Raw genomic sequence first — 230686 nt, forward strand, 5'->3', positions numbered from 1 at the left:
CCACGGCACGGCAACTCTGGTCTTTTGCAGCTGCCTATCGGGTTACCGGAAACGAAAGATGGCGCGATCACGCGGAGCACGCCTATCGTTTTCTCGCTGACCATGTGATGGATACCGAATATGGCGGTATGTACTGGATGGTAGATTACACAGGGGAAGCGCTCGACACGAGCAAACATGTCTATACGCAATCATTCGGTGTGTATTCACTCAGTGAGTACTATCGAGCTACCGGGGATGCTTCTGCATTGGAACTTGCGAAAACGCTTTTTGCTCTAATCGAGGACAAAGGTCTAGATGCCGAACTACCTGCGTACAAGGAACAATTTGATCGCACTTGGAAGGAACAGCCCAATGAAATGCTGAGCGAAAATGGGGTGATTGCGGATTACACAATGAATACGCATATCCATGTGTTAGAGGCCTACACCACGCTCTATCGCGTGTGGCCGGATCAACAAGTGAAGGCGGCGCTGGAACGCCTGCTTGGAATTCTATATGAACGGGTGTATGACCAAGACACCAAGTTTCTCGGGGTATTTTTCAACAAACAGTGGGAATCCATCATCGATCTGCGCTCGTTCGGACATGACATTGAAGCCAGCTGGCTGATTGACGAAGCACTGAAAGTGCTGGGGCTGGAACAACATCCAGAGTATGCGGCGATGGTTACGGATATCGCCTATAACATCTCCAATGTAGCCGTGAATGCCGATGGTTCATTGTTAAATGAACAAGAAGGTGAACATATCGATGAGAAGCGAATTTGGTGGGTTCAGGCCGAGGCGATGGTCGGTTTCTATAACGCGTATCAGCGTACAGGTGATCCACTGTTTCTGGAGAGAGTGGAACGCTTGTGGACCTACACCAAAGAGAACATTATTGATCAGCGCGCTGGTGGGGAATGGTACTGGTCGGTTGACGGCAACGGAACACCGGATCAGAGCGAAATTGCCGGACCGTGGAAATGCCCGTATCACAATAGCAGATTCTGTATTGAACTAATTGAGAGGATGGGATCAGAATGATACACCCGAAATACAAGGAGTTACTGGAGAAACAGGAGCAGCTGCTTACTCGGCCTAATGAGATCAATTCTTCCTTCTACAACGGCGTATATGATCGGTACCAATATCCGGTTATCACTCGCCATCATGTACCGCTGCATTGGAGATTCGATCTGGATGAGACGACCAACCCGCATTTCATGGAACGCCTGGGCATTAACGCAACGCTGAATCCGGGAGCCATCTATTTCAATGGAAAATACGTCATGGTCATCCGTACCGAAGGATTGGATCGCAAATCAATCTTTGCGCTCGCCGAGAGCGACAATGGCATCGATGGATTCCGTTTCACAGGTAAACCATTGGTCTGGGATGATATCGATGCGGATGAAACCAATCAGTATGATATGCGCCTTGTTCAACATGAAGACGGCTGGATCTATGGCATCTATTGCTCGGAACGCAAAGACCCGGAGGCTCCTGCATTTGACACGTCCAGTGCAGTTGCACAGGCAGGACTGGTTCGTACACGGGATCTTACAAGCTGGGAACGGTTGCCCAACATCACAACGAATTCCCCTCAACAGCGCAATGTCGTATTGCACCCGGAATTCGTGGATGGAAAGTATGCCTTCTACACCCGTCCACAGGACGGTTTCATCTCGACAGGCAGTGGCGGCGGAATCGCCTTTGGTCTGTGTGAGGATATCTTGAACCCTGTCATTCATGAAGAGACAATTATCGACGAACGGCAATATCATACGGTATATGAGGTCAAAAACGGTCAGGGCCCTGCTCCACTCAAGACGGATCGTGGCTGGATTCACATTGCTCACGGAGTTCGGAACACTGCAGCAGGCCTGCGTTATGTGTTATACACCTTTGCCACCGATCTGAATGATCCGGCGCGTATTATCGCTAAGCCGGGCGGCCACTTCATTGCCCCTTATGACGACGAGCGTGTAGGCGATGTATCCAATGTTATTTTCTGCAACGGTGCTGTGGTCAATGAGCAGGAAGAAGTCTTTATCTATTACGCATCCAGTGATACCCGCTGTCATGTGGCAACAACCACATTGGAAAAACTGGTCGATTATACGTTCAATACACCAGCTGATCCGTATCGTTCCCTGGACTGTGCCAGCCAGCGGGGTCAGCTGATTGAACAGAATGAGAAGCTTTTACAGAAACAATTAACATAACATCGGTAGAGCGTCCTCTCAGGGAAACCTGCAATGTGCTGAAAATTAGCGAAACAACAGCCAGAATGGCTTTATTCCAAGTGGGTAACGATGTATACTGATATGGATTGTTATTATGTTGGAAGAAAGTGTTCATCATAGTGACAGCACATTGTGCCTATACCGGCTTGAAGGAGGCGACCATACTGAAGAACAATATCACCATGCGGGATATCGCCGACAGGCTCGGGGTCAGCAGTGTGACCGTCTCGAAAGCATTGAATGATAAAGATGGCGTGAGTGGCGAATTAAAGGAAAAAATTAAAGTGCTTGCTGTTGAAATGGGCTATCGGTATAATGCCGCTGCCCGTTCGATGAAGGAAGGCTTAACCCATAATATTGGCGTAATTATCCCGGAGCGCTTTACCGGGCCTACGCAGTCGTTCTATGTACGCGTGTTCCAGCGCATCACCAAACATCTGGAGGAACAGGGCTACTACGGCATTCTGCACATTCTGAATGTGGAGGATGAGGAAGAATTAACGCTGCCCAAGCTGTACAGCGACAACAAGGTCGATGGTTTCATTGTGCTCGGACAGATCAGCAAAGAGTATATTGAACTGGTACGATCAATGGAAGTTCCCAAAATGTTTCTCGACTTCTACGATGAACATTCGGATATCGATTCCGTCGTTACCGATAACTTCTACGCTGCCTATGAGCTGACGAACTATCTGGTTCAGCAGGGCCACCGTAACATTGCTTATGTAGGAAACCTGTATTCCACGAGCAGCATCCAGGACCGATTCCTCGGGTACTACAAATCCTTACTGGAACATCGGTTGCCGATGAATCCGGATCTGGTTCTGAATGATCGGGATGAACGGGGTACGTTTATTGAGATTGATCTGCCGGAACAGCTGCCAACGGCTTTTGTATGCAACTGTGATCAGGTCGCTCATCTATTGGTTCAGAAACTGACCTCCATGGATATTCAGGTGCCTGGCCAATGCTCTGTTGTTGGTTTCGATAATGATATCTATGCCATGCTCTCCGATCCCAAGCTGACAACCGTCGAAGTGGATGTGGAACAGATGGCGCGCACGGCAGTTCAGTCCATGCTCAAAAAGATCGACAACCCGAACCGCAGCTTCGGCCGTGTACATGTGAAAGGTAATATTATCTATCGTGAATCAGTGAGTGCTGCGTCTGAACAACAACCTGAACTGACCACATAAGTAGGTGCTGAACCATCAGCCCGGTAACGAATTCAGCGCATACTTAATTAGCAAGATATAGACCGAATGGAGTAAAATGCTGAGAAAAGAAATACCCCGTGAACACTTCATGTTCATGGGGTATTTGGCGTTCGCTCTGCCAGCTAAGAATTACGTTAAGAAGGTACGTGTCTCTATCTCTATAAGGATTTCCATCGATTGAACTGATTCACCTGAATCAAAAACTCACGCATAAAAGCTTCACTGGCAACGGTCTGCTTCTTGCGGGAATGCAGCCAGAACAACTTCACTTCCGGATCTTCCTTCACAGGAATGGGGATAATCTGACCTGTCGTTACATAAGGATCTGTCTTCAGGGACACATCCAGATAGAAACAGGTAGCGATCCCTTCAGCAATGACAAGCTTGGCTGCTTCCGTCCGGTTGGACAGGAACAACTCCTTGGGCGTTCCGTATTTCTTCAATTCTTTTCGCATATGGTCAGACGAGGAAACGACAGGATATTGGACAATATCGTGAAAAGAAACCTTCTTCTTGGATGCGAGCGGAGAACTCGCTCCGACACAAGCCAGAATTTTGCATACCATGAATGGATGAGCATGCAAATGCTTGAATTCATATTCCCCAGGGATACCCACCAATCCAATATCCAGTTTGCCCTGGATGACCCCCTCTTCGATCTCCCCCGAATGGCCTTCATGTATGACTAAATCTACATTGGGATACTTGGCTTTGAAGGCAGATAATGTGCGCGGAAGAAAGCTGGTACAGATCCCTGAAATAGCCCCAATGGTCAGCGTTCCCTCTACTAACGAGCCATGGTTACGTGCCGTATTCTTCAATATATCCACCTGATTCATGATCTCCTGAGCTTGCTCAATGATACTGCGACCAATCTCGGTTGTCTCTGTCCCCGACCTGGTCCGGTGGAAAATGACCGCCTCCAGTTCCTTCTCCAGAGAAGAGATCGCGTAACTGATGTTGGGCTGTGAGACATGTAGTTTATCGGCAGCTACCGTGATGGAACCACAATTAGCGACCTCTATGATGTACTTTAATTGTTCCAGACGCACGGTCATCCCTCCAAGTGTGATAAATGTCACTTATGCAAGTATAGATATTTCGTATTTTACATCATACTGCTTTATATGTGTTAATAAGATTAACATTTTAACCAACTAAACTTATCGGAGAAATGAAGGTGATTCTCGTGTCATCAACGGGAGCTCTGGACATCCAGGATGTTAGCAAATCATATATCCATGAAGGACAACCCAAGCTTGTCCTGTCTCATATTAACGTTCATGTCGCACCCGGTGAATTCATCACAGTTATTGGGCCAAGCGGCTGTGGCAAAAGTACACTACTTAAAATCGTTGCCGGACTTGAGTCCCGTGACGCCGGAACACTGCTGCTCAGCAACAAGCCCATCACCGGGCCAAGTCAGAATAAAGGTGTGATCTTTCAGGAGCACCGTCTGTTCCCCTGGCAAACGGTTGAACAGAACATTGCAGCAGATCTTTCACTCAAAAAGTCAGATGCTCGCCAAAAGGTGGATGCCATGATTGAACTGGTTCGCCTTCAAGGATTCGAAAAAGCATATCCCAAACAGATCTCGGGCGGGATGGCCCAACGCGTAGCCATCGCCCGCACCCTGCTTCGTAACCCGCAGGTGCTACTACTGGACGAGCCCTTCGGTGCGCTGGATGCTTTTACCCGAACGCATATGCAGGAAGCTCTGCTCGATATCTGGCAGATCAATCAGACAACGATGCTGCTCGTCACGCATGATATCGATGAAGCCGTATTCCTGTCCAACCGCATTGTGGTCATGGACGCACAGCCCGGAAGAATCAAACATATTTTACCCGTCGATCTGCCCCATCCGAGAAATCGGCTCAGCTCAGCATTCCAGGAACTTCGTACTCTTGTACTGCGAGCGCTGGAACATGATCCGGGCAACAGTAAGGGGGCCAGCTGGGAAATATGAAGACATCCAAGAAACCGCGCAGGCAGACACTCTTGTTACGCGGCATCGCTCTTCCCGTTCTTATTCTTGCCATCTGGCAACTTTCTTCCCAGTTGGGCTGGGTTTCGGAGCAGCTCTTTCCCTCACCCTGGTCCATCTTCAAAGACTTTGTTGACCTGTTGGGTTCAGGAGAGCTGTTGCATCACTTGAGGGTTAGTGTCGTCCGCGCTGCACTGGGCTTCCTGATCGGAGGCTCGCTCGGCTTGGTGCTGGGGTTATTCGTCGGATTGTTCGGCCGCGCCGAAGAATATCTCGACCCTACCATCCAGATGCTGCGTACCGTTCCGTTGCTCGCCATCACACCGCTCTTCATTCTGTGGTTCGGCTTCGGAGAACTCTCGAAGGTATTGCTGATTGCCATGGGCGCCTTCTTCCCGCTCTACGTGAACACCTTCCTTGGGGTTCGCAATGTGGATTCCAAGTTATTCGATGTCGCCAAAGTGCTGGAATTCAACCGATATAGCCAGATTACGAAGCTGGTTCTGCCTTCTGCACTTCCTCAGGTTCTGCTCGGGCTTCGTCTTTCCCTTAGTACTGCATGGTTATGTCTCGTCGTAGCCGAACTGATGGGTGCTGACGAAGGTGTCGGTTACCTGATTCAAGATGCCCGGTCCTTCATGAGAACAGGTGTCGTCTTTGTCGGCATATTCATATTCGCAGCCGTTGGCAAGTTGACCGACTCTCTGGTTCGACTGCTGGAGCGCAGACTTCTTGGCTGGAGAGACAGCTACAAGGGCTGATGAAGCCAGAGAATTATATACCTATTGCATACTGATGCAACTTTAAATTGAACATGTAGCCCAACACTATATTCTATCCTCTCAACAAAGGTGGTTAACCCGTATGACCTCAAACTTACAGCCATTCATCTATCCAAAACGCGTACCCGCAGCTCCCCCCGTTGGAGCTGCACAAGCTTCGACTCGGTCAGACGTGATCCCGCTCTCTTACGGGACGCCCTCATCCGACGCCTTTCCATACGCTGAACTACAGGCTGCATCAGCAGCGGCTATTTTTCAGGAAGGCCGTGATGCACTGCAATACGCCGGAGCACTTGGACCCGGCCGTGTCCAGCAATGGATTGCCGAACGTGCTGCCCTACGTTCCATCCATGCCGAGCAGGGACAAGTTCTTGTCACCTATGGTTCTCAACAGGCTATCGACTTCGCATCCAGAGCCTTGCTCGAACCCGGAGATCATGTCTGGGTAGAGGCACCAACATACTTCGGTGCAGTCAGTACCTTCAAGACAGCCGAGGCAGTAATCACTTCCTTCCCACTGGATGCAGACGGGATTCAGGTAGATCGGGTGGAGATAGCTCTGAGAGAAGCCGTTCAACAGGGGAACCCTTTACCAAAGCTGCTATACTGCATGCCCAATTTCCACAATCCGGGAGGGGTAAGCCTGTCCGTTGAGCGTCGGGAACGCTTGGCCCGGCTGGCATACGAATATAACTTCTTCATTCTTGAGGATGATGCATACGCCGAGCTGGTCTATGAAGGACAGCACCTGCCAGCAATCTACAGCTTCGGGCCGGAACGTGTTATCTATCTGAGTTCTTTTTCCAAAATTATTGCGCCAGGTATTCGATTAGGCTGGGCTATCGGCTCGGCTACCGTTATACGCCATATGAATTCATTCTTCCAGGGAAGCAAGGCCAGCGTCTTTTCCCAGGAGATCGTCGCTCAGTTGTTCGATCACCTGTCCTTCGACGAACATTTGCAGCATCTGATCGAGCGGTACCGTTCCAGTCGTGATGTTATGGTCGATACACTCCGCGAGCAATTCGGGGATGAAGTACAATTCCAGATTCCATCTGGGGGATTCTTCATTTGGCTTACTTTCCCGGAAGAGGTTCGGACATCCGAATTCGTAAAGGATGCAACAGACCAGGGCGTCAGCTTCCTGCCGGGCAGTCAGTTCTTTGTCACACCTGAGGGAGGGCATCACGCCAGACTCTCCTTCAGTTACTGCAATGCAGAGGACATCCAGCGGGGCGTTCTCCGGTTTGCAGAAGCTTATCGGCATTACAAGACGAGAGTACAACAACATAATTAACGAAAATGGAAGTGAAGCTGATGGCAAGACCAACGAAGCAGATGAGATTAGGCGCATTTTTATTCGATTATGGGCATCATTATGCCGCATGGCGTCACCCGGAATCCTTTACTCCAAACGCCATTGATCTGGAATTCTATCGCAAGTCGGCCGAAGTGGCCGAGCAAGGCAAGTTCGATATGGTGTTTTTGGCAGACAGCGGCTCCCTGCCCAGCATCACCGATCTGGAGTCCAACGTTAGCTTTATCTACCCGGAAGCTGTTACTTTGCTGGGGGCATTGGCGAGCGTAACCCGCAAAATCGGGCTGGCGGGAACAGCGTCCACCACCTTCAATGAACCATACAGTCTGGCCCGGCGATTCGCTACGCTGGATCATCTGAGCAACGGACGAGCAGGATGGAATGTCGTTACCTCCACCAAAGAGAGTGAAGCACGGAACTTTAATGCCGACCAGCTCCCTGAACATGGGCATCGTTATGAACGCGCGACTGAATTCTTGGACGTGGTCAAGGGTCTGTGGGACTGTTGGCAGGATGATGCCGTTGTCCTGGAGCGAGAAGCAGGACGTTACGCTGATCCCGATCGTGTTCATCGGCTGAACCACAATGGCTCCCATTTCCGGGTGGAGGGACCGCTGAATATGCCGCGCTCGCCGCAAGGAAGGCCGGTCATTATTGAAGCAGGCACCTCCCCGGCAGGTCAACAGCTCGCTGCAAAAACGGCAGATGTCGTGTTTACTGCTTGTGATAACAAGGAAGAAGCCATTGCGTTCTATCAGCAACTCAAAAGCCAGCTCCCGTTATACGGACGACAAGCCGATGAACTCAAAGTGATGCCAGGCCTTATGGCGTTTATCGGCGCTACGGAGGAGGATGCCAAGGAAAAGGAACGTCAGTTCAGCGAACTAGTTCAGCCTGCCGTAGGTGCAAGTTATTTATCCAAGCTGCTCAATTATGATCTTTCCAGTCATCCGATTGACGGACCTCTGCCGGATATCCCAAAACAAGGTAGCACAAGCAGAGCCGTTATGATTATCGAGCGAGCCGAGCAATCCAAGATGACTATTCGGGAACTTGGCATGCACTACTCTGTAGCACGGGGTCATCTGACCGTCACTGGCACGGCAGAACAGGTAGCACACGTTATGGAGGACTGGTTCGCCAGCGGCGCATGTGATGGATTCAACATTATGCAACCGCTGCTGCCTCAAGGACTGGAAGATTTCGTGCAGCATGTTGTGCCTTTGTTGCAGGAAAAAGGGTTATTCCGTTCCGAATATACCGGCAGCACGTTAAGAGAACATCTCGGTCTGGAGCGACCTATCGGTCGCCAAGTCTAATGACCTGACAAGCAGGACAAGCTTTTGACATATGCATGCACTTTACAACAACAGGAGGAACAACAATGAGAACATGGAACAAACGAGGATTCATTAGCCTGACACTTATTATGATGCTGGTTATTCTATCTGCTTGCGGGAACTCATCCAGTAATACTAATCAAACAGATAGCACTAACTCTGCCAGTACATCAGGAACCTCCGAATCATCCAATACAGGCAATGATGCAGATAAATATAAAGACGTCGTTGTGAATATTGATGCCAGCCAAATCGGTCCACTGCTGATTGCGAAGGAAAAAGGGTTCTTCGAAGAAGAACTCGGGAAATATGGTGCAACGGTTGCGTATCAGACGCTTCAAAGCTCTTCCCAATTCCTCGAAGCCATTGCTTCAGATCGCCTAGACTTCGTCCGGATCGGTTACATTGGTACGATCACCGGGCAAGCAGCCAAAGTCGGCTTCACTTCCATCAGCGAAGGTAGTAATGGCGGCGGTGATGGCATCATCGTTCCCAAAGACAGTGCCATCCAGTCCATCGCGGATCTGAAAGGCAAAAAAGTAGGCGTAACCAAGGGCAGCAGCTCCTGGGGTCTGTTGCTTCGCGCCCTGCAAAGTGCCGGTCTGAGTGCTTCCGATGTGGAGCAGATCAATCTGCAGCCAGATGAAGCACAACCTGCATTTCTGAGTGGCAAGATTGATGCATGGGTCATCTGGGAACCATTCCGCAGTACACAGATCAATACACAGGGCGCAAAACTGATCGCAGAGGGCAAGAGCATCGGCGCTTTCAATCCAGCCTATAACATTGTACGCACCAAGTTTGCCGAGCAATATCCTGAGCTGGTTGTAGCTTATCTGAAAGCCTACGAACGTGCACTGGAATGGCAAAACAGCAATCTGGATGAAGCGATTACCCTGCTCGCCGGTCTGAAGAATCTCGATGAAGAAACGGTACGCGTCTCGCTCGCGAACAATGTAGCGACCAACGCTCCGATCTCGGATGAAGCCACCCAAAACCAACAGGAAGTAGCAGACATCCTTTATGATCTGGGAGAACTGAAAGAGAAACTGGACGTGTCCCAAGTCGTTGACAACACGTTCATCGAACAGGCATTGGCGAAATAATTAAACGGATCATGTCCAGCCACTTGAAATCATTCAGATTATGGCTACTCAAACGAAGCAATATATCGAACCTGCCTGCCGGATTAACGTTTCCTACAGAGGATCGTTGCCTACTAGCCGACTATGGAGACCAAGTTCATATGACGAAAAACAAGCTACCTCGCTATCATCATGCGAGGTAGCTTGTTTGCTGTTTGACCCCTACTGGGTTGGATTTTACTTTTTGAGTCAGTGAATACTCTTGCCATTTAATAACTTGTCTTCAACCAATTGTCCTTGGACCAAGTCAGTTTACCTGAGCCGGCGCCATTGGAAGCCGTGAGGCGTGCATTCAGCGTGGATGGATCATCCGTAGTGTAGCTGTATGGGAGTGACGAAAAGCCGTTCCAGGAGAATGATTTTACCACGGCCGGGATTGGCGCCAACGGACTGCCAGACGTATCACTACTGCCACGGAATGAGCTGCCATCCAAAGAATACATGGTATCGGTCACTCTGATTTTGCCAGTATAAGTTGGATTTGCCGGATCGGTCTGATTGTTGCGAACAGGGTACAGCACGTCCTTAATGACTGATTTCTCAACCAATACAGCTCCGCTCTCCGTAGAGATTGCCCCGTTACCAATAATATCGAACTTATAGCCTTTGGACGCAATTGCTGTCGCCATCACCGTCGTAATTTTAGCTTTAGCGGCACGTGCCCCTGTTGCATCCATCACGATATTATATGCATGTGCGTTGCCTCCACGCAGGCGTGGCATCCGGTCCTGAATATCTTTGTACAAGTTATGGTGCAGCGTCATAGACAGATTGGCGTTAGCCGACTCCAGGCTGGTGGAACCGACCAGATGTCCTTTCTTTTGCGGTCCAGAGATCGCGATAATATCAGCTTTGCTGAGACCTACAGCACTGCTGCGCAGGTAGTTGTACATGGGATAGGAAGCCTTGTTCGCTTCCAATTCGTTAATCTGCTGGGTAACCCAGCTGTTCGAGCTGCCGTCATCCCCTTTGAAGAGGGACCAGGAGATGGTCACGCCACTGGTTCCTTTTTTCGAATCGACGAGTCCGTCATAGGCTTTATTGAATGTGCAGTGATCAATCCATACGTTGCTGTTCTCCTCCAGAGTGATGTAATCCCAATCGTTCTTGTCGTAATCACCTTTGGTGGATTCATCCCATTCCCATAACTCATCGAATTCCAGGTTGCGGATGATGACGTTGGAGCTTCGTTTCACGCTGATCGCAGCGTGTTTGATTTTGGAGCCATTAGCGGAGAAAATGGTGAGTCCATTGAAACCGTCAATCGTAAGTTTGCTGACACCTGTCTGCTTCAATACGGGATGTGTCAGCGCATCATTATGCTTGGCAAAAGGAGAAGTCTGCGCTGCGCTCGGAATTTCATTCCATCCCAGATTCAGATCGTTCATGATCTCAACGACTTTGACGCCGGAGTTCTTTTTCAGAGCCAGTGCCAGATCGGTCGCATTATACACTTTCTTATACGTGGCTGTGTTCGATTCACTGATGATCCCGCCGCCCGCATTACCTTGGGAGAAGCCTGTGAGATTGTAGTCTGCGTTGCCCGCTGCCTGTACACTTGCTGGTCCGGACAATAAAGTTAACCCCAACGTTAGAGCCAAGGCTGTGCTACATAAACTTCGAAATTTAGTTTTCACGATTCCATTCCTCCCAAAATATGATGATTACATTCGTCCATCGCTGCCATATCATGTTACGAAGTACATGTTCTAAATGTAGATGTTGAAAGCGATTACAACAATAATCCCTATCTCACATGTAGCTAGGAAATGCTGGTATGGTAAGGGTTTATACTGTAAGCAACCTTGAATCGTACGGAGTTAACTTTGGAAGTGAGGTTTTAGGGATACATCGAGGCAACAAGAAGGTGTCGGATAAAATGAAACCAAAAAAGCAGGACTGCATCTGCTGCAGACCTGCTCGATTTTACTTTTTGATGGAACGTGTCCAAAAGCCGCCATGGAACTGTTTGGGTTCTACGGTAATGACAAATGCTTTGGGGTCCAGATCAAGAATCGTCTGATAGAGCAATTTCTGGTTTTTACGTTTTGCCAGAATCTCCATGACGAGCCGATCCCCATCCCGTCCACTGCCCACCCATGCAGTAACACCATATCCTTTATCTCGCAGGGCATTCGCGACGTTGTTGCCCATCTGGTTACAGATGACTTTAACGGTAACGTAACCGAGCGCGATCTTCTCTTCAATCCACGCACCGAGCAACACCCCAAGTCCATAACCCACCGCGTACACAATCAGGGCCGAAGGCTGAGTAAGGTATTGGAGCACAAGATTCAGACCGAGTACATAGATCACAATCTCACCCATGCTGATGAGTGCCGCGATATATTTCTGTCCTTTGAGTGTCAGAATCATCCGGAGTGTATAAGCCGATACGTACACAATCTGGATCAAAAAGATAAATACCAATATTTTAAACAATCAAAATCCCTCTTTCCTGGCCTTCACATCGAAATTGGCCCTTTGCTGCGTATACTCGACGATTTTGTTTCATCTACACTTCCTGTACGTTCGCTCTATCTCCATCATTGGACGTTATACCCTCATTCTAAACGGTTGGATGTCAATTCGTAGGCATTTTCTGCTCTCTGGCATGCCGGAACTGCCATTATAGAACCGTTTGTACCGATTATCAACCCGACGGAGGTCCCAGGGTCGAAAACCGGTGCCTGTGAATATGCTGTATCAACAAAAAGCCAAGCACGATCACACAGGATAACAGGTCAGAACCAGGATGGATGGGCCAAAACAAAAGGGGGGACCGTCATGCAGCTATGGCAGGAGATGGAGCGGGAAGGCATGGAGGAACTCATTTTTTGCCATGATGCAGATAGTGGATTGAGGGCAGTCATTGCCATTCATAACACGGTCCTTGGACCCGCGCTCGGCGGATGCCGCTACTGGACGTATGCGTCCGAGGAAGCGGCTGTTCAGGACGCCGTGAAGCTTGCCAAAGGCATGACGTACAAAAATGCAATCTCCGGACTGCCGTATGGCGGCGGGAAAGTGGTCATATGGGATGTACCTTTTGCGAAGAATGCAGCACCGGATGAGGGTAGCTACGGGTCTCAGAGCGTTGAGCAGGTCGCTGGAGATCTAGGGGGAGAGCAACGAAAGGCCGCTGCCACGGAACGGGAAGTCGCGGCCGATCAGGTGGCGCATCGTATAGATAAAAGCCTGGATACAGACGTATCCAAGCGAGCGCAGCGCTTCCGCGCACTGGGTCGTTGTCTGGAACGGCTGAACGGACGGTACGTGACCGGTCTTGATCTGGGTACCACGGCGACAGACATGGACCAGATCCGATTGGAGACCGCACATGTGACGGACACCACAGGTTCGCTTGGGGCGCAGGATGACTTCACTGCCGAGATGACCGCCTATGGCGTACACATCGGCATTGTGACCTCACTGGGCCAGCAAGGCATTGCATCTTTGCAGGGCATTCCCGTTGCCGTCCAGGGACTGGGCAAGGTCGGGCATGCCCTGTGCCGTTACCTGCATGCAGCCGGGGCACGGCTCATTGTGGCAGACGTTGTACCGGAGCGTGTACAACGTGCCCTTGTGCAGTTCAGCGGCGCCATCTCGGCGGATCCGGCCCATATCCACGCCGCTGACTGCATGGTTTACGCCCCCTGTGCCCTAGGGGGCGTACTGACCCCGGCAACGGTGGAGGAGCTACGCTGCTCCATCGTTGCCGGGGCGGCCAACAACCAGCTGAGTGAACGACAGCTGGTTGTTGGCCGCATGCAGGCGCGCGGCGTTCTGTACGCGCCTGATTACGTGCTGAACGCAGGCGGAATCATCTCCACCGCCTACGAGCTGGAAGGCGCCGGGCCTGACCTGATCCGCCAAAAAGTGGCGGGGATTGCAGGCACGCTAAGCAAGGTATACGCAGAAGCTGCGCAATCTGCAATCTCCACAGCGGATGCAGCCGATCGGCTAGCGGAATCCATCCTCCGATCAGGCCATAGGAAATAGAGCATCAAACCCTGCCACCCAAGTATATTCATACCGCCAACATCTTCTCCGCCACGCTATTGGTTCAAAGTTATAATATAACCGGAACTCATCATGGGCTTCACTGCATTCCGACAGATTCCGACGTGCTGAAAGAGAAACTCCACCGCTTTACTCCATGCTAACGAATCTGATACACGTTATTTGCCCCTTTTAGCATGATTCTAATATCTAACGAATCACAGCGACGCTATTTTGCCTAGATTGGTCCTTTTTCGAGCTAAATAGCTACTTTTTGAAGCGATAGCGTTACTGAGATTCGTTAGAATTTATTTTTCTAATCATTACCCCCAATAGGTTGTCTCAGATTCGTTAGCGCTTCAGACAAAGGGGTTATCCGCTGAAATATTCCTATCAAAAAGAGCTAACCTCGACATCAGAGTCTAAGTTAGCTCTTTTAAGCTTCTATCACTTTCTCCTTCTAAGCTCTTATCGCGTAGGTTCTTAGTTCTCTGGTTCTTCAGAGTTTAATTCTTAATTCTCTGATGCACTCTACATTAATTTCTTAATTCTCTACACGTTGGTTCTTTTAGGCTCATTTGTTACAATCGCTCTCTGCACGTAACACATTGAGTTTTTTTGTCACTGTCCCTCTTGTTCGTTCTTTCTTTTACTCTTTTAATCTTCAGTTCTTCCGTTCTTCTGCAACTTCTTAAACTACAACCGACCTATTCTTCGCTGTCTTCTTCTCTCGATACAGCAGCGTCCACAGCAACACATTCGCTACGATCAGAAGCGCACCATATATCCATACGCCCCCTGACACGGAACGGAAAAAGACATGGACTCCCCATAACATGGCGAGCACAGGGAGGGCGGCGAATACATACCAACCATCACTTTGCTGTGCCATACTGAAGGATTGGGAGAACGGCGGCTTACGCAGCAGCAACTTGCCTGCCAGTGGTACAAGCGCTGTAGCTGTCAGCATAATTATCGCAATATCCGGCAGTATTCGTAATCCAAATGTCCAGGTAAACAGAACGGCATTCGCCAGAAATATAGGCAGGAACATGTTGCACAAGAACGCCTTCAGAGCGCCTTTGTATAACGCGCTATCATTTGCCATCGGTGCAGCGCGAAAGGTCCAGAACGCCTTATATTGTCCCGAAAATTTCAGCATGACCACAACCGTGACAACCAGCATTAGCACAATATAAAAGGTGTATACGAATGAACTTTGCCTAAACTCTGCCCAGGTAGAAGATTGCAATTCGGTAAACCAAAATACATAAGGTAAGACAAATGATAAACCAAGCGATGGATACACCTTCAGCTTGAATTCCCGTTCACTGCGCATCATGCTGGCTGACAGACGGAAGCAAGCTTGCTCCTCTCTGGAACGACTGACCACCTTGGAGATCAACCGATCCCATCTTCCGCGTCTGCGTCCAGAGGACTGACCCGAATGTGCCATTTTTTCCAAATACAGTTCAAAGGCAAGCATAAGCTTCACATATACGATCAGACTCACCACAGGAACCAAGACTGCCAATGCTGTGAACGTATAGATCCACACATTACCGCCCCCTGCAAACAACCATTCATATGCGGCCGCATACCATAATGGAGGTAACAGCAACTGCCACCATGCCGGGGTAAATACCATACCAAAATCAATAATGCTGAACGAACGGATAACCAGCTGATAACCGATCGCAATCCCCACGGAAAGCAAAATCTGTACCATGTTAATCATATCCTTCAGCTTCTCACCATCCAGAAACTTCATCATGAACAGATAGATCAGAGACGTCGTCACCAAAATCAGCATATTGATCAGAATCAGTTCCACGAGGAAAATCAGAAAGAATCCGATCCCATGCGTCACCAACGCGGCAATTAGCGGTATACCGGTTAATGAACCCGTTAGCAATAGCAGATAGACGCCTGCATGGATGGCTCGGGCCATGCCCACCGTTCGCCCATTAACGGGCTTGGTCATAATGATATTGCGATCCCGAATGTCCAGCAGCACAGAGGAAAAATCCGAGATCATGGACGTCATGATCATAAACATTAAGATGCCGAACACAAGTCCCATCTGAAGCATGAAATGCCCCGTATCCCAGACGATGAAAGGAACCATCAGCAGTCCCATTAATCCATACAACCATAGGGAACGAAGAAACTGATTACCTTCCTTGCGCTCCTTTTTCCCTGAATTGTTGGACAAAATGGTAGGTACTCTGCGTTGATCCATCTGGAACTTCACTCGCAAAATCAGACGCAGTACATCATAATCCGCCCCTGTTCTGGCGATGAGCGGACGAAAGCGATCCAGAATTTTGAGTGTGCGGAAGTCGGAGGATTCCTCCATATCAGTACACCTCCTGCACAATGGATACAAAACGCTCAGCAATCGCTTTATGTTCATTGAAGCCTGTCAATTGATTGAATACTTCCTCCAATGTCAATGAACCTTCCATGGATTGCTGTTGAAGCTGCTTGAACGTACCGTCTGCCACTACGCGTCCTTCAGCGATCAGTACAATTCGACTGCTGATCTTCTCCACCACATCCATGATGTGGGACGAATAGAAGATGGTTGTGCCTTTGGCTGACAATTGTGACAAAATCTCTTTGACCACCATCACACTATTGGCATCCAATCCGCTGAGCGGTTCATCCAGGAACAACAGATCCGGGTCATGCAGCAGTGCAGAGATCAACAGCACTTTCTGACGCATGCCTTTGGAAAAGGAGGCAATGCGGGAATGATATGATTTTTCCATTCCAAAACAATCCATCAGTAGCTTGGCTTTATAATCCGCATCTTCATAGGACATCCCGTACAACTCTCCTGTAAAGGTCAGATACTCCGCAGGCGTTAATTGTTCGTACAATTCCGCGACCTCCGGAACATAACCGATTCTGCGTTTGTACTCTACATCCCCATCCGCAATATCTTTACCAAAGATTCGCACCGTGCCTACATATCCTTCAACCAGCCCGAGTAAAATCTTGACCGTCGTACTCTTGCCGGCCCCGTTCGGACCAATATATCCAATCATCTCACCACGATTCGCTTCCAGATCGATGCCATTCAGCACATAACGTCCGTTGTATCGCATACGCAAGCCTTCAATTGACAGTACTTGTTCTCCACTCACTTCGTTATCCAGCTCCTGTCTCTATCTTTTTTCTACAATTCTACTAGTTTACCACAGATTGGGATGGTAATGATCGGAAATAGGTCACGATATGAGCCATCATCTGCATATCCCCTTCGAGTAAGAGCATCACATAACAAGTGTGAACACATCACAAAGCCCCTGTCCCACCTTATGGTAAGAGACAAGGGCTTCCACTTTAAATTGAACCTTATTTTGTAATATTTAAAACGCCTTATTGCACCTTAACAATCTGAAAATGCTGATTCGTGCCGCCATTATCCGTCCACTGGATGGCCGCAGCCCCATCTGCCAGGGATTGACTGGAGATGTCCAAGACCTTGCCTGTACTGCGGTTCTTCAGTTTATAATAACCACCACCTACATGGACGAGCTGCCACTGCTGGCTGGCCCAGCCCCCATCATTCCACTGTTCAATGACAGCCCCATCCGTCGTGGCACCATTCTCCACACCGATCAGCTTGCCGCTGGAACGGTTGATAATTTTGACATAACCGCCACCCGCATCAGTAATCTGCCACTGTTGACTGGTTGTTCCCCCATCTGCTCGCTGCTCCAGATCCGCACCGTTGGCGGAAGAACCCCCAATGACATTCAGCAATTTGTTACTCTTACGACTAATCAGCTGATATGAAGCATTCGGGTCCCATACATCCGGTGTACTCACTCCGGTCACAGTACCTGTTGCTGTATCAATCGTAATACTGCTGGCCCAGTTCATCGCCAGACTGGTTGAACTCGGGAATGAAAGTGGCAACCAGACATACTTGGAATCCTGCACAGGTCCGCTCCATGCACCAGCCCAGCGATCACCCATGTAGAGATAGGATGTCGTCTGTGAACCTTCTACTGGAACAACATAGGTGGATTGAGAACCATACGTTGTGCTGTCTCCAAAATTGCTTAGGCCGCTCCATGTGCCTGTAATGCTGGAGGCTGTCGCATATTTGGCCTGATTTGGATTCCAGCCAGTTGCACCCGAGGTGATCAGGAAGTAGACGCCGTCTTTTTTGAATAGGGCAGGTGCTTCACGATATTGTCCAGGCCACAGCGTTGTGACTAGGGATTCCACACCCAGGAAATCCGGGGTCAGCTTATATATATTCAGATCAGCATTCACTCGGGTCGCAGAGATTAGATAGGCGGTTCCGTTATCGTTATACACCGTCATATCTCTGGAATCATACCCAAGTGGACGATAGCTGCCCACATACGTGTAATTGCCATCAACCGTATTCGAAGTAGCTACGGCCACTCTGGCCTCTCCATAATCCAGACCATTCTCCTTGTGCATCCACAGCACATATTTGCCGGTAGCACTGTTGTAGATGACCTTTGGGCGTTCAATGTTAGAGATATTTAGCTCGGCTGCCGAGCTGCTGGTCAGCACATCATTGCGATACTCCCAGTTCTTCAGATCCGATGAACGATACACGGACACGGCCTTGAACGTTCCATTCGCATTGCGGTTCTCCCCAAACCAGTAATAATACCCGTTCGCCTTGATCATTCCACCCCCATGAGCATGAATGACATTGCCATTGGTATCCTTGAACTGTACCCCGTTCGTTACACTCAGCGGAGCAGCTGAAGCATCCGGTCCGGGTGCAAGCAGCATACCTATTGATTGCAGAGCCAAAACCAAAGCAAGCAGATAACTTATGCGGCGGGTAAAGCGATGTGAATGTGTATTCTTTTTCAACCATCCATCGTTCATAGCCATATCGTAATGCACCTCCATATTTTTAGTGAAGCGCTTACACAAAATTAAAATCGATATGTCTCATCTGCCTCCGATCGATGATGCATTTTAGCATTAGAATTCTTGGTAATACTGGTTGGGCTTCACCTCCCTGATTCCGATTGTATCCGCCACGTTCCTGCTCGCATAGTGAACAATCCGGCGGAACATGTACAATTTCATACTCCGTTCTCTCCATAGACAGCAAAAAGACGCTTCCCCCGAAGCGTCCTCTGCTCTATCTGCTCTGCCCTCCATGATGTAACTGTCTCTGGCTGCGTGTGGCTGTTCATGGGCAGGTTCATTATATGATGTTTTATCGGCGTATACTCGCCCTTATTGCTTAATCTTCGTCATCAAAATCTTGGTCGAACGATAACACTTTGCCTGTGTTGGCATCGATATCTACATCTGCTTCACCTTGAGCGGTTCTCAGCTCGATCTCATATACATAGCGACCATCATCATGATCCAGCTCGACTTTGGTTACTTTACCACCCGTAACTTGTTTCAACGCAATGTTTGAAGCTTGGGATGCCGTCAATTTGACCTGCTTGGAAGCAGAGTTATTAGACGTATTGCCTGTTACAGTACCTTTATAATCGTCGTCATCATCGTAGTCTTCATCGTTCACGACTGCCAGGATTTTGCCTGTGTAAGCATCCAGACGAACAACCACATCATTGGTTCCTTTTCTGTCGATCTCAATTTCATAGAACGTTTGGCCGTTTCTGCGCTCCAGGTCCACGTCATCCACTTTACCATCGGCTGCTTTCAAGGCTAACGCTTTCGCCTGTGATGCATTCAGCATTTTGCCTGTGCTGTTCTGATTCTGTGTTACGGATTGTGTTGTTGACGTTGGTGTAGTTTGCACCGCTTGTCCGTTCACATTCCCACTAGCCGCTACGGCTGATCCACCAAGTAATACCGCTGCTGACAAGCTACCAATCCAAAGTTTATGTTTGTTCATCATCATCATTCATCTCCTCGTTTGTTGTTTTCGTTCTCGTCTACATTTATAGAATAACCTGCAGGAATGAGAGATCAGCGAGAGTTAGATTAGAATTTGATGAGAAAATGAGGAGATTGCTCATTTAATGAGTGTTCATTATGTATGTAATCTAAAAGAAAAGAAAAAGATGACCCCTAAATTAGGAATCATCTATCCAACAAGGTGTAACTCTATATTCAATGGATTCCTGTGCAAATGTTAATCCTCGTCCTCATCCCAAGTCACGGAACGAATCGCTCCCGAGATGGCATTCACTTGTACAATGGCTTCCCGGCCATCCGCCAGATCAATTTCAACCAGATAATACGGATTGCCGCTATTGGTTCCACGTAGTTCTATGTCGTCCACTTCCCCAGGGATCTCCGCAAGCGCCTTCTGCTTCGCTTGCTTTTCGCTCAGAAACTGAGGTTTAGGATCATCCTTGGTTGGTTCAGTTGTCGGCGCTGCGATTGTTTTGGAAGATATCGTCTCTCCGGTATATGGATCAATCGTAAGTTCTTCACGGCTATTATCCTTCGCCTTCACCACCGCGGTGTATACCGGACTACCTTGCTGCTCCACAAGTTCTAGCGAGACCAGTTGGTCATCCGTTTGTTGTTTTAACAACGCCGTCTTGATCTGCTCGCGGCTCCATAACGTCTTCTCTTCCGCTTGCGGGTTGGACTCCAGCCGTTTGATGGAATTCACAGCAGCTGTAACGGCATCCACTTGCACGTCATACAATCCGGCCTCCGAGCGAAGCTGCATGATATACGTCCCGTCCTTCAACGTGGAATTCACAATCTCACCTGGATATTGATCAAGCACCGATTGTGCTGCCGCATCTGCCGTAAGTACCACACCAGTCGATTGCCAAGGCTTCCACCACACAACTACTGCCACAATCAGCACAACGAGAAGCCCTGAACCCCACCAGAGTGATCTTCGCGATTTCGCCCATCCACTGTTCCCTTGTTCATGCCGTTTCATTTCCGGTGGTCGCTGCTCATGCTCTGTCATCACGTTTCCCCCTATGCGCTCTCTTATCATCCCCAGTTGATCTGATGCTTATCAGTATATAAGAGAAGAATGAGAATTTCATGAGAGCGGTCCGTTCTGAACGGATATTGGCAAAATAATTGAAGCCTCGGTGCCTTTACCCTCGGTACTGGTCAGTTCGATCCGTGCTCCAACTGCTCCTGCAAGCTCTTTGGCGAGTGACAACCCCAGACCTGAACCGCTTGCGCCTAAGCTGCGTGTTCTGGCCGGATCAACCCGGTAGAATCGGTCAAATACCTTCTCCAGCTCTTCCTCCCGCATACCAATCCCGGTATCCACGATGCGAATACGGCACTCTTGCCCCTTGGCTTCCAGCCTGACTTCAATTGCATCTTCACTATACTTCCGGGCATTATCCAACAAAATAAACAACAGCTGCTTCAGCTTGCTCTCATCGCTTATCGCCCAGATTGGGCCTGGATCCTCACACTGGACTTCGCGGTGATAGGCTTCGCGAAACGCACGTGTCGAGTCTGTAGCCAGTCTCGTGATATCCACACGCGTCAACTGCACATTCCACTGCTCTGGCTGCTTCGCAAGCAGTAACAGTTGCTCGGTCATCTCTCGCATGCGAACCGATTCGGACAGAATCGCCTCCACCGCTTCATCGAATACCTCGGGCCGTTCTTTTCCTCGCCGCTGTAGCAGACTCGCATAGCTCTCAATAATGGTCAGCGGTGTTTTGAGTTCATGGGATGCATCTGACACGAATCGCTCCTGTCGCTCAAAGTTGGATTCGAGCAGGTCCATCATCCGGTTAAACGTCTGTCCCATTGTTTTCAGTTCATCCTTCGACCCTTCCTCCAGTGGAAGACGCTTGAATTGGCCGCTGGACTGTATGTCAGTCATCGTGCGTGTCATCTGCTGAATCGGTCTGGTCATCCGGTTCGCCAGAATCCGGCTGGAGATAATGGCTGGAATGAGAGCAATAATCGTGACCGCCACAAGCACGGTACGAAGTACAGACAGACGATTCTCCGTCTCTGCAATGCTCTCGGTGACCTGCACATTCACCACCTCGCCATCAGGCCAGATGACCGGGACCGAAACCCATACATAACCAATCTGTTCAACTTGGGTATACTCTGATTTCTTCTCACTTTCGTACTTATAAGGCAGCTTGCTCAGCTGCTCGGAAGCTGCTGTTGTTGTCACCGGGGAACTGGTGCCGTCTTCATTGACGATCCGAAGCATGCCGTTCACAGGCGCATAGGCCCGCAATAAGTCGTCCGGTGGAATGGAGCCGGCAGACTGACGTACTCCTTTGACAATAGACTCGGCCTCTGCTTCCACCCGATTAACCTCGTTATCAATCGACATCCGCTCAAACACGATATAGACCGACAGATTCACCGCGATTAACAGCACAGCAAATAATACAGACGAATATCCGTAGATTTTACTACGCAAGCTCATGACTGTTCCTTCAGGACGTATCCTACGCCCCGTACAGTATGTATTAAGGGTGGTGTGAATCCGTTATCCACCTTTTTGCGCACATAACGAATATACACATCCACCACATTGGTATCTCCATAATAATCGTATCCCCACACGGCCTGCACAATCTGATCACGACTGAGCACCTGACGTTGATTCTGAAGTAGATACACCAATAGATCGAACTCACGCGGAGTAAGCTCAATGGGCACGCTATCTCGGGATATCTCTCGCGTTCCTTCATTCAGTCTCAACCCGGCAGCCGTCAACCAGCCCGCCTCATCCTTGTGCTCCAGTGAATCATTCCCTGCATTAGGTGTGGATGAAGAAGCGGAAGAAGCAACAGACGCAACTGCACTAAGCCGTAAAGCCGCCCGAACTCGGGCAAGCAGCTCTTCAATCTGAAACGGCTTGGTGATGTAGTCATTGGCTCCGAGATCCAGGCCGGATACTTTGTCTTCTACAGAATCTTTGGCAGTGAGCATAATGATCGGTACTGTAGCATCTTTGGCCCGAACTCGCCGCAACACTTCAATTCCGCTCAGACCAGGCAACATCACATCAAGCAAAATCAGATCCCACTGTCCTTCTGCATACTTCTCCAGTCCTTCTGTTCCACTACCAGCCTTGCCCACCTGATATCCCTCATACTGTAGTTCCAGTTCCAGCAGACGTGCTATTTTGGGCTCATCCTCTATGACCAGCACGGCTTCGTTCATGCAGCGCTCCCCCTCATCCCCATCATTTCATTCTCCCGTTATCTTACAATAACATCTATAGTTTGCCCAAGGCATCTTCAACCGGTTGCTCCCCAGCAATCAAATCAAAGGCCATCCGGTACGTCTTCTCTTCCTGTAAGGAAGCCACGATGACGCGGGCCACATCTTCACGCGGGATGCTTCCCGGTTCCAGATCCGTTCCAACTGCAATCTTGCCCGTGCCCGGTTCATTCTTCAGACCACCTGGACGAATAATCGTGTAATTAAGATCACTTGCAAACAGTGCACGATCCGCATAATGCTTCGCCACGTAATAAGGCTTGATGGACTCTGACCATTTCTCCCGTTGATCTGCGCCATACGCACTGACCAGAATATATCTGGAGATTCCTTGCTGCTCTGCGGCTTCCATCGTCTTCACCGCACCGTCGAGATCAATAAGCAGTGTTTTGTCCTGACCGGTAGATCCGCCAGAACCCGCCGTAAACACAATGGCATTATGATCCTTCATTGCCTCGGCCAAGTCCTCCACACTGCCCTCCAGATCACCGATTACCACATCGGCACCGAGTTTCTTCAGTGCGTCTGCCTGCTCCGGTTTGCGGATCATGGCCGTTACTTTATGCTTGCCTTCCTGTACCAGCTGCTCCACCAAAAACTTGCCGATTTGCCCATTTGCTCCTATAACTAAAACGTTCATACGTCATTTCTCCTCTCGGTTGGACGGATGGCTTGTTGCTGCTACCCGTTCCTTTTATTTAGAGATGCTCATCCTATAATTTAAACGAAAGCCGGCGCTTCTAAGCGCCGGCTTCCAGGTTCGTGTCCATTCAGTACATCTATGAAATGTGAAATCTTCCGTTACCCCATTAATATACCATATACCCTATGTACTTTATACGCGACCTCACATCGACCACTTCTGCCGCACCTTTTTCACATTGCATATCTGTTATTCTTTGTATGGTCACAACAAAAAAGGACGCCCAAAAGGGCGCCCTTGAATGGCATTAAGATTAGTAAGCCAGTGCGAACAAACCGTGAATGTGAGCCAGGTAACGGATGTTACTTGCTTCTTTCATCATGGTTGCAGGCAGACCTTTCAGACGAGTCTGGTTGCCACCGATCATGCCGACAGCATCTTTACGACCCAGACTTCCCAGCGTACCGGAGAATACTGGTGTGAAGGATTCCATTGCGCCACCTTTGAACATTACGCCCAAGTTGTGACCGATGGTTTCACCCATTTGCCAAGCCAATTGTGCTGTTGGAGGGTAAGGGCGAGCGCCTTCGCTAGGGAAGACCACTGCGCTGTCACCAGCAACAAACACGTCTTTGTGAGAAGTCGATTGCAGAACTTCCGTAACTTTCGCACGGCCACGATCCACTTCAATTCCGCTGTTAGCAACAACAGCGTTGCCTTGTACGCCACCTGTCCATACGAGTGTGCTCGTAGGGATGGAGCTGCCGTCTTTCAGCAGAACTTCGTTTTCTTTCATCTCAGTAATCGCTACGCCAACGATGAAGTTAACGCCACGTTTCTCAAGACTCGATTTAGCACGCTCAACCAGTTCTGGTGGGAATCCAGCCAGGATGGAAGGACCAGCTTCAACCGTGTGCAGGGATACTTCTTTGAAATCGATCCCTTTTTCTTGACATACAGCAGGAAGCAGGTCAGCGAATTCACCAACAAGCTCAATACCTGTCAAGCCGCCGCCACCAATAACAAACGTAGCGTCTGCTTTGTTGCCGGACTGTTTGTAAGCATCAAGACGTGCTTCAACGTGTGCACGAATACGGTTTGCATCGCTAACCGATTTGAGCGTGAAGCTGTACTCTTGCAATCCCGGAATTCCGAAGAATGCCGTTTCGCTGCCCAGGGCAACGACAAGTGCATCGTAAGAGTATGTGGAGCCGCTGGTCATCAGAACTTTCTTCTCGTCCGGCTTGATTGTATCCACCGTATCGATTTTCAAGTTCACGTTTTTGCCACGCAGCAATTTTTCGAGTGGAAGAGCAACTGCTTGTTCAGCAATGCTTCCTGCTGCAAGACGGTGCAGTTCCGTGATAATTTGGTGTGTAGGGTAACGGTTAACGACAGTAATTGTCGCTTCTTCCGGAGACAAGTATTGACGCGCAGTCAATGCAGTCAACAGACCGCCGTATCCTCCACCCAAGATCAAAATTTGCTTCGACATATCCATCCTCCGTTCTTCTAAGTCTTAACGTTTCGGTTGTTGACGCTCGTTCAAGATGCTCAAGAAAGATTGAGCAAAACGAAGCGATTGTTGTACGTTTGGATCTTTAAGCATTTTCAGCATAGCGAACAAGCCAACTGAAGTTTGCTCTGTTTGTGCACGGTCATTGGCTTCGATGGCAGCAGAAGCTACACCTTTAGCTTTGTCTACAACAGGCTTAGCGAACTCGCCCATTGCGCTCATTGTGTCGCTGATCAGAACTTTGTCTGTTGCTACACTTTGTGCAAAGTCATAAGCTTTTGTCATAGCAGTAACCATTTCAGCCAATTTAGGCAGGTTCTCCACCAGAACGGTTAAAGACTCCTGTACCTCAGGCTTCATCAGTTGATCCAGAACGTCCAAGGACTGGCGCTCGGAAACGTTGGCACCTTCTGTAACTGGCACCTCTTGTTGAGTAGGCGATTGTGACATAAGAGAAAGTCCTCCTTTACTTTGGGATAGAAGTCCGCGACTTTCATGATGCCTGTCAAGCAGAGCCGAACCACAAAATACATCGAATACATCTAAATGTACCAAATTTCACACAATAGGATGAGCGTAGCTCAGGGCCACTCCCATATCATGCATTGTATCTTGGATCTATTGCGGACAACATGTGTTGACGCACAAAACGACAAGCAGGCCGAAACCGAACTCTATACCCTTATATTACACCTCTTACACATGAACATGAAAAAGAAATTTTTTACACTTGTGAAGATATTGTGAACATTGTAACAAAATCGATTTTTTTGTCAACCCATGCAGGCAAGCTAGTGCTGCCGATCTTCCTGTCCAAAATCCGTATTCCTACCACATGTGGTATTAAGACAAGATCACATATGACCAGATGTACGATATGTACACAAGGAAGGATTGGTTTATCGATATTCAAAGGAATTGTTTTCCAAATTCAATAATCTCGCGCAACGAAATTGGTCACTGTCGTTATTATGCAGCGATGAGCACAGCCTTATTCCATTATTGAGACATCTTTTCTATTTCAAGTATGAACCTCTTGCGCCGCGAATGCAAAAATTGGATTATACCTCTTTTGTTTAGAATGCTGGCATCCCGGTTAATTAGGACTACACCAGACAACGAAGGAGATGTTCGATATGAGTAATTCAACTAGCGATAAAATCAAAGCAGGCATTAATAAGGCTAAAGGCGAAGTGAAGGATCAGATCGGTAATGCAACCAATAACAGATCCCTTCAGGCTGAGGGCAAGAAAGACAAAGCCAAAGGTGCTGTACAGGATAAAATTGCTGACGTTAAAAAAGATCACTAGATCCTTTTGATGTGAGGTCAACAGCACGATGATTTCGTGCAATAGATCGTTGTAAACTAGCCTGGCCGTCCGTATTCGGATGAAAATCTGAACATGAGACGGAGGCGCAAAAAAGCCAAGGAAGGTGTTATTCAATACACCCTTCCCTGGCTTTTTTTGTGCGTTCTATACTGCTGGAACTGCGTATCTTGCCATATCGATAATGAAACTGCGCGTTTCCCTTGTTGTAGAATTTAATGCTGCGTGGCGATCTTGCGATAATACACGTTTACTCCTTTTACATTTTTGTTCGTCCTCGAGGTTATCGGGTAATTTAAAGTGAGGTGATATGAGATGAGTGAACGGAAAAAGAATATAGAGACGTTATTCCTTCAGGAGAATGGTGTAATTCCCAATCATCCGACCCTGCCTGTGCTTTTGTATAAGAATGTATGGGCAGAGGAAGCACTGAATGCAGAATCGTTGCTGAACCGTAATGGATGGGGAAATAGCTGGTTGAATGGTGTTTTCAATTATCATCATTATCATAGTAACGCGCATGAGGCTCTTGCTGTGGTGAGCGGATTCGTGAAATTGATTTTAGGCGGAGAAAATGGGCATAAAGTGTACCTTCAGACAGGCGACGTTGTCGTGCTTCCTGCTGGAACAGGGCATAAACGTCTGGAATCCAGCACTGACTTTCGTATTGCCGGTGCCTATCCGGGCGGCATGAGTTACAATACACGCACAGGTGAGGAAGGCGAGCTGCAGACGGCTCTTCAGGAAATACGTGAGGTTCCGATTCCGGATACCGATCCGGTCTATGGGCAGGATGGGCCACTAATGGAAATCTGGAATGGGAAGAAGTCATAACAGATATCATGGAGAGAAAAAAGAACTTTATTAGACAATGCACAGGAGAAATTGGTCCAGTATTCAAGCATGAACAAATAGACTGTCCCCGGACAAGTAGGAGAATCATGCCGGAGTACAGTCTATATGTTTTTCTTCAATCTCTAATCTATCGCACGCCAGTAACTTTTAGTTCCGCTCCTTACTCGCAAGTCGGACACCATAGTATCTCATCGCATATGGGATACCTTCCATCTCCAGTCGGCCCTGCAGCACAAGTTGACGTATTCGATATTCAATAAATGCATCTCCCACAGTTTGTTCTAAATATCCAAGTACTTCACCTAAAACACGGGCACATATTATAAATTCATCTGATTGTCTGGTTAATGTAAGATCTCTCACCTTTTGCATAATGAAATCATCAATTCCGTCCTCGGACACGCTATGAATCTTACTATCCTTCATTATTCGCAGATGGCCTTGTTGTTTAGAGAGAGAATCCCACTCTTGCTCCATCTGCTTGCGTTCTTCTGAAGACACCGGCTCTGCATTTACACAGTGGTTCCACATGGCTAATAGCTTCTCAGAAACAATCTCTCCTGTTCTCCAAACATCATACTCAATGTCAGGGTTATGGAATAACTCCTGATACAGTTCACTTGTCTCGATCAGATAAACAGGACTCTTCCTGTTACGAAGCAAATGAATAGCAAACAGAAGACCCGTTTTCTCATGGGCGTTGTTAGCATACCAAATGGTTATTCTAGTCTCTTCATCAATGGAACTCATCACGTTATTTAATTGAATCAGTTCATCTACGCCTTTGATAGCGTAATTTCCGTGTTCACTTAAATGCAGTCGCTCCAGCAACCAGAGGTGTCTACGTTGTAGAACTATCTTATCAGTGAGATCCCCTAATGGGCCTATAGCATAGTAGTCATTCATAGAATAAAAACGTCGTCCCACGCGTCCAGGAACACTACCCATGGCAACCTTAATGCTACCCAACGGTGATTCACCAATCGCTATATGAATTTCACGCGGCTTCTGTGTATCAAGCATTTGCTGCTCAGCTTGCTTCCGATTCCTCTCCTCGCCTAACCCCTCAAAAATCCGCTGTACGCTCACCGCAAAATCAACCGAATGTTCTTCTGTCTGATGACTAACTGCCATGTCCGCGCCAAGATAGAGCATACGCAATAACGAACGAAGCTCTTCTTCATTCATGCGATATAATTCTTTATCAAAATCAAAGACATTTTCAATCATACTAATCCCCCTTTAAAAAAGGTTCATCTCCGGGTAATTCATAAATACCACACAAATATACCACTGTACCCCGAAACTAGGAGGAAATCGATTTGCCAGTTGGTTGATTCAGATCATTCAGCCCTTCATCATCTGACGATGACCGGGTAAAATGTCGCTCCAGTTTGCGGCTTGCCCACAGGGATACCGCAATGAACAGCAATACGCCTACCCAGCGTACAGGGTGCTCCAAAAATTGTTCCACATTGGAACCGATATACGTAACAGAGAAGATCATGATCGCTTTACCACAGCCCACCGCAAGCAGGAAGGATAACAAGCGCATTCGCGCGATACCTGCTGCCACATTAATAATGACGAATGGACCTACCGGGAAGATACTCAGGAGAAAGACATAACCGAACGCATTCCTCCGAATCCATACCATACTGCGCTGCACACGGGGTTTGCGTGCCCATCGTTCCACAAAAGCGGATTTCCCGATCTCCCGTACGATCAGAAAAGTAACGATGCAACCAAGGACCATGCCGATCCATGAGTATAAAAACCCTGCCCACAGACCGTATACCGCACCGTTCACACCCACTATTAATAGCGTTGGAAGTGGCGGCACAAATGATTTCATAAACGTAAGCAAAATTCCCGGTAATGGGCCCAGGGAGCGAAACTTCTCCAGCCAGAAACGAATATTTTCTTCCGTAATATAGGACATAATGTCCAATGCTGCTGGGGTCATCTGCATCCATCCAATCTATACAGTCTACGTTCTCAGGTTTGATGTTCACTATACATTTCATCATTCATATGGATGATGAAGCTTCTTTAGCAACTCCCTCCCAGTATAACGTACATCTTCGATGAACATCGTTGTCAATTTGAAGAAATTATTGCACAGCGAACTGACTTCCCACCCCAATCAAAATTAAATCAAAAAAGCACACCAAGACCTCTTGTGGTCTTGGTGTGCTCTTCATATCGAAACCCCGATCCTACTTTTGGGGGCATATTATCCTTATTCCAGCTGTGCTTCCTGCATAGCCAGTTCAATCAGTTCTGCCTGATGTGCAGCATTCCACTCGGGAATACCGGAACGCATGAACTCTTCGGCATCCATCGCTGCTTTGGATTGGTTGCACAGATTACAGGCACAGACACAGTTGAGCGGGGTGGTATGTCCACCTTTTGCACGCGGCAGTAAATGGTCAATCGTATCTCCATACGAACCACAGAAGTAACAGGTGTAGTGATCCCGGGTCAGAATATACCGCTTGAAATCCTTGTTACTGAACAATCGGCGAATCGTGTACCGATTGACCACCACAGCGGCTTTTTCCTTGACCAGCGTGACCGCAAGCTCCATGTCCACTTCCTGATGCCAGCGCCTGCCCTTATCCGTCTTGCCGCGCATCCGTACCATGCCTTGCCGGTTGGTCCGGAGCGAAGCCGGATCTTCCGGGTCAATGGCTACCGGGGCCGCCGGCGTCTGACGACGGGGACGGCCGTCCATGCCAGCTGCGTGACTGCGGCTGGCATGCGCGGGTCGCTGCCCGGATGTACCGCGGGCAGCGTCTTCGCCGTTCGCCTTATGCGCACGCTCCTTGCGCGCTTGGCGCGGCTTGGACCCTGGCGAGCCAGGCTGGCGCACGGGCGCAGGAGGCCCTGCCTCCGCAGCAGCCCCCGGCGCTTGCCCAGGCTCGCGCCTGGTGGCGGCAGGCTGTGCCTCCGCCGCCGTAGGTGCAGCGACCGTGGTGGCATCGCCACGGTCGCTCAGGGCCGGCGCATGGGCCTCAGCAGCTACGCTGCGGGCCTGCCCTGCGCCGGGCGCGAGCGCGGCAGCACGCTTGCGGCGCCGCTTGCGCTTGCGTTTGGCTGCGGTCGGTTGATCCGCAGCCATGGGCTCTGCTGCCGGGCCTTGCGGCGCAGCTGGCAGCAGAGCTTGGTGGGCCGCCGCAGTCTGCTCGGCGGCCTGCACTGCAGCGGCAGCTCGCGCGCCTGCCCGCTGTGTAGTGCCCTTATCATTCACAGCAGCATGGCCCTCCTGCGAATACCCTTCTTCCCCACGCCCACGATCACGTGGCTGTGGCTCAGCAAGATCAGCTACTGCCTCACCTGCCAAACCATCGTGCTCCTGATTCGTCTCCGCTTGCTCATTGCCTGTCAGTCCCTCTGCACGTTTGCTCTTCCTGCGTCTTCTCCTCTTCTTCCGATTACCCGAAGAAGAGGCGGAGGAAGTCACCAAGTCAGCATGTTCATCGTCATTCGCAGACGTCGAGTCTACTGACGATTGAGACACCAGACGTCTGTCTGAAGACGACTCGGTAGCAGATCCCTGCTCCATGCCATAAGGGATCCGCTCCGCTTCATTTTTCGCAGAGGCAGATGGTACGTGTGTAACCTCACGGGTTTCCAAGCCATCCCGTTGATACCCGATCCGTTCATTCGTTTGCCCGCTCAAGCTTGAACCCGCATCGTAATCAGCCTGTCCACCAAGCTGACGACAGCTGCGGCAGGCTCCCCGTCTGGCTCCAGGGCCTGCCCGCTTTCCGGTTCTGCGCCGGAATTCGGACATCGCCCGCTGTTGTCCGCAATACATACATGTCTTGGTCAGTCGCGCTTCTTGTTCCGTCTTTCCTTGCCGGAAAGGGGCTGGCCCCGTCTCCATGTTGTCACCTCGGTTCCGTATGAATCCGGTTTCTTTCTATTGTATCACATCTGCTCGCGAACACCCTCATGGCCAAAGGCCTCATAATCTTTCGATTTGTACTCCTGTGTCTGTTCATTGCATTCATGAAGAATGTGTTCCACGTATTCCAATATATCTTGCATCGGTCTCCCGCATTTATCGCATGTTGTCATTATTTTTCACCTTAATCCTGTTATCTATAATGTATTATCGTTCCGCCTTATGATTACCCCTCGTACATGTAAAAGAAACACTCGTTCCCCACATTACACATATCTGCATGCATCAAAAAAAACCGCTTCCTGCTCTCCCCTAAGGTCGACCAAGAAACGGTTTATTATTCCTGTATTGGAAATGTGTATTAACGAACGTCCAGTTGCCCCGAGTTCTGTTGTGGTGCCAGACGTGGTTTCGGTTTTGGCAGATTACCAAAGATCACCCATGCATATGGAACGAACCTTGCCGTCAATCCAACAACGATCCACGAAGCGATCAGAGCTACGCCGAATCCTCCGGCATACCACAGATGCACTAACCACGACACTCCCGTTTGCGGCGGATAATTCCGATACACCAGAAGGAACAATGGATGGATCAGATAGATGCCGAAGGACAGTGCCCCAAGCCGGTTCAGCGGCTTAACGATCAGTGACGGCCCTTTGCGGTAGAGCAGATAAGCGATCTGGATGAGTACCAGCGCACAAGCGAAGGTATGCACATTCCAGAAAAATTCATACCACAGTGTGTTATACGTTGCGATCTTCAGACGCAACTGATAATAGATGTACACATGACCCAGTCCGGCAATGATCCACACGGCCCAGAGCAGAATCCATGAAGCTACGCGTCCTTTGGTTGCATTGGCGCGACTGATGACGAACCATTGCTTGATTTTAGGGAAATACACTCCGATAAAAGCACCCAGCATGAAATAGGAAAAGTACGAGAACGCCCAGCTTCCCTTATTGGGTACCTGGAATCCATATTTATTACTTACGATAAATGCCCATTGAATCAATAGTCCAATCGGTACAGACCATTTCACCACGGAAGGATACTTCTTGAGCAGCCATAACACCAATGGGAATAACAGATAGAATTGCATGTTAATAAACACAAAGTACAGATGCGTATAGGCCTTACCCGTAAACAATTTCGTAATGAAACTTACAGCCGATTCGCCGAATGGTCGGCCTTGATAATGCGTGAAATGCAAGATAACAAAATACATCAATGAAAACAGGAAATACGGAAGCAAGATATACACAAATCTTTTTTTGTAAAAGTTACTTACGAGTTTCTTATCCAGTGGACGGGAATAATAGTTATAGAACAGCACGAAACTGCTCATAAAAATAAAGGTTGGCGTACCATATTTCATGAAGATATTAATAAAGTTGTACAGCCAGTAGTAGCCCGAACCGGTCATGTCCACCGTCGCGTAAGAAGTGGAATGCACGCTCAGTACGCCGATAATCGCCATGGCACGTACCAGATTCAGCTCCGGAATTCGCTCTCTTTTCAGTGTTTCACTCATGTTTAAAATTTCTCCTTCATTTGTTCGTCAATATGTCAGATATGACTTAATACGATAAAGCTCTCTATCTATTAAAAGGCATAATGCTTAAGATGGGTAGTCCATTTTCTTAACAATTCCTAAATTTTCATCATATTTCACACTATTTTCATGTCTATATATGTAAAAAAGACCGCGAGTACGCGGTCTTTACAACATCCTGCTTTCAACCAAATGATTGTTGGTTCAACCGGATGAGAATGGTAAATTTGGGTTTGGACACGAACCAGCCCCTGACGGAGTCTACTTCTGGCGGCTCGCCAGAATCTGTTTATACACCTCAATCGCCGCCTGTCTCGATGCCTTCAGATCGACAATGGCATCCTTACGCGGTTGATGGATGTCCTTACTATGCAGATCCTTCAGCTCAGGCAACCACTTCCGAATATAATCACCTTGCGGATCATACTTCTCGGATTGTGTCACTGGATTGTTCACCCGAAAATACGGAGCTGCATTCTCGCCAAGCGAAGCACACCACAGCCAGTTACCTCGGTTCTGAATATTATCGTAGTCACTCAGCTTGCGCCTGAAATAGGCTTCACCCAAGGTGAATGGACATTGCAGGTTTTTGGTGAGAAACATCGCCGTGAGAATCCTTAACCGGTTCGGCATATGTCCGGTTTCGTTCAGTTCCGTCATTGCTGCATCAATAATCGGAATACCTGTCTCCGCCTTGCACCAACGTTCGAAATGCTCGTCATGGAGGGCCGAGAGATCGTACACCTTTTCATATGTAAAGTAGTGACTCTCATAGATCGCTCGATACAGGTAGAAGTCACGGAAGCACAACTGCCTGATCCATTCCCCCGCCTCCGCCGTGCGACTCGCCGCATCATACATCTTGCGAATGGATACGGCTCCCACTGCTACGTAAGAACTGAGATGGCTCGGTTCATAAGCTTCATACTCATCCCGATGCTCACCATATTCAGCAATACGATCCGATAAGAATTGATCCAGCAGCAGATGCGGGTCCTCATCATCCGAGCCATTGGACTCCAGCAACTCCGGAGGTACCTGCATCGCCTCCGGCCATTCAATCTGTCGATCACTCACCTTCAGTTCTGCAATCGTTGTTGCCGAGGGAGGATTGGGATGTTCATTCATGAATTCCACCCACCGCCGATGGAAAGCCGCAAATACTTTATACGGCTCCGACTTGCCTGTAAAATTAGCAAATCCATTTAGATCCATCAGCAAATGATCCGTCAGTTGCGTGAACGAAACCTCATGCGCCTCACTGACTTTGCGTATGGCCCTATCCCGCTCGATTGCATATGGTGTCATGTCCCGGTGGACCACAATCTCCTCAATCTCGCCTTTGAATTCGTTCAGGATGAAATTAACTACTTCAGCCGGTTTGCCGTAAGCAACATGCAGTTTTCGTTTGGCTTCAAGATACTGTCTGCTCAGGCCCGCTGCATGCTTCCTAAAATTCACACCGCTGTGTTCCTTCTCTCGGCCTTGCCGCAGGAGGAATGAATCATAGATGAGCACATGCACACTCTCTTCTTCGTGTTCCCGCAAATAATCGAATGCAGCCAGATCATCAGTACGCAGATCTTTGCGGTGTATGAATAGCTTCATGCCTCACCCTCCTATCTGAAATTAAGGTTATTTGTCCGTCAGGTTCTGATATAACCTGCTTGTTTCGGGCTCCGGCTCATGTCCCAGATCTTCATCCAGGGTTAGTGTGAATGAATGATATAAACGAAGTATGCCTTGCTGATCATCTATGGATGCATACACCTCCATCATGAGTCGGCAGATTTCTTCCGAATAAGGCTCCCGTTCCTGCAGTATCGTTAATTGCTCAATCGCTTCCTTACCCCGACCATGCATCATGTCCCATTCCGCGATATCCATAACCAACCCTGTATACTTGCGTCTGAGTTCCCTTGCTTTGGCCTGCGCCCAATGGTAATCATGCTCTTCCAGATAATCGGCACGATAAAGTGGAATCATATGCCTCAAGTCATCGACATTGTCGGAGGTAATGGCGTTGTAGACCATGGCTTTTTCGAATTGTTCCACATCACTCACCAGATTACCTGATAAAAGACGATAGCGGTTCATATTGTACTCCAGCTTACCTGTCATGTTCCATTCCTTAAGCAGCTTTCGAATCTGGTACACGGAAGTATGTAGATGGGTTAGTCCCTTCTCCTGGGAAACATCACCCCACAGCTTATCCAGCAGAATCTCTTTGCTTACCCACTCTTCCCTGTGATGAAACAAAAAAGCAAACAATTCCTGCGATTTGGTTGTACGCCACTTATGCTTCTTAGCACCCTGATCCAGAGTTCTATAGATATCCAGATGTTTGAACGTAAGCAGCCCCGGCACTTCGGTATCCAACTCCACAGATACCGATCCCGATTCCTGCACCTCGGCGGTGGCTGCAACTTGGGAATGATGCGACATTATGCCCGCAATTCGATCAATGGTTTTGGCCAAGCGTGCGGAGCTTACCGGTTTCAGTACATAATCCAGGGCATGCAGCTCGAATGCCTCCACCGCATGATCGGCGTAAGCCGTAACAAAGATAATACGAATACTCTGATCCAGTTGCTGTATATATTCAGCCGCCTCCAGGCCATTCATCTCCGGCATGCCGATGTCCAAAAATACAACATCCACACGTTCGTTTGCCAGAAAATGAAGACCATCACGGGCTGTTGAAAAACATTGCACGGGTGTAATTCGTCCGTCCGTTCGTAGTAGGCGCTCCAGATGAAGCTGCGCCGGCTTCTCGTCATCAATCACAATGGCTCTCACCGTTCATTCAGCCTCCTGCCATGAAAGATTCAATAGGAATACCGTTTTTATCGGCATCCGCTTATTAGGGCGTGTCTCAAAACTCTGAAGTGCATCTTTTACCGCCTTTTCGCCCCCTGCTGCGTCACTTTCCCTTGACGTGCCACGGCACGCCTGCGTAAAACTTCCTGGCTTGGAACGAAAATTCGGCAAAATCTGCTTCCTTCGGAGTTTTCAGCCCCCCCCTAGTCTGTTAACCATAATTGCTTCACTCAGCACACTAATTGGAATAATCCACCTTTTGCACGGGGATACGGAATCGGATCTGCGTACCTTTACCCACATGGCTATGAATTTCCAGTCCCTGACCATAGAGAGACATCAGGCGACGGTTTATATTTTGCAGCCCGACACCTCCTGGACCTTCGGTTCGTCCAGACTTCACCTGAGCCATACGCTCAGGGGGGATACCGACTCCATCATCTTGAACCTGAACGACCACATGCTCACTCTCTTTGAAAATTCTAAGCTGAACTGTCCCGCCTGCTGCCCGCTCCATCACGCCGTGGCGAATGGCATTCTCCACAAGCGGTTGGATGCTGAGAGGCGGCAGATAGAGATGCACGTCCGGTTCCACCTCATATTCAACCACCAGTCTTTCCTCAAATCTGGCCTGTTCCAAATGTACATACGACTCCACCAGTTCCAGCTCTTTGTTCAAAGGAACAAGCTGCTCCCTGTTCTGGAAGTCAAAGCTCCCACGTAGGTAATGACTCAATTCAATTAGCAGATCGGTTGCTTTGTCCGGATTCACTGCACAGGTCGCGATAATGACATTCAGTGCATTGTATAGGAAGTGTGGCTTGATCTGGGCCTGCAAAAAGGCCATCTCGGTCCGAATAGCCTCCTGCACAGAACTCCGCATCTCAATTAACGTCCGAACCCTAGCGCGCAATTCACCGGCATCCACCGGTTTGCTCAGGAAGTCATTGGCTCCCGCCTGAAATCCGTGCTTGATATCCTCAGGCAACCCACGGGCAGTCAGCATCAAAATCGGCAGCTCTGACAAGGAACTGTGCTCGCGCAGCTTGCGACATAACTCAAGCCCGGACATTTTGGGCATCATCCAGTCCGTAATGACAAGATCGATCGACGGGAATTGTTCACGAAGTTTTAATGCAGTGAGTCCGCTGTCCGCTGCGATTACACGGTAACGTTCCGTGGACAACAGATTCAACAATACCTGTCGATTCACGGGGTCATCGTCTACAATCAGAATTGTATGTTCTCCTTCCGAAAGATCATCCGGCTCATCCGATTCTCTTGTCACAAGCTCTTTCGCTCCTGTCCCCTGTACGGCCACATAACGGGCGGCAACTGGTTTCGAATGAGCTTGCAGCAGCGGCAATTTGATAACGGGCAGGGTGAAATGAAAGGTAGAACCTTGCCCCGGCTCCGATTCTACCCAGATCTCGCCTCCGCCAAGCTCGACGAGTTTCCGAGTAATACTCAGACCGAGCCCGGTTCCATCATTCACTCGCTCCATTGTCCCATTACTCTGCTCATAGGCTTGGAAGATGTCCTCCTGTTTGTCCAGGGCGATGCCTACCCCCGTATCTGCGACCGATACCCTCACCCGATCCCCATCGACACTGGCGTACAGCCGAATCTCACCCTGCTCAGTGTACTTATAGGCGTTACCCAACAGGTTATACAGAATCTGCCTGAGGCGATCTTCGTCAGCCTCTACGAGCGGCAACGACTGGGGCCATTGCTGAATCAGTAAAACCGGCTTGTCCTCGAACGTGAAACCCGAGACTTCAACTACAGTACGGGCAACCGATTCCAGATCGACAGCTACCCGTTTCAACTCGATCTCACTATTTTTCAGTTTGGAAAAATCCAAAATGTCGTTAACCAACAGCGACAGCCGCTTACCGGTTGCCGTAATCATGGACAGATTTTTAGCTTGCTTGGGTGTGACCGCGCCGGCCGCACCTTCCAGCATGGATTGAGCAATATTAATGATGCCGTGCAGGGGGGTTCGTAGCTCATGAGACGTATTCGCCATGAACTCGTCCTTGAGACTGTCAATGGCGAGTAAACGCTCCGATAGAGCTTCCACGTCACGGAATGATTGTGCGAAGCGGATTGCGGTCACAATCATCTGGGCTAATACAAATAATAAAAGTTCAATCAGCGCAAAGAACGCTGTATCTACGGCAGTGAACGCACCGAGCGTGTGCAATACAACAACCATAAGTATGCTCATCATGCTCACCAGTGCAAAGTGACTATCATTCGGTCGTCCTTTTAACCAATAGAACATCGCTCGCAGCGTATAGAACATGACAACAAGCGAGACCAGCAGCATGGGAAGCTCAAACGATGAGAAAAGGGTCGGAGGCAGCGTTAGGCCCACAATGGTCTGGGCAATGATTAGCACTACAGCAAGACGAACAAACCACTGATGAACTGCCCCTGGTACACGAGCATCCATATATCGAAGCAAGAAGTAATAGGCAAAGGCTGAACTAAGAAGCTGAATCCGAAGCATCTCATTGTTAGTCAGGAACGGTACAAACGTTCCCAGTAACTTCTCCCCATGGGTCAAAGCGTAAAGTGCACCGGAAAGACTGAATAATCCGAGATAATTCAGTTCCTTCTCACTACGCCGCAACCGAAACAGTAGCAGGAAGAAGGCGGCGGGCAAGATAAAGCCGAACAAGGTCATCAGATCCTTGAGCCAGTCCTGTTGCTGGCTTTTCAGGATGCTATGCTCGTCTCCAAATAGAATGGGTGCCACAATGCCCCCAGACGAGTAACTATAATTTGATACTTGAATGATAATGTCAGCCGTGTTGCCCTCAATGGACGTGAATCCCGTAAAGGGCAGATTTAATTGCACATCCGTATCCGGGGTCATTCCCGGCAGTCCTTTGCCGCCAATCTCTTTACCATCGATAAATACCCGGTGGGCCATACGTATATTCTGCGTGCGTATGCCGTAATCGTTTTTCATCGTTCGGGCTGTAAGCTGGACTTGCAGATGGTAGGTTCCATACCCATGTGCTTGCCCCAGAGATTTGTTCCATCGGGCCGGAACTTGAGTGCCTGACGAAGCAGGCAATGGCTTGCGACCGGATACACTTGCTTCAATATCTGCCGGACTGAGCAACTGCCCAGGGTAGAAATCCCAGACACCCTTTAGAGACGCCGGACCCTTGCGATCAAAGTCCCACTGGGTCAGGTCAATTCTTCCATCCGCAGCCTGGGGGTTACTCCGCTCACTAATTAACGTCTGGGCAATCCAGCCCAGTGGAACAATGACAATGCATATGAAACTGATCGTCAGCATAATCCAGTGTTTTCTCATCTATGTATTCCTTCCATCCACAATGGCGAGAGACGTCTAATTTTGTCGATTTATCACTATAATTCATGTTACACGTTTCTGGTGCTCACGGAAATAGTTTCCGTATCATAATCGGTCAAATTCGTTATAATTTGAAGGATTTCTATCTGTTTCCGTTAGGTCTTGGTACACAAAGAAACCCCAGACCGATGTTCACCCAGATAAGCGGGCGAAATGGCCTGAGGTTGATTGAATGAAGATTTATTTAACAACTTGAGCAAGCTTCTGAACGATTCTGGCCCATCCCTGCTCCATACGTTCGCGTACGATGGCGTGAGCCTGTCCAAATTCAGTCAGTTTATCCGCATCCCAACCGCTGTGAATCAGTGTAAAATCCGTACCTTCCGGCTGTTTAAGCAATTGGAACGTCAACGTCCAGTCCCTTCCCCAGCGAAATGACAATTTCTCTAGTGGAAGAACTTCCGTCACCTGACAAGGTGATTGACCGAATGGGCCTGCTTCCAATATAAAGTGGTGACCCTCCACGGGTTCCAGATTGCCTGGCATGAACCAGGTTTTCAGTCCTTGCTCCGTTGAGACCATCTCCCACACCTTCTCTACAGGTGCATGAAGCAATAGTTCCTGACGGATATCCGGCAATGCACTTGATGAACTTGATGATGAATCCATTCGTATCACCTCCTTATACATTTCATTTCGTATAACTACCCGAATAGAAGTTGACCTCCGCTTTATCCCCACCCTATAATTGGAACATATTACATAAAAGGTGCGTGATTCCTATGATAGTCTGCTCTGAAAAATCCAATTCCAACCGTTGCCGGAAGGGATAATCCTGCTCACTTCCCTTCCACATTTTCGTTTTAATACATTTACATGTGGGGGACACCTATACTATGTCATTCCGTTATTACGGTCCATTATGCACCGCCGTTTATGATCTAACGAAACCTGTGGGACACTCCTTGGGAGGAGACATTGAATTCTATCGCCGCTATCTTCAGGGCTGCAAAGGACGCATCCTTGAAGCCATGTCGGGATCAGGCCGAGTGCTCATTCCTTTGCTTGAAGCAGGCTTGAAGGTGGATGGACTTGATTATTCAACCGATATGATCGACTCTTGCCGTTCTCGTTGTATGGAGCGAGCATTACCCATACCTGAGCTGTTCGTTGCCAATCTGGAGAAGCTTCACCTTCCATATCGATACGAGGCAATTATCATTCCCGGAGGTTCTTTGCTCCTCATTCAAGATAGAGAGGCATCGATTAACGCATTGCGTAGTCTATTTCAACATTTGGAACCTGGAGGCAGGCTCGTGTTTGATCTGTTTCTACCCGATGTGACACAACCCTCTTCGGTAGAAACATCAATTGTTTCATTACCCGATGGTGATACGATCACAGTAGAAGTGAAAACCATTGAAGTGAACCTTCTTCACCAGTACAAAGTGAGTCTGATCCGCTACGAACAATGGCATCAGGGTGCTCTTGCTGCTACGGAGCTGCAACAACTGACCTTGCGTTGGTACGGCATCGAAGAATTGCGCCTAATTCTGGAACAGGTTGGTTTCTCAGACATCAAGGTATATGCAGACTTTAACCCGAATCAACCACCCACGCAGTCGAACCAAAAATTCGTATATGAAGCGACTCGAAGAGCGTAATCATCAGTAATTTAGTCTACATGCTTCTCATCAAAGATAAGGCCACAGCATGAGGTTTAACCATGCTGTGGCCTTTTTTACTATATAAGATTTGCAATAACATTTACACGAGAACACAGAGGACAGAAATAGCCTGAAGAAGCAGCACGTTCGCCTTTATCCTCAGATTTTCACCTTTGAAAAAGTGAATCAAAAAATCTGAGGATAACAGCGATCGGAAGGTTATTCTGTCATCGGAGTGGCAAGTGTAACTGTTAGTGCAAATTAGTATCCACGAGAATATTGCTCCGCAATGGCAGCTTGGTCCTTGCTGATACCCAACTCCAGAGCCGCATGGTTCGCCCAGTACGGATCACGCAGCATGCCTCTACCAACCGCGACCAGATCCGCATCGCCGTTGCCAATAACCGCTTGAGCCAGTGCTGCATCCTCCAGCATACCTACTGCAATTACAGGAACGTTCAGTTCTTCACGGAAACGACGGGCAAATGGCAATTGGTAACCCGGATAGTTCCCCGGTTTCCGTTGTCCGGAAGGACCTTCGCCGCCTGAGCTAATATGGAACATGTCCACGCCTGCATCTTGGTAGGCACGCGAGATATGAATGGTATGCTCGATGTCGTATCCACCATCCGCGTATTCTACAGCTGAAATCCGCAAAATCAGCGGCATGTCTGCTGGCATTTCTTTTTTCACTGCACGAATGACTTCAACGCCGAAACGGGACAGATCCTGCCCATACACATCCTCACGATGGTTCATCAGCGGGGAGTGGAACTGATGAATGAGATATCCATGTGCGCCGTGCAACTCAATAGCGTCCACGCCAGCTTGTACCGCGCGGCGAACGCCGTCTGCGAACTTCTGCACCATAGCCTCTACTTCTTCTGTACTTAACGCACGAGGCTCCTTGTACTTTTCTCCCGGGAATGTCACCACCGATGGGGCAACCGGTTGTGGAGCATCCTCTGCTTTTCGTCCCGCATGGGCGATCTGAATAGCTACTTTGGAGCCGTATGCATGAATTCCATCGACAAGTTTAGTGAAGGCAGGTACATGCTCGTCTGACCATATCCCCAAGTCATTGTCGGTAATGCGTCCGTCCGGATCGACATCCGTCATCTCAATTACAATCAATCCAGTTCCTCCAACCGCACGACTCACATAGTGAACCTGATGCCAATCGTTCGGAATGCCATCCTTCGCCGTCACAGAATATTGGCACATCGGTGCCATGACGACACGGTTATTTAATTGCAAACTTTTGAATTGATAGGGTAAAAATAATTGCTCAGTCATTTATGTTGCATCTCCTGTTCCTTGATCATGATGTATATGAAGCCTTACTTATTGTCCAAATCCGAAAACATCTTCCCATTCTTGCCGTAGTTGTCCTTCTGCAGATCCTCAATGAAAATAAAGACCTTGCTCGGATCAACATCCAATGTCTCACAGGCTACCTGGGTCATACGTTCAATCAACTGACGTTTCTGCTCAGTCGTCTTGCCTTCCAGTACCTTAACGGTGATAAATGGCATGTCTTGAACACATCCTTTCTTCATCATTTATTATGAACCTGACGTATGGAAACACAAGTACGTACATTTTTGTGCCTTGGTACCCTTTTTGATACCTAGCCATCTTCACACATTTCGGTTTTGCCCCATTCTGGAAATGACTGCAAAACATGATATGATAACCGTAGAGACATACAGGAAATACTATACCCCAAAAGAAATAAATCCAAGCTAGGGAGCGATAATAGATGAAAGATATATTAATTCAAAGACTGAGTACTTATGTTCAGATGGATACCCAATCCGATGAAAATAGCGAGACATGCCCTTCCACACCCGGCCAACTGGCCTTGGGCAAACTGCTCGTTGAAGAATGTAACTCCATTGGTCTGCAAGAAGTGACGATGGATGAGAACGGTTATGTCATGGCTACACTGCCATCCAATACCGACAAAGATGTTCCCGTGATCGGTTTCCTGGCTCACCTTGATACAGCGACCGACTTTACAGGTAAAGATGTTAAACCGCAGGTTATTGATAACTATGACGGTGCTGACATTGTGCTGAACTCCGAACTGGATGTTGTGTTGTCCAACAAAGATTTCCCGGAACTGCACGAATATAAAGGCCACACGCTGATCACAACCGATGGTACAACGTTGCTTGGTGCTGACAATAAGGCAGGCATTGCCGAGATCATGACGGCGATGGCCTATCTGATTGAGCACCCGGAAGTGAAACACGGTAAGATTCGGGTTGCTTTTACTCCGGATGAAGAGATTGGCCGTGGACCGCACAAGTTTGACGTGGCTGCTTTTGGAGCCAAATATGCTTACACAGTTGACGGTGGACCACTTGGTGAGCTGGAATACGAGAGCTTTAACGCAGCTGCCGCCAAAATTACCGTACGAGGTACCAATGTACATCCCGGAACTGCGAAGGATAAAATGGTGAACTCTCTGAAAATTGCGATGGAATTGAATCGTCGCCTGCCTGTAGAGGAAGCTCCTGAATTCACGGACGCTTACGATGGTTTCTACCATCTGCTGTCTCTGGAGGGTGACGTTGAGCTGACGAAAATGAGCTACATCATCCGTGATTTCGACCGTGAGAAGTTTGAAGAGCGCAAAACGAATCTGTTGAATATCGTGAATGAACTGAAGTCTAAATACGGAGAGAAAAGCATCACGGTCGAATTGAATGACCAGTACTATAACATGCGTGAGAAAATTGAACCGGTACGCCAGATCGTCGATATTGCCCATGAAGCCATGACCCGGCTGGACATCGAACCTGTTATTCGCCCCATCCGGGGAGGAACAGATGGTTCCCAGCTATCCTATATGGGTATGCCAACACCGAATATCTTCACTGGCGGTGAGAACTACCATGGCAAATTCGAATATGTATCGGTAGATAATATGGTGAAGGCAACCCGCGTCATTGTAGAGATTGCTCAATTGTTTGAGCAGCACGGAGATATCTAATCCGCTTAAAGCGCGGTGCACAAAGAGCACCCTCTGGTATATTCCGGAGGGTGCTCTTTGTGGTCTTAACTTTTAAAAGTTATCACTCATAGATATTGCCTCCCGCGATGACACGCAGCTGTTCCAGATCACAGATCACGAGCTTTCGCTGCACTTTGCGAATAATATTTCGATCACACAGATCGTGAACGACCCTGTTCAGATGTCTGTAACTGGTACCCAGCATATCCGCCAGCTCAGTCAGCTTGGAGGTCTGAATCTCTTCGGAAGAGGTCTCATCCTGATCCATGGTGGACAACAGATAGCTGGCAAATCGGCTCTCAACGGGATATAGCATATTCAGACTCGACAGGTTGGAGAAGGTGTACAATTTATGCGTAACTTGACTGAGCATGAAGTGGAGAAATTTAGGATTCTCTGCATACGTATTCTGGAGAGAACGATAGCTGATACCAAGCAGCAGGCTTTTGCTCACAGATTCTACCGTATTATTGGCCTCCTTGCCATTGACCAGTTCCAGATCGCCCACAAGCGCGAGGGGTGTACTGAAACGAAGCAACAGCGACTTGCCGTTAGGCAGGGTGGTATAGATCTTGAGCTTGCCCTGCACGAGAAAATACAATCGCTCAGGCCGCTCGCCTTTGGCACATATCAACTCACCCTTGGCAGCCTCCAGCAGTCGCAACTCAGCGAGTGCAGACTCGTCCAGCACCTGATCCAGTCCATTCTCACGTGCAAGCTTACGCATTAGCCCAAAGTCCATAATTTCTTTCATTCCGACTTCCCCTCCGTTGCCATATATAACGTACCCAAAGGGACATATGTCCCATAATTGATATCAACCCGTACAAATATCTTGATATAAAAATAGTTACAACTAGAACTTATATCCAATAAATCATTTTAGATGGGAAATATTTAAAAATTTAATCATAAAATGTTCATTTTTCATGCAAAATGCCGTTCACGAAAAGCCCTTCCTGTCCGATGAAAGATAGAGCCTTCTATAGATCGTTAAAATAATTCATTTAAATATTGAAAGGATGAGCACATTCAATGAACGTTGTAGATGCACTGCTTAAAGTCATGCCTTATATTAGTAAGATCCTCAGAGAGCCGGCCAGTTTGACTGTATATGATCATGAAAAAGTATTGGATGTCATTATGACAGATAAATTTGATCTTGGTTTTGAAAAAGGAATGCCTCTCTTGGATTCGTTCCAAAACTTTGCCGTCTTGAAAAACGGAAGAGAAGCTACCCTCTCTACTCTCTCCAAAGAAGTTTTTGGTATTGAGCTGGATACCCTGAACATTCCGATCTTTGATGATCAGCAAAAAGTCGTTGCTGTCTTCTGTGTATCTTATGACCAGTCCAATCAGAATCAACTTGAAGATATTATACAAGAAAATCAGGCTATCAATGGTAACCTCGTTGATATGGTGCAACACGTTGCCGCTCATGCTGAAGAATTGCAGGCGACCAGTGAGCAGATCCTGCAAAACACACGACTTGCTGTTCAGAACTCTTCCCAAATCAACAAAGTAGCCGGGTTCATTCGCGAAATCTCCGAACAAACCAACTTGCTTGGCCTGAATGCCGCTATTGAAGCTGCACGCGTTGGTGAAGCCGGTGCTGGCTTTGGGGTGGTTGCTTCCGAAGTACGCAAACTGTCTGTGGATGCCAAACAAGCTACAAGTGATATTGATACCAGTCTGAGAGATGTACAACAGGTGATCAAACAGATGGAAGTTGAGGTCTCCCAGATTGCAGCCTCTTCACAGGAACAAGCGACGCTTGTATCTTCCTTCACAGATGTCATCGAGAAGCTCAATGACACGGGCGAGCGTATGAAAGCTCTGTCGGAACAACTGATCAGCTACTCGATCAAAAACTAAAATTTAACGTGTCACCAGATTCCCGATGCATATCGGTTATTCTGGTGACACATCGAATATGTAATAAACAGGACTTGGGTTTCCATGATGGATAATCCAAGTCCTGTTTATTATGTCCGTTTGGTTATTATTAACCAAATTCAGCTATCATCTTAATTTGCTACACGTACTGATTTGTCCCCAATCACTTCTTCTTCCGACTCCCAGCACTCTACTTCACCCGGAATATGAATGCGGTCCCGCGTAAAGATCGGGTCACGTCCTTCGGCTTTCTGTTTCTTGTAGTCCTTCAGTGCTTCAAACGTCACCTTGGACAGCATCAGAATCGCAATCAGGTTCACCACCACCATGAGCCCCATGAACAGGTCCGCCAAATCCCATACCAGCTGTACTTTGGCTACCGCACCGAACACCACCATCGCGATAACGCAAATGCGGTATACCCACAGCCAAACTTTATTGGATTTGATAAACTCAATATTGGTTTCCCCATAGTAATAATTTCCGATTAGCGTACTGAAGGCAAACAGGAACACCATGACCGCCAGGAATCCCGATGCCCATGGACCAATATGTACACTTAAAGCAGCCTGAGTCAATTCAATGCCACCCAGATTGGAACCTTTGTACACCCCGGATAGCAAAATAATCATGGCTGTGCTTGTACATATAACTAACGTATCTGTCAGCACACCAAAAGCCTGAATAAGTCCCTGCTTCACCGGATGTGTTGTATCCGCTGTAGCAGCGGCATTCGGGGCACTACCCATGCCCGCCTCATTGGAGAACAATCCGCGTTTCACACCGTTCATCAGCGCAGCACCCAACGTTCCGCCTGCCACCTGCTCGATGCCGAAGGCATTTTTGACGATCAACGCAATCATGGACGGAAGCTGGGTAATGTTCGCCAGCACCACAAAAGCCGCTACCCCAATGTACAATACGGCGAGCACAACGACGATGTACTCCGATGCTTTTGCAATCCGTTTGACACCGCCCATAATAATTCCTGCAAATATCACGGCCATAATGATACCCACCGTTAACCGATCCGTACCGAATGAGTTTTCGAATGCGACGGTAATGGTGTTCGACTGCACCGCATTAAAGACCAAGCCGAATGAAAGCGTAATGAGAATGGCAAATAAAATCCCCATCCAGCGCTTCCCCAGCCCACGCTCCATATAATACGCCGGACCCCCGCGGAATCCGCCCTTATCCTTCACTTTATAGATCTGAGCCAGCGTGCTCTCCACAAAACTGGAGGCAGAACCAATAATCGCAATAACCCACATCCAGAATACAGCCCCAGGTCCCCCCAGTGCGATGGCCAGTGCAATACCGGTAATATTCCCTGTGCCTACGCGGGCCGCCATACTGATACAGAATGCCTGAAATGGTGAGATTTTGCCCGGTTCCTTACTTTTCGGCTCTCGAAGCACCTTCACCATATCTCCAATCATGCGGAATTGCATGAATCGGGTCTTGGTGGTGAAGTATATACCACATACTACCAATAGTATAATTAACACTTTGGACCATAGAAAATCATTGAAAATGACGACAATATCTTGTATTGTTTGCTCCATCGGTATGCCCCTTTTATATGGTGTATTTCGAGTACAGAGATGAGTCAGATGAAAAGTTTGTACCATTCTGCACAACATCGGACCCAGACTTTCAGATGTTACTTATACTACAAGCGCATCTACGAAAATCGACAAATACCTACATGTAATCTCTACATTTATTTTAAAAATGGGCGTTAATTGCCCAATCATTGTCATTTAACCTAACATGTCAGGTTCTATGCAAGCAGAGAAAGGAAATGACTGATATGCGTTATTTTATTGTGGATGATGATCCTGGTGTTCGTTCCATGTTGATGGATATTATTGAGGATGAGGGACTTGGCGATATTGCCGGGGAAGCTGAGGACGGAGCACACATTCACGCAGAACTGTTGGAACTACATAAGGTGGATGTACTGCTGATTGATCTGTTGATGCCACAACGGGACGGGATTCAGACTGTACGGGCGCTTGAGGGAAGGTTCGAGGGCAAGATCGTCATGATCTCCCAGATCGAGTCGAAAAATATGATCGGAGAAGCCTACTCACTAGGCATTGAATATTACATTACGAAGCCGATTAACCGCTTGGAGATTCTGTCTGTTCTGCGGCTGGTGGGCGAGAGGTTACGGATGCAGCAATCCATCGCAGATATTCAGCGGACATTGCAGGGATTGTCCGGTTTGCACCCTAACGAGCGCACTGCGGCTCCGGTTCCGGACAAAACGATTACTACAGCAGGACATTTCCTGCTGTCCGAGATGGGCATGATCGGCGAAGCGGGAAGCAGAGATCTGCTGGACATGCTCGAATATCTGGAGCAGGTAGAGACAGATGAGCATAAGCTGTCGCCCTATACGTTCCCATCCCTCAAAGACATCTTTCAGAACGTAGCAGTACGCAAGCTGGGAGAGAACGCCTCTCTCGCGGAGGTTAACAAGGAGATCAAGGCATCAGAACAACGTGTCCGCAGGGCTATCTTCCAGACACTGAGCCATGTGGTTTCTCTGGGATTAACGGATTATACACATCCCAAGTTCGAGAACTATGCATCCAAATTTTTCGATTTTACCGAAATCCGCAAGAAAATGCTGGAGCTGCAAAACAATGTGGAGCCTTCTCTGTCCCAGACACGCATTAATACGAAAAAGTTCGTACAGGTGTTATATCTGGAAGCCAAACGATTGCTGCATTAAGCAGATGCATGATGGATACGATGCAAAAACAAACAGGCATGAATACTACGCCAATATGGACCTCCTTCTCAACTGAGGCTGTCCATTTCGGCGATATTCATGCCCGTCTGTACGACCAAGCGCTACGATCTATTTCTTCGTTCCGTATATAAAATTAAAATCCATTCGGGCTCAGCCCCGTGAATGGTTTCGGCTAACTCGGTTATACTCATTAATCAATTCGTCCAATGCCATAGACTGCCGAATCACATCGGGATGTCCAAGACCACCCTTGTTATGCTCTACCAGCATATGAAGGTTATGTCTGGCCTTTTCTATTTTATTTTTCAAATCCAAACTCATAACCATGACCCCTGATACCTCCTTATTCTGTGAACCATTTTAGTTTTTCCTGTCAATCTATAGATGGATTAACATATGGCATAGGGGACAAGGATGTTTTGTCTTCTTCTCCAAATTTTGATAAATACTATTCTATCACACAAGAGCGTATCCGAAAATGACTGATTTAACGCTATTTTAGCGAATAATCAAGGATTGGATTCTAGCGTTGGAGCTCATCATTCACAGCCAGAACGGATTGTGTCGTTATTGTGTATATTGAAAAAACAAAAGTCTATTGACTCAAAAGGTAATAAAATCCCTTTCCATAACGGGGCCATTCAGGTACAATAGGGCGATGTGTGTGTCCGGACCCGGCGGATACAAATGATGTAATTTAGAGGACGGCCAACGACGGCCATTGATCCTGATTTGATATTATTGGAGGCTTATCATCACCATGCAGACCGATTCACAGACTAAAGTCAAAATTGTTAATGCCGATCCCAGCGCAATGGGATTATTTGGGTTGGCAATCGTAACCCTGGTCGCTTCTTCCCAGAAGCTTGGCATTACAGAAGGACTTAGCTACGCTATTCCTTGGGCGATCTTCCTGGGTGCATTCGCCCAGTTATTCGCATGCATTCAAGATTCCAAACGCAACAATACTTTTGGTACAACGGCTTTCGGCGCGTACGCATTCTTCTGGTTCGCTATGGCTGCCAACTGGATGATCAAAATGGGCGTATTCGGCTCCACGCTTGCTGAACAGGCCGATGGCAAGCAGCTCGGATTTGCTTTTGCCGGATACCTGGTGTTCACCTTGTTCATGACAATTGGTGCTATTGAAGCGAATAAAGTATTGCTTATCATCTTCATTCTGATCGACTTCCTGTTCCTTGGCTTGACCTTTGATGCTTTCGGCGTAGCTCCTCACATTTTCCACACCATTGCAGCATACGCTGAACTGGCGATCGGAATTGTGTCCCTGTATGGTACAGGCGCTTCGGTACTGAACGCTCACTTCGGCTATACGTTCTTGCCGATCGGCAAACCGTCCGGCATTTTCAAACCCAAGGCTTAATATACAGCAGTAAACCGCCCGCGCGCCGGTCCGCGCCTGGCGGTTTTTTTGCACTCTGACTTCAATGAACTACGAATCCGACCGAAACTTATACTAAGGGATGCTATATAAGTCAAACTAAACATTTACACGGAACGTAGAGGACAGAAATAACTTGAAGAAACGGAGTGGTCGCCTTTATCCCCGGATTATTTCTTTATAAAAAGGAATCATAAAAATCTGGGGATAACAGCGATCGGAGAGTTGTTCTGTCATCGGAGTGGCCAGTGTAAATAATCTTTAATTGAACTTATATAGATCAAAAATAGACCCTACAACACATGAAATGTCACAGCAGCCATACTGTAAGGAGGAAAAAGCATGAGAGAGATACCGAAACCTACGGAAATGGATCAGGTGGAGAAAAAGTACGTACGCGAAACGCGTTGTTTTAAGACGGCACGGGTATTCCCAACCGATGTCAACAATCATAACACTCTGTTCGGCGGCAAGCTGATGTCCTACATCGATGATATTGCATCCATCGCCGCTTCCAAGCTATGCCGGGTAAATACCGTAACAGCTTCAACCGACTCTGTCGATTTCCTGTACCCGATTAACCCGACGGATTCGGTGACACTTGAATCGTTCGCGTCCTGGACAGGACGAAGTTCCATGGAGATTTTTGTGAAGGTCATTCGTGAGGATCTGAAGACTGGAGAGAAGAAAATTGCGGCGACCGCATTTTTGACCTTTGTGGCCCTGGACGAAAATAACCGCAAACTGATTGTACCTCGCATTATCCCGGAGACCGAAGAAGAGAAGAAACTATACGAGACCGCTCCGGATCGGGCGGCCATGCGGAAACAACGGCGGGAAGAGAGCAAGAAATTCGCTGACTTCCTAACCGTTACTTATCCTTGGGAATAAGAATACGCTCAATCATCATAATGTTGCACAAAAGGTTATCTGGACGATGCCGGATAGATGGACACTGCTCTGCTATCCGGCAGTTCGCCACCCATGGAGACACACCATTGCTGATAGATGCGATACGCCGCACCACTCTCCAACAACCCCTGACAAGTGTATATGCCCTCTTCGATGGAATTGACACGGCCCGCTGCGTACAAGCGGAAACCTCCATTTAACAAGACCTGATTCACAAAAGCGATATGACCATCACCGCTTAACACACTTTCCGCCACTTCAAGCTGTTTCGCAGCCGTCCAGACCAGCTCCGGCACTGGCATATCTAGTTCGTAGGCTGCAGGATCAACCAGTTCCAGCTTCATATCGCCATCTTCCACGGCGTATACGCGGGTTGGCCGATCGATATACAGATCCTCAGACCCTTCCATCCCCTGTACCACATAAGCACGGCGATAGTTAAACCGAGTAAGCAGCTTCGCAATCCGATCGAGAAAGGTATTATGAAACACACCAAACACCAGATACGGTGAATGGTTATAATCAATGAGTTTCTCTGCCGTGTTAAACACCGTGCGGAAACCCAGCTCTTCCCGTAACGGACGAAGCTTGCGAAGAGGCTCGCACCATTCTTCGGAGGATACATACATGACACCCGAACGCAATGCAGCACCCCGGGCATCTTCCCGATCCATTTTACGTGTATCAATTCCCGCTTCCTTTAACAGAACCGACAGCGTAACTCCCCACTTGGGTGGTAAAGGATCACTCCCATGTAAAGTCACCGGCAACCCTGCCGCCGCGAGTACAAATGCAACCGGAAACGTAGCCATGAATGACTTTGTTCGTCCATCATAAGGACCGGCGCAGTCCAATCCATCCTGAAATACGGAGAACCGTTCCGCGCTGTTACGGCACGCATGAACAAAGGCTTCCAGTTCCTCGACGTTTTCCATTTTCATTCGTTCAGCCATTAGAAACGCAGCCGTCTGGGCAGGGGAAACCTCCTGTTTCAGGATTTTCTCTGCAACCGTCAGTGCCTCTGTATAATTCAGATCACGCGAGCCTCGTTTCCCACGCCCGACCTCTCGGAGTATCTGAGACATATCCATGGAGAACCCTCCTTCCAATTAAGACTGGAGCAGTTGATGTGCCTTCACAATCGCTGTGGCTACATCGACCATCCGTTTGCGTTCATCCATCGCTTTCTTGCGTAACAGGTCATAGGCTTCAGCCTCGGAGATCTGCTTCAGATCACTCAGGATCGCCTTCGCCATATCAATCCACTTCCGATCTTCCAGCCTGGATTGCAGCTGCTTCCGTTCCTGCTCCCACTGCTTGCGTTCCATGTAGCGCCGGGCTGCAAAGTGAAGGCTCCAGTGGATCTCCGGTCCAGTCATCGATGGTGTGAGTATTCCATCAATTGAGGTTTCAATCTCGCATGATTCTGCGGAAGAAGAGGCCGTATCTGGCGCGCACCACCAAAGCAGCGGGGAATCCGACTTCCCCTTTCCCAGGCAGTTCACCCAGTATTCCACATCAGCCAGCGACAGGTGCAAGATGGACGCTTCCGCCTCACGAGCCAGCTTCAGCGCTTCCGTTTCACTGCCTGCCACCTGTACATGGTACCCGTTTGCTCCCAGCAGCCTCTCCGGTGTCAGAGGGATTGCATCAGATGAGGCAGGTATCGTTGGTTGTACACGGATGACCAATAAAGATCGCATGATGAATCAATCCCTCCCTATTACGTATAGTCAGAGTCCATAACATTTAAGGCGTTAATACATGAAAGCAATAAATGTGTTATATTACCTAACAAAAAGCAGATGGTAACAATTCTGCGTCTTGATTTTAAAATTCGAATCATCTTTTCACGCCTCATCATCCTGCAATAAAAAAGGGCAAAGCACCGTACATGGCACCTTTTCTACAATGTTTATCGTATCCGGTATGCCAACTTCATCTAAATCCTTCATTCTATGAAGATATACTCGTAAAACTTCGTCGTCCATTCGATATTCCAATAAACTCATGTAAACATAATTAACTTTAAATTTCAAATACTTTTTTATGTTAACTATCTTGACATGGATAGATGGATCTTTTATAGTTAAGCCATAACAACTCCATATTTGAATCGATCACAGTTACAACGGCGTAGCTGGTTGAAACGGCAATGAAGCCTGTTTTGCAATCTCGGAGCAAGGGATGCGTATGTATATGCGCAGTCCTCCGAGGCATAACAGGCTTTTTCGATTTTAGAGACAAGGTTTCGAGGCAGTTTGCAGAATGGACCTAAGGGGGCTAATCATAATGAGTACAACGAAAAAACTGGTGCTGGTCGGTAATGGCATGGCGGGAATCCGCACAATTGAACATATCCTTAAGCTTGCTCCGCATGCTTATGAAATTACAGTCTTCGGCGCAGAGCCGCATCCCAACTACAACCGTATCATGCTATCCTCTGTATTGGCTGGCGGAACAACGATCGAAGATATTGTAATCAACGAGTGGAGCTGGTACGAAGATAACGGCATTCGGGTATACCCGGGTGATCCGGTCGTTCAGATCGATGCCGAGCGCAAGGAAGTTGTATCTCAGAATGGTGTACGTGCATCCTATGATGAGCTGATCATGGCAACAGGTTCACAGGCGTTCATCCTCCCACTTCCCGGCGCTAACAAGGAAGGCGTTATTGGCTTCCGTGATATTAAAGATTGCGAGACCATGATGGAAGCATCGCAAAAGTATCGTAAAGCTGCCGTCATTGGAGGCGGATTACTAGGACTGGAAGCAGCGCGGGGGCTGCTCAATCTGGGTATGGATGTCACTGTCATTCATATTAACGGCCATCTCATGGACCGGAACCTGGATCTCCCGGCAGGCCTGATGCTCCAGCGGGAGCTTGAAGAGCAGGGCATGAAGTTCCTTTTGAACAAACATACCGAAGAAATCACGGGGAAACAGCGCGTAAAAGCCATTCGTTTTACTGATCAAACGGTACTTGAAGCGGATCTGGTTGTCATGGCTGTCGGGATTCGTCCTCAGATTGAACTGGCTCGTAATACCGGCCTCGACGTGAATCGGGGTGTCATTGTAGATGATTATATGCACACCAGCATTCCTAGTATCTCTGCCGTCGGCGAATGTGCAGAACACCGTGGTATTGCCTACGGACTGGTTGCTCCATTATATGAACAAGGTATGGTGCTCGCGAAACGTCTGGCTGGCGCGGCAACTGAAGGATATGAAGGTTCGGTCACTTCTACCAAGCTGAAAGTATCCGGTGTCGACGTATTCTCTGCTGGACAATTCAAAGACGCTGCAGACACTCGCAGCATTCGTATTCAGGATGATGTTGATGGTGTGTACAAAAAGATGGTGATCAAAGACGGACAGCTGATTGGAGCTGTATTGTTCGGAGATACCACAGACGGCGCTTCTCTATTTTCCCTCATTAAGAGTGGTGAGAACATCAGCGGTCGGGAGAAAGAAATTTTGCTCGGCGTGCCTTCCGGTGGTTCAGGCTCAGGTCCATCTGTCGCAGAACGCATGGCAAGTATGCCAGATGACGAGATCGTCTGTGGTTGTAACGGTGTTACCAAATCTTCCATTGGAGATGCTGTACTGAATAAAGGCTGTAATACGCTCGGTGCAATCAAGTCCTGCACCAAAGCTTCCGCTTCTTGCGGTGGGTGCAAACCTATTATCGAAAACCTGCTTACGTATTACGCAGGTGATAATGTAGGCGAACAGACCAAAGAAGGCATCTGTGGCTGCACATCCTATGATCGGGATGAGATTGTTGCACAGATCAAGGAAATGGGACTGAAAAACGTTAAAGAAGTCATGAATGTTCTCGGGTGGAATGAACCGGAAGGCTGCTCCAAGTGTCGTCCTTCCCTCAATTATTATCTCGGCATGATCTGGCCGGCTGAATACACAGACGAGCGTGTATCCAAATTCACCAATGAACGTTATCACGCCAACATCCAGAAGGACGGTACCTATTCCGTTATCCCACGGATCTATGGTGGTGTCACTTCCCCGGCGGAATTGATCAAGATTGCAACTGTCGCAGAGAAATACGATGTGCCGTTGGTGAAATTCACGGGTGGACAACGACTCGATCTGCTCGGTGTTCAAAAGGAGAACCTGCCGAAGATCTGGGAGGAACTCGATATGCCTTCCGGTTTTGGTTATGGCAAGGCGCTTCGTACGGTGAAGACTTGTGTAGGTAATACGTTCTGCCGATTCGGCACACAGGATTCCATTGAGATGGGTATTCGACTGGAGAAAAAACTCGACAAAATGGTTGCTCCCGCCAAAGTGAAACTCGCTGTATCTGGATGTCCGCGGAACTGTGCTGAAGCGACCATCAAGGATCTGGGTGTTGTCGCAATCGATGGTGCTTGGGAGATTCATGTTGGCGGTAACGCTGGAGTCAAGGTTCGTGCAGCTGAGTTGCTCTGTACGGTGAAGACCGATGCGGAAGTGGAAGAGTGGACTTACTCTTACCTGCAATACTATAGAGAGAACGCAAAATGGAATGAGAGAACGGCGGCTTGGATTGAACGGGTAGGTCTGGATCATGTGAAAGAAGCATTGGCCGATCGGGATGTACGTCTCGCTCTGGTCGAACGTCTGGAAGTTACACTGGGTCACACGGTTGATCCTTGGAAAGAAATCATTGAAGACGAGAAATTGCGTAAAAACTTCACCCCACTGTCCGGTGCCGAGCCGGTAACTCACTAGAAGAGGAGGAACAGCGATGAACAAATTCCGGATTGGACACGTTGCGGATATTGATGAAAAGGGAGCACGGACCTTCCTGATACAGGATACCGAAATTGCAGTCTTCAAGCTGAGCGACGGAAGTCTGCACGCCGTCGAGAATCGCTGCCCTCACAAGGGCGGCAAGTTGTCGGAAGGCATGGTATGCGGGACAGCCGTTCATTGTCCTTTGCATGATTGGAAGATTGATCTGCGTAACGGTAAGGTACACGAGCCGGATGAAGGCTGCTTGAATACCTACAAAACCGAAGTGGATGGCAACAGCGGAGAAATTTACATCACGATTGCGGGTTAAATGTTAGAGATACCCTGACATCAAGGAGGCGTGCGCTATGGATTTTGTTAAACCTGCAGAAGTGCTGCAATCGATGGTCGAAGCTGGTGAGAGCAAAGCCAGAATGAACCGGGTACAGATGCTGATCCGCGGTTTTCTGGCAGGGGCTATTCTCGCCTTTGCAACCACACTGGCATATACCGCTGTATCTCAAACTTCCGTTGGTTTGGCAGGTGCACTGATATTCCCGGCGGGATTCGTCATTATTATTCTGCTGGGTCTTGAATTGGTGACAGGAAACTTTGCGATGCTTCCACTCGCAGTGATGAAACGAAAAATAACACTGCTGGATATGTTCCGGAATTATTTCTGGGTGATCACAGGTCATCTAATCGGATGTGCATTCTACGCTCTGTTATACGGACTAACCATTACGAAGATGGGTACGGATATGAGCAACCCTCTGATTCAAACGCTGATCCAGACCAGTGAAGCCAAAACATTGGGTTATCAGCATTTGGGTGGAGCAGGAATTGTTCTCGTGATCATCAAGGCCATTCTATGTAACTGGATGGTCACACTCGGGGCAGTGATGGCGATGACGTCCACTTCTACACTGGGTAAAATCGTAGCGATGTGGCTACCCATTACCATATTTTTCGCTCAGGGATTTGAGCACGCTGTGGTAAATATGTTTGTCATCCCGGCAGGTATGATGCTAGGTGCACAGGTCAGTATGGCTGACTGGTGGCTGTGGAATCAGATTCCGGTATTGCTAGGCAATCTCATAGGCGGAGCCGTATTTACTGGTCTCGGTCTGTATGCCGCACACCACTGGGGAAATCCGGTGAAGATATCTACCAAACTGGCAACCATTCAGGGTGGTCGTTCAGGATTGGCAAGTTCCGATGCTGCACCGAAACTGGGGACACGATCATGAGCCGGGGCCAGGTTAGTATTGTCGGCGCTGGTCCTGGAGATCCCGATCTGATTACGGTAAAAGCCCTGAAGCGTATTCAGTCCGCAGATGTCATCATGTATGATCGGCTTGTGAATGATCAATTGCTCGCCGAAGCTCGCGAAGGAGCACTCCGCATCTACTGCGGCAAGGCTCCAGGCCTTCACTCCATGAGTCAGGAGATGATTGGACGGATGCTTGCTGCGCATGCAGCGGAAGGCAAACAAGTTGTAAGACTAAAGGGTGGCGATCCGTTCATCTTTGGCCGTGGTGGTGAAGAAGCACTTGTGCTGGCGGAAGCGGGGATTGCATTCGAGATCATTCCTGGCATCACTTCAGCTGTGGGAACATCCGCTTCCTCCCTTATTCCGTTAACTCATCGTGGGATTGCTTCATCCTTCGCATGTGTCACTGGAACCGGTAGCGACGGAAGTGTATCTTCGGTCCGCTGGGACCTGCTCGCTCATAGTGTGGATACACTGGTCATCTACATGGGCATTAGCCAACTGCCTCAGATTCAACATGAATTGCTTCACCATGGCAAAAGTGGACACACACCTGCGGCTTTAATTGAACGGGGAACCACTTCGGAGGAACGGATTATTACCGGCACACTTGCCGAACTGCACTCCCTCGCCCTGTCACATCAAGTGAATAATCCAGCATTAATTATGGTCGGAGAGTCGGTCCTGGTCCGCGAACAACTGCTTCAGATGCAACAAGCCGCGAACACCTCCATGACCGGATAATCCGGTACTCTAATCCAACAGCATACGCTCATGAATAGTCCGGCCCTTCTGCCCTGGTTCAATCAGCAGACGGGTCGGTTTGATGTTAATCAGTGCCGTAAGCTGTTCCCCCATATAATGTGCAGAATACTTGAACCCAATCTCCGCCCAATGCATAATCACACCCACCGTAGCAGATACCAGATAACTTAACATGATGTCGTAATTAATGGTTTGCTCACTATCTTCGGTCACCAATACAAAATCTTCGGTTAGATACGTTCTAAACATATTGCATAGTCGGGAACCCATATCTGAATGCATCGTGATTAATGCACGGAAAATATCCTGATGCGCCTCAATATATTCAAATACAGGCATCGTGGAGGGCAGTAATGCAGTCATATCCACTTCTTTGAGATGTGTGTACGGTTCTGCATAAGCTTGTCCCACCCCCTGCATGAAATCATCCAGAATGAACTGCAATAACTCCGGTTTGCCGGGAAAATGTAAATAGAAGGTTCCCCGGTTGTAATCCGCCCGTTCCGTAATATCTCGAATGGTTAAAGCGTCTGCCCCCTTCTCCAATATCAAAGAAACCGCCGCAGCGATGATGGCATCCTGCGTTCTTCGTGCTCTCCGGTCCTGAGGATGTTCAATGATCAACATTTTCGCCTCCTTTGTTCATTATTGTAAACTAAATGAACACCGCTTACATCTCTGTCCGATAGCTGACATATGCGCTGTCAATGATTATTGTCACACGGCTATGTATATCTTAACATTGAGACAGGAACGATAGATGACAGGTTCAAACTTTTTTTTGAGAAATACCTGTCAATAATGAATAAGGAGCGGATAGTTCATGAGTACATCTTATACACATACAGCCATTATTACAGGAGCAGCCGGAGGCATTGGTAAAGAATTGGCACGTCGCCTGGCTGAGCGCAAAATCAATCTGGTTCTAGTCGACCTGAATGAAGAAGCCATCCAACAGACAATTACCGATCTGAACCTCGACAAAGAGCACGTCATCGCCGTAAAAGCGAACGTATCCCAAGAAGCAGACGTGAAAAACTATGTGCAAAAAGCACTGGATGCGTTTGGCCGAATCGATTACTTTGCAAACAATGCAGGGATTGAAGGTCCAACAGGACTGATTGAAGACCTGAGTGTTGAAGCACTGGATATGGTCTATAACGTCAACATTCGCGGCGTATTCCTGGGTCTGCAGAACGTCATTCCAGTTATGAAAAAACAAAAATCCGGTGCGATTCTCAATACCTCTTCCCTCGCGGGTCTGATGGGTGCACCTGCTGTATCTCCATATATTATGTCCAAACATGCCGTGGTTGGTCTCACTCGTACCGCTGCGAATGAACTCGCACCTTACAATATCCGGGTAAACGCTGTATTGCCAGGCACAATCAACACACGTATGATGCGTCAGATTGAGGCGAATTCCGGTAACGTGGAAGATTATCAATCGGCAACGGTGTCCAGCATTCCAATGGGCCGTTACGGCGAACCGGAAGAAGTCGCTGCCGTGATGAACTTCCTGTTGTCCGAAGAAGCATCCTATGTAACAGCTTCCCTCTACACCGTAGATGGCGGTATGGTGGGTCAATAAGAAGCTGTAAACGGTAGGATTGATAGGGATTGGGTCGATAGAACTTCAAGTCCATCCTTAGAAAAGTTATACCGACAGGTGTTCCCGAAGGAATGCCTGGTCGCTACAATCTAAAAAAGGCCTCAACACCACAGTATTGTGGAGTTGAGGTCTTTTTGACAGTACAACACTTGACATGCATAAGGCTGCATCTGTGAGATTTAACTTTTGAAACGCCATTTAACGCCTCGTTGCACCTTGTGATCACTCTAACGAACCTAGGGCACTTTATTTCGGTCAAAAGCGCTTATTTTCCGAACTAATGAATCTCAGACACGCTAATTCCGCAGAAATGCTGCAATTGCACCGAAAAGTCCTAATTATCCAGCAAATAACGCTTCTCAGATTCGTTACATTTCCAAACAAGCGAGAAATACCTGAATAGCGCGTATCAGGTTCGTTAGATTTTGCCCGGACTACAGAGATACTTGGTTGCCGGACTGAACAACCATCGAACACCGATAACCATGCAACTCATGCCGCCGATCATCGATACGAAGCTCATTAAACCTCACGCTACAGTCCAAGCTCCAAATCCACACTCACCTTAATCGACGTATCCCGCGTGACCCTTGTCCATCAAATAGTCCATCTCAGCATCCAGAATACTTTCCACCGTCAACTCATCCAGCTTCACATCTTTACGACTAAGGATGTAGTCCGCCAGATCATCGCCATCAATATCCACATCATTGCCTTTGGCATTTTCATGCGCCTTGTTGATGTACGCTTGCTCATGCTTCAGCACAAGAGCGATGTTCGCCTGACTTGCCTTCGTTTTATCTGCAATATACTGCATCATTTCTTGTTCATTAATTGCGTTTGCTTCTGCCACGTTCAGTTCATCTCCTTGATTCATACATACTGTTGCCATTGTAGCATAGGTTAACCCATTACAGGCAGAACTTATGCCTGACGAACGATTATAGAGCGGTAGCGAAGGTTAGTGTTGAGCCAGCGTATCACTCCAACCCTACGACAACCGCACGTAAAATGTAGCACCCTCTCCGACCACGCTTCGAGCATACACCTCTCCTTTGTGCTGATCCACGATGGAACGAGCAATCGCGAGACCCAGACCATGCCCACCATGTTTGCGGGCTCTTGAAGAATCGGTACGATAGAATCGATCGAAGATCCGATCCAGATGTTCCGGCGCAATGCCGTCACCTGTATTGGACACCGCCAACATAACATCATTATTCTGTCTCTGGAGCGTAACGTTTACGGACCCTTTAGGACCGGAGTACTTCACAGCATTATCCAGCAGAATCAGAATGACCTGTTTGATCTGCTCACTGTTCCCATGAACCGTAAGATTCGGCTCAATGTTGTAGTCGAGGGAAATGTTTTTCTCAAAAATAACGGCTTCCATCGGCAAAATAATACTCTCCACCGCATCGCTCATATTGAACTTCGCATGAATCATCGTGGAGCGCGAGTCATCCATCTGAGTCAGATAGAGCAGATCATTCGTTAGTCCGGTCATACGCTCGGTTTCCGACTTGATATAGTGAAGCCACTTCGCCTGGTTTGCTATGGTATCCTCCTGATTCGCAAGCAGTACGTCAGCATTGGTATTGATGATCGCCAGAGGTGTCTTCAGCTCATGAGAAGCGTCTCCGATAAATTGCTTTTGTTTCTCAAATGCTTCTCTAACCGGTGCAATAGAGCGATTCGCAAAATAACGGCTCAAGAAGTAGATCACAATCAGCATCACCAGTCCGACAACTGCAAAGGTATAGATCAGATTCGTAAGAATACCTTGTTGTGCCGTCACATCAATGAATACGATCATATGCCCATCACCGCTCGGATCAACCACATAGGCCCAGTCCGTTCCATCCAATGCAAATTGCCCCGTCTGCCGTTCCGAATCACCAACTTTATTCTGGTCAACCTTTTGCAACGCCTCGGTGTAGAACGTATCTTCCATATCAAATCGGGAATGCGTATCCGTAATCTTCCACTGGTCATCCGTCTTGATCATAAACGAAACGGAACGTGCCGGAGGTGAGTTGGGGTCCCCTCCCGGTCCTCCATTATCACCACCCATAGCATCGGAGGGCAGCGACTCTGAACCTGTACTTGAACCTGTACCAGAGCCTGTCCCCATCCCCCCATCTTCACCACGTGGCATCTTGGATGAATTATAAGGACTATGGTAGAAATCAGATACCTTGTACAGCTCCATACTCGTCTCACGTTGCACATTCTGGTACGTAATCGTATAGATCGTCGCAAATGCCACCAGCATCATGATGGAGATGGACACCAGATTCACGATCAGGAATCGATTTCGGAGTTTCTTGAACATCAGGACGTCACCTCAAGTACATACCCCACACCCCGAATTGTGTTAATGCGGACGGCAGCGTTCAGGAAGGTTAATTTTTTGCGTAAAAAAGAGATATATACTTCCACATTGTTATACTCCACTTCCGAATCAAATCCCCATAACTTCTCAATAATCTGCTCTTTGGAGGTAATCGCCTGTTTGCGGGCAATCAACAGCTCCAGCAGTTCATTCTCCTTCAGATTCAGCTTGATCTCCTTACCCTGAACGCTTAGCTTCAACTGGGTTGTATTCAGCTCAATGTCGCCGAACTTCAGACCCTCCTCGGGAACCACTTCACCCTTCCGTCGTAAGGCTGCTCGAATCCGTGCCAGCAATTCCTCCGTGGCGAAGGGCTTGGCGATATAATCATCGGCGCCATAATCGAGGCCTGTGACTTTGTCCGATAGTTCGCCTTTCGCAGTGAGCAGAATAACAGGCGTATGATTGCCTTCACTGCGAAGTTTCTTCAGGACGGTGATCCCGTCCATCTCCGGCATCATGATGTCGAGTAGTAACAGGTCGTAGATGCCGCTCTGCGCATAATCCAATCCTGATCTGCCGTCGTGGACCATGTCCACGGAGTAGTTGTTTTTTTTCAAAATCTGCGATACAGCCTCTGCCAAATGAACCTCATCTTCCGCAATTAATATTCTCATGCTCTATTCATTCCTCTGCTTGAATTATTCGTCTTCATTAAACTCTTTATGATATCACCTATTCTACCAATTAAACCTTGAATCAATCTTAATTCATTTTGTGCATGCGAACTATTATAGGAAGGTAAAAAAATGTTAACGCAATGTAAAACCATTTAAGATTCATTCAAGGTTGGCGCTCTAAGATACAGACATGGAAGCAATACACGATGCAACAAAACATACAACCCACAGACGAAAGGACTGAGTCCCACATGGCTATTGAAGTATTCAACCGATATGAGAGCAAGTACCTTCTGACAGATGAGCAGTACGCACACTTCTACAATGACCTGCTGAAATACATGGAGCTGGATGCCTACAACAAGAAACATGAGTACTACTCCATCAGTAACTTGTACTTCGACACTCCGCAAGATTCACTGATTCGTGCCAGTCTCTCCAAACCGAAATACAAGGAGAAGCTGAGACTGCGTGCTTATGGAATACCTGAAGAGAATGCCAAAGTGTATCTGGAGATCAAAAAGAAAGTCTTCGGCCTGGTGAACAAGCGCAGAACAGCTTTGAAGCTGGATGAAGCTTACGAATTCGTCCGTTCGGGACAGGCGCCGGAACTCGCTGATTACATGAACAAACAAGTTGTCGAAGAGATCAAATATTTCCTTCGGGTATACGATCTGGAACCGAAAGTGTATCTGGCGTATGAGCGCAAAGCGCTCTTCGACAAGAACAGCCGAGATCTCCGCATTACCTTTGACACCAACATTCGCAGCCGCAGATACGATCTGAAGCTGGAACAGGGAGATTACGGTGAACCGCTGGTAAAGGACGGTCGATGGCTGATGGAAGTGAAAGCCGAGAAAACCGTTCCGCTGTGGCTGTCGCAACTGCTTTGTGAGCATGGTCTCTACCGCACCGGATTCTCCAAATACGGCAACGAGTACAGACACCTAGCTAGAACAACCAACCTAAATTACCAGACAGAGCGCATTCTTGTACCAGGTACCGATTTTAACCCATCCACAGAACAAGATAAAACGATTATAGAAAGAGAGCGTGTCCTATATGCTTGATTCACTATTCAGTTCAGCCTTAACCGATACCAACCTAACGTTTAACAACGCCGTCATCACCATTGGTCTTGCCATCATTCTGGGATTGGTCATCAGCCTTACCTACATGAAGACTAACCAAAGCACATACTCCCAGAGCTTCACCTTAACGATGGTTGTCCTGCCCGTCATTGTTGCCATCATCATCCTGCTCATCGGTAGCAACATCGCACGAGCTTTCAGCTTGGCAGGTGCCTTCTCAATCATCCGATTCCGAAGTGCCCCTGGTGATCCAAAAGACATTGCTTACGTATTGTTCACGATGGCTTCCGGTCTTGCCTGCGGTGTAGGCGCTTTTGGATACGCGGTTCTGTTCACCATTATCCTGTGTGTACTGATGTTTGTCCTGAGTCGCTTCAACTTCGGCGGCAAGAAAAGTCAGCTGAAAACGCTGAAAGTCACCATTCCCGAAAACTTGAGTTATGAAGAAGCTCTTAATGAAGTGTTCCATAAATTCAACGTACCTTTTGATCTAAAAAAAATCAGAACCACTGAACTCGGCAGTCTGTATGAGCTGGTCTACAGTGTAACCATTCACGAAAGTGTTAGCCAAAAGGAATTCCTCGATGCGATCCGTACCCGGAACGGCAACCTGGATATCTCGTTAACCATGAGTCCAACAACGGAATATTAATTATTAATTCGAAGGGAACGATCTAATATGAAGAAGAACATGATAACAGGTAGCAAACTTTGGTCCATCGCCATGATTACCAGCCTACTCGCAGCATGCAGTTCACCAGCAACCACAAGCACAACGGCCAATGCCGCAACGTCAACGACAGGAACAACCAAAACAGTATCCGTCAGCGAGCAAACTTCTGTAAAATACGCGGATCTGGTCTCTCTGGATGCTGACGATACCAATATTAGCTGGAGTGAGGCAGATTCCACAGCGATTAAGCTGAACGGAACAACTGCAACGGTAACCGGTTCGGGCGCCAAAGCAGCGAATGGTTCGGTAACCATCTCTGAAGCAGGTACTTATGTACTTAGCGGTGAGCTAACGGATGGACAGATCGTGGTTAACGTTGCCGATAAGGGTACCGTACATCTCGTATTAAACGGAGCAACAATTCATGATAACGACAGCGCCGCAATCTACATTCAGAAGGCTGGTAAAGCGGTGATTACGCTCGAAAAAGGAACCAAGAATACTGTTTCCGATGGTAAAACATATGTGTACGCCGATGCGACGACAGACGAGCCCGATGCTGCAATCTTCAGCAAAGCGGATCTTACATTCAACGGTGCAGGTCAATTGACCGTCACAGGTAACTATAATGAAGGTATTACGAGCAAGGATGATCTGAAAATCATTAGTGGTAGCATCAGCGTCAAAGCAGCCGATGACGGGATCAAAGGTAAGGATATGGTCGCCATTCAAGCGGGCACCATTACCATTGAAGCCGAAGGCGACGGTATTAAATCAACCAATGACACAGATACCACTAAAGGTTACGTTGCTATCGCAGGAGGTACCTTCGATATCCAAAGTGGTAACGACGGTATTCAAGCCGAAACCGCACTCGTTACGGATGGCGGCACATACAATATTGTAACGGGCGGCGGTAGCGCCAATGCACCAGCCAAAGTAGAGGAAGGTCCATTTGGCGGCGGTGGTGGCGGTGGATGGGGTGGCGGCACACCTCCAACCGATATGGGCACACCACCGGATGGCGAACCTCCTGCAGATATGCCGGAGATGCCTAATAACAGCGGTACAAATACAGGTGCTAATACAAACGGCGCAGCAGCATCCAACTCTGCCAACACAACAACAACAACAACAACAGATAACAATGCTGATGCGGACACAGCAACAACAGCAACAGAGTCCACAAGTGCCAAAGCACTCAAAGCAGGTACAGATCTTACGGTTAATGGCGGTACGTATACCATTGATTCCATGGATGATTCCCTGCACAGCAACAATAACGTGATAGTTAACGACGGAACATTCAACATCGAATCCGGTGATGATGGCATACATGCCGATCAGGGCCTGACGATTAACGGCGGAACCATCACGATTGCGAAGAGCTATGAAGGACTTGAAGGTGCAATCATAACCCTGAACGATGGGGATGTGGATGTAACGGCATCCGATGATGGCGTAAACGCTGCAGGTGGCGAGACGGAAACAGCTGCGAATACAGCGGCAAGCACAGATAGCGCTACTACAGCAACCGATGCAGCCACGACATCCAACATCTCTGTAACCGAAACGACAGGCACAACATCGACTACCGATCAGGCATCCCAAGGTACGGCTACTACTCAGCAAGGACGTGGATCGGGCGGTATGGGTGGTGCAGCAGCAAGCAATAACGAGTTCCACATTAACGGCGGCACACTCACGGTGAACGCAGGTGGTGACGGACTGGATTCCAATGGTTCCATTAACATGACTGGCGGAACGGTTATTGTGAACGGACCGACGGATAGCGGCAACGGAGCATTGGATTATGACGGTACATTTGAGATCAGCGGTGGATACCTCGTGGCTGCCGGAAGCTCTGGCATGGCACAAGGAACATCCGATGCGTCTACGCAAAATACCATTGTGATGACATTCCCTGCAACGCAAAAAGCCGGAACACTTGTACATGTACAAGACAGCGAAGGCAACAACATTCTGACATTCGCTCCGGCAAAAGATTATCAAACCGTGGTTGTCAGCTCCCCGGATCTTGCGAAAGATGGTTCATACGTGATCTACTCCGGTGGTACGTCTACAGGTAAAGCCGTGGATGGACTCTACACAGACGGTACCTATAGTGGCGGCACTCAAGTGGTTGCATTCCAATCGACTAGTAATGTGACTTGGGTGAATGAATCCGGTGTAACTACAGCCAATACAGGTATGGGCGGTCCTGGTGGCGGCGGTGGACAAGGCGGATTCGGAGGCGGCAGAAACAGATCGCAATCCGGTACAACCACGGACACAACAGGCACTACCGATTCTGCAAAGTAATACGTGCGGTAAGCAATAATCAAGCAATCTCTTGCCCCAACTCAAAGGCGAGACAAAAAGGCCCCGATTCACTTCATAGTGAGTTCGGGGCCTTTTTCGTATCCTCATGCTTACGTGGTATCTGCATTACTATGATATGGAGCACACTCTTTGATCCATTAACGTTATGGTAGAAGGTTTACAGCACTCCAGCTGAGCAAAAAACTGGTGATTACTTTCCTGTTCTTTTCTTTAAAAGGAATACACATACACCTTGGTACGCAGGGCATCCCGGCAAGTAATGGTGCGTAGCGGTTCTTTTCCTGGCAGGGCAAAACAGACACTAATTACCTTGGCACCTGGCGGAAGCTCTCGACTGAACTTGTCCAGAAGCCGGGTCATGGCTCCCGGGAACAGATAACAGATCACACAATCCGCATGTTCGTAGGAACTGGTGTAGATATCCCCGCGCATGAAGCGCAGCCTGCCCTTGAGAGAGTGTTTGTTTCCCTTGGCTCGACGTAAGCGAACACTGAGATAGGCAATTAGTTGGGAAGACCATAAGGGAATGATAGAATTCTCAATCCCGGTCAGCCTTTTACCAGGGCAATGCCTTACAACATCCATTCCCAATGTACCCCATCCGGAGCCGGCTTCGAGCACATCTCCGTACCCTGGAATGCGGTTTACCTCCTGAATGACCACCTGTCTGACGCGGCTGGATGTGGGCATCGGGGAGATTCCGTTTTTCCAACTGACAAGTACGATGGATATGACACATATCAATGTCACCACAGCAATCAGCCATGGAATTAGATGAACGATGAACATAGCATCATCCCTTTGTTATCACTCATTCATTCGGGCACATGAGACTTCATGTATACCCCTTTTTTGTACACAGACTTAATCGTAAAATGTACACCCAGCTTGCGATTCGTCCGATAGATTAGCGAGTTAATCTCGTCGATCCCTACCGCTTCACTCTCCAGCATACTACGCTCCGGCCACACCTGAGCCACAATCTGTTCCCTTGTCACAAAGTGGTCCAGTTGACTGTACAGCAGCTTGAACAGCTGATACTCCTTCTTGGATAGCGGAATCTCCACTTCACCGATCTGCACCGTTTGCAGGTGATCCTGTAAACGTACGCCCTCACCCAGCAGATCCGACACACGATATTCCCTCGTCTCTCCAAGGTCACCTTCCGTGCGAAGCTGGATCAGGCCATTGACCAACGTCAGGCTGTCTCCCTCGCCAAACGGATATTTCTCATAGGGAACGAGGCGCTGCCCGTTCAGTTCGGTTCCATTTTTGCTATCCAGATCCTCGATCCATAGCTGTTGCTGTACATCATAATGAATGCGGCAATGCCGCTTCGATATCATCTGATTATAGACAGACAAGTCCAATTCACTACCGCCCGTATAACGTCCCACCGTAATGGAGCGACCCTGGCTTACATAAGCGAATGAGCCGTCACTTTCCTGTCCTGGCGTACGAATGACGATTTTTGCCGTCTCCCGCATGTTATTCTCCCACCTTCAATGATCACTCACTCGATCTCTATAAACATTTCATAACAATAATGATAAGATCATCAGATTTGTTCCATTGTTTGCACCGCTATAGTTCAATATAGTGGTATACAAGAACGATTTATGTTTGGTTCTACTCACTCTACTATACCAGACGTTGTGCTTTTTTTCTCATGACGGCCGGATGTCTACTTTAGCTCATTCAACAAGAAAGGTACCTTCTAATGAACAAAAAAAACATTTTCATATACGTATTGCTCGCCTTTGCCCTGTCCATGACATTAACCGTGCTCTCCCGTATGAACGATGATGGCGGAGAATCACTGAAAGGCACATCGGCTGCCGAAACCTCATGGTTACAAATGAAGATCCAACCCTAAGTCTACTCTATTATAACGTGATCTACGCGCAAAACGTTTCACGAATGTCATAATAGGCTATGGCATCGAATCCAAATTAAAACAGATCAATAAGGCCCCAGATTGCTTCTCACAGCAGCCCGGAGCCTTATTTTGGATTGTAAAACAATACCGAAAGTATAGATGATTGCATGACTTCAATCATAAACTGCCCGGCACGCAGATGGATTTCAGCCATTTCTGCTGGTGACATTTCTTAGTTTTGTGATTTCGGTTTCCTCTCCACCTTTCAACCCAACAATTCTCCATTTAATCACGGTGTTAACGGGTAGAGTACAGACTACTTGCAAGTAGATTTCTGTTAGGTGCTTCTGGATTATCGAGGAACGCCTTTTATGGAAGATTATATAACATAAATTTAACTTAAATTATAAATAATGTTAATCATATGTCATTCATGGTTTCATTTTCTTTGATATAATTTCTGCTAGGTCTACGAAAGGAGATCATAGGTGAAAAAAGAGATTGGTGTATTGATGTTGTTATGTATCGTTTTTCTTTCAGGATGTGGTGGATCAGGTAAGCCCGCATCGGTTATGCAAGGTTCGGGTGAGTCCCCGAGTAAACAAGTAACAACACAGCAAAATAATGAGTATTGTTCTGTAGAACGTACGAGTTTGGATAGTGAAACTGAAAAATATTTCTATGGAACTTGGAACGTTGAGAAGCTTTTAGGATTTGCAAATTCATATAATGATGCCTCAGAATATCCAACAGGTCAAAAATTTATTGGTGATGAAATAATCATCAAAAAAGACTTATTTTCATCAAAAGGAATTAAAAACTACAGTAAATATCAAACTGAACTAAGAAACCCATTATATGAGTTTACAGCGACATGCAATAATTCAGATTCTTTTTATAGATTATATAAATTAGATATTCCAAACTTAAATAAAAATGATGCCGTAAAAGCAATAGGTGTAAGTAACCCTTCTACAAAAATTAGTATACCTGTAAGTTTAAGTTTTTTTGTTGTTAATAACGAGAAGCTTATCTTGTTATCAGAGGCAACTATCTTTGAGCTTAAGAAAATCTCGGATAAAATGAATTAAGGTTATGTAATTAGTTTCGTGCTAATATCCCGGAGAGATTCCCTATAATTGATTCTGAAAATTCCTATAAATATAATTTTCAAACAAGAAAGGGCTTTTGGACAGCTCCAGTTTTTTTGAGGAGGCTATGTAAATGTTAATTAAAGTATTTAAGGAATGGTCGGACCAAAATAATGGTCGAATTAAAATACTTGCTCCTACTGGGAAAATGACTGCTATGAATAAATTCAAACCAGGTGCATCCGAAGATAAAATTAAAGAGCTTTCGGAGTATTTTTCTACTCCATTACCTCCAGATTACATAAGCTTTTTACAATTATGTAATGGAGCGTCCTTGTTTGAAGACCCTGAATATGGCGGGGAGAGCTTCTTATATTCAGCCCAAGATGTTATACATTACAATGAAGCATCAGATAATAAGATTGTGGTCGCCAATATTCTTGATGATCGAATCCTAATTGATTTAGAGCTTTGGAGTTCAGGTGATGAGCAATATCTGTTGCTTTGTGAGAGTTTATATTCTGTTGAACATACAGGATCTTTTCACAGTAACTTTGAGACATGGTTAGAACGTTTTATAATCTCTCAGGGCGAGAAGTTCTGGTATTGGAAAACAAAGCGTAGTTTTGAAGAATAACAGATAGGATCAGTAGTCTGACCCGTAATTATAGCTTAATTGGCGGAGGTATGCGTATGCTCAATGAAAAAGAGATTCAAATTAAAGAGAGGATACAAGAAAGGTACGATATTACGGAGCAAATATATTCAGCTTGGTTTACTGAAAATCCCACGATGCTTTTACCGAAAAGTAGATTCTACCAAAAGGAAAACATAGAAAAGTACAGGGCCATCTCATATCTGCTAGACAGAGGATATATCGTTGCACAGCCCGTAGAGAATGATCCGGAGACAGTTGCAGTAACTATAACCCCTGACGGGATAGACTACTATGAGCAAGGATATCTTAATGGAAAAGCAAACGGCTTTCAAATCGTCGAAGAGATTAAGAACACGAAGTAAAGAATTGTGGAAGGCCTCTGGATTTGAAACACTTCCAGAGGCCTTCCATTTATTTCAAATGAAAACATACACCAGCAATAACGCAGTTCAAACCTCCCCAACACATCATGGGCTTGAAGTATAATCATTATATCAATCTTGTTCATCCTCAGATACATTCGGTTCGTCGTCAGGCTTCGCTGCCTCCCTGGACTGTATTTCCTCCATCCGGCTGGACACCTTCTGATACAGGTAAGAGATCCCAAGCAGTAGTACGCCAAAGCTGAAATAGGCAAAGATTTTACTGCCCGAGGTAAGCATCCCCACATCATAGAACACCATCTTACCCGTGGCGAACAATGTTAGGCCCAGGCCCAGACGCCGAATCATGACATATTTTCTACGGAATCCATAGGCAATATAGAGAATCGCCAGCAGCAGATAGATCAGGCTGAACATCAGCCCCACATCACCCCAATGGAACTGGATCGTCAGGAATACGGTGATGACACCCAGCAGATACACCCCTGCGATAACCGGGTACCATTCAATGCTCTTGAACTGCCCACGGATGCCTGCAATTAGCAGATCCCTTCCTGCAAAGAATACCCCTACATTAAAGATAATTAGCACCAGCAAACCAACAATCTCCGCCGCCGTATGCTGTTGAACTTCCGGCTGAAGCGCTGGCATGGTTAAGGTTACGGCCAGTGCAATACAGCAGCCGATAGCATGCAAGAAAGTGGTATACACCTGCACGTATTGATCATGCAGCAGCTTCACCTTGCTCAGTCCATAAGCCAATGCAATGGTGAGCGCTGCGAACATGAGCAACTTGTAGAACATGTATAACAGGAACGTCCCATCGACAGCTCTGGTATACAATTCATTCGACTCATACAGCACGTATAACCACAGATTCGCAAGTGTCACATACTTGAATCCGTTCAGGAAACCCAGCTCCAGCGGGCTATAATTGAATCTCTCTCTGGAAGATGAGTTGCTGTGAACTGCCCAGGCATAATACAGTGTAATAAGCACAGTTCCCAGCGTAATGCTGGAGTATTTTAACATGAAGTAAGAACGTTCCCCGATGAAGAATAACTCCAGCAGATCGTAGTACACAAAAGTGATTAGACATAGAAGAACGATGCCCCAACCTGCACGTTCCACCGATTTGAGCCTTTTCAGATGTCCGAGCGTAACTAGCAGAACCCCTTCAATCAGCCAGCCCATCGATAACCACTTGGCCCCGAACTGGAACGGAATAATCAGAATGGCGAACGTCAGGGAAGTGACATAAAAGAGCAGAATCGTCTGTTTCTCCTGAGCCATATTTCGCTGGACGAATCGTGCGAGGCCCAGATACACCACACAGAAGATCAACGCCAGCAAGCCCTGAGCATCATTCCAATCCGCCACATCAAACAGTACGTATAACATTAGACAGCTAATGCTCGTATTCATAGCGAGTAGAGCGAAATCCCACCAGGTTAACTTCATCCGGTGTTTGAATGGATATGCCAGCGTAATCCCCAGATATAATGCAAACGTCACAATGGAATACAACATGCCAATCTTCTCATTTGGCGACAGCCATAAGAGGATGAGCATAGACGGTGTATTAAATAGGAAACTGATATAGTGCACCACCGGCCACCGTTTGCCGAATGAAATGAACACAATAATGCCGTTTAAGAGCAGCAGATAGATCATAGCTACATAGACAGCAGGGCCCTCAAGCCCGAACGAGAACATGTAGGAGAATAACGGAAGATAGCCGCCCACCAAACCTAGTGAACAGATGGTCTTCGACTGGTATCTCAAGGACAACAATACGGAGATTGCCGATACCAATACAGACAGGGCAAGTCCCGTATATAACCCGATAATATGCAGTAAAAAGTAACTATAGAAGATGGAGCCGAACAAGACGGATATCCCACCGCCGAGCAGCCCCATCGCAAACGTCTGCCTTTTGCGGCGGAACAGCCACTCTCCTCCAGCAAGCATCAATGCACCGAGCAGGAAAAAAGCTCCGCTCTTCATCTCGTCATTAAACCAGGTCGTGTACGAGTGTTGAAACGCTGCTCCAACCCCCAGAATGAGGAGTAGAATGGCAACCTTGTTGATCCAGCTGAGTCCAATCTTCATCTCCATGCGATTCTGCTTGATCCGGCGTTGAATAGTCTCTTCGCTTAACCCTTCCTCCGCCATCTGCTCATATCCACGTTCCATGTGCCCACGCAGAGCCTCTTCTCTCTCCCGTACGGCTCGTCTGTGCGTTTCAATGCGCTCATTCACCTCTGCCGCAAGGTAAGCAATCCTCTCCTTCACCTCGTCGGAATCCTCTTGCAACTCCTGTGTTGCCTGGTTGTACAGCGCGTTTAGATTGGACTTGGTTCGATGTTCATGGAATGCAATTCGATCATTATGTACCGCTGTTTTCCCTTGAAAATAGGTCTCCATCTTCTCCCGGGATACCCGGATCAGATTCAGCTTCTCATCCAGCATCTGCTCGGATAACGCCATGCGAAGACGCGCATTCTCTTCTTCCATCTTGCGCGAGCGAAGTTCAAGCTGTTGCAGCTTGAGCTTGTGGGCTTCGTACTGTTCCTGCAATTGTTCATTCTGAACGATCAGGTCATCGGACTCGTATTCCTGAAGCAGGGCGTTATACTCCTTCGCCAGTTGCTTCTGCTGCTCCTGAACCTGCCCAAGCCGTTCCTTAAACTCCTTCATGAGCTTCCTCCGTTGGTTGATGTTTAATCTTTTCCCTATATTTTACTATATGTATGCCATAAAAAGAGGTTTAAACATTAGATATATCTGTGCAATATTTCATCCGTAGGATCTCAAACGCAAAAAAGCCGGGAAGCAACCGCTACTCCCGACTTATATTCATATGAGCTCTGCACAAGAATGGATGCTTACGCCGCATCTGGTGTATCTGCCTGATCCGCTGACTCCGGTTCAATTATCTCGGTCGCATCCGGGTCCAGCCAACTGGCGATCATACCACGCACATATTGCAGATCGTCGTCCGACAGATCGTAGAACCATACGCCACTGCGCGTCGCACCTTCCCCCTTCAGCATGTAGTTGCTGATTGTTGGTGCACTGTCTTTCATATATAAGGACTCGGCAAACTTCACGATGAAGTCCGAAGTCATGTTGGTTGTAAAATTCGATCCGGCAATCTGGATCACGTCCGGAATCTTGGTCAGATTTTTGACCTCCAGCGCACGATTCATGAAGGCACTTAGGAAAATCCGGTGACGCATCGTCCGATTGAAATCGGAATCTTCCCGGTAACGCACATAACCAAGCGCTTCTTCGCCGCTATAGATCGGTTTGTTGGCTTCAACGAACAGTTTCTCATGCGCTTTTGATTTGTTCTCGATGTTCTTCTTGATCGGCAGTTCAACACCGCCTACCGCATCAACAATATCCTTGAGCCCGTTAAAGTTAATCGCGGCATAGAAATCCACTTTATTCTCCAGCAAATTCTCCACCGTATCCATCGCCATCTTGGCTTCACCGTGGGCATAAGCTGAATTGATCTTCGACTTCACATCCCGGCCGACAATTTCGGTATAGGAATCACGTGGAATGGACAGCAGCAGCACTTTATTGTCTTCTGGACGCACGACGGAATAGATGATGGTATCCGAACGGCTTGGTTCGTTATCGCGTTGGTCAATACCGAGCAGCAACAGCGAGAATGGGTCCGTATGCTCCACAACAGGGGCATCCTTATCGCCAGCTGGCTTATAGGAGTCATCCAAGGCTTCCTTCACCGTACCTGAGGCGAACATGTTAAAGGCAAACACGACGAGTTGCTTTTGATAGATAAATCCGAGTCCTCCCAACACAAGCAGCACACTTAGGGTGATGATCAATGGCTTCTTCCATTTCTTCTTCGGTTTCTTCGGCTTCCGTCTTGTTAAATGTGCAGCACTGTTTTCCATCATATCTCCTTTAATAACGGGTTCTTAGAATCATTTAACTATATTAATAACACGTTTTCAATAGATTACGTTATAATCTGCTATACAAATGCATGTTCAAAAAGTCTGATTTTCAGTACCGAGAAGATGGAATGAAGCTAGAAATGGAGTAGCGGAGCGTAGGGAAGACTACGTGAGCAACGGACATTTCGGCTGAATTTCATATTCGATGCTGATGATGCTGCCAGGCATCATTCGTAATCAAAAGCGGACTTTTTGAACTACCTCTACAAGATGAACAGAGAAGGAGCGACGAATGATGGAATATCGACGTTTGGGCAATAGTGGTCTGCGTGTGTCGGCACTGGGGCTCGGCACCAATGCGTTTGGCAAACGCGCAGATGAAGCAGCTTCTACCCGCATTATTCATGCAGCGATGGATCAGGGGATCAACTTTATTGATACCGCCAATATCTACGCAGGTACGGAATCGGAACGCATTATTGGACAAGCCCTTGCAGGTCGACGGGAAAACGCGGTGCTTGCTACCAAAGCCGGATTACCCCGGCATGATGGTCCCCATGGGCGGGGGTCCTCCCGCTACCATTTGCAACAAGAGCTGGAACATAGCCTGCGGCGTCTGCAAACGGATTATGTGGATCTGTACCAGATCCATACTTTTGATCCGCATACACCGCTGGATGAAACACTGCGCACACTGGACGATATGGTCACTTCCGGTAAAGTTCGTTACATCGGAGCCTCCAACTACGCAGCTTGGGAGCTGATGAAAGCTTTAGGCATCAGTGAACAGAAAGGCTATGTGCGCTACATCTCCACCCAAACTAGCTACTCTCTGGCAGACCGTACACCCGAGCTTGAACTGATTCCGATGTGTCTCGATCAGGGTGTAGGCATTATTCCGTATTTCCCATTGGCAGGCGGTATTCTGACAGGTAAATATAACGGACAGACCAGCGTACCTTCCGGTTCCAGAGCAGACACCGATCCGTCCTTCAACCGTTTCCTACTGGAGCATAATATCCAACTGAGTGAACAAGTGAGTGCAAAAGCTGCCTCATATGGTTGCTCCCCGAGCGTGCTGTCGCTCGCATGGCTACTGACACGTCCAACTGTATCGACAGTGATTGTCGGGGCTACACGCACCGAACAGCTGGAACATAATCTGGCTAGTCTGGACATGTCACTGCCCGATGAGCTGTTGTCCGATCTGGATCAGATCAGCGACTCTTTCCGTCGCCGCGAGCCATTTGCATCCTATCGAATCGATTGAAACAACCGAAATAAACCTCCCGACGGATAAAGTCAGGAGGTTTATTTGTCTTTTATAGCGGCACTATAATTATTAGTAATTAGAAAAACTTCCAGTTCCACTACATTCTGTAGTTTAATAAAATAAAAAATATATATTATGAATTAACCCTCTGTTTTTTGGCGAAGAAACTCCTGCATGATCTCCAAATACTCTCCCTTACGATCATCCAAAGTTTCGAAGAATGCCTTGTCCGATTCCTCGACAAGATGAATTCCCTCCACAGCCAATCGGGTTCCTTCTTCCGTTGTTGTGATAATATTGGCACGCGTATCCGTCTGATGACGAGCGCGGGTAATTAATCCCCTTTTTTCAAGAGCACGTAGAACCTGAGAAGTTACGTTAACATCCACCTTGGCAAACTGAGCAATCTGAACCTGAGTTACGCCTTTGCCTTCCTCATCGTGTTCATTGAGCCATAAACAGGCGTGCAACAACACAAATTGGGGCTGTGTTAGTTCGAGTGGCTCCAACACCCGACGTACTTCCTTTTGCCACATCGCTGTAACCTGCCATAGCAGGTATCCCGGGCTTTCTTGTGCGTTTTTATACTGTGAGCTTGTCATCTCATACCTCCATGATGTGCGACCTTGTGCAACAGAATATGTATCCATCAGACATTACAGAAAGTCCGTTATTCATATAACGATGATGGAAACACATCCGTTGCAACTCTGTGAGTGCTTTTTCAAAAAAAGTTAACGTGCAGGGATAAACTGCTTCACCCATTGCCCAAATCCTTGCGGATTGCGGCTCTGTATAAGAATGGTTCCTTCTCCACGGAACCGGCATACCAACCCTTCTCCACTTGTAACACTGGATAACCAGCCCTGTGAAGCTTTCTCAATACGGTAATCTACATAATGAGGCCATGCCACCAAATGGGCGTTATCCACGATCATTTCTTCACCTGCGGCCAGATTGATCGCATGGATTGCACCATAGGAAGATAGAAATACGGTTCCACGCCCACTGATCTCAATAATAAAGAAACCCTCTCCCGAAAAGAGACCTTTCTTCAGGTTTTGCATTTTGGTATTCACCTGAATGCCCTCGGTTCCTGCCAGAAATCCGTCTTTCTGCACATAGAGCGAATAGGAACCGTCCAATTCAACGGCTTCCACATCGCCCATGCTTGAAGGTGAGAGCAGAATCTCTGCCGATCCGCCCGCAGCCGTCAATTCTTGAAAGAAGAACTTCTCCCCGCTCAGCATCCGACCGAACCCAGCAAACATTCCACCTTCTGCTGAACCCTTCAGTTCAACCGTCGGAGTCATGGATACCATCGCACCACTCTCGGCCTTGAACCGCTCTCCCCGCTGCAAATGTACTTTAAGCATCGCAAAAGCACCATCATATAGAATCTCATAGTTCACGGTTGCACCAGCTCCCTATTGTCTGAGTTAAAATCATTGAGCCCATTGTCCTCCAGCACTGCTGATTTATCTCCGTATTCCTTCACAATATGCTGATCTCCCCAATTACAGAGCGCATTGAGAATCGGTTCCAAACTGCGGCCATAATCACTCAATTCGTACTCCACCTTGGGAGGGACCTGATTATATACAATTCGGTTCACGATCCCGTCGTTCTCAAGCTCCCTCAGTTGCTGTGTTAACATTTTCTGTGTAATTGCGGGCATAATACGCTTGAGATCACTGGTTCGCTTCTTCCCATGTGTCAGATGACAGAGAATGACGCATTTCCACTTGCCACCGATCACCTCAAGGGTAGCTTCAACCGAGATATTATATTTTTTTCGAACCATAACTTGCTTCCTCCCTGATGAATTGGATTACATCCGTCGCATGCTGTATAGGCACCAAAAAGTACGTAGGGTACTAAAAAGTACGTACTATTCAATCTATACTGAATAACTCATAATAGCATTTGCCGGTACGTAAATCTACATTCTGGGGAGTTGAGCAAGAAATGTTACAAGATTCAAAACGCAGCACGTGGGCGCTGCTGGCGCTGGCTATTAGTGCGTTCGCTATCGGTACCACAGAGTTTATCAGCGTCGGACTACTGCCCCTCATTGCAGATGATCTCGGCATTTCCGTAACTACAGCGGGACTGACCGTTACTTTATATGCTTTAGGCGTTACCTTCGGGGCTCCTATTCTGACCTCACTGACGTCTACCGTATCACGCAAAACGCTACTGCTTGCCATCATGATTGTCTTCATTGCCGGTAACACGATGGCTACACTATCGACGGGTATCACCATGTTACTCATTGCACGAGTGATCTCCGCTCTGGCACACGGCGTATTCATGTCCATCGGCTCGACTATTGCAGCCGATCTGGTACCTACCAATCGTAGAGCAAGCGCCATTGCCATCATGTTCTCTGGGCTAACGATCGCCACGGTAACGGGTGTGCCTCTCGGTACACTCATCGGTCAACATTGGGGTTGGCGCGCTGCCTTTATCCTGATTGTCGTTGTCGGCATCATTGCGATGATCGGAAACCTGATACTTGTGCCATCTACGTTGAAACGTGGAACACGGACGGCATTCCGGGATCAGCTGAAGCTGGTTACCGGTGGGCGCTTGCTTCTTGCTTTTGCCATTACTGCTGTTGGGTACGGAGGAACATTTGTTGTCTTTACGTATCTGTCCCCGTTGTTGCATGATATCAGCGGCTTTTCCGAGAAAACGGTAGCATTCATTCTATTGTTGTACGGAATCGCCATTGCAGTCGGCAATATTATCGGCGGTAGAGCAGCCAATCGCAACCCGCTCAAGGCCCTCTTCTACATGTTCATCATTCAGACCATCATTCTGGGCGTGATGTACTTTACCGTCCCGTTCAAATTGGCAGCTCTGCTCACCATTATGGGCATGGGCCTGCTCGCCTTCATGAATGTGCCTGGTCTTCAGATGTATGTGGTAACCTTGGCTGAACGATATGCACCACAGGCGAAAGATGTAGCCTCTGCCTTTAATATCGCTGCTTTTAATGCAGGCATTGCCATAGGTGCCTATTTGGGTGGCGTGATCAATGACTCCATCGGTTTGATTCACACGACATGGGTTGGTGCTTTGATGGTTCTCGTAGCCGTAATCCTGACCGCATGGGCTAAAATGCTGGAAAGTAAGGATCAACAAGTACCCGCCTGAATGGAGAAAGCTTTGTTCTAAGTTTCATTCCGACCATGGGATGCACCCTTTTGTATATCAGTTCCAGCCAATGAAGGGAACCGGTTTCAAATCGTATTTTACTATACTATATACGTTGAGCCCTATTTGATCTACTATGATTTGATTTTGTATGATGAACTAACGGAAATTCAGCTTGAAATGACTGATTTTTACACATTTAAAGGAGGAACTCTCATGACAACAGCTCAAACCGCACAACATTTACAATCTACAGTAACTTTGCATAACGGTGTTCATATGCCTTGGTTTGGACTTGGCGTATTTAAGGTAGAAGAAGGATCTGAATTGATTGAAGCTGTGAAAAATGCGATTAAACATGGCTACCGCAGCATTGATACTGCCGCAATATACGGCAATGAAGCCGGAGTGGGCCAAGCGATTGCAGAGGCATTGAAAGAAAACAACTTGAAACGTGAAGAGTTGTTCGTGACATCCAAAGTATGGAATGCAGACCTCGGATATGAGGAGACACTTGCCGCATTTGATACCACATTGAACAAACTGGGATTGGAATACCTCGACCTGTACCTAATCCACTGGCCTAAGGCAGGCAAATACAAAGCAGCCTGGAAAGCAATCGAGGAGCTGTATGCAGCCGGCCGTATTAAGGCCATTGGCGTAAGCAACTTCCAGATTCACCATCTCGAAGACCTGATGCAGGATGCCAAAGTGAAGCCGATGATCAATCAGGTGGAATACCACCCTCGACTGACTCAGGTTGAACTTAAAGCTTTCTGTGAAAAGCATAGTATTCAACTTGAAGCTTGGTCACCTCTGATGCAGGGTCAGTTACTGGACAATCCGGTGCTCACGTCGATTGCTTCAGCCAAAGGCAAATCGGTTGCACAAGTAATTTTGCGTTGGGATCTGCAAAATGGGGTCATTACTATTCCGAAGTCCACTAAGGAACAGCGGATTATCGAAAACTCCTCCATCTTCGACTTTGAACTTTCAAATGAAGAGATGGATCAGATCAGTGCCCTGAACGAAGATGTACGCGTTGGACCCGATCCTGACAACTTCGATTTTTAATTAAAGAATGATACTCCAAAGCCTCCATACTCTTCGCGTCAGCGGGGAGTATGGAGGCTTTTATGATATTTTATAGTAATCGTTCTGCGCTTATCCTAGTTTCTCATGTGGCTGCCAGCCATCATTGCCGGATAGCACACGGGATATGGAGTACTCCGCAGCTTCCTGCTCTGTCAGTAACTTGGCCCAAGGCACACGACCCGAAGTATCCTCCGCACCAGGCCCCGCGCTGTTATACTCCGCATATCCAACCGTCGCTTCAGCATCTGCCTTGTTCCAGTTATGCCAGCCCTCCTGTTTCACATGAGCACCGATCCAACAGTTCAAGAAGCAGACTTTGGCATGATTACGCCATGGCCTGCCGAGGTATACCGACTGAGGAGGTGCATTGCTGGTGAGATCACAATCGATAAATACATACCCATACCGTACATCCTCCGGTGTAGATGCTGCGGTAATCCAGCCGTTCACTTCACCGTTCGCAGTCGCCGTATCGGACAAACGGTTCTTCGCAAAGATCTCACAACCCTTGAACACTGCCGTAGCCGAGCCAAAAATAAAATCGATGTCGCCTTCAATGTAGCAGTGCTCATAATATTGACGCAGCTTACGCCGCTCCGCCCCATCCCGTGGCCCGCCAAAGTAGCTGCGATCGAGTGGCTGCTCCGGCAAAGGCCCGGTAAAAATCGTATCCTGATGGCCGATGAAGCGACAACTGCGGAACGCTGCCCGATCTCCATCCACGTACACAGCCAACGCCTGACCTACTACCTTGCCCGGCCCAGCTGAGTTAACGAAGGATATTTGCTCTGCTGTAAAATCGTCTGCTCCGATGAAGGCTGTGTAGGAATGAAAAGTATGATATTGCGACCCATCCGGGAACTTCTTGAGCGCATAATCATCATATGTAATGACCGTATGCTCCGCTCCCTCACCTATCAGATGAATCATAGGCTTCTCAATATCCAGCTTCTCGTAATATACGCCTGCCTTAATTCGAATCGTGAAGCTTTCGGTTCCGTGGTCCGGAGCGGCATCAATTGCAGCTTGTATGGTAGCATAATCACCCGTCCCATCCGAAGAAACGGTATAATATCGCATCGATTGACCCAGATTGGTATCCGGTGACACATGCTTGCTCATGGCAATCGCTCCATTTCCAGCGCAGCCAGCAATAACGGAGCCACACCCATAAAGGAATCGCTTACAATTTCTTCGCTCACATAGTAGCTGTAAGAGCCGTCGCGGTCCAGACTGAGTCCCGCCCCGTGGCAGATTCCATTCAGCTTCACTCCGTCAGCGGTTTCTTCCACCAATTTGGAGATGAGTCCGTTCCAGCCTTTCTCCGCTGCTTCTCTGAAATGCGGCTCTAGATAACGTAGCCGTACACCCTTCGCAAGTGCATATACAAACATACTTGAGCCGGAAGCTTCCAGATAGTTTCCTTTGCGGAAACCCTGATCAAGTACTTGGAACCATAACCCGCTCTCCTGCTCCTGCACACGTACCAACGCGTGGCACATCCGTTCGAAGATGCCAATGATCGTTCCACGCTTCGGATGATGTACAGGGAAATGCTCTACGCTGTCTACAATAGCCATTGCATACCAGCCCATGGCACGACTCCAGAAATGTGCGGAGCATCCGGTCAATGAATCTGCCCAGACCTGTTCCTTCGATTCATCCCAGCCATGATAAAGCAGTCCGGTCCGCGGATCACGGGTCTTGCGTTCAATCAACAGAATCTGATGAGCTACCTCATCCCATAATTCCGGACGATTGAACTGCTTCGCATACTGAGCCAGAAAAGGAGACGACATATATAACCCGTCCAGCCACATCTGGAATGGATAGATCTTTTTGTGCCAAAATCCGCCTTCGGATGTTCTGGGCTGCCCTGCAAGTTGTGCTGCCAGGAGATGAGCCGCTTCCGCGTAACGCTGATCTTCGGTAGTATCCATCAATCCAAACAGGTTTTTGCCCTGATTGATCTGATCCAGGTTGTATTCTTCAAGTGAATACGTCGCAATGGAACCATCTTGCTGCACATACATATCCATATGTCTCTTCATAAAAGCAATATAATCATCCTTGCCGTACTGTTTACCCGTTTGCGCCATTGCCATTAGTGTCATACCCTGAACATACGCCCATCGTTCAGAAGGAAACGCATGATAGCCGTCCCCATCACATTGCTGGATAATCGTCTCTGCTATTCGCTCAGACCAGGATAATTGCGTCTGTACCTGCATAACGGACCCCTCCTTGAATGTTGTACCATCCTTAACGTGCACATGTGCGTCTAATCATTTTTACTCTTCGCCCCCCACACAGCGTTACGCGATCCCAAAGAGGACGAAGATACCGGCATTAATGGATTACTGACACTTTGCCGTTGAATTACGATGATTCAGCTTCGGCTGAATGACTACCGGATAGTCCACCTGTTCATCACGGATCAACGATACAATCAGCTCCGCAGCCTGCGCAGCCAGTTCATCCAGCGGTGGTCCGATGGTTGTCAGTGCAACCTCAGCGTATTGCATATCGGGCAGATCATCGTAACCGATCAATGAGATATCCCGTGGAACACTGTAACCGGCTTCGAGCAAGGCCCGCAGCGCTCCCCGGGTCACCAGGTTGTTTAATCCGATAAAAGCCGTTGGTGACTCCGGGCCAAATGTATGATTACGTATGGCAAAATATCCATCCTCCCAAGAGGAGTGTGCTGGCAGTACATGGTCTTCGTTGAACATCAGGCCGGTGCGCTGCATCGCTTCCCTGTATCCCTCCAGTTTGATATTCTGCGAGTTACCAATAAAACCGATTCGGGTATGACCCAGCGATTGCAGGTGCTCAACTGCTTTGAATATGCCCTCTTTGCGATCAATCTTAATGTATGGAGAGTTCGGCGTTTCATCTGTACCCAACACGAAACATGGCATGTTTAGGGTCGCAAACTTTTTCCAAAATACATCCCGATTGTCCAAGGCATAGTCCCACAGGATACAACCGTCCACACGTAGCTGGCTGAAGACATCCACCCCATCATCGGCGACGACCAGAATCATCTGGTATCCCCGTTTCTTCAGCTCTGCGTGCAGACTGCCAGATATGTTCGAGAACAGCGGGTTACTCAGCTCATCCAGTACAAAACCGATGATATTACTTCTGCCTGTGGAGAGCTGCCGAGCCAACATGTTTTTCCGATACTGGTGTTTCTCCGCAACGGCGAGCACCTTCTGCTTCGTCGCAGGTTTGATTCGAGGATCATCGTTAAGCGCCTTGGATACCGTGCTATAGCTCACCCCCGCCAGTTTGGCAATGTCTTTAATGGTTATCAAAATCAATCAACACCTCTCATACGCCTGAAACCCTATTTCCTATTTCTGTGCAGCCTTATATCGATCATACTGCGCCTGTCTGCCAGCAATAACCTGCTCAATATTCATCTTTTTCAAAGTTTCAATATAACTGTCGAACTGATCCAGACTGGCATCTCCACTAATAAACTTGAAGTTCATCTCTTCCACATAGGTCGTGATGTCAGGCATCGCCATACTCTCTACACTCGCCTCATCCGGCAGTGCGTAGACAAACGGGAACGGTTCACGGATGTACGGCTCCAGTTCCTTGTCGAGCTTGGCATGCCATTCGGCTACGACGGAATCGGCAGAGTCGGTGGATTGAATATTAGGCAGATTAACCGGTCCGATCCCGAGCTTTTGAATGTATTCATTGTCTTTGCCTTTGTCCGTGAATGTCTTCACGCCATTCTCTTCCGTATACGTATCGTCCTTGATACCCCACGTATAATACGTCTGTGCTTCCTCACTTACGGCATAGTCGAGGAAACGGAAAGCAAGCTCCGGATTTTTGCTATCACGTGTAATGCCGAAGATACCACTTACCGGTGTACGTCCTACATAGAATTGATCCCCATGCGGTCCTTTCAGTGGCAAAATGCCTTTGAAGATGGGCTCAGCCGGATCATAATCCTTGAAGAGCGGGCTATAGACCATTGACATGTACCAGCTAAAATTAAACGTCGCTCCCGTCACATCCTGAGAGATGCGCGAGGTCACCTGATCACTTGTCGTACTGGCATAATCCACACCAAGCAGACCTTCTTTGTACAACCCGTTCAAGTAAGTCAGATATTCCTTATAGGCAGGCTCATAATAGCTGAAATGTACCTTGCCCTGATCGTCTGCATAGAATTGATTGGACAGATCCAGACCAAAGGCAGGACCAAAAGCCAACGATACAAATTTCGATTCCATGGACAGCGGAATTTCATCAGCCTGCCCATTGCCATTCGGGTCATCCGTCTTGAATTTGCGCAGCATCGCTGTGAACTCATCCAATGTGGTCGGTTCATTCAATCCCAGCTGCTTCAGCCAGCGTTGATTGATCATAAACACAGGCATATAGTTTCGGGTGAGCGTCTGCTGCGGGATATAATACATTTTACCATCTGGCGCCGTTAAACTGGCTTTAACCGAAGCGGACTTTTCATATATTTTTTTGAGATTCACGCCGTACTTCTCCACCAGTTCGTTAATCGGGATAAACAGACCACTGTTGATGTATTTCATGAGCTGATCCTGATCCGGCAGATAAACGATATCTGGCAATCCCGTACCCGCAGCCAGCCTCGGATTCACAGCATCCGCGTAATTCTGTGGTGGAATCAGATCCCAATCGACCTCAACACCGGCATTGCTCTCGATTTTCTTCACGATGGCGGCGGTAGACAGATCCACATTGGTCGTCCATGCGTTGGTTCCGAGAACAGACAATTTAGCATCCGGCTGATCGGTTACAGGACCTGCACCAGTGTAATTAAATACTGGTTCCGAGCTAGTTGGGGTACTTCCTGCATCAGTCCCCGCCCCTGTTCCGCCGCTACAACCCGCAAGGCTGATTGCCAGTATCGCTGCCATTACACTTTTTCTTCCTGCCCCTTTAAATCTCATCCATCATTCCTCCTTGGTATGAACAATCTGGAACAACCTTGGTCAATCCTGATGCTCGGGTAAAAAAGGCTATCCTTTCACGGCTCCGAGGGTGATTCCCTTAACGAAGTACCGTTGGATAAACGGGTAGATCGTAACAATCGGCAGAATGCTGACCACAATGGATACATAACGAACCTGAAGGGAGGAGACCGCCAGTGCGCCCGAAGTCATCGTGCCTCCCATCTTCTGCATCACTTCCGGCGAAGCCATGATCAGCACTCTTCGCAGGAACATCTGTAAGGGCTGCATATCTTGTTTGCCCAGATATAGTAGGGCCGAGAAAAAGTTGTTCCAGTGAAATACCGCATAGTACAGGGTAAGCACAGCCAGTGTCGGCTTAATGATCGGAACCGCCAGACGGTACAGCATCGTCAGCTCGTTGGCCCCGTCTATACTGGCACTCTCGAAGATTTCATTCGGAATGCCTTCAAAAGCCGAACGGCAGATCATAACGTTAAACGTAATGACCAGCACAGGCAGGACCATGACCCAGCGGGTATTGTATAGCCCCAGTGAGGTAATGAGCATATAGACCGGAATGAGTCCCCCCGAGAAATACATGGTGAATGCGATAAAAAAATTCAGTTTTCTACGCAGAAAAAATTGCTGTCTCGATAACGGAAAGGCGGCGAGGCATGTTGCCACGATGTTCAACAGTGTACCAACCACGGTGTACCAGACGGTGTTATAGAATGAAACCCACAACTCCTTGTATTGCAGGACCATTTGGTAACCTGACAGGGTGAACCCGACAGGCCACAGTACGACTTTTTGTTTGTCGATAGCATCCACCGAACTGAATGAAATACTGATCACGTATAGGAAGGGATACAACGTAATCACGACCGCCAGTATGGTCAGCACGTAGACACATCCGTAGAACAACCGATCACTACTCGATTTTTGCATACAGGATCTCCTTTGGGTTCGGTTATGTTGTTACCAAAGTGACATTTTGGTCAGGCGCCGGGTCATGGAATTGGCTGCAAAGACAAGCACAAATGTGATAATGGAGTTGAACAAACCCACTGCTGTGGCGAAGCCGTAGTTCTGTCCCTCAATCCCCATCCGGTAGACGTAGGTCGACAATACATCGGCGGTTTCATAGGTGGCTCCATTGTAGAGCAGATATACTTTCTCGAAGCCTACGCTCATAATGCCGCCAAGCGACAGGAGCAGGAGGATGACAATCGTTGGTTTGATGCTGGGAAGGGTCAGGTGCCAGAGCTCCTGAAACTTGTTGACCCCGTCAATTTTGCCGGAATCGTACATCTCGGGATCAATGCCCATAATGGCTGCAATGTAGATGATGGAGCTGAAGCCGAAGCTCTGCCAGATGTCTGAACTGGTGAAGATGGTCCGAAACCAGCCAGCCTCCATCATGAAGTTCACTTTGTCCATGCCAAGCTTGGCGATCAGCGTGTTCACGATACCGTCTGTTGGTGACAGGAAGTTGATAATCATGCCGGCTACAACGACGGTGGAGATGAAGTGGGGAAGATACGTAACGGTCTGGGCAAATCGCTTGAATGTGCGGTTCTTGATCTCTACGATGCAGACCGCGAACAGAATAGGGATGGAGAAGCCAAACAGGAGCGGTAGAAATGCGAGCAAAAACGTGTTACGCAGCAACCGCCAGAAGTAGATGGAATTCACGAACTGCTCAAACCAGCGAAGGCCCACCCAGTCCCCGCTAAACATGCCCTGCCCCGGAAGAAAATTGCGAAATGCCAATAGCACGCCAGGCATCGGGAGGTACATAAAAATAAGGTAATACAGAAAGATTGGCGAGAACATCAGCAACAGATACTTATCCCTTCTGATCAGGCTGAACAACGTGGACATGCGTCTCTTCACCTTAAATCGCTTCCCTTCGTTCATAATTACAACGTTTGAATTTTTCAATAAAATTCATGATCAGTTCACTGACACGTTTATTATTCAACCCATCTACATTTTGTAACAACCTATATTAATTTGCGTAATAATTAGACAATTGCTTGGAATAGTCCTCCTTACACCGTAGTTATTTCTCTTCAATGCTTACCAATACCACAATTACAACGTTGTAATTTTACCTTAAATGTATACGCTTACATAAACTTTTTCCCATCTTAGCAAAGTCTACATCGTTTGGCAACAACAAAATTCAGTGTCATGCTGTAACGTTCTGAATACAGTCCCCCATACGCGAGACTGCCCATTATAATCTACACGTGATTCCGATACTCCATTGCTTCCTCGTCATATTGGAACGGTAAGAACAGCGTAATGAGCGTTGAAACCTCTTTCGTTTTGTGACTACAATACACCTAGGACAATTGAGGATAACAGAAGGAAGGAATAACGCATGATTATTGATGTACAGCATGTCACGTGGAAAAGGGGCCCTCTCACCCTGCTGAACGATGTCAACTGGCAGGTTAATAACGGTGAACACTGGGCATTGCTTGGCCTGAATGGCTCCGGCAAAACAACACTCCTGAACATGATCACCGGATATCTCTGGCCAACCGAAGGCAAGATATCCGTGTTAGGCCATGAATATGGCGATGTGGATCTGAGAGAGCTTCGCAAATCCATTGGCTGGGTCAGCTCATCTCTGCAAGAGAAATTGCACGGCACAGACCGCACACAGTATGTGGTGATCAGCGGTAAACATGCCACCATTGGCTTATATGACAAGTTGTCAGATGATGATCTGGATCAGGCACAAGAATTAATGCGAACACTGGGCTGTCAGCACCTGTGGGACCGGGAATATCGCACCTGTTCTCAAGGCGAGAAACAGAAACTTCTCATTGCCCGAGCACTCATGGCCAATCCGCGCGTACTCATTCTGGACGAGCCTTGCAATGGACTGGATCTGTTCTCAAGAGAGCGACTGCTGGAGAGCATCCGTGAATTATCCCAGCGTCCGGATACTCCTTCACTCATCTATGTCACCCATCATACCGAGGAAATATTGCCCGTATTCAGTCACAGCCTCTTGCTGCGCCGAGGCGAAGTCGTCAGTAGTGGATTAACCGGCGATCTGATGAACACGGAAGTGCTGAGCAACTTCTTCGAGGCACCTGTTGAAGTTGATCGGCATGGAGAACGTGTCTATGTCAGAGCTGCAGCGGATTCATAATCGCGTGGTTATACACAGCAAATGTATCAAAGGTCACGGAACAGAAGAGTAAAAAGCCCAATATCTTATCCACATGTGGATAGTTTTCGGGCTTTTTACTCCTATATCTAGTGTTATCCACCGTTTCCTGTGTAGAACTTTCTGCTTTTTGAGTATAACTTAGCTATGTCCTTCTATATTCTTCTCCACGATCTATTTCCGGGCAGCCAGGAAAAGAAACAATGGAATACGCTGCCTGCGCAGATAGGTTTCCTCGTTTACAAAATGAGCACGCTGTGGTGCTGACTCGCGCAAATGTTCCACACGGAACCCCGCTCGTTGCAATGCCATATAGTACGATTCAATGGAACGATGCATCTTTCTCACAGAACCGCCAAGCCACTGCTGCTCACGAAATCCTTCCACAAAATACTGATCAACCACCCAATCGGTTCGAGTCCCGGAGGGTTGCAACGTGGACGTGATCACAGGGTGTTCTACCGAAAATATGAATGTGCCCTTCTCTTTCAAGGTATCGTATATGTTGCGGAACAGGCTGTCCACATCCTCAATATAGTGAATGGCAAGTCTCGATATGACCAGATCATACACTCCCGCCGGGTAGGACCAGTCTTCCATGAACGCTTGCTCGATCCGGGCATTCAATCCTTTTACTGATTCGTTAGCTGCCTGAATCATATTCACCGAACCTTCAATCCCAGTATAGGTTGCACCTTCGCGCTCTCTACTCAGTAATTCTGAGGCGAACCTTGCATCTCCACAACCGAGATCCAATATATTCTTTCCAGCAACGTCTCCGATCAACTCCAGCATTACAGGCTTCTCCAATGTATCATTGGCGTTCTCCTGCCACTTGCGACGTTCCATATACTTTTCGAAATTCGCCTCATTATCGTAAAAGTCTGATCCTCTGCCCTTCATTCCAGTGACCCTCCATTTCGGATAAGCATACTCCTATTTACAGCCTGTAAGAGTATACAGAATATGGATGTGCCTGGCTATAACAAAAAGGCTGTTGTCTATTCGAGATTATCCATGTAGGGTCGCCGTCCACCCTTTTTGACAAATTTCCAGTCCACTTCAATGTTATGACGCATCTTTCTGAGAAGATGAATAGCTGTCTCGATCTCTTCCTCCGTTAGACCGTCCAGCGTCACCTGATCTGAATGCACGCCCTCTTTACGAATAAATTCCCATGCTTCAAGCCCACTTTCTGTGGGATACAACACCTTATTCTTCTTATTACCCATTGCTGGCTGTTTAATAATGAATCCATCCGATTCGAGTTTGCTAATGGCTCTGGCCGCCGTCGTGCGATCCACTTTGATCAGTTCAGCGAGCTGATTCGGAATAATGCCCGGATTCTCACAGATTCGATATAGATATAGATATTGTCCACGGGAAAGGTTCAGATGCTGAAACTCAACATTACTGATGGAATCCAGACAGCGGGCAATCATACCAATCTCACGCAGCACTTCTTTTTTCTCAGTCAACACATTCACGCCCCTATTAAATTGTTGCATTCGCAACATAATTGATGGTATAACTACAGTTGAATTGGTTTCAATTTTAAACATATAGCTCAAATAGCTCAAACCGTATGCATGGAACGAAAATCGTCCCATCTTCCTGTTATGTATCAGTTTATCACGCCAGGATAATATTACGATGACCCAAAGGAGAAACATTCATGAATATAACCATTGTTGAAGTTAATAACCAGGAATTGCTTGATGCCTGCTTCGCGATTCGCACAGCTATTTTTGTTGAAGAACAAGGTGTACCCGCTACGGATGAATTCGACGCTTATGATAAATTAGACGCTGAAGCACGTCACATTCTGCTCTATGTTGACGGTGTACCTGCCGCCTCTTCCAGACTACGCGTGGTGGAACAGGTCGCCAAATTGGAACGAATCTGTGTCATGCTCGATTACCGCAAACATGGTCTGGGTCGTGTGCTGATCGACAAGTTGGAGCAGATGGCTCTCGCTCAGGGGCTTGAAAAGGCCAAGCTGCACGCACAGGTACAAGCTTCCGGGTTCTACGAACGTCTCGGATATACGCCTGCGTCGGACGTATTTATGGAAGATGGCATTCCCCATCTGCTGATGACCAAAAAACTAAAATAATGACACCCCAAAAACGCCTCTGTCATCACTTCTCAGTGATATACAGAGGCGTTTTGTATTCAGGTAACGCATTTGTGATCCAACAACGGTAAATGGCACATACAGAGTACAAGCACTGATTATAGCAACCCACGCATCCTATTTATCTGCCAGCCCCGCGTTGTGTCTTATCCCAGTGCCAGACGGCCTGGCTCGGATTCGACAGCGTTGTTCTTCATTTGTTTACTGCGCAACTGTCCGCAGGCAGCATCGATATCGGTACCATGCTCCATACGTACAGTGGAGTTGATGTTGTTCTTTTTGAGCGTATCATAGAAGCCCAGAATCGACTCTTCTGTACTCCGTTGATACTGACTATGCTCATCCACCGGATTGTATGGGATCAAATTCACACTGACCATACTTCTGCGACTGGACAACAGTTCAGCCAGCTCCGCTGCATGCTCACGCTGATCGTTAACATCACGTAGCAGGATGTACTCAAACATGATGCGTTTGTTCGTCGTAGCCAGATAATAATCCACCGCATCCATCAATTGCTCGATCGGGAAAGCCCGATTGATCTTCATGATGTGTGTGCGTAGTTCATTATTCGGTGCATGGAGAGAGATCGCCAGGTTAACCTGCAGACTGCTGTCTGCAAATTCCTTGATCTTGTCCGGAAGGCCACTCGTGGATACAGTAATCCGTTTGGCGGCCAATGCCAGTCCTTTGCGATCCTTGATGACTTCGATGAAATTACTCATGTGCTGGAAGTTATCGAACGGTTCGCCGATACCCATCACAACCACGTTTGTTACCCGCTCGTCTTGACCTGCTGCATCCAGATGTCGCTGTACGTGCATGATCTGTTCCACAATCTCACCAGCGGTCAGGTCACGGCTCTTCTTGATCAGACCGCTCGCACAGAAGCTACAGCCGATATTACAGCCGACTTGTGTGGTCACACATACGGTAAGTCCGTATTTTTGCCGCATCAATACTGTCTCTATCAGGTTGCCGTCCTGCATCCGAAGCAGAAATTTCACGGTACCATCTGCCGACTCCTGCTTCACATGCTCGCTCAGCGAGTTCATTGTGAAATGCTCAGAGAGAACGTCCAGACATTCCTGACGGACATCGGTCATCGCAGGAAAATCGTGTGCACGCTCTTGATATAACCATTCCCAGATCCGGGATGCTCGGGATTTTTTCTGCCCATGCTCCGGCAGCCAGGAACGTAATTGCTCTAATGTTAATCCATATATGGATGATTTGTTCATTGTATAATCCTCTTTTCGCAAAAAAGCTATGGCTTATCGGTCCTACCCAAAAAACCTCTACTCCGTATTGTCCCAAAATTGACGCGGGAAAACAAGGGCTTTTGCATTTCTTCCAAGAGGTTTTATCCATGGTAAATCTGCACAACAGACAACATTTATGCCTATCTGGTCTTCACTTCTAGAAATGAATGATACCGGATGTGTGCAGCAGAACCAACAGAACCAGGATCGGAGCTACGTAACGCAGCATGAACAGCCACACCCGGAACCATCCGGAACGCAGGCCGGAAGCTTCCGCAGCCGTTTTCCAGAAGTATCCGGCAAAAATCGTCACAAGCAATCCACCGACAGGCAGCAGGATGTTGGACGCCATAAAGTCCATCCAGTCGAATACACTCTTCGATCCAATTGTCCATTCAGGCAGCAAACCGAGCGATAATACGGAAGGGAGTCCCACGATGAAGACCGCGAGTGAAATCACCCATACCGAACGGTTGCGGCTCCAGGACAAACGTTCCATGAAATATTTCACCGGAACTTCCAGCAAGGATACTGCCGACGTCAATGCCGCGATAGCCAACAGGATAAAGAACAATCCCGCAAACAGGAATCCAAGTGGCATGGCCGAGAAAGCAGCCGGAAGTGCGATGAAAATCAATGATGGCCCCTGGTCAGGTGCAATCCCGAATGAGAACGTCGTCGGGAAGATAATCAGACCCGCAATGAGCGCATAGATCAGGTCACCCGCACCAACGGCAACGGTTGCTGCACCGAGGGATTGATTTTTATCCACATACGAACCGTAGGTTACAAGAATACCCATCCCGAGTGACAGGGAGAAGAAGGCATGTCCGAGCGCAACCAGTGCGGATTCGGTTGTCAGCTGCGAGAAGTCTGGATTCAGGAAGAAGGATACACCCGCACCTGCACCCGGCAATGTAACTGCACGGATCATCAGGATAATAAGCAGTACCAACATCGCTGGAATCAATACTTTGTTGAACTTCTCGATTCCATTAGATACGCCTTTGGCAACAATCCAGCCTGTAATCAGAACTGAAACCAGTTGCCACACGATTGGCATATAACCGCCTACGAAGGAATTGAACTGTCCGGCATAATCCGGATTGTTAAACAATGAACCACTGAAGGAAGTCACTGCATATTGCAATGTCCAGCCCGCAATAATGACATAAAAGGACAGGATGATAAACGGCGTCAATACTTGCAGCAATCCCGCTGCGAGCCAACCTTTATGTCCACCAGCTTTGATAAAAGCAGTAGCTGCACTACCTCTGCCACTACGACCAATCGCAAGTTCAGCAAGAAGAACTGGCAGACCAATCAGCAGCAAACAGACGATGAAGAGCAGGAAAAACGCAGCTCCTCCGTTCTCACCCGTAATGTACGGGAATTTCCACATGTTACCCAGACCAACCGAACTACCAATAGCGGCAAGAATGAAGCCTGCTTGGGAGAAACGTTCCCCTTTGCTAGCGTTGTCTTGATCCAGATTAGGCTTACTAAAATTCATCGTATCTACTCCATCACTTTAAAGTTTTCCCGTAATTATATACTACTCCACGTGTCAGGTCATTCGAAAATCGAAATTTGTCGAAATGTTATTTATTTACATAAAAATACACACGGAAAACTTCATCCCATAAGTTCCCCTAGAAACAGTATGTGATAAAGTTCAGCTGCCCAACCGTATGAAGTTAAAATGACGTAAACCATCCTAAAACTCAAGCTCAATACAATAAAAAAAGAGGTGTCCCCTCAGCCACTTAACGACTGCGGAGCACCTCTATTTTTATATTACACTTTAATTTGAAGCAACTCATATTTGATAACGCCCATCGGAGCATTGACATGAATGACGCTGCCCACTTCTTTGCCCATTATCTCCTTGCCCAGCGGGCTCTCGTACGAAATTTTATTATCCGCAACATCGGCCTCGGCAGGGCCAACCACTTTATATTCAATCTTCTCGGCGAACTCAATGTCATTAAGCAACACCGTCGATCCAATGCTCACTTTGTTGGAGTCTATATTGTCTGAAGAGATGACTCTTGCTTTCGTCAGCATCTTCTCCAAGATCAGAATTCGAGTCTCCATAAAGGCCTGATCATCTTTGGCTGAATGATACTCACTATTTTCCTTCAGGTCACCGTAACTGATCGCGAGTTTCAGACGAGCTGCCAATTCCTTACGCTTCACCGTCTTCAAATCCTTCAGTTCGTCCTCCAGCTTTTCCAAGCCTTCCTGTGTCAAAATCACTTCATCATTAGCCATTTTTCCATCTCCTAATCCTGCTATCTATCTATATTCTAACCTATATCCACTCCAAAGGGTTAGCATACCCCAGAAAAAGAAATAGCTCATCCATATATTGTATTTCATTGACATCAGTACCATGTTTATCTCTTGAGATGATTTTCAAGGCTCTGTTCATTAATTGTACCGTTACAATCTGTTCAACTGATGATGTTGTTTTCGCCCGTTCACTTTTACAATGAACTCAGGGCAGCAGAAGTTTATAATAATTCGGGCTGCAGCCCAATATATGACTTGAGGTGATCTGGATGAATGAACCATTGAACGCAACTGAAATACAGGCCTACCTGAGACGGATCGGCATTGATGTTATAAAGAAACCTACACTGGAATTCTTATTTGAACTCCAAAAAGCACATGTGCAATATTTATCCTGGCAAACGGTCGATATTTTTGCAGGTCGTCCTGCGGGAATCAGTCTTCAAGAATCGATTCAACTTATATTACAGGGCCGCAGCGGCTACTGCTTTCATCTAAATGGTGCCTTCAGTGTTCTTCTCCGCTCTCTTGGTTATACAGTCGATTGGCATCGCGGCGGAGTGCAGCCTCATGGAGAACAACCACGTGTGAACTCATTCCATCTCGGTCTGTCTGTCCTTTTACCGGATGCTGACCCGACAGTTGAGCGCTGGATTGTGGATGTAGGCCTGGGTGGAATGCCCTTTGAACCTCTGCCACTTCGTTATGGAACCTATGGTTCAGCACCATTCACATATCAATTGATGCCTTCATCTGTTGTTGCTGGCGGGTGGCGACTCGAATATGAACTGGACGGACCAAGCAAAGGTGTAGACTATGCTCCTGAAGCAATTACCAGCCTGGAAGAGTTCATTCCGAAGCATGAATTCTACAGTCAAGCGGCCGAATCCCCTTGGCATAACGTATTTTTGCTTCGTCAGCGGGATGAGAACCGCAGTAATGAACTACGTGGATGTATGCTCCGAACACATGATATGGAAGGAATCCGGAAAACAGAGATCACATCCTATACCGAATGGCGTGACGTCTTAACTGGCATATTCCATGAGCCATTGGTGAATTATAGTGAGCTGGAATGCCAAGACATGTGGGATCGCGTACAGGCTGCCCATATGGAATGGAAGCGAGAAGCTTGAAGATGCAGATGCACAACCTGAAACCTTAGCATGAAAAAACGGATATCCTGATTGCTTGATAAGAGCATCCGTATAGAGATTAGTTAAGGGGATATTCGGTCAGTTCCATATAAAGGAAAGTTATTGATACGCGCCGAATATGTCCACAGGTGATAAATGATGATAACTATTCGTGTGCTTCAAGTTCCAGAAGTATTGCCGGAGGCGTGCTGGAACCACTTTCTGTCACAAGTCTCTGCCGAGCGACGTGCTCAGGCTTCGCGTTTTGTGCGTCAGGCTGACGCGTATCGCTCCGTGCTGGGAGAGATATTGACTCGTGTGACTCTAAGCAAGTTAACTGGCTTGAGACCTGCTGAGCTTTCTTTTACCTGTAATTCCTACGGCAAACCTTCACTCATTCACCATTCGGATGTACAATTCAACGTCTCCCATTCTGGCGATTGGATTGCTCTGATCTCTGGGGGTACAGATAAACTCGGGGTGGATGTGGAGAAAATAGCACCGATCGACATGCAGATTGCAGAGCGTTTCTTCTCTCCAACGGAAAGCCAGTTCCTGGCTGCCGAGCCTGACGATCGTCGGCTGGAGACCTTCTACCGTCTATGGACGCTGAAGGAAAGCTATATCAAGGCAGTCGGCATGGGCCTGTCCATGCCACTGGACTCCTTTGCTATCCTACCTGATGAGGGAGGAGGGTGGCATTGCGAGCAGGCTGAAGCACATCGTTTCTATAGTCAGCGACTGGATGATCAGCATATTCTTGCAGCCTGTTCGGCCGGGGGAGAATTGCCAAGCAAGCCGGAAATCGTAACCTTGCAGGATCTGTATACGGAGTTGGTGTAGTTAACCACTACCTAACCAATCAAGAAAAAGAGCGAGTCAATCTGGCGACAATTTACCCTTGTCCGGAATGACTCGCTCTTATTTTATGGAAACTCTTTCAGGTAGCACCTACTTGGCTTCCATTACTTCGTTCACAAACTCAATCCTATCCTTCTTGCTTTGCCACCGATTCTGAACCCACCGTAGACGAACGTTTCAACTTGCTAAATAATCCTCCAGCCGGCGTCTTTCGTATCGTGGCTGCCGCGTCCGCATCGCGGATTTTCAGGGCAAACCACAGCCCGATGAGCAGAAATGCAGCTGCCCCCAGTAAAGCCAAACGGTACGCCAGCATATTCGGCTCCATCGTGCCTGTCGCAGTCACCGTTGTTGTACCCACACCTGCCAGAACAGCAGAGAGCAAAGCCATGCCGATTGCTGACCCCAGACGATTCTGCACCGTGAACCAGGTGGAAGCTCGTCCCATGGATGCAGGCGGAATTTGGGCGAAGGCAGCAATCTGCACTGCTCCTACCGTCTGCCCCAGGAAAATTCCTACGCCGAATAATAATGAACGGATGAACCATGGGTTCGTATCCTCTGTGATCTGACTAAGGGTTATGAAAATGACTGCCGTACAGATCAAGCCCATCGATATCAGCTTGCGTGGGCCCAGCCGCGGATAAGTCCACGGGACAAGCTGAGAAGCAATCATCAGTCCCAGCGCTTCCGGAAATGTCGTTAGCCCGGTTTCCAGCGCAGAAGCCTGTAGTACATTTTGATACATTAAGGGAAACACATAGAGCATGCCCAACAGCCCGGCTGCTCCACATACGGATACCAAGCCTGTGTAGCGGAACAATCGGTGCTTTAGCAAACGCAGATCAAGCAGCGGCTGCTTCGCACGCAGCTCCACCACGACGAGCAACGTCAGAAGCAGAATGCCTGCACAGCCCGCTCCCATAATAAGCGGTGACGTCCAGCCCCGTAGCGGTCCCTGACTGAGCGCATACATCGTCAGTGCAAGCCCCGGCGCAGATAATAACCAACCCGGTAGATCCAGTCGACCAGCTCCCTGTTCTCTGTGTTCCTTCAGATACAGCATGCCAAAGATCACGGCTGGAATACCAACAGGCAGATTCACATAGAAAATCCAGCGCCACGACAGCTGATCCACAATCAATCCGCTCACAATCGGCCCGAGAGCTGGAGCAAGGGCAATCGGCAGCACCAACATGCGAGATACCTTAGCCCGTTCCTGCGGAGGAAAGGTCCGAAACAGCATCGCCATCCCTACAGGTGTAAGCAGACCACCCCCTGCTCCCTGCAAAATACGGAAAAATGTCAATGTGCCTAGACTATCAGCCGTTGCACAAAGCGCAGAGGATACTGTAAACAGTGTCAGTGCCGACAGAAAGACCCGTTTTGTGCCCCATCGATCACCAAGCCATCCGGCGACAGGCAGAAATACAGCCAAACTCACCAAATACCCCACATTCAAGGTACCCGCAGCAGCCGGAGGAACGCCCAGTTCTTCACTAATGGTTCGTAGCGCTACATTTAATACCGTTGCATCCATGGCAACCATAAACATCGCCAGAACATAGACAACGCTCACAATTGCCTTTGGATTCAGACGAAACCTCATCTGCCAACCTCATGAATCATGCCCGGCATCCCCGTTTCATCACAGAGACTCAGCGGCTTCAGGTCAGTCCACTGCTCCGCAATGTAATCCAGACATACACGTCGTTTGGCCTTCCCCAGCATCAGGGTCCAACCTACCGGTACCGGAATGGATGCAGGCCACAGCGAATACTGTCCTTCATCATTCATTAACACCAGATAATTGCTGTCTTCATATTCAAAAGGGTTGCTCATCAGCTTATCCTCCTATTTGTGTTGAATGTTACGCTTCTTGTTCAGCATCTCCAGCCGGACGGACAGGGTACGGCAGATCTCCTCCAATGGACCCGGCTGACAAAGGTCTTTATGACGACAGGCAATATCATGACGTTCCAATTGTCCTCCGATGAATGCATTCCACATCTCCGGTTCGATCGGATCGAACCAGTCAGGAATTATGGTGGACCGGAAGAAGATCAGGTCACCTTCGAATCGGGATGGCGTGTACGCCCCCAAGATCCGGACGGAATTTTCATAGGTTTTCCGCAGCTTCATGATCGTCTCTTCATCCAAACTCGCCAACGCACTGCCTTCACTACGAAGGATACGCATCGCTGCTGCCATATCCAGCGGCCCATCCCCAATACTGTCCGGATCATATCCACCGAGTGCAAGCAATGCCGTTAGCGCCTCTTCCTCATCCGGTTCCCCGCGAATAGGCAGATAATGACTCGGATATGCATCCAGCATAGCGAGAAACTCTACTTCCTCCCCTTCGGACTGAAGCTGCACGGCCATAGCCTGAGCCACGTTGCCGCCCAGTGACCAGCCGAGCAAACGATATGGGCCTTCGGGCTGCACAGACCGGATGTGACGGATGTAATCCGCCGTCATATCCTCCAGTGTCGACGGGAGCACCTCGTACTCGGCAATCCCCCTTGCCTGCAATCCGTACAGCGGATACTCCATGCCCAGATGTTTCATCAATCCGGCATAACACCAACTAAGTCCTCCGGCTGGATGCACACAGAATACGGGCAGATGCTGACCATGCGTCCGGAGGGGTAGCAACACTTGCAGTGAGCTTTTACCGGAATCTGCACCCATCTCCAATCGCTCGGCCAGTCCAGCCACTGTGGCCGTTTCGAACAAAATGCCGATACCCGGCTCCTTGCCCATCGCTTCACGAATTCGACTCATCAGGCGCACCGCAAGCAGCGAATGACCTCCCAGTTCGAAGAAACTGTCATCAATACTCACACTCCTCAAACCTAATACTTCGGCAAACAGATCACAGAGAATCTGCTCCTGCGGATTGCGCGGTGCTCGGCCATTAGCCGATAATTGCATCTCTGGTGCAGGCAACACCTTGCGATCCAGCTTGCCATTTGGCGTAAGTGGTAGGACCTCCATCACAACAACCGCAGATGGAACCATATAATCCGGAAGGCTCGCTCCCGCATGTCGGCGTAACGCAGCCGTTTCCAGTTCTGCTTCACTGTCCGGTACAGGAACAATATAAGCGACAAGACGCTTATCCCCAGGCTGGTCTTCACGAACGATAACAGCAGCCTGAGCCACACCCGAATGTTTTGCCAATACAGCCTCAATCTCCCCAAGCTCAATGCGGAACCCGCGGATTTTCACCTGCTGGTCGGCTCGTCCAAGATAATCAAGCGAACCATCGTGCAGGCGCTTGGCCAAGTCTCCCGTACGGTACATTCGTGTACCCGGTGGACCATGTGGATCGGCGACGAATCGCTCTGCCGTGAGATCTGGCCTTCCCCAATACCCACGAGCCAGACCCGCTCCCGCCACATACATCTCCCCAGTTACACCTGTCGGCACAGGCTTCAGATGATCATCCAGCACATAGACGCGCAGATCGGGAATAGCGCATCCAATCCAGCTGCTTGCACCTTCTGCTGCGCTGCCTGCGTGAAGTTCTTTGTAGCTGACATGGACCGTTGTTTCCGTAATACCATACATATTGATGAGTCTTGGGGCGTCATCCGCATGGCGTTCATACCAGTCATCCAAACGTCCCAGCTCCAGTGCCTCGCCTCCAAAAATCACATAGCGGAGTACAAGCTGCTGTCCCCATACCGGATTTTCCCTGTCAGCCTGCATCAGTTGGTAGAACGCAGATGGCGTCTGGTTCAGTACGGTTACTTTTTGCTCGGCGAGCAGTTGCAGGAACGCTCCAGGTGATCGGCTAATCTCATGGGGAACCACAACCAAGCTGCCTCCATACAGCAGAGGGCCCCAGATTTCCCACACGGAGAAGTCAAACGCATAGGAATGGAACAACGTCCACACATCGCTCTCGTCAAAATGGAACCAGTGCTGCGTTGCATCCAATAACCGGATGACATTCGCATGTGGAATAACGACACCTTTGGGTTTCCCGGTTGAACCCGAGGTATAGATCATATAAGCCGGACTCAGCGGAGTTACCCGTCCGTTCCGTTCATGGTCTGCCGGGTTTCGCTCATCCATGGATTCCAATTGCCGCAAGGTATGCAGATCGTCCATGTTAATACATTCAATGTTCTCAACTTGCGGTAGCAGGGCATACACCTCTGTACTTGTAATCATCACTTTCGGCGCCGCGTCCGTGAGCATATGCGATAATCGATCTGCCGGATAGTTGGGGTCCAGTGGCAGATAGGCAGCGCCCGTTTTGAGTACAGCAAGAATGGCCACGACCATCTCTACCGAACGAGGTAAGGCTAATGCCACCATCTGTTCCGGCCCAGCACCTTCTGCGATCAACAGTCTCGCCAGTCGATTAGCCCGTGCATTCAGCTCCCTGTAAGTCACACGGATATCCTCACAATGGAGGGCTACCGAATCTGCGTAAGCGGCTGCCTGCACTTCAAAACGCTCGGCTATGGTCAGCTGTGGACCTTCATCCAATGTAGATGTCCACTCCTTTTCAAGCTGGGCATGCTCTGACGGTGTAACCAGGTCAAATCTGCTGATGCGTTCATCCATCTGTTGTACAGCATCCTCAAGCACCTGCATCAACCGAACGACCAGTTCTGCGGCAGTCGATTCACGGTAGAGGTCTGCACTATACTCCAGTACACCTTCAATTCCGGCCGGAAGTCCGTTCTGCTCCCGTTTCTCCGTCAGTTCAAGCGTAAGATCGAATTTGGATGAACCCACCCCGTGAATGCAAGTCTCTGCTTCAACCCCTGGCAGGTCAAGACGAACATCTGGCGTATTTTGCAGCACCAGCATCACCTGAAAGAGCGGATGTTTGGAACGGGATCGGGGCGGATTCAGCACTTCGACCAGCCGTTCAAACGGTAAATCCTGATGTTCATAAGCAGCAAGATCTGCTTCCCGCACGCGGGCCAACAGCTCTCGGAAGGTCGGATCACCCGAAGTGTCTGTACGCAGGACAAGCGTATTAATGAACATCCCCACGACATCATCCAGCGCATCGTCACTCCGTCCGGCAATCGGTGTGCCTATCGTAATATCCGTGCCTGCACCCATTCGAGTAAGCAACACGGATAAAGCCGAATGCAGAAGCATAAACAGACTGACTTTATGCTCACGGGCAACTGTCGCAAGCTGCTCATGCAGATGTTGACTGATCGTAAATGGCACCGTCCCGCCTCGGTAACTGGACACCACTGGACGGGCATAGTCTGCCGGGAACGTGACTTGTTCTGGCAATTCTGCGAGCCGTTCAGTCCAGAACGCTAACTGCCTCGCGATCAGACTGTCCTGCCGCTTCTCATCCCCAAGCAGGCTCTCCTGCCACACTGCATAATCTGCATACTGAATGCGTAGCGGCTCCCAAGCCGGTGCAGCTCCACCCTGACGAGCTGTATAAGCCTCCGACAAGTCCCGGATAAGCCGTGATAAGGACCAACCATCCCCTGCAATGTGGTGAATCAGCACCAGCAATGTATGTTCGTCCGCATCCGTATGGAACAATTCCGCACGTATGCCCGGCTCGGTACTAAGCTCGAAGCTGTAACGCGACGCTTCTGCCAGCAGCTCGGGCAGCTTCTCAGCCGAAGCCCGGGTAAGTTTCATATTCACTGTTACATCTGCTGCACGGAGGATATGCTGGCTAGCCGAACCCAGATCTGGCGGATACAATGTGCGTAACGTCTCATGACGTTCAACAATATCCTCCAAGGCGTTTTGGAGAGCGTCCACATCCAGCTTCCCGGTCAACCGGGCAACCAACGGAATATTGTAGGTGGGATTAGCACCCTCCAGGCAATAGAGGAACCATAACCGTCGCTGGGCAAAGGAAAGTGGAATCTCACCCGCACGCGGAACAGGCTGAATACCGGGTCTGACGGACTTCGCCTGATCCAGCTTCCGGGCAAGCCCTGCTGCTGTCGGTGATTCAAACACACTGCCGATGTTCAGTTCTACCCCGAATACATCACGTACTCTGGCTATAATTCGCCCGGCCAGCAGGGAATGTCCACCCAGTTCGAAGAAATCATCATCAATGCCTACCCGGGCTACACCCAGAATCTCGGCAAACAGACTGCAAAGGATCTCCTCCTGCGGTGTACGCGCCTCCCTCCCGTTTGCATTAGATGTCAATGCAGGCACAGGAAGCCGTTTGCGGTCGATTTTTTTGTTCGGTGTCAGCGGCATCTCTGGAAGCAGCATGAAGGCAAAGGGCACCATATAATCCGGTAACGCATCAGCTACGTGTGCTCTGATATCAGCTATATCCATGTCAGCTTGACGATCTTCCCCATCAACCACGATATATGCCGCTAACCGCTGGTTCCCAGGTTGGTCTTCACGTGCCATAACCGTAACCTGTGTTACACCCGGATATCTGGAGATGACCGACTCAATCTCCCCCAGTTCAATGCGGAAGCCCCTGACTTTGATCTGATGATCTGCCCGTCCCAAATAATCGATGGAACCGTTCGGTAACCATTTGGCCAAGTCTCCTGTCCGGTACATTCGACTGCCCGGTTGTCCGAAGGGACTCGCGACAAAACGTTCTGCGGTCAGATCAGGTCTGCCCAAATATCCCCGTGCAAGTCCCTCTCCTGCGATATATAATTCCCCTGCAACACCCGGAGGAACAGGTTGCATGCTCTGATCCAGCACATAGAGCTGTGTGTTACGAACCGGACCACCAATGGATGGTTTGCCTGTATGTTCATTCCCCAGTGATGCAGCTGTAGAATAGATGGTTGTCTCCGTGGGCCCGTACTGATTATTGACCTGACAACCCAATGCCTCCAGCGAAAGCTTCAGCTCCTCGGATAAAGCCTCTCCTCCCGTAATCACCGTTAGCCCGTCGAACCTTCCCGGGCGGCTGGTCACCAGAGACTGCCATAACGTTGGCGTAGCCTGCATGATCGTTGTCTCTTGCTCTCTCATCTTCCCTGCCAGTGCTACCGGATCAAGAATCGTTTCCTTTTGCGCGATATCCAGTCTGGCCCCAGTCGTCAGTGGCAGGAAGATTTCCAGTACAGAGATGTCAAAAGCAATCGTGGTCACCGACAGCCAGCGATCCTGCGGACCGACCTGCAGTCTTGTCTTCATATCTTCAAGCAGGTTGGCTAATCCCAGATGAGTTACAGCTACACCCTTGGGTTTACCGGTAGAACCCGAAGTATAGATCAGATACGCGGGGTTGAGCAGAGAAGCTATGCCTGGCAGATCATCACCTTCGGGATTGCTTCCCGACTGGCAGATCACTGCCTGCATCATATCCGGTTCATCCATGACCAGAATCGGTACACTGGACGTCTGCGGAATGTGAGAGAAGTTGTTCATTACCGTCACTACACAAGTAGGTTTGGCATCCTCCAGCATATAGATCAGGCGCTCTTCGGGATAATCCGGATCAAGCGGCAGATAGGCTGCTCCTGTTTTGTGGACAGCCACAATCGCAATGACCACTTCCAGTGAACGAGGCATCGCAATGCCAACCACCTGCTCCGGTCCTGCTTCGTATGTCTGTATCAGTTCATGTGCCAGTTGATTCGCACGTTCGTTCAGCTCTGCGTAGGTCAGCGATGCCCCTTCAAATGTCACCGCGTTTGCAAGAGGAGTGCGCCGAACCTGCTGTTCAAATAGCGCTGCTGAGTTCCACTCAGCGATGGCATGATGCGTCTGATTCCATCCTTCCAGCACTTGTTCGCGTTCGGCAGGAAGCAGGATGTCCATCTGTCCAACCGATATGTCTTCTGTCCCTTCTGACATCAGGGATTGCAGGATTTGCACATAGCGAAGCTGGTGATCACGCAATTCCGAGTCCACATAGATAGAAGGGTTCGCATCAAAAGCAATACTCAGTCCATGACCATGTCCCTGGTCCACAATATGAATCGACAGATCATCCACTGGACCCGTGGACAGATTATGGATCATGCCGCGTGCGCCCGCAAAATTCAACTCATGATGGAAGGGCATCACATTGATCATCGGTCCAAACAGACGCCGATTCTCTCCCAAGAGCTTGAGATCACGCCTTAGATCCTGATGCCGATATCGCTGGTGTTTGCGAACAGCCCGAATCTCCTTCACGATCTGTCCCATCAAATCAGACAGATTCATCTGCGAATCCAGGTACAGGCGGAGCGGAAGCACATTCATGACCATGCCTGGAACACGCAGCGATGCTGAACCCAATCGGCACATCACGGGCAAGGCCAGAACAACATCGGCTGCCCCTGTCATCCGGTGCACATAGATCGCTGTTGCCGCTACACAGAGATCCGGCCAAGTCGCACCGAATCTACCCGCTGCTGCTTGCAAGTGCTCCCGTTGTGACGACGTGAGCACCGCACTCTGCCGCAGGAACTCGGTTGATGTACGCGGAGCACGTTCACCCAGACTGACCACATCCGGTGCGTCCGCGAATCGGTCGATCCAGAACTGTTGATCTTGCTCTCGGTTGGTGGAGGATGAGTAAGCTTCATCTTCTTCGAGAACGGAAGTCAGTGATCCAAATGTTGCCGTAACCTGTACCTGTGCTGCACCCTCTCCCTGAATGCTTGCAGAGTACAAGCTGGCAACCCTGCGTGTGATCAGGGATACGCCGTACCCATCAATCGCAATATGGTGAATGCGTTGGTACCAGTAATACCGATTCTCACTCACCCTGAACAGAGCTTCTGTGAAAAGTGGACCCATTGCCAGATCAACAGGCCGTGCCAGATCCTGCTTCATCCAGTCGAGCGCAGCCGTATGAGAATCAGCCTGATCACGCACATCCATGACATGGAATGTCCAATCATTCATATTGGTGCGCAGAGACTGCCACGGGCCTTGCTCGTTTTCGCCATATACCATATTCAGCGATTCGGCCTCCATCACGGTCTGGCGTACACTTTCTTCGAATCGCCCCTCATGGATCTGACCGTCAATAACCACGTACTCGGCCGTGTTGTACATCGGGTTGTCCGGATTCAACTGTTGGGCATACCAGATGCCAGACTGTGCAGAAGATAAAGGCCAAGCTGTGTTCCGACGATGCGACATCTGCACCGCCCCGCTCAAAAGTAGTCTCCGTTCGGCAGTACTTTCGGTTGGGCATTATCCAGGAGTCCTGCCCATGCTGCCAATGTAGGCTGCTCCGCCAGATCAACAAAGGTAACCTCTGCGCCTTCCGCGCGAAAACGTTCAGCCAGACTCATCATGCGAATCGAATCCATTCCCCAGTTCTGAATCAGATCATCATGCTCCCCAATTGAATCGGGCTGCTCCTGTAGCAGATCGGCAACCTGAGCCCGTAACGCTCCCAGCCTTGCCTGATCAACGCCTTCTCGTCCTTCCACGACATACCCAGAATCCACGGTGGATGCCAATTGCTGCTGCGCCTCAGATGTAGCTGTACCTCCAGTTCTGGTTGCGGCTGACGCATTCAACAATGCAATTGAACGTTCGGTCGTTAGTGTTACCGCACATCGTTCTGATGCGTACGTCAGCGCCATGCGATGTTTCTCCGCCGAAAAATCAGCAACTGCATCGGCAACCAGAAACGCCTGAATGTCTCGCATAAATGCCTCACTTGACGTCATCAGACATCCGATATGCGCATATATGCCGCAGACAATCAATTGATCCCGGCCCTGCCGCTCCATCAGTTCAAGTAATTCCGTCTTCTGAAAGGCGCTGTAGCGCCATTTGGTCATGAAGGTGTCCTGTGGAGCGGGTGCGAGCGATTCAACAATTTCTTTTTGCACAGGCCCGCCATCGATCCCCGCTCCCCAGAAATCCAACTGTAATCCGCGCTGCTCCGGTGTCTGTCCGCCCGGTTGTGCCGAGTAGACCACGGGAATCCCAAGCTCATGACACGTTGAACGAAGTTGTGCAATATGATCAATCAGTTCGACCACCGGGGATGCTCCCGCCGTAAATGCATTCATAAAATAGTTCTGCATATCGTGGATCAAGAGTACTGCACGCTTCGCATCCGGTGTCCAGGCTACCTTGTTGACCGGAAGCTCCGACGCTACAGGCATTGCATATGGTTGAATCACTGGAAGTGCCATGAATATCCCTCTTTTCAGCTATATTTATCAGATCATGTTCAGCCATATCAGTTGAACTAAAGAATGTTTACACTTGCCACTCCGATGACAGAATAACCTTCCGATCGCTGTTATCCCCAGATTTTTTGATTCAATTTTACAAAGGTGAAAATCCGGTGATAGCGTATGCTTCCGATGTAGCTTTCTTGCAGAAAGCTTTTGGGCGAACGCTTCGCTTCTTCAGGTTATTTCTGCCCTCTACGTTCTTGTGTAAATGGTTAGTTCAACTGATAAAATGTAACGTTATCTGTTAGTAATTCTTATTTAGATACAGGTTGCTCGATGGTCAACATTTCCCGTAATGCTTTTTTGCTGACCTTGCCCACTTGTGTCTTCGGAAAGGCATCCACCCACTCAATCCGATCCGGGATTTTATAACTGGCCAGGCCCCGATTGCGTAGAAAAGACTTGATCTCGGCCACCGCCAGAGCTTCACCGCTTGGCACGATAAAGGCGCAAGAGCGCTCGCCCAGATACTCATCGGGCATGGAGACCAAGGCTGCATCATGCACACCAGGATGGGCCAGCAGATGATTTTCCACTTCCTCGGCAGCCACCTTATCCCCGCCACGGTTAATCTGATCCTTCGCCCGCCCCTCGACAACGAGATATCCGTCAGCCGTCAGACTTGCAATATCGCCTGTGCGATAGAAACCGTCGGTAGTAAACGATCTGGCGTTATGCTCCTCCGCTTTGTAATAACCACGAATGGTATAAGGTCCTCGTGTCAGCAGGTGTCCGGCTTGTCCCTGCTCCACCTCAACGTCTTCGTCATCCACAATCCGCACCTCGTCATAGGGAGACATCGGTTTCCCTTGTGTATGGGTAATGACATGCTCCGAATCGTCGAGACGTGTGTAGTTCACCAGCCCTTCGGCCATGCCAAAAACCTGCTGTAATGTACAGCCAAGAACTGGTTTGACGCGTGCCGCCACCTCTGCACTGAATTTAGCTCCTCCCACTTGAAGCACCTGGAGCGACGGAAGCTTGGTTCCTCGGGCAGCTGCTGCATTGAGCCAGACAAGAGCCAGCGGTGGCACCAAAGCCGTGATCGTTACCTGATGGCGCATAATCAGCGGAAAGGCTTCATCCGGGCTCGATCCTCGTGACAACACAATCGTGCCACCTGCGTACAACGTGCCCAGAATGCCAGGTGAGCTCATTGGATAGTTATGTGCTACAGGTAGTGCAGCCAGATAGACGCTTTCGGGACTGAGACCACACACCTCAACGCTTCTTCGTAAGCTGTAGATGTAGTCATCATGGGTACGTGGGATCATCTTGGACAACCCGGTGCTTCCACCCGACAACTGTAGAAAAGCAACATCTGAAGACGTCGGTTCACCCGGCAGTGTGGTAGGTTCTGCATAGACATCTTCTAACGCTGTAAAGGGCCCGGCCTCTACCGCCACGAAAATATGCCGAAGTCCCGGAACCTCTGCCTGTACCTCCTCCGCCAACGTGCGGTAGTCAAACCCTCCATCCTGATCCGGAATCAGGTATGCTACGGCCTCAGAGAAACGAGCAAAATATGTGATTTCGCTCTTTCGATGCAAAGGAAGAGCGAATACAGGCAACGCACCAATGCGGAATAAAGCAAAACAGGCTTCAATAAACGCTGTAATATTGGGCAGCTGAATAATAACCCGGTCATGCTGCCGTATGCCTTTGGCATATAAACCGGAAGCCAATCGATCCACCCGTTCATCCAGTTCTGCATAAGTGAATTGGTCTTCACCACTAATAACGGCTACTCGATTGCCATATAGACCAGCACGCTGGCGAAGCATCTCTCCAAACGTAATCCCTTCCCAGCAACCCTCCTGCCGATAACGCTCTGCAACTTCCTCAGGCCAAGCCTGATATCCTGACAGCATTGCTCATTCCTCCTTCCGACTGGACACAGTCGAATCCAAACCCATCGCGAGCAGCATTGTTCTGAACTTGGCAGCCGTCTCTGCCAGCTCAGCTTCTGCCGTAGAACCTGCTACAATGCCCGCTCCAGCGAACAATTTTACAGCTGTGCCTTCCACTTCAGCACATCGGATCGTTACCGCCCACTCGCCGTCACCCTCACTGTCGCACCAGCCCACCATTCCCGTAAATAATCCCCGATCGAACGGCTCCTGTTGCTTAATCGCTGCCCGCGCAGCCTGTACAGGTGTTCCACAGATGGCGGGTGTGGGATGAAGAGCCAAAGCCAGATCCAGTGACGTTGTGGCCGCGTCCGCTAGCTCCCCGTATATTTCAGTGGATAAATGCCACATTGTGCGCGTCTGAATCAGCGAAGGTTCTGCTGGAACGGATAGTTGTCGGCATAATGGGCGCAGCGCATCCGCAACTGCCTCAATGACTACGGCATGTTCATGCCGATCCTTGGCTGAAGCCAGCAGTGCCTCTGCACGGCGGCGATCTTCCGCTGGATCTTCACTCCGGGCAGCAGAGCCTGCCAGTGGATTGGCGCGTACTTTTAATCCTTTGCGGGTAACTAATAGTTCTGGGCTTGCCCCAATGAAGGTGCGACTCGTTTGGTTTCCAATTTGTTCGTCTATTTTTGAATGTTTTTCCTTCGTTGTTAGAGTACTTTTTGACTGAGTTATACTCTTCATGGGTACAGCAAATGTATATCCATGCGTGTTGTCTCTGAACAGATTACGCAGTAATTGATGCGTGTCCACGATGGTCTGTGATGTCACCTCAAGTGTACGGGATAACACGACTTTGTGGAGATCACCCTGGTTCAGATCAACTAGTACGTTATCTACACTTTGCTCATACACTGTCCCCGCAGGTGCCTCAACGACCTCACAACCTACAGCTGCTGGCAGCTTCTGAATTAATGCTCGTGATTCCGAGGGTAGCGGTTCAGCCCACTGCACCGTCTCTGGTATATATAGCTCAGCAGAATCGTCTAGCGGATCAAACGGAATGGCGCCAACCACCATCGGGTTCGATTGACCAGCTTGTTGGGCCTTGTCCATAAGCTGTTGAATACCATCTATATAAAGATCTATCTCTTCCTTATAGTTATGTTCAATAACATCAGCAGAATCACTCGAATCTGATTGGATTGCGTGCTCCGCATGTAGCGGAGACCAACGAATCCGTTCTCCTTGCGCGAGCAAGGTATGTTGCGGTGAAGACCAGAAAAAGGACGTCCCCTCCCGATATTGCTCCAGAAGGTGTATGGCGGAAGTTGCAGTAACCGTACCCGCTTTTGACATGATTCATCATCTCCTTATCTCATGATTCAGGCACCGAGCGTGGCGCCTCCATCCACACACAGATCATGCATTGTTATATGTCTGGCTTGATCCGATACCAGGTAGACCACCGCGTCCGCGATGTCCTCTGGCAATGCCATTCTGTTCAGCGGTATGCCCAGGCGAAAGGTTTGCGGTGAGCCTGCAATGACTGCCTCTGCGCCCTGCTCATCCTGCCACATAGCTCGCTGCATTGGCGTGTCCGTTGAGCCTGGAGAGACAATATTGCAACGAATATGCCGATCCGCGTATTCCAGAGCCAAACATTTGGTGAAGATGGTCGATGCGGCTTTGGAAGCCGCATAGGCAGACATGTGCATTCGCGGAACACCTGCAGCATTCGAACCAACGGTAACTACCGCACCCGTCTGGCGTTCAGCCATATTTCTCACTACCGCTCGCGACATATAAAATACACCATGTGTATTCACATCAAATGTCTTCGTCCATTCTTCATCTGTCAGCTCACTGACTGCCCCTGTGTGCAATACACCTGCAGCATTTACCAGAATACCAATGGGTCCCACGGTCTCCTCGATCTGTAGAACGGTATCCTCAACGGCTTGACGATCCGATATATCAGCAACGTGGGCTGTTGCCTGATGGCCCTGACTGCACAGATCGGTGACCAGTTGATTCAACGCATCTTCCTGTCGATCCACCAGAGCAACGATAGCGCCATTCTGTGCAAGCAATCTCGCCACCGCTTCACCGATCCCTTGCGCAGCACCGGTGACCACGGCCACTTTTCCAGCTATTCCTGTGTAGCTCACCTCGTGTACCTCCCTTACTGCCCCATAGCTGTGTTCTCCCATGTTGAAGTGAAGTGTTAGCTTGGTTCTATCCAGTTGAGTGTGATCATCCGTAAATCCGAAACATAGCTGAAACTTGGCTCCTGCCGCTCACTGATCCTTGATTCATATGACTTTCGTCTGCAAACACGTCACTCATTCCAACTTTCTATGACTCCGGACTACAGGCAAAACGCATCGTACGACTAATCAGAAAAGGCAATACCGAGACATGGTTCTCTTCCTCGAACTCAGTGTAGACGATATCTAACCCCGGCTGCTTCAATGCGGATAAGCGCTCCGTCAGACTTGATGCTTTATCATTGTTGCGCGCCGGGTGAGTTTTCTCTTGTTCTCCCATACCAATCCACACCTTGACGTTCACCGGATGCTGCTCCAGCCTTGTGACGAATTCCTGTTCCTCCGCCTGCATCACCTTCTGGTTCCAGTGCAATGAGGGACTTCCCGCAATGTAATATCGAAAAGCCTCTGGCTTCGTGAACAACGCATGGATCACGAACAACCCACCAAGCGAATGACCAAATATAGTCTGTCTGTCCCGATCAATCCGAAATTGCTGCTCCATATCCGGCTTCAGTTCTTCTTCAATAAATCGCAAGAACTCATCGGCACCTCCTTGTTCTGGCAAAGGTGTACCGTCGGATTTTGCGGTATATTCCGTTGTGGCCTTTGGAGTAAAGTCATAGTATCGATGAGGGGAAAAGGGGCCCGCGATCGGGTACCCAATGCCTACGACAATGGCCGGGACTGCTCCTGTCTTCTCCGGTCTGCGTCCCTGCACACGAACAGCTTCCACCATCGTGCCGAATACGGAATTGGCATCCAGTAGGTAGATCACCGGGTAACCGGACGGGGGCGGAGGTTCGGCAGGCTTGAATACCATAATCTGATAGGCATGATGGCCTAAACGTGATTTCATGGTCCATTGTTCGGCATGTGGAATCTGAACGGTACTGCGTGCGATATGCTCAAGGTTGCCAGGAGCGGTTGGGTTGGGCTGAAACGTCATTACGGATGGGTCCTCCTCGTTGTTCTGCTTATATAAGTTGAATACTGAACTACATTCTGTATATGAGATTGATTCTCATTACCAATTATAAAAGAGTCAATCCGGCTGTCCCATGGACGATATCCAGAAATTATTTTGATTATCTCCATATTTCCATATTTATGTCATATAATGTTCACGTTTTTATCGTAAAAAAAGCTCCCTTACGGTGTGCCGGAAACGCTGGACTAACATCCGGTTCCCGGCACTCCAAAGGGAGCTGCTCTATTCCAATTATTGTGTTAACGCTTTGAGCGTATCATCAATGACATGACCGTATGCGATCAGTCCACCGCCCAGCCACGGAGCTGGCTCGACAGCGTACACATGTCCTGCTTTTACCGCCGGCATACTGTTCCATACGTTGGTTTCCGTCATTTCTTTCATGCTGCCTGGACCTTGTTCCACGGTGAAAATAAAGTCGGCGTCAATCTCGGGTAATACCTCGGTGGATACAATGGCGCTGTTCTCCGACTCGACCAATGCAGGCTTACCTAGTCCCAGTTGTTCATATACGACGTAACCGCTGAAGTAGTTACCACCCATCATACTAATGCCACGCGGGGCAAAACGGATAATGGCTGCTTTTTTGCCTTCGGCTACTTTCGCCAATTCAGCTTTGGCTGACTCAACCTTGGCATGGTAGGTTTCAATGGCTTTTTCGGCTTCAGCCGTTTTGCCCAGAAGATCACCAATGACCTGCAAGGACTTCTCTACATCACCTGAAGCGTTCGTAAATACGTAGGTCGGTGCGATCTTGGAATAACTCTCGTATACCCCATTCTCGGCATATTGGGCCGTATGCAAGATAATAAAATCAGGATTATACGACATCAACGCTTCCGGCGAAGGCAACCCACTGGAGAAATCAAGTGTAGGCACATCACTGAGCTGATCCTGGAGATAGACATGCCCTTTCGTACCACTCGCCCATTGGGCTACCGGCTTAACACCAAGGGTTAACAGGGAATCTTCCAGATATGGTGCAAACACCCGCTCTGTACTGGCTGGAACAATTACATCATGTCCCAAGTCATCTTTTACGGTGCGTTCACCCGTCGTTTCTTCCGCTTGCTCTTCCTGCACAACCGTCTCGGTTGAAGCCGGGGTTGAAGTTTCCGTAGCGGGCTGCTCCTCTTGGGCCGCTCCTGTATTTTCGGATGCTGCTCCACAGGCAGACAACAGCCCTGTAATTAACATCAGCAGGATCAGGGCTGAGAGCCGGGCACTGCGGAATTTGCTACCAACGGAACGTTGTCCGATGTTTTTGATATAGTGAAACATGTGTGATATCCCCCTTGATAAACATTCTCATTTAGATACAAGGATTATATGTCACGTCGCCTGGGAATCACCATGGACGTTATCCAGATATATATTTGGACAATATCCCGTGAAGATCAGTAGAGCTTCATCCAACATACGCATCACACCTACAGCCGAATAATCAAACCAAGGGTCACCTGTGATCAGATGGACCTGGTACTGACGAATGGCCTTGAGCTGACGCCATGTAACCGAATGCTGCAAGCTCAGCCAATACGCCCTTGAAGCCGCCTCAGGACATACCATAACGAGAATGCGATCAGGGTTCATTGCAGCGAGTTGCTCCAGCGTTAACGGATTATTGGCACTGAGATCAGAGTAAGTATCCAGTTGCAGCGCTCCATACAACACTTCTTCAATACCCGGATTGCTATAAAGGTAGAGATTCTGCCCGTAGATCCGCACGACGATCACTTTCTCCCGGCCCACTTCCCGCTGTACCGATTCCCGCGCCTTCTCTGCTCGCTGGTTGTACATGTGTATCCATTGCTCCGCCTGTTCCTCCCGCTCCAGGAATGATCCAATCATGCGTAGCTGTGTTCGCCAATCCGAATGATGTTTGGGGACAAAACAACAAGGTGCAATCTCGGCCAGTTGGGCCTGATCCTGTTCACTGATCTGATCTGTGCCCACGATGGCATCAGGGCGAATATGAACCAACCGTTCCACATTGGCCTCAAACCGCCAGCTTGTGTACGGGTCCGTCAATTTCAGATGGGACTGAATCTCTGTACGATGTGCATTATAATAATAGGCCGTCCATTTGGGATCGATAGGTGCAGCTACGGGGATGACATTGAGCGCCAGAAGCTGTCCAATCACACTGGAAGAGCAGGTGGCAATCCGTTTTCTGGCGTTTTTCGCATAATCGGAAGGAGATACGCCAACTTCCTTTTTAAATTTACGGCTAAAATAGTACTCATCACTATATCCCACTCTCAGAGCAATATCGCGAAGTTTGTATCTGGATTCCTTCAGGTATCGCTTGGCGCGGTTAATGCGCAGATCCGTAAGATACTCCATTGCGCTCTGTCCGTACGTTTTCTTGAACAGATCCACGAAATATTTTGGACTAATCCCCGCTTCCGAAGCGAGTTCTGCAATGGATAGAGGCTGGTCGTAATGTTTGTCCATGTATATTTTAACGTTGGCAAGATCCGTCTTGGGACTGCGGCCGGGAACAGGCTGGTGCGCAGCAATCTGCGAATCATTTTCCAGTAACATGAGGCCACTCCTTTCGATCTGCTTGATGTGTAGCTAGAGCTAGAGAGAACTATCCGGCAACTTATGCAATATTTAAACGAAAATGATAATCATTATCAATAAAATACCATAACTATTTCCAGACCGTCAATCCAAATATGGTAAAATGTACACACCCGAATCCACACGATACCCTCTACTACTGTTCGCAAAGATGCTTATAGGCTGCCTCCAAATATACTAAAAAAGCCAACGACGTGAGTATCACGCGTTAGCTTTAATGAAGTTCATACTCTGATGATGACGTTATAAGAAGGACTAATCCCGGCTCCGCAATTTGCCAAGCAGACGGATGATCTCAATGTACAACCATACCAGCGTCACCATCAATCCAAATGCACCGTACCACTCCATATACTTGGGCGCACCACGTTCAGCGCCACCTTCGATGAAGTCGAAATCCAGGACCAGATTGAGGGCAGCAACAATGACGATAACGACCGAAATACCAATGCCGATCAAGCTGTTATCATGCAGATAAGGAATCGAAATGCCGAAGAAACCCAGTACAAAGCTCAACAGATACATGATCATGATGCCGCCAGTTGCAGCAACAACGCCCAACTTGAAGTTCTCCGTAGCTTTGATCAATCTGGTTTTGTATGCCATCAGCAGGGCGATGAATACAGCCATGGTCAACAGGGCCGCCTGCAAGGTAATTCCGTTATACAGGGACTCATAGGTTGCAGAAAGTGCTCCCAGAAACAGGCCTTCTGCCACCGCATAGACGGGTACAAGGTAAGGTGCCGCTACAGGTTTGAACGAAATCACAAGTGCCAGAATGAAACCAACGATTAATCCGCCATAAGCGAGCGGCATCACTTGTTGTCCGTTAAAGAACATCATCCATGTTGCAAACGCACTGCCCAGCAGGATCACCAGCGTAATAAACGCTTTGTTCACCGTGCCGTTGATCGTCATGTAATTCTGATACCGATCTTCTCCATATCCTTTGTTTTCAAACGTGCTGTCTTTAAGTGTAGGGTTACCGCTACGACCGATCAACACAATCACCTCTTTATATGTATTTGATATATCTGTGATGCTACGTTCTGTGATACTTATTTGAAAGCCTGGCATTTCTACATTTCCAATTCTACATGCTACTCCCTGGCATTCGTGTTCAAAAAGATCGGGATGGTCCCAGGCGAAGTCGGATGCAATCCTGCGATCACATCCTTCTGCACCGGCATAACACTTAGGACATATATCCTAAAAAATCATGTTCATTGTGTTTTATATGCAATTTATTTGTACAAGACTTTATCTACATTGTATTTCGCACGCATCGTGTTAATGATATAGGTCTCGTAAATTTCACGATCTACCGGATCTTCAACCAGGCATACTTCAATCTTCGTTACTTCCTCGCGGTGATTCTTGATTGGCGATACAGTGTCTTCAAAATGCTTTTTAATGCGGGGTCTTAATTTTCGTGCTTTCCCGACAAATAACAACTCTCCAGCGGCATTGTAAAACATGAAAATCCCGCCTAGTTCCCGGGTAATCAGGTGAAAATCAGTAAATCCATAAATGTGGCTAAGCTGTGGATCAGCCTGCTTTGTGATGGTTACATCCGGTGTTGGCACGGTAATATTAATCAATAGGCTCACTTCCTCATTATCTATAGGTCTACATCCTATCACATATTATAAACGGACACCATTTCATTCTATATGAAGTACAATTCACGCAATTTTCGCTATTACGACAAATATTTCAAAAAAAAGGTTAACTTCCCTGATTCAAAGTGGTACTATAGGGGTATGAGGAAGAAATTGGGCACTAAGACATATGTCTTTATATCTACCTTCGTCTATTGTACCCTATGATTGATCATCTTTTTCATACTGATTTTTGTTACGTGATCACGACAAGAGTACAGTTAGCAACAACCTTAGCTTATAGATTGTGGATTCATCCTCTATTCGACCTTGCAGCAAGCAAACGTAGAAAGACCTAGATTCATGATATCACTGTAGATTTTAAGTATCACCTAGAAAGCCTGCAATTATAGCCGTACAGAAGTTAAATAGACACATGTAGAAGGTCAGATAGCTATCGATCCTAGAGAGATAAGTCATGCAATGCAACTGTAGAAAGTCATAGCAGCAGAACTATAGAAAATGGATCAAGTTTAACCACGGGTCCTGGCATAATGCCAGGGCTTTTTTGCGTTTGCGCGAACCACCAACCACTCCCGCAGGGAAACAGAGGTATCGTGGTTCTTTCTGCTGGGTTTATAATATGGCAAGATACCAGTAGAGGGAGTGATGGGATGTATTCCGATCTGCAACTGACGGAGGACCGCCCTGTATATATACAAGTCAAAGATTATATGAAGCGATTGATGCTCAAAGGCGGCCTGCAAGCCAAACAAAAACTGCCCTCGACACGTGAACTCAGTACACTAATGAAGGTTAGTCGAAGTACGGTCCTGCTCGCTTATGCCGAGCTTGAAGATGAAGGCCTGATCTATGCAGTCAAAGGCAAGGGCAATTACGTCAGCGCCTCCATCGAAACCCCTGAGGCAACAGCAAGCTGGGAACTGGACTGGACAACGGAGGTAAGCGAGTATGCGATTCAGGCAGAGCAGTACGATCTGATGAAGCATGGCTCCGGAGCAGAGCGCGGTGAGATATCTTTTACCAGCATAGCACCGGATGAAAAGCTGTTTGATCTGCACAACGTGAAACGGGCTTTTCTAGATCGCATGTCACTTGAAGGCGAAGTACTGCTGAATTACGGGTATGCGCAAGGATACAGACCCTTGATGAAGTATTTACTACGATATATGGAGAACAAAGGGGTCGACCTCCTTGGCAAGGATATTCTAATCACCAACGGATTCACGGAAGGCTTCGATCTCGTGCTTGGAGCGTTACGCAAAAAAAGCGGTAAAGCGCTCTGCGAGAATCCAACGCACCACACGGCGATCAAGAATCTAAAGTTGCATCAGTTTCACCTGACCGGTGTGAATATGGAGCCGGATGGCCTGGACTTAAAGCAACTGGAACATGAGCTTGAGGCAAGTGCATATGATCTGGCCTATCTTGTGCCCTCCTATCACAATCCGACCGGGATTGTGACATCCCCTGCGAAACGGGCGGAGATTATCCGGTTGATGAACCAGTACCAGGTACCGATTATTGAGGACGGATTCAACGAAGAATTGCGCTATTCCGGTTCGCACGTATCTCCCCTGATTGCCAGCATGGGCAAAGGGAACGGACTGGTGTATCTGGGCAGCTTCTCCAAAGTCCTGTTTCCAGGACTGCGGGTCGGTTGGGTTATTGCGGATGCGACGCTGATCGATTATCTGGAAAGTATGAAACGGGCACGCAGCATCCACACATCAACGCTGGATCAATCGTTATTGTATCAATATCTGAGCAACGGTAATTTCGAGAAATACTTGAAGCGAGCCCGCACGGAATATAAGCGAAAATATGAACTGGTTGTGCGATGCCTGAAGCAGCATCTGCCGATGTGCCGGATCTCCGGTGAGGGCGGTCTTCACCTATTCGTGCAGTTCCCGCACGAATACAGGACTCGTGAACTGCTCGCGGCTTGTAAGGAGAAAGGTGTGACGTTCACACCTGGAGATACTTTTTATCTGGAACCCGGTCAGGGCGTAAACACGATGCGTCTGGGCTTCTCCAGAGTCAGCGATGAGCATATACGCAAGGGCATTCGGATCATTGGCGAGACAGCAACTCAAATGAGATAAGGAGGATTTCACATGAAGGTTGGCGTGATTATGGGCGGTACATCTTCAGAGCGGGATATTTCCCTGCTCACCGGACAGGAGATGATTGCGAATCTGAATAGAGACAAATACGAGGTAGTGCCCATTGAGCTGAATACCAAGCGGGATCTGATCGACAAATCGGCCGGGATCGATGTGGCACTGCTTGCCCTGCATGGCAAATACGGCGAAGACGGTACCGTTCAGGGCACACTGGAATCCTTGGGCATTCCCTACACAGGCTGTGGCGTGCTTGCAAGCAGTGTATGCATGGATAAAGACATGTCCAAACAACTCATTCAGCATGCGGGTGTGCTTACCGGAGAGTGGCTGCGGGTGAGCCACATGGAGGAACTGTCCTCTAATGCTGTTCAACAATTAACATACCCTGTGGTGGTCAAACCGAATTCAGGCGGTTCCAGCATCGGCACCCAAGTAGTGAAGGAGGCTACCACTTTACCCGCTGCTGTGGAGGCTGCCCTCGCCTGGGATGACACGGTCATGATCGAACAGTATATCGAAGGTGAAGAGATCACTTGTGCCATTCTGGATGGAAAGATGCTACCGGTGATCTCCATTCGTTCGAACGCTGAGTTTTTCGATTATTCTTCCAAATACGATGACCACGGAGCCGATGAGGAGGTTGTGCAATTGCCAGTGGACCTTCACCATCGCGTGGAAGCTGCGGCATTGGCCTGCTATCAGGTGCTTAAATGCAGCGTCTACGCGCGCGTGGATATGATGATTCGTGAAGGCATGCCTTATGTGCTTGAAGTGAACACGCTGCCGGGACTTACCCGTAACAGTCTGCTGCCCAAAAGTGCAGCTGCTGCAGGCATTTCTTTTGCAGAGCTACTGGATACCATTATTGAACTTTCGTTGAAGGAAAGACCCAAGGAGGATACAACATTATGAGCCTGGATGTGACGATTCGACATAGCTCCACTACCGATCTGCAAGATATGGTCATTCTGATGGATCAACTCGGTTACCCAACCACATACGCGGAGATGGAGGAGCGCTATGCCCATATCTCTGCGGACCCAAACTTCACTACACTGGTGGCTGAAGCACGCGGACGCGTCGTTGGACTGATTGGATTACAGACGTCTTATCTGTATGAAAAGAACGGAAGACACTGCCGTATCATGGCATTGGTTGTGCATGACCAGTTCAGGGGCTCAGGCATCGGCCGTCAGCTTATTCTGGAAGCCGAGCAATGGGCCGCCACGCATGATGTGGACTCCCTTTCTCTGAACAGTGGCAATCGCCCGGAACGTGAAGCCGCACATGAATTCTACCGCCAGATGGGCTTTACGGCCGGGAGTACCGGGTTTAGCAAAAAGCCTCAGATTCTACAGCACACTTAACCTGCGGATAAGTTACACTGAATCCTGAATATCACACCAAAAAGAACGCCCCACTCAGCACATTGGCCAGTTAAGGGCGTTCTTCAGTATATATTTATGCTGCATCGATATGCTGTTTGATGACTATGGGATCAATATTTGGCTGACTGCGCACCATCAATCGGAATAATGGCTCCATTGATAAAGGGGGCTTCGCCAGACAGCAGGAAGGCAACGAGACGCCCTACTTCCTTCGGTTCACCCAAGCGCTTCGCCGGGTTGTCCTTCACGAACTCTTTGGATGCTGATTCCCAATCATTCGGATTGATCTGTTTGAACGAACCGATAACCATGTCTGTCAGAATGGCTCCGGGTGCGATTGCATTCACACTGATCCCGTGCTCGGCGTATTCAATCGCCGCATCTTTGGTCATGCCGGCTACGGCATGTTTGCTCGCTCCGTAGGCAACCAGGTTTGGCACGGCGCGAATCCCACCAACAGAGGACGCATTCACGATGTAGCCTTCGCCCTGTTTCTTCATCACAGGCAGAACGTGCTTCAACCCGAAAAACACACCCTTCAGGTTGATGTCGATGACTTTATTAAACATCTCCGTCTCGTAGTTCTCGATCAGATTTTGCTTGCCTTCAATGCCTGCATTGTTGAAAAATGCATCGATACGCCCAAATTCATTGACCGTATCACTAACATACTTCTTCACAGCTTCTTCGTCCGATACGTCACCTTCGATTAACAGAAACTCGGCATGCTGTACCTCTTCCGAGATCACACGCTTGGTCTCTTCCAGCGCCTTCATGTTCACGTCCACCAGGGCAAGCTTGGCCCCTTCACGTGCAACTTCCACAGCTGCCGACCGGCCGAGACCGGATCCACCGCCTGTAATCAGGACTACTTTACCTGCAAATCGTTCAGTCATCATTCCTAGACCTCCCTATGCTTGTTTTTGACATCCTCCATACTAAGTACCCGTTTCTTCATTTGCTCTATCAGACGGGGATCTGTTACCCCCAACATCTCAACCGGATTAGTATGCTTCTATATTCGTCCTGCCATTCGTGTGACCTGGGATGACACAACAAAGAGGAGCACCTCCAATAGAGGCACTCCCCATGCATTTCGTTATTTTTAAGTCATAAGAACTTAAGGACGGTCAATGTAAATCCAGCCGGTTTCTTGTTCTTTATCTACAGTAGCCCCAAGGGATTCAGCCACAAAGCGCAGCGGTACATATGTCTTGCCGTCCTTGCCTACATAAGCGGATTCCACCATGGTCACTTCTTTACCAGCAACCGTCGCCTTCTTGGAACCTACGGTCAGGACAATCTCATCACCAGTAATGTCGTCAATGACAACGATTTGGTTCGAGCCTTTGGTCCATTTCACTTCAGCATCCAATTCTTCAGACACGTAGCGAAGCGGAACAAATGTTGTATTCTTAACGGTGATCGCCCCGGCGTATTCATCATCCGGGAAGAGCACTACACTTTTACTCGTGATTCCAGCTTCATCTTTCAGCAATTGGTATGCCAGTGAATTGGAATCAAAATTGCGCAGCATCTGTCCAGGCGTAATATCATCCTTCATCAGATCCATAACGCCGCCGGATACATCCACTTCATCGACTGCAACCGTACCACCAATATTCCACTGTTCACTGTCTCCGCTTACGGTTACGGATTTCAACGGTAGTTCGTCGGAAGCAGGTATTGCCACTTTAAGCTCAAAGTTCTGTTTGCGGATATCCAGCTTGCTGTCGAGATAGAAGTCCAATTTCAGTTTGGTTTCTGTGCCAAACAGCGTTTTCAAATCAGGGTCCTCATTCAACAGGTTGTTAAGCTCCTGATCATAATTGACCAGCATACTGTCCAGTCCAACTTTGATCATGGCATATAGTGAAGCCACAGCCTCATCTTTCGATTCAGGAACGATGGAATTCAGCGTTTCGTCTCCCCCACCTTCAACCTCATTCACGGCTTCAAGTACAGGGTAGAACACATCGTACAGATCTCCAATCAGATCTTTCAGTCCTTGCTCATCCTTCGAAATACTCGTCAGGAACGGTTTAACCATGGCAAGCATCTCTTCACCACTCACTTCCAGATGCAGCTTGGAGAGGCTAAGCGCTTCGCCATTCACAGATTCCTGTACCGGAGTCACGGAAATATTCTTCGGATTGGACAGGTGCTTCAGGACAAAAGAGAACAGTTTCGGGGAAAGCTCCTCGAGTTGCTTCTCCAGGGCCTTCGTATCTACCATCGGAAGCGCTTGTGCATCTTGGAACGTATCCAGAGATATGTACAGCGGTTTCTGGGCTCCGTCCAGATCAATGACCAATTGGGACTCATTCATGGACAGGTGGAAAGGTAGCTTCGTTCCCTCCATGCTGAATGTACCTTTGATCGATGCTGTCTTCGCATCTTTCATTTTGGCTTGATCAATATCCAAGGATATGGAATTAATAAGTTCAATCATTTCAAGGTCTTTCTCTGTAGCCAAATCCGTAGCCGGTTCTATGTTTATATTCATGGATTGTCTGGATTCACCGGACTTGATACTCGCGCCATTAGCCATGGCTTTGCCAACATCTACTCCACCCACAGCCTGACATCCTGTAAGAATAACCATTAATAGTACTAGTGGCACTGCCATCCATTGGACTAACTTTCGATTCGTAATATGATCTCCTCCTTAGAAAAATATGGTTCATTCCCATTATGAAGGTACAGGTAATTCTTGTAAACGGATACGCAAAAAAATAAACCAAAAGGCCGGAACATGTCCGACCTCTGGTCTATCTATATTTCAGCATATCATAAGTTTCGATAAAACATCCTTCTTCATTATGCAACGCTAGGAGTTATTCTTGCTCTTGATCTTCTGCAGATTTCTCATCAGATTCTTCATCTTCCGCAGTTACGGGAGTCTCGAATTGATCCGGCTCGTCCTCTTGAATCGCTTTGTTCTCTTCGTTCTGATCCTGTGTCATATCGCATTCCCTCTCTTCTACCGGGTTGTCATGTCATCAAGGCCTGAGCCTTGTGTCTATCAATAACCCGAATAGGCACAGTTCAAACCTGTCTCAGCGGCGGCCCACCATTTTCCATCATTATTTCAGTACTCACTTAGAAAACATAAAAGACGATCCCGTTTCCACTTTCAGCCGTTGCCTGAAACAAGGCCTGGATATGATCCACGGTCTGAACGATCTCCTGAAATGTCTCTTCTGCATCCCAATCTTCCATTACTGGATAGACGCCTTCAGCGATCATCTGGTCCAAACTATACCGCTGCTTTAATTCTTCCGGCGTGAGCTGCTCCAATGCCATGTAGGCCTCCAGCACTTGCTCGTTACTAAGCAAGAACAGATCCATGTCCGAATAGTTTCCCACGTACTGCTCACCTGCGAGCGGCACCACATAACCGAGAGGCGGCTCCCCCTGTACAAGATTACCGTTCAACGTAAATTGAAGCATCTGCCACGTTTTATCGATATCCAGATCCACTGCACAATCATGCACACTAACCTCGCCAGACTTGATGGATTCCATGAGCTCCTGCGTGACCACAAGATATCTGCCGGACATTCCCATACGGTATCCCTCCTGTGTAATTCGTTCTATTGTTCCCCATTAACCGTGCATGTTGGATCAGAATCGGGGTAATCCCTATCAAGGAGAGTGTATACATGAAAAAATTTGATTACAGTCTCAATTATGATGAGTTGGATCTGCGCAAACATCCTGAGCTGTACACCGTAGGCCGGGGCGAGCAGGGTGTTCTGATGGTAGAGCCGTACAAAGGCGAGATTCTGCCACACTGGCGGTTCAAAACACCCGAGATTGCAACGGAGTCATCGGAGAAGATCTATGAGCTATTTTTGGAGTATAAGAAAAAAGGAGATTTCGTTGGTATGGATATGGCTCGCAAATTTCTCCAGATGGGCTATACACGGGCCAGACGGTATACGAATCACAAAGGAGGACGCAAATATTCGAAGGAGGATGACTCGATCTTGCCCTATCAGAATGACAAGTTGAAGGCAGAAGCCGCGGCCATATTTAAAGCGCAATGGGAGATTGCCAAGACCGATCCGGACTATGTAAAGATGAAGAAAGAGCATCGGGAAAAGTACGAGTCAGAGCAGGCGTAGGAATACCGGATATATGATTGACTTATGGAAACATTTGTCTCAGAATCGATCTTGTTACTGTACATTTTCAACCATTATATTGGAGAAGAGAGGCGCATCCGATTATGACAGATTCGTTCATCCACTTAAACACAGGCCAGAATATCAGTATCAACGAATCCACCCAACTTCAGGTAACCATTCAATGTACATCATCTCCTTCTCCCTTGGATGTTAGCTGCTTTATGGTGAACGAAGAGGGAAAAGTCCCATCCGACGACTATTTTGTATTTTATAATCAGAAGGCCGATCCCCATCAAAGTGTGCTTTTGCAACAGACAGAGGAACTGAAATCCTCTTTTGTACTGGATACGAATCAATTACGGCAGGCTCCAGTGGAAAAGTGTGTGTTCACGGCTACTCTGGATGCGGGAGGTACTTTTGCAGATGTTCAGGCATGTCAGGCGATTGTAACAGCTGGTTCCCAGCAGATCACCTTTGAGATCACGCAGGTCACTGCGGAAACAGCACTTATTCTCATTGAAATCTATAAGTATCGTGACGGATTCAAAGTTCGTGCGATTGGACGAGGTTTCTTTGGTGGATTACAGCCGCTGGCAGAATCATTTGGTGTTGAGATCGAAAGTAACGACACCTCGGAAGCTGAACAGATTCTTAACACGGCACGAGCTGAAGTTGCAGCCGCCTCTCTAGAAGCCTCTGCACCTGTTGCTGAACCGAACACGAATACTCCGCCACTTAACCTGACCAAGATCGATCTCCTCAAACGTAAAGTAACCCTGTCTCTGCAAAAGAAAAAGATTGAACCTATCCAGGCACGTGTTGCCGTTGTATTTGATGCATCAGGCTCCATGTACCATCTGTATCGCAAAGGCATCGTGCAAGAAGCCTTCGAGCGTATCCTGGCGATTGCATCAGCGTTTGATGATAACGGAGAGTTGGACGTATGGTTCTTCGCCAAAGACTTCTTGCGTGCACCTAGCGTCACCGCCAAGGATTTCGAGAATTATATTGAACGCACATATACGCTGGGAAGCAAAGGCGGTACCAATAACGAACCTCCTGTGATGCAGGATGTCATTCGCAAGTACACAATCGAGGAACCTAATGTGAAGATTCCAACGTATATTATCTTTTTTAGCGATGGCGGAGTCAGTCAAAAAGGGAAGATTATGCGGCTTATTACCGAAAGCTCAACCAAAAACCTGTTCTGGCAATTCGTTGGCCTGGGACAAGCCAATTACGGTATTCTGGAGAATCTTGATGATATGACTGGACGTTTCATCGATAATGCTGACTTTTTTGCCTTGGATGACATCTCCAAGATCAGTGATGAAGAATTGTACGATCGTCTACTCACTGAATTTCCAGACTGGATAAAGGAAGCTCGGGCCAAAGGCATTTTGGCCTAAAGCTTTCACCCTACCACCACTAATTAGGCTTGTACTTTTTCTGGTTTACCACCCTTGGAACGTGGACCGAGCATAATCCCTACGATTCGCAACATGGACTTGCGTGGTATGAGGCGAGTGAACTGCGCTGTCCAGTAATTCCTGGCCCCGGGCACAGCATAAGGTTTGCCTGACGCCAGTGCCCTCATGGCCACTGCCACGACATGCTCAGGTGTATCACGTTTACCTACGGAGGCTTCATCAGCACCCACTACATCAAAGAACGAAGTCTCAGTTGAGCCCGGACATAGCGCTAAGAACTGGACACCACGCTTTCTGTTTTCTTCGTACAATGCCTCTGTAAAAGAAAGTACAAATGCCTTCGTCGCTCCATACACAGCCATATACGGATCAGGTTGAAAGGCAGCCGTCGAAGACACATTAATGACAGCACCATTTTTCTTCTGCAACATGCCCGGCAAGAAAAGATGCGTCATGTTCGTCAAGGCAAGCACGTTCAACATAATCTCCTCCTGCTGCCGGGAACCATCCAGTTCTTCAAATAATCCATGAGTAGCGAATCCCGCATTGTTGATTAAAATATCGATGTGTAATCCACGATTCTGACATTCCTCATATACGATCTGAGGTGCCTCTACCTCGGAGAGATCCGATACGATTACCTCAGCCCTTACTTGATATGTACGTTCTATACGTTCTGCCAATTGATTCAGTTTGGACTCTGTTCTGGCCACCAGCACGATATTTTTACCCTTGGAAGCCATTTCGAGTGCAAAAATTTCCCCAATACCTGAAGAAGCACCTGTAATAAGTACCCATTGATGCTGATCCTTTATCATCTCTCATCCATCCTCTAAGCGTAGTTTGAACACTTGTTTTCATTAGGAAACAACGTTTCTGTATAGAATCATCGTAACCAGATTCCATGGATCTGTCAAATTGTATCTGTTACATATGAATTTAGATCATGGTGCTTACTTTCTACATTCGGATTAAATTGACGTTATCCGGCGTAAAACAGTAGAATGACCTTAAGAAAAGGAAACGTAGTTTCTGTTCAACAACAATACGGTTACGAGGATGAAATCAATGAAGGATCTTAATTCGGGTTCCACGGAATCTGCACATACGGTAACAACCTTTCAGGAAGCCAGACTCCAGCACTCGGATAATCTGCGGCAAAATATTGTGCATGCTGCTGCTGCTCTACTGCAAGAGCATGGACCAGAAGCTGTCACGGTACGCCGGGTAGCTGAACGCATGGAGTGCTCCACCAAAATCATATATAATCTCTTCGGTAAAAAAGAAGGGTTAGCCAAACATTTATATTTAGAGGGATGCTCCCTTATGGCCCAGTATTTTGAAGCTATCCCCCGGCAGGCATCGTTCGAACAATATTTCCGTGATCTGGCCTACGTCTATTGGGAATTCGGCATTTCTCAATCCAGCTTCTATCAGCTGATGTTTGGAGGGTCTTTTTCCGAATTCAAGCCAGATGGAGAGACTTTGCAGGGAACTGCGACTGCACTGAAGCAAGTATCTGCCTTGGTGGAAATAGCCATTGAACAGGGAATGATTCAGGTGCAAGATCCCCTGCTTGCGGTACGAATGATCTGGGCTCCCTTACACGGTGTTATTCATCTGTACCTGGGAGGTCATATTGAGAGCGAAGAAGCTGCCAAAACCCTCTATGATCATACGCTGTCGATGGTTATACACTCCCTTGTGAGTACATCTGTGAATGGATCAACATGAAATCGGTGATGTGTTAGAAGCTTTTAGAAGATAAACGAAAAAGGAGCATCTCCATTGGCGTAATACGCCTAGGACATGCTCCTTTTCTTCTTTGTTCACTCTATCTAGTTCCGTATCGACTTTCAGTCGATTAAAGTGTCTCTTGGTTCTCGGCTTCCCAACGTGCAATTTCCTTGCGTACGATTGGAGCGACTTCTTTACCGAGCAGTTCGATCGCTCTCATTACTTCGTTGTGCGGCATGGTGCCGAGAGGAGTGTGTAACATGAAGCGGGTAATGCCAACTTCTTTGCGCAGATAGATAATCTTCTGAGCTACCGTATCCACATCGCCTACATACAATGCACCTTCAAGGCTACGCGCCGCGTCAAATGTCGCACGACTGTAGTGGCCCCATCCACGTTCACGGCCCAGTATGTTCATGACCGCTTGCGCTGGCGGGAAGAATTTTTCCACGGCTTCGTCTGTTGTATCGGCAATGAAGCCGTGAGAGTGAGAAGCAACGGTCAGCTTGGAAGCATCATGTCCCGCATGTGCAGCTGCTTTCTTGTACAGTTCCACCAGTGGTGCGAATTGTACCGGACGACCACCAATAATGGCAAGCACCAGTGGCAAACCAAGCAATCCTGCACGAACGACGGATTCCTGATTACCACCACTGCCAATCCACACCGGAAGTTTTTCCTGTACCGGGCGCGGGTAGATGCCCAGATTGTTAAAGGAAGGGCGATGTTTGCCTTCCCAGGTTACTTTTTCCGAATCACGCAGTTTGAGCAGCAAATCCAGTTTCTCGTCGAATAACTCATCGTAGTCGTTCAGATCATAGCCAAACAGTGGGAAGGATTCGATAAATGATCCACGCCCTGCCATAATCTCTGCACGCCCATTCGAAATGCCGTCCAGTGTCGCAAAATCCTGATATACCCGTACCGGATCATGCGATGACAGCACCGTTACCGCACTCGTCAGGCGAATATTCTTGGTCTGCGAAGCTGCGGCCGCCAGAATGACTGCTGGTGATGAAGCCGCATAATCAGCACGATGATGCTCTCCCACGCCGTATACATCCAGCCCCACCTGATCTGCCAAAACAATCTCTTCAACGACATCGCGAATGCGCTGCGCATGACTGATAAGTTCTCCTGTTTTTACATCCGGATTCGTCTCCACAAATGTACTAATTCCGATTTCCATTGTCTGTTCCTCCCTGGTATGAAGCGATCCGTTGTCCATCTAACCTATTGTAAGTAGATCACCTTTTGTTATGTATCTTAATATTGAACTATTTTGATGAAAAATACAAGTACCCTCTGTTTCCAGAGGGCACTTGTATGATTGTTTTCTATAATTATGGCTTATCTATACTTAGTTCCATCAGGTTGGTATTAATTACAACACCAGTCTGTCTCATAAAATTAAATCCCAAAATTCCGTCAATCTCTAAACCATAATCCATATTTCCTATTTCAATCTGAAAATTATTAATCGTTGTTCCGTCTACAGTTATAGAATCGAGTGACTTGGTATAAACATACTCTATACCGCCTACACCTCTTATAATCTCAACGAGATCATTCTCTTCAGGAACCATTCCTACTTCCCGAACTACATCTGCATTCAACAATGTACTGGCTGATCCAGTATCCAAAAGGACTTTTTCTAAAAGTAGTACTTCTCCTCTAAATTCAAGTTTTATGCTTATAAATGGTAGACCATAAATCTCTGAAATTTTCATCGAGGACCTCTCATACCAACATATCGTTCTCTTGCCACAACTTCTGGACGTGAAGTGTGAAAAAAGCAGTATTCCCTTCTGGGATCTTCCTGATGCAATTCACCATAACGTTTTAGTGCCTTCGTAGAATCATCAAATGAATCAATCACTGCCATCTCTTCAATATAACGCTGGCCTTCTCTAGAATGCGCCTTGGTTGCCTCAAAAACGACCCATTCATTAGGGAATCGCTCCTGAACTTCCTTCCATTGCATAGTGACACCTCCAGACCATTAGATAGAGATATTATATCATGTGGAAACAGTATTCCATGGGCTGACATTCTAAATTAAATACATTTTTTAGAGTATTGCCTGTAAATCTATTATTTCTTTCTCCCGATGTACAGCAAGTGAGATGAGATCCCCAGTATGGAAGGGTCCTTAGCGGCTTCAATCATATATTGAATGAGTTCCTCATACTCGCCACGCTCTTTCCAGTATTGCTGCTGCTCGTCCGTAAGCATCGCTCTAAGGCTGGATGAACCAATCAAATCGACGGTTTCAAATCCATGTTGCTCCATGAAGGGCATAACGTCCTGAATATTAAAATAGTATGCTCCCGTAAATCGTCCGTGATCCTGATGATCGAATATACCCTTTTCCACAAAAGAACGAATGGCTCCCATATGGTCATTCGGACTCCAATGCTGCGGGGATTGCAGCGAATTGATACTCATGCGCATTCGGCTTTGCATCGCTACAAACACCACGCCTCCTGGCTTGGTTACACGATACAGCTCTCTTACAGCAGCCACACGCTCCTCGACAGTCTGCAGATGATATAACGGCCCCAGCATGAGGGATGCATCATATTTCTCGTCAGCAATACCGGAGAGCGAAGTGGCATCAAGAACATGAAATCCATCGAATTGCTGTGTCAGACCGAACTCCTGAGCCTTTTCCCGTGCAGTATCCACGGAGGACGGTGTCAGATCAGATAAAGTGAGTTGGTACCCCAGCTTCGCCAGTTCCATGGCATACTTTCCCGGTCCTGCGCCATTATCCAGAATACAACCAGTAGCGGGGAGATGCTCCCTGATGTAATGCATGTTAATAATGAACTCAATCGGTTCCCGCTCCAGTCTCCCCCACTCATCAAACCCGGAATAATATTCAATAATGTGATCTCTCTTCATCGCTCTGACACCTGCCTTTTCTTATATGAAGACTACTCATCCATGTTCAAAAAAATTAAATTCCAACCAGTATATATCTACTAAATATTTCCTGTCAAACAAAAAACGTTCAATTCCCATTGGATGCGGAACGGAACGTTTCTCAATCTTATATCTTTTTCACAAACTCAGACTTCAACTTCATCGCACCCAAGCTGTCGATCTTGCAATCAATATCATGATCCCCATCAATCAGGCGGATATTCTTCACCTTGGTGCCCTGTTTGACCACAAGGGAGCTACCTTTTACCTTCAGATCTTTAATGACCGTAACGGTATCGCCATCATTTAGCACATTTCCGTTGGCATCACGGATTACTTTTGTATCCTCTGCGTTCTCATTGTCTGCTTCCAAAGACCATTCATGCGCACACTCTGGGCAGACCAGCAGGTTACCATCCTCGTACGTGTACTCAGAATTACATTTCGGGCAGTTAGGCAAATTAGACATATGTATTAAACTCTCCATTCTACGATTGGCTTTCCCGCAAGTATACGGGATTTCGGCGATATGTTCCATACGCTTGGTCACTGCATGAATGGATTTAAACCAAATTTAAGGTTCATGCCTCCCTCACTTTAAGGGTAACTACTTATGATGTAACTATTAGATACGCGCTATAAATACATGATATGAATCTCTATTTCTCCATGAGAGTTACTATATTTACTACCAAAGGAGTGCCTACTCATGTCTTCATATGTTTTCCCTGTGCAAACGGCTTTTTTTATCTTTGTCGTCGCAGCCATGTTCTTGCTGGTACCGTGGTTGATCTATGGATATCGCAAAGACGGCTTCTTCAGTTGGTCGCGGTTTGGCGTCAGCTTTTCCTTTATCTTTTATATTCTGGCTGCCTACTGCCTTGTCATTCTCCCGTTTCCGACTACGCGAGATACCTGTGCGCAGCAAGCCGCTGACACGATCTACTACAACCTGGTTCCATTCACCTTTGTCAAAGACATCATGAAAGAAACACCCATTGTATGGTCTCAGCCTTCCAGCTATCTCAGCATGATTCAGGGCAGAGCCTTTCTGCAAGTTCTATTTAACGTCCTACTTCTCATGCCGCTAGGTGTATATATCCGTTATTTTTTCCAAAAGAGATCGTTCTGGACGTATGCCTTGCTTGGCGGATTCGGGCTTTCCTTATTCTTCGAGATCACACAAATCACCGGATTCTACGGGTATTATAATTGTCCTTACCGTCTCTTCGATGTAGATGATCTGTTATTGAATACGTCAGGAACCGTACTTGGATTTGTCACAGCTCCCATCCTGCTTGCTTTATTCCCATCACGTGCAAGCATTCAGGAAAAGAGCGAACAGATTGTCGAGCAAAACCGAGTGTATACTATGCCTCAATTGCTCGCACTGATGATCGATGGAGTCATTGTTGTCTTCCTTTCGAATCTGATCTCCATCTTTACAGCGTCTGATGCGATCAGTGATGCACTAAGTACATCCATTTCTATGGTCATGGTCCTATTCTTCATCCCTTGGGTGCGAAATGGGGTAACTCCAGGTTCGACCATCTTGCGATTCCGCTATGTGGATCGTCAGACCGGCACACCTACCAGTGAATCGTTATTCAAGAGATTTGTCGCAATCTATGTTCCATGGCTACTATTTACGATCGTTCGCTTGGTCAACGATTATGCGTTTTCCGGTCATCCGGATGTTATGCTTCAGCCTTATCGCGCATGGATCTCTGTGGGAATGTTTGGTCTATCTATGCTGATCTCCTTCATACTGTTCATCCATATCGTAATTGTCCTGTTCTCCCGTGGAAAACGTTCCTTCTACTTCGATGAGGTATCCCGCACGCGGGCCTCTCGTAAATAGTTAATATGTCTGCTGTGCATCCGTAACCCGGCATTAGAAAAGTCGACTTCCATGATAAAGAATGGAGGTCGACTTTTTTTATAATTGTGGCCTTATAGCTAGTTATGCATTGCATGGATGCGACAGCACGTTCGGACTACAGCCCCAGTAACTCACGTTTGGATGCCTCAGGATCATGTACAACTTCAATCTCATGGTTGAAGATCAATGTCGCACGATCCTGCTCATAAGCAGGCCAGTCCAACCCTGCGGTGGCTGGTTTACCGTTCTTGGCAAAAGAAATCCAAGCATCCTGTACTTTGAGCGCCAGTTCTGCTGCGGCCTCGTCCGGCTCGGCATTCATATATTTCAATGCAGGCAGTGTGTTGAAGACAAAGTACATTTCAATGCTGTGAACCGATTTATGAAGCAACGGATGCTCTGGCATCACCCAATCGAAACGATACATCCACACTGGCGCATGTTGCTGCTGTGCAGCCGCATATTGTACCGAAGAACGCCAGAAATATAGATCGGTCATGACCTGCGCCTGACCATCTGCCGTTTTGGGATAGCTGTCTGCAATAGCTGCCCGATTCTCCAGATCCGGCGTCATAAAGTCAACGGCTTGTACCATATCGATCTCTGGTGAATACGGAATATGTGGCTGGATGAATAGCGAACCTTCATGCAACGTTGTGCCGATTAGCACAGGAATATCCTGCGCCGCACCCTCGATTACTGCCTGAAGCGGCGTCTGAGGCAGAGTTACTCCATCCAGTACAGGCTGGAATAACAAGGCCATCCCTGCACCGCTCTGCTGTTTGATCGTTTCTGCGGCTGCAATGATTTGCTCTGCCGGAATGGTCTTTAGCTTCTGGAGATTATCTGGCTCTATGCCAAGAATCTTCAGCATGCCATCGCGCACAGCAGATGCTTGTTCTGCTGGCATGAACTGTGAAGCTCCACTTTGCATAATGACACGTTGGAACAGTCCCTTGGAGGCAGGCATAGCCATCAACGCTGCGATACTCATGCTGCCCGCCGATTCACCGAATACCGTGACTTGGTTCGCATCACCGCCAAAAGCAGAGATGTTATCTTTCACCCATTGCAGCGCCGCCACCTGATCCAGCAGACCAACATTCGTTGCAAATGAGTCACCAAGCGGTGCCATATGCATGAATCCGAGTGGTCCAAGTCGGTAGTTGATCGTCACGACGATTAAGTCACCTCGAAGGGCCAACTGTGTACCATCATATACAGGGAAACTTCCGGAGCCGGCTACAAAGGAACCACCATGAATCCACACCATAACCGGTAGTGGTGCAGCCCCCTTTTCCTCAGGTGCCCAGATGTTCAGATATAGACTATCTTCTGATTCATTCGGGGTTCCTGTCACACCTTCTGGTTGATGGTTTCGTGGCTGTATATTCTCAGGTCCAAATTGAGTGGCCTGTCTTATTCCCTCCCATGACTCAGGTTGAACCGGAGCCTGGAAACGTAACTCATCTACTGGGGGTTTAGCATAGGGTATACCCTTCCATACGCTTGCACCATGCAAAAGCTCGCCTTGAACAGTGCCGTGCTTCGTTGCAACTTGAAGTTCTTTCATGCCGCTTCTACTTCCTCTCCATGAATAGGTTAGACTAGCGATTAATCAGTTAATGTGTACTTATTTGAGTATAGTTTGTACGCGCACTCGTTTACAACTTTACCCAGACTTATGTGCTCACACTACGTTTCACGTGGAACTTTATAGTCAAAATCCGATCAATTTCTATCTACATTCTTACATTAACAATACACTTAATGAGTTCCAGATCATATGGATTAACATCCCTGGCAGCAGTGATTTCGTTTTATAAAATATATAACCCAACACGAGTCCAAACATGGAAGTAGCTAAAAAGACATCACCGTGCAACAAACCGAAAATCACTGAGGAGATCACTAAGGACAGCCATGTTCCGTATTTGTTTGAAAGAGTTGAGAAAATTAACCCTCTAAACAGTAGTTCCTCGTAGAAGGGAATACCTATACAGATGGCTAAAATGACAAAGATATTTTGAAAAGTCATGATTGAGTCCAGAGCGCCCAAGTTAAAGATTTCTCTCTGACTCTCGTTGGATTCCATCCCCGAACCTAGTATGAAAATACTGGTTAACCCAAATAATACGAGTCCACTTATGATATAAAGGGCGGCTGTCCTCATATTTATTTTGTAATACAGTGACTCACGTATGTATTTTCTGAACCTTTTGTTAAGAGCGAGAAACCACGTGTAGGATATCAATTGAAATAACAATATTATAAATGCTTCATTTACATCTTTTACTCCTAACCCCCCAAAAATTAAGGATGCAAGTATAAAAGTAATTGCGGGAAGTATAATTATTAAGCCTGTTTTTATAGCTATCTCTTTCAAATTATAATCACTGTCTAGCCGCATTAGCAGGTTCCACCTCTTATAGTAATGTGCTCATGGGGACTATCAAAGGAGTTGTGCACTACTTCTCAAACTGCGTTAAAAAAATGTTCAAGAAAGTTTCCTAGCTTTTGTCCCAACCCATAGAATCCTTCTGTAAAGAAAACTGCACCTTTTATGAAAACATTAAATGCATAAAAGATAATGATTGCTAGCATGGGTATAATCAAAGGTAACATCGATTTTCCAAATGAAGTCCAGTTGATCTTTTGCATGGAAAGTTACTCCCTTCAATGAAATTGTTTGTCCTTATTCACCTACAAATAAAACGAGATCATACTCAAGCTCATTGCGATTTTTTCCAAGCCCAATATAATTGCCTCCTCTTTTTTTAAGAAATTCAATATTACCACTCTCTCATATCCAACATGACAGGAATCAGATAACAAAGGTACATTCTACCAGAATCTAAACACTCTAATCCATCAAGTTAATTTCAATACTAGTTTTGTATGGAATTAGAACCATATTATCAATAAAGAGCCACCCATAAGAGTGACTCTTTCTCTCTAAACTACTGAGAGTCTTACTATACGTTCTACTTTGGTAGCCTTTTTTAGGTACCACCCTAGGTACACTATTTAACTACCCTTCACAGGATAACGCACCGTAAACTCAGCACCCTCGATCCATTTGCTCGTAACAAAGTTCCGTCCCTTCACAACCACTCGATCCCTATAAATCTCCACATGAAGCCCTTCACTGCCTTCCAAATGTTCATCCTGATCCGTCCATAGATAACCTACAGACGACGCATTGAACATGGTTGGCATGTGGCCTGCACCATCGTACATCGTATGCTGTGCCTCCAATTGCCAGTGGGTATGGCCCGAGAAGAGGATCGCTTGCGGGTATTTAGCCAGAACGGCCTTGAGTTCCACATCCTGATTCACACCATACCATCCCTGTTCCTTCAGCGATCCAGCTACCGTATCCATAAGCGGCTGGTGCAAGAAGAGAAAGATGGGTTGATTCGGCGTTGCTCGCTCAGACAATTTCGACTCTAGCCACTCCAACTGTTCAGCCGACATATCGCAATCCTTCGGATGAGGTTGCTCGGTGCCCAGGAAAATATAATGATACCCATCAATCCAATGATCGTGGTAAGAGCCTCTCATGCCTGTTGTCCCTTCAAAATCACTTAATCGACGTTGCCATAACCCGGCGACCGTAATGGATGCAGCTTCGTCTGAGATATCTTGGCCCACCTGCTCCAAAGGTGCAGCAGACAACGTATAGGTTCCGCCGGATAGCTGCTCAATCAGTGCAGCTGATTCAGCAGCGGTTTGTTTTTTGACTAGCTCCATGTCTGCTTCTTGCTCCAACAACTTGGCTACTTCATCCTCTTTCATCTCGAGCAAAATGATCGGCGGATCTTGCCATACCACGGCTCCAATATCATGATTCCCTACCGTGTAACGGATGTCCGGCAAGTTCTTCGCATGTTGCTTCCATATACGTTGCAACTCACGATATTCGCTCGGCAGCCCTCGATCCGTCACATCGCCCACATGCATGATTCCGCTACTACCCTCACTGAACGTAGCTATGTCGGCTAACGCTTGCTCCAGATGCCGGTTATGAATATGATCTGCCTCATCCCGCACATGTGTGTCCGTAATGACCTGAAAGCTGGCAAGAGGTTGCTCAGAGATATGTTTATTTCCCATCAAGAATCACTCCATTTCAGTCCAATAATGCCAATCAGAATAAAACCGATCCATACCATCGACGTGAGCCGCAGACGTTCACCGAAATAGTAATGCCCTACGACGCCAATGAGCGTAATGCCGACCCCAGACCAGATCGCATAGGCTACAGCCAGCGGCATATACTTCACTGCAAAGTTGAGGAACGTAAAGCTTGCTCCATAACAAACAAACATCAACACCGAAGGCCATAACCGTGAGAATCCATCCGATACTTTTAGCAAAATAGTAGCACTCAACTCTAGTCCGATGGCCAGAGCCAACAGAACCCAGCCCAAGTAAGCGTGACTGTTCGTCATCGATTCAACCCACCATTCAGCAATTCATGGAACGATTGAATCGTTCTATCCGCCAAGCGGATTTTTCCCGGTTCGCCAATCCCAATCCTGTACCCCGCACCAGCGGTTCGTGCCATCTCCATGTCTCCGTCCGTATCTCCAATGACCACCGTATGCTGCACAGATACACCTAACCGTTCACAAGCAAGTAGAAGCATATCGGGAAAAGGTTTCCCCCGCTCCACCAGATCTGTGCCAATCACCACGTCAAAGAAGGAATCCAGCCCCATCCACTGCAAGTGCTTGACTGCACTAGGTGTATCATCTGCCGTCACGACACCCATAACCACGCCTTCGGTACGGCACTGTTCAAGGAATTCTCGAACTCCCGGTAACGGACGTGCCGGACGATGTTTCTCCATCTCTTCCTCTGCTTGCGCCAAACACTCCCGAACCATGATCTTGGCTTCCGCCCAGCTGAGACCCGCACGATATCCATGCCACGTCAGTACGGCGTACACTTCATCCATTGTGCCCATGGCCAGCGGCCCCCGGACGTCATACCCATTCATTCGGCCTTGTTCATCGTGGAAAGTTCCCCAGATCTGTGGAAGTTCATCTGTGTTAATACGAAGTCCTTGGGTAGCTAGCTGGTCTCTGAAGTCGTTCAACACACAATCGGTCCAGAACCCCCACATGCCCGTAAAATCAAGTAATGTCCCATCCTTATCGAACAAAACAGCTTCAATCGGATTCGGTAATCCGTCCATATACGTCTCATCTTGCATTGGTTAAACTCCTTGTCTGCGATCTTGTATAAACGGAAAGGACGGTACAGCATGTACCGCCCCTTTCGCTTGATTCACTTGCCTGTATAAGTTTCTTATTTCGTTATACGATCCAGTTCTTTCTGCGCTTTCTCTTTCGCTTCCTTCAGCGCCTGTTCAGCAGGCATATTATTGATTTGTACTTTATCAGCTGCATCTTTCAATGCATCGTTGATTTTGCCACCTGTTGGATCCTGGAATGGAGCCGAAGCGTGAGCTGCTTGTTGCAGTGGTACGGTGATCTGTGGATTTTCTTCACTGAATTTCATGAACTCTGGATCTTGTTGAGCCGATTGACGTACTGCAATATATCCAGTGTTCATGGACCATGAAGCTGTGTTGGACGTCTCAGAGAAATACGTAAACCATTTATAAGCAGCTTGTTGTTGCTCTGGACTCGCTGCTGCCGGAATACCTGCCAAAATGGCATTCGCTACCGGTTTACCTTCACCAATGCCTTCCCAACCTGGTTGTTGCATCGCAGCGACTACGCTAAAGTCCAAGTCACCTTGGTCACCACTAGATCCGGTGTAACCTGCTGCTTTGTTTTTCATCACATTATCAATTGTTTTGTACCAATATTCCCAACCTTGACCACCATACTCGATACCCATGATTTTGTCTTCGTTAATCCATTTACGGAACAGGTCCCATGTCTCGATCCACTCTGGGGAGTCAATCATGACGGTTTTGCCATCGTCGCTAAGAATCTGACCACCCTTACCCAATACGGCATCAATCATGTTGTCTTTACCCCACATCGGTTGCCAGCCAGAGAAGGTTGTCTTGCCATTCTCTTGTTTACTCATCTTCGCTGCTGCTTCAGCCAACGCTTCCCATGTTGTCAGACTCGCTGGATCGATTCCGTTCTCTTTTAACGTATCCATGCGGTAATACATGATTTGGGTCGTTCCATACATAGGTAGGAAGTATTGCTTACCATCCACTTCCCCTTGGTTCAGGAACGTTTGAATGAAATCATCTTTCTTAAAATTCGGGTCTGCCGCGATCATCTCATCCATCGGTGCATAGTATCCTTTGCGCGCCCAGTCTATGTTAGCACTCAGTACAGCGGCCGGAACCTTCTTGGAAGCAATCGCTGCTTGCAGCTTCTGTTCCGTCTCCGTGTAATCTGCTTGTACAATTCCCTTCACAACGACTTCGTTCTGGGAGGCATTGAACGCATCAATCGTTTTTTTCATGTTATCGCCCAGATTACCACCCAGACCATACCAGAATTCAATCTCCACCGGATCTTTCGCCTGAGCTTCGGTTCCACTGGCAGCAGCCGTCGTGCTTGATTCTGCAGGTGCTTGTGTTCCACAAGCCGTCAGTAGCGCAAAGCTGGTCGCGAGTACCAGCGACATGCCACCCTTCCAGTTCAACCTCAATCTCTTTTTCCATGTCATGCTTGCCTGACTCCAATTCATTGTCGTTCCTCCCGTTTTAGGTGAAATGTTGGTTTGCATAAATTGAACTAAGAAATATTTACACTAGCCACTCCAATGACAGAACAACCTTCCGATCGCTGTTATCCCCAGATTTTTTTGATTCCTTTTTATAAAGGTGAAATTCGGGGATAAAGGCGAGCGCTTCGCTTCTTCAGATTATTTCTGTCCTCTCCGTTTTGTGTAAATGTTTATTTCAATTTATATAGTAGGGTAGTTAATATCAGTTCTTGTTCACACCAGCCGTGATATTCACGCTCTGCATGATGGTCTTCTGGGTGAACAGGAAGAGAATAAGTAGTGGTGCGATCGTGAAGGCACTCGCAGCCATAATCTGTGGCCAAGCCAGTCCATATGCCCCACCTTCTACAAAGAAGCTGCGCAGACCAGCCGATACCAGCTGCAGGTCAGGATCTTTGGTGATGAGCATAGGCCAGAAATAGTTGTTGTACTGTTCAATGAACGTAATCAGAACCATCACGGCGAAGCTTGAGCGAACAAGCGGCGTGATAATCGTCCAGAGAATCCGGAAGTGAGATGCACCGTCCAGTTGTCCGGCTTCCACCAATTCATGAGATACCTGCATGAACGCCTGCCGGATCAGGAAGATCGAGAACACGCTGACGCAGTTGGATACAATTAAGCCTGTGTAGGAATCCAACAGGTTAAGTTCGCTAAGCACCAGGTAACTAGGCAGATACACGGCTGTACTCGGTATCATATAACCCACCAGAATCAGGGATGTCAGTACACCTTTGAGACGGAATTTCATATGTGTCAGAGCGTACGCCATCATACTGGAGTTGACGATCTGAAATAGACAGATGGCTAATGCTACCCCGGTACTGTTCAGGATGTAACGGGCAAATGGTGCCGCATTCCAGGCGTCTACATAGTTGCTCCACAGGAATGTCTCCGGCCAGAAGGTCGGCGGGAACTGCCAGATCTCATCATTGGTTTTGAATCCGCTAATGACCATCCAATAGAAGGGAAAGGCTGTACCCAGCGCGATAACGGCTAACAGGAGATAGCGGATCATTTTACTTATTTTAAAATTGGTATGTGACACGTTCTGCAACTCCTTGCGCTTCATCCGTTTAGACTTTTTGTTGGGCAATGTCATTGTCATTAGTAGTGCACCAGACGTCTGCCAAGCAGGAAGGATACTCCCGAGAGCAACACGCAGATCAGAATAATCACAACGGCGATGGACGAAGCTTCACCTACGTTAAAGGATTCGAATGCAGACTGGTAATACATGTACAGCAACGTTCTCGTTGATCCCGCCGGTCCGCCCTGCGTCATGACATTAATCTGGTCATAGGCTTGCAAGGACTGGATTGTAAGAATAATCGAGAGAAAGAATGTCGTTGGTGAGATCAGTGGCAATGTGATACTTCTGAACTTGTCCCAACCGTTTGCCCCATCGATCGAAGCTGCTTCGAGTAGATCGGACGGTAGATTTCGTAGTGCAACCAGATAAAATACCATCGCCCACCCAATTGACTTCCAAAGGGTAACGATCAGAACGGCAACCAATGCCCAGTCTGCGTCACGCAACCAGCCAATCGGAGATACACCAGCCCAGCCCAGCATGAGATTAGCAAGTCCCACTTCGGGCTCGAAGATCCAGGACCACGCAATGGACACCGCAACTGTCGGGGTGACCCAAGGTGAGAAGAGTAATGTCCGGAAGATGCCGGATGATTTGATTTTGCTATTCATGAGCATCGCAAGTGCCAATCCGCCCACAATGGTTGGGATTACACTCCCCAGTCCGAATAACAAGGTGACTTTCAGTGATCGATAGAATTCAGAGTTCGTCAGCAGATAACTGTAATTGTCCAATCCAACGAACAACTTGTCCGGGCTCATGAAGTCCCAATCGGTGAAACTGAGATAAACGATATATCCCAGAGGTCCCAGCCAGAAGATCAGCAATGGGATTAGAGCTGGCAGCGTGAATAGAACCGCTTCAGACTCCCTCCATAGTTTTAAACGCAAATCCCCCACTCCTTACTGTCCAATTTTTCTTTAATGATTGGGAATTTTTGATTATAATCAGCTTTATATTTCTTATGTACAAAATTGATTGTACACTTGTATTGAAAATTCTAATTCCGGGTTATGTTAAAATTAGAGCAAGTCATGTAAAATATAAGGCAGCTAGTGGGAACGCTATCATAAACCAGAGGTGACATTGTGGGAAAAGAAACTGCCGGGAACCCGAATCATTCTTCGTTATCCGATCGGCATGCGCTGAGGGAGAGAGTCATTGAGGCCATCGCTAATACGATGGATCTGTATGGAGTTAATCATACGTTTGGCAAATTATACGGCATCATGTATTTTGAGGATCGACCGATGACACTTGAAGAGATGAAAACCTCGATGAATATGAGTAAGAGCAACATGAGCTATGCGGTTCGTTCGCTTACAGAGTCACAGATGATCTATAAACTTGAAGAAAAGAAGGACCGTCAGGATCAGTATCTGGCTGAGACCGACTTTTATCGTACATTTCAGAATTTCTTCGGGGCCAAGCTCCAGCGGGAAGTGGATGTCATGTTAGAAGGCATTCGTGAGGTCATCCCTGACCTGTCGGCCATGATCCTTTCGGAACATACCTCTTCCGATGATCGAGATGATGCACTGCGTGATCTGCACAAACTCCAACATGCGGAGCAGTATTACGTCTGGCTACAAGGATTCGTGGATCAATTGCGGGACGGTAAATTTTACGAAAATGCTTCGCAGACACCCATTAAAGATTAGTTCACTACATGGTGGAATAACGCCGCTATGATTCGTGTGTTGAGTCACACTAAACGCAAAAAGGAGCTGTCCCTAGCCAATGTATGGCTTTTGGAACAGCTCTTTTTTATTCTATCTATTATACTGTCATATCCTATCCATTATTAGGGGTTCTCTTTTCCATATGCTACTGCGTTAATGACCCCTTTATCATCTTGAAAATATTACTTCTGTGCTGCAGCTTCGATATCTGCATATGCCCAGTGTGTTGCTGGTACATCGATGAACGATGTTGTTGCTGCACCAGTTAACGGTGTACGGTTAAACAGTACATTCAACACTTTCACCGCTTCAGCACGCGTCAACTTGCTATCCGGTTTGAAGGTACCATCGTTGTAACCAACCATCAGCCCAGTAGATTGCACGTAAGCAATCGCATCAGCTGCCCAGAGGTCTGCGGATACATCTGTGAAGGAAACTTCAGTTCCATTCACGTTTGTTGCAATCGCTTGTTGCTGCTGCATCCAGCGATACGCAATCGTCGCCATTTGAGCACGAGTGATCGAACCTTCCGGTGCAAATTGGGTGTTGCTCATGCCGTTCATGAAACCAGCGGATTGAGCTTTTTGAATCTCACCCGTTGCCCAGTGTGTTGTAGATACATCCTTGTAGCTCACGCTATCCGCGGAACCTGCTGCCCCTTCAGTTGGAATATTACGAGCCAGCATTGCTGCCATTTGTGCACGCGTTACGAATGCATCTGGGCGGAAGTCCTCACCAAAACCTTGAATGTACGGTTGGTGTGTACCTTGTGAAGCTTTCAGTCCATCCACAACAACGAGGGTGAACGTACTGAATTTTGTTACAGTAAATTCGATACCTTCGCTGTTATCAGCGAGTTGTACCAGTTTGCCTTGGATCAACTCTTTTGTGCCGTCACTGTGTTCGATATAGATTGCCAGGTTGTCCAATGCTTGCTGACGAGCAGCCGGATCGGTTGGCAGACTACCACGAAGTGGCAACGTGAGTGTCACTTCACGGCTCTGCATATTTGTGTCGATCTCAACGGGACGAGCCAGTACGCGCACATTCGTGTTTGGAGCAATCTGTTGAATCAACTGCTCTTTCTTCGCACGTTCTTCCACTTCCTGGCGCTGGGATTCCTGTTTCAGTGGAACAACACGGAAGTACAAGTCTTGATCAAATCCGGCGATGGAATTCGTCGGAACGGAAATCACTACGTTCTCTGTAGAGATTTCAAGTTTCAGCGAACCATCATTCAGTTCTTTTACAGCTGCCTTAGGCACTTCAATACGTGTCTCGGACACGGCATCTTTGGTGTCTGGAATGACAATGCGTGCGGTGTTCATGTTCAATTGCTTCGCTTTTTCCACCGATTCCTTGGCAATCGCTTCGGTCATTTTCACCAAATCTTTGATCGTGCCGTTGGTTTCGGTCGTGCGTGTGATTGGTGTCTTGGTCAGATTGGTGCCGTTAGCTCCATTAACGTCAACCACGATCTGTTGCTGATTCGTGGTTGGTGCAGGGGTAGACGTTGGCGTAGTCGTAGACCCTCCGCCACCTGTGTTTCCACCCGGGTTAGGTGTTGGTGTATTTGATGTGAACGTAAGTGTTGTCCATTTCCATATCGGTGTATTGCCTTTGGCTCTTACACGAACCACAATTTTTTGGTTGCCTTCAAATCGATCTGTTTCGCTAAATTTATTCCAAGTCGCCCCATTATCTTTGGAGTATTCCATCGTTTCATCTGCACCGATAACCACATTGGCTGTATCATCAGCAGTCACTTTAGGCGCTGGGGGAGCAAAGAACAAGTCAAATGCTCTTTGAATATCTTTAATTTTTTCATATCCTCCATCAGGTCGTTCACTAAGCATCCACTCTGCGAGTTGTTGCTGCTCCGCATTCGTTGATAATGTTACTATCTGGTCAAGCTTCAGAGGGGATTCCTGAAGACTTAACCCTGGATTGTTGGCTAAAAGTATTTGGTACTGCATTTGAAGCATTTGGTATAAATTCAAGTTATTTAATATCTCATTCACTGTCTTTGCTTGGTTAATAGAAGGGAATTCTTCAGATAGCGTAAACATTAGACCTACAGCCGATTCAGTGTCCATTGCAACAGAAGTAAACTGCGCAATATAAGCAATTAACTGCTGATCCGCCTGGTTAGCTTTCAGATAAAAATCTGCTGCTCTCTTGAACTGTTCAAACTCTTCTTCAGAAAACAGATTAGCACCTTTTACAATGACCTGATCGTAAATGTTATTTAATGCAGAAGCCATATCACGGTAATCTAACCGATACCCCAAAAGGATATTGATACTTATATCTACAATAAATTGAACCTGATCTTCATTGTAAGATCCCGATCTCGGAGTCAACTGCACTAACGTAGCAGCAACTGTCTTTTGTTCTTGATCTGTTAGCTCACTAAACGCTTCAGGCTGATTAAGCAGATCTGTATCTTTCAAAATAGATAATACTGTTTCCGCTTCTCTAACAGCTACAGCCTGATTCAACTGCATCAACGGCGTTATTGTTGGAGTCGGAATCGGTGGAAGCGTTGGGAATGGAGGCATGGGTGGGAATGTTGGGAATGTTGGAAATGTTGGAAACGGTGGTATCGGTATTATTGGCGGAGGGATGATAACAGGCTCATTCACCTGCTCCGATGGTGTTTCTTGCGATGTTGTTGTTGTTGAACTATTATTACTTGGTTCATTGGAGTTCGACGGTGTGTTGATGGATGAATTCGATTCACTTGAACTCGTCGTTGATGAAGAAGTCTCAGAATTAGGGTCTGAATCAGCACTTACATATGTTGCAGCAGCTCCCTGCATTAACATTAGAGATACAACCAATAAACTAAACGTTTTGCAGATCTTACTCATTTTTATCCTCCTCAGATGTGTTGACAATAAATAGATTGTTTATATTTTTCTCTGGAAATATAGGCCTATTGTAGTACACAACTCTGAACGGATTCTGAACAATGGAGCAAATAAAAGTAAAAGTGTCCATAATAAAGAATTAAAATAGAATAAAACTCAATTTTTTTCGCCATTTTTCGTACAAAATATCATTTAAGACCTATATAGATATTTCTTAAATCCCAATATATCGGCCGTCCACTTACTTCCAACTGCTGCTCTGCCGTAAATTAAATTGAATTTCCGATAGATAGAAAGTAACCTATTCGTCAGAACGCAAAAGGCCACCTCGAAGGATGGCCTTTTGCGCTCTAATCATTATCTTTACACTTTTAGTTCTGTAGCAGTTATTACTTTTGCGCTGCAGCTTCGATATCTGCATATGCCCAGTGTGTTGCTGGTACATCACTGAACGTTGGCGTAACTGCGCCAGTTAGGGGTGTGCGGTTGAACAATACATTCAACACTTTCACCGCTTCCGCACGCGTCAGCTTACTGTCCGGTTTGAATGTACCATCGTTGTAGCCAACCATCAGGCCCGCAGATTGCACATAAGCAATGGCTTCTGCTGCCCACAGTTCTGCGGATACGTCTGTGAAGGACACTGCTGTACCATTCACTGTTGTTGTATTCGCTTGTTGCTGCATCCAGCGATACGCAATCGTCGCCATTTGAGCACGCGTGATCGAACCTTCAGGCGCAAATAGAGTTACGCTCATGCCGTTCATAATACCAGCGGATTGAGCCTTTTGAATCTCACTTGCTGCCCAGTGTGTTGCAGATACATCCTTGTAGCTCGCGCTACTGGTGGAAACTGCTGCCTCTTCATCCGATAGATTACGAGCCAGCATCGCTGCCATTTGTGCACGTGTTACGAATGCATCTGGGCGGAAATCTGCACCAAAACCTTGGATGTACGGCTGGTGTGTACTTTTCGAAGCTTTCAGTCCATCCACAACAACGAGGGTGAATGTACTGAATTTGGTTACGGTAAATTCGATGCCTTCGCTATTATCAGCAAGTTGCACCAGTTTGCCTTGAATCAACTCTTTCGTGCCATCACTATGTTCGATGTAGATCGCCAGATTGTCCAATGCTTGCTGACGAGCAGCCGGATCGGTCGGCAGGCTGTCACGCAGTGGCAACGTGAGTGTCACTTCGCGGCTCTGCATATTCGTGTCGATCTCTACCGGACGAGCCAGTACACGCACATTCGTATTCGGAGCAATCTGTTGAATCAACTGCTCTTTCTTGGCACGCTCTTCAACTTCCTTGCGTTCGGATTCCTGCTTCAATGGAACGACGCGGAAGTACAAATCTTGATCGAATCCGGCGATGGAACTTGTCGGAACGGAAATCACTACATTTTCAGTGGAAATCTCCAGCTTGAGCGATCCATCATTCAGTTCTTTTACCGCTGCTTTAGGCAGTTCAATACGTGTCTCGGACACGGAATCTTTGGTATCTGGGATAACAATGCGTGCGATGTTCATGTTCAATTGCTTCGCTTTTTCCACCGATTCCTTGGCAATCGCTTCGGTCATCTTCACCAAATCTTTGATCGTGCCGTTGGTTTCGGTTGTACGTGTAATTGGTGTTTTGGTCAGGTTGGTGCCGTTTGCCCCATTAACGTCAACCACGATCTGTTCTTGTTTCGTTGTTGGTGCAGGTGTAGAGGTTACTGGTGTAGTTGTGGACGAACCTCCACCTGTGCTACCACCCGGGTTAGGCGTTGGGGTATTGCCATTATCTGTGCTGCTATCACCATTCTGTGTAAAGACAATCTTTACCGCGCGTCCTGGCAGTTCATCACTAACTGCTTTATGACGAACCCATACCGTTTTATTACCACTGAAGTCCGTTTTCTGAATAGAGGCAACGTCAATCCAATGCAGTTTATCGTCAAAGGAGATTTCCATCGTGCTGTCCAAGCCCGTTATGGTGTTATTGATGTCATTCCCCTTCACATTTGGAGCCGTAAAGAATCGGTTAAATACATATTGTAGATTCCCAACATCCTCGTAACTGTCTTGTTCATTAAGGACCCATTCAGCCAATTCCTTCTGGCCTTCAGGACTGAGTTCTGCTCTTTTGGATAAATCAAGAGCGCCTCTAAGATTAAATTTGTATTTGCTGAAGAATGCTTCACCTGCAATCTGATTTTTCATTGCTACATCCAGCCATTGATCCATTCGCGGTATAGAGGTAGCTTGCTCAAATGAATCGATAGGCATAGAGAGGAGATTCAGGACAATATCAGGATCAACAATATCCCCTTTAGACACGCCTTCCAACCTTTCGAATGCAACTAGATGCAAGTAATTATATGCCAGTACACCTTTATCTACTTTGCTACGTTCCAAATGTTGTTGTCCAAGGCTGCGTAGCACATATGTCTGTTGGTCATTAAAGTATTCAGGTCCTTCTACCAATTGCTGTGCGAGCAGATCCAGCTTTTTCTGAAGAACACTGAGTTCCCTCTGCTCCCAAACAGATTGTGCCAATACACCAAGTTCAATCATATATTGGACCTGTTCTTTATTTTTGTAATCTTTATTTACATATTCAATCAGGAATCCCGCAATGAAATCTCTAACCTGCAAAGACAAAGCTCCGTATCCATTGGGTAAAGTAATACCCAAATCGGGATTCTCCATAGCCACACGCATACCCACTACATCACCATTAGTTTTTGCAGTATTTAAGACAGTCAATGGATCGCTTTCGTTATCATCAGGGAAAAATTTATTAAAGGCGTTTTGAATTTCTTCAAAACTTTTATATCCCTCATCCGGTCTTTCACTAAGCATAAGATCAGCCAATTGTTCCCGTTCTTCGTTTGTAAGATCGTGCACTTTACCTACATCCAAAGGAAAACTTCCAAGTGGGTTTTCCGGGTGCTCGGAGTTGTATGACTCGACATCTGATTGAATGTCATACATTTTGTACAACGAGTTCAACATACTTTCTGTCGTTTCAGCTCTATTTATAAATGGAGTATCATCCACTGCGGTTTCCATATAAGAAAGAATTTTTCTTATTTCAAGGTTCCTTCTGAGTTTACTTTCAAATAAAAAGGCGGTCATACGTCTATCGATCACGTCAGATTTGAGATACAGGTTTATACGTTCATAATATCCATCTTCGGCACCAGGATAATCAAAATGTTCCATCCGCTCTGCTAGTTTCCCATAAAAATCATCAAGTATTTCTCTTGAGGCTGATCCCCCGATTTTGCGAGGAAGTTCAAGTGCTTGCAGAGCCAGTTGCACCATGTATTGAACTTGTTCCTTATTCTCATACCCTTCACTAGTCGGAGGATCTATACGCAATAAATATTCTATGATGTCCTCCTGATCCTCGTCAGACAACGATTTGAAATCGGGATCAGCTATGAAATTTTTGTTACTAAGTAACTCGATTAGTTCAGGTGTGAAATCTGTATGCTCACTCTGATCCTTTCTTTTTTTAATATCGTTAAATTGCTCCAACAAGGCTGAACTATTGGGTTCGAAAAAAGCATCAAACGTAGTTTGAACTTCAGATACCGTTTCATAACCGTTCTGCGGCTTATGATCAATCATCCATTGTGCAAGTTCTTCTCTCTTTTGATTATTGTCTTCAATGGCCTCCATCTTCTCCATCTGAACTGGAAAAGGCTCCATAGTACTAATCATTCTGGTCATTCGGTTGTGTTTCATCATGGAGTCAAGTGCTACTTTCATACTTGATACATCACTAAGAGTATTAATTGGTCGATATTCATCGATTAATGTTTTCATCAAAGTAAGCTGTGAACCATAAGGTACAGAATCTTGTGATCTGTTTAGGAAAGCCCCAAACATAGCAATATTCACAAACATTGGCTTATCGGCACCACTCAACATGTTATAGGCGACGCTTGCCTCAACCATTGGTTGTGCTTCGTCATAAGGTAGAAAACCTCCCGCCTGACTATACAATCCATATATCTCATCCAAAAGATACTGTGCATTATTCGAATTCATCACTTTAGGCATTTGTAACAAGTTATATAGAAGTGTAAAAACATACTCAACTTGGCTTTGATTCTCGTAATCCATCCCGCGTGGCAGTAAAAGAATCATTCCTCGAGCCAGTTCTTTCTTTTGCTCATCATTCAGCAGGTTATAGGTGGTGGAGATATCAGTGATATCTATTAAACCACCTTCACTCAATATACCTTGTACTTCCGGAATGGCTACTTCAATATCCTCGTCTGAATTTCTGATTTGGTTAAGTTGGTCCAATGGAGTAAACGGGTCTGCACTTGCAACCTCACCCACACTAACCACCTGTAATAACAAAACAGCAATTAAAACGCAGCTTATTAGCTTTTTGTAATACATTAATCTGTTCCTCCCTATCTCATGTTTTTTACACACAAATCCATTACCTCTGATACGTAAGGCCTATTGTATTGCACTGCGATAAACAGAATCTAAACAAAAAGAGCAAATAAAAGGAAAAAGATCCACCCTGTAGTACAAAAACAGGATAGATCTCAACTTTTTTCGTCATATTTCATCATTTTATTTTAAAAAATATTCTTTTGGACCTATATAACTCCAGCTCTTAAATTAAGGTGTACCCGCCATCCACGTATAGCGTGCTGCCCGTCGTAAACGTATTTGTCATCAGATACGTAACGGTATGTGCAATTTCTTCATTGTAGCCAACCCGCTTGAGCAGGGACAGCTTCTCATAATCTTTAAAATGATCGCCGCGTGGCGTGCCTTCCTGCCCTTCCCGCCAGATGGTCCCGGGGGATACGACATTCACACGAACCGGTGCTAATTCCACCGCGAGTGCTTTACCCAGACTCTCAATTGCACCGTTACATGCAGCGTAGGAAGCACCTCCATCCAGTGGTCGCTGGCTGAATCCACCAGACATCAACGTGATCGAACCGGAAGTCGAAAGATGCGGTGCAGCGTATTTAGCCGCAAAGTATTGAGGCCAGAACTTGCCTTTGAAACAGCTCTCTGCCGTCTCCCGATCCGATGTCAGTGGTCCCCGGGTATAGGTAGCTCCGGGCGTGAACAGATGATCGAACGCTCCGATCCGAGCGAAAAACGTTTCGAGTTGCTGTTCATCCTGATTATCTAATACATGAACTTCAACCACCGATTCTCCATGCTCGCCTTTGCCTCCAACCTTCGTAATCTGCTCCCTCGCTTCCTCCAGTCTGGACGCTGATCTGCCTGCTATAATTACATCCGCACCTGCTCCCACTGCCTGGATTGCCGTAGCCAGTCCGATGCCTGAGCTCCCGCCAATAACAACGACCCGTTTATTCTCCAATGTATAGTGACTCATCTATGATCATCCTCTCATCTCCGGTTATATAAGTGCATGTGCTCTCACGTTGTGTTCATTATTCATGAAATGAAGAACGTTGAATAGTACGCATTTACATCGTACCTAGTACGAATATTCGTACTATTGGAGCAGCTCACCACGGTTTTCCCCCATTTTTTCATAGAGACGATCGAGCAGAGATCACGAAAATCCGGTATGATGGAGATACATATAGACATATAAACCGAGGTGATTACTATGGATTTACAAGAACCAAGGTTACAAGGAGTACTGACAACGCTGGAGACCATTAATGGGAAATGGAAACCACTTATCTTGTTTATTTTATTGAAGGAAGGTACGAAACGATTTGGTGAACTACGACGCATGATTCCTGATGTAGCCCAAGGTACGTTAACGAAACAACTGCGCGAGCTGGAGCAGGATCAAATTATTGTGCGCACGCTTTATGGGGATGTTCCACCGAAGGTGGAATACAGCTTGTCCGAACACGGACAGACCATCGGCACGTTATTGGACGGCATGTGTGGTTGGGGCAAAGAACATCTGAGCTACCTAAACAGCACACAAGGCGCCATAACGGACAAGGGTAACACGAGCGAAGCGACTTGAATAACAACTATAAAATGAAATGCTACAGCAAGGTATCAGGTATCCAACAATCCAGCCATTCCAAGAACACCTTTATCCTGACCGCCCTGCTTGTGTAAGCATTACCATTCCTCTATAATTTCGTTCAGATGCACAATATGGATATCGGGCGGAATCATCATCAGAGAAGATGCGCATTTAGCACGATGAGATGGAAGGGGAGGAGCTTCGTTGTTGCAGCTTTCGGAAAAACAGGCACAGGATATTGTCGATAAAATGATGCAGGACATCCCCTACAACATCAACATTATGAATGAACACGGCATTATTATGGGGAGCGGGCAGAAGGAACGTGTGGGCACGATTCATCAGGGTGCTGTCCGCGCGTTAACGACAGGAAGCATGATTGAAGTCTGGCAGGATGGCATACTTGAGAAAATGGGGACCAACGAACCGATTCTAATCAATCAGCAGCATGTCGGAGTCATTGGCATATCCGGTCATCCGGATGAAGTTCGGCCTTTCTGCAACATCGTGCGTACTACCGTGTCTCTCTTGATCGAACAGCGTAATCAATTGGAAAGTATGGCGCATGAAGCTTCACGTAAAAAAGCCTTTATCGAACGACTGCTGAATCAATCGGGTTCCTACTCACAAAAGGTCAAAAAGGAAGCCCTGCAATATCGTATCGATCTGCAGTTGCCAACCGTTCTTCTATATGTCCGTTTCCCCGGGAAATCCATCGCGGCTGACACTGAGATCAACCGAATATTGCTCCAAGTTCCCTCATTCTCTGTTGAAGGTGATGGCGACACACAGATCATCCTGATCCAGAATGAAGCAGACGTTGATACGATGGTCCAGCGTTTGAGACAGGTCACTCCCGAAGCATTCATCGCGGTCAGCCGAAAAGAAGCCAATATCGCCACCGGGTATGAACAGGCCCGGTCTGTGATGAACATTCTACTGGCACTTCAACCAGACTCACCGATCATTCGGTATGAGGATGTCCCCTTTCTGGTACGATTCAGTGCAGCTGATCTAACACCTCATGCTAACATCGTTAGCAAACTTGAGGATACAGCTGACCTGCTGGATACGTTGCGCAGTTTTATCCATCATAACGGCAGCATGACCACGACAGCAGACCATCTCAATATTCATCGCAATACCCTTCAATATCGTCTCAAACGCATACAGACCCTGACAGGCAAAGACCCGCGTAATTGGTTGGAGCTCATCGAGCTTACCCACGGACTACTCGCGTTCTATCAGTAGCGTCAGAACAGCTTCGAGGATGGCAAAAGACGAGACACAGATCACCTGATTTCAGGCATATCCGTATCCCGTCTTTTTCACATCTCATTCCAATACGTCGGATTTATGCAAAATGCTCACCTAAGATAGTAGGCCCAGTTTCAGCACCCGGGCAATATTCTCGGTTGTACGCTCCACATTCTCCGGCCCTTCTCGCAATAGTCGCTCGAGTTCTGCTGCCCCAGGCACAATACCAAATATGGCATCAATGCCTTCCCCGTACAGGGTGTCGATCCCTTCGCCCACGCAGCCTGCAACGGCAATTACAGGTTTACCCGCTTCCTTGGCTGCCCGAGCAACGCCATAGGGGGTCTTGCCAAATTTCGTTTGAAAGTCGATACCGCCTTCGCCCGTAAATACCACATCCGCAGCAATCAATTTTTCACGCAACCCGGTATATTCAATGACAATTTCAATTCCTTTACGTAGTACAGCTTGTGTAAAAATCAAGAGTCCCGCACCCAATCCGCCAGCCGCTCCGGCACCGGGTATATCACGGATATCTTTGTGCAGCTGCTGCTTTACGACATCTGCATAATGGGACAGGTTCGCATCCAGCTGCTCAACTATCTCTGGGGTAGCCCCTTTTTGCGGCCCAAACACCCTTGATGCACCATGCTCCCCACAGAGCGGATTGGTCACATCACAGGCTACAATGAACTCCACTTCCTGCAAACGCTCATCCAGACCCGACACATCAATCTGGGCCAGTTGATCCAAAACCCCGCCACCCCGCGCAAGAGGTTGACCCTGTGCATCCAGAAACTTCGCACCAAGTGCTTCAGCCATGCCCGCACCACCATCATTGGTCGCGCTGCCACCAATGCCGATGATGATTTTACGTATGCCAAGATCCAGACATGCTCGAATCAACTCTCCCGTTCCATAGGTTGTCGTCCGTAGCGGATCTCGGTTTTCTTTGGTTACCAGATGTATGCCACTGGCCGATGCCATCTCGATGGCCGCCGTTGTTCCGTCACCCAGAATGCCATACTGGGCAGTCACTGTCTGACCTAATGGCCCGCTCACCTCTTGCTGGTGAAGGGAACCGCCGGAAGCATCCACAAGGGACTGCACCGTACCTTCCCCACCATCCGCCATGGGTACATGAATATAACCTGCCGTCGGATATATTTTACGCAAACCTTTTTCCATAGCGATACATACTTCTTTCGCTGTCATGCTTTCTTTGAACGAATCCGGTGCCAAAACAAATGTCTTCTCTCTAGTATCTCCAGTTTCTCTCATCTCTCTCACTCCATCCGTTAGATTAAAGAATTAAAGAATAAATCCGTACAGTAACGTCGCTACGATAGCCATCGTGCCACCTACAATCGCTTCATATGGAATAACGCCCATCCGCTGACGAATCGTCATCTTCATGCTGTCAGCCGACACGTGGAAGTAATTGCCCTGTGGCAAGGAATCGATAACGGTTGCCCCGGTGTGCACCATAACGGCAGCTGCGAGCGGCGCTGTTCCCATGTTCAGGATCGCGTCACCGAAGGAGCCCGTTGCCAGAATAACCCCCGTTGACGTTGAAGCTGTCGCTGCCGCCATCAGAATCCCCGCAATCGGTGCGAGGAAGGTACCGGATATTCCCGATGCTTCAATCAGACCAACCACTTGACCTGACAGATCTGAAGCAGAGATGAGTCCTGCAATTCCTCCTGCACCCACCAGAATGAGCACGGTTGCTGTCATTTTATTTAATCCTGCGGTTGAATATTTTACGATGTTTCTGCCTTGTCCCATTGCCAGCATACCGATAATTCCTGCAATCGGCAGGATATACATTGCATCCACTTTGAATGTGGACAATGCTTCAATGCCCGCAATAGAGCCAATAGGATTGATCATCAACAGAATGATCGCAACCAACGGGGCAACAATGGCTTTGCCAAGTGGCGGGTATTGAGATGTATCTACATCACCCTGATCTGCTTCCTGATTAGAAACCATAACCCCTTTGTTCTTAAGCATTGAAGCTACAATTACAGTTACAATCAAGCCGCAGATCGCTGGAATTACGCCTGCCAACATGACGTTGCTCAGATCCAGATCGAACCCTCGCGCTGCTGCAATGGTATTGGGATTCGGGGAGATAATGTTCCCCGCCTTACCCCCACCCGATAAGGCCAGCAGTAATGCCAGTTTGGATATACCCATTTTATTACCTACAGACAAGGCAATCGGTGCAACGATCAGTACAGCTACGGGGATAAATACCCCAACCGCGGTAATGATCATCGTGGCCAGTGCCAGCGCCAGAATGGCTTTGCTTCCGCCAAATTTACGTACGATCGCCTGCGCTATCGTCTCCGCGGCTCCCGATTCCATCATCACACCTGCAAGCACCCCGGCAGCCAGTACCCGGAGTACGGTTCCCATGACACTTTGCGTGCCATCCACCAGTATATTTACGGTCTCTTCCAGATTCGCTCCGCCAATTAAAGCGCCTACAATTGCACCCAGAAATAAAGAATAGACCGGATTCAGCTTCCTCAAAATCAAAATGATCGCAATAGCCAGTCCTGCCAGAGCACCAATCCAGCTAATCGTTAATGGTTCCATTGTCAATTGCCCCCTATGCACTTGTTGAACACGCTTTCATTATAGTTGCTGGAGGCCAGAATAAATATTGATGAAAGGACGAAATTCATTGTGCATATGCACAATGAATCCCATCACCCTAGAGGAGAACACGGTTTTCCATGATATTTTTCATGCTGATATGAGATTTCGAGGGTCCAAGCTTCACCAGTGAATCCTGAAACTCGGCAAGTTCTTCGATGGACGCCGTCTGTACTTTGATCAGATAGTTATACTCACCGCTAATGCGATAGACGTCCGTGACTTCGATGGCCTGTTCACAGAACTGAACCAACTCGTCGCAATGTTCTGTTTTGAGCAAAATAAATGTTGTGGTACCACGGTTTAATTGGGCCAGATTATAGATCGTCGAATATCCCGTGATTACACCTCTCTCCTCCAGTTTCAGGATTCTTTCCTTAACCGAAGGCTGGGACATGTTAATTTCTTTGCTAATCTGTGCAATGGGCATACGTGCATGATGTTGCAGCAAGCGCATAATCTGCTGATCGATCTCATCTATGATGTGTTCCATTTGTAAACCTCCGAGTTATTGCCTTATTTAATAAGGTTTTCTGTATAAATAAACTAATAAATTATATATGTTATCTCATTATATCCTTTGATATCATATGGTTCCAACGCGAAATTCTCCCTATACTTTAGAATATAATCTGAAGAGGGAGCGATGAACGTGAGTGTTATAGGACTTGCACATGTGGCCATTCAGGCCCGAAATTATAAAGATACCTTGGCGTTTTATACAAAAGTATTAGGATTCAAGGTCGGTCACTCCTGGAGTTTGCCTTCCTTCCACATTACCGAGGCATGTATGTTGATCTCTCCGGATCAGCGTACATGTATTGAGGTATTTGACCCAAAAGCCGTCATTCCCGCCGAGGGTGAACCTGCCACCTCTCCTGAAGAGGTCCGGCACGGCGCACTATTACATTTCGCCTTTTACGTGCACGATGTAGAAGACATCTATCAGCGAGCGCTCGCATATGGAGCCAAGACCTATGTTGCACCGGATTGGATATCGCTTGGAGAACCTGCACTTCGGGTTAAAAACGCACTCGTCCACAGTCCCAATGGTGAAGTGATTGAATTCCTTGAAGAGGTTAATTTCGACCGATCCTCATCCTCACCATCATCTATATGAAGTACACAAACAGCCTGTTGCCTCTTCATCCGTGGCAGCAGGCTGTTTTATAGTGGGACTTTCTTGGGAGCATCAGCACATGCACCTACCCTACTCTTGCTCTGCATTCCCCAGCGTATACTCGCTTAGCTTCCCTTCATAGACCAGCTGCAATCGTTCACTCTGGCGAAAATCATCCGGTGTCACCAGCGCAGGCAGCTTGTTCCACAGCTTGATGCCTGAACGTTGCAGAATCTCGGCTACAAATTGAGAACAAAAGTAGGAGTTGCTGAACTCCACAGGTTCCTTGAGCGTAATGCCGATCACGCCGAGCAGATTGTACATATATTTCTGGCGACTGCGGATGAAGATGTGCAGCACACGTTTCATCTTTTCCACTTCACGATCCGTCACCTGAAGTTTGTATATGACACATGTGGTATTGGGATACTTGCTGTATGTACCTGTCTGAATATCTTCCTTCACAAATCCACCGTTCAACGGATTGCTTGGATGCTTGCGGCCGAAGCTGTACAGTTCGGTTAATTCCCGGTCAAATGAGATTGATGCGTGATTATATGGCGCCCGGGTATAGCTCTGAATAACCTTGGTAAACAGCGTTCCTGTATTCGTAAGCAGGATATAGATGGAGCGTTCATCTGTCATAGCAAAATTTCCCCTTATCAAGTTGGCACTATTCCTTCATAATAACATAGGTACCCTATAATGGAATCTTACTTTGAATAAGCAGGTGATCGGTACGTGAGCAGTTCACTCTTTACACTAACGCTAATCTTTACAGCTTTACTTGTGATACATATCGTGTACAAAATTATTGCAAAGCTTCAGCCAACCAAAGACTATTCAGGCATCGGCCAAAAAATCAAAACCTGGTGGGGCATGTTCGTGATCTTTTGCCTCGCCACCCTTTTTAACCCCATCGTGTCCCTCATCTCCCTCATGGTGCTTGCATTCTTTTCTCTCAAAGAATACTTCTCCATGATTCGCAGTACACGCAAAGCCGACCGCAGGCTGTTCCTATGGGCGTATCTGGCGATTCCGGTTCAGTTCTACTGGATCTACATTGGATGGTATGGCATGTTTATCGTGTTTATTCCACTATATGTGTTCCTGGTACTTCCCTTGCCACGCCTGATTAACAAAGGCACGGTCGGTTTCCTGCGCAGTGTCAGCTCCACACAATGGGGATTAATGCTGATGGTGTTTGGACTGAGTCACCTTGCCTATTTCCCATTTGCCACACCGGAGTACGGGTCCAAGCTGGTGCTGTTTCTCGTCGTGTTAACGCAGCTTAACGATGTGGTGCATTATCTGGTCTCTCTCTATCTGGGCAAACGAAAAGTGGTGCCCACGGCCAATCCTTTTGTCACCTGGGAAGGATTCGCCTGTGCATTCATTGTAACGACAGCAACGTCTTATTTTATCCATCCTTACCTGACGCCATTTGATTGGAAATTCTCGCTGTTCATCGGGGTGCTGATCAGTCTGGCTGGATTCTTCGGCAGTCTGACGGTGTCCGTACTGAAGCGCGACCTACTAATCGGGGATGATAACAAGTTCGATTCGCTCAAAAAAAGCTACCTAAGCCGGGTCGACAGCCTGACTTACACCTCTCCGGTTATGTTCCACGTGGTCCGTTATTTCTTTGACTTTATGTAGGCACAGATGGATCAGTGATCTTGTAATCATGGATGTCAAAAAAAGCAGCCCACGTGGCTGCTTTTCCTGTTCATCAGGCTCCAGACGGAGCGTTAATATTGTGTCTATTACTTCAACGTAATTTCTTTCTCCGACATGATTTGGTCTCCCTCATCATTCGTGAACACAAACGTGGCTTTGCCGCGCTCGCCCTTCATCTCATCCGAATAGATAAATCCGGAGAATTGTCCATTGCCGCTAAAGTAAAATCCATCTTCGCCGTTGGCGCCATGTTCAATGGCTTCCTGTAGCGAATTCACAATCGTGACCGTGTTAGACGTCCAACGCATCTCCGTTAGTGCATAACCCTTAGGAACCTGTTTAATTCCAAAATCAAAGCTGTTGCCCTCCATCGGTTTCTCCGACTGGTCGATGACGATATCAATCTGCTCCGACGGTTCAGTGGACTCCGATTGAGCCGTAGGCTTTCCCTCATCACCACTGGCGCTACCCTTATCATTGTTATTCTTCGCATCCGCATTGGGAACAGAGCTTTCTCCAGCTTCCTCTACGGGCTGCTTCGATTCCGGATAGGCATGTTCCTGAACCGATTCACCACTAGTGCCACAGGCACTGACGAATAACGAAATACATAGCACAGACATGCAAAGTGTAGATTTCTTTATATTCATTTTCATCATCTAGTTCTCCCTTCATTCATCTACAGCACATAGATCCAACACACCACTTACTAATCACTACACCATATCGTCCCTCATGAAGCTCCATTATATGTAAATGATTATTAAATTAAGTATGCGGTTGCACTTCGATGAATAAAGAAAGCACTCTGTTAATGGTGTCATGCACCGTTTATTTTATCGATCAAACCCTGGCAAGACTAAAACTTGTCCAATTTGGATGGAGTTATGCTCCAGTTCATTTACCTTTTTGACCGCTTCTATATATACACGAGTATCCATCTGCTGAGGTTTATGGGTCAAAGAAATACTCCACAGTGTATCTCCCTGAGATACAACGACCTTGTCCCCTGATAACAACTGCTCATCGCCGGCAAACACAGTGAACACAGCACTACACCCTATGATTATAATTAGAGCTATGATGACCATCTTCGATAGCCAGGTTGGTATTTTCACACGCTGCATGAATTGCTTTTTAACATACAGGGTGCGAGACTCGGACGTTTTTGTATAAACAGGTTCATAAATACTTTTGTACGTGGAATATCTCATTCTAGTCGACCTCCGAACTTTCGTTCCGCTAATCTTTATTTTTTATGCTTACCTATGCATTTTTCCTATAACAATGAACGGTCAATAATCATCTTTTTCGACAAATAGGCATCTTTGCCTAAGTCACTCCACTTGGATAGGTCTATATTACCAGTTCACTCTAAACAAATTCTGAACAAAACGGATTCCATCTCCAATCAGATTCAACATATCGAATATTCATGCCTGATTTTCGGCGATGCTTGCTGTAACGCTTTTCTATAATGGAATAAAGATAAAGATTCGATTCTAACGAAGTAAGGACGTGCCCCCATGATTTCTGCTGATCTAAAGGAACAATATTACGAGGCGCTTGTAGCCAAAAATTCAGAATACGAAGGTTTATTCTATGTTGGGGTCCGAACCACAGGTGTGTTCTGTCGTCCCACATGCCCGGCGCGAAAGCCAAAATTCGAAAACTGCGAATTCTATGAGACGGCTCAACAGGCACTTCTGGCTTCATATCGTCCTTGCCAGCGCTGTCGCCCGCTATCTCATCCCAATCAAGTATCGGATGTCGTTCGCATATTGGTGGACGCTGTCGAGAAACAACCGGATAAACGCTGGAAAGGACAGGATTTCAAGGCTCTCTCCATCGATGAATCCACGGCGCGCCGACAGTTCAAGAAGCGGTTCGGCATGACCTTTGTCGAATATGCTCGCGCTCGCCGCATGGGACTCGCCTTGAAAAACATTCGCTCCGGACGCACCGTGATCGATAGCCAATTATCTACCGGATATGAGTCAAGTAGCGGCTTTCGCGATGCCTTTTCACGGATCATGGGTGCTGCTCCCACTCAAGTGGATGAGGGACGTGTGCTAAAAGCGTCCTGGATTGACACCCGCCTTGGTCCGATGATGGCCATTGCAGATGACGAGGCCCTATATTTACTTGAATTTGTGGACCGTAGAGGTTTGGAGCGAGAGGTTGAGCGTCTGCGTAAACGAACCAAATCGGCTATTGTCCCTGGTACTACGGCTCCCATACAGTCCATTGAGCTTGAACTAAACGAGTATTTTCAGGGCGAAAGGACAGCATTCGACACACCGTTGTTCTGTTTAGGAACACCATTTCAAAAGCGTGTATGGGACGAGCTAATAGCCATTCCGGCTGGTGAAACGAGGTCATATCAAGAGATTGCAAATGCACTGGGAAAACCGACTGCTTGCCGAGCTGTGGCACAGGCGAATGGAGCCAACCAGCTCGCGATTGTGATTCCATGTCACCGAGTAATCAATGCCAGTGGCGAACTGGGCGGATACGGCGGGGGATTAACTCGCAAAAACTGGCTTTTGACGCACGAGAAACAGGAACCGGATAGCTGAATAACGGAATCAAGTAATGAAGTACGCATCAAATGTCCAAAGGAATGCATGATATAACAAAGGAGAGTCAACATAAATATGAGTACCTTAGAAGAGAAAGCAATGTTGTTCCAACAATACCATGTGAAAGGAAAACCACTTGTTCTGGTCAATGTCTGGGATGCCGGAAGCGCACAAGCCATTCAATCCGCTGGAGCAACGGCCATTGCAACCGGAAGCTGGTCCGTTGCTGCGGCCCATGGTGAGCAAGATGGTGAAGCCATGCCATTCCATCTGGTACTTGCCAATCTGGCACGGATTACAGCGAATGTGGAACTTCCTGTAACGATCGATATAGAGGGAGGGTATGGGAGGTCTGTGTCAGAAGTGAAGCGAAATATCCTGCAAGTCATCGATCATGGTGCTGTAGGAATCAACATTGAAGATCAACTTCCCGCTGGCTTGGGATTGTACACTGTGGAGGAGCAATGCCCGAGACTGTCTGCCGCCCGGGAAGCTGCGGAGCAGGCAGGCATACCGTTGTTCATTAACGCCCGTACAGATATTTTTCTGCAACATGCACCTGAACAACATAACCACTCCCTTCTAGAGGAAGCACTTATACGTTCGAGCCATTATGCAGATGCAGGAGCCAGCGGTCTGTTTGTACCCGGTTTGCAGGATCACCGATTGATTCAGGAATTGTGTGAGCGTTCACCGCTGCCAATTAACGTCATGGTTACGTCTCCTGAACCTTCACCAAAACAGCTTGCTGTACTCGGTGTAGCTCGCGTAAGCTATGGACCTTATCCTTATCTGCAAGCTATGGAACATCTGAAAGAACTCGGGCGAAGCATTTTGATGGGTAGTTCCGAATCGTCATAAGCGATCACCTATGTTATAATCACCTCTATTGAACATTTACAGGAGGCAATTATGCTTAACGTGGAACAAAAGCTTGAAGTGCTACAATCGTATCCCCAACTGCAACGCAAAGATGTTTCTCTCGGTCGTGTTAATTTCCACTACGAAGAAAGTGCGTATGATAAAAAGATTGTTGCTCTCCATATTCACCCGAACGGTAACGGTTATATCTATGCGGGGCTACTGCCCAACGTTGAGACCGATGCTAAAGGATTCGTCAATATTCGTGATTACTCCGAAGCAGATCTGCGCACATTGTTAGATGAAACGATCCAATCGATGTCTCACAATCCCAACGCAGTTGAATTCGAAGAGCCAGAACAAGTAAAAGCTGCTGCTCCTGCATTGGCTACAACCTCTACGGGCGGCGGAACGTGGATCGATGAAGATGGACATACGTTGACTTTAAAATATGAAGATGACATGTGGTATGTGTACTCCGGCGTTAATCTGGATATGGCTTTCGAAACGCGTAGCGAAGCTGGCGAGTATCTCAAAGACGAAGGATTCAAACCACAAGCTCAGGCTTAACGCATACACATTCAGTTTGGATTGCACAAAGATGGTTGATGTATATTCAGTGATTTAGGATGATACCAAAAACACGAGGCGCGTTCGCACCTCGTGTTTTTCTGATTACAGTGGAGTTTCATTCCTCCATTATCGCGTAATGATTAGTTCAACTTATACAGATTCTTTTATACAACAGTTTCCCGTTAGTCTTTTTTGGATTTCATTGTAAGAGGCGCATTCTTCATCATCGGGTACGTGCTCAGAAGTAAAACCCCTCCAATGACCCCCAGAACGGTGAACAGTGTCATCATATTCACACTCGCAATCCATCTCATCCACTCGCCAAAATCTGCGAAGACAACGATTAGGGTCATAATCAGACTCACCCCAAAGAACATAATGAAGAAGTTACGTAACCCCAATCGCATCCAACAAACCGTTGGGAAGACAGAGACTCCCAGTACGAGAAAGCCGCACATCAGATCGATCCACAGGTAGGATAAGAAATGATATTCGCTTGAATACAACATGCCTGGTTGATAAAGGGTAACGTCAACAATCCCTTTTTCCTGAAGCAGATGTATGAGGAAATACGCCACATGCAGAATGGCCATAGTGCCTGCAACCATCCATAACGAGTTCATATAGAAGGATTTCATGAATTGAACTCGTGTACTGCCTATACCGATCGCAACCGGAAACAGTGTAATGATTCCCCCAATCGCAAACGCACATATCCCTCCGTACATTGGACCAAACAGTTGTGTAGCATACGAGACATCAAAGATGAAGCCAATGGCCAGATATACGACGGTGAGCATAAGCGCAATAGATGAAAATATCATCAAATACAAACGCATATCATCCCGAATCAGTCGGTTCGTACCTTTTACTGCGTTCATGGTTTAACCCCCTCTTGATTACGGGTTCTGTTAACCAAATAATCCTGTAATGTCGCTTTCTCAATGGAAAGCCCCTGTGCATGAGCGATATCCTTCCACATTTTCGAGTAGGGCTCATCAATCATCACTTTTACAGTCGACCCCATCTGGGAAGACTCGATAACTTTAACATCCGCTGTGACTCGATTAATGTCATCAATTCCCCCTGTTAGAAGAACTCCTTTTTCGCGCATCTCTTCCATCGGCTGATTTAACATCACCTCTCCGGCTTGCAAAACGATAAGGGACTCACATAAGGGCTGAATCTCCTCAATATGATGGCTGGATATCAGGATCAGACGCGGGTTATCTTCATAACTTTCCAGTAGGGCATTGTAGAAGAATTTACGCTTCTCCGCATCGAGCCCATTGGTAGGTTCATCTAGAATGGTTATCTTGGCATTACTGGCAAGACCCAATATAATCTGGGCGGCAGTCTTCATACCCTTCGAAAATTTAATGATCTTCTTCTTCGCCGGTAGTTCGAACACATCGATTAAACGTTCCGCCAAATCCTGATTCCACTGCGGATGAAAATATTGTCCCATTTGAACCATATCACTAACCGTCCAGTTTTTCCCCAAGGGATGATTCTCCTGGATGTAGCACAGATTCTCTTGGGCAGCCAGATTATTATAGGGGTCTTGACCCATGATCTGGACGGTTCCACTGTCCGGGCGGTTATGCCCTGCAAGTAAACTCATCAGTGTTGTTTTCCCAGCTCCATTTCTTCCCCAGATGGCACTAATGATCGGTTCACTCTCATGTAGCGTAACCTGGTTCAACACAGGCGTCTTCTGGTAGCTGTAGTTGACCTGCTCCATATGAATCATAAGTCACTCTCCTTATCCTTCTTGCCGCGAATCAGATCAATGATCATGTCTTCATTCATGTGAATCCGTCTGGCTTCTTCAAGTAAAGGCTTGATGTATTCTTCATAAAAATCCTGCTTCCGTTCAACAAGCAATGCTTCTCTTGCTCCCTTCGCAACAAACATTCCAACACCTCGCTGTTTGTATATAATCCCCTTGTCCACGAGCTCCTGCAGTCCTTTGCGGGCTGTAGCCGGATTGATATTGTAGAAGCGTGACAGTTCATTGGTTGAGGGGACCTGTTCTTCCACCTTCAATCTGCCTTCCACAATATCGTCCATAATCATCGTGGCAATCTGATGAAAAATAGGCTGAGATTCATCCAAAGTCGATTTCATGTGCTTCCAACTTTCATACGTATTCATCAATCAGTTAGTCGGTTAGTTACTCATGTGACTAACTATAGTATACAAAAACGCAAATGTAAATAGGCGAACCTAATTTATAATCTTTCCTATCTTCGCTCTGTTGTATTGATTAATCAGACCGTCCAGGACTACGGATTGCTGGATCACTTCAGGATGAAGCAGACTGCCGTACTCCATATGCATGCGATATAACAACTGTCTGGCATCTTCAATTCGTGATATCAAATCCAGGCGATCCATAGTATCCCTCCTTTTTGTCATATTTTAGTGTATTATGCCAATCAAAAGCGCATGTAAGATACGACATACTTATTCTTCCACTTCAATACACAAAAAAGAACGCCTCTGAAATAAATCAGAAGCGTTTCTTTTAACATTTTATTAAGTTCCAAATCCATGATCAGCAGGTCTCATAATTTCGGGGTTCGGGATCTCCTTGCCTGAGACAGGTTCCGTAACAGGAGCTACGATAAACACAACGATACTACAGGTAGCTATCAGCAAAGCCAACTTTCTCTTCATTGAGTTTCTGCACCTCACTAATTATCATTTTGTATTGCTGTTTCGCCGTCTCAGATGCAAAATCCCTGTATTGCTCAAACAGTCCGACACCTCTAAGCATACCTCGTCCACTGCTAATTTCAATAGAAAATCTTAAACTATCCAGAACAAATTCTATACCTATATGAAACTCGTCTTTCTTTAAATAATATGCGCCCAAATCTGCTAAAAGTCGTAAATAACGATCATCCGTAACCTGTCTGCTGACTTTGCCAATTCGGTTACTCTGTTCCTGATAAGTAAAGTATGATTCATACTGTTTAAGTACATGATCAATATCCTTATCATAGCGATTAGCCGCCGTTACAATATCACATAACGCTGGGAATATCTCATTTTCCTTTGTTGAAATATAAGCCAGATAATCAGGTAGTACCTCAAACTGACCACCCATTAAATGATATATATAACGGTTAGCTTCGGCCCATTCCTGAAACTGATTCATAACGACGATTTCGTCTTTATCCGGACTCTTCACCCAACTGTTATCCGTATACAAAGAAACATACTTCAGCGCACCGGTATAGTCCTTCAAATGATAACAGGCACTACCAGAAGCTAGATAGGAGTACAGAATATAAAAGACAATTGGTCTTTTGGTCTCTTCTTGTTTCCTTCGGCCATTCATCTCATAATGGATGGACGCTTTCAGCTTCAATTTTTCAGATAATTCCTGAACCTTACTCCATCTATGCAATGCCCCAAAAGCATTAATCAGTTCGTTAAGCGCATCCAATTGATAGCGTTCATCCAGCCGATCCACATAATATTCAAACCGGGCTGCAATAATCAGATTCCGCTGCTGATCATTCGTCAGTCCCAACCTGAACAGTCGATATTGACAGAGTGCAAGCCGCTCGGAATGTTGCATTTTCTCACTCTCGGCGATATTTTCATATAGAAGAATGGCCGGTTTGAATTTACCCGCTTGGTAGAATTCTTCAGCCACTTCAAATAATAAGGGGATATAAGATAGATTATCCATCATCAGACGAATAACCTCTTCAATACAGTTTAACTTGTCCAACTCGGCACAGCGTTGAAGGAAGGGTCCCAATCTTCGCCAGTCCGGGGTTGCGTGTACAAAACATTCATCTATGTATAACTCATAGAAATAACCTTCTTCCAATCTCATGGCAGAAGTAATACGATCCAACTGCTGCATGGCAATAGGCCGATTTTTATTCAAAATATTGCTCAGCGTACCCGAATTAATCCCTGACGTCTCTGAAAAATGACTAATAGACATCTGTTCACGCTTCAGATAACTTTCCAAATGATCGCGTATCGTGGTTGTCGGCTCCAAACGAACACCACCCTCCAAAATAAAAAAACCATAAACAGGATTATCGGTATGCAAAAGTAATTATATGTAATTAGAAAGTAGCGGTCAATATAATAAATTCAACTAATTTGTAATATAACCATTTTAATCCTTTAATTAAAACAAGATTTCTATTCTTATTTTATATCGGACACTCGTCCGACATCAAACTCGAAAACAGACAAAAAACACGAGCCATCTACGGGCTCGTGTTCTCAACTGACTCAGCAGTCAGCATACTCACTATAACTTGGATTTAAGGCAGTATATTGCCTGCCGCACGGTAAATTTCATACCACTCTAGACGAGTGAGATGAACATCTCCCGCTTTCACACAGTCTTTCAGACGCTCAATATTCATTGTACCTGTCACTGGCTGCATTTGCGCAGGATGGCGAAGCAACCACGCGATCGCAATCGTTGTATTACTCACATCATACTTCGCAGCAATCTCATCGATCTTCGCATTCAATTCCGGGAACTTATCGCTACCCAGGAATACGCCTTCGAAGAATCCGTACTGGAACGGAGACCATGGCTGAATCGTGATATCATGCAGACGACAATAATCAAGGATACTGCCGTCACGGTTCACCGCAGCTTCGTTCTCCATGTTCACGTTGATTCCACTGTCAATCATCGTGGTATTGGTAATACTCATCTGCAACTGGTTAGCTACCAGTGGCTGTTTCACGTATTTTTTCAACAATTCGATCTGATTCGGATTCTGGTTGGACACCCCGAAGTGACGTACTTTGCCTTCGCGCTCCAATTGATCAAAGGCTTCAGCCACTTCCTCCGGCTCAACCAAAGTATCTGGACGGTGCAACAGCAGAACGTCAAGATATTCCGTTTTCAGACGTTGCAGGATGCCATCGACCGAATTCAGAATGTGCTCTTTGGAGAAATCAAACATGCCTTTGCGGATACCGCATTTGGATTGAAGAATCATATTTTCACGAACTTGGGGATTCATCTGCACCGCTTCGGCGAAGATCTCCTCACATGTTCCTGTACCATAAATGTCGGCATGGTCAAAGAAATTCGCGCCAACCTCCATTGCAGAACGAACAAAATGTTCGGCTTCCTTGCCGTCTAGTGAATTAATCCGCATGCAGCCCACGGCCACTACAGGTACTTCTAGTGCGCTGCTACCCAATTTAATGGTTCTCAAGATGTTTTCCCTCCATATTCGAATATTATCGTGTATCTTACCTTTGATTGTGACACAAATCTGCAATCGGTTTCAATAGATTTATCCTACATTCATATGGAGAAATGATAGGATTTCAACCTCAGCCTGTAATTAGACAGGAGTGAGTTATACGTTTTCCGGTACGATAACCTCAATATGCCTTGGCAGGACAGTGATGTGAATCGGCAGAGCAGGGCCTTCCTCACCATCTACATTGGTGCGAATGGCTTCGGCTGAGCGTACATGGACTTCTTTTGTCGTAAAATAATCCACATCCTTATGGTCCTTCAGACTGCCAAACAACAGGGAAGTGCCCAGGGTCAAGCTGTTGAACACACTGATGTTACGAACAACAAAACAATGAATCAGACCATCGTCCACCGCAGCATCCGGGGACAACTTCTTGAATCCTCCGACCGAATTGGTCAGTGCCGCCAGAAAAAGAGGAGATTCCCCTTCCCAAATCTGGCCGTCATGTTCAATGGTCAATTGATTGGCTGGTGTATTCACCAGGTCTTTCAAGCCTTCTTTGAGATATGCGAATGAACCTAGCTTCGACTTCTCTTCTGAGGATACAGAGAACAGAGCTTCCGCCAAAGACCCTGCAGCCACCACGTTGGCAAACAGGCGATCATTGATTTTCCCCAGGTCCACAATATGGGTCTGATCCGAACGTAACTGCCTAATGGCCTCCTCCGGGTCAAGCGAGATATTCAGCGCACGTGCAAAATCATTCACCGTACCCAGCGGTACGACGCCCAGTCGGGGACGATGGTCCTGATCCATCATGCCGTTAATCGTCTCATGCAGCGTGCCATCGCCTCCGATGGAAATAACCAGATCACAGCCGTCCTTGCAGGCATTCACGCAGTAGTTGGTCGCATCACCTTCTCCGGCTGTCTCGTTAACAACCACCTCATACTGCTGTGACTCCAAAATTTCTCTGACTTGGGACACATACTGCTCGGCCTCTTCCTTACCTGACGATGGATTACTAATGATCATGGCTTGGCGCATACTCACATCTTCCCCTCCAAATTGGCATCTTTACTTCATCTATACCCGTTTCAAGGGTGGGTTGAATAGGTTCTGCGGAAGATGTGCAATTTTTTTTGATAAAGATGTCTCTGAAGAGTGCAGAGCAGGGTTTGTTTCATATAGAATAGAAGTAGAAGAAATACCTATTCCGAAATCTCTTGTTCCTTTTTCCCGCTGACGGGTTAATAACTATAGATGTGCTTTTAGCCGAACCTGCATATGTTAAACTGTTCAATTTACACTGAACACTCCGTGGGCAGTACAACCTTCGTTATCGTGTAAATACTATACTTATCTAACTCAATCTGTTCGGATTATTTTATAATTCTAAAAATCGGAGGGAATGCATGCAATGAAAAGAATGACTCTACTATTTCTAGTATTCATCCTGAGTCTCGGGGCATCGGGGCAAGCCATGGCTTACACGACTACAGACTTGGGTGAGGGAATCATTGAAGATCCCGCTTTGGAGGACGGACTGAAGCTAATCCTGAACAAACCTCTGGATGTTCCATTGACTTCATCGGATCTGGAGCAGCTTGAAGTGGTAGATCTGAGCAATGCAGGTATTCAAAGCCTGTCCGGTCTGGAATATGCAACCAACCTGACTCACCTCCGATTATATGGAAATGAGATTGAGGATCTCACACCACTGGAGCACCTAACCCAGCTTCGCGAGATCGATGTTCGCAACAACTATATTACATCCATACACGCACTTGCTGAATTGAAAGACTTGGGACGGCTGTATATCAGCAATAACTCCATATCTTCCATAGAAGTTGTACGTGGGTTCACCCGATTACATACGTTCCACGCCAGTGGCAACCAGATTGCCAGTCTTGCGGCCCTCACGGATACGGATGCACTGAAGTGGCTTGAGATCTCAAACAATACGATTAGCGATCTGACACCGCTCATGGGTAAAACGCGGCTCCAACAACTCAATGTAGCGAATAACCAGATTCAGACGCTGGACGTACTGGCTGAATTGCCAAATACACTGCGGAATCTGAATGTGGCAGGTAATCAAATCACGGATCTGACACCGCTGGAGCACATGACACGGCTGCGGATACTTGATATCTCTGGTAACCAAGTACAGCACCTCAAAGGGCTTGAGGGACTGATTGGGCTAACAGAGCTGAATGCAGAATCTAATCAGATCTACGATCTGGAACCTTTACGTGAGCATTCCAGCCTGGACGTGTTGAAATTATCCAACAACCGGGTGTGGGATCTGACACCGATTGCAGGTTTTACGTTTACCCGTGATCAGTCAGCGACGAATGCCATACAGGATATCTCGGCTTCCACCTCGTTATCATCCGGTATTCAGACGTCTGTCTCAGAGGTTGAACCTGCGGGACTCACGGTGCAGAACAACTATCTGGATGTCGCGGGCGGCAGTCATACCATGCAGCTTCTGAACCGGATGAATGTGCGGGAGCAGAAACGAACGCCTCAGGGCAGCTTCCAGCGTCTGATTGAAGGGTCCACCACCGCCTATGTAGGTGATCGTGCTTACGCACTGGATGCTGCACCTTTTATCGATGAAGGCCGGACCTATGTGCCTCTGCGTTTTGTCTCGGAGCAGTTAAACGCCAATGTGAACTGGAACAGCGGTACACGCGAAGCCGTGATCACACAGAATGACAAGACCATCCGCTGGAGCGTGGGCAATAAACAAGTTGTCGTGAATGATGCGCTTGCGATCCATGATGCTCCTCTCTTGATGAAAAATGGCAAAGCATTTGTACCGGTTCGCTTTATTTCGGAGCAGTTCAATACGACGGTTGCCTATATCGGAAGCAGCAAAACGATTCTGGTTTTTGAAAATAAACAGCTTGGTGAAAGTGTGCAACCTTAAAGGTGACTCACGTTCATTTCCAGCCATAAGAGAACCACAGCGAAGGTCCCCGTCTGAACAATCAGCGGGGATTTTTGGTTGTGCTACGACAGTTGTGCTATGACATTGGATAATGGTATATGGGTAGCGTCAATCACAAGTGAATACTGCAGATGATCTGTCTGTACGGATATGAACGTATGATACTCCATCTTGGATTAGGGTAAATTTCACACGGTTTAGCACATCTTCTTTTGCAGTGGGAGTTGTTATACTGAACGTAATATATATGACAACTGAGGTTCAATCGAGGAGGAAATTCACATGACATTCACGTTCAGTGGTTATTCCACAACCCAAGACAACTCGTGGAGAGAGCTATCTTTTGTACCGACAAATGAAAACGCTAACTTAAAACTGACAGGTGAGCAGCACCAGCTTGTGGAAGGGTTTGGTGGCTGTTTCAACGAGCTTGGTTATATGGCTCTAACCCACTTAAACGAGGAGCAGCGCCATGAGGTATTTCATTCCCTCTTCCATCCGGAAGGTGAGCATAAGTTTAACATCTGTCGCCTGCCGATCGGCGCAAGTGATTATGCGGAGCAATGGTATAGCCACAACGAGGTGGACGGCGACGTGGCCATGGAACACTTTTCGATCGAACGTGATTTCAAATATCTGATTCCTTACATCAAGGAAGCTCTAAGTTATAACCCGAACCTGCAATTCTTCGCCTCCCCATGGAGTCCGCCAACGTGGATGAAGTCACCTAAAGCCTATAACTATGGTACGCTTCGTTGGGAGAAAGATATTCTGGAGGCCTACGCCTTGTATTTCGTAAAATTCGTACAGGCTTACCGTGAAGCAGGCATTACCATCCATCAGGTGCATGTGCAGAACGAAGTAATTGCAGATCAGAAATTCCCTTCTTGCATGTGGACAGGTGAGCAACTCCGTGAGTTCATCGCCGATTATCTGGGCCCGGCTTTTGACAAACACGGTCTGGATACGGAAATCTGGCTGGGAACGATCAACGCTCCTGATCCATGGGAAGAATTGATCAAGAAAAAAACAAATGACTTCGACGAGTACGCCGGGCTTGTCCTGAGTGACCCGAAGGCCTATTCCTATATCAAAGGTGTGGGATATCAATGGGCAGGCAAAAATGCGATTCAACGTACCTCGGCGAGTTATCCGGAGTTACGTTATATGCAGACCGAGAACGAATGCGGTGATGGCAACAACTCATGGAACTACGCCAAATATGTATATAACCTCTACCAGCATTACTTCAGCAACGGAGTGAACGCATACATCTACTGGAACATGGTTCTGGAACCGAAAGGCCGCAGCACATGGGGCTGGGAGCAGAACTCCATGATTACGATAGATCCGGACACGACGGAGGTTACTCGGAACCCCGAGTATTATGTGATGAAGCACTTCGCACATCATATTGTTCCTGGTGCTCGAAGAGTCGGCCTGTCTGGCGCCTGGAGCGGTAAATCCGTTGCTTTCCGCAACCCGGATAACAGTCTCGTGATTGTCATCAACAATCCATTCCAGGACCGTCGTGACCTGTATCTAACCCTTGAAGAAGGACAGACCCTTCACATGGAATTGGAGGCCGATTCGTTCAACAGCATGGTTATTCAACCGAAATAATAATCAACACATCGATAAAAGCATGGATATCAAAGCGTCAGGCCCAAGAATTCCCCGGGCCGGCGCTATTTTTCATGGGGCAGACCATGCTTATTGTTACCATGATTACTCCTGTAGAACACAAGCCGAAGACGACTTAAATATAAAACGTCTCACTTTTATATTTACAAATCTATAAATCTAGATATAATGTAATCCAGAGAACTTACTCTCATGTCCATCATATTATAGGAGTTATAGGAGGCAAGGCAGGCTCATTTCAGCATATTATATCTATTTTTCTATATATTTAAATTCATTGGAGGTACGCTTTACATGAAATCACAACAGGTCAACCCGCTCCTTATCCTGATTCTGGCATTAGGTGTATTCGGGATCATTACAACAGAAATGGGAATTGTGGGAGTACTTCCTCAGGTTGCGCATAAATTCGGTATCTCGGCTGCACAGGCTGGTTGGCTGGTCAGTATATTTGCGCTGGTCGTAGCCATTGCAGGCCCTTTTCTCACCTTGCTGGCGTCCGGCATCAATCGCAAATTCATCCTGTTGGCCGCTGTGCTGATGTTTGCTATCTCGAACGTTGTTTATGCCTACGCCACAACATTTGATACCATGCTGATCTTCCGTATCATTCCCGCACTATTCCATCCCGTCTTCTTTTCCGTAGCCCTGGTCACCAGTGCTCAACTTGTTCCAGCAGAGAAAAGTAGCCAGGCCGTCGCTAAAGTCTTTACCGGAGTTACCGCGGGCTTTGCCTTTGGCGTGCCACTGACATCGTATCTTGCTGAACGGCTATCCCTCGAAATCGCCTTCCTGTTTGGAGCGATGGTCAGTGTGGTCGCTTTGATCGGCATATGGATCTGGCTGCCCTCGATGCCCGTGAAGGAAAAGATGTCCTATGGCAAGCAACTCGGTATTCTGCGCAAACCTGGATTATGGCTGAATGTTGCCGCAGTCATTTTTATATTCGCCGCCATGTTCTCTGTATACAGTTATTTCGCCGAGTATCTTGGACAGGTCACTCACATGAGCGGATCATGGATCAGCGTTATGCTGACCGTCTTTGGTGTCGTCATGATCATCGGAAATTTGGGGTTTGGACAGTTTCTACGTAAGAGCGTGGTCCTTACTGTTCTCATGTTCCCCCTGCTCTATATAGCAGCTTACGCACTCGTCTATTGGGCCGGTCCCCACTTCATGTGGATGGTTATTGTAGTCATCATCTGGGCATCCGTGCATTCAGGAGGATTAATTGTAAGCCAAACCTGGTTAACCGCTGAAGCGCAGGACGCGCCTGAATTTGGCAACAGCTTGTATGTATCCTTTTCCAACCTCGGTATTACCTTGGGTACTGCCGTCGGCGGCTGGTTCATCTCAAACCTGGGAATACATCAATTGATCTGGAGCGGGATGATATTTGCACTGATCGCTTTAGTCTTGATCTGGATTAAAATCAAATGCTTCAACCGCGCAGCAGCCTAGGGTAAATAGATGCTCAGGAATGGGACATTTGGCGATCCAGTATTAATTTCATCTGGGTATCCAGCTGGTAAGGCATGGATATGGGATCGGTAACAGCAAATTCCGTATACTCGGTCATATACACCTGATTTTGCCTCACTGCGGGCATTTCCTGCCACCAAACGCTGTTCGATATACGTTGGTACCGCTCCGAATCCAGCACCGTCAGGAACAAGTGGTCACCTGCATAGGATGTAACTTGCTCCTCTGAGATCATGAGATAAGCCTGACGGTCAATTAATTCCTTCTGAACCCGCTCTGGTGCCTGGAGTCCCAGGCCATCATACAGATTGTAGGCTCCCCTACACCAGTAATTGCCGAACACATAGATCGAATCATCGCGTATTTCCATCACGGAGAACGTATCTGTACTCTTAATAACACCCTTTAACCGGGATTTCAGGCGCTGTGTTTTGCGTTCATATTGCTGCATTACCTTCTCCGCTTCTGGCCCCTTACCGAATACCTCTCCAAGTTTCTGTAACAATACGAATGGCTTGTGGTCGTTCTGTGAAAAGATATATGTCGGCGCGATTGGTGATAACGCATCGTATTCCTCCTGATTTCCAACGAGAATCATCTCAGGCTGCAAATAGGAAATCTCCTGTGGGTCCAGCGGTACGCTGTTAACCTTGTGGAAACTCGCACTTAACGGGGTTAGGTAATGCTCATTGGACAGATTTTTGGCAACCGCCGCCGGGCGAATTCCAAGGGCAAGCAGATGACCGAGACAACTCATCACACAGATGTTGGACGAACTCTGCCGGTGGTTAAGAATGAACTGACCTGGGGAGATTCCTTCCATCTGTTTAAAGCGTCGATTGAAATAGTACTCATCCCGATATCCCACCAGGGTGGCCACCTCTTTCATACGTCCTCCGCGTAAAAGCAGTTGTTTGGCATGTTCCATCCGCAGCGTTGTCATATAATCCGACAGATTCGTTCCTGTGAGTTGCCTGAACCAATGGGTAAATCTGCGCTTGCTAATTCTGGCCTGTGCCGCCAGATCATCCACGGTAATTTCCTCGTTGTAGCGGCCCTTTAGCTGCGAAATGATCTCGGATATATTCGCTCTCGTGTGCTCACTGGAGACTTCTCCCTCGTACTCATGGGTATCTTTCAGCACCATACTCATTAATCTCTGAAACTGGGTGTGAATGCCGACTCGTTGTTTGCGATCCTGTACCATACGACGGTTTTCAATTCCCCTGATCCGCTGCAATATGGTTCGAAATCCCGCCGTGTCCATCTCACGGGTCTCGACGAGGGCGGGGAACATTCTGCGCTCCGAATCATGCAAGGTAAAGGCGACTAACCACGCGGATAACAACGTCTCTTCGTTTATTCGAATCTCTACCGTGTGTCCTGCATTGATAACAAGGGGAATCCCATATTGCAGCTCATGTATCTTACCATCGCAAATGAGCAGACCCTCTCCCTCCTCTACCACAATCATGATCTCGGTTGTTAGTGTTTGTGGTGGAATGTCATCGTTAGGTGATAAATGCTGTAGAGCCAACCCGTGAAGTTCGTAATAAATGCCGGGAACACCGTACCGGGTTTTGAGATGAGTCAGATCCAAAATCAGCTCTCCTTTTCGTGATAACCATTATCAATTAGAGCCATCATAACTCAACTCTTCCTCGGTTATCAATGGCCGGAACCTGCCCATAACCAGCCTATTAATGCAAAAAAAACGTCCTAATCTTCCATTGAATGCATTCTTGAACTTCATTACACTTGATTTATTGATAATGATTATCAGTAAATGCTTAATCATACAGGGGGATATTCATGAGACACAAAATGTCGAGACTCACCACGTTGCTCACTTTATGTTTAGTGGTATTGGTTGCAACAGCTTGTGGTAAAACAGCTGATACAGCCAGCAACACAGCGGCGCAGAACACCAGTCAAACGACCACCCAATCCGAGGAAAAAGGAACCCAGATGGCGACCGACGCTTATGGTAATCAGGTGGAGATTCCCATAGCGCCCAAACGCATTGTATACACCGACAACACGGTTGGAGATCTGTTGATTTTCGGTATCAAGCCTGTAGGTGTAGTACAACAAGGTTTGCAATACGCGACGTATAAAGACGAACTGAAAGATGTTGCAGATATCGGCTGGCCGCCAAGTCCTGAGAAGATTGTGGAACTTCAACCCGATCTGATTATTACCTCAACTCCAGACCAAAAACAGAATGAGACCCTCTCCAAGATCGCACCGGTGATCCTGACCAATGAATGGGACCCTATGCCTGTTCGGATCAATCGTCTGGGTGAATGGCTTGGCAACAAGCAAGTACCCGAACAATTCCTTGCACAGCATAATGCAAAGATTGTGAAGATGTGGAACGACTTACAGCAAGACGGAACCATTGAGAAGGACGAGACGGCATCCGTATTCCAATACATGATCGGCCAAAAACGATTAAGTGTGTACACGACCAGTTACCTACCTGGTTTCGTCTATAACGAAGATGGATTTAAGCCAACCGCAGCGATTCAGAAAATGATTGATAACCCGGATGACTATGGCTATGCCGATATTTCCATTGAACAGCTTCCCGAAATTGCCGGGGACCGGATATTCATTGTGTATTACAGTGACGAAGAACTGAAGGAAGTCGAGAATATGACCAAAGGTCCTGTATGGAATCAACTGCCCGCTATCAAAGCCGGTAAAGTATATTTCGTAAATGGCGGTCTCGGAATATCGACAGATCCACTAGCGAGGGAAGAACTGATCAAACAACTGCCGATCATGCTCAAAAAATAAAGGGATTGCACCCAACCAATTATGGAGGTAAGCGATGACAGATTCACTTGAACGGTATGATGTGACCATCATCGGCGGAGGACCCGCCGGGTTGTACACAGCATTTTATAGCGGCATGAGAGAACTGAAGACCAAGGTTATCGAAGCACAGCATGAACTGGGCGGAAGAGTCCTGACGTACCCTGAGAAAATGATATGGGATGTCGGGGCCATGCCTCCAATTCGTGGGGAACAGCTCATTGCACAGTTAATTGGACAAGCCCGTACATTCGATCCGACGATTGTTCTCGGTCAGCGGATTGTCGGCATGGAGCGTCAGGAGGATGGAGCCATTCTACTGACCGCTGATCAAGGCGAGCAACATCTGACCAAGACCGTAATTCTGGCTATTGGGTACGGAGAGCGCCAGAACGTCAAGCTTGAGATCGAAGGAGCAGATCGCTTCGAAGTGACCAACCTGCACTACACGGTTCAGGAACTGGAACGCTTCCGCAACCAGCGAGTATTAATCTCAGGTGGAGGTGACTCCGCTGTAGACTGGGCCAATGAGTTACAACCCATTGCCAGTAGCGTAACGATCGTTCATCGACGTGATCACTTTGGCGGTCTGGAGCGCAGTGTTACGATGATGAAGGACTCCTCCGTTCAAGTTCGGACACCCTATACCATAGAAGCGCTCCACAGCAGCGATGGGACACAAATTAATCGTGTATCACTCGTCCATACCGAGACTTCAGAGCGAGAGCAGCTGGAGGTCGATGCAGTTATCGTCAATCACGGTATGAAGTGCAACTATGGTACCATCCGGGATTGGGGACTGAATCTGGGTGAATGGAACCTGGAGGTGGAAGCAGATATGACAACTAACCTTCCCGGCGTATATGCCGCAGGTGATTTTGTCTCCTATGATAGTAAAGTTGAATTACTCGCTGGCACCTTCACCAGTGGTATTCTTGCATTGAACAGTGCCAAGCGTTATATACAACCCGATGCTTCTCCAATGGCTTATGTCTCCTCACACAATGAGCTGTTCAAAGAGAAAAACAGCGCTTTGGGTGTAGTTGAGGAAGAAATTTAAAACGGTTAACACATAGAAACATCCTTCTGCACACCAAATAGCACCTGTTCCACTGCTTAGTACGCAGAACAGGTGCTATTTGGCGTTATATTATAATATCGAAATCACAAGGGAAGCACAGAGACGTCCAAACGCAAGCTTAAGGATTGTTCGCCAGGTAATTTCTCAGCCATTGCATGGCCGGACGTTCTGTACCATTACTGTTGACCAAGTGGGAGCCTGCCTGCCAGGTTTGATTCTGGTTGTAACCCCACAGCGTCACACCTTTAACAGCAGAGTGTTTCCACAGCACAGGGAATTTTTGCTGATAACGCTGCAATTGTGTATTATCATCACCTGTCATATCCAGCTCGGATACATAGATTGGCAACCCTGTCGCTGCAAGCTTGTTCAGTACCGTGTTCATCGTGCTCACCGAGACGTTGTCCATATTGAAGTAATGCGCTTGGATACCGATGCCATCAACTAGACCCCTGTTTTTCAAAAGGTTGATAATCTGGATATATTGATCAGCTTTAGCCGGATCACCGATAATACCATATTCATTAATTAACAATTTGGAGTTAGGGAAGGCTTGTCTCGCTTGTTGGAATGACCAGATAACCCAATCCCAACCCGTTGCCCCATCTCCACCAATGGCATTGCGGTAAGATGGTTTCGCATGCAGAGGTTCGTTCACAACATCAACGAAGGCAGACTTCGAATACCGTTGTCCTGCTGCTTTAATCCATTGTGTCACTTCAGCCTTCTGGTCTGCAGCTGAGAGACCGTTAATCCATGTTGGCTGCTGGCTTCCCCATACGAGGGTATGAAACTTGAACGGAAATCCATTGTTATTAGCGTAGTTGTACGCCATATCTGCCTGCGACCAGTTCATCACATTTCGCGTGCCTTCCACAGCATCCCACTTGGTTGAATTCTCTGGGGTCACCTGATTCCAGTAAGGACTGAAATTAGAGGGTACACTACTTGCGATGATGTTCCCCAGGAATTTGCTACCTTTCGCTAAACCCGCACTCACACTACCAACCGCAACAGAAGCAGCGAGAATCCCTACCAATGCCAATGAGCCGACTGTCTTGAACCATTTGGACTTAATCAATATATGTCCTCCTTCGTTTCAAGTATTTTGTTAAGCGCTTACAATAACCACTTTACTGGATAATTATGGTTTTAGAAACCTGACAAATTATAGTATTTAACACCAATAATAGAGACCGATATTATATTTCCATCCATTTATCTACTCAAATCCTACATGATTGTTACATTGGAGTTTACATTCCCCAAATGTTTATCTAGTATGAAATGATACATATCTTTACACACACTAGATAACAAGGGAGATTACAACATGCGCAAAATTTCAATGAAACGTTTCGCCGGATGGCCTTTATCATTCCTCTTATGTGCCTCCATTTTGTTCGCCCCTTTTGCTTCCACTCCGGTTCAGGCTGCTGAGGCAGACAAGGAAACCAAGATCACGTTGCTGGGTACATCGGATATTCATGGTCGATTCATGCCGTGGGACTATGCTTTGGATGGTCCAAACCCAACCGGAAGTATGACACAGCTCTACACCATTGTAAAAAAAGTGCGTGCGGAGAATCCCAATACGATCCTGCTGGATGCAGGAGACATGATTCAGGATAACTCGGCTGAGTTGTTCAATGATCAACCCCAATCTCCCATGATGGTTGCAATGAACGAAATGAAATATGACGCATGGGTTATGGGTAACCATGAGTTTAACTTTGGACTGGACGTACTGGAGAAGATCTCCTCCCAATTCAATGGACAGCCTCTCGTGGGTAACATTTTCAAAGAAAACGGCGACCGCTACATGCCTGCCTATACGATTATTGAGAAAGACGGCATCAAAGTCGGTGTTATTGGAATGAACACACCTATGATTACCGAGTTTGAGAAAGGTACGGATCACCTGGACGGCATCATCGTCAAAGATCCTGTGGAAGAGACCAAGAAGGCCATTGCCGAGCTGAAAGGCAAAGTCGATGTCATGGTTGGACTTATGCATATGGGATTGGATAACGAGAACGGTAATCCGGGAACCGGAGTGACGGATATCGCCAATGCCAACCCGGAGCTGGCTGCCATTTTTGCCGGACACATGCACACCTTGATTGAATCCCAAACGGTTAACGGCGTATTGATCTCTGAACCAAATAAATATGGCTCACATATTTCACGAATCGATCTGACATTTGAAAAAGACGGCGACAAAGTCGTGCTGAAAAGCAAAGAAGCTCAAGCACTCGCTGTAAAAGCAGCAGACGGAACGTATGAAGTCTCCGATCCTGCGCTGGAAGAGACATTGCACCCGTTCCACGAGTTCGCTCGTGCCGATGCCAACATCGAAGTGGCTGAACTGAAAGGAACAAACCTGGTGCCTGCCGATGAGATTAAGGGTATTCCTGCGGTGCAGATCCAGGAAACACCTTTGTCTGACTTTTTCACCGAAGTGATGCTTCATTACAGTGATGCCGACGTAGTCGCGCACCAGATTGATAACGACAAGGCCAAGCTGGATGTAGGCCCGATCAAGAAAAAGGATATTGCGTTCAACTACCAATATACCTTCGGTGAAGTAACCGTGTATGAAGTGACCGGACGCGATCTGATGGATTATATGGAGTGGTCTGCGGGGTACTTCAACTCCACACGCCCGGGTGATGTGACCATCAGTTTTGATCCGAAACGACGTGCTTCCAAATACAGCACCGATGATTTCTTCGGCGGCGTGACGTATGAGATTGACCTGACCAAACCATACGGCAGTCGGATTACAAATCTCAAGTACAGCAACGGTACGACAGTAAAAGAAGACGATACGTTAAAACTTGGCATGAACGCCTATCGAATGGAAGCCCTGATTGCCAAAGGTGGCGCCATGGAAGGGCGTAAGTTCAAGCAACTCTGGTCCTCCAAGGACGCCTCGGCATTTGGTGAGATTCAAGGCACGATTCGCAACCTGTCCATCGCCTATCTGAAAGATGTCATGAAAGGCGTCTACGAACCGAAGATTCAACACAACTGGAAAATCACTGGCGTAGACCTGACTGCACCGGAGCGTGCAGATATAGTGGAGTTAATTAACGATGGCATTATGTCTGTGCCAACAACAGAAGATGGCAAGTACACCAACATTGCCTCCATTAACATTTTGGATGCGGTGACTCAAGAAGAGATTGATGCGCTATCTGCCAAAGCAGGTGTGAGTGCAGCCCAATTCGCAGGCGTGAAAACCAAGGGAGCGTTCTATCAACAGCTGAACAAAGCTCGCAAAGCAGCAGGTAATGGTGAGGAAGAAACTACACCTGAGAAGCCTACGACACCAACAGTACCAAAACCAACACCAACTCCAGGCACGCCGAAACCTGGTAAACCAGCAACACCAAGCACTGGAAAACCAGGAACTGTCACCAAAGGCAAACAAGCCAAGGTCACTGCGGCTTACCTGAACGTACGCGCTGGCGCTTCATCCAAAGCCAAAGTTGTTGCTGCGGTACCGAAAGGTACCCTGCTTGAGGTGATCAGTACAGACAAGTATGGTTGGGTAAAAGTGAAGCTGGATGGACGTGTAGCATTCGTATACGGGAAATATGTGAGTATTTTGAAATAGGGACAATCGTTACGTACTACGCTTCATGAAAAACAAAAAGGGCGATTCTCCCATGGAACTCATGGTCGGGATCGCCCTTTGTTATATTAAACGAATGGTTATGCGTATGGCCCTTCCTCTACTGCTCTAGGGGAATGAAGTCATTTAGCCTTGTGGCAGGTTCTTAATTTTATCCATAAAAGCGTCCAGCTGGATGCCATTCGTTTGTTCCGTAAAATCACGCAATTCCTCCGATTCCCCCTCGTAGGCGGCAAGTACGTAGTCATCATCGACAATATAGTACGTGCCGTAGCGGGTGAACGAATATCCTCCCAGCTGTTCTCCGGTCGTCCCCTTTTTGACTACAGCGATAATCTCCATACCTGGTTTAAGTTCAGGCTCCACACCTGCGAAGTCAGCGTTGTAAAATAAAAAAGTATCCTCGGCTACATCATCGCCTGTTACCACTTCATGTACCTTCACCTCATAGGAGATGAATTCAGGTTGGTAGGGTGTCATTCCATTATCCCTTTCCTTATCAGCCATCTTTCGTTCAGGCGTGCCCGGTTCAGTCGACAGCTCCACACGAAAACTCGGCAACACCTTCACGACCTCCGCCACAACGACCCCATCCCCAAACGCCATGATTTCATTGAAGCTCACTTCCCTCATATTAATCGTCGCGGGGACGCCAGTGGATAGCGGATATTGCTCGCGGAGTTCCTTCATACGATCAGAGGACAACCTGATGCTTGCGGTATTTTGCGATTCGGAAAAAGGGGACGAGCACCCGGTTAGACTCACCATAGTCAGTACGATACTTAACAACCAACATGTCATCTTGACTAGCGGCATATCTTATCCCCCTTTTCCTGATAAAAAAATAAAACACAGACATCCATGTCTGTGCAGTCCATTAAAATTTCGGTTGTACTCGCTCCGGCCGGGTAATACGTAGTATATAAAAGTACCACTATTATAAAAATATTTCATGACTAGCGACATACGTGTAATAAACGATTGATTATCCTATAACTTTTTTACAGATACCCATATTCTACCATATCTCATTTTTCAGTTCCAGCCTCAATGGAGTGATTTTTGTTCTTTTTTCCATTGATGTAAAGGAACTTTGATGTCTCAAAAACCGTCCATACCTATAGAGCATGACAAAAGGAGGAGGGGAAGAAGCTGTGTCTGTTGTACGAAGATTATTCGTATTCCCGTTTATCTTGCTGCTAACGTTAGGATGCGCTGGAGAATCCTTGGAAAAGAGGGAGGATAAGCCCCATGCACGTGGGATTATTACGGATTTTGAGGAAGAAAAGGGACAGGTCCTCATCGACAATACAGAGGATAACGGTGTTGAATCAGGACCGATCTGGATTTCGCTCAACACGGATGCCGAACTCATCATCGAAGGAGAGACGGCTACTGCCGCTTTGGATGAAACACTCGTTGGACGAAGCGCAGAAGTGTGGATCGGTGGGTATATCGCTCAGTCCTCCCCTCCCCAAACCAATGCTGTAAAGATGGTCATTCATGAACTTAAAGCAAACTAAGCCGATACATTTCGTTTCACGTGGAACGCTTTGATACACTTACGAAAACAATTTACACACTCGAAGCATTTACTCCGTTAGCCTGCCTGCATATAGAGTATAATGAAGAGGTATACGATAAATGTACGGTGCAATGCTTGTATGTAGAGTATTCAAAACTAACGCAAAAGAGGTAAACGATGAGCGAGCAACAATTTAAAGATTATGGACTTGGTGAAGAGATCGTAAAAGCACTGGACAGTCTGGGCTATGAGACACCAACCGAGGTACAGACCAAAGTTATTCCTGTGGCACTGGAGAATCAGGATCTTGTGGTGAAATCACAGACAGGTAGTGGTAAAACAGCTGCATACGGCATTCCGCTCTGCGAGCTGGTGGATTGGAATGAGAATAAGCCACAGGCTTTGATTCTTACACCAACCCGGGAACTGGCTTTGCAGGTGAACGAAGATATTACAAATATCGGCCGCTTTAAGCGTATTAAAGCAACCGCACTATACGGACAGTCCCCTTTTCATATCCAAAAGGCGGAGTTAAAACAAAGAACTCATGTCGCTGTTGGTACGCCAGGTCGGGTCCTGGATCATATCGAACGTGGCACGCTGCCACTCGAACGGATCGCCTATCTCGTTATTGACGAGGCGGATGAGATGCTGAATATGGGCTTTATCGAGACGGTACAAGCGATCATTCAGAAACTGCCGCAGGAGCGAGTAACGATGTTGTTCTCCGCTACGTTCCCTGAAGATGTAGCCAAGCTGTCACGCAAATACATGAACAAACCGGTAGAGATCGAGATCAAGGCAAGTGGACTGACGACAGCCACGATTGAACATGCTGTGATTAACGTGCCAGAAGTGAACAAAACCGCGCTGCTTCAGGACTTGTTCATTGTGGAAAATCCGGATAGCTGCATTGTGTTCTGCCGTACGCAGGAGAATGTGGACAAACTGTTCCGGGTCATGGCTGACCTGGACTACCCAGCAGATCGTATCCATGGTGGTATGGAGCAGGATGAGCGGATCGAAGTAATGAACGCATTCAGACGGGGACAATTCCGTTATCTGATCGCGACGGATGTAGCCGCACGTGGTATTGATATCACGAATATTACCCATGTCATCAACTACGATATTCCTTTGGAAAAAGAGGGATATGTTCACCGTACAGGCCGTACGGGTCGCGCAGGCAAAACAGGTAAAGCCATTACGTTGATTACACCGAAAGATGGCAGACGTCTGGCTGAGATTGAATCCTATATCGGATTCCAAATCCCTGTCGTGAAAGCCCCTTCCGAAGAGGCTGTGGATCGCCGCAGAGAAGATTTTGAGAAGCGATTGAAGATCGTGCCTGAACGCAAAAAGGACAAGCGTGAACAGTTGAACCAACAGATCATGAAGCTGAACTTCAACGGAGGCAAGAAGAAGAAACTTCGTGCCGTTGACTTTGTAGGTACCATCGCCAAGCTCGAAGGGGTAACCGCAGACGACATCGGGATCATTACGATTCTGGATAATGTGACGGATGTAGAGATCCTGAACGGTAAAGGCCCGCTCGTACTGGAGCTCATGCAGAATACAACGATCAAAAAGATGCAGCTTAAGGTTCGCAAAGGTCATAAATAGATTGGTGAATGTCGCACTGCCTTCCTAAACGCTTTAAACAAGACAAGCAGACCTGCTAAAATGACGTTATGGCAGGTCTGCTTGTGAATCGTCGTTATTGGATTATATTTATTGCGATTAAGAAGTATTCAAGTTTACCTATTAAACCTAAAGATAAAACTCATTAAAAATAGCGGAGTAAGGATCACCTTCCTTACTCCGCTATTATCCTTTTATATTGAGCCTAAGTAATTATCAATAACTTCCTGGATTTCTTGTTTAGTTAATAAGCCGCCTGGACCTCCGTTTGGACCTCCTCCTAGACCGCCCCCATATTCCGTTTGAAGGTGCGCTATGATGTCAACTATGTTCAAATCAGTCACTCCGTTTATACCAGCAAGATCGAATACTCTCTTGTCAGGCTCAGATCCATAACCAAATCCAAAATAATTATTGATTGCATTAAAATGAATAGTCTCGTCAACAATCGTTTGAATTTGAGTCAATGTTTTCGGAAGTTGTGTTATAGCGTAATTGTCTTGCAATATGCCCTGGATGCCCACTAGGTACTCATTGGTAACACCGATAACTCCCGCATTAGCAAAAGTCAACTCAGTAACTTCCGTCCATACACGTGAAATCGCTGCAGCATTGATCAAATTTAGTGCCGCTTGCTTCGTAATCTCCGCATTGACGATAGCTTGAATTCCTAAAACTGTTCTTGGAGAGCTTCCACCAGATTCGAGTGCAACTTTAACCGCTGACACATTGTCTGTCGTTACACCCGTAACACCTGCATTTACAAAAATTTCAATATCAACATTGGTCCATAAACCGGAAGCTGATGCAGCGTTAATTAAATCTAATGGTGTTGGTGTTGGTGTTGGTGTTGGTGTTGGTGTCGGTGTTGGTGTTGGTGTTGGTGTTGGTGTTGGTGTTGGTGTTGGTGTTGGTGTTGGTGTTGGTGTTGGTGTTGGTGTTGGTGTTGGTGTTGGTGTTGGTGTTGGTGTTGGTGTTGGTGTTGGTGTTGGTGTTGGTGTTGGTGTTGGTGTTGGTGTTGGTGTTGGTGTTGGTGTTGGTGTTGGTGTTGGTGTTGGTGTTGGTGTTGGTGTTGGTGTTGGTGTGCTTTCCTCCGTTTTTTTCCCTTCTTCTTTCCGTTCCATTATCACTTGCTCTGCCTGATAGGCTAAAGACACTAGGTCCGCTCGTGTAGCAGCCTCTTTATAATTGGTTGGGAAATCAACTTTTGCGTTTATAATAGCTTGAACATAACCTGCAGCCCAATCTGAAACTCCCTCTACTTCTGCGCCCTCTACAGGTTCCATATCAAGTAAGCGTCCAGCTGCGACCGCGGTCTCCTGGACAGTCATAGCCTTATTAGGGGTAAAGGTTTCATTTCCATTACCTATCATAATGCCAGCCTCTTTTACAGCTGTAATCTCTTCTACGGCCCAGTGTGTCAGCTCCACATCACTGAAAGGTTTTGTTGTTGGAGTCGTAGTTTCCGTTGCTCCAAGATTTAGAATTAACGCAGCGACTCTAGCAAATTGTGCACGATTCATATTCTCATTAAGTTTTGCTTCGCCGTTGATTCCGGAGAAAATTCCTTTCGCTACTAACTCATCATATTTTTGCTGCGCAGTACGATCTTGAGAGTCCGCGGCATTCCCTACTGTTGGAAAGAGTAAAGCTCCCATCAACAAAACCAGTGAAATTCGACTTAACTTCTTTTTCATAGCGTTTATCCCCCTTAAATTGCGAGCAAGATCACATAGGTCTATAGTATCATGTCAAGTGCATTACAAGAGCGAACTTAAAGTTTTCTTTAAGTTTCTTAAATGGGCTAATCTACCACGGTTCACCCTCCAACCCTGTTGTGAAATAAGTCTCTCCTCATTTTAACGCGTGTACCTGATTCTCTCTACATCATCGCACATGATATTTAAGCGCAATTCCCCCGCTCTCACCGCTCAACCTCGATGAAATGTCGGTTTGTTCAGCAATGGATGGATTGTTCACTTGAAAAAGTGTATGGCACAACTAAAATATAAATGAAAGAATCAATTTCATAATACCTTTATTTTAGTGAGTTATGAAATTGATTTGAGAACGCTACATTTAATCTGATATCTTTCGGGAGGTGTATGTAATGGGTAACAGGAAAGCTATCTGGTTTCTGGTCTTCGCACTCACGTTCACCCTGTTTGGACTTCATCCTGAACGGACAAGTGCAGCAAGTGTCACGATAACCAACGGTACCGATTGGCTTGATACCGCAGGTAACCCCATCCATGCGAACAGCGGCAACATTCTGCAGGTAGGCTCGACGTATTATCTGTACGGTGAACATGCCGTGGGTGGCAGGTTCGACAGCGTGAACGTCTACACCTCCACCGATCTGAAGAACTGGACTTTCAGCAACGCCATTCTGACGAAAGATTCCGCAACCGAGCTGGCCTCCAGCAAGATCGAACGTCCCAAAGTCATCTATAACGCCTCCACCAATCAGTATGTGCTCTGGGCACACTATGAGAATGGTACAGACTACAACCTCGGGCGTGTAGCGGTGGCAACAAGCAATACCCCGAATGGCAAATTCACCTATGAGGGCAGCTTCCGCCCGCTGAATTATGAATCCCGTGACATGACCGTCTTTGTTGATACAGATGGCACAGGTTATCTGGTTACTGCTTCACGCAAAAATGGCGGTGCCAATGATACGATGGCTATTTTTAAAATGAATGCAAGTTACACCGGAATACAGTCCTTCGAGGGCTGGCTGTTCGAGAACGCCTATCGTGAAGCGCCTGCTGTTGTGAAAAAAGGAAACCGTTACTACCTCTTCACCTCTCAAGCCGCTGGCTGGTATCCAAATCAGGGCGCTTATGCTACAGCAACTTCCATGACGGGTCCATGGACTTCGCTTACGCCATATGGCAATCCATCTGCCTTCGGTTCGCAGATTCACGATATTGCCACGATTACAGGCAGCAACACCACATCCTACATCTACATGGCGGATCGCTGGAATCCGATGAACCTCGGAGAGCACAAACATATCTGGCTGCCGCTAACCTTGAATGATACGAACGGAACAGCATCACTGGAGTGGTATACGGCGTGGAATATCGACGCAGCAACAGGCACGGTAACACCACCTGCTCTCGTCAACCACGCCCAAGGCAAAACAGCTACCGCTATCTCCACAGCCTCCGGTTCGTCTGCATCCAACGTCAATGATGGCAATTACCAGACTTCATGGGTGGCTTCCTCCAATAGCTGGTCTGCATGGTGGCAGGTGGACTTCGGCGCATCAAAGACGATCACCGAGATCGACACGTCCTGGTTTATGTATAAAGGTTCTGAAGGATACTACAAATACAAAATTGAAATTAGCAACGATGGAGTTAATTACTCCACCTTGGATCGCACCAATAATCTGACCTATGGCTTCACCACGGATGCCGTGCATTTCACTGCCCGTTATGTACGGATCAATATGGTGAACGCGGTCTTGTGGAATAATCCGGGGAACTGGTACACCCCAACTCTTCACGAGGTCAAAATGTTGGGTCCTGCAACACCTGAAGCCACAGGTTACAGCCGGTTCAGTTCGCACAACTATCCGGATCGATACATCCGTCATGCCAATTACACCGATCGCGTGGATGCCAACGTCTCTCCTGTTCTGGATTCACAGTTCCGCGTCGTACCAGGCCTTGCCAGCTCCACGGGAATTTCACTGGAGTCCATCAACTTCCCAGGCTACTTCTTGAAGCGCAACACCAGCAATAAAATTGTACTTGAAGCTTATGCCGACACCTCCGCCTATAAGGGAGATGCTACGTTCCTAAGCAGTCCAGGTTGGGCTGACAGCACCAAAGTATCCCTTCAATCGTATAGTCAGCCCGGCTATTACATCCGGCATTATGATTACGTGTTACAGCTCGATGCCATCAACGCATCTAGCAGCTCGACGGTGAAGAGTGACGCCACGTTTGGGCGAACCAATTTCTAAGCAAAATAATTGGAGTTGAGGATGAGCCATCTACATCTACAATTCGAGGAAAGGCCGTTTTTTCAGGAGTCACAACTGAAGAAGCGTTTTTTTCTGCTGCACGGTTTCAGATATAGATGACGTAACCCCATCTCAGACTGAAAATGCAGGTTTCATTAGAGCGAAATCGCCAGCCAGACTGGCTAGTGGCTGCCAGCTCTCTATCGCTATTTTATAATGACTGGCATATGCCTCTGCATCCACCCGTACATGCTTTACTTTTCCAAGAACCACATGATCTGTACCCACTTCAATGATACGATCCAGTGTAAGTTCAAAAGCAATCGGAGATTCCAGCACGGAAGGTACATCTACACGTATGCCTGCCTTGGGTGTAACCCCCGCCAGTTGAAATTCATCTTCGTCCGATGCTACATCTGCTGACGAACGCTGCATGGACGCTGCAAGTACAGCGGGAACTACATTGATCACAAACTCTCCCGTCTCTCGTATATTGACGAGTGTATCCTTCACGGTACCTTGCCTCTCACCTACACCAGGTCCAATGGATAGGAGCAGAGTCGCCGGATTGCGTGAAGCAACGGTAAAAAAACTGAATGGAGCGAGGTTAAGCACACCCTCCTTGCTTCGCGTAGAGACCCAAGCAATGGGCCGCGGCACCACGGAACCCGTCATTAATTTGTACATTTCATCCACGGTGATATCACCTGTTGCAAATGCATATGTATTTTTTTCTTCCAACATACTCAACCTTTCTGAAGTGCCCCTGAGCAGGTCCTTCGGTTTACAACGCTCTGTGGGACACATATAGTTGGTATAAGAATATACACTTGTTCACCACAAAAAAAGTACGCACTTTGAAGTGCGTACCTGCATAAAGGAGCTTATTCGTGATGGGTAATCCGAGCACAGTCCCAATGGAAACACTAACTCCCTTCGACTACACCCTGTCCATTATCGGCGGAAAGTGGAAGATGAAGATCATGTATCAACTTGCCTTTCATGGAGTCACACGTTACGGCGAACTCAAAAGACGTGTATCCGGGATCACGTACAAGGTATTAACCTCTCAACTGAACGATTTGGAACGTGAAGGTGTGATAAAACGAGTGGAGTATTCGTTAACCCCACGAGGGAGAAGTCTTATACCCATTCTGGAAGAAATCTGCAAGTGGGGTGTGCATCATGTACCGGAGATACAATCGCTGCATGAATTATAGTGAATATGGATGATATGCAAAAAGAACAGCCTACTCCCATGGGAGCAGACTGTTCTGCCAATCTAATCTATTAAGGATATTACAAGTTCGGATCATACTTCATCATATTCATTTTACCTTGTTTCTTATAACTTACATAAACGTGGTCCGTGCTGTCTATGAAAATATCTAGCTCCAGAGCGTCATCATTGGAGAATCCGGCAGACCCTACCGGTCTCCAACCCATATTCTCATATTTCATCACAGTCACCTTGTTGCCATATGCAGCATCTCGATAAGCAACGTAAGGCGTGCCTTGGCTGTCAAAGGCCATATCCATGCTTCCTCCTTTAGACGAACCAACCGAGAATCCGGGAGTGCTCACCTTCTCCCATGCTGTATCTTCTGACGGAATGGAGTGCGGATATTTCCACATTTCAACAACGTTGGAGCTGCTAAGATAGATCATATAAGGTACGCCAGACGGATCAAGCGCGGATGCAGCAACCATATTTGCAGATGCTGGATATGAATATTGTTTCGGATCTAATAATTCCCAAAATTTATCCTGTCCAGATGAGCTAGCTGGTAAGCTATATCCTAATGCCGCATAACTACTGGATGAAACAGATGCGTAAGATGGAGCAAACAAATACATGCCGTTGTTTGGTAACGGTGCGAGGAATGCTCTTAGACCTGCGTATGCCTGTACCCTCGCTTCTTGTACCCGTCCCCTATCTTTATAAAACCTCCATGACATGAGCATTGATGGTTCTGCAGCATTACCGACCAAAACACCTCTAAACATCAGAAAAGGATTATCATCCTTATCAAAGGTAATGACGAAGCTATCGTAAACTCTATCCACTTTTCTTACATTCGGTCTGACACTCGTTCCGTCTTTCCAATCGAAATCATAAATAGTTACTGGTCTCCACCACTTATGTTCATCATTGTAATTCTTAAAGCTTACTTGACCTGAACTGTTCTTATAACCAACATAAATCTTATCCTTACTGTCTATTCCAAGCGATATAGCTGAGCTCCCCAATCCTCCCGCTTTTTCAAGATCGCTTTGATTGCCAACGGGCTGCCACGTGCCTCCCTTATATTGCACCACAGATACTTCGTTATTGTCCTTTATATAAGCCATGTAAGGCGTCCCTTGACTGTCGAAGACGATATTGGACTTGCTATTCAATTCCAGCTCGCCACCCACCTGCAGCCACGATGTCATGGTCCACTTCGCGTAAAGCCTTATGTCTGCCGTCACTGGCGTCCCGAAGTCGTAGACGATCTCCAGATCACGATCGCTGTACCAACCATCGAATCGATAGCCCGCCCATTTCAGTGGAGCAGGTTCCACAGCATTGCCGTTAGGAGCCACCACCTGACTCGCTACGGCTGTCCCACCGTTACTCTCGAAGCTGACCATGTGGCTGTCAAATGTCCACTTCGCGTAAAGTGTGCGGTTACCCGTCACCGATGTCGTGAAGCTATACGCTTCATTCAGTCCAATATCGCTATACCAACCGTTGAATGTGTACCCATCCCTCGTCGGTACAGTAGGCTCAATGGCAGTGCTGCCACTTTCCATCGTCTGGTCAGCCACCGATGATCCGCCGTTACTGTTGAAACTCACTGTGTAGATTGCCGTCCATTTCGCGTACAACGTGAGGTTAGTCATCACTGGTGTCATGAAGCTGTAGGCTTCATTCAGACCAGCTTGACTATACCAACCATTAAATACATGTCCTGCGCGCGTCGGTGCGTCAGGAATTGTTGCCGTGTCACCTTCACTCACGGACTGACTACTCACCGACGATCCATTGTTACTGTTAAAGCTCACTGTGTAGCTGTTCTTTGTCCACTTCGCGTACAGCATCACATTCGCCATTACACCTTCCGTGAAACCATAAGGTGTCGTCAATTCGCTATCACTATACCAGCCATCGAACGTGTATCCTTCCAGCATCGGTGCACCAGGAGCAGCAGCCACGGCACCTTCATTCACCGTCTGTTCTGTGACCACTGATCCGCCGTTACTCTCAAAAGTTACAGTATACGTATTCGGTACATAAACCGTCCACTTCGCGTACAATGTCAGGTCTCCCGTTACCACCATAGTAGTGAAATTGTAGGCGTTCATTAATTCGATATCGCTGTACCAGCCGCTAAACACATAGCCTTCCCGCTCTGGGGCGACAGGTGCCATAGCCTTGGTCCCTTCATTCACTGTTTGGGCATCTACTACCGACCCTTCATTACTCTCGAAGCTTATTGTGTAAGGGATCAGCCACTTCGCATGTAGTGTGAGATCCCCCGTTATCGCCGCAGAGAAGTCGTAAGCATTCGTCAACGTGTTATCACTATACCAGCCGCCAAATACATAACCATCTCTCATCGGTTCAATCGGTGTACTAATCGTAGCACCATATCCCACAGTCTGAGCCGTCGCTTCGGACCCGCCGTAAGTGTCAAAGGTTACGGTATAGTTGTTAATTGCCCACTGCGCGGTAAATTGAACATCTTCCGCAGGCATGGTAGTCGGAAGCGTTGGCGACCAACCCGTAAAGCTATATCCCTGCCATGTTGGCGTGCCTAGACGGAGCAACATTGTCGCTCCGAATGGAACGATATCCGTTGTACTTGTTTGTCCAGAACCATTGTAATCAACAGTCATTTGGTACGCCTCGCGCTTATAGTACACCTTCAGCACCGTTGTACCGTTACCTTCAATCAGAGCTGTCAGTACCGCTCCCGGAACACTGTCATCTCGTACAAAGCCCGCATAGGATTTAGGCTTGGCATCTGCCACATTCGCTTCTGTATTGGTAGCTCCACGATACGATTCCGTATCCACAACCGTATAAGTGTCACTTCCGATATTTTGCAGTAAGTGTACAACCTGATAAGGCGTACCCTCTCTCCCCGTCCACTTCGCTGTATACGTAGTGTCCTCAATCGGCATCGTACTTGGAACTTCTGGCGACCAACCGGCAAACGTATATCCCTGCCTTGTCGGCACAGGTAAACGAGCAGCAATGTTCTTGCCAACGGCTTCCGTTAGCGAGATTTGGGGCGCACCGGCATAACCCCCAGCGAAGGTCATCTTTCGATTCTCCGGATAGTAATTAACTCTTACGACTGTCGAGCCGTCTCCCTTGATTAATACGCCGCTTACCGTTCCGGTCGCATAGCCCTGCTCCTTAAACCTGTCGGAGCTGATTCGAATCTCTGTGTCCGTTGTTCCAGTCCTATTTTCAGTATCCACAGGCGGAGCCTGTATTCTGCTGTTCGGGTCTAGCACATAATACTCAACCGTATACGGCGTATTCTTGTTCGCAATCCAGTGCGCGTACAGTTTTCGATCCTCCGCAGCCATTCGGTTCGGAATCGTGATCTTCGTGCCGCCGGAAGCGGCCGTATACCAGCCGTCAAAGGTGTATCCTGGATATACCGGGGTGACCACGCTGATTGGCGCGTTATAAGGAGCCGCCACAACCTGGGTCACTCCGCTGTTCTGTGGATCCAGCTGAAGGATGTAGTCACCCACTCTGGCAAGCCAGCTTAACTGAATCGTACGCTTGAGTGGCTCGGACATGAACGACGCCGGTGCCCCCTTCCAGGTGATAACCAGATTGCCATCACTCACCTGAATGTTCTTGTCCACCACTTCAATCATCCCGTTTGCTGCGTCATACTTGAAGTTTGGATTGTCCACCTGAATATCGAAATTCGAGCGATCATACGCCTGTTCATCCGTATCGCCTGTCTTCAAATCAAAGGTATTCATCGTGACCCACAACTCCGGTACAGCGATGGATGACGCAGAACCCGCCATGTTCACTTTGAGCGACTTATCCTGAGGATAGGCGAAGTCGTAGACGTTCTGTTCTTCTCCAATCGTATACAGTGGCCACTCTTCATCTACCAGCTCTACGCCGCCGGAAAGCCCTCCATCACCTAATTGAGCGCCGAGTTCGACCTCCAAATAGATGCCAATCTCGACGAACAGGGCACCTAAAGACTTCGTGGTCTTCACCCCGCTAATATTTTTCAATTGATAATAGAAGTAGCCCCACAGATTCACATACACACCGGGTTCTACAGCAAGCCCGATACTATTCAACTTGACGCTTCCAATCCCCGCTTTGACCTCCATATGAATACCAGCTCGTAAACCGATCGTCCCCATCACATAGAAGGTAAATTGGTAATCTCCGTCTCCCGGCAAGCTGACCGTATTGCTCGAACCACTGAAACTCAATACGCGCAAGCTAACCGAGTAGCGCTTGGCCATCTTATAGTAGAAATCTGCCCCCACCGTCAGGTTCACCTGGGCGCTGACCACAAACTCCGCTTCAAATTTGACTTCCACAATACCTAAAGCCACACGTACGCTCTTTTCAAAGAGTTCCTTCTTGATTAACGGAACCCACTCCGTGTCTTGCTCCAACATCTCTTGATACTTTTCCTTCAACGATTCCGCATCTACGGCAGTATCCTGCACACCCGCCATTACCGCTTTAATCTGTGTCGCAATGTCCTGAACCTTTCCCAACCTGCCAGCGTTCTTCTCGCCCACCCAGTCATTCACTGCATCATTTAACTTATCGTGTTCAACGAGAGCTATCTCTGCCGTGATGTTCATCCCGGTATAGCTATAAGCATCCAGATTCGCCGTAATTACATAATCATCAATGCTGTACCAGTAAGGAATCCCCCACTTTTTCAGCCAGTGCCCTTTCATATCCCCATTGATACCGAGGTCCAGGCTCATCTCCTGCACGAATGTACCCGTCATATGGATGACAAGATCGCTGTCTTCATTGATATTGACAACAATATCGGCACCCACTTGTAACGTAACGCTTACGCCTGAGGTTCGGCCGTCAATATTCTTCAGCCTCGTGCCGAGTGAAGCAACAACGGTCAGCTTCTCCACACTTACCCGGCTCCCTTTACCGGACGCTAGGGAGGACTGAGCCTTGATCTGCTGAATTTCCTTTGTCTCCATGGCGATGTCAGACAGATAATCCGCGGCTTCGTTGACGAATCCGCTGTCTCTCGCTTGCTGCTCAATTTGCTCTTCGAGCTGTGCAATCTGTTCTTCCGACAACAGATCATCGCCGTCAATTGCTTGCTTCTGATAGATGTTGAAGGCATTTTCAATATCTTCAATGGTGGCATCGGTATACGTAATTACGTCCATCTCCGCCTCAGGCGTAATCGACGTAATACGTCCATAACCCATGATCTCAATACCTTCTTGATCGAATTGTCCATCATAAAAACCAATAAAGTCGCCCACATCAACAGTGGTCAGCTCATCCAAACCGAAGGGCTTGTACAGGCTGTCACTGTAGTTCATGGAAGTGTGCTCAACCGTGATGGAATGGTTATTGGGAATTCCATCCTTATCTGCTTCTATGCTCACCGGTAGAACATCCGGCTTGAACAACACTTGATTGGCATCTGCGTGATCATAAGTGTAGACACTTCCATCTACCGCCGTGATCTGGACATAGGCCACATCACCATCGTCTTCACCAGTCGTTTCGACTGTGCGCAGTTCGGGACTAACTCCCTCATAGATGGCTACGGTATCACCGACTTGAATCACCGTGCCAGTGCTTCCGGTGTACTTGAACGTTCCACTACTCGCATTCACTTCGGCGAGTGCATTTTCGCCGCCTACCGTCGTAGTAACGACTGAAATCGCGGGCGAATCGACATCTGCTCCATTTATCACCATATCCGTGACATCCGTGAACGGAATGTAGATCATGTTCGGATTGAGTGGAATATTCATGACTTCTTTTTTAGCAACGCTAAATACATAAATACTTGTCGTCGCGTCTTGGCCTTGGAAGGACAAACTGTCATCCGTCAACGTAAGTTGATATGTGTTACCTTCAACGAACTTGCCGTTTTCGGCTGCTGACGATACCGTGAAAACTCCGTTCCCGCCAGAGACGGTAACCCCTTCGAATTCGGGATTCGCCGTATCCACGAAGGTCATCCTCTCTTTGACCTGGGATTCCGTTAGACTGCCTGATGAATCCTGCACCTTAATGGTGAAGTTCGGCGCGACATCCAGTACCGAATAGCTTGGTACGCTCTGTACGGCACGATCTATGCTATCGGTATACTTCGCATACAACTTCGTATCAGCAGTCAAGGTAGTGCCACTTGCGAAGATAAGTGAAAGATCACTATCCGCAAACCAACCTTGGAATATATATCCTTCTTTTGTTGGAGCAGGTAGATTATTTAGCACCTGGCCTTTTCGTACCGTCTGTGCAGTGACTGGCGTACCTCCGTTGCTCTCGAAGGTGAGTGTGTATGTAGCCTCACCGGTGTTACCGCCTCCGCTGCCTCCAGACGTTCCGCCGCCACTATTACCACCTGCTGATGGCGTTGGTGTCGGTGTTGGTGTCGGTGTTGGTGTTGGAGTAGGCGTCACCGGCGTTTGATTCTGATTTTTCCACGCCTCTACAACCGCGTTGTTGCGCATGAAGAGAACCGCTGCTTCCGCGCGAGTCGCTTGTGCACGCGGATTGAAGTTCCCCTTTTCGTCCCCGGTGAACACACCGGCTTGCCACAGCTTGATGACCGCGTCAGCCGCCCAAGACGATACATCCCCGAGATCGCCCGGCTCTGTCGTGACCGGATTCTCGGTCTGATAAGGGATCTGTTCGCTTTCGAAATACCGCAACGTCATCGTCGCCATTTGCTCCCGAGATACGGTAGCATCCGGCGAATATTTCCGATCCCCCGTGCCATCGGTAATTCCTTTCTTAACCGCCCATTCGACATATGGCGCATACCAGCTGCCCGCCTGTACATCGGCAAAGCTCGAAGTGGAGTACGCCCCGGCATCGACTCCGGCCATCCGTCCAAGTGCCGTCACATACATGGCACGTGTCATTGTCCCCTTAGGAGAGAAGCTACTCGCGTTCGTTCCGCTGAATATGCCCTTCTCCTGCACATGGACGACTGCATCATAGAACCAGTCGGTGGGACTCACATCCTGGAATCCACTGGATGTGGTTACTTTTGTCATCTGCATCGGCAGTTCAGCCGCTACTGCCGATTGCGCTGGTAATAGGGGCACGGCAGAAACTACTAAGCTGATCACCAGCATCCACATCAGGATCTGCCGGCTCACCTTCCATCCCTGTCTTACTTTCTTCACTTTCATTCATCCCTTCTATGTATAGATCAAACTAAAAAAGACCGTCCAAAATTGGTTTCTAATCAAGCTAATCAACAAAGCCAGACTAATAGCGGATACCACTGACCCAGATCGGGATCATTGGTTTCCTGCGAGTCAGTTCGCTCGGCACGTGGAGATCAAGCGAGGAAAAACTTCACATACAGAAATGGCATTGTTCTAGCTGCGGCGTTCAGAACATCAACCTCAGCTCAAACATCCGACTGGAGAGATCCGACTGCTTTAAGGTACGATAATGCCAACTTTACAGATTGAATTCGTTCACCGACCTTTCTGATCAGTCGCAGTCGAATTGTGACACCGACACAGCAAATTATGTCGTTTTTTCTTCCGTATTTTATCATGCGAGATAGGGGCGCTTGTGAATTATAAAGAAAACTTTAAGTATGCAACTACTCGCAAGTGAGAACATCAATTACATCAATAAATAGCGGCGTAGGGAAGGTAACTCCCACACCACTATTTTTCATGAATTCTTAAGCTAGTCTGCAATCCATTCCAGATGATTCTCTTCTCAACGATTCATCTACCAGAATCAACTATAACGAACTGCTCTTCCCCCAACGCAGTCTTTGAGGAAGTGAAAAAACACTAATATGCCTCTTGGGTTTCAATGCGATGAAAGGCTCCTGCTGATTCTTCGCCACATTGTGGGCGATATGCCTGAAGCGCAGCCCGCTTTCGAACTCGGGATTAAGCGCAATCGGGATGCCCTTATGTACGGAACGTATAATTTCTACATCGGCATGGATCACGCCAATCACACCGATATTGAGAATATCGATAATATCCTGCATCTTTACCGTTGCCGAACGGGCTTCCTGTCCGTCGGCCATATTAATGATGAGCTGTGGCGGAGCCGGAATCATATCTTCTAATAATCCGATTACGCGATCCGCGTCCTGAAGCGATGTACGATGAGGCGTAGTGACGACAATAGCCTCATCTGCCGCTAAAGATGTATTCCAGAATCCATTTTCAATGCCTGCTGGCGAATCGATCAGCACATAATCATAACCCTGGGCTATTTGCTGCACAACCTTGCGAAAAACTTGTGGATCATCGTGATGCACCGCGTCGTTACTACAGGAGATAAAGGACAAGGTACTGATTCGCTTATCTTTGACGATCACTTGATGTAAAGCACATCGACCCGTCAGAAAATCGGAAATATGATAGTTTACCCTATTGCTCAAACCAAGCGGAATATCCAGATTTCTCAATCCAAAATCAGCGTCAATCAGGCAAACGCTACTCCCCGATAAGGCAAGGGCAGCCCCGAGATTAGCTGTGACCGTTGTCTTGCCAACTCCACCTTTCCCTGATGTAATACATATAACTCGTGCCATCGGAGCCACTTCCTTCTTCAAGTACTAATGCGGGACAGCAAGACAACCATTTCTTCACGTATTATCGTTTGATCCGGCTCGAATGAACGTCCTCTTAGCTAATAATCAGTTACAATTTGATGAAATATGTCGTTATATCGACCAATGTGATTTTATCATGATGGATTATCCTACTTGAGAAACCTAAAGAAAACTTTAAATCCGTGTGTATTGGATCGTTTAATTCTTCGGAGAGATGGCACATCATTTTGACGAGGATGGAAGATCGCAGACTTGTGTTGAGGAATTCAATATCTTAAGTCGATTACGAAGCTAGTGAAAAAAAACAAAAAATGGGCCAATAGCGTCAAGTACTACCCTAACGCCATTCTCCCATTTATAATAGATTACCCACCTTACTGCTGTGTTCATGCTCGTGATGCACTGGTAGCAACCAGCATATACCCGCTCCCCCGAACCGTAATGATTCGCTCAGGATCGGCAGGGTTGGACTCGATTTTTTTGCGTAAATTACTGATGTGTACAGCGACCGTTCTCGTATCCTCCAGACTTTCCATTCCCCAGATGATTTGGAACAACGTATCGACACTGATGACACAATTCACGTTTTGTGCCATATAGGACAGCAGACTGAACTCTTTTTTCGATAAAAAGATAGGTTTACTCCCCATGTTGACGGACTGCGTATAGAAATCCAGTGTCAAACCCGGTAACTCTAGCAGTTGTTCCCTCCTGCCTGTCGACACTCTGCGAAGGTGAGCCTTGATCTTGGCCATGAGCACTCCCGGACTGAACGGCTTGGTCACATAATCGTCACCACCATAGGATAATGCGCTAATTTTCACTTCGTCTTCCTCCTGGCTACTCAGAAACATGATCGGCGCACTGGTCAAGTTACGCGCATTTCTGCACCAATCAATGCCATTTTCATTAGCCAGCAATACATCCAATACAATCAAATCGGGCTCAAACGATGTAAGCAGCTCCATCGCTTCTGTCCCGCTATGACTATAGGTGGAAATAAACCCCTCCCGTTCGCAATACACCTGCACAATCTCGCATATATGAGGATCATCATCAACGATCATGATTTTGTGCGTGTCCATCTCATCACCCCTTTCCTTCAATCACCGTACAAGGAAACGTTACATAGAATGTTGCCCCCATCTTGCCGTCGCTCTCCGCTCGAACCATGCCTCCGTGCGCTTGTACGATTTCCCTGCAAATTGCCAGCCCCAGTCCACTGCCCTCTATGCCCATTCCCGGCCGATCATATCTGTAATTACGTTCGAAGATTTGCTCAAGCTGCTCCGGAGGAATCCCCATGCCAGAATCCTGTATGCTAATGACTGCATGGGGAGCATGATTCATCACTTCCACAACTAATGCAATACGCACCAGTCCCCCGCTGGAGGTGAACTTCATGGCGTTGGATACTAGATTAAATAAGGCCTGTTCTACTCTTTTCGCATCCATCTCGACAACAAGCGCATTAGATCGTCTATCCTCGGTATCTCCGATATCCAGTATGAAGTCTAATCCTGCGTCGCGCACTACCAACTCATATTGTTCAAAAAAACCATGCAAGAAAGGAATCATCTGAACCGGCTCCATTCGGTACGAGACCTGTCCGGTCTCCAAATGCGACAAGAAGGACAACTCCTCGATCATACGGTTAATCCTTATCGTGTTCTCCCGGATGTACTTCAGATATTGTTCATTGCGTTCCGGCTTAACCCTGTCCTGTATAGCTTCTACATATCCAAGCATGCTGGACAACGGCATACGCAGATCATGCGTAATATAAGCAAGTAGCTTCTTCCTCCCTTGCTCGGAGTGAAGCAGTCGGTCATACGAGGCTTGGAGATCATCATGCACTGAAGATAAAGCCTGTGTTCGCTCCTGAACGGTCTGTTCCAGATTCATATTCATTTCAATCAGCTTGTCATTAACGTCCTGTAATTCACGTGTAATTCTCTCTTCGTTCGATGCCGTCCTCGTAGATCGCGAAGACAGCAAAATCAGCTGCGCGATCGTAAATATCAATAAGCCAAGCGGAGATGTATTTCCAACTAGCGACCATCCGTTAAAATATAAAAAATCGTTGACAACCGTGACCAAAGTAACCACCGACACCAGCAGGAAGATCAACGCTCCCTCCATACGTCGCACAGCCGCCTGAACCAGTCCGATCATCAGATAAATCATATGTAGAACTACCATCACACCGATGACCAGCAAAAATTTTGTATATATAATTGCAGGGGTTAGCACTACAAGGATACAGAATGCACCAGTTACCATCCGGGTGCCAAGACGAAACCATCGCGACACATAATTCGGAAAAATACAATCAAAATACATGGTGATGATATAACCACTGACACAAAGAATTAGATATTCGATCTTGAACTGCAATTCCCAAGGAAAATGAGGCAACCATTGTGTAAAGATAAGCTCGCCGTTGAACAAGGATCGAATACCAAGCAGTACAGTAAACAGGCCAAAATATAACGGAGCTCTATCCTTACGTCGCAGCATGAACAACAGCAGATTATACAAACCGATCACTAGCAAACTTGCCGTGATGAACATATCCCTGGCAAGATTCAGATTGGTCTTGGTCGTTAGTACGTCACTGCCACCCAGCTCGATATCCTTGGTAATGCCGCCCCGATGATGTTGGAAGTTGGATACTTGCATGACCAGCTCTAACGTATCGTTTTTAGGCTGAAAATACACCAGCTTTGTTTCCAATTGCGGGGTCATGCTGTGCTTGTCCTGACCAACCTCACCAACTTCTGCCAGCAGCTCGCCATTGACCCATAATTTGTACGCATTAAAAATGCTAGACAGCCGCAGAGCAAGCATCTCATCTCGATCCTGCTCGCTTAGATGAATGACCAGTCCAAAGGTTACATAGCCTGTACCGCTCAGCCGCTGACCTTCTAACGGGTAGCCCCGCCAGGAGCTTGGGATGCTAATCCAGTGGTTCTGATTTCCTTCCCTTGCCGAACGAACCCGCATATCCTCAGGCGACAGCAGTTCTTGCCAATAGAACGCCCACTTCCCTGTTAATTTTTGCGGATTCGTACTAAGTTGCGCCTGCGTTAAATCCAGAACACCTTCTTCACTTTGGAACTTAGGAGAGTCCTGCTCAGAGAGGACGACATAGCCTGCAACCAAACCAATAACAGCAGCAATGATATACAACCAAACCTTACGAGAACCGACTCGGAGAATCTCCCTCATGATGAATTAAACCCCAATCTCTAAAAGCGCAATAAGTAAGTTTATTTATCCAAATGATATCATCATTATAGGAGAATGTACCCTGCAAATTTCTAGCAGGTGTAGATAGCTAACATCGCGATGAGACCCTTTTGACGACGCGCGCTTAGCTGGTCATACACCAAAAAAAGCACACACTATGAAGTGCGTACTGATATGAAGGAGCTTAATCATGACTACAGTGAATTATTGATGATGTCCGCGAATGCATCCCTATTGTAGGTATCATCCTGAATGCGCCATTCTCCCTGATCTTGCAAAAAGGTGATATCGCCCGATAGCGGAATAGACTTGAACTCCTTGCCGTTCTCGTCTGTAAATTTCAGATCGAGCGTGTATTCCACAAGAATCCAGTCGCTCTTGCTATCGTTGATCTTGGTTTGTATATTTTCAGGATGAAGCTTCGCTTGTTCGAGGTGTGCAACCTGAAGAAGCAATATAATATATCCATTAGCCATATAAGCCTCATAATTTCTGGAGGTCAGGAATGGCTTCATAGTGTCTCCTTTGGCTAATAATCCTTCCATCTCTAACGCATCATCATAGTCCTTGCCATCCACCGTGAGTTCTGTTGTCTTATAATCTAGCGACATTTCGAGCGCTTGTAGCTGCTCCTCTGCTGTCGCCTTCTGATCACTCACATCACTCGGCTGTTCCGTTACTGGTGGAGTTATGGGTTCCGTGCTTTCCGCTGGTTCAGATGGTGTACATCCCACTAACATGCCGGCGAAAAGAAATAATGTACCGATCACATAAGCCAACTTGCGCATGGTTAATCCATCCCTTTCTCGTCTGTATTACTCTCAATTATCCCTTCAATAGGATATGATGTCCAGTTACTGGGCACATCTGAACAGACATCCAGTGAATTACATCCATTGGGTGTCATCTTCATCATAGATTATGTTATAGTCATCGGGAAGTGGACCGAATCTCGAAGGATAGCGCCTGTGGGTCCAATAACTGCGTGTTTCCTTCAACAATGAAGGTGTGAAAGCTATGTCAACTTATCAAGTCGTTCCCATGATTTATAACTCCAAGGAACAGATTGATGCTATTATTTTGCTCGAACAACAATGTAAACAACTGGATTCCGTCCATCTAAAGGCAGACCTTGACCATATCAGCAAAAAAGACGGAGACCATGCGCTCCTCTGTTATCGTGACGGTAAATTGGTAGGACTCCTCAGTTGGTATGCATCTGACACCGTAACCGGAAATATTAATGCCATCGTACATCCGCAGTATCGTCGCCAAGGTGTGTTCAGCAGCTTACTGAAACGGGCCATCCTGGACATGAGACCACAGGGGATCAACCAACTCAGCTATCGCGTTCCTCAGGGCTTATCTCCGGGTGTTCATACTGCTCAATCTCTTGGAGCCATTTATGATCGTGCGGAGTATTCGATGCAACTTGTAAATGAAGTCCTTTCGGTTGTGGAACCGCCTGAACTAACGTTGTCCGTGGCGAAAGCCGAGGATATGGAGTTTATGATCACTTGCTCATCCCTAGCCTTTGGAGATTCAGAGGACTGGACACGCGATTATTTCGAGCAAACGAATGAACCCAGCCGAGTCACCTATATTGCATGGCAGCATCAACAGCCTGTTGGGATGGTACGAGTCAACTCCATTAATGCGACAACCGCATTTATTCATAACTTCTGTATCTTACCTGATTATCAGGGACGGAAACTGGGGCGCACCGCGCTTAGTATCCTGGTGAATTTCCTGAGGAAACAAAGTTATACAGATATTCGCCTGTCTGTGGTTACTGAGAACGAACGCGCTTTGAATCTGTACTACAGTGTTGGTTTTGAAGTGAATTCAGAGTATCACTATTTCAGTGGTAATTTGAATATGTAAGCCAAAAAGCCACATTCGACTGCTCGAACATGGCTTCTATAGTTTCATCCCTTTTTGGAATACACAATTTTCTTGATGCTATCGATGGATAAACAGTATTGGTCCACAAGTTGATCGATGGTTGTTCCCGCAGCAAAAAGCTGGCGGATCTCGTCGTTCCGCTCCTGGACAATCCTTCTGCCCCCCGAGTTCTCGCCCCACTTCTTGTGGGCATCCTTGGGCCTCGGAATATAGATCAGGCCTCCGGGGATATGACGCTGTATTTCTTTGAGCAATTCTTCCGGGAAGATTGTATCCGCATTAATATATTTCACGTTGCTCCACTCCTTAAAAGTTAAAATCTTTAAGGCAGCAGAGTCGTAAGATGAACGCATTAGATATGCACTATAAGTATGGCGGAAAAGAATTTCAAGCTCTATGCAAACAACCGCCGTTGTTCATCGCATGGACTCTGCATAGAGCGGGTCGTTAAATTTATTATGAATCGAATCATGGTAGCCCCCCATTCAATCGTTAAATCTGTAATAAACCCCTGTTAATTCTTCTGATACGCTCCATAGCTTGTTTGAGATGTTAGCGTCATATAATTTTTCGATAATCTTAGCGCTCTTGGGATAGCCCTTCGTGCCGCCCATACCGCTGGGAGCAATATACTCTCCTCCCGTAATCGTCGGATCTGCTGCAGCATATAAGGTAGGTAATGCCCCCATATGTGCCGGTTGACTAATGATTTTCAAAAGACTGCGCATGAATATATTGGTCCGTTTCCCCGAACCGAAGGAAAATAGATTGGTATGCGAAATTCCTGGATGAGCGGCGATACTCATGGAATCAATATGGGCGGAATTAAATTTATTCTGCAGCTCTCTCGCAAACATCAGATTGGCTAACTTGCTTTGACTGTAGAACTTCATGGGAGCATACCCTTTAGATCCATCTAAATTATTAAAATCAATTGCACCATTACCAGCCGCCAAACTGCTTACAGTGACAACTCTCGATTTCGGAGTAGAGATCAATCGAGGCAATAGTAAGCCTGTAAGCGCAAAATGGCCTAGATGATTACTACCAAACTGTAATTCAAAGCCATCTTTCGTCAACTGGAATGGAGGGTTCATAATTCCTGCATTATTAACGAGAATGGACAAGGAATCGTATTGCTCAAGAAAAGCGGCTGCGAACTTACGGATACTAGCTAAATCGCTAAGGTCGAGCTGCATAACGATTACCTCTCCAGCTACATGCACAGACGACTTTATTTTATTTGCTGCCTTTTCACCTTTTTCCAGATTACGAACTGCAAGGATAACTTTCGCGCCTTTTTCAGCTAACGCTAATGCCGTTTCGTACCCTAACCCGCCGTTCGAACCTGTCACAATCACTACTTTATCGGATACAGTCGGGATGATGTCTTTAGTCCAAACTTCGCTCATTTTTCTACACACCTTTCTTATCTCTTCCTTGATACCCTAATATCCAGCGTTTGAAAGCTTTTATCCCCCACCATACTGGCTTAAACTCCGTTCCAGCATCCCTCTAACCTGCTGTTGCAGTTCGAGCGGAGACACCACCTTCACTTCCGGACCATAGGAGAGTAATTTTCGCGCTGTAAAAGAGAACTCCTCGGGCGGAACAAGTCCGCGCCACTCATGGCCTTCAACCGACTTGAACAACACATCTGACGCAGCAATCCTTGCTCCAAATTCCGTGAATTGCAGTACCACTTCTACGCTTGCTCTGTCTTCTTTGGTATCTAGCCATACCTTTAGACTCGGAACAGATTCATCGACCGATTTCATAACAACCAACTGCTGCATGCGATCTACCCGATACAACAATACGCGGTCCTTATTTCCGGCTGGCATGTACCAATGTCCCTGCTCATAGTAGATACCATAGGGAAAGACCTGGACTTTTTTACGACCACTGCGGGCATGATACATAAATTCGATTTCTCTCTTTTCTACCGCTGCACCCAATATCTCGGTTGTTAAAGGCTCGGCATGCTCACCGGGATGCTGGACAAAGGTTATATGCTCTCTCATTCGCATAATCAGATCCTGTACATCTTCGGGCAAAGTAGAGAAGTATTGATCAGCCAGATGTTCGCGCATTGATCCATATGGAAAATCCGGGACTTGCTGTAGATATTCCAGCATCATAAACAGCCCCAATGCCTCCTGCTGTGTCAGTTGAAGAGGTGGCAAAATACGATTGGGCAACACCCGATATCCGCCGTTCACGCCAACTTCTGTGTACAAGGGGAAACCCAGCGCCTGCAATGCATCCAGATCTCGCTGAATCGTACGCACCGATACGTCGAATCGTTCTGCCAATTCTCGGGCAGTGAACTTCTGCCTAGAATCCATCAGACGCATGATAGCCAGCTTCCGATGATTCATAAATTCAACATCCTAACTACGTCAACTTTTGTCATAGTTAAAGTGTATCATACATTGTAGAAGGGAGCGATGAATATGAACAATAACAAAACAATTTTGTACATTGCTATGAGTTTGGATGGATATATCGCAAGACTGGACGGTTCGGTAGATTGGTTATTTGATGTGGAGGGTGACGGAGGAGATAACGGTTATGCTGCATTTTATCAAACGATTGGTAGCGTCGTTATGGGACGTTATACGTATGAAGAGGTGCTCACACTGTCTGAAGAATTTCCTTATGCGGATCGCCCAACATATGTGCTTTCCCGCTCAGAACAGCCTCCCGCTCCGCATGTACAGTTTACAACCGAGACGATAGATACGATCATTCCTCGATTAAAGCAGGATTCTGATGGAGACGTGTGGATTGTAGGTGGCGGCATATTGGTTCAAGCTGTGTTAGCAAAAAAATTATTGGATGAGATTGAAGTCGCCATCATTCCGAAAATTCTTGGCGAAGGCATCCCCTTATTCCCGGCAGGTACTGTGCCAAGTCAATTCAAAATGATCGGAACACAGACGCTCGGACAGATCATTTCGATTCGTTATGAGGTACAGAACAGCGATACAGAGGACACACCCTCGAATGTCTAGATAAGCAGAAAAGGGAAAAGACCATTCTTATAATGAAGGGACTCCATACAGTTAGACACGATCTACCATTGGGGTACCGTTCATGAAAGAGTGGTCTTTCCCTTACCATGTATCAAGTTATCCTATCAGTCCTCGTACATATTCCGCTAACACATCTGCCGTCCTACGGTGAGATAACTCGCCTGGATGGGTGCGCGCCCCTACCGTCTCTTCAGTTGTATCAGGAAGCCGGATAATCGTAACCTTGCGATCCCCTGTCTCCTTTGCATACGCATCAACCGCACGGTAGATGGCGGGCATCATGGGGAAACCAAGCATGCCATAAGCCCATACGAGTTGTGCCGTTGGATTGTTTTTCCGAAGTTTGAACAGGAACTGTTCCACTGCTTTCTCGAATGCGGTCAAATCCTCTTCACGATACGTCCCATCTTCGTTCAGACGTTGCTTGTACACCTTACCGGTGTCAGGGTCTTTCCACTCAGGTGACTGAAACGCACCTCCATCATTGCTGCCCAGGTTCACGACCACAACATCCGGCTGCCACGAACCAAAATCATGCTGATCTCCCGCGCCGATCGCTTCGTTACGTTCACCAGCAAGCAGGCCACAGACCTGTTCGTAAACATCGGGAATGTTCCCCTTCGGATTGTTATCCCAACTTGTCAGCACGCCCCAGCCACTTTGCGAGATGACCCGATACTCCGCGTTCAATGCCTCTGCTGTCATAAACGTATAATTATGTATGGCGCTGAACCACATCGGAACCCAATCTTCCTCCGCTTTAGCTCCAATCGCACCTTCGCCAGAGGTAATACTGTCACCGATAAACTCAATCTTGTACGGTTTTTCCTGCACAGGCAGAAATGCTCCATCTGACTTCACCGCATGAATCTGCAAGGAACAGCCTGGGTCGCCACTCATCGCTTGAACATCTTTAACGATCCGTACATTCTTCACCACATCCGCGTTCATGCCTCGGAATACACAGATCCAGTACCGTCCTTCCGTTAACATCTGCCGGCTCACCGGAACACCGTTGATCAGAATGCTAATCCATGACTCATATATATCATATTCGGACTCTACCTCAACCCATAGTTCAGATCCCTGCACATTAAGTTCTACTGCACTACCTGTCCAAAACAAGGTCAGAGGTAATAATTGTCCTGTTGTTCTCCCATGTACTTTGAGATGTTCAACCTCAGGCAGACTATATACCTGTAACTGCTCACTAGCCTTCACGGTGCATTCCTCCTATATCGTTAACTGATGTCCTGTAAGCTTATTTTCGCTGAACATCCCCTATTCCCTTTCCCTGGATGCAGAAAAATCAGAACATTCCCATGCAGACATAACAAAAACCCTGTACTAATCGAATAGTCACAGGGGTTTCCAATTGATCTTATTGGGACAGGATACGCTCCAGATCTTCCAGCGCAAGCATGTTGCCAGAAGCAGAATAATCGAGCCAAGGTTGTTCTGTAATGACATATACTTTATCATTCTGAACGGCCTTCAATCCCATCCAGATCGGATCAGATTTCAGTTGTTCAAAAACTTCTTCGCTACCTTCATCTACGGAAGAAACCAGTACAAATATGGCATCTGCGTCGAAGTCAGGCAACACTTCTTTGGAGATATTCTCCCAGTTCTTCGTGATGGATTCGACTCCCTTGGCTGGGGTTAAAGCCAGATCCTCAAACAGGATTGGTCCCAACGGACGTTCCATACCATATACGCGCAAGCCTTTGGCCGAGATCCGGACTGCCATAACCGTTCCGTCTCCTATTGCCTGTTTGGCCAATGTAGATACTTCCTTCGCTTTAGCATCATACGATGCAATAAACTCCTCCGCCGTTTCTTCACGGTCAACGACCTTCGATATGTTACGGAGTTGATCCTTCCATGAACCTTCATCCAAATTGATCACATGAGTTGTTGCAATTTTCTCCAACTTCTCCAGACCCAATTTCTCAGCAAATTCTGCGTCTATGAAGATCTCATCCGGCTGCAAACCAATCAAAGCCTCCATATCCGGGTCTTTTGTGAAGCCTAGGTATTCGATATTCTGATATCGCTCCTCTGTGATGGGCAGATAGTCACTCGTTGTTGTGCCATCCGGTTTAATTCCTAGAGCCATCAGGTCTCCCGTCAGGAAAATGGAGATGGAAGCAACCTTTTTACCATAAACGCCTTCTGTAGTTTCAGTCGTACTTGCAGTTTGTGCTGTTTCCGTCTGTGCGGTTGTGTCGTCCGTCACCTGCTTCAAATCTTTATCGGACCCACAGGCCGCCAGAATAAATATCATACAGAGGCTCATCAGTATAGCTACAACATTTTTCATTTCGTTTTTCCTCTCGGCATCTTCTAGATGGTTTTATTGGATTTGCGTAGTAAATATAAAAAGTATGGAGCACCGACAGCAGCCACTACAATTCCCGCCGGGATGGATTTGGGATCAAAGACTGCACGCGTTACCGTATCCGCCACAACCAGAATTAACATGCCCAGCAGAGCCGAAATGGGGATAAGGTACTGAAATGCAGGGCCAACCAGCCTACGTGCCATATGCGGGGCCACCAGTCCGATAAATCCAATTCCTCCAGCCATAGATACACTCACTGAAGAGAGAGCAACGGCAATACATAAAATCTGGATTCGTTCTCTCTCCACCGGGGTACCGATGCTAACTGCGGACGAATCCTCTAGCGCTAGCGCATTTAAGCTTTTACTCTTGGCCCACGCCAGTGGTATGAGCAGAACCATCCAGGGTAGCATTGCATAAACGTTAATCCAGTCTCTACCCCAGATGTTCCCCAGTAGCCAACTTGCGGTAAACGAATACGTCTTCTCATCCAGTTGCAGTGATAGATAAAGGCTAGCTGCATTAAAACCTGCCGCTACAGCAATCCCGATCAGAATCAATCGAGCTGGTATGAATCCCTTTTGCCGATCCCACACGAACAGAATGATAAGCGTTGCCGCCAATATTCCTCCCACAAAAGTAAACAAGGGAATCATGAGTACTGGAAGTGTATTTAAGGATTGAAAAAAGCTGACATAAATTAATAAACCAAAGGATGCTCCAGCGTGAATCCCGAGGATTCCCGGGTCTGCCAGTGCATTACGGGTGATACCCTGTAACATAGCGCCCGCAATACCGAGCCCCATTCCTGCAAGCATCGTAATAAGTATGCGAGGTAAACGGTAATCAAAGAGCACCATGTGATGCATATCCGTGCCTTTACCCAGTAACGTCAGAACAAGATCGGGCAATGCAATCTGCATAGAGCCTGTATTCAGTCCGATCGCAATGGAGGTGAATACGATAAGGACCAGAATTCCGCCTGTTAAAAGCGTGCGTTGGTAACGATGATTTGCTTGGTTTTTCATAAATTCCGCTGTTCCTTTCGGGCAACATAGAGGAAGAAAGGTACGCCGATCATGGCGACAATAACACCAATAGCCAGTTCCTTGGGAGGATCAGCAATTCTTGCGCCCAAGTCAGCTAGAACAAGCAATATACTTCCCAGCACTGCTGAAAGTGGAATGACATATGTATAGTTCACCCCTACAAGCTTTCTTGCAATATGCGGAATAACCAGTCCCACAAAGGCAATTGAACCTACGGCTGAAACGGATACTCCCGCTAGTACCAACGCAATTATGATGGCATACAAACGAACTCTTGCTATGCGAACGCCCAGATTGGATGCAACCTCTGCACCCAAGGCCATAATCGAAATGGATCTGCCCAAGGATATGGAGAGAATTAATGCACTCAGAATAACCGGCAACACGATACGAAGCTGCTCCCACGATACCCCAGCTACTCCGCCAGCATACCAGAACGCCAGATCCTGACTGAGTTCAAAATAGATAGCAATCCCTGAAGTCAACGAATGTAGCAAGGCCGCAACAACGGTACCTGCCAAAGTAAGCTTCATAGGTGTTAATCCACCTGGAGAACCGGAGCCCAATAGATAGATGAGCAACGTACTTAGAACAGCACCCGTGAATGACAGTAGCATTAATACAGAGAACGGAAGCTGTGGTAAAAATACAAAGCTTAGCGCAACCACAAACATGGCACCCGCATTGATTCCAAGCACACCAACATCAGCCAGAGGGTTACGGGTAACCCCCTGCATCAGAGCACCCGCAACAGCAAATGCGGCTCCAACCACTGCGGCAGCCAGCACTCGGGGCAGACGAATTTCCTGAATGATCTGGTGGGTACTCAGACTGCGGTTATAGCTAAAGACTGCATCCCACACGGTATGGAGCGTTAACGATTTTGCGCCCATAGAGATTGCTATAAACATGGAGAATAACAATAGGGCAATTGCTGAAAGTAGTATCAGCGTGAAACGAAGAGGGGTTCCCGTTTGCTTCTTCACTCGAATCTCTCTTTTCTCATTGATAATCATTTTCAATTAGTGAATTTTACCCTGCTCTCTCTATGAAGTCAAGTCTTGCCTTGGTTATCATTACGAAAAACCCCCTGTAAGCACACTACGTTCAGCCCATCACAACAGATGTGCTTGAACCATCGTCCGCCCATAGGGGATTATTTTCATTCATTTTTTTGCTCCAGTATCGTTATAAAACCTTACCCAGAAACGCCTTGGTACGCTCGTGCTGGGTATTCTGAAAGAGTTCTTCAGGCGTGCCTTCTTCCACAATATATCCGCCGTCCATAAAGATTACCCGGTCCGCCACCTCGCGAGCGAAGCCCATCTCATGCGTAACGACAATCATGGTAATCCCCTCCTGAGCGAGGTCTTTCATAACTTGCAGTACTTCTCCAACCATCTCCGGGTCAAGTGCAGACGTAGGTTCGTCGAACAGCATCACACTCGGATTCATGGCAAGTGCACGTGCGATGGCTACACGCTGTTGTTGTCCACCTGATAACTGCTCGGGATAAGCATCCCTCTTCTGAGATAGCCCGACCTTGCCGAGCAGTTCCATTGATTTTTTCTCATTTTCGGCCTTACTGAGTTTCTTGATATGCTTCGGCGCGAGCATGATATTCTCCAGCACGGTCAGATGCGGGAATAGGTTAAATTGCTGGAACACCATGCCCACATTGGTTCGCAACTGATCGATATCCGTCTTTGGTGAAGTGACCTCGACACCGCCGATGGTCACCTTTCCAGACGTTACATCCTCCAGCAGATTGAGGCAGCGCAAGAAGGTACTTTTACCCGACCCGGAAGGTCCGATGACGCATACGACTTCTTTCTCCTGAATCGTGGTGGAGATATCCTTCAGCACCTCATTGGCACCAAACTGCTTTTTCAGATTCTCTACTGTAATCATCGGATCGCATACCTCCTCTCGATCAATCGGGAAACTCGGGACAACAGAACAATGATGATGAGGTAGAATATGCCCACCACTCCCCAAATTTCAAACGCTCGGAAGTTAGAGGAAATGATGATTTCTCCACTCTGTGTCAATTCTGCAATACCTATTGCTGACAACAGCGAAGTATCTTTTATCGTAATAATAAACTGGTTCACAAAGGTAGGAATCATGCGCCGGGTTGCTTGGGGCAACACGACCAGCCTCATCGTCTGGAAACGAGTCAAGCCCAGGGATCGCGCTGCCTCGTGTTGCCCGTTGCTAATGGAATTAATCCCTGCTCGGAATATCTCCGAGATGTAAGCTCCGGCATTCAGACTAATCGCAATAATGCCTGCGGTCATCGCCGGAATCCGCATATCCAGGAACACAGGCAGTCCGAAGTAGATGAAATATACCTGCACCAGAAGGGGTGTGCCACGGATGATATCCACGTAAAGTGTGGCTACCAGCCGCAAAAATCGATTCAAAGAAGTGCTCATCAGACCTGAGATCAATCCGATCACCATCGCAATGATGAGCGAGATCACGACTAGTTTCAACGTAACTACTGAACCCTCTAACAGAAGAGGCAGTGCGTCTATTATGACTTGCAAGGAGGAGTCCATCCGTACCACATTCCCTTCTATTTAGCCGTCGTTCCCAGATAGTTGCCGACAATCTCATCATACTTACCGTTTTCCTGTAATTTCTTCAGTCCATCATTGATTTTCTTCTGCAACTCCGCATCGCCTTTGGCAACAGCAATGCCGTAGAAGTCACCGTTCAATCGGTCTCCAACGATCTTGAGTTTGGCGTTCGGGTCGATGGCAATCTTATAGGAGATGACCGGGAAATCCTCCAGCGTAGCATCTGCGTTTTTGTTCGCGACTTCCTGATACATCGATGGGCTGTCATCAAAATATTTCACGGTTGCCCCGTAGGTTTTCGCATATTCATCTGCGAGATTGGCACCTGAGGTTCCTTTTTTAATCGCAATAATTTTTCCTTTTAAATCTTCAGGACTTTGGATGTCCGCGTTATCTTCATGCACGATTAAGGACAGACCGGCCTGATAATACGGTTCCGAGAAGTCCACGACTTTTTTACGTTCGTCCGTAATGCTAATGCCTGCAATGGCTCCGTCCAGCTGATTCGCCGTGATGGCTGGAATAATGCCTTTGAAGTCCATCGGTTTGATCTCTACTTCAAAGCCCTCTTCTTCCGCAATCGCGTTCATAAGGTCAATATCAATTCCTACATATTTGCCGTCCTTCTGAAACTCAAAAGGGGGATACGTTGCATCGGTACCAAATGTATATTTCTCAACAGCTGAACCACTTGCCGATTGTGCATTGCTCTCTTCACCGGACTTTGCTGCACCGCAGGCACTAAGTGTTAAAGCAAGAACGGACGCCATTACAATGGATGCTACCTTTTTCATAGAAAAAACCCCTTTTCCGAATTAGATTGGGATCGACCGAATCGACCATTTGTATTTATGTACGTATTGTAGTTCGCTCCCTACGCCAACTTACATGATCCTACACAAAATAATTACAACTCATGAAAATTAAATTAACACGAAATGCTTATTAATAGATAAACGCACAAGAATCGCTAATAAAAGATCCTATTTCAATATTTTGTGTAAGGTTATATAACAATTAAGAAAGTAGAAAACAAAAAAAGCCGAGAATCCATGAAGGTGTTACCTTCCGGAATTCGGCTTTTGGATAAGAGACAGAATATCTCAGTTATTCAGTTATTCATCTTTTCAATCGTCTCCATGTAGAACACATGCAGGAACTTTTTGATATTCACCTTGCCTTTGTCGCCTGCCTGATCTTCTTCCATCGCTCTCATCTTCATTCGAACATCCTGGAAGTCAAAGTAGAGGGGCGCATAATGCTCAAACTTGTGGTTGCTATAATCGTTGAGTCCAATCGAGGCCATGTTCGTCAATGCGGCAATTACCGTTCTGCGAATGCGTTGTTCCATCGCCTTGCTCTCTTTCTCCACGTCTTTGGGCGTAGACTTGTACGTCTGGGCCACCGCTTCATACGACTCCTTCAGCGGCGGCCACTCCCCGGCACGCTTCTGATCAATCGCATACTCCATAAGGGCCACAATATCCTTGCTACCACTTTCTCCGATGATCCCCAGATCCATCAAAATGCTTCTTGTCGCATCTCGCACGGTACGACCTTGGGCAGGGGCCGGCGCTTCCACCAGATTCAATCGGGCCATCGACTGCTTGATCTCCAGCACGTAACGTTCATACTTCCACTGTTCATTCACTTTGCTGAGCACATGCTCCACCTCCACCCGATTAATCGGTTTATGAATGAAGAATTCAATTCCGTTCTGGTAGGCCGCCCCCACCATCTCCTTGTTCTCCACCTGAGAGATCATGATGAATTTCCCGGTATATCCGCTGTGCCTCAGCTTCGCAACAGTCTCGATCCCGTCCTGATCCGGCATCAGCAGATCAATCAGCACCACATCGGGACGCAGATCCATGATCATCCTTGCCCCTTCTATGCCGCCCTCCGCCATGCCTGCAAGCTCGCCGATTCCACAGGATTCAATGATGTCATGCAGCATGCTCCGACTTACCACATCATCATCCACGATCATGATAGAAAGTGTCATCGACATCGGCCCCCTTTATTAGATTCATCTTGGGAATAGCTATACGAAATGTAGTCCCTCTCGCTCCAGAAGGCGCCGATTCTACCTTAATCTGTCCCTTCAATGACTGAACGATATCACGTACATGAGACAAGCCAATACCCGTCGCGGCAATGCCGACTTCGTTGAACTTCGTTGTATAGCCAGGTTCAAAGATGACATCCCGTTTGGCTTCAGGTACGCCTTTTCCAGAATCCATTACGACGAAATGCACGTCATCTTCCTGCTCATATACACGAATTCGGATCGTTCCGTCATGCTCAATCGCCTCTACCGCATTGGCAATCAGGTTGTTCATTACCGTGAGAAGAGGAATGTAATACGGAGACTCACAATCATACTGTTGCTCAATATCGATCTCGACCTGCTTATGCAGCATCTCACTGTATTTTCGGTTTGCTTTGCTGGCAAAGTTCAGTACTTCAGATAGGCTCATGTTGACTGCTTTTTCATTATCATACAGCTTCAGCAGACCCGCCAGAATACGTTGTGAATCCTTCTTCACTTCATGAATCTGCTGAGCGATGCCCAGCGTGCGCTGACTGTATTGGTTCAAGTCCTGCTCCCGGAGATCGCGATATAGATCATAGCTGTCTGCCGTAATGCCTTCAATCGTGTTCATCGCTTTCTTCAGGTAAAATACCTCGCCATACAGACCGGAGTTCACATTCAGCATCTGCTCCATCCGCTTCTCCTGCTCTGCATGCAAGAGCCGCATCTGCCTCACCGCAAAGCTGTTATAGAGCCCAATCACAAAGTAACTTCGCAGACCACCCACCACAAGCAGATACAACCATTCCTTCATATAAAAGATATTGGTCCCGCTTAACATTCCGCGAAGAAGCAGCTCAACAAGATTAGAGGAGAAATCGATACATGTGATTAACCCGCCGAGCAGAAGAGGTTGCATCTCATGGAATCGATGCCTGAACTTGCTAAGCCCATAGGCAAAGACCACGTAATACACGCCTGCCCCCAGATTGTCTCGCATGCTTTCCAGGATGGACACGGTCTGTACATGATTGATGAGATCTGCAGACTGGAACAGAAAATTCGCGATGCCTGTCAGGATTCCTGTCTTCACATAAGACAGGTGCGGCATGATCATCAGCAGAAATAAAAGGATGCTGACCCCCAGCCCGATTCGGAAGTAGTCTTCCCGGAACGGATTAATCTTGAATTGTGCCCCTACCGCTGTGGCAAAGGCAATGGCCGTCATCTGCACATTCTCATTTTTGACCCAATTGCGCATCAATCTCTTCACCCACTATAGCAACATTTAGCGCCCACTACCGGAATCCGCGCTTCTAATGTTAAATATACTAACATATGAAACAAGCATTAGAAATAATTAAAATTAGGGAATGAACACGCAAGCACAACAAAAGGCCGGAAGTCTTCACTTCTGCGGCCTTTTCCCTATATCTCATCCGGTATATCAAATGACACCATCGTTCCCTCACCCGGCTCACTTACGATCGATAATCCTTGACCATACCGTTGCAGCAACCTGCGGTTCGTGTTTACAATGCCTATTCCGCCTTTTCCACCTGGCGTAGCATGTAGCAGCTCTGCAACCTTCTCCGGTTCGATGCCTTTGCCATTATCCTTCACCTCAATACGGGTATAACCTTCATGGCGAGTGATAGTCAAACATACCGTCCCACCCACATTTCGGCTTAATAGCCCGTGTCTTACAGCATTTTCGATCAAGGGCTGAATCGATAGCGGCGGGAGAAGCAACGGAAGGTCTGGCTCTATGTTCAATACCACCGACAACCGATCCTCAAATCGTGTTTTCTCAATAAAAAGATAGGCTTCCACGAGCTCCAGCTCGTATGATAATTTCACCAGTTCCCCTGTATTGAGATAGTTGAAGCTGATCCGCAAATAGGATGAAAAAGCTTCGCCAAGCTTCCGCATATGCTCTGTATCAATATCACTTAAGACCATCAGTGAATTCAGCGTATTGAACAGGAAGTGAGGCTGAATCTGAGCCTGCAAATAGGCTGCCTCCATGCGCAGGCGCTCTTGGATGGACCGATTTAACATAGTCAATGCACGTATCCGATATTTCAGCTCCAACGCGTCTACAGGCTTCGTGACGTAATCATTCGCGCCCGACGCGAAACCCGTGTAGATATCTGGCGGTTGACTTCGTGCTGTCAACAGCAGTACGGGAAGCTCCGACATGGAGAATTGTTCCCTTACCTTTTGGGTTAACTCATAGCCGGACATATTAGGCATCATCACATCTGTAATGAGCAGATCCCACTGACGTGTGCCCAGCAATTCCATCGCTTCCTGGCCCGAACGGGCTGTAGTTATATCATATGGCTCTGTCGAAAGAATGCTGACCAATACATCCAGATTCACTGGGTCATCATCCACAGCCAGAATGGTGGCTCTCCCCTCTTTTAACAACGGAGCCATCTCCGCTGTCGCCGAAGATTCCACGTCGCCTATACCAGGGCGGGGTAACAGGAATCCGCCAGGTGCATCTTCCATCATCTCCATCGCCTGCTCCCAAATCAGGGGAAGCTGCGACTGAGCCTGATCGGTGGTTTCATGCGCGAGCGGCATATCGAAACTAAATACCGAGCCCTTTCCAAGTTCCGAGTGAACCGTTAGTGCCCCGCCGTGCAGTTCTACGAGTTGCTTGCAGATGTTCAGTCCAAGACCGATGCCTTGTCCATCACTTATTCCATATGACCCTTGTTCATACGGTAGAAAAATGCGCATCCGCGTGTCTTCATCCATACCAATGCCTGTATCCTCCACATGAATCAGAGCATGCCCTTCACGAATTTCGGCGCTTACTGAGATCGTTCCTTCCTCTGTATGTTTGAGCGCGTTATGCAGCAGATTATACAAAATCTGAACCAGTCTTTCTTCATCAGCCATGACCAGTGGGAAGGATTCTGAAATCTCCATATGAAGGCGGACCGGTTTTCGTTCTGCCATGAATTGCAGCATAGCGATAATGCCAGGCACCACCGACTGGATAGAAAGAGGAACCTGACGCAGCACAATGCGATGCTCCTTCAGCCTGACTACATCCAACAGATCCCCAAGCAGATGGGACATCCGACGACCGATCGTGATGAGCAGTTCCATATCCTCCAGGCTCCGTTCATCCAACCTGCTCTTCTCTCTGGTGACCACATTATGAGCGATATTAATGATCCCGTGCAGCGGAGTCCGCAGTTCATGCGATGTGTTCGCCAAGAACTGATCTTTAATTTTGTCACCCTTCTGCAATTCTATATTCAATTCCATGTTCTCTCTGGCATTCCTGAAGTATTTCTTGAACCAATAAGCTGAGAAGCCGGTAATGGCAAAAATGATATCCATTGGATAGTACACTGTCGTCACATCTCTGGCCGTTTCGACCACACTCCATAACAGGTTGGATGTAATCCCTCCTGCAGTAAGCAACAGAAACACAATGTCCCGGTCCGCCTGTTTCCTGAAGATCATCGTTCCAACGATGTATAGAAACCAGATCATAGATACAAGAAAGAATATGTTAATGACATTGTAATGGATCAAGGCATATGTAGTATGAATGGGCACCACCACGATTATGGCAGTATAGATCAAGGTAATGAGAACATGTAACTGAAGCCATGTTTTTCGTACATGAACCATCGCTAATCTCTGGAATAACAGAAGAATACACACATTTTGCAGCAATAATGAGATCAATCGAATTTTAATGCCCCAGGTATAATTAATAGGAAGCCATAACATCAGTATATTATCATGACCCACCATAACGGCGACGCCAACAGATAAGGTTAATATGGCGGCAACCAGTAAGGCGCGTTCCTGAGGGTTGAATGCATAGAGAATGCAGGCATACATACCGTGAAGGAGCAGAATCAGAAAGATAACCATCTGAAAACCAATGGAGTACCACCGCGAAAAATCAACAGCTGCCTGTGATCCAAAGCGAACAGGTTTGCTAATTCCGCCCATATACGGGCTGTCGTGATTAGCTACGCGAATCAGCAATTCAATCGTTGTTGTTCCTTCCTGATCGTAGGTTCCCGTATATGAGGTACTTCTGGGTATATATGTATTGCTATCCATAGCGACCGTACCCATGCCCCCGTCGGCGACTCCGTTCATCTCAATCTCGGACGAACTTCGAATTCCCTTGAACCAGAAGGTGACCGGTGTCTGAAGTGGATCTGTCAAAATGCGCAATCGATATGTTCCGTAACCGAATGAACCCTCTTGTTCCTGACTCTGTGCACTTCCCCAGTCTCCAGGGACTTGGACACTCTTCGCACCGCCATTCCTCTTCGTAAAATCTTGTTGGGTCAGCAACTCATCCGGGTAAAGTTCCCACTCCCCATTTAGGTACATGACCGGAGATTGCTCCAGATCTACGCCCCTTAAGTCAATCACTCCATTAACGGCGCGATGCTCATCAAAAGTGTGGAAAAACGTCGACCATGCCGAGCGCATGCCAATCAACACTCCAAAAATGATCAGTATGATGATCAGATATCTGTAACGTTTCACAGGTTTCGTATGCAATGATTTCATAGATTTATGTTTTCATGACTTTGGTTAAACCGAGCTTCCAGTCCTGATACCATTCGCTAATGTTTTCACTGACTGGTATCTCCAAATCTTGCTCCATTCTGGTGGTTAAGAGACGATACTGCTCCTCCACACCGAGATCGTTGTGCATTTCATCATACAATTTCATTAGAACAAAATAACTTTCTTCCTCATCCGGAAGCATCTGCTGGATACGACGCGTGCTCTCAATCACTTTCTCCCCCAGCCCCTGTTGCTGGTAATACAGACTTAGTTGTCTCATATGATACAACCACAGGTAGCGTAGTCTTTCTCGCTCAGGTTCAGCCCACATATATTCGTAATTGCCAAGATACGTGCCCTTGTATAGATGAAGCGCTTGCTCATAGGCATGAACGGTACTGTTATCCACGACTTTCCATTGCCTGATCTCTTGTTCCCACTGCTCACTATCCAACTGAGCTTCACCCAATTCGAGCCGATAGCCAGCTTCCAGGTGTCCACTCTGAATAGTGATCATATCCATGTTGCATGCTTTCAGGGTTTGGCGGACATGATACATTGCGGTATAGAGCTGATGCACCGTCTTGTCCTCTTCCAATTCAGGCCACAGCATCTCCAGCAACACGCTGCGATGAATTGTCTGATTCCGGTGGTGAAGTAAATAGGCAAATAGCTCCTGTGCCTTACTTGTACGCCACTTGGCAACTTGGATATCCCTGTCTGGAAGCTTGAATTGAATCTGATTAAAGCAGCAAATTAATGGCACATCTATATCTTTTGACCGTTGCTCGCGTTTCGAACTCAGTTTCTCCCGTACTCGGCTCACCGTCTGCTTTAATCGATCCTTCTGGATGGGCTTCATGACATAGTCCAAAGCCTGTAGATCGAAGGCATGCACTGCATATTGGTCGTAGCTGGTCACAAAAATAATTTCGACCCCAGGTACTGTGGCCTGAATCTGTTTCCCCAGATCCATACCGTCCATCTCTGGCATATGGATATCCAGAAACACCACATCAGGGCGGTGCTCCATAATTCCCCCTATAGCCTCTGTCGGATTCATATATGTAGCGATAATTTCAATACCGCTTACTTCTTTCTCTAGTGATTTTTGAAGGCCTATCAACGCTAGACGTTCGTCGTCAACCAATATCACTTTCACCGGAGCTTCCTCCTCGACCCTAAAGTCTTGAGATTTATTTACACTATTATATCATAGGAATTTTAAGTATTTAGATTCTTGTTATTTTTAATTTCTAGCAATTTAATTGTATAATACTTAACAGAAGACAGGTTAACAGATCCGGTCTGGAAGAGAGGAAGGTTCCATATGTCAGATGCTAATCATAGCTTTGGGCAAGCCCTAGTCAAATCATTAGTGGGCGAACGCGGTCATATCCGCATCGCTCGTGCTCTACCCGATATTGATGTCACACTTGCTGCTCGTACGCACGATGCTATGCCATATACGATCTATCAGTTGGTGAAGCACATGCATTATTGGCAGCAATTCATGCTCGAGCACTTGGAAGGACGCAAGCCGCAGCTCCCTGCTAACGTGAGCGAGAGCTGGCCTGAAGAGAAAGGTCCACAGGATGAAGACACGTGGAAGGCGGATATTCAGGCATTCTTGGATGGGGTTGATCGAGCGGTAGCCATTGCGGAAACGGCACAATTGGATGATGCACTTCTCTATTTCCCAGGGGAAACCAAGGCAGGACTCCTACGCAATATCGCCTCGCACAACTCGTATCATCTGGGCGAGATTGTTCTGCTTCGCCGCTTCTACGGCGCATGGCCTCCTCCAGGTGGTGGATTCCCGGCGTAAACCGGAAAGAATCCGATAGAACGAAAACAAGCCGCAAGGGAATGTCTTTTCCTCGCGGCTTGTTTTGCTTTTACCATTCTGTGCATTGTCTAGATAGCGATAGTGTAGAAGCACTTCAACACAACCGTACTATACATACTTTACTGCATCCATATGTCTGAACGTGCTACTGTTCATAAGGTTCTAAACCTCCGGAGTCATTAACCCTTGGATAAACGTCTCAAAGTTCGGTGCCAGTGGAATGATCTCTTTGGGATTCTCCCTTTTCACATAGACTACCTCGGGTTCTCCGTCATTACCGAATGAACGATAATCCAGCATGACGACCCCTGACTCCGAAGGAGATACCGCGATGACCACCCCAATCTCCGGATAGCCTTCACGCTCAATCAAAGTCCAGCTGCCCTGTACACCGGCTAACGTGCGAGGCTTCTCACGGCCAATACCCAGTATGCCTTCAATTTCAACATAATCCGTAGCTCCCGTATCTGTGTTCGCTACAGGGAAATAACGATTGTACGGAATACCGCCGTTATGTACCTTCATCATCTCAATGTACGAGGCTGGGAGTCGGAACACCAATTGCTCCTCGACAGAATCAATGAGACCGTCACTTGGCGGATTGGACACATAATGTTCCAATGCCTGCTCACTATCGTTCCAGAATTCACCGGATTCCGGTCTGGGAACGGTTTGAAGAGTCGCTACAACGTCAACGGGTACACGGAATTCCTCGACAGCCTCTGGGCCCGTTTCAACTTCAGGTTCAGACTCGGACGGCTCCTCAATTTTACTTCGAATCCACTCCAGAAACTCCAGCGTATCTTCATCCTCAGGCTCCAATTCATCCGCTCTTTCGAACGCCTGCAGCGCATGCGCATATTGCTCCAGATAATAATAAGCCAGTCCAATCCGGTAATGCCAGAGTGGGTCACCTGTGCCCTCTTTGGCAACTGTCAGGAATTGTTCAACCGCTTCTTCATACTGTTCCAAGTTATTCAGCGCTCGTCCCAAATGGTTAACCAGCTCATAATCTCTTTCTTCCACAGGAATCGCTTGGATTGCATCTACAATTTCCTGAAATTCATCTTCTTCATGCCACTCTTGCAATTGAACCAACAGATCGTCTCTCATTCTCTTTTCCTCCCCGTTCATTCACTCATGATTACGTATTGAAAATTATACCACTATCCGGATCACCATCTCCAGCAAAGCAAGATCCTTAGGGATCTCATGAATCGATATCTTTTCATTTCGGATGACAAAGCTAAAAGAGGTAACCTGAACCCGGTTAAGAAAACCAGGTAGGCTACCTCCTCTATTCCTTCCACTATATTGCATTCTTAATTCAATTCAGCAACTCAACACAATCGTAGACCCAGCCTGCACTTAACCAGTTACCCAAGTCACTGGAACCGCTGATCGGCGTAATCGTGATAGTATTGGAACCATTCACGAAGTAGGATGCTGGAACATTCCAGCTAAAGGTTGTGTTGTTGCCACGATACGTACCAATGGTGAAGCTACGAGAATTGGGCTGTGAAGATGCAGCAGGATTGGTTAAAGCATGTCCATTAACCGTTACACTCGGTCTGCCATTATTGTAGGCTGCGGTAATACCGATGTTGAGCATATGAGAAGATGCCGCTTGAGATGCATTCAAGTTAAACGTTATTGTGGTTGGAGAATTCTGACCACGGAACTGGATTGCCGGGAATCGATTAGTCGCGCTACCGGTAGCATAAGTGACAGGCCCCCAGCTTGGGTTGCGACTATCGGAAGGGTGACGAATCGGTATCGTCTGTCCATTCAGGAATTCCCGTGGTGTACCATCCCAGTTACCGATTCGCCAGATGCTGGAGGCTTGACTCGGATCATTATTGATCGTACGCGTATTCAGTGTCGTCGTTTGTCCTGCTGTAACACTAACCGTTTCCGTGTATACGGCCAGTTCTCCTTTATAGGCTGTCATGGTGTACGTCCCCGGGATCATACTGTATTTAGCGGCCGCCCCACTTGAAGACGTCCCTACCCAATACTGGGCACTGCTATTGGCGAAACCAATCGTGTACGCATAACCTGCATCCATCCCGCTGAGACCATTAAGCACGACATTCCCCCGACTGGATACCCAACCTTGCAGATTCAGACCAGACATCCAGCTGAAATCGGGTACACTCGGCGTACCACCCGTTGTGAAGATCAAAGCGTACGGCCCATGCAGACCCAGACGCCAATTTTCCGTCTGTGCATGTCCCGAGTTCATATAATTATATACTTCCGTCTCTGTTCCACTTTGGAACTGGATGTCACGGAAGAATGGTCCACCAGAGCTTTTTTCCCGATTGCCGTAGGCCATAAATACACCGACGCCATTACCCGTGACCCCACGAACGGATAAATCTTTAGCCTGATCATTACCATAATATTTCGAGGCACTTTGACCATTTGCGAAACCAAATACATCCTGACTCTCGATCGCCCCTGTGTTGCCCCGATTATTTGAATTGGCCGGAACACCCGTCAACACACTACCATTACCGCGGAAAATGTAACGCAGCTCCCCGATCGAAGGTTGAGCCGTGATATGCGTTGCCATGTATATGATGTTCTCTCCACCACGCGAAGCATAATAGTGAGTTAGTGTGCTTGTCGATACCGTGATTAACACGGTCGATCCTGAAGGAGAGGTATTCCAAGTTACATTGGCGGAGGAGCCCAATCCTGAACCGATATGCGATCCCCTGTTGCTGTTTAGCTCCGTACCGTTCATTTTCGCCGAGATAATATCGCCATTAGTTTTGTTCACCACATAGACTAATCCTGAACCGGTGTTCACTTCAATTCTGGAGCCGTTATCGGTAACATTAATGGTTGCCGCGTGTCCGGTAGATGCAGGGTATACAGCAGCTGTTGCGATCATAACGACTATTAAAAGCAAGCCAAGCGCCTTTCTCACTATACGTTGATTCATGAGTAAGTTCCTCCTTGGAATCCATTTAATAAAGCGCTTACATTATAATATATAACAACCGACACTTCCGTCTCATATCGATATGTCTGCTATGCGGGCATGTCCATAATCACTGAAATGTTATGTCTGCGTGCGTATAGAGTAGAGTCGTTACTTCATGTAAATCTGATCTGGCCACCCCCTTCTTAAATTACTCTTCTACATACAAGGATTCTTACAATTCCAATAAAATAATACCATTATATTACATATGCATGCAATGGAAATGAACCATATATTCGATAGAAAATTCTCAAAACAAAAAACGCAGCTTCACAAGCTGCGCTTTAGATATCAAACAGGTCAAACCAGATACTCCGCCATGATCTGCTCGATATCGTACGGCGTAACGCCTTGATCCACCGAATAGATCGTATCTGCCTGATCCATTGTATCCACCAGTTCTCCTCTAGCTTTGGCATGGAGCATGAACAAGTCATGCAGATCGGGTTTGCGTAAATTCGTTAGCGCTTTGCCCATCAGAACCATACCTTTTTGATTGCCTTCCACATTGTTGTAGTAATCCGGATGGCTTGTCAGCGCCAGATCTGTCCAGATGACGGTACGTTCGACCAGGTCCATAATGACAGGGATCGCAATCTGCATATCCGCGGTAATATCGATTTTGTTCGCTACGGTGGACGGTTCGAAAATCTCGCCAGACCCCGGTTTCTTCCGCATCATCCAGCCCACAAAACATTCGGGCAGATCACAATACGGATGACTGGTAAACGATAGCAGTGTCGCCACCACATATCGTCCACCATAGGCCACGATGGATGGAATATGCAGATCAATGAACTCACTTGCTCCGTTAGGTGCGGTCACGATATCTCCGCTATGAACAGCCTTATAGTTAGAGGATCGCAGATTCGTATAGGAAATATGCTCCACATAGTTCCAGTCCTTATCGTACATCACCGCAGACAAGTCAATGTCTACGCGCCCTGTAGACTGGCCATCCACGTCCCCCTCTTTCCACCAGTTGAAGAAACGAATCGTATCTCCCTCGGCCATTGGTACACGACTCCCACGAACAATGGTATGCAGAGCCTTACTCGCCGATCTCTGGGAAAAGGGTACCAGATAATCATGGAGCTGCGGATCGACATAGGTCTTTCCAAGCGGGGCAAGGGCTGCGAAGCGCTCTATCAATGCCCGCTCGCACAATTGCACGACATCCTGACACGTGGCTTCATCGATCTCTGGCAGCTCATTCGGAACAGCAAAAGCTTTGGCTACATTGCCTTTCGGGAAGAAGACACGCAGATCCTGCCGTTCATTACGCTGAGCAAAATGCTGTCTCACCTGCAATAACACCGGGGTGGATACTTGCGGTATAACTTCACCAAATGCCAGCAGCACATACGCTTCATCTTCGGTCATCCGCAGCAAGTGATCCAGTCTTCTCGCGAATTCACCTGGACGCTGTGACAACAGATCGATCAGACTCCAGACATTCCGATATTGGAAGGCAAGCTCCACACTTCCGTTGAAGGTCGAATACGGCTTATTATTACGCAAAATATCAAAGGCTTCTTCGCATCGCGGATACCGAAGCTTATATTCCGAAGGATGAAGAATTTCGCCAAGGCGAATCCAGCGATCCTTATAGCGCAGCATATCCTCGATTATTGAACCGCACTGCTCCAACAATCCGAGTAGCAAGCGTCTTTCGCGACGTTTGAATTTCCGAAAGGGAGACGCTGCTGCCAGGCTGACATCACCATTAGACCACGCGACAACCAGACGGAGAACATCACTTGCGGTTTTGAAGTACGGACCGATCCGGTCGATGTTCGCCTTTTCATGTTTCAACAGCGAGGCAACCACAAAGCCCACATTTTCTTTGAACGGAATCTCGGCGGGTAATAGCGCATCTACTTCTTCAGGGTCTGCATGTTCCAATACCGTATCGATATCTGCCTTGTCTGTTTCCGAGATGGAACCCTTGGCTTCAATGACCTGGCGGATCAGCGTCTGGAATGCTTGTTTGTTGCCCAAACCAATGACTTTTAAGTCCGTCTTCTCCAGTAAAGGCGTTCTCTCCACAAATTGTTGATCCGGATAGACAACATTCAGATGAGTCAGATAATGAATAATCGCATTGAGATATAACTCGGCTTCATCCGCTTGCATTACCTGCATCGGGAATCCTGCATACATCGGTTTGTATTTCACATGTGCGCCGACCAAGACTCTCAGATCAGCTACAAGTTGAATATATACTGCTTCAAATTGTTCCTTGGACAGCTGCCGCATCGCCTGCATTAACTCATCCGAGAAGGTGTATCCGAGTGCTTCAATATTTTTAAGGGCAGTCGCCAGATGAGTCTTCGGTAACTGTTGTTTCCCTTCGTTTGATTCGATAATGAGTTTGTTCGCTCTGCGCAAATAGATTGTATTGTTCATGATAAAAGAGTCCAGGAAAGCCACATCCCTATATAACGTGAAAGGTTAGGGTTAGAAGGAAGGAATGTGATAGCCTGGACGCCTCCTCTCTGAAATGAAATCTTCAGGAGAGCTGCGACCCTATTTTCGCCAATGAAGTTAGAAGGAAGGATCGCAATAGCCTGAAGGCCAGCGGTTCGAAGTTCGTCACCCGAACCTCTGGTGAACCCATCATCTCAGATTCCACGATCTGCCAACAGGGCGAAAGTATTACGACATGATACAATGACCTAATTTGTACCGGATAATGAGTCTGCCCAGTCATCTACAGATCTAACCTCTGCCTGAAGAGGGAATACTTTTTCGGTGAGCACACGATGTACCTCAGGATCAGCATCGATGCAGGCATCCGAGAGCACGGTGAGCGCATAGTCTTTATCCGCAGCCTCCCTCAAAGTCGACAGAACAACTCCGCTTGTCGCAATCCCACTAAGAATGAGTGTGTCTATCTGGCGGGACCGAAGAATGACCTCCAGATCGCTTCCGGCGAATGCGCTGACCCGAACCTTGGTCACAATAGGCTCGTCCGGCTGGGGTTGTACAGATTCATCAATCTGCACCGCAGCTTCCATAGCTGCCACCGCATCTGCTCCAGCTCCAGCCCGACCAGGAATTCCGCCGAACATTTTGTTGCGTGAACTAATCTCCGGATAACCCGGGCGGAACGCCACTCTTATATAGATCACAGGAATCCCGTGACTACGTGCAGTCTCAATTGCTTTTTGAAATGGTAGCAGGGCCTCTCTATCTTTAACAAACTGCGACACGACACTCTTTTGCATATCCATGATCAGCAACGCACTTTTGCTCATTGAATGTGGCATGTTATCCTTCTCCTTTGGAATTGAGTTTAGAAATTCAGAATAGGTTAATATTATTCTCCCGAAATAAACGGAGGAATGGTTCCGTTTAAAATTATACGGAGGTCGCCCTCCGTTTGTCAACAAATCAACAGTGGGGTATATTTATGAAAGAGGTGTGATCCCATAATGTCTAATAAAAACAATCCTACTCCTGACGGTGAGGTTACGCATACAGATTCCATCGTCGCTCAGGTTCCAGAGAAGACACTGCGTGCAGATGCCAAGAAAAATCGGGACAAGCTGCTCCGTGTCGCGCATGAAATTTTTAAAACCGAGGGCATTGCTGTCTCAATGGATGAGATTGCAAAGCGTACCGGTGTCGGTATAGGCACGGTCTATCGCCATTTCCCAACGAAGGAAGATCTGTTCGGGGCTGTCATCGCCAGCCACAAGATGCGTCTGATGGAAGAGGCTGATCAATTGCTTCATCACGACGATCCGGGCGAAGCATTTTTTCAATATTTCACCAAAATCATAAGCGAGGGGATTGCCAACAAGGCGATTACCGATGCTCTTGTTAGCAGTTTGACTATAGACACTGGCCGCTCAGAGATAGCCAATCAGTTCTGGCGTGGCATTACCCGACTGCTAGAGCGAGCGCAGCAACATGGCTCCGTGCGGGCGGATGCCAGCATTGAGGATATTAAAATCATGCTGATCGGTGTGCTTCAAGCCACCGGGAATCGAGGAATTTTCCCGGAACGCGTTGTATCGATCCTGTGTGATGGTCTGCGTAACGGTTAGAGAGAAATTCATACAAGAACTGAGGATACAAGATGCCGCTTCAAACACTATATAACGAATATATCAATATCAAATGGAAACGTAGTCGAACGCCTGCCCATACCGAACCTTTTGAATATGGAATATATGAAGATGGTAGCGCAGACTTATTTTTGACTGATTCATCCGAGGAGACCTTTACGAACTGGATGAGTCAACTCCAGCCCAAAGATCCGTACTATGGCGCCAAACCAAACGGGAAACCCGTTCTCACCGATGTGTTCAACCAACTTGATATGTATGACGAACTCACCCTGTATTATTTGTTGTTTACAATTAATACCACGATGTCGATTAACACGTATAATTGTTACAGCGACATGAATGATTTCATGAAAAGTTACAGCTTCTTTCAGTTGTCCCAACTGAGCGAAGCCATCAGACTCAACGATGAACAAAAGCAACAGTTACGAGACATTTTCTACTTTTTCTACCTGTATGCCCATCCCGTCAATGAAGAGACTCTGTACGCCTGCTCATTCACCGAGAACCGTTTGATATACACACAAAAAGCCATCTCTTTGGATCGTTATTTCTCGGCGTTTCATGACCACTATTGTGAAAATAGAGAGCTATATAGTGAACATATTGTTATCACTCCTCATGAAATTCAGGTCTGCAAACACCTGACACTGGAGCTGTTAGCTGTAATAGAGGGTAGATCACCCAAGCTTAGTATGCCTTCAGAGAAGGGGTTGGAGTCCGTCGTAGCGTTAATCAGCGATGTGGATCAAATGCTAGAAATGTACGAAGGTGACCGGATCGCGTTGTTTAACATCATGGGGGACTTTCTGGCTGAAGATGGTTCCAATCTGTATCGTGACCATTGCTTCACGACATTGCTTCAGAATTATGCTTTATATATTCTGTATTTCAATTTTGACGAGCTTCATACACTAGTAGATCATTTCAAAGTTACCCCGTTATGGTGCGAGATTATCATCAATAAAATGTTCACGGATACCATCTTCATGCGGTGGTTTATGAAACGGAAAGATATCGACATTACGACTTACCCCGATGTCATTCAGTTCTTCAACGAAGAAGCTAGCAAGATGTATCTGTAAATTACAGCATCTTTATTGTTCTTGTTACCACTAAAAAAAGCCTTTGCCGACCCCCAATGTCAGCAAAGGCTTTTCGTTTTAGATTGTGTTTATTGATCAATCAAGTTTGTTACTTTCAACATTCTTGCAATCAATGCGGTGACCTCAGCACGGGTCATCGTGGTCTTCGGACTCAGCACCTCTGGCCCGTTACCTTGGATGATTCCAGCTGCAATCAACTGGGCTACATCTTCTTTTGCCCAATTCGATACATTCGCTGCATCACTGTAACGTTCCAGTTCAGAATTCATCTGATCCGGGCTGATTGCCGCTTCTGGTTCAATCAGACGGTAGGCACGAGCAACCATGGCAAATCCCTGCTCACGTGTGATTTCCTGATTACCGTAGAAGTTACCATTATCGTAACCGCGAACGATACCGAATTCATTCGCAAGGGCTACCGCAGAGCGGAACCATGCGGAATCGTTAACGTCAGGGAATAGATTCTGTGGTGCATCCTGACGCATTAAGCCCAGTCCAAGTACAACAATCTCGGCAAACTCAGAACGGGTAACCTGACGGTTCGGTGAGAATGTGTTATCTCCATTACCTTGCAAATCCAATCTTGCAGCGATGTTGTTCACATCGGTTTTGCCCCAATGAGATCTGGCATCTTCAAAATCCTGCGGGTTCCAGATAACCGAGTAACTTCCGCTACTACGCAAGTCATTAATGAGTGCATAGTAACGACTACTGATCTTGGTAACAACCGTTGGTACATGGAAGATGCTACCGTCCGGATTAATGATTACACCTGTGGTAATCCGATTCGGATCGATACCTTCTGGAAGTGCAATATACTTCGGTGCATAGCCGTTCAGCTGGTCGGATCTAACGGTTTGTCCATCTTTCGTAAACGTCAGATCCAGATCAACCGGTGTCACAAGTAATTCGTATCCTTGAGAAGCGGCTCTCGTTTCGGCGCTGTCAATCAACGCATCCGAGGAACGTGCAATATCAATATGGACATCAATATCATTCAATGCTGCATTACCAAGCTGTCTGGACACACCATTCAAGTCCATTTTACCGCCAGGTACCGGATAGATCGCCAACGGATTGCTAATGTTCAGTTTGGAACCTTGATCTACCAATTGTTTCAGTGTTTCCAGGGTTAAACCGTCCACCTTCATATCACCATCATTCGGCGAATGAATCGCGAACTGCTGCCCTGTGCCTTGTGACATGGCGACGTTCAATTTGGCTGGATCAACTTGAACCCATGTTTGGTTGTCGTCAGAAGGCTTGGAAGTCGCGTAAGGCTGGTGACTGCCATCCTGGGTTGTTTCCAGATTATCCTTCACCGGTGCCGGAGTTGGCGTTGCTGTGGGTACTGGCGCAGGTACTGGTGTGCTTCCACTGTTACCTCCTGTATTTCCACCGCCGCCATTGTTTCCTCCACCGTTGTTACCATTGTCACTGGCTGCTCTGTTCACGTTGATTTTGTACTTCGTAACATGGCCAAGTGAGTCCGTGACTTTAACAACAATCGTATTTCCTCCAACTTGAAGAGGTAAATTCTCACTTGCACTACCACTTGTAACCTCGTTCCATTCTCCATCTCCAACAGCTATTTCAATCTTGGAAAGTGGATCAATTGCTGTTGGCGTTAACTGGAATTGATATACGCTATTCGTCACAGAAATTGTGTACGTGTCTTTAGCAGGATCAAAGGCCGGAGACAAACTTCCGGAGGATGGGATCAGCGTCTGCAGTGAAGATGGGTCTGTTCCGGGTACTTCAGTGAGACCCTCCCAAGCATCCACTAAATCCTGATGAGCTTTGTCTACTTGTTCTTGTGCTGCATTCTCGTCAGCCAGTACCCGCTCAGCTTCTTTCATCGCATCATCAAGTGTCTTCCAGCTATCTACCGTATACTTCATTTCATTCAGGTTTTCACCCTGGATTCTATCATGTTCATTTTTCAGCACTGACGTGTCGACACCAGTACCAGGCTTTTTGGTAAGCCCCTTCCGGGCATCCACCAAATCCTGATAAGCCTTTTCCACGTGTTCCGGTGTTGCATTCTCGTCGTCGAACACGGATTCAGCAACTCCTAACGCATCTTGCAGCGTTTGCCATGTTTCTGGTGTGTACTCCTCTTCGTCCAGTTCGCCCGTTTCGATCTTACCGTTAATTTCATCAGCTTTGGCTTTCAGCTTCGCCTTATCAATAGCAACAACGTAACTTTTCGAATTCGACCCTTTTGAATCTGAATAGGCTGGGTTGTTCGTCTTCGCTCTGACTGTCACCGTGTAAGCGCCAGCTTCCAGCGGCGGTTCCAATTGCGACAGGTTAAGTACTATATCGGTTACCTCTACCGTCCGCTTCTTGCCGTCTTCCAGTTCAATTGTTACTTCATATTTATCTGCATGCTCAACTGCTTCCCATTTCAACTCATCGTCGGTCAGTGTAACGTCTGGTACCGTCAAAGGAGTGGCAGCAGTTGCAATAGTAAAGTACGAGTTCGGACCAAAGTTTGAGGTATTAAGGGTTACTTCGCCGTTCTCAATTAAATGTATTGAGTCTGGAGCACCAAATTGATCATCGCCGCTGATTACAACATACTGAGGCAACTCCGGGGTATCCCCCGTTTCGTCCACTTGAAGTGTAATTTGTGTTTCAGCCCATTTTGATTTATGTACTTTGTAGATACGCTCCATCCCAAGCAGTTTTTTCTCATCTTTCGTAATCGGTGTTTTGAATTCAGTACTTGAACCATTGTCACCAAACGTAAAGAAAGAAGAATCATTTGAAAATTTATTTTTATTTGTAGAATTGGTATCCTTAACACTGTCTCCCAATGCAAGCGTCAACGTAGATCCCTGTTCCTGCGCTTTGGCTTGTTTCTGCATTAAGCCGCTCTGATCATCTCGACCGATGCTTGTAATGCGATGGGTATAGACCTTATTTACACTTGAATCCCAGATCATATCCATGTTGGAATCAAAATATGAATTGGCTGTAGCCTGATCCAGCGTATAGCCGTATTTGATTGCCAGATATGTACTGACTTTTTGACGTTCTGGGTCCGTCAGAGCATGGTCAAATACGATAATTTCTTCAATTGTACCCTGCCAATAGCTTTTATTAATTGCAGTTGCCGGGATAAGCTTACCAACTACAGCTCCGTCAGAATTACCGGTATCCCACTCCTTATTAAATTCTTTTCCATATCCATTCAGATCCTGTACCTTTTTCATTTTGCTGTATAATCTAGCTATGTTGGATTCCGTGTTCCCACCTGTCCAAGTAACAAATAGCTCGTTTGGAAACGTCGTTTCCATAAAGCTGTCGGGAGAGTATAATGTCTGGTTAGGGGAACTGTTAAATGTCGTCAAGCCGCCCCTTGTGTCAACTTGCAGCATCCCCATACCCGTATAAGGCCCCGTATGACTGCCCCAGGAAGTGATATATCTGATTACTCCAGTTATATTAGTTTTACTAACCGTAATAATTGATCTGGGACTCTTCCCTTGAGGAAGCTTACTTACATCCAGATTCATAAAACTACTCGTGCCGTTATATTCCAATACCGGATTGAAATTAATATTATGACTCTTATCATCCCAATAAATTGGTTGGTTATCGACCTCATTTTGCGTTGCGTTATTTACTTTACTGCCTTGATCTTCCCAGATACTCACCTTTTCGCCGCTGGCAACTCCGTTTACCCGCTCTGGTCGTAGCCATAGTGAAGGGGATCCAACTCCGCCCGGACCAACAGGAGTCTGGTCAGTCGCCTCCGCTTGAGCTAAACTCATTGGCAACGTTCCAATCGCCAGAATAAAGGAAAGAACCAGCATGGACATTCTTTGCCATGGTTTCTTCCGGATTTCTGCTGTGTACATAGTTTCCTCCTACTTAATATGTTATTTTTGGACTGCTTACTGACTCAAAACATCATATCTACCCTCATCTTGCTTATTCTACACATAGTCTCTTACCAAACTCTTACCAAACTCCTCAATAACAAATACAACAAAAAACAGCCCTGCAAATGAAGCTGCAAGGCTGTGTACTTTCAATCAAATATTCGAATTTTTCCATTGTTGGTACCATAACTCGACTTCCAGGCCAGGACGTATGCCCGCCTCTTGTTCTAACGCAGTAACTAACTGATTATATTGAGCAATCACAGGATCTTTGTTGCCTAATCGATCATAGGTCTTCATTAACGCCAGTCCAACTTGCTCCAATGAAGGCTCG

General features: G+C 47.4%; 192 protein-coding genes and 1 pseudogene (2 of these 193 only partly in view). 66 read left to right on the forward strand and 127 right to left on the reverse strand.

Annotated features, from left to right (window positions below; translation table 11 throughout):
• The 3 genes from MHI06_RS28260 to MHI06_RS28270 all read left to right on the forward strand — a co-directional run.
• Nucleotides 1-1028 carry the 3' portion of an AGE family epimerase/isomerase gene (locus MHI06_RS28260; protein ID WP_340399820.1) on the forward strand. 163 nt of this gene lie to the left of the window's left edge, so 1028 of the gene's 1191 nt are visible here — the last part of the coding sequence; the start codon falls outside the window, past its left edge; it ends in the stop codon at nucleotides 1026-1028.
• Nucleotides 1025-2209 carry a glycosidase gene (locus MHI06_RS28265; RefSeq protein ID WP_340399821.1) on the forward strand — a complete coding sequence of 395 codons (1185 nt, stop codon included), beginning with the start codon at nucleotides 1025-1027 and terminating at the stop codon, nucleotides 2207-2209. Before MHI06_RS28260 ends, MHI06_RS28265 begins: the two co-directional genes overlap by 4 nt.
• A gap of 140 nt (nucleotides 2210-2349) precedes the next feature.
• On the forward strand, nucleotides 2350-3426 hold the full coding sequence (locus MHI06_RS28270; RefSeq protein ID WP_340399822.1) for a substrate-binding domain-containing protein: 1077 nt from the start codon (nucleotides 2350-2352) through the stop codon (nucleotides 3424-3426).
• Nucleotides 3427-3605: 179 nt separating this feature from the next.
• On the opposite strand, the gene MHI06_RS28275 is transcribed toward MHI06_RS28270, so the two are convergent.
• Nucleotides 3606-4499, reverse strand: coding sequence for a LysR family transcriptional regulator (locus MHI06_RS28275; protein ID WP_340399823.1), 894 nt, complete (start codon nucleotides 4497-4499; stop codon nucleotides 3606-3608).
• A gap of 137 nt (nucleotides 4500-4636) precedes the next feature.
• Between MHI06_RS28275 and MHI06_RS28280 the strand changes: the two genes are divergently transcribed.
• From MHI06_RS28280 to MHI06_RS28300, 5 genes are all read left to right on the forward strand, one after another.
• Nucleotides 4637-5416 (forward strand): ABC transporter ATP-binding protein, encoded by a 780-nt coding sequence (locus MHI06_RS28280; RefSeq protein ID WP_340399824.1) that lies wholly within the window; start codon nucleotides 4637-4639, stop codon nucleotides 5414-5416.
• A complete protein-coding gene (locus tag MHI06_RS28285) occupies nucleotides 5413-6195 on the forward strand; it encodes an ABC transporter permease (RefSeq protein WP_340399825.1) in 783 nt (260 codons plus the stop codon). Before MHI06_RS28280 ends, MHI06_RS28285 begins: the two co-directional genes overlap by 4 nt.
• Before the next feature lie 103 nt (nucleotides 6196-6298).
• Nucleotides 6299-7513: a PLP-dependent aminotransferase family protein gene (locus MHI06_RS28290; RefSeq protein ID WP_340399826.1), complete on the forward strand. Its 1215-nt coding sequence runs from the start codon at nucleotides 6299-6301 to the stop codon at nucleotides 7511-7513.
• A 20-nt stretch (nucleotides 7514-7533) separates the two neighbouring features.
• Complete coding sequence (locus MHI06_RS28295; RefSeq protein ID WP_340399827.1) at nucleotides 7534-8853, forward strand: LLM class flavin-dependent oxidoreductase; 1320 nt, start codon at nucleotides 7534-7536, stop codon at nucleotides 8851-8853.
• Between the two features lie 65 nt (nucleotides 8854-8918).
• Nucleotides 8919-9980, forward strand: a complete 1062-nt coding sequence (locus tag MHI06_RS28300; RefSeq protein ID WP_340399828.1) for an aliphatic sulfonate ABC transporter substrate-binding protein — start codon at nucleotides 8919-8921, stop codon at nucleotides 9978-9980.
• Nucleotides 9981-10228: 248 nt separating this feature from the next.
• Here the strand turns inward: MHI06_RS28300 and MHI06_RS28305 are convergent, their stop codons facing one another.
• Together MHI06_RS28305 and MHI06_RS28310 are read right to left on the reverse strand one after the other, a co-directional pair.
• Nucleotides 10229-11608, reverse strand: coding sequence for a hypothetical protein (locus MHI06_RS28305; RefSeq protein ID WP_340402198.1), 1380 nt, complete (start codon nucleotides 11606-11608; stop codon nucleotides 10229-10231).
• A gap of 337 nt (nucleotides 11609-11945) precedes the next feature.
• Nucleotides 11946-12461 carry a DUF2179 domain-containing protein gene (locus tag MHI06_RS28310; protein ID WP_036606590.1) on the reverse strand — a complete coding sequence of 172 codons (516 nt, stop codon included), beginning with the start codon at nucleotides 12459-12461 and terminating at the stop codon, nucleotides 11946-11948.
• Between the two features lie 345 nt (nucleotides 12462-12806).
• Here MHI06_RS28310 and MHI06_RS28315 point away from each other — a divergent pair, with 345 nt between their 5' ends.
• Nucleotides 12807-14021 (forward strand): Glu/Leu/Phe/Val dehydrogenase dimerization domain-containing protein, encoded by a 1215-nt coding sequence (locus MHI06_RS28315; RefSeq protein WP_340399829.1) that lies wholly within the window; start codon nucleotides 12807-12809, stop codon nucleotides 14019-14021.
• A gap of 691 nt (nucleotides 14022-14712) precedes the next feature.
• On the opposite strand, the gene MHI06_RS28320 is transcribed toward MHI06_RS28315, so the two are convergent.
• From MHI06_RS28320 to MHI06_RS28365, 10 genes are all read right to left on the reverse strand, one after another.
• Nucleotides 14713-16380: a hypothetical protein gene (locus tag MHI06_RS28320; RefSeq protein WP_340399830.1), complete on the reverse strand. Its 1668-nt coding sequence runs from the start codon at nucleotides 16378-16380 to the stop codon at nucleotides 14713-14715.
• A gap of 1 nt (nucleotide 16381) precedes the next feature.
• Complete coding sequence (locus MHI06_RS28325; RefSeq protein ID WP_340399831.1) at nucleotides 16382-17173, reverse strand: ABC transporter ATP-binding protein; 792 nt, start codon at nucleotides 17171-17173, stop codon at nucleotides 16382-16384.
• Nucleotides 17174-17408: 235 nt separating this feature from the next.
• On the reverse strand, nucleotides 17409-18917 hold the full coding sequence (locus MHI06_RS28330; RefSeq protein WP_340399832.1) for an RICIN domain-containing protein: 1509 nt from the start codon (nucleotides 18915-18917) through the stop codon (nucleotides 17409-17411).
• A gap of 361 nt (nucleotides 18918-19278) precedes the next feature.
• The gene (locus MHI06_RS28335; protein ID WP_340399833.1) at nucleotides 19279-19908 is read right to left on the reverse strand and encodes a PepSY domain-containing protein; all 630 of its coding nucleotides are present in this window, start codon (nucleotides 19906-19908) and stop codon (nucleotides 19279-19281) included.
• A 237-nt stretch (nucleotides 19909-20145) separates the two neighbouring features.
• Nucleotides 20146-20946 carry a PepSY domain-containing protein gene (locus MHI06_RS28340; RefSeq protein ID WP_340399834.1) on the reverse strand — a complete coding sequence of 267 codons (801 nt, stop codon included), beginning with the start codon at nucleotides 20944-20946 and terminating at the stop codon, nucleotides 20146-20148.
• Between the two features lie 78 nt (nucleotides 20947-21024).
• Nucleotides 21025-22401: an ATP-binding protein gene (locus tag MHI06_RS28345; protein ID WP_340399835.1), complete on the reverse strand. Its 1377-nt coding sequence runs from the start codon at nucleotides 22399-22401 to the stop codon at nucleotides 21025-21027.
• The gene (locus MHI06_RS28350) at nucleotides 22398-23144 is read right to left on the reverse strand and encodes a response regulator transcription factor (RefSeq protein ID WP_340399836.1); all 747 of its coding nucleotides are present in this window, start codon (nucleotides 23142-23144) and stop codon (nucleotides 22398-22400) included. Before MHI06_RS28350 ends, MHI06_RS28345 begins: the two co-directional genes overlap by 4 nt.
• Before the next feature lie 55 nt (nucleotides 23145-23199).
• On the reverse strand, nucleotides 23200-23844 hold the full coding sequence (locus tag MHI06_RS28355) for an SDR family oxidoreductase (protein ID WP_340399837.1): 645 nt from the start codon (nucleotides 23842-23844) through the stop codon (nucleotides 23200-23202).
• 316 nt (nucleotides 23845-24160) lie between these two features.
• On the reverse strand, nucleotides 24161-25342 hold the full coding sequence (locus tag MHI06_RS28360) for an NAD(P)/FAD-dependent oxidoreductase (protein WP_017691659.1): 1182 nt from the start codon (nucleotides 25340-25342) through the stop codon (nucleotides 24161-24163).
• Between the two features lie 24 nt (nucleotides 25343-25366).
• Complete coding sequence (locus MHI06_RS28365; RefSeq protein ID WP_017691658.1) at nucleotides 25367-25813, reverse strand: DUF1641 domain-containing protein; 447 nt, start codon at nucleotides 25811-25813, stop codon at nucleotides 25367-25369.
• A 686-nt stretch (nucleotides 25814-26499) separates the two neighbouring features.
• Between MHI06_RS28365 and MHI06_RS28370 the strand changes: the two genes are divergently transcribed.
• Complete coding sequence (locus MHI06_RS28370) at nucleotides 26500-26673, forward strand: CsbD family protein (protein ID WP_169479974.1); 174 nt, start codon at nucleotides 26500-26502, stop codon at nucleotides 26671-26673.
• Nucleotides 26674-27006: 333 nt separating this feature from the next.
• Complete coding sequence (locus MHI06_RS28375) at nucleotides 27007-27525, forward strand: cupin domain-containing protein (protein ID WP_340399838.1); 519 nt, start codon at nucleotides 27007-27009, stop codon at nucleotides 27523-27525.
• A 168-nt stretch (nucleotides 27526-27693) separates the two neighbouring features.
• Here MHI06_RS28375 and MHI06_RS28380 read toward each other — a convergent pair whose 3' ends face one another.
• The 8 genes and pseudogenes from MHI06_RS28380 to MHI06_RS28415 all read right to left on the reverse strand — a co-directional run bounded on the left by MHI06_RS28380 (nucleotide 27694) and on the right by MHI06_RS28415 (nucleotide 39840).
• Nucleotides 27694-28776 carry a DUF1835 domain-containing protein gene (locus MHI06_RS28380; protein ID WP_340399839.1) on the reverse strand — a complete coding sequence of 361 codons (1083 nt, stop codon included), beginning with the start codon at nucleotides 28774-28776 and terminating at the stop codon, nucleotides 27694-27696.
• Between the two features lie 76 nt (nucleotides 28777-28852).
• Nucleotides 28853-29512 carry a TVP38/TMEM64 family protein gene (locus MHI06_RS28385; protein ID WP_340399840.1) on the reverse strand — a complete coding sequence of 220 codons (660 nt, stop codon included), beginning with the start codon at nucleotides 29510-29512 and terminating at the stop codon, nucleotides 28853-28855.
• A gap of 276 nt (nucleotides 29513-29788) precedes the next feature.
• Nucleotides 29789-30217, reverse strand: a pseudogene (locus MHI06_RS28390) (HNH endonuclease); the annotation flags it as partial.
• Between the two features lie 1603 nt (nucleotides 30218-31820).
• Nucleotides 31821-32996, reverse strand: coding sequence for an acyltransferase (locus MHI06_RS28395; RefSeq protein WP_340399841.1), 1176 nt, complete (start codon nucleotides 32994-32996; stop codon nucleotides 31821-31823).
• Between the two features lie 282 nt (nucleotides 32997-33278).
• Nucleotides 33279-34625 (reverse strand): deoxyribodipyrimidine photo-lyase, encoded by a 1347-nt coding sequence (locus MHI06_RS28400; protein ID WP_340399842.1) that lies wholly within the window; start codon nucleotides 34623-34625, stop codon nucleotides 33279-33281.
• Between the two features lie 27 nt (nucleotides 34626-34652).
• Entirely contained in the window at nucleotides 34653-35816 is a 1164-nt protein-coding gene (locus MHI06_RS28405; RefSeq protein ID WP_340399843.1) for a response regulator, read from the reverse strand.
• A 259-nt stretch (nucleotides 35817-36075) separates the two neighbouring features.
• The gene (locus MHI06_RS28410) at nucleotides 36076-39171 is read right to left on the reverse strand and encodes an ATP-binding protein (RefSeq protein WP_340399844.1); all 3096 of its coding nucleotides are present in this window, start codon (nucleotides 39169-39171) and stop codon (nucleotides 36076-36078) included.
• Between the two features lie 240 nt (nucleotides 39172-39411).
• A complete protein-coding gene (locus MHI06_RS28415) occupies nucleotides 39412-39840 on the reverse strand; it encodes an SRPBCC domain-containing protein (protein WP_340399845.1) in 429 nt (142 codons plus the stop codon).
• Between the two features lie 227 nt (nucleotides 39841-40067).
• On the opposite strand from MHI06_RS28415, the gene MHI06_RS28420 reads away from it, so the two are divergent.
• Nucleotides 40068-40835: a class I SAM-dependent methyltransferase gene (locus MHI06_RS28420; RefSeq protein ID WP_340399847.1), complete on the forward strand. Its 768-nt coding sequence runs from the start codon at nucleotides 40068-40070 to the stop codon at nucleotides 40833-40835.
• Between the two features lie 264 nt (nucleotides 40836-41099).
• On the opposite strand, the gene MHI06_RS28425 is transcribed toward MHI06_RS28420, so the two are convergent.
• Entirely contained in the window at nucleotides 41100-42134 is a 1035-nt protein-coding gene (locus tag MHI06_RS28425) for an NADH:flavin oxidoreductase/NADH oxidase (protein ID WP_340399848.1), read from the reverse strand.
• Between the two features lie 44 nt (nucleotides 42135-42178).
• Entirely contained in the window at nucleotides 42179-42373 is a 195-nt protein-coding gene (locus tag MHI06_RS28430; RefSeq protein ID WP_340399849.1) for a 4-oxalocrotonate tautomerase family protein, read from the reverse strand.
• 227 nt (nucleotides 42374-42600) lie between these two features.
• On the opposite strand from MHI06_RS28430, the gene pepT reads away from it, so the two are divergent.
• Nucleotides 42601-43839 carry a peptidase T gene (gene pepT, locus MHI06_RS28435; protein WP_340399850.1) on the forward strand — a complete coding sequence of 413 codons (1239 nt, stop codon included), beginning with the start codon at nucleotides 42601-42603 and terminating at the stop codon, nucleotides 43837-43839.
• Between the two features lie 82 nt (nucleotides 43840-43921).
• On the opposite strand, the gene MHI06_RS28440 is transcribed toward pepT, so the two are convergent.
• A complete protein-coding gene (locus tag MHI06_RS28440; RefSeq protein ID WP_169479986.1) occupies nucleotides 43922-44614 on the reverse strand; it encodes a cyclic nucleotide-binding domain-containing protein in 693 nt (230 codons plus the stop codon).
• Between the two features lie 281 nt (nucleotides 44615-44895).
• On the opposite strand from MHI06_RS28440, the gene MHI06_RS28445 reads away from it, so the two are divergent.
• Entirely contained in the window at nucleotides 44896-45735 is an 840-nt protein-coding gene (locus tag MHI06_RS28445) for a methyl-accepting chemotaxis protein (RefSeq protein ID WP_169479987.1), read from the forward strand.
• A 152-nt stretch (nucleotides 45736-45887) separates the two neighbouring features.
• On the opposite strand, the gene MHI06_RS28450 is transcribed toward MHI06_RS28445, so the two are convergent.
• Entirely contained in the window at nucleotides 45888-47324 is a 1437-nt protein-coding gene (locus MHI06_RS28450) for an alanine/glycine:cation symporter family protein (protein WP_340399852.1), read from the reverse strand.
• Nucleotides 47325-47572: 248 nt separating this feature from the next.
• Between MHI06_RS28450 and MHI06_RS28455 the strand changes: the two genes are divergently transcribed.
• A complete protein-coding gene (locus MHI06_RS28455; RefSeq protein WP_062836714.1) occupies nucleotides 47573-48502 on the forward strand; it encodes a response regulator in 930 nt (309 codons plus the stop codon).
• Between the two features lie 171 nt (nucleotides 48503-48673).
• Here the strand turns inward: MHI06_RS28455 and MHI06_RS28460 are convergent, their stop codons facing one another.
• Nucleotides 48674-48850, reverse strand: coding sequence for an aspartyl-phosphate phosphatase Spo0E family protein (locus tag MHI06_RS28460; RefSeq protein WP_169479989.1), 177 nt, complete (start codon nucleotides 48848-48850; stop codon nucleotides 48674-48676).
• Between the two features lie 433 nt (nucleotides 48851-49283).
• On the opposite strand from MHI06_RS28460, the gene MHI06_RS28465 reads away from it, so the two are divergent.
• Both MHI06_RS28465 and MHI06_RS28470 read left to right on the forward strand, forming a co-directional pair.
• Nucleotides 49284-49907 carry a GPR1/FUN34/YaaH family transporter gene (locus MHI06_RS28465; RefSeq protein WP_017691635.1) on the forward strand — a complete coding sequence of 208 codons (624 nt, stop codon included), beginning with the start codon at nucleotides 49284-49286 and terminating at the stop codon, nucleotides 49905-49907.
• Between the two features lie 396 nt (nucleotides 49908-50303).
• Nucleotides 50304-50816, forward strand: a complete 513-nt coding sequence (locus tag MHI06_RS28470) for an acyl-CoA thioesterase (RefSeq protein WP_026081401.1) — start codon at nucleotides 50304-50306, stop codon at nucleotides 50814-50816.
• A 35-nt stretch (nucleotides 50817-50851) separates the two neighbouring features.
• Here MHI06_RS28470 and MHI06_RS28475 read toward each other — a convergent pair whose 3' ends face one another.
• Together MHI06_RS28475 and MHI06_RS28480 are read right to left on the reverse strand one after the other, a co-directional pair.
• Entirely contained in the window at nucleotides 50852-51928 is a 1077-nt protein-coding gene (locus tag MHI06_RS28475; RefSeq protein ID WP_340399853.1) for an anthranilate phosphoribosyltransferase, read from the reverse strand.
• Between the two features lie 18 nt (nucleotides 51929-51946).
• Nucleotides 51947-52540 carry an ANTAR domain-containing protein gene (locus MHI06_RS28480; protein ID WP_340399854.1) on the reverse strand — a complete coding sequence of 198 codons (594 nt, stop codon included), beginning with the start codon at nucleotides 52538-52540 and terminating at the stop codon, nucleotides 51947-51949.
• Nucleotides 52541-53129: 589 nt separating this feature from the next.
• Between MHI06_RS28480 and nirB the strand changes: the two genes are divergently transcribed.
• From nirB to cobA, 4 genes are read left to right on the forward strand one after another with little or no spacing between them, the layout of a single operon-like run.
• Entirely contained in the window at nucleotides 53130-55571 is a 2442-nt protein-coding gene (nirB, locus tag MHI06_RS28485) for a nitrite reductase large subunit NirB (protein WP_340399855.1), read from the forward strand.
• Nucleotides 55572-55587: 16 nt separating this feature from the next.
• Nucleotides 55588-55905 (forward strand): nitrite reductase small subunit NirD, encoded by a 318-nt coding sequence (nirD, locus tag MHI06_RS28490; protein WP_169479993.1) that lies wholly within the window; start codon nucleotides 55588-55590, stop codon nucleotides 55903-55905.
• Between the two features lie 37 nt (nucleotides 55906-55942).
• Complete coding sequence (locus MHI06_RS28495) at nucleotides 55943-56824, forward strand: formate/nitrite transporter family protein (RefSeq protein ID WP_340399856.1); 882 nt, start codon at nucleotides 55943-55945, stop codon at nucleotides 56822-56824.
• A complete protein-coding gene (gene cobA / locus MHI06_RS28500) occupies nucleotides 56821-57591 on the forward strand; it encodes a uroporphyrinogen-III C-methyltransferase (RefSeq protein ID WP_340399857.1) in 771 nt (256 codons plus the stop codon). The genes MHI06_RS28495 and cobA overlap by 4 nt, the downstream gene beginning before the upstream one ends.
• A 9-nt stretch (nucleotides 57592-57600) precedes the next feature.
• Here cobA and MHI06_RS28505 read toward each other — a convergent pair whose 3' ends face one another.
• On the reverse strand, nucleotides 57601-58239 hold the full coding sequence (locus tag MHI06_RS28505; RefSeq protein ID WP_340399858.1) for a TetR/AcrR family transcriptional regulator: 639 nt from the start codon (nucleotides 58237-58239) through the stop codon (nucleotides 57601-57603).
• Between the two features lie 196 nt (nucleotides 58240-58435).
• Here MHI06_RS28505 and MHI06_RS28510 point away from each other — a divergent pair, with 196 nt between their 5' ends.
• Nucleotides 58436-59203, forward strand: coding sequence for an SDR family oxidoreductase (locus MHI06_RS28510; protein ID WP_340399859.1), 768 nt, complete (start codon nucleotides 58436-58438; stop codon nucleotides 59201-59203).
• Nucleotides 59204-59789: 586 nt separating this feature from the next.
• Here the strand turns inward: MHI06_RS28510 and MHI06_RS28515 are convergent.
• The 3 genes from MHI06_RS28515 to MHI06_RS28525 form a co-directional block, all read right to left on the reverse strand.
• Nucleotides 59790-60044 (reverse strand): hypothetical protein, encoded by a 255-nt coding sequence (locus MHI06_RS28515; RefSeq protein WP_124116914.1) that lies wholly within the window; start codon nucleotides 60042-60044, stop codon nucleotides 59790-59792.
• Between the two features lie 171 nt (nucleotides 60045-60215).
• Nucleotides 60216-61559, reverse strand: a complete 1344-nt coding sequence (locus MHI06_RS28520) for a HAMP domain-containing sensor histidine kinase (RefSeq protein ID WP_340399860.1) — start codon at nucleotides 61557-61559, stop codon at nucleotides 60216-60218.
• Nucleotides 61559-62236 (reverse strand): response regulator transcription factor, encoded by a 678-nt coding sequence (locus MHI06_RS28525; RefSeq protein ID WP_169479999.1) that lies wholly within the window; start codon nucleotides 62234-62236, stop codon nucleotides 61559-61561. The genes MHI06_RS28520 and MHI06_RS28525 overlap by 1 nt, the downstream gene beginning before the upstream one ends.
• 254 nt (nucleotides 62237-62490) lie before the next feature.
• On the opposite strand from MHI06_RS28525, the gene MHI06_RS28530 reads away from it, so the two are divergent.
• From MHI06_RS28530 to MHI06_RS28540, 3 genes are read left to right on the forward strand one after another with little or no spacing between them, the layout of a single operon-like run.
• Nucleotides 62491-63309: a polyphosphate polymerase domain-containing protein gene (locus tag MHI06_RS28530; protein WP_340399861.1), complete on the forward strand. Its 819-nt coding sequence runs from the start codon at nucleotides 62491-62493 to the stop codon at nucleotides 63307-63309.
• Nucleotides 63302-63982, forward strand: a complete 681-nt coding sequence (locus MHI06_RS28535; protein WP_062836702.1) for a DUF4956 domain-containing protein — start codon at nucleotides 63302-63304, stop codon at nucleotides 63980-63982. The genes MHI06_RS28530 and MHI06_RS28535 overlap by 8 nt, the downstream gene beginning before the upstream one ends.
• Before the next feature lie 27 nt (nucleotides 63983-64009).
• Complete coding sequence (locus MHI06_RS28540; protein WP_340399862.1) at nucleotides 64010-66325, forward strand: carbohydrate-binding domain-containing protein; 2316 nt, start codon at nucleotides 64010-64012, stop codon at nucleotides 66323-66325.
• A 231-nt stretch (nucleotides 66326-66556) separates the two neighbouring features.
• Here the strand turns inward: MHI06_RS28540 and MHI06_RS28545 are convergent, their stop codons facing one another.
• A complete protein-coding gene (locus tag MHI06_RS28545; RefSeq protein ID WP_169480001.1) occupies nucleotides 66557-67135 on the reverse strand; it encodes a class I SAM-dependent methyltransferase in 579 nt (192 codons plus the stop codon).
• Nucleotides 67136-67161: 26 nt separating this feature from the next.
• Nucleotides 67162-67833: an FHA domain-containing protein gene (locus MHI06_RS28550; RefSeq protein ID WP_169480002.1), complete on the reverse strand. Its 672-nt coding sequence runs from the start codon at nucleotides 67831-67833 to the stop codon at nucleotides 67162-67164.
• A 233-nt stretch (nucleotides 67834-68066) separates the two neighbouring features.
• Between MHI06_RS28550 and MHI06_RS28555 the strand changes: the two genes are divergently transcribed.
• The 4 genes from MHI06_RS28555 (at nucleotide 68067) to MHI06_RS28570 (ending at nucleotide 70336) form a co-directional block, all read left to right on the forward strand.
• On the forward strand, nucleotides 68067-68222 hold the full coding sequence (locus MHI06_RS28555) for a hypothetical protein (protein WP_017691624.1): 156 nt from the start codon (nucleotides 68067-68069) through the stop codon (nucleotides 68220-68222).
• 491 nt (nucleotides 68223-68713) lie between these two features.
• A complete protein-coding gene (locus MHI06_RS28560; RefSeq protein ID WP_169480003.1) occupies nucleotides 68714-69316 on the forward strand; it encodes a hypothetical protein in 603 nt (200 codons plus the stop codon).
• Between the two features lie 133 nt (nucleotides 69317-69449).
• The gene (locus MHI06_RS28565; RefSeq protein WP_340399863.1) at nucleotides 69450-69953 is read left to right on the forward strand and encodes an SMI1/KNR4 family protein; all 504 of its coding nucleotides are present in this window, start codon (nucleotides 69450-69452) and stop codon (nucleotides 69951-69953) included.
• A 56-nt stretch (nucleotides 69954-70009) separates the two neighbouring features.
• Nucleotides 70010-70336 (forward strand): hypothetical protein, encoded by a 327-nt coding sequence (locus MHI06_RS28570; RefSeq protein WP_340399864.1) that lies wholly within the window; start codon nucleotides 70010-70012, stop codon nucleotides 70334-70336.
• A gap of 132 nt (nucleotides 70337-70468) precedes the next feature.
• Here MHI06_RS28570 and MHI06_RS28575 read toward each other — a convergent pair whose 3' ends face one another.
• Nucleotides 70469-73057, reverse strand: a complete 2589-nt coding sequence (locus MHI06_RS28575; RefSeq protein WP_340399865.1) for a DUF2339 domain-containing protein — start codon at nucleotides 73055-73057, stop codon at nucleotides 70469-70471.
• Nucleotides 73058-73245: 188 nt separating this feature from the next.
• Entirely contained in the window at nucleotides 73246-74289 is a 1044-nt protein-coding gene (locus MHI06_RS28580) for an LCP family protein (protein ID WP_340399866.1), read from the reverse strand.
• A gap of 295 nt (nucleotides 74290-74584) precedes the next feature.
• Between MHI06_RS28580 and MHI06_RS28585 the strand changes: the two genes are divergently transcribed.
• Nucleotides 74585-75559 (forward strand): aldo/keto reductase, encoded by a 975-nt coding sequence (locus tag MHI06_RS28585; protein WP_340402199.1) that lies wholly within the window; start codon nucleotides 74585-74587, stop codon nucleotides 75557-75559.
• A gap of 143 nt (nucleotides 75560-75702) precedes the next feature.
• On the opposite strand, the gene MHI06_RS28590 is transcribed toward MHI06_RS28585, so the two are convergent.
• The 3 genes from MHI06_RS28590 to MHI06_RS28600 form a co-directional block, all read right to left on the reverse strand.
• The gene (locus tag MHI06_RS28590) at nucleotides 75703-76164 is read right to left on the reverse strand and encodes a MarR family transcriptional regulator (RefSeq protein WP_062836692.1); all 462 of its coding nucleotides are present in this window, start codon (nucleotides 76162-76164) and stop codon (nucleotides 75703-75705) included.
• A 132-nt stretch (nucleotides 76165-76296) separates the two neighbouring features.
• Complete coding sequence (locus MHI06_RS28595) at nucleotides 76297-76974, reverse strand: TIGR00266 family protein (RefSeq protein WP_017691614.1); 678 nt, start codon at nucleotides 76972-76974, stop codon at nucleotides 76297-76299.
• On the reverse strand, nucleotides 76971-77366 hold the full coding sequence (locus MHI06_RS28600) for a winged helix-turn-helix transcriptional regulator (RefSeq protein ID WP_062836690.1): 396 nt from the start codon (nucleotides 77364-77366) through the stop codon (nucleotides 76971-76973). Before MHI06_RS28600 ends, MHI06_RS28595 begins: the two co-directional genes overlap by 4 nt.
• Nucleotides 77367-77530: 164 nt before the next feature.
• Here MHI06_RS28600 and MHI06_RS28605 point away from each other — a divergent pair, with 164 nt between their 5' ends.
• Together MHI06_RS28605 and MHI06_RS28610 are read left to right on the forward strand one after the other, a co-directional pair.
• The gene (locus MHI06_RS28605) at nucleotides 77531-78724 is read left to right on the forward strand and encodes an MFS transporter (protein ID WP_340399867.1); all 1194 of its coding nucleotides are present in this window, start codon (nucleotides 77531-77533) and stop codon (nucleotides 78722-78724) included.
• A gap of 216 nt (nucleotides 78725-78940) precedes the next feature.
• Nucleotides 78941-79798, forward strand: coding sequence for an aldo/keto reductase (locus MHI06_RS28610; RefSeq protein WP_076332070.1), 858 nt, complete (start codon nucleotides 78941-78943; stop codon nucleotides 79796-79798).
• A 90-nt stretch (nucleotides 79799-79888) separates the two neighbouring features.
• Here MHI06_RS28610 and MHI06_RS28615 read toward each other — a convergent pair whose 3' ends face one another.
• The 6 genes from MHI06_RS28615 to MHI06_RS28640 form a co-directional block, all read right to left on the reverse strand.
• Nucleotides 79889-80941 carry a pectinesterase family protein gene (locus MHI06_RS28615; RefSeq protein WP_340399868.1) on the reverse strand — a complete coding sequence of 351 codons (1053 nt, stop codon included), beginning with the start codon at nucleotides 80939-80941 and terminating at the stop codon, nucleotides 79889-79891.
• Nucleotides 80938-82050, reverse strand: coding sequence for a glycoside hydrolase family 88 protein (locus MHI06_RS28620; protein ID WP_340399869.1), 1113 nt, complete (start codon nucleotides 82048-82050; stop codon nucleotides 80938-80940). The genes MHI06_RS28615 and MHI06_RS28620 overlap by 4 nt, the downstream gene beginning before the upstream one ends.
• A gap of 126 nt (nucleotides 82051-82176) precedes the next feature.
• Nucleotides 82177-83142: a LacI family DNA-binding transcriptional regulator gene (locus MHI06_RS28625; protein ID WP_169480011.1), complete on the reverse strand. Its 966-nt coding sequence runs from the start codon at nucleotides 83140-83142 to the stop codon at nucleotides 82177-82179.
• 39 nt (nucleotides 83143-83181) lie between these two features.
• On the reverse strand, nucleotides 83182-84777 hold the full coding sequence (locus MHI06_RS28630) for an extracellular solute-binding protein (protein ID WP_340399870.1): 1596 nt from the start codon (nucleotides 84775-84777) through the stop codon (nucleotides 83182-83184).
• A gap of 69 nt (nucleotides 84778-84846) precedes the next feature.
• Nucleotides 84847-85728, reverse strand: a complete 882-nt coding sequence (locus tag MHI06_RS28635; protein ID WP_340399871.1) for a carbohydrate ABC transporter permease — start codon at nucleotides 85726-85728, stop codon at nucleotides 84847-84849.
• Nucleotides 85729-85758: 30 nt separating this feature from the next.
• Nucleotides 85759-86676 (reverse strand): ABC transporter permease subunit, encoded by a 918-nt coding sequence (locus MHI06_RS28640; protein WP_340399872.1) that lies wholly within the window; start codon nucleotides 86674-86676, stop codon nucleotides 85759-85761.
• Between the two features lie 493 nt (nucleotides 86677-87169).
• Between MHI06_RS28640 and MHI06_RS28645 the strand changes: the two genes are divergently transcribed.
• Nucleotides 87170-87952 carry an ABC transporter ATP-binding protein gene (locus tag MHI06_RS28645; RefSeq protein ID WP_340399873.1) on the forward strand — a complete coding sequence of 261 codons (783 nt, stop codon included), beginning with the start codon at nucleotides 87170-87172 and terminating at the stop codon, nucleotides 87950-87952.
• 192 nt (nucleotides 87953-88144) lie between these two features.
• Here MHI06_RS28645 and MHI06_RS28650 read toward each other — a convergent pair whose 3' ends face one another.
• Together MHI06_RS28650 and MHI06_RS28655 are read right to left on the reverse strand one after the other, a co-directional pair.
• Nucleotides 88145-88873: a methyltransferase domain-containing protein gene (locus MHI06_RS28650; protein ID WP_340399874.1), complete on the reverse strand. Its 729-nt coding sequence runs from the start codon at nucleotides 88871-88873 to the stop codon at nucleotides 88145-88147.
• A gap of 98 nt (nucleotides 88874-88971) precedes the next feature.
• A complete protein-coding gene (locus MHI06_RS28655) occupies nucleotides 88972-89412 on the reverse strand; it encodes a MarR family transcriptional regulator (RefSeq protein WP_340402200.1) in 441 nt (146 codons plus the stop codon).
• Between the two features lie 233 nt (nucleotides 89413-89645).
• Between MHI06_RS28655 and MHI06_RS28660 the strand changes: the two genes are divergently transcribed.
• Nucleotides 89646-90086 (forward strand): GNAT family N-acetyltransferase, encoded by a 441-nt coding sequence (locus MHI06_RS28660; RefSeq protein ID WP_340399875.1) that lies wholly within the window; start codon nucleotides 89646-89648, stop codon nucleotides 90084-90086.
• Nucleotides 90087-90253: 167 nt separating this feature from the next.
• On the opposite strand, the gene rlmN is transcribed toward MHI06_RS28660, so the two are convergent.
• The 3 genes from rlmN to greA form a co-directional block, all read right to left on the reverse strand.
• Complete coding sequence (gene rlmN / locus MHI06_RS28665; RefSeq protein WP_340399876.1) at nucleotides 90254-91348, reverse strand: 23S rRNA (adenine(2503)-C(2))-methyltransferase RlmN; 1095 nt, start codon at nucleotides 91346-91348, stop codon at nucleotides 90254-90256.
• A 178-nt stretch (nucleotides 91349-91526) separates the two neighbouring features.
• Nucleotides 91527-92882 carry a sodium-dependent transporter gene (locus tag MHI06_RS28670; RefSeq protein WP_340399877.1) on the reverse strand — a complete coding sequence of 452 codons (1356 nt, stop codon included), beginning with the start codon at nucleotides 92880-92882 and terminating at the stop codon, nucleotides 91527-91529.
• A gap of 284 nt (nucleotides 92883-93166) precedes the next feature.
• Nucleotides 93167-93643, reverse strand: a complete 477-nt coding sequence (gene greA / locus MHI06_RS28675) for a transcription elongation factor GreA (RefSeq protein WP_036612258.1) — start codon at nucleotides 93641-93643, stop codon at nucleotides 93167-93169.
• Between the two features lie 290 nt (nucleotides 93644-93933).
• Here greA and MHI06_RS28680 point away from each other — a divergent pair, with 290 nt between their 5' ends.
• Together MHI06_RS28680 and MHI06_RS28685 are read left to right on the forward strand one after the other, a co-directional pair.
• Entirely contained in the window at nucleotides 93934-94800 is an 867-nt protein-coding gene (locus MHI06_RS28680; RefSeq protein ID WP_340399878.1) for an arylamine N-acetyltransferase, read from the forward strand.
• 156 nt (nucleotides 94801-94956) lie between these two features.
• Nucleotides 94957-95643 carry a 4'-phosphopantetheinyl transferase superfamily protein gene (locus MHI06_RS28685; protein WP_340399879.1) on the forward strand — a complete coding sequence of 229 codons (687 nt, stop codon included), beginning with the start codon at nucleotides 94957-94959 and terminating at the stop codon, nucleotides 95641-95643.
• Between the two features lie 145 nt (nucleotides 95644-95788).
• On the opposite strand, the gene MHI06_RS28690 is transcribed toward MHI06_RS28685, so the two are convergent.
• The 12 genes from MHI06_RS28690 to MHI06_RS28745 form a co-directional block, all read right to left on the reverse strand.
• The gene (locus tag MHI06_RS28690; RefSeq protein WP_340399880.1) at nucleotides 95789-97270 is read right to left on the reverse strand and encodes an MDR family MFS transporter; all 1482 of its coding nucleotides are present in this window, start codon (nucleotides 97268-97270) and stop codon (nucleotides 95789-95791) included.
• Entirely contained in the window at nucleotides 97267-97503 is a 237-nt protein-coding gene (locus MHI06_RS28695; RefSeq protein ID WP_340399881.1) for an MbtH family protein, read from the reverse strand. Before MHI06_RS28695 ends, MHI06_RS28690 begins: the two co-directional genes overlap by 4 nt.
• 12 nt (nucleotides 97504-97515) lie before the next feature.
• The gene (locus tag MHI06_RS28700) at nucleotides 97516-104742 is read right to left on the reverse strand and encodes an amino acid adenylation domain-containing protein (protein ID WP_340399882.1); all 7227 of its coding nucleotides are present in this window, start codon (nucleotides 104740-104742) and stop codon (nucleotides 97516-97518) included.
• A 14-nt stretch (nucleotides 104743-104756) separates the two neighbouring features.
• On the reverse strand, nucleotides 104757-105755 hold the full coding sequence (locus MHI06_RS28705) for an isochorismatase family protein (protein ID WP_340399883.1): 999 nt from the start codon (nucleotides 105753-105755) through the stop codon (nucleotides 104757-104759).
• Between the two features lie 299 nt (nucleotides 105756-106054).
• Nucleotides 106055-107671, reverse strand: coding sequence for a (2,3-dihydroxybenzoyl)adenylate synthase (locus MHI06_RS28710; protein WP_340399884.1), 1617 nt, complete (start codon nucleotides 107669-107671; stop codon nucleotides 106055-106057).
• A 3-nt stretch (nucleotides 107672-107674) separates the two neighbouring features.
• Nucleotides 107675-109018 carry an isochorismate synthase DhbC gene (dhbC, locus tag MHI06_RS28715; protein ID WP_340399885.1) on the reverse strand — a complete coding sequence of 448 codons (1344 nt, stop codon included), beginning with the start codon at nucleotides 109016-109018 and terminating at the stop codon, nucleotides 107675-107677.
• A gap of 26 nt (nucleotides 109019-109044) precedes the next feature.
• Nucleotides 109045-109830, reverse strand: a complete 786-nt coding sequence (locus MHI06_RS28720; RefSeq protein WP_340399886.1) for a 2,3-dihydro-2,3-dihydroxybenzoate dehydrogenase — start codon at nucleotides 109828-109830, stop codon at nucleotides 109045-109047.
• A gap of 187 nt (nucleotides 109831-110017) precedes the next feature.
• Entirely contained in the window at nucleotides 110018-110878 is an 861-nt protein-coding gene (locus MHI06_RS28725) for an alpha/beta hydrolase-fold protein (RefSeq protein WP_340399887.1), read from the reverse strand.
• A 273-nt stretch (nucleotides 110879-111151) separates the two neighbouring features.
• A complete protein-coding gene (locus MHI06_RS28730) occupies nucleotides 111152-112201 on the reverse strand; it encodes an ABC transporter substrate-binding protein (RefSeq protein WP_340399888.1) in 1050 nt (349 codons plus the stop codon).
• A 51-nt stretch (nucleotides 112202-112252) separates the two neighbouring features.
• Nucleotides 112253-113467 carry an AraC family transcriptional regulator gene (locus MHI06_RS28735; RefSeq protein ID WP_340399889.1) on the reverse strand — a complete coding sequence of 405 codons (1215 nt, stop codon included), beginning with the start codon at nucleotides 113465-113467 and terminating at the stop codon, nucleotides 112253-112255.
• Between the two features lie 297 nt (nucleotides 113468-113764).
• Nucleotides 113765-114511 (reverse strand): Bax inhibitor-1/YccA family protein, encoded by a 747-nt coding sequence (locus tag MHI06_RS28740; protein WP_169482294.1) that lies wholly within the window; start codon nucleotides 114509-114511, stop codon nucleotides 113765-113767.
• A gap of 242 nt (nucleotides 114512-114753) precedes the next feature.
• Nucleotides 114754-115110, reverse strand: coding sequence for a nucleotide excision repair endonuclease (locus MHI06_RS28745; RefSeq protein WP_036612270.1), 357 nt, complete (start codon nucleotides 115108-115110; stop codon nucleotides 114754-114756).
• 674 nt (nucleotides 115111-115784) lie between these two features.
• Here MHI06_RS28745 and MHI06_RS28750 point away from each other — a divergent pair.
• The 3 genes from MHI06_RS28750 to MHI06_RS28760 are packed head-to-tail and all read left to right on the forward strand — an operon-like array spanning nucleotide 115785 to nucleotide 118624.
• A complete protein-coding gene (locus tag MHI06_RS28750) occupies nucleotides 115785-117236 on the forward strand; it encodes a PLP-dependent aminotransferase family protein (RefSeq protein WP_340399890.1) in 1452 nt (483 codons plus the stop codon).
• A 12-nt stretch (nucleotides 117237-117248) separates the two neighbouring features.
• Nucleotides 117249-118169, forward strand: coding sequence for a D-alanine--D-alanine ligase (locus MHI06_RS28755; protein ID WP_340399891.1), 921 nt, complete (start codon nucleotides 117249-117251; stop codon nucleotides 118167-118169).
• A complete protein-coding gene (locus tag MHI06_RS28760) occupies nucleotides 118166-118624 on the forward strand; it encodes a GNAT family N-acetyltransferase (protein WP_248278238.1) in 459 nt (152 codons plus the stop codon). The genes MHI06_RS28755 and MHI06_RS28760 overlap by 4 nt, the downstream gene beginning before the upstream one ends.
• 131 nt (nucleotides 118625-118755) lie before the next feature.
• Here the strand turns inward: MHI06_RS28760 and MHI06_RS28765 are convergent, their stop codons facing one another.
• The 4 genes from MHI06_RS28765 to MHI06_RS28780 form a co-directional block, all read right to left on the reverse strand.
• On the reverse strand, nucleotides 118756-119544 hold the full coding sequence (locus MHI06_RS28765; protein WP_340399892.1) for a glucose 1-dehydrogenase: 789 nt from the start codon (nucleotides 119542-119544) through the stop codon (nucleotides 118756-118758).
• Between the two features lie 221 nt (nucleotides 119545-119765).
• Nucleotides 119766-121223, reverse strand: a complete 1458-nt coding sequence (locus tag MHI06_RS28770) for a copper amine oxidase N-terminal domain-containing protein (protein WP_340399893.1) — start codon at nucleotides 121221-121223, stop codon at nucleotides 119766-119768.
• A gap of 259 nt (nucleotides 121224-121482) precedes the next feature.
• On the reverse strand, nucleotides 121483-121611 hold the full coding sequence (locus MHI06_RS28775) for a hypothetical protein (RefSeq protein ID WP_282435674.1): 129 nt from the start codon (nucleotides 121609-121611) through the stop codon (nucleotides 121483-121485).
• Between the two features lie 136 nt (nucleotides 121612-121747).
• Complete coding sequence (locus MHI06_RS28780; protein WP_340399894.1) at nucleotides 121748-122215, reverse strand: DUF1877 family protein; 468 nt, start codon at nucleotides 122213-122215, stop codon at nucleotides 121748-121750.
• Nucleotides 122216-122310: 95 nt separating this feature from the next.
• Between MHI06_RS28780 and MHI06_RS28785 the strand changes: the two genes are divergently transcribed.
• Together MHI06_RS28785 and MHI06_RS28790 are read left to right on the forward strand one after the other, a co-directional pair.
• Complete coding sequence (locus MHI06_RS28785; RefSeq protein WP_340399895.1) at nucleotides 122311-122775, forward strand: DUF4385 domain-containing protein; 465 nt, start codon at nucleotides 122311-122313, stop codon at nucleotides 122773-122775.
• A gap of 104 nt (nucleotides 122776-122879) precedes the next feature.
• Nucleotides 122880-124187 (forward strand): VWA domain-containing protein, encoded by a 1308-nt coding sequence (locus MHI06_RS28790; RefSeq protein ID WP_340399896.1) that lies wholly within the window; start codon nucleotides 122880-122882, stop codon nucleotides 124185-124187.
• A gap of 23 nt (nucleotides 124188-124210) precedes the next feature.
• Here MHI06_RS28790 and MHI06_RS28795 read toward each other — a convergent pair whose 3' ends face one another.
• Nucleotides 124211-125026 carry an SDR family oxidoreductase gene (locus MHI06_RS28795; RefSeq protein ID WP_340399897.1) on the reverse strand — a complete coding sequence of 272 codons (816 nt, stop codon included), beginning with the start codon at nucleotides 125024-125026 and terminating at the stop codon, nucleotides 124211-124213.
• Nucleotides 125027-125276: 250 nt separating this feature from the next.
• Here MHI06_RS28795 and MHI06_RS28800 point away from each other — a divergent pair, with 250 nt between their 5' ends.
• Complete coding sequence (locus MHI06_RS28800; RefSeq protein WP_340399898.1) at nucleotides 125277-125942, forward strand: TetR/AcrR family transcriptional regulator; 666 nt, start codon at nucleotides 125277-125279, stop codon at nucleotides 125940-125942.
• A gap of 130 nt (nucleotides 125943-126072) precedes the next feature.
• Here the strand turns inward: MHI06_RS28800 and MHI06_RS28805 are convergent, their stop codons facing one another.
• The 5 genes from MHI06_RS28805 to MHI06_RS28825 all read right to left on the reverse strand — a co-directional run bounded on the left by MHI06_RS28805 (nucleotide 126073) and on the right by MHI06_RS28825 (nucleotide 129342).
• Complete coding sequence (locus tag MHI06_RS28805; protein ID WP_340399899.1) at nucleotides 126073-127134, reverse strand: LLM class flavin-dependent oxidoreductase; 1062 nt, start codon at nucleotides 127132-127134, stop codon at nucleotides 126073-126075.
• A 154-nt stretch (nucleotides 127135-127288) separates the two neighbouring features.
• Nucleotides 127289-127675 (reverse strand): retropepsin-like aspartic protease, encoded by a 387-nt coding sequence (locus tag MHI06_RS28810; RefSeq protein WP_169482265.1) that lies wholly within the window; start codon nucleotides 127673-127675, stop codon nucleotides 127289-127291.
• The gene (locus MHI06_RS28815) at nucleotides 127672-127929 is read right to left on the reverse strand and encodes a hypothetical protein (protein ID WP_047840923.1); all 258 of its coding nucleotides are present in this window, start codon (nucleotides 127927-127929) and stop codon (nucleotides 127672-127674) included. Before MHI06_RS28815 ends, MHI06_RS28810 begins: the two co-directional genes overlap by 4 nt.
• 110 nt (nucleotides 127930-128039) lie before the next feature.
• Nucleotides 128040-128852 carry a class I SAM-dependent methyltransferase gene (locus MHI06_RS28820; protein WP_340399900.1) on the reverse strand — a complete coding sequence of 271 codons (813 nt, stop codon included), beginning with the start codon at nucleotides 128850-128852 and terminating at the stop codon, nucleotides 128040-128042.
• Between the two features lie 148 nt (nucleotides 128853-129000).
• Nucleotides 129001-129342: a zinc ribbon domain-containing protein YjdM gene (locus tag MHI06_RS28825; RefSeq protein WP_062836648.1), complete on the reverse strand. Its 342-nt coding sequence runs from the start codon at nucleotides 129340-129342 to the stop codon at nucleotides 129001-129003.
• Nucleotides 129343-129582: 240 nt separating this feature from the next.
• On the opposite strand from MHI06_RS28825, the gene MHI06_RS28830 reads away from it, so the two are divergent.
• Nucleotides 129583-130734 carry a VanZ family protein gene (locus MHI06_RS28830; protein WP_340399901.1) on the forward strand — a complete coding sequence of 384 codons (1152 nt, stop codon included), beginning with the start codon at nucleotides 129583-129585 and terminating at the stop codon, nucleotides 130732-130734.
• A gap of 136 nt (nucleotides 130735-130870) precedes the next feature.
• Here the strand turns inward: MHI06_RS28830 and MHI06_RS28835 are convergent, their stop codons facing one another.
• The 9 genes from MHI06_RS28835 to MHI06_RS28875 form a co-directional block, all read right to left on the reverse strand.
• A complete protein-coding gene (locus MHI06_RS28835) occupies nucleotides 130871-132328 on the reverse strand; it encodes a carboxylesterase/lipase family protein (RefSeq protein ID WP_340399902.1) in 1458 nt (485 codons plus the stop codon).
• Nucleotides 132329-132505: 177 nt separating this feature from the next.
• Nucleotides 132506-133165 carry a type II CAAX endopeptidase family protein gene (locus MHI06_RS28840; RefSeq protein ID WP_340399903.1) on the reverse strand — a complete coding sequence of 220 codons (660 nt, stop codon included), beginning with the start codon at nucleotides 133163-133165 and terminating at the stop codon, nucleotides 132506-132508.
• Nucleotides 133166-133230: 65 nt separating this feature from the next.
• Nucleotides 133231-133416 carry a hypothetical protein gene (locus tag MHI06_RS28845; RefSeq protein ID WP_340399904.1) on the reverse strand — a complete coding sequence of 62 codons (186 nt, stop codon included), beginning with the start codon at nucleotides 133414-133416 and terminating at the stop codon, nucleotides 133231-133233.
• A 366-nt stretch (nucleotides 133417-133782) separates the two neighbouring features.
• On the reverse strand, nucleotides 133783-134871 hold the full coding sequence (locus tag MHI06_RS28850; RefSeq protein WP_340399905.1) for a metallophosphoesterase family protein: 1089 nt from the start codon (nucleotides 134869-134871) through the stop codon (nucleotides 133783-133785).
• Nucleotides 134871-135209 (reverse strand): multidrug efflux SMR transporter, encoded by a 339-nt coding sequence (locus tag MHI06_RS28855; protein ID WP_051447260.1) that lies wholly within the window; start codon nucleotides 135207-135209, stop codon nucleotides 134871-134873. The genes MHI06_RS28850 and MHI06_RS28855 overlap by 1 nt, the downstream gene beginning before the upstream one ends.
• Nucleotides 135206-135976 (reverse strand): HAD family hydrolase, encoded by a 771-nt coding sequence (locus MHI06_RS28860; protein ID WP_340399906.1) that lies wholly within the window; start codon nucleotides 135974-135976, stop codon nucleotides 135206-135208. The genes MHI06_RS28855 and MHI06_RS28860 overlap by 4 nt, the downstream gene beginning before the upstream one ends.
• Nucleotides 135977-136071: 95 nt before the next feature.
• On the reverse strand, nucleotides 136072-137445 hold the full coding sequence (locus MHI06_RS28865; RefSeq protein ID WP_264931128.1) for an ABC transporter substrate-binding protein: 1374 nt from the start codon (nucleotides 137443-137445) through the stop codon (nucleotides 136072-136074).
• 241 nt (nucleotides 137446-137686) lie between these two features.
• A complete protein-coding gene (locus MHI06_RS28870) occupies nucleotides 137687-138502 on the reverse strand; it encodes a carbohydrate ABC transporter permease (RefSeq protein ID WP_248278243.1) in 816 nt (271 codons plus the stop codon).
• An 89-nt stretch (nucleotides 138503-138591) separates the two neighbouring features.
• Entirely contained in the window at nucleotides 138592-139467 is an 876-nt protein-coding gene (locus MHI06_RS28875) for a sugar ABC transporter permease (RefSeq protein ID WP_340014999.1), read from the reverse strand.
• A gap of 198 nt (nucleotides 139468-139665) precedes the next feature.
• Here MHI06_RS28875 and MHI06_RS28880 point away from each other — a divergent pair, with 198 nt between their 5' ends.
• Nucleotides 139666-140238, forward strand: coding sequence for a transcriptional regulator (locus MHI06_RS28880; RefSeq protein WP_340399907.1), 573 nt, complete (start codon nucleotides 139666-139668; stop codon nucleotides 140236-140238).
• 203 nt (nucleotides 140239-140441) lie between these two features.
• Here MHI06_RS28880 and MHI06_RS28885 read toward each other — a convergent pair whose 3' ends face one another.
• From MHI06_RS28885 to MHI06_RS28895, 3 genes are all read right to left on the reverse strand, one after another.
• Nucleotides 140442-143132 (reverse strand): DUF4073 domain-containing protein, encoded by a 2691-nt coding sequence (locus MHI06_RS28885; protein WP_340399908.1) that lies wholly within the window; start codon nucleotides 143130-143132, stop codon nucleotides 140442-140444.
• Nucleotides 143133-143521: 389 nt separating this feature from the next.
• A complete protein-coding gene (locus MHI06_RS28890) occupies nucleotides 143522-147538 on the reverse strand; it encodes an S-layer homology domain-containing protein (RefSeq protein ID WP_340399909.1) in 4017 nt (1338 codons plus the stop codon).
• Between the two features lie 226 nt (nucleotides 147539-147764).
• The gene (locus tag MHI06_RS28895) at nucleotides 147765-148508 is read right to left on the reverse strand and encodes an SDR family oxidoreductase (protein WP_340399910.1); all 744 of its coding nucleotides are present in this window, start codon (nucleotides 148506-148508) and stop codon (nucleotides 147765-147767) included.
• A 240-nt stretch (nucleotides 148509-148748) separates the two neighbouring features.
• On the opposite strand from MHI06_RS28895, the gene MHI06_RS28900 reads away from it, so the two are divergent.
• A complete protein-coding gene (locus MHI06_RS28900; protein WP_340399911.1) occupies nucleotides 148749-149123 on the forward strand; it encodes a helix-turn-helix domain-containing protein in 375 nt (124 codons plus the stop codon).
• Nucleotides 149124-149333: 210 nt separating this feature from the next.
• Nucleotides 149334-150380: a sugar diacid recognition domain-containing protein gene (locus MHI06_RS28905; protein WP_340399912.1), complete on the forward strand. Its 1047-nt coding sequence runs from the start codon at nucleotides 149334-149336 to the stop codon at nucleotides 150378-150380.
• Nucleotides 150381-150500: 120 nt separating this feature from the next.
• Here the strand turns inward: MHI06_RS28905 and MHI06_RS28910 are convergent, their stop codons facing one another.
• The 3 genes from MHI06_RS28910 to MHI06_RS28920 form a co-directional block, all read right to left on the reverse strand.
• The gene (locus MHI06_RS28910) at nucleotides 150501-151667 is read right to left on the reverse strand and encodes a glycerate kinase (RefSeq protein ID WP_340399913.1); all 1167 of its coding nucleotides are present in this window, start codon (nucleotides 151665-151667) and stop codon (nucleotides 150501-150503) included.
• 30 nt (nucleotides 151668-151697) lie between these two features.
• Entirely contained in the window at nucleotides 151698-152993 is a 1296-nt protein-coding gene (locus MHI06_RS28915) for an SLC13 family permease (protein ID WP_340399914.1), read from the reverse strand.
• 118 nt (nucleotides 152994-153111) lie between these two features.
• On the reverse strand, nucleotides 153112-153546 hold the full coding sequence (locus tag MHI06_RS28920) for an Lrp/AsnC family transcriptional regulator (protein ID WP_340399915.1): 435 nt from the start codon (nucleotides 153544-153546) through the stop codon (nucleotides 153112-153114).
• Nucleotides 153547-153705: 159 nt separating this feature from the next.
• Here MHI06_RS28920 and MHI06_RS28925 point away from each other — a divergent pair, with 159 nt between their 5' ends.
• On the forward strand, nucleotides 153706-154173 hold the full coding sequence (locus MHI06_RS28925; protein ID WP_340399916.1) for a VOC family protein: 468 nt from the start codon (nucleotides 153706-153708) through the stop codon (nucleotides 154171-154173).
• A gap of 90 nt (nucleotides 154174-154263) precedes the next feature.
• Here MHI06_RS28925 and MHI06_RS28930 read toward each other — a convergent pair whose 3' ends face one another.
• Nucleotides 154264-154818: a hypothetical protein gene (locus MHI06_RS28930; RefSeq protein ID WP_169482236.1), complete on the reverse strand. Its 555-nt coding sequence runs from the start codon at nucleotides 154816-154818 to the stop codon at nucleotides 154264-154266.
• A gap of 96 nt (nucleotides 154819-154914) precedes the next feature.
• Between MHI06_RS28930 and MHI06_RS28935 the strand changes: the two genes are divergently transcribed.
• Nucleotides 154915-155832, forward strand: a complete 918-nt coding sequence (locus MHI06_RS28935; protein ID WP_169482235.1) for a phosphatidate cytidylyltransferase — start codon at nucleotides 154915-154917, stop codon at nucleotides 155830-155832.
• Nucleotides 155833-155939: 107 nt separating this feature from the next.
• Here MHI06_RS28935 and MHI06_RS28940 read toward each other — a convergent pair whose 3' ends face one another.
• A complete protein-coding gene (locus MHI06_RS28940) occupies nucleotides 155940-156512 on the reverse strand; it encodes a hypothetical protein (RefSeq protein ID WP_169482234.1) in 573 nt (190 codons plus the stop codon).
• Between the two features lie 177 nt (nucleotides 156513-156689).
• Nucleotides 156690-156902, reverse strand: coding sequence for a LysM peptidoglycan-binding domain-containing protein (locus MHI06_RS28945; protein ID WP_340399917.1), 213 nt, complete (start codon nucleotides 156900-156902; stop codon nucleotides 156690-156692).
• Between the two features lie 477 nt (nucleotides 156903-157379).
• Between MHI06_RS28945 and MHI06_RS28950 the strand changes: the two genes are divergently transcribed.
• The 3 genes from MHI06_RS28950 to MHI06_RS28960 all read left to right on the forward strand — a co-directional run bounded on the left by MHI06_RS28950 (nucleotide 157380) and on the right by MHI06_RS28960 (nucleotide 159866).
• Nucleotides 157380-158432, forward strand: coding sequence for a trifunctional transcriptional activator/DNA repair protein Ada/methylated-DNA--[protein]-cysteine S-methyltransferase (locus MHI06_RS28950; RefSeq protein ID WP_340399918.1), 1053 nt, complete (start codon nucleotides 157380-157382; stop codon nucleotides 158430-158432).
• A 78-nt stretch (nucleotides 158433-158510) separates the two neighbouring features.
• Nucleotides 158511-159296 carry an isocitrate lyase/phosphoenolpyruvate mutase family protein gene (locus MHI06_RS28955; protein WP_340399919.1) on the forward strand — a complete coding sequence of 262 codons (786 nt, stop codon included), beginning with the start codon at nucleotides 158511-158513 and terminating at the stop codon, nucleotides 159294-159296.
• Between the two features lie 51 nt (nucleotides 159297-159347).
• On the forward strand, nucleotides 159348-159866 hold the full coding sequence (locus MHI06_RS28960; protein WP_169482230.1) for a hypothetical protein: 519 nt from the start codon (nucleotides 159348-159350) through the stop codon (nucleotides 159864-159866).
• 185 nt (nucleotides 159867-160051) lie between these two features.
• On the opposite strand, the gene MHI06_RS28965 is transcribed toward MHI06_RS28960, so the two are convergent.
• The 7 genes from MHI06_RS28965 to MHI06_RS28995 all read right to left on the reverse strand — a co-directional run bounded on the left by MHI06_RS28965 (nucleotide 160052) and on the right by MHI06_RS28995 (nucleotide 166126).
• Nucleotides 160052-160750, reverse strand: a complete 699-nt coding sequence (locus MHI06_RS28965; protein WP_340399920.1) for a hypothetical protein — start codon at nucleotides 160748-160750, stop codon at nucleotides 160052-160054.
• On the reverse strand, nucleotides 160747-161622 hold the full coding sequence (locus tag MHI06_RS28970; RefSeq protein WP_340399921.1) for an ABC transporter ATP-binding protein: 876 nt from the start codon (nucleotides 161620-161622) through the stop codon (nucleotides 160747-160749). The genes MHI06_RS28965 and MHI06_RS28970 overlap by 4 nt, the downstream gene beginning before the upstream one ends.
• Nucleotides 161619-161999, reverse strand: coding sequence for a GntR family transcriptional regulator (locus MHI06_RS28975; RefSeq protein ID WP_062837083.1), 381 nt, complete (start codon nucleotides 161997-161999; stop codon nucleotides 161619-161621). Before MHI06_RS28975 ends, MHI06_RS28970 begins: the two co-directional genes overlap by 4 nt.
• A 99-nt stretch (nucleotides 162000-162098) precedes the next feature.
• Nucleotides 162099-162269, reverse strand: a complete 171-nt coding sequence (locus MHI06_RS28980) for an aspartyl-phosphate phosphatase Spo0E family protein (RefSeq protein ID WP_340399922.1) — start codon at nucleotides 162267-162269, stop codon at nucleotides 162099-162101.
• A gap of 244 nt (nucleotides 162270-162513) precedes the next feature.
• Nucleotides 162514-163896 carry a transcriptional regulator gene (locus tag MHI06_RS28985; protein WP_169482226.1) on the reverse strand — a complete coding sequence of 461 codons (1383 nt, stop codon included), beginning with the start codon at nucleotides 163894-163896 and terminating at the stop codon, nucleotides 162514-162516.
• A gap of 274 nt (nucleotides 163897-164170) precedes the next feature.
• Nucleotides 164171-165088, reverse strand: a complete 918-nt coding sequence (locus tag MHI06_RS28990) for an aldo/keto reductase family oxidoreductase (RefSeq protein ID WP_169482225.1) — start codon at nucleotides 165086-165088, stop codon at nucleotides 164171-164173.
• Between the two features lie 147 nt (nucleotides 165089-165235).
• The gene (locus MHI06_RS28995; RefSeq protein WP_340402201.1) at nucleotides 165236-166126 is read right to left on the reverse strand and encodes a diacylglycerol kinase family protein; all 891 of its coding nucleotides are present in this window, start codon (nucleotides 166124-166126) and stop codon (nucleotides 165236-165238) included.
• Nucleotides 166127-166499: 373 nt separating this feature from the next.
• On the opposite strand from MHI06_RS28995, the gene MHI06_RS29000 reads away from it, so the two are divergent.
• From MHI06_RS29000 to MHI06_RS29010, 3 genes are all read left to right on the forward strand, one after another.
• Nucleotides 166500-168017: a leucine-rich repeat domain-containing protein gene (locus MHI06_RS29000; RefSeq protein WP_340399924.1), complete on the forward strand. Its 1518-nt coding sequence runs from the start codon at nucleotides 166500-166502 to the stop codon at nucleotides 168015-168017.
• Between the two features lie 303 nt (nucleotides 168018-168320).
• Nucleotides 168321-169661 carry a glycoside hydrolase family 30 protein gene (locus MHI06_RS29005; protein WP_340399925.1) on the forward strand — a complete coding sequence of 447 codons (1341 nt, stop codon included), beginning with the start codon at nucleotides 168321-168323 and terminating at the stop codon, nucleotides 169659-169661.
• 315 nt (nucleotides 169662-169976) lie between these two features.
• Entirely contained in the window at nucleotides 169977-171143 is a 1167-nt protein-coding gene (locus MHI06_RS29010) for an MFS transporter (RefSeq protein WP_340399926.1), read from the forward strand.
• 13 nt (nucleotides 171144-171156) lie between these two features.
• Here the strand turns inward: MHI06_RS29010 and MHI06_RS29015 are convergent, their stop codons facing one another.
• Entirely contained in the window at nucleotides 171157-172764 is a 1608-nt protein-coding gene (locus MHI06_RS29015) for a helix-turn-helix domain-containing protein (protein ID WP_340399927.1), read from the reverse strand.
• A 212-nt stretch (nucleotides 172765-172976) separates the two neighbouring features.
• Here MHI06_RS29015 and MHI06_RS29020 point away from each other — a divergent pair, with 212 nt between their 5' ends.
• Nucleotides 172977-173966: an ABC transporter substrate-binding protein gene (locus MHI06_RS29020; RefSeq protein ID WP_340399928.1), complete on the forward strand. Its 990-nt coding sequence runs from the start codon at nucleotides 172977-172979 to the stop codon at nucleotides 173964-173966.
• A 34-nt stretch (nucleotides 173967-174000) separates the two neighbouring features.
• Nucleotides 174001-175044, forward strand: a complete 1044-nt coding sequence (locus tag MHI06_RS29025) for an NAD(P)/FAD-dependent oxidoreductase (RefSeq protein WP_340399929.1) — start codon at nucleotides 174001-174003, stop codon at nucleotides 175042-175044.
• A gap of 139 nt (nucleotides 175045-175183) precedes the next feature.
• Here the strand turns inward: MHI06_RS29025 and MHI06_RS29030 are convergent, their stop codons facing one another.
• Nucleotides 175184-176146 carry an endo-1,4-beta-xylanase gene (locus tag MHI06_RS29030; protein WP_340399930.1) on the reverse strand — a complete coding sequence of 321 codons (963 nt, stop codon included), beginning with the start codon at nucleotides 176144-176146 and terminating at the stop codon, nucleotides 175184-175186.
• A 252-nt stretch (nucleotides 176147-176398) separates the two neighbouring features.
• Here MHI06_RS29030 and MHI06_RS29035 point away from each other — a divergent pair, with 252 nt between their 5' ends.
• Nucleotides 176399-178687, forward strand: a complete 2289-nt coding sequence (locus MHI06_RS29035; protein WP_340399931.1) for a 5'-nucleotidase C-terminal domain-containing protein — start codon at nucleotides 176399-176401, stop codon at nucleotides 178685-178687.
• 144 nt (nucleotides 178688-178831) lie between these two features.
• Here MHI06_RS29035 and MHI06_RS29040 read toward each other — a convergent pair whose 3' ends face one another.
• Nucleotides 178832-179521 carry a hypothetical protein gene (locus MHI06_RS29040; protein WP_340399932.1) on the reverse strand — a complete coding sequence of 230 codons (690 nt, stop codon included), beginning with the start codon at nucleotides 179519-179521 and terminating at the stop codon, nucleotides 178832-178834.
• A 338-nt stretch (nucleotides 179522-179859) separates the two neighbouring features.
• Here MHI06_RS29040 and MHI06_RS29045 point away from each other — a divergent pair, with 338 nt between their 5' ends.
• Complete coding sequence (locus MHI06_RS29045) at nucleotides 179860-180228, forward strand: hypothetical protein (RefSeq protein WP_340399933.1); 369 nt, start codon at nucleotides 179860-179862, stop codon at nucleotides 180226-180228.
• 179 nt (nucleotides 180229-180407) lie between these two features.
• On the forward strand, nucleotides 180408-181853 hold the full coding sequence (locus MHI06_RS29050) for a DEAD/DEAH box helicase (RefSeq protein ID WP_169482214.1): 1446 nt from the start codon (nucleotides 180408-180410) through the stop codon (nucleotides 181851-181853).
• A gap of 212 nt (nucleotides 181854-182065) precedes the next feature.
• On the opposite strand, the gene MHI06_RS29055 is transcribed toward MHI06_RS29050, so the two are convergent.
• The gene (locus MHI06_RS29055) at nucleotides 182066-183568 is read right to left on the reverse strand and encodes an S-layer homology domain-containing protein (RefSeq protein ID WP_340399934.1); all 1503 of its coding nucleotides are present in this window, start codon (nucleotides 183566-183568) and stop codon (nucleotides 182066-182068) included.
• 413 nt (nucleotides 183569-183981) lie between these two features.
• Here MHI06_RS29055 and MHI06_RS29060 point away from each other — a divergent pair, with 413 nt between their 5' ends.
• Nucleotides 183982-185850 (forward strand): AbfB domain-containing protein, encoded by a 1869-nt coding sequence (locus MHI06_RS29060; RefSeq protein WP_340399935.1) that lies wholly within the window; start codon nucleotides 183982-183984, stop codon nucleotides 185848-185850.
• Nucleotides 185851-185982: 132 nt separating this feature from the next.
• Here MHI06_RS29060 and MHI06_RS29065 read toward each other — a convergent pair whose 3' ends face one another.
• The gene (locus tag MHI06_RS29065; protein ID WP_340399936.1) at nucleotides 185983-186594 is read right to left on the reverse strand and encodes a flavin reductase family protein; all 612 of its coding nucleotides are present in this window, start codon (nucleotides 186592-186594) and stop codon (nucleotides 185983-185985) included.
• A 149-nt stretch (nucleotides 186595-186743) separates the two neighbouring features.
• On the opposite strand from MHI06_RS29065, the gene MHI06_RS29070 reads away from it, so the two are divergent.
• Entirely contained in the window at nucleotides 186744-187070 is a 327-nt protein-coding gene (locus tag MHI06_RS29070; RefSeq protein WP_248278236.1) for a helix-turn-helix domain-containing protein, read from the forward strand.
• Between the two features lie 79 nt (nucleotides 187071-187149).
• Here the strand turns inward: MHI06_RS29070 and MHI06_RS29075 are convergent, their stop codons facing one another.
• The 5 genes from MHI06_RS29075 to MHI06_RS29095 all read right to left on the reverse strand — a co-directional run bounded on the left by MHI06_RS29075 (nucleotide 187150) and on the right by MHI06_RS29095 (nucleotide 199699).
• Nucleotides 187150-194256, reverse strand: a complete 7107-nt coding sequence (locus MHI06_RS29075) for an InlB B-repeat-containing protein (protein ID WP_340399938.1) — start codon at nucleotides 194254-194256, stop codon at nucleotides 187150-187152.
• 572 nt (nucleotides 194257-194828) lie between these two features.
• Complete coding sequence (gene minD, locus MHI06_RS29080; protein WP_340399939.1) at nucleotides 194829-195638, reverse strand: septum site-determining protein MinD; 810 nt, start codon at nucleotides 195636-195638, stop codon at nucleotides 194829-194831.
• A gap of 407 nt (nucleotides 195639-196045) precedes the next feature.
• Complete coding sequence (locus MHI06_RS29085) at nucleotides 196046-196744, reverse strand: response regulator transcription factor (protein WP_169482208.1); 699 nt, start codon at nucleotides 196742-196744, stop codon at nucleotides 196046-196048.
• A gap of 4 nt (nucleotides 196745-196748) precedes the next feature.
• Nucleotides 196749-198890 (reverse strand): ATP-binding protein, encoded by a 2142-nt coding sequence (locus MHI06_RS29090; protein WP_340399941.1) that lies wholly within the window; start codon nucleotides 198888-198890, stop codon nucleotides 196749-196751.
• Between the two features lie 215 nt (nucleotides 198891-199105).
• On the reverse strand, nucleotides 199106-199699 hold the full coding sequence (locus MHI06_RS29095; RefSeq protein WP_340399942.1) for a hypothetical protein: 594 nt from the start codon (nucleotides 199697-199699) through the stop codon (nucleotides 199106-199108).
• Nucleotides 199700-199928: 229 nt separating this feature from the next.
• On the opposite strand from MHI06_RS29095, the gene MHI06_RS29100 reads away from it, so the two are divergent.
• Complete coding sequence (locus MHI06_RS29100; protein WP_340399943.1) at nucleotides 199929-200795, forward strand: GNAT family N-acetyltransferase; 867 nt, start codon at nucleotides 199929-199931, stop codon at nucleotides 200793-200795.
• 44 nt (nucleotides 200796-200839) lie between these two features.
• Here the strand turns inward: MHI06_RS29100 and MHI06_RS29105 are convergent, their stop codons facing one another.
• The 3 genes from MHI06_RS29105 to MHI06_RS29115 all read right to left on the reverse strand — a co-directional run bounded on the left by MHI06_RS29105 (nucleotide 200840) and on the right by MHI06_RS29115 (nucleotide 203197).
• Nucleotides 200840-201109, reverse strand: a complete 270-nt coding sequence (locus MHI06_RS29105; RefSeq protein WP_340399944.1) for a CD3324 family protein — start codon at nucleotides 201107-201109, stop codon at nucleotides 200840-200842.
• Nucleotides 201110-201301: 192 nt separating this feature from the next.
• Nucleotides 201302-202228, reverse strand: coding sequence for an oxidoreductase (locus tag MHI06_RS29110; RefSeq protein WP_340399945.1), 927 nt, complete (start codon nucleotides 202226-202228; stop codon nucleotides 201302-201304).
• Between the two features lie 60 nt (nucleotides 202229-202288).
• On the reverse strand, nucleotides 202289-203197 hold the full coding sequence (locus MHI06_RS29115) for a YafY family protein (RefSeq protein WP_340399946.1): 909 nt from the start codon (nucleotides 203195-203197) through the stop codon (nucleotides 202289-202291).
• A 69-nt stretch (nucleotides 203198-203266) separates the two neighbouring features.
• On the opposite strand from MHI06_RS29115, the gene MHI06_RS29120 reads away from it, so the two are divergent.
• Nucleotides 203267-203833 (forward strand): dihydrofolate reductase family protein, encoded by a 567-nt coding sequence (locus MHI06_RS29120; RefSeq protein ID WP_340399947.1) that lies wholly within the window; start codon nucleotides 203267-203269, stop codon nucleotides 203831-203833.
• Between the two features lie 117 nt (nucleotides 203834-203950).
• On the opposite strand, the gene MHI06_RS29125 is transcribed toward MHI06_RS29120, so the two are convergent.
• The 11 genes from MHI06_RS29125 to MHI06_RS29175 all read right to left on the reverse strand — a co-directional run bounded on the left by MHI06_RS29125 (nucleotide 203951) and on the right by MHI06_RS29175 (nucleotide 217595).
• A complete protein-coding gene (locus MHI06_RS29125) occupies nucleotides 203951-205075 on the reverse strand; it encodes an SGNH/GDSL hydrolase family protein (protein WP_340399948.1) in 1125 nt (374 codons plus the stop codon).
• A gap of 160 nt (nucleotides 205076-205235) precedes the next feature.
• Nucleotides 205236-206177: an ABC transporter substrate-binding protein gene (locus MHI06_RS29130; RefSeq protein WP_340399949.1), complete on the reverse strand. Its 942-nt coding sequence runs from the start codon at nucleotides 206175-206177 to the stop codon at nucleotides 205236-205238.
• Between the two features lie 23 nt (nucleotides 206178-206200).
• On the reverse strand, nucleotides 206201-207226 hold the full coding sequence (locus MHI06_RS29135) for an iron ABC transporter permease (RefSeq protein ID WP_169482199.1): 1026 nt from the start codon (nucleotides 207224-207226) through the stop codon (nucleotides 206201-206203).
• A complete protein-coding gene (locus MHI06_RS29140; RefSeq protein WP_340402202.1) occupies nucleotides 207223-208263 on the reverse strand; it encodes an iron ABC transporter permease in 1041 nt (346 codons plus the stop codon). Before MHI06_RS29140 ends, MHI06_RS29135 begins: the two co-directional genes overlap by 4 nt.
• 172 nt (nucleotides 208264-208435) lie before the next feature.
• A complete protein-coding gene (locus MHI06_RS29145; RefSeq protein WP_340399950.1) occupies nucleotides 208436-209158 on the reverse strand; it encodes an amino acid ABC transporter ATP-binding protein in 723 nt (240 codons plus the stop codon).
• Nucleotides 209155-209811 (reverse strand): amino acid ABC transporter permease, encoded by a 657-nt coding sequence (locus MHI06_RS29150; protein WP_340399952.1) that lies wholly within the window; start codon nucleotides 209809-209811, stop codon nucleotides 209155-209157. Before MHI06_RS29150 ends, MHI06_RS29145 begins: the two co-directional genes overlap by 4 nt.
• Before the next feature lie 17 nt (nucleotides 209812-209828).
• On the reverse strand, nucleotides 209829-210626 hold the full coding sequence (locus MHI06_RS29155; protein WP_169482196.1) for a transporter substrate-binding domain-containing protein: 798 nt from the start codon (nucleotides 210624-210626) through the stop codon (nucleotides 209829-209831).
• A gap of 317 nt (nucleotides 210627-210943) precedes the next feature.
• The gene (locus MHI06_RS29160; RefSeq protein ID WP_340399954.1) at nucleotides 210944-211837 is read right to left on the reverse strand and encodes a response regulator; all 894 of its coding nucleotides are present in this window, start codon (nucleotides 211835-211837) and stop codon (nucleotides 210944-210946) included.
• Nucleotides 211809-213128 carry a sensor histidine kinase gene (locus MHI06_RS29165; protein WP_340399955.1) on the reverse strand — a complete coding sequence of 440 codons (1320 nt, stop codon included), beginning with the start codon at nucleotides 213126-213128 and terminating at the stop codon, nucleotides 211809-211811. The genes MHI06_RS29160 and MHI06_RS29165 overlap by 29 nt, the downstream gene beginning before the upstream one ends.
• A 167-nt stretch (nucleotides 213129-213295) precedes the next feature.
• The gene (locus MHI06_RS29170) at nucleotides 213296-216433 is read right to left on the reverse strand and encodes an ATP-binding protein (protein WP_340399956.1); all 3138 of its coding nucleotides are present in this window, start codon (nucleotides 216431-216433) and stop codon (nucleotides 213296-213298) included.
• 4 nt (nucleotides 216434-216437) lie between these two features.
• Nucleotides 216438-217595, reverse strand: a complete 1158-nt coding sequence (locus MHI06_RS29175; protein WP_340399957.1) for a response regulator — start codon at nucleotides 217593-217595, stop codon at nucleotides 216438-216440.
• A 168-nt stretch (nucleotides 217596-217763) separates the two neighbouring features.
• On the opposite strand from MHI06_RS29175, the gene MHI06_RS29180 reads away from it, so the two are divergent.
• Nucleotides 217764-218261 (forward strand): DinB family protein, encoded by a 498-nt coding sequence (locus MHI06_RS29180; protein WP_340399958.1) that lies wholly within the window; start codon nucleotides 217764-217766, stop codon nucleotides 218259-218261.
• A 183-nt stretch (nucleotides 218262-218444) separates the two neighbouring features.
• On the opposite strand, the gene MHI06_RS29185 is transcribed toward MHI06_RS29180, so the two are convergent.
• The 4 genes from MHI06_RS29185 to MHI06_RS29200 form a co-directional block, all read right to left on the reverse strand.
• The gene (locus MHI06_RS29185; RefSeq protein ID WP_340399959.1) at nucleotides 218445-219395 is read right to left on the reverse strand and encodes an SMI1/KNR4 family protein; all 951 of its coding nucleotides are present in this window, start codon (nucleotides 219393-219395) and stop codon (nucleotides 218445-218447) included.
• A gap of 214 nt (nucleotides 219396-219609) precedes the next feature.
• Nucleotides 219610-221235, reverse strand: coding sequence for a rhamnogalacturonan lyase B N-terminal domain-containing protein (locus MHI06_RS29190; RefSeq protein WP_169482189.1), 1626 nt, complete (start codon nucleotides 221233-221235; stop codon nucleotides 219610-219612).
• Nucleotides 221236-221577: 342 nt separating this feature from the next.
• The gene (locus MHI06_RS29195; protein WP_340399960.1) at nucleotides 221578-223686 is read right to left on the reverse strand and encodes a cytoplasmic protein; all 2109 of its coding nucleotides are present in this window, start codon (nucleotides 223684-223686) and stop codon (nucleotides 221578-221580) included.
• Between the two features lie 269 nt (nucleotides 223687-223955).
• The gene (locus MHI06_RS29200; RefSeq protein ID WP_340399961.1) at nucleotides 223956-224549 is read right to left on the reverse strand and encodes a cysteine hydrolase; all 594 of its coding nucleotides are present in this window, start codon (nucleotides 224547-224549) and stop codon (nucleotides 223956-223958) included.
• A gap of 165 nt (nucleotides 224550-224714) precedes the next feature.
• Between MHI06_RS29200 and MHI06_RS29205 the strand changes: the two genes are divergently transcribed.
• Both MHI06_RS29205 and MHI06_RS29210 read left to right on the forward strand, forming a co-directional pair.
• Nucleotides 224715-225332, forward strand: coding sequence for a TetR/AcrR family transcriptional regulator (locus MHI06_RS29205; RefSeq protein WP_340399962.1), 618 nt, complete (start codon nucleotides 224715-224717; stop codon nucleotides 225330-225332).
• Nucleotides 225333-225364: 32 nt separating this feature from the next.
• Nucleotides 225365-226438: a hypothetical protein gene (locus MHI06_RS29210; RefSeq protein WP_340399963.1), complete on the forward strand. Its 1074-nt coding sequence runs from the start codon at nucleotides 225365-225367 to the stop codon at nucleotides 226436-226438.
• A gap of 89 nt (nucleotides 226439-226527) precedes the next feature.
• On the opposite strand, the gene MHI06_RS29215 is transcribed toward MHI06_RS29210, so the two are convergent.
• Both MHI06_RS29215 and MHI06_RS29220 read right to left on the reverse strand, forming a co-directional pair.
• Entirely contained in the window at nucleotides 226528-230328 is a 3801-nt protein-coding gene (locus MHI06_RS29215) for an S-layer homology domain-containing protein (RefSeq protein WP_340399964.1), read from the reverse strand.
• Nucleotides 230329-230505: 177 nt separating this feature from the next.
• Nucleotides 230506-230686 carry the 3' portion of a response regulator gene (locus tag MHI06_RS29220; RefSeq protein ID WP_340399965.1) on the reverse strand. Its footprint extends 956 nt past the window's final position, so only the last 181 of its 1137 coding nucleotides appear in the window; the start codon falls outside the window, past its right edge — the gene reads right to left on this strand; its stop codon occupies nucleotides 230506-230508.

It is taken from the genome of Paenibacillus sp. FSL H8-0079, assembly GCF_037991315.1.
Taxonomy (GTDB): Bacteria; Bacillota; Bacilli; order Paenibacillales; family Paenibacillaceae; genus Paenibacillus.

Excerpts from the sequence above, each read along its gene's own strand:
- MHI06_RS28265 (WP_340399821.1), top strand. The coding sequence starts at position 1,025 with ATGATACACCCGAAATACAAGGAGTTACTGGAGAAACAGGAGCAGCTG.
- MHI06_RS28285 (WP_340399825.1), top strand. The coding sequence starts at position 5,413 with ATGAAGACATCCAAGAAACCGCGCAGGCAGACACTCTTGTTACGCGGC.
- MHI06_RS28290 (WP_340399826.1), top strand. The coding sequence starts at position 6,299 with ATGACCTCAAACTTACAGCCATTCATCTATCCAAAACGCGTACCCGCA.
- MHI06_RS28295 (WP_340399827.1), top strand. The coding sequence starts at position 7,534 with ATGGCAAGACCAACGAAGCAGATGAGATTAGGCGCATTTTTATTCGAT.
- MHI06_RS28300 (WP_340399828.1), top strand. The coding sequence starts at position 8,919 with ATGAGAACATGGAACAAACGAGGATTCATTAGCCTGACACTTATTATG.
- MHI06_RS28315 (WP_340399829.1), top strand. The coding sequence starts at position 12,807 with ATGCAGCTATGGCAGGAGATGGAGCGGGAAGGCATGGAGGAACTCATT.
- MHI06_RS28320 (WP_340399830.1), bottom strand. The coding sequence starts at position 16,380 with ATGGAGGAATCCTCCGACTTCCGCACACTCAAAATTCTGGATCGCTTT.
- MHI06_RS28330 (WP_340399832.1), bottom strand. The coding sequence starts at position 18,917 with ATGGCTATGAACGATGGATGGTTGAAAAAGAATACACATTCACATCGC.
- MHI06_RS28335 (WP_340399833.1), bottom strand. The coding sequence starts at position 19,908 with ATGATGAACAAACATAAACTTTGGATTGGTAGCTTGTCAGCAGCGGTA.
- MHI06_RS28340 (WP_340399834.1), bottom strand. The coding sequence starts at position 20,946 with ATGACAGAGCATGAGCAGCGACCACCGGAAATGAAACGGCATGAACAA.
- MHI06_RS28345 (WP_340399835.1), bottom strand. The coding sequence starts at position 22,401 with ATGAGCTTGCGTAGTAAAATCTACGGATATTCGTCTGTATTATTTGCT.
- MHI06_RS28350 (WP_340399836.1), bottom strand. The coding sequence starts at position 23,144 with ATGAACGAAGCCGTGCTGGTCATAGAGGATGAGCCCAAAATAGCACGT.
- MHI06_RS28355 (WP_340399837.1), bottom strand. The coding sequence starts at position 23,844 with ATGAACGTTTTAGTTATAGGAGCAAATGGGCAAATCGGCAAGTTTTTG.
- MHI06_RS28360 (WP_017691659.1), bottom strand. The coding sequence starts at position 25,342 with ATGTCGAAGCAAATTTTGATCTTGGGTGGAGGATACGGCGGTCTGTTG.
- MHI06_RS28365 (WP_017691658.1), bottom strand. The coding sequence starts at position 25,813 with ATGTCACAATCGCCTACTCAACAAGAGGTGCCAGTTACAGAAGGTGCC.
- MHI06_RS28370 (WP_169479974.1), top strand. The coding sequence starts at position 26,500 with ATGAGTAATTCAACTAGCGATAAAATCAAAGCAGGCATTAATAAGGCT.
- MHI06_RS28375 (WP_340399838.1), top strand. The coding sequence starts at position 27,007 with ATGAGTGAACGGAAAAAGAATATAGAGACGTTATTCCTTCAGGAGAAT.
- MHI06_RS28380 (WP_340399839.1), bottom strand. The coding sequence starts at position 28,776 with ATGATTGAAAATGTCTTTGATTTTGATAAAGAATTATATCGCATGAAT.
- MHI06_RS28385 (WP_340399840.1), bottom strand. The coding sequence starts at position 29,512 with ATGACCCCAGCAGCATTGGACATTATGTCCTATATTACGGAAGAAAAT.
- MHI06_RS28395 (WP_340399841.1), bottom strand. The coding sequence starts at position 32,996 with ATGAGTGAAACACTGAAAAGAGAGCGAATTCCGGAGCTGAATCTGGTA.
- MHI06_RS28400 (WP_340399842.1), bottom strand. The coding sequence starts at position 34,625 with ATGAAGCTATTCATACACCGCAAAGATCTGCGTACTGATGATCTGGCT.
- MHI06_RS28410 (WP_340399844.1), bottom strand. The coding sequence starts at position 39,171 with ATGAGAAAACACTGGATTATGCTGACGATCAGTTTCATATGCATTGTC.
- MHI06_RS28415 (WP_340399845.1), bottom strand. The coding sequence starts at position 39,840 with ATGGATTCATCATCAAGTTCATCAAGTGCATTGCCGGATATCCGTCAG.
- MHI06_RS28420 (WP_340399847.1), top strand. The coding sequence starts at position 40,068 with ATGTCATTCCGTTATTACGGTCCATTATGCACCGCCGTTTATGATCTA.
- MHI06_RS28425 (WP_340399848.1), bottom strand. The coding sequence starts at position 42,134 with ATGACTGAGCAATTATTTTTACCCTATCAATTCAAAAGTTTGCAATTA.
- MHI06_RS28430 (WP_340399849.1), bottom strand. The coding sequence starts at position 42,373 with ATGCCATTTATCACCGTTAAGGTACTGGAAGGCAAGACGACTGAGCAG.
- pepT (WP_340399850.1), top strand. The coding sequence starts at position 42,601 with ATGAAAGATATATTAATTCAAAGACTGAGTACTTATGTTCAGATGGAT.
- MHI06_RS28440 (WP_169479986.1), bottom strand. The coding sequence starts at position 44,614 with ATGAAAGAAATTATGGACTTTGGGCTAATGCGTAAGCTTGCACGTGAG.
- MHI06_RS28445 (WP_169479987.1), top strand. The coding sequence starts at position 44,896 with ATGAACGTTGTAGATGCACTGCTTAAAGTCATGCCTTATATTAGTAAG.
- MHI06_RS28450 (WP_340399852.1), bottom strand. The coding sequence starts at position 47,324 with ATGGAGCAAACAATACAAGATATTGTCGTCATTTTCAATGATTTTCTA.
- MHI06_RS28455 (WP_062836714.1), top strand. The coding sequence starts at position 47,573 with ATGCGTTATTTTATTGTGGATGATGATCCTGGTGTTCGTTCCATGTTG.
- MHI06_RS28460 (WP_169479989.1), bottom strand. The coding sequence starts at position 48,850 with ATGGTTATGAGTTTGGATTTGAAAAATAAAATAGAAAAGGCCAGACAT.
- MHI06_RS28465 (WP_017691635.1), top strand. The coding sequence starts at position 49,284 with ATGCAGACCGATTCACAGACTAAAGTCAAAATTGTTAATGCCGATCCC.
- MHI06_RS28475 (WP_340399853.1), bottom strand. The coding sequence starts at position 51,928 with ATGGATATGTCTCAGATACTCCGAGAGGTCGGGCGTGGGAAACGAGGC.
- MHI06_RS28480 (WP_340399854.1), bottom strand. The coding sequence starts at position 52,540 with ATGCGATCTTTATTGGTCATCCGTGTACAACCAACGATACCTGCCTCA.
- nirB (WP_340399855.1), top strand. The coding sequence starts at position 53,130 with ATGAGTACAACGAAAAAACTGGTGCTGGTCGGTAATGGCATGGCGGGA.
- nirD (WP_169479993.1), top strand. The coding sequence starts at position 55,588 with ATGAACAAATTCCGGATTGGACACGTTGCGGATATTGATGAAAAGGGA.
- MHI06_RS28495 (WP_340399856.1), top strand. The coding sequence starts at position 55,943 with ATGGATTTTGTTAAACCTGCAGAAGTGCTGCAATCGATGGTCGAAGCT.
- cobA (WP_340399857.1), top strand. The coding sequence starts at position 56,821 with ATGAGCCGGGGCCAGGTTAGTATTGTCGGCGCTGGTCCTGGAGATCCC.
- MHI06_RS28505 (WP_340399858.1), bottom strand. The coding sequence starts at position 58,239 with ATGTTGATCATTGAACATCCTCAGGACCGGAGAGCACGAAGAACGCAG.
- MHI06_RS28510 (WP_340399859.1), top strand. The coding sequence starts at position 58,436 with ATGAGTACATCTTATACACATACAGCCATTATTACAGGAGCAGCCGGA.
- MHI06_RS28515 (WP_124116914.1), bottom strand. The coding sequence starts at position 60,044 with ATGATGCAGTATATTGCAGATAAAACGAAGGCAAGTCAGGCGAACATC.
- MHI06_RS28520 (WP_340399860.1), bottom strand. The coding sequence starts at position 61,559 with ATGTTCAAGAAACTCCGAAATCGATTCCTGATCGTGAATCTGGTGTCC.
- MHI06_RS28525 (WP_169479999.1), bottom strand. The coding sequence starts at position 62,236 with ATGAGAATATTAATTGCGGAAGATGAGGTTCATTTGGCAGAGGCTGTA.
- MHI06_RS28530 (WP_340399861.1), top strand. The coding sequence starts at position 62,491 with ATGGCTATTGAAGTATTCAACCGATATGAGAGCAAGTACCTTCTGACA.
- MHI06_RS28535 (WP_062836702.1), top strand. The coding sequence starts at position 63,302 with ATGCTTGATTCACTATTCAGTTCAGCCTTAACCGATACCAACCTAACG.
- MHI06_RS28540 (WP_340399862.1), top strand. The coding sequence starts at position 64,010 with ATGAAGAAGAACATGATAACAGGTAGCAAACTTTGGTCCATCGCCATG.
- MHI06_RS28545 (WP_169480001.1), bottom strand. The coding sequence starts at position 67,135 with ATGTTCATCGTTCATCTAATTCCATGGCTGATTGCTGTGGTGACATTG.
- MHI06_RS28550 (WP_169480002.1), bottom strand. The coding sequence starts at position 67,833 with ATGCGGGAGACGGCAAAAATCGTCATTCGTACGCCAGGACAGGAAAGT.
- MHI06_RS28555 (WP_017691624.1), top strand. The coding sequence starts at position 68,067 with ATGAACAAAAAAAACATTTTCATATACGTATTGCTCGCCTTTGCCCTG.
- MHI06_RS28565 (WP_340399863.1), top strand. The coding sequence starts at position 69,450 with ATGTTAATTAAAGTATTTAAGGAATGGTCGGACCAAAATAATGGTCGA.
- MHI06_RS28570 (WP_340399864.1), top strand. The coding sequence starts at position 70,010 with ATGCTCAATGAAAAAGAGATTCAAATTAAAGAGAGGATACAAGAAAGG.
- MHI06_RS28575 (WP_340399865.1), bottom strand. The coding sequence starts at position 73,057 with ATGAAGGAGTTTAAGGAACGGCTTGGGCAGGTTCAGGAGCAGCAGAAG.
- MHI06_RS28580 (WP_340399866.1), bottom strand. The coding sequence starts at position 74,289 with ATGATGGAAAACAGTGCTGCACATTTAACAAGACGGAAGCCGAAGAAA.
- MHI06_RS28585 (WP_340402199.1), top strand. The coding sequence starts at position 74,585 with ATGGAATATCGACGTTTGGGCAATAGTGGTCTGCGTGTGTCGGCACTG.
- MHI06_RS28590 (WP_062836692.1), bottom strand. The coding sequence starts at position 76,164 with ATGACAAGCTCACAGTATAAAAACGCACAAGAAAGCCCGGGATACCTG.
- MHI06_RS28600 (WP_062836690.1), bottom strand. The coding sequence starts at position 77,366 with ATGGTTCGAAAAAAATATAATATCTCGGTTGAAGCTACCCTTGAGGTG.
- MHI06_RS28605 (WP_340399867.1), top strand. The coding sequence starts at position 77,531 with ATGTTACAAGATTCAAAACGCAGCACGTGGGCGCTGCTGGCGCTGGCT.
- MHI06_RS28610 (WP_076332070.1), top strand. The coding sequence starts at position 78,941 with ATGACAACAGCTCAAACCGCACAACATTTACAATCTACAGTAACTTTG.
- MHI06_RS28615 (WP_340399868.1), bottom strand. The coding sequence starts at position 80,941 with ATGAGCAAGCATGTGTCACCGGATACCAATCTGGGTCAATCGATGCGA.
- MHI06_RS28620 (WP_340399869.1), bottom strand. The coding sequence starts at position 82,050 with ATGCAGGTACAGACGCAATTATCCTGGTCTGAGCGAATAGCAGAGACG.
- MHI06_RS28630 (WP_340399870.1), bottom strand. The coding sequence starts at position 84,777 with ATGAGATTTAAAGGGGCAGGAAGAAAAAGTGTAATGGCAGCGATACTG.
- MHI06_RS28635 (WP_340399871.1), bottom strand. The coding sequence starts at position 85,728 with ATGCAAAAATCGAGTAGTGATCGGTTGTTCTACGGATGTGTCTACGTG.
- MHI06_RS28645 (WP_340399873.1), top strand. The coding sequence starts at position 87,170 with ATGATTATTGATGTACAGCATGTCACGTGGAAAAGGGGCCCTCTCACC.
- MHI06_RS28650 (WP_340399874.1), bottom strand. The coding sequence starts at position 88,873 with ATGAAGGGCAGAGGATCAGACTTTTACGATAATGAGGCGAATTTCGAA.
- MHI06_RS28655 (WP_340402200.1), bottom strand. The coding sequence starts at position 89,412 with ATGATTGCCCGCTGTCTGGATTCCATCAGTAATGTTGAGTTTCAGCAT.
- MHI06_RS28660 (WP_340399875.1), top strand. The coding sequence starts at position 89,646 with ATGAATATAACCATTGTTGAAGTTAATAACCAGGAATTGCTTGATGCC.
- rlmN (WP_340399876.1), bottom strand. The coding sequence starts at position 91,348 with ATGAACAAATCATCCATATATGGATTAACATTAGAGCAATTACGTTCC.
- MHI06_RS28670 (WP_340399877.1), bottom strand. The coding sequence starts at position 92,882 with ATGAATTTTAGTAAGCCTAATCTGGATCAAGACAACGCTAGCAAAGGG.
- greA (WP_036612258.1), bottom strand. The coding sequence starts at position 93,643 with ATGGCTAATGATGAAGTGATTTTGACACAGGAAGGCTTGGAAAAGCTG.
- MHI06_RS28680 (WP_340399878.1), top strand. The coding sequence starts at position 93,934 with ATGAATGAACCATTGAACGCAACTGAAATACAGGCCTACCTGAGACGG.
- MHI06_RS28685 (WP_340399879.1), top strand. The coding sequence starts at position 94,957 with ATGATGATAACTATTCGTGTGCTTCAAGTTCCAGAAGTATTGCCGGAG.
- MHI06_RS28690 (WP_340399880.1), bottom strand. The coding sequence starts at position 97,270 with ATGAGGTTTCGTCTGAATCCAAAGGCAATTGTGAGCGTTGTCTATGTT.
- MHI06_RS28695 (WP_340399881.1), bottom strand. The coding sequence starts at position 97,503 with ATGAGCAACCCTTTTGAATATGAAGACAGCAATTATCTGGTGTTAATG.
- MHI06_RS28700 (WP_340399882.1), bottom strand. The coding sequence starts at position 104,742 with ATGTCGCATCGTCGGAACACAGCTTGGCCTTTATCTTCTGCACAGTCT.
- MHI06_RS28705 (WP_340399883.1), bottom strand. The coding sequence starts at position 105,755 with ATGGCACTTCCAGTGATTCAACCATATGCAATGCCTGTAGCGTCGGAG.
- MHI06_RS28710 (WP_340399884.1), bottom strand. The coding sequence starts at position 107,671 with ATGCTGTCAGGATATCAGGCTTGGCCTGAGGAAGTTGCAGAGCGTTAT.
- dhbC (WP_340399885.1), bottom strand. The coding sequence starts at position 109,018 with ATGTCAAAAGCGGGTACGGTTACTGCAACTTCCGCCATACACCTTCTG.
- MHI06_RS28725 (WP_340399887.1), bottom strand. The coding sequence starts at position 110,878 with ATGACGTTTCAGCCCAACCCAACCGCTCCTGGCAACCTTGAGCATATC.
- MHI06_RS28730 (WP_340399888.1), bottom strand. The coding sequence starts at position 112,201 with ATGTTTCACTATATCAAAAACATCGGACAACGTTCCGTTGGTAGCAAA.
- MHI06_RS28735 (WP_340399889.1), bottom strand. The coding sequence starts at position 113,467 with ATGTTACTGGAAAATGATTCGCAGATTGCTGCGCACCAGCCTGTTCCC.
- MHI06_RS28750 (WP_340399890.1), top strand. The coding sequence starts at position 115,785 with ATGTATTCCGATCTGCAACTGACGGAGGACCGCCCTGTATATATACAA.
- MHI06_RS28755 (WP_340399891.1), top strand. The coding sequence starts at position 117,249 with ATGAAGGTTGGCGTGATTATGGGCGGTACATCTTCAGAGCGGGATATT.
- MHI06_RS28760 (WP_248278238.1), top strand. The coding sequence starts at position 118,166 with ATGAGCCTGGATGTGACGATTCGACATAGCTCCACTACCGATCTGCAA.
- MHI06_RS28765 (WP_340399892.1), bottom strand. The coding sequence starts at position 119,544 with ATGATGACTGAACGATTTGCAGGTAAAGTAGTCCTGATTACAGGCGGT.
- MHI06_RS28775 (WP_282435674.1), bottom strand. The coding sequence starts at position 121,611 with ATGACACAGGATCAGAACGAAGAGAACAAAGCGATTCAAGAGGACGAG.
- MHI06_RS28780 (WP_340399894.1), bottom strand. The coding sequence starts at position 122,215 with ATGGGAATGTCCGGCAGATATCTTGTGGTCACGCAGGAGCTCATGGAA.
- MHI06_RS28785 (WP_340399895.1), top strand. The coding sequence starts at position 122,311 with ATGAAAAAATTTGATTACAGTCTCAATTATGATGAGTTGGATCTGCGC.
- MHI06_RS28790 (WP_340399896.1), top strand. The coding sequence starts at position 122,880 with ATGACAGATTCGTTCATCCACTTAAACACAGGCCAGAATATCAGTATC.
- MHI06_RS28795 (WP_340399897.1), bottom strand. The coding sequence starts at position 125,026 with ATGATAAAGGATCAGCATCAATGGGTACTTATTACAGGTGCTTCTTCA.
- MHI06_RS28800 (WP_340399898.1), top strand. The coding sequence starts at position 125,277 with ATGAAGGATCTTAATTCGGGTTCCACGGAATCTGCACATACGGTAACA.
- MHI06_RS28805 (WP_340399899.1), bottom strand. The coding sequence starts at position 127,134 with ATGGAAATCGGAATTAGTACATTTGTGGAGACGAATCCGGATGTAAAA.
- MHI06_RS28810 (WP_169482265.1), bottom strand. The coding sequence starts at position 127,675 with ATGAAAATTTCAGAGATTTATGGTCTACCATTTATAAGCATAAAACTT.
- MHI06_RS28815 (WP_047840923.1), bottom strand. The coding sequence starts at position 127,929 with ATGCAATGGAAGGAAGTTCAGGAGCGATTCCCTAATGAATGGGTCGTT.
- MHI06_RS28820 (WP_340399900.1), bottom strand. The coding sequence starts at position 128,852 with ATGAAGAGAGATCACATTATTGAATATTATTCCGGGTTTGATGAGTGG.
- MHI06_RS28825 (WP_062836648.1), bottom strand. The coding sequence starts at position 129,342 with ATGTCTAATTTGCCTAACTGCCCGAAATGTAATTCTGAGTACACGTAC.
- MHI06_RS28830 (WP_340399901.1), top strand. The coding sequence starts at position 129,583 with ATGTCTTCATATGTTTTCCCTGTGCAAACGGCTTTTTTTATCTTTGTC.
- MHI06_RS28835 (WP_340399902.1), bottom strand. The coding sequence starts at position 132,328 with ATGAAAGAACTTCAAGTTGCAACGAAGCACGGCACTGTTCAAGGCGAG.
- MHI06_RS28840 (WP_340399903.1), bottom strand. The coding sequence starts at position 133,165 with ATGCGGCTAGACAGTGATTATAATTTGAAAGAGATAGCTATAAAAACA.
- MHI06_RS28845 (WP_340399904.1), bottom strand. The coding sequence starts at position 133,416 with ATGCAAAAGATCAACTGGACTTCATTTGGAAAATCGATGTTACCTTTG.
- MHI06_RS28850 (WP_340399905.1), bottom strand. The coding sequence starts at position 134,871 with ATGGGAAATAAACATATCTCTGAGCAACCTCTTGCCAGCTTTCAGGTC.
- MHI06_RS28855 (WP_051447260.1), bottom strand. The coding sequence starts at position 135,209 with ATGACGAACAGTCACGCTTACTTGGGCTGGGTTCTGTTGGCTCTGGCC.
- MHI06_RS28860 (WP_340399906.1), bottom strand. The coding sequence starts at position 135,976 with ATGCAAGATGAGACGTATATGGACGGATTACCGAATCCGATTGAAGCT.
- MHI06_RS28865 (WP_264931128.1), bottom strand. The coding sequence starts at position 137,445 with ATGAATTGGAGTCAGGCAAGCATGACATGGAAAAAGAGATTGAGGTTG.
- MHI06_RS28870 (WP_248278243.1), bottom strand. The coding sequence starts at position 138,502 with ATGATCCGCTATCTCCTGTTAGCCGTTATCGCGCTGGGTACAGCCTTT.
- MHI06_RS28885 (WP_340399908.1), bottom strand. The coding sequence starts at position 143,132 with ATGAGTAAGATCTGCAAAACGTTTAGTTTATTGGTTGTATCTCTAATG.
- MHI06_RS28890 (WP_340399909.1), bottom strand. The coding sequence starts at position 147,538 with ATGTATTACAAAAAGCTAATAAGCTGCGTTTTAATTGCTGTTTTGTTA.
- MHI06_RS28895 (WP_340399910.1), bottom strand. The coding sequence starts at position 148,508 with ATGAGTCACTATACATTGGAGAATAAACGGGTCGTTGTTATTGGCGGG.
- MHI06_RS28900 (WP_340399911.1), top strand. The coding sequence starts at position 148,749 with ATGGATTTACAAGAACCAAGGTTACAAGGAGTACTGACAACGCTGGAG.
- MHI06_RS28910 (WP_340399913.1), bottom strand. The coding sequence starts at position 151,667 with ATGAGAGAAACTGGAGATACTAGAGAGAAGACATTTGTTTTGGCACCG.
- MHI06_RS28915 (WP_340399914.1), bottom strand. The coding sequence starts at position 152,993 with ATGGAACCATTAACGATTAGCTGGATTGGTGCTCTGGCAGGACTGGCT.
- MHI06_RS28920 (WP_340399915.1), bottom strand. The coding sequence starts at position 153,546 with ATGGAACACATCATAGATGAGATCGATCAGCAGATTATGCGCTTGCTG.
- MHI06_RS28930 (WP_169482236.1), bottom strand. The coding sequence starts at position 154,818 with ATGACAGATGAACGCTCCATCTATATCCTGCTTACGAATACAGGAACG.
- MHI06_RS28940 (WP_169482234.1), bottom strand. The coding sequence starts at position 156,512 with ATGATGAAAATGAATATAAAGAAATCTACACTTTGCATGTCTGTGCTA.
- MHI06_RS28950 (WP_340399918.1), top strand. The coding sequence starts at position 157,380 with ATGATTTCTGCTGATCTAAAGGAACAATATTACGAGGCGCTTGTAGCC.
- MHI06_RS28955 (WP_340399919.1), top strand. The coding sequence starts at position 158,511 with ATGAGTACCTTAGAAGAGAAAGCAATGTTGTTCCAACAATACCATGTG.
- MHI06_RS28960 (WP_169482230.1), top strand. The coding sequence starts at position 159,348 with ATGCTTAACGTGGAACAAAAGCTTGAAGTGCTACAATCGTATCCCCAA.
- MHI06_RS28965 (WP_340399920.1), bottom strand. The coding sequence starts at position 160,750 with ATGAACGCAGTAAAAGGTACGAACCGACTGATTCGGGATGATATGCGT.
- MHI06_RS28970 (WP_340399921.1), bottom strand. The coding sequence starts at position 161,622 with ATGATTCATATGGAGCAGGTCAACTACAGCTACCAGAAGACGCCTGTG.
- MHI06_RS28975 (WP_062837083.1), bottom strand. The coding sequence starts at position 161,999 with ATGAAATCGACTTTGGATGAATCTCAGCCTATTTTTCATCAGATTGCC.
- MHI06_RS28980 (WP_340399922.1), bottom strand. The coding sequence starts at position 162,269 with ATGGATCGCCTGGATTTGATATCACGAATTGAAGATGCCAGACAGTTG.
- MHI06_RS28995 (WP_340402201.1), bottom strand. The coding sequence starts at position 166,126 with ATGCGCCAAGCCATGATCATTAGTAATCCATCGTCAGGTAAGGAAGAG.
- MHI06_RS29000 (WP_340399924.1), top strand. The coding sequence starts at position 166,500 with ATGAAAAGAATGACTCTACTATTTCTAGTATTCATCCTGAGTCTCGGG.
- MHI06_RS29005 (WP_340399925.1), top strand. The coding sequence starts at position 168,321 with ATGACATTCACGTTCAGTGGTTATTCCACAACCCAAGACAACTCGTGG.
- MHI06_RS29010 (WP_340399926.1), top strand. The coding sequence starts at position 169,977 with ATGAAATCACAACAGGTCAACCCGCTCCTTATCCTGATTCTGGCATTA.
- MHI06_RS29020 (WP_340399928.1), top strand. The coding sequence starts at position 172,977 with ATGAGACACAAAATGTCGAGACTCACCACGTTGCTCACTTTATGTTTA.
- MHI06_RS29025 (WP_340399929.1), top strand. The coding sequence starts at position 174,001 with ATGACAGATTCACTTGAACGGTATGATGTGACCATCATCGGCGGAGGA.
- MHI06_RS29035 (WP_340399931.1), top strand. The coding sequence starts at position 176,399 with ATGCGCAAAATTTCAATGAAACGTTTCGCCGGATGGCCTTTATCATTC.
- MHI06_RS29040 (WP_340399932.1), bottom strand. The coding sequence starts at position 179,521 with ATGCCGCTAGTCAAGATGACATGTTGGTTGTTAAGTATCGTACTGACT.
- MHI06_RS29050 (WP_169482214.1), top strand. The coding sequence starts at position 180,408 with ATGAGCGAGCAACAATTTAAAGATTATGGACTTGGTGAAGAGATCGTA.
- MHI06_RS29055 (WP_340399934.1), bottom strand. The coding sequence starts at position 183,568 with ATGAAAAAGAAGTTAAGTCGAATTTCACTGGTTTTGTTGATGGGAGCT.
- MHI06_RS29060 (WP_340399935.1), top strand. The coding sequence starts at position 183,982 with ATGGGTAACAGGAAAGCTATCTGGTTTCTGGTCTTCGCACTCACGTTC.
- MHI06_RS29065 (WP_340399936.1), bottom strand. The coding sequence starts at position 186,594 with ATGTTGGAAGAAAAAAATACATATGCATTTGCAACAGGTGATATCACC.
- MHI06_RS29070 (WP_248278236.1), top strand. The coding sequence starts at position 186,744 with ATGGGTAATCCGAGCACAGTCCCAATGGAAACACTAACTCCCTTCGAC.
- MHI06_RS29075 (WP_340399938.1), bottom strand. The coding sequence starts at position 194,256 with ATGAAAGTGAAGAAAGTAAGACAGGGATGGAAGGTGAGCCGGCAGATC.
- minD (WP_340399939.1), bottom strand. The coding sequence starts at position 195,638 with ATGGCACGAGTTATATGTATTACATCAGGGAAAGGTGGAGTTGGCAAG.
- MHI06_RS29085 (WP_169482208.1), bottom strand. The coding sequence starts at position 196,744 with ATGGACACGCACAAAATCATGATCGTTGATGATGATCCTCATATATGC.
- MHI06_RS29090 (WP_340399941.1), bottom strand. The coding sequence starts at position 198,890 with ATGAGGGAGATTCTCCGAGTCGGTTCTCGTAAGGTTTGGTTGTATATC.
- MHI06_RS29095 (WP_340399942.1), bottom strand. The coding sequence starts at position 199,699 with ATGCGCAAGTTGGCTTATGTGATCGGTACATTATTTCTTTTCGCCGGC.
- MHI06_RS29100 (WP_340399943.1), top strand. The coding sequence starts at position 199,929 with ATGTCAACTTATCAAGTCGTTCCCATGATTTATAACTCCAAGGAACAG.
- MHI06_RS29110 (WP_340399945.1), bottom strand. The coding sequence starts at position 202,228 with ATGAGCGAAGTTTGGACTAAAGACATCATCCCGACTGTATCCGATAAA.
- MHI06_RS29115 (WP_340399946.1), bottom strand. The coding sequence starts at position 203,197 with ATGAATCATCGGAAGCTGGCTATCATGCGTCTGATGGATTCTAGGCAG.
- MHI06_RS29120 (WP_340399947.1), top strand. The coding sequence starts at position 203,267 with ATGAATATGAACAATAACAAAACAATTTTGTACATTGCTATGAGTTTG.
- MHI06_RS29130 (WP_340399949.1), bottom strand. The coding sequence starts at position 206,177 with ATGAAAAATGTTGTAGCTATACTGATGAGCCTCTGTATGATATTTATT.
- MHI06_RS29135 (WP_169482199.1), bottom strand. The coding sequence starts at position 207,226 with ATGAAAAACCAAGCAAATCATCGTTACCAACGCACGCTTTTAACAGGC.
- MHI06_RS29140 (WP_340402202.1), bottom strand. The coding sequence starts at position 208,263 with ATGATTATCAATGAGAAAAGAGAGATTCGAGTGAAGAAGCAAACGGGA.
- MHI06_RS29145 (WP_340399950.1), bottom strand. The coding sequence starts at position 209,158 with ATGATTACAGTAGAGAATCTGAAAAAGCAGTTTGGTGCCAATGAGGTG.
- MHI06_RS29150 (WP_340399952.1), bottom strand. The coding sequence starts at position 209,811 with ATGGACTCCTCCTTGCAAGTCATAATAGACGCACTGCCTCTTCTGTTA.
- MHI06_RS29155 (WP_169482196.1), bottom strand. The coding sequence starts at position 210,626 with ATGAAAAAGGTAGCATCCATTGTAATGGCGTCCGTTCTTGCTTTAACA.
- MHI06_RS29160 (WP_340399954.1), bottom strand. The coding sequence starts at position 211,837 with ATGACACTTTCTATCATGATCGTGGATGATGATGTGGTAAGTCGGAGC.
- MHI06_RS29165 (WP_340399955.1), bottom strand. The coding sequence starts at position 213,128 with ATGCGCAATTGGGTCAAAAATGAGAATGTGCAGATGACGGCCATTGCC.
- MHI06_RS29170 (WP_340399956.1), bottom strand. The coding sequence starts at position 216,433 with ATGAAATCATTGCATACGAAACCTGTGAAACGTTACAGATATCTGATC.
- MHI06_RS29180 (WP_340399958.1), top strand. The coding sequence starts at position 217,764 with ATGTCAGATGCTAATCATAGCTTTGGGCAAGCCCTAGTCAAATCATTA.
- MHI06_RS29185 (WP_340399959.1), bottom strand. The coding sequence starts at position 219,395 with ATGAGAGACGATCTGTTGGTTCAATTGCAAGAGTGGCATGAAGAAGAT.
- MHI06_RS29190 (WP_169482189.1), bottom strand. The coding sequence starts at position 221,235 with ATGAATCAACGTATAGTGAGAAAGGCGCTTGGCTTGCTTTTAATAGTC.
- MHI06_RS29195 (WP_340399960.1), bottom strand. The coding sequence starts at position 223,686 with ATGAACAATACAATCTATTTGCGCAGAGCGAACAAACTCATTATCGAA.
- MHI06_RS29200 (WP_340399961.1), bottom strand. The coding sequence starts at position 224,549 with ATGCCACATTCAATGAGCAAAAGTGCGTTGCTGATCATGGATATGCAA.
- MHI06_RS29205 (WP_340399962.1), top strand. The coding sequence starts at position 224,715 with ATGTCTAATAAAAACAATCCTACTCCTGACGGTGAGGTTACGCATACA.
- MHI06_RS29210 (WP_340399963.1), top strand. The coding sequence starts at position 225,365 with ATGCCGCTTCAAACACTATATAACGAATATATCAATATCAAATGGAAA.
- MHI06_RS29215 (WP_340399964.1), bottom strand. The coding sequence starts at position 230,328 with ATGTACACAGCAGAAATCCGGAAGAAACCATGGCAAAGAATGTCCATG.